Source organism: Streptomyces sp. NPDC050997 (assembly GCF_040660135.1).
Lineage (GTDB): Bacteria > Actinomycetota > Actinomycetes > Streptomycetales > Streptomycetaceae > Streptomyces.
Map to the genome: position 1 here is coordinate 508,866 of NZ_JBFAGK010000003.1, position 199,753 is coordinate 708,618.

179 protein-coding genes, 12 pseudogenes and 2 riboswitches (1 of these 193 running past the window's edge) are annotated in these 199,753 nt (G+C 69.6%); of the genes and pseudogenes, 92 read left to right on the forward strand and 99 right to left on the reverse strand.

Features of this window, described 5'->3' with window-relative positions; all coding sequences use genetic code 11:
- A protein-coding gene (locus tag AB0H86_RS08970; protein WP_362434769.1) for an alpha/beta hydrolase crosses the window boundary here: on the reverse strand, positions 1-687 show its start. It extends 867 nt beyond the left edge of the window; the window shows 687 of its 1,554 coding nt (coding positions 1-687); its start codon is at positions 685-687; the stop codon falls past the left edge of the window.
- 372 nt (positions 688-1,059) lie between these two features.
- Here AB0H86_RS08970 and AB0H86_RS08975 point away from each other — a divergent pair, with 372 nt between their 5' ends.
- Positions 1,060-1,806, forward strand: a complete 747-nt coding sequence (locus AB0H86_RS08975; RefSeq protein WP_362434771.1) for a phosphotransferase — start codon at positions 1,060-1,062, stop codon at positions 1,804-1,806.
- Positions 1,807-2,136: 330 nt separating this feature from the next.
- Here AB0H86_RS08975 and AB0H86_RS08980 read toward each other — a convergent pair whose 3' ends face one another.
- Complete coding sequence (locus tag AB0H86_RS08980) at positions 2,137-3,207, reverse strand: hypothetical protein (RefSeq protein WP_362435265.1); 1,071 nt, start codon at positions 3,205-3,207, stop codon at positions 2,137-2,139.
- 171 nt (positions 3,208-3,378) lie between these two features.
- A riboswitch (SAM riboswitch) is annotated at positions 3,379-3,488 on the forward strand.
- A gap of 29 nt (positions 3,489-3,517) precedes the next feature.
- On the opposite strand from AB0H86_RS08980, the gene AB0H86_RS08985 reads away from it, so the two are divergent.
- The 4 genes from AB0H86_RS08985 (at position 3,518) to AB0H86_RS09000 (ending at position 6,026) form a co-directional block, all read left to right on the forward strand.
- The gene (locus AB0H86_RS08985; protein ID WP_362434774.1) at positions 3,518-3,634 is read left to right on the forward strand and encodes a putative leader peptide; all 117 of its coding nucleotides are present in this window, start codon (positions 3,518-3,520) and stop codon (positions 3,632-3,634) included.
- A 148-nt stretch (positions 3,635-3,782) separates the two neighbouring features.
- Entirely contained in the window at positions 3,783-4,115 is a 333-nt protein-coding gene (locus AB0H86_RS08990; RefSeq protein WP_362434776.1) for a hypothetical protein, read from the forward strand.
- On the forward strand, positions 4,112-4,936 hold the full coding sequence (locus AB0H86_RS08995; protein ID WP_362434779.1) for a DUF1684 domain-containing protein: 825 nt from the start codon (positions 4,112-4,114) through the stop codon (positions 4,934-4,936). The genes AB0H86_RS08990 and AB0H86_RS08995 overlap by 4 nt, the downstream gene beginning before the upstream one ends.
- A gap of 49 nt (positions 4,937-4,985) precedes the next feature.
- Positions 4,986-6,026 carry an LLM class flavin-dependent oxidoreductase gene (locus AB0H86_RS09000; RefSeq protein ID WP_362434781.1) on the forward strand — a complete coding sequence of 347 codons (1,041 nt, stop codon included), beginning with the start codon at positions 4,986-4,988 and terminating at the stop codon, positions 6,024-6,026.
- A 242-nt stretch (positions 6,027-6,268) separates the two neighbouring features.
- Here the strand turns inward: AB0H86_RS09000 and AB0H86_RS09005 are convergent, their stop codons facing one another.
- On the reverse strand, positions 6,269-7,927 hold the full coding sequence (locus tag AB0H86_RS09005) for a SpoIIE family protein phosphatase (RefSeq protein WP_362434784.1): 1,659 nt from the start codon (positions 7,925-7,927) through the stop codon (positions 6,269-6,271).
- Between the two features lie 362 nt (positions 7,928-8,289).
- Entirely contained in the window at positions 8,290-9,300 is a 1,011-nt protein-coding gene (locus AB0H86_RS09010) for an NADP-dependent oxidoreductase (protein ID WP_362435268.1), read from the reverse strand.
- Between the two features lie 111 nt (positions 9,301-9,411).
- On the opposite strand from AB0H86_RS09010, the gene AB0H86_RS09015 reads away from it, so the two are divergent.
- The gene (locus AB0H86_RS09015; RefSeq protein ID WP_362434786.1) at positions 9,412-10,002 is read left to right on the forward strand and encodes a TetR/AcrR family transcriptional regulator; all 591 of its coding nucleotides are present in this window, start codon (positions 9,412-9,414) and stop codon (positions 10,000-10,002) included.
- A 32-nt stretch (positions 10,003-10,034) separates the two neighbouring features.
- On the opposite strand, the gene AB0H86_RS09020 is transcribed toward AB0H86_RS09015, so the two are convergent.
- A complete protein-coding gene (locus AB0H86_RS09020; protein WP_362434788.1) occupies positions 10,035-11,333 on the reverse strand; it encodes an MFS transporter in 1,299 nt (432 codons plus the stop codon).
- A 71-nt stretch (positions 11,334-11,404) separates the two neighbouring features.
- Between AB0H86_RS09020 and AB0H86_RS09025 the strand changes: the two genes are divergently transcribed.
- Positions 11,405-12,415 carry a helix-turn-helix domain-containing protein gene (locus tag AB0H86_RS09025; protein ID WP_362434790.1) on the forward strand — a complete coding sequence of 337 codons (1,011 nt, stop codon included), beginning with the start codon at positions 11,405-11,407 and terminating at the stop codon, positions 12,413-12,415.
- 45 nt (positions 12,416-12,460) lie between these two features.
- Here the strand turns inward: AB0H86_RS09025 and AB0H86_RS09030 are convergent, their stop codons facing one another.
- Positions 12,461-13,117 carry a hypothetical protein gene (locus tag AB0H86_RS09030; protein ID WP_362434793.1) on the reverse strand — a complete coding sequence of 219 codons (657 nt, stop codon included), beginning with the start codon at positions 13,115-13,117 and terminating at the stop codon, positions 12,461-12,463.
- A 284-nt stretch (positions 13,118-13,401) separates the two neighbouring features.
- Between AB0H86_RS09030 and AB0H86_RS09035 the strand changes: the two genes are divergently transcribed.
- Positions 13,402-14,001: a hypothetical protein gene (locus tag AB0H86_RS09035; protein ID WP_362434796.1), complete on the forward strand. Its 600-nt coding sequence runs from the start codon at positions 13,402-13,404 to the stop codon at positions 13,999-14,001.
- Positions 14,002-14,090: 89 nt separating this feature from the next.
- Here AB0H86_RS09035 and AB0H86_RS09040 read toward each other — a convergent pair whose 3' ends face one another.
- The 4 genes from AB0H86_RS09040 to AB0H86_RS09055 all read right to left on the reverse strand — a co-directional run bounded on the left by AB0H86_RS09040 (position 14,091) and on the right by AB0H86_RS09055 (position 18,185).
- Complete coding sequence (locus AB0H86_RS09040) at positions 14,091-15,113, reverse strand: LacI family DNA-binding transcriptional regulator (protein ID WP_362434798.1); 1,023 nt, start codon at positions 15,111-15,113, stop codon at positions 14,091-14,093.
- Between the two features lie 76 nt (positions 15,114-15,189).
- Positions 15,190-16,026, reverse strand: a complete 837-nt coding sequence (locus AB0H86_RS09045; protein WP_053748791.1) for an ATP-binding cassette domain-containing protein — start codon at positions 16,024-16,026, stop codon at positions 15,190-15,192.
- Positions 16,023-17,018: an ABC transporter permease gene (locus tag AB0H86_RS09050; protein WP_362434801.1), complete on the reverse strand. Its 996-nt coding sequence runs from the start codon at positions 17,016-17,018 to the stop codon at positions 16,023-16,025. Before AB0H86_RS09050 ends, AB0H86_RS09045 begins: the two co-directional genes overlap by 4 nt.
- Before the next feature lie 150 nt (positions 17,019-17,168).
- Entirely contained in the window at positions 17,169-18,185 is a 1,017-nt protein-coding gene (locus tag AB0H86_RS09055; protein ID WP_362434803.1) for a sugar ABC transporter substrate-binding protein, read from the reverse strand.
- 286 nt (positions 18,186-18,471) lie between these two features.
- Between AB0H86_RS09055 and AB0H86_RS09060 the strand changes: the two genes are divergently transcribed.
- From AB0H86_RS09060 to AB0H86_RS09070, 3 genes are all read left to right on the forward strand, one after another.
- Positions 18,472-19,434 (forward strand): carbohydrate kinase, encoded by a 963-nt coding sequence (locus tag AB0H86_RS09060; RefSeq protein ID WP_362434805.1) that lies wholly within the window; start codon positions 18,472-18,474, stop codon positions 19,432-19,434.
- A 224-nt stretch (positions 19,435-19,658) separates the two neighbouring features.
- Complete coding sequence (locus AB0H86_RS09065; protein ID WP_362434808.1) at positions 19,659-19,952, forward strand: antibiotic biosynthesis monooxygenase family protein; 294 nt, start codon at positions 19,659-19,661, stop codon at positions 19,950-19,952.
- A 199-nt stretch (positions 19,953-20,151) separates the two neighbouring features.
- Positions 20,152-21,165, forward strand: coding sequence for a hypothetical protein (locus tag AB0H86_RS09070; protein WP_362434810.1), 1,014 nt, complete (start codon positions 20,152-20,154; stop codon positions 21,163-21,165).
- Here AB0H86_RS09070 and AB0H86_RS09075 read toward each other — a convergent pair.
- Both AB0H86_RS09075 and AB0H86_RS09080 read right to left on the reverse strand, forming a co-directional pair.
- Positions 21,153-22,280, reverse strand: a complete 1,128-nt coding sequence (locus tag AB0H86_RS09075; RefSeq protein WP_362434812.1) for a hypothetical protein — start codon at positions 22,278-22,280, stop codon at positions 21,153-21,155. The two genes, AB0H86_RS09070 and AB0H86_RS09075, sit on opposite strands and share 13 nt — an antisense overlap.
- Before the next feature lie 148 nt (positions 22,281-22,428).
- On the reverse strand, positions 22,429-24,351 hold the full coding sequence (locus tag AB0H86_RS09080) for a cellulase family glycosylhydrolase (RefSeq protein ID WP_362434815.1): 1,923 nt from the start codon (positions 24,349-24,351) through the stop codon (positions 22,429-22,431).
- 77 nt (positions 24,352-24,428) lie between these two features.
- Between AB0H86_RS09080 and AB0H86_RS09085 the strand changes: the two genes are divergently transcribed.
- Positions 24,429-24,698: a hypothetical protein gene (locus AB0H86_RS09085; RefSeq protein WP_362434817.1), complete on the forward strand. Its 270-nt coding sequence runs from the start codon at positions 24,429-24,431 to the stop codon at positions 24,696-24,698.
- Here the strand turns inward: AB0H86_RS09085 and AB0H86_RS09090 are convergent.
- On the reverse strand, positions 24,680-25,291 hold the full coding sequence (locus AB0H86_RS09090) for an ABATE domain-containing protein (protein WP_362434819.1): 612 nt from the start codon (positions 25,289-25,291) through the stop codon (positions 24,680-24,682). The genes AB0H86_RS09085 and AB0H86_RS09090 overlap by 19 nt on opposite strands.
- 78 nt (positions 25,292-25,369) lie before the next feature.
- Here AB0H86_RS09090 and AB0H86_RS09095 point away from each other — a divergent pair, with 78 nt between their 5' ends.
- Positions 25,370-26,617, forward strand: a complete 1,248-nt coding sequence (locus AB0H86_RS09095; protein ID WP_362434822.1) for an MFS transporter — start codon at positions 25,370-25,372, stop codon at positions 26,615-26,617.
- Between the two features lie 92 nt (positions 26,618-26,709).
- On the forward strand, positions 26,710-27,633 hold the full coding sequence (locus AB0H86_RS09100; protein ID WP_362434825.1) for an alpha/beta hydrolase: 924 nt from the start codon (positions 26,710-26,712) through the stop codon (positions 27,631-27,633).
- A 435-nt stretch (positions 27,634-28,068) separates the two neighbouring features.
- On the opposite strand, the gene AB0H86_RS09105 is transcribed toward AB0H86_RS09100, so the two are convergent.
- The 5 genes and pseudogenes from AB0H86_RS09105 to AB0H86_RS09125 all read right to left on the reverse strand — a co-directional run bounded on the left by AB0H86_RS09105 (position 28,069) and on the right by AB0H86_RS09125 (position 35,112).
- Positions 28,069-28,422: a hypothetical protein gene (locus AB0H86_RS09105; RefSeq protein WP_362434827.1), complete on the reverse strand. Its 354-nt coding sequence runs from the start codon at positions 28,420-28,422 to the stop codon at positions 28,069-28,071.
- A gap of 337 nt (positions 28,423-28,759) precedes the next feature.
- The gene (locus tag AB0H86_RS09110; RefSeq protein ID WP_362434830.1) at positions 28,760-30,796 is read right to left on the reverse strand and encodes a S8 family serine peptidase; all 2,037 of its coding nucleotides are present in this window, start codon (positions 30,794-30,796) and stop codon (positions 28,760-28,762) included.
- Between the two features lie 520 nt (positions 30,797-31,316).
- Positions 31,317-32,451 (reverse strand): annotated as a pseudogene (locus tag AB0H86_RS09115) (MFS transporter).
- A 55-nt stretch (positions 32,452-32,506) separates the two neighbouring features.
- Positions 32,507-33,367, reverse strand: a complete 861-nt coding sequence (locus tag AB0H86_RS09120) for an oxygenase MpaB family protein (RefSeq protein ID WP_362434832.1) — start codon at positions 33,365-33,367, stop codon at positions 32,507-32,509.
- Positions 33,368-33,597: 230 nt separating this feature from the next.
- Entirely contained in the window at positions 33,598-35,112 is a 1,515-nt protein-coding gene (locus AB0H86_RS09125; RefSeq protein ID WP_362434835.1) for an alpha/beta fold hydrolase, read from the reverse strand.
- 366 nt (positions 35,113-35,478) lie between these two features.
- On the opposite strand from AB0H86_RS09125, the pseudogene AB0H86_RS09130 reads away from it, so the two are divergent.
- A pseudogene (locus tag AB0H86_RS09130) lies at positions 35,479-36,432 on the forward strand (YihY/virulence factor BrkB family protein); the annotation flags it as partial.
- 83 nt (positions 36,433-36,515) lie between these two features.
- Here AB0H86_RS09130 and AB0H86_RS09135 read toward each other — a convergent pair.
- The 3 genes and pseudogenes from AB0H86_RS09135 to AB0H86_RS09145 all read right to left on the reverse strand — a co-directional run bounded on the left by AB0H86_RS09135 (position 36,516) and on the right by AB0H86_RS09145 (position 39,015).
- Positions 36,516-36,944, reverse strand: a complete 429-nt coding sequence (locus tag AB0H86_RS09135) for a DUF6003 family protein (protein WP_362434837.1) — start codon at positions 36,942-36,944, stop codon at positions 36,516-36,518.
- A gap of 115 nt (positions 36,945-37,059) precedes the next feature.
- Positions 37,060-38,032: pseudogene (locus tag AB0H86_RS09140) on the reverse strand (PP2C family protein-serine/threonine phosphatase); the annotation flags it as partial.
- Between the two features lie 227 nt (positions 38,033-38,259).
- Positions 38,260-39,015, reverse strand: coding sequence for a helix-turn-helix domain-containing protein (locus AB0H86_RS09145; protein WP_362435271.1), 756 nt, complete (start codon positions 39,013-39,015; stop codon positions 38,260-38,262).
- Between the two features lie 220 nt (positions 39,016-39,235).
- Here AB0H86_RS09145 and AB0H86_RS09150 point away from each other — a divergent pair, with 220 nt between their 5' ends.
- From AB0H86_RS09150 to AB0H86_RS09160, 3 genes are read left to right on the forward strand one after another with little or no spacing between them, the layout of a single operon-like run.
- The gene (locus tag AB0H86_RS09150; protein ID WP_362434840.1) at positions 39,236-39,907 is read left to right on the forward strand and encodes a DUF4097 family beta strand repeat-containing protein; all 672 of its coding nucleotides are present in this window, start codon (positions 39,236-39,238) and stop codon (positions 39,905-39,907) included.
- 34 nt (positions 39,908-39,941) lie between these two features.
- A complete protein-coding gene (locus AB0H86_RS09155; RefSeq protein ID WP_362434842.1) occupies positions 39,942-40,904 on the forward strand; it encodes an ATP-binding cassette domain-containing protein in 963 nt (320 codons plus the stop codon).
- Positions 40,901-41,713, forward strand: coding sequence for an ABC transporter permease (locus AB0H86_RS09160; RefSeq protein ID WP_362434844.1), 813 nt, complete (start codon positions 40,901-40,903; stop codon positions 41,711-41,713). The genes AB0H86_RS09155 and AB0H86_RS09160 overlap by 4 nt, the downstream gene beginning before the upstream one ends.
- On the opposite strand, the gene AB0H86_RS09165 is transcribed toward AB0H86_RS09160, so the two are convergent.
- Together AB0H86_RS09165 and AB0H86_RS09170 are read right to left on the reverse strand one after the other, a co-directional pair.
- Positions 41,694-41,846 carry a hypothetical protein gene (locus tag AB0H86_RS09165; RefSeq protein ID WP_362434847.1) on the reverse strand — a complete coding sequence of 51 codons (153 nt, stop codon included), beginning with the start codon at positions 41,844-41,846 and terminating at the stop codon, positions 41,694-41,696. The two genes, AB0H86_RS09160 and AB0H86_RS09165, sit on opposite strands and share 20 nt — an antisense overlap.
- The gene (locus AB0H86_RS09170) at positions 41,843-42,613 is read right to left on the reverse strand and encodes a BTAD domain-containing putative transcriptional regulator (protein WP_362434849.1); all 771 of its coding nucleotides are present in this window, start codon (positions 42,611-42,613) and stop codon (positions 41,843-41,845) included. Before AB0H86_RS09170 ends, AB0H86_RS09165 begins: the two co-directional genes overlap by 4 nt.
- Positions 42,614-43,031: 418 nt before the next feature.
- On the opposite strand from AB0H86_RS09170, the gene AB0H86_RS09175 reads away from it, so the two are divergent.
- The 5 genes from AB0H86_RS09175 to AB0H86_RS09195 are packed head-to-tail and all read left to right on the forward strand — an operon-like array spanning position 43,032 to position 47,459.
- The gene (locus AB0H86_RS09175; protein ID WP_362434852.1) at positions 43,032-43,721 is read left to right on the forward strand and encodes an SH3 domain-containing protein; all 690 of its coding nucleotides are present in this window, start codon (positions 43,032-43,034) and stop codon (positions 43,719-43,721) included.
- A gap of 15 nt (positions 43,722-43,736) precedes the next feature.
- Positions 43,737-45,287 carry an alpha/beta fold hydrolase gene (locus AB0H86_RS09180; RefSeq protein WP_362434854.1) on the forward strand — a complete coding sequence of 517 codons (1,551 nt, stop codon included), beginning with the start codon at positions 43,737-43,739 and terminating at the stop codon, positions 45,285-45,287.
- 19 nt (positions 45,288-45,306) lie between these two features.
- A complete protein-coding gene (locus tag AB0H86_RS09185; RefSeq protein WP_362434856.1) occupies positions 45,307-46,023 on the forward strand; it encodes a peptidoglycan-binding protein in 717 nt (238 codons plus the stop codon).
- Positions 46,024-46,032: 9 nt separating this feature from the next.
- Positions 46,033-46,725 carry a peptidoglycan DD-metalloendopeptidase family protein gene (locus AB0H86_RS09190; RefSeq protein WP_362434859.1) on the forward strand — a complete coding sequence of 231 codons (693 nt, stop codon included), beginning with the start codon at positions 46,033-46,035 and terminating at the stop codon, positions 46,723-46,725.
- A gap of 20 nt (positions 46,726-46,745) precedes the next feature.
- Positions 46,746-47,459, forward strand: coding sequence for a hypothetical protein (locus tag AB0H86_RS09195; RefSeq protein ID WP_362434861.1), 714 nt, complete (start codon positions 46,746-46,748; stop codon positions 47,457-47,459).
- Positions 47,460-47,555: 96 nt separating this feature from the next.
- Here AB0H86_RS09195 and AB0H86_RS09200 read toward each other — a convergent pair whose 3' ends face one another.
- A complete protein-coding gene (locus tag AB0H86_RS09200) occupies positions 47,556-48,419 on the reverse strand; it encodes a nuclease (RefSeq protein WP_362434863.1) in 864 nt (287 codons plus the stop codon).
- A gap of 324 nt (positions 48,420-48,743) precedes the next feature.
- On the opposite strand from AB0H86_RS09200, the gene AB0H86_RS09205 reads away from it, so the two are divergent.
- Together AB0H86_RS09205 and AB0H86_RS09210 are read left to right on the forward strand one after the other, a co-directional pair.
- Positions 48,744-48,998: a hypothetical protein gene (locus AB0H86_RS09205; protein ID WP_362434865.1), complete on the forward strand. Its 255-nt coding sequence runs from the start codon at positions 48,744-48,746 to the stop codon at positions 48,996-48,998.
- Positions 48,995-49,747: a hypothetical protein gene (locus AB0H86_RS09210; RefSeq protein ID WP_362434868.1), complete on the forward strand. Its 753-nt coding sequence runs from the start codon at positions 48,995-48,997 to the stop codon at positions 49,745-49,747. The genes AB0H86_RS09205 and AB0H86_RS09210 overlap by 4 nt, the downstream gene beginning before the upstream one ends.
- A gap of 54 nt (positions 49,748-49,801) precedes the next feature.
- On the opposite strand, the gene AB0H86_RS09215 is transcribed toward AB0H86_RS09210, so the two are convergent.
- Positions 49,802-50,419, reverse strand: a complete 618-nt coding sequence (locus tag AB0H86_RS09215; RefSeq protein WP_362434870.1) for a TetR/AcrR family transcriptional regulator — start codon at positions 50,417-50,419, stop codon at positions 49,802-49,804.
- Between the two features lie 139 nt (positions 50,420-50,558).
- Between AB0H86_RS09215 and AB0H86_RS09220 the strand changes: the two genes are divergently transcribed.
- Positions 50,559-51,470: an alpha/beta fold hydrolase gene (locus AB0H86_RS09220; RefSeq protein WP_362434873.1), complete on the forward strand. Its 912-nt coding sequence runs from the start codon at positions 50,559-50,561 to the stop codon at positions 51,468-51,470.
- A gap of 329 nt (positions 51,471-51,799) precedes the next feature.
- On the opposite strand, the pseudogene AB0H86_RS09225 reads toward AB0H86_RS09220, so the two are convergent.
- Positions 51,800-52,246: pseudogene (locus AB0H86_RS09225) on the reverse strand (lamin tail domain-containing protein); the annotation flags it as partial.
- Between the two features lie 584 nt (positions 52,247-52,830).
- Between AB0H86_RS09225 and AB0H86_RS09230 the strand changes: the two are divergent.
- On the forward strand, positions 52,831-53,085 hold the full coding sequence (locus AB0H86_RS09230) for a hypothetical protein (RefSeq protein ID WP_362434875.1): 255 nt from the start codon (positions 52,831-52,833) through the stop codon (positions 53,083-53,085).
- Between the two features lie 69 nt (positions 53,086-53,154).
- Here the strand turns inward: AB0H86_RS09230 and AB0H86_RS09235 are convergent, their stop codons facing one another.
- From AB0H86_RS09235 to AB0H86_RS09255, 5 genes are all read right to left on the reverse strand, one after another.
- The gene (locus AB0H86_RS09235) at positions 53,155-53,493 is read right to left on the reverse strand and encodes a MerR family transcriptional regulator (RefSeq protein WP_362434877.1); all 339 of its coding nucleotides are present in this window, start codon (positions 53,491-53,493) and stop codon (positions 53,155-53,157) included.
- A gap of 547 nt (positions 53,494-54,040) precedes the next feature.
- Positions 54,041-55,075: an L-idonate 5-dehydrogenase gene (locus AB0H86_RS09240; RefSeq protein WP_362434880.1), complete on the reverse strand. Its 1,035-nt coding sequence runs from the start codon at positions 55,073-55,075 to the stop codon at positions 54,041-54,043.
- Positions 55,076-55,089: 14 nt separating this feature from the next.
- Positions 55,090-55,860 (reverse strand): SDR family oxidoreductase, encoded by a 771-nt coding sequence (locus tag AB0H86_RS09245; protein ID WP_362434882.1) that lies wholly within the window; start codon positions 55,858-55,860, stop codon positions 55,090-55,092.
- Between the two features lie 107 nt (positions 55,861-55,967).
- Positions 55,968-57,035: a D-2-hydroxyacid dehydrogenase gene (locus AB0H86_RS09250; protein WP_362434884.1), complete on the reverse strand. Its 1,068-nt coding sequence runs from the start codon at positions 57,033-57,035 to the stop codon at positions 55,968-55,970.
- A complete protein-coding gene (locus tag AB0H86_RS09255) occupies positions 57,035-57,670 on the reverse strand; it encodes an RraA family protein (RefSeq protein ID WP_362434887.1) in 636 nt (211 codons plus the stop codon). Before AB0H86_RS09255 ends, AB0H86_RS09250 begins: the two co-directional genes overlap by 1 nt.
- 645 nt (positions 57,671-58,315) lie before the next feature.
- On the opposite strand from AB0H86_RS09255, the gene AB0H86_RS09260 reads away from it, so the two are divergent.
- From AB0H86_RS09260 to AB0H86_RS09290, 7 genes are all read left to right on the forward strand, one after another.
- Complete coding sequence (locus tag AB0H86_RS09260; protein WP_362434889.1) at positions 58,316-59,692, forward strand: MFS transporter; 1,377 nt, start codon at positions 58,316-58,318, stop codon at positions 59,690-59,692.
- A gap of 22 nt (positions 59,693-59,714) precedes the next feature.
- On the forward strand, positions 59,715-60,521 hold the full coding sequence (locus AB0H86_RS09265; RefSeq protein ID WP_362434893.1) for a 5-oxoprolinase subunit PxpA: 807 nt from the start codon (positions 59,715-59,717) through the stop codon (positions 60,519-60,521).
- A 19-nt stretch (positions 60,522-60,540) separates the two neighbouring features.
- Positions 60,541-61,278: a carboxyltransferase domain-containing protein gene (locus AB0H86_RS09270; RefSeq protein WP_362434896.1), complete on the forward strand. Its 738-nt coding sequence runs from the start codon at positions 60,541-60,543 to the stop codon at positions 61,276-61,278.
- Positions 61,275-62,279, forward strand: a complete 1,005-nt coding sequence (locus AB0H86_RS09275; RefSeq protein WP_362434898.1) for a biotin-dependent carboxyltransferase family protein — start codon at positions 61,275-61,277, stop codon at positions 62,277-62,279. Before AB0H86_RS09270 ends, AB0H86_RS09275 begins: the two co-directional genes overlap by 4 nt.
- A gap of 121 nt (positions 62,280-62,400) precedes the next feature.
- Positions 62,401-63,198, forward strand: a complete 798-nt coding sequence (locus AB0H86_RS09280) for an SDR family NAD(P)-dependent oxidoreductase (RefSeq protein WP_362434900.1) — start codon at positions 62,401-62,403, stop codon at positions 63,196-63,198.
- Between the two features lie 24 nt (positions 63,199-63,222).
- The gene (locus tag AB0H86_RS09285; RefSeq protein ID WP_362434903.1) at positions 63,223-64,392 is read left to right on the forward strand and encodes an aminotransferase class I/II-fold pyridoxal phosphate-dependent enzyme; all 1,170 of its coding nucleotides are present in this window, start codon (positions 63,223-63,225) and stop codon (positions 64,390-64,392) included.
- 32 nt (positions 64,393-64,424) lie between these two features.
- Positions 64,425-65,012: a helix-turn-helix domain-containing protein gene (locus AB0H86_RS09290; RefSeq protein ID WP_362434905.1), complete on the forward strand. Its 588-nt coding sequence runs from the start codon at positions 64,425-64,427 to the stop codon at positions 65,010-65,012.
- Between the two features lie 78 nt (positions 65,013-65,090).
- On the opposite strand, the pseudogene AB0H86_RS09295 reads toward AB0H86_RS09290, so the two are convergent.
- Positions 65,091-65,316, reverse strand: a pseudogene (locus tag AB0H86_RS09295) (glycosyltransferase); the annotation flags it as partial.
- Between the two features lie 259 nt (positions 65,317-65,575).
- Between AB0H86_RS09295 and AB0H86_RS09300 the strand changes: the two are divergent.
- Positions 65,576-66,265: a GAF and ANTAR domain-containing protein gene (locus AB0H86_RS09300; protein ID WP_362434908.1), complete on the forward strand. Its 690-nt coding sequence runs from the start codon at positions 65,576-65,578 to the stop codon at positions 66,263-66,265.
- 196 nt (positions 66,266-66,461) lie between these two features.
- Here AB0H86_RS09300 and AB0H86_RS09305 read toward each other — a convergent pair whose 3' ends face one another.
- The 3 genes from AB0H86_RS09305 to AB0H86_RS09315 form a co-directional block, all read right to left on the reverse strand.
- Complete coding sequence (locus AB0H86_RS09305; RefSeq protein ID WP_362434911.1) at positions 66,462-66,992, reverse strand: GNAT family N-acetyltransferase; 531 nt, start codon at positions 66,990-66,992, stop codon at positions 66,462-66,464.
- A 165-nt stretch (positions 66,993-67,157) separates the two neighbouring features.
- Entirely contained in the window at positions 67,158-67,328 is a 171-nt protein-coding gene (locus AB0H86_RS09310) for a hydrophobic protein (RefSeq protein WP_362434914.1), read from the reverse strand.
- 122 nt (positions 67,329-67,450) lie between these two features.
- Positions 67,451-68,296, reverse strand: coding sequence for an RNA polymerase sigma factor SigF (locus AB0H86_RS09315; RefSeq protein WP_362434917.1), 846 nt, complete (start codon positions 68,294-68,296; stop codon positions 67,451-67,453).
- A gap of 403 nt (positions 68,297-68,699) precedes the next feature.
- Here AB0H86_RS09315 and AB0H86_RS09320 point away from each other — a divergent pair, with 403 nt between their 5' ends.
- Positions 68,700-70,025, forward strand: a complete 1,326-nt coding sequence (locus AB0H86_RS09320; RefSeq protein WP_362435273.1) for a DEAD/DEAH box helicase — start codon at positions 68,700-68,702, stop codon at positions 70,023-70,025.
- A 318-nt stretch (positions 70,026-70,343) separates the two neighbouring features.
- Positions 70,344-72,668 (forward strand): glycoside hydrolase family 95-like protein, encoded by a 2,325-nt coding sequence (locus AB0H86_RS09325; RefSeq protein ID WP_362434919.1) that lies wholly within the window; start codon positions 70,344-70,346, stop codon positions 72,666-72,668.
- A gap of 66 nt (positions 72,669-72,734) precedes the next feature.
- On the opposite strand, the gene AB0H86_RS09330 is transcribed toward AB0H86_RS09325, so the two are convergent.
- Positions 72,735-73,415: a polysaccharide lyase family 7 protein gene (locus AB0H86_RS09330; RefSeq protein WP_362434922.1), complete on the reverse strand. Its 681-nt coding sequence runs from the start codon at positions 73,413-73,415 to the stop codon at positions 72,735-72,737.
- Between the two features lie 378 nt (positions 73,416-73,793).
- On the opposite strand from AB0H86_RS09330, the gene AB0H86_RS09335 reads away from it, so the two are divergent.
- Entirely contained in the window at positions 73,794-75,515 is a 1,722-nt protein-coding gene (locus AB0H86_RS09335; RefSeq protein ID WP_362434925.1) for a glycosyl hydrolase family 28-related protein, read from the forward strand.
- Between the two features lie 47 nt (positions 75,516-75,562).
- On the forward strand, positions 75,563-76,837 hold the full coding sequence (locus AB0H86_RS09340; protein ID WP_362434928.1) for an alginate lyase family protein: 1,275 nt from the start codon (positions 75,563-75,565) through the stop codon (positions 76,835-76,837).
- Between the two features lie 433 nt (positions 76,838-77,270).
- On the opposite strand, the gene AB0H86_RS09345 is transcribed toward AB0H86_RS09340, so the two are convergent.
- Both AB0H86_RS09345 and AB0H86_RS09350 read right to left on the reverse strand, forming a co-directional pair.
- Positions 77,271-77,675 carry a hypothetical protein gene (locus AB0H86_RS09345; RefSeq protein ID WP_362434931.1) on the reverse strand — a complete coding sequence of 135 codons (405 nt, stop codon included), beginning with the start codon at positions 77,673-77,675 and terminating at the stop codon, positions 77,271-77,273.
- A 43-nt stretch (positions 77,676-77,718) separates the two neighbouring features.
- Positions 77,719-78,303, reverse strand: coding sequence for an XRE family transcriptional regulator (locus tag AB0H86_RS09350; RefSeq protein ID WP_362434933.1), 585 nt, complete (start codon positions 78,301-78,303; stop codon positions 77,719-77,721).
- A 115-nt stretch (positions 78,304-78,418) separates the two neighbouring features.
- On the opposite strand from AB0H86_RS09350, the gene AB0H86_RS09355 reads away from it, so the two are divergent.
- A complete protein-coding gene (locus AB0H86_RS09355) occupies positions 78,419-79,126 on the forward strand; it encodes a phenylalanine--tRNA ligase beta subunit-related protein (protein ID WP_362434936.1) in 708 nt (235 codons plus the stop codon).
- Between the two features lie 45 nt (positions 79,127-79,171).
- On the opposite strand, the gene AB0H86_RS09360 is transcribed toward AB0H86_RS09355, so the two are convergent.
- The 7 genes and pseudogenes from AB0H86_RS09360 to AB0H86_RS09390 form a co-directional block, all read right to left on the reverse strand.
- The gene (locus AB0H86_RS09360) at positions 79,172-80,059 is read right to left on the reverse strand and encodes an SMP-30/gluconolactonase/LRE family protein (RefSeq protein WP_362434939.1); all 888 of its coding nucleotides are present in this window, start codon (positions 80,057-80,059) and stop codon (positions 79,172-79,174) included.
- A gap of 15 nt (positions 80,060-80,074) precedes the next feature.
- Positions 80,075-81,049: a sugar kinase gene (locus AB0H86_RS09365; RefSeq protein WP_362434942.1), complete on the reverse strand. Its 975-nt coding sequence runs from the start codon at positions 81,047-81,049 to the stop codon at positions 80,075-80,077.
- Positions 81,046-81,666: a bifunctional 4-hydroxy-2-oxoglutarate aldolase/2-dehydro-3-deoxy-phosphogluconate aldolase gene (locus AB0H86_RS09370; RefSeq protein ID WP_362434945.1), complete on the reverse strand. Its 621-nt coding sequence runs from the start codon at positions 81,664-81,666 to the stop codon at positions 81,046-81,048. The genes AB0H86_RS09365 and AB0H86_RS09370 overlap by 4 nt, the downstream gene beginning before the upstream one ends.
- Positions 81,667-81,758: 92 nt before the next feature.
- A pseudogene (locus AB0H86_RS09375) lies at positions 81,759-82,016 on the reverse strand (enolase C-terminal domain-like protein); the annotation flags it as partial.
- Between the two features lie 32 nt (positions 82,017-82,048).
- The gene (locus tag AB0H86_RS09380) at positions 82,049-82,795 is read right to left on the reverse strand and encodes a FadR/GntR family transcriptional regulator (RefSeq protein ID WP_362434948.1); all 747 of its coding nucleotides are present in this window, start codon (positions 82,793-82,795) and stop codon (positions 82,049-82,051) included.
- Between the two features lie 67 nt (positions 82,796-82,862).
- Positions 82,863-83,624: an SDR family oxidoreductase gene (locus tag AB0H86_RS09385; RefSeq protein ID WP_362434951.1), complete on the reverse strand. Its 762-nt coding sequence runs from the start codon at positions 83,622-83,624 to the stop codon at positions 82,863-82,865.
- Between the two features lie 138 nt (positions 83,625-83,762).
- On the reverse strand, positions 83,763-84,629 hold the full coding sequence (locus AB0H86_RS09390; protein ID WP_362434954.1) for an SDR family NAD(P)-dependent oxidoreductase: 867 nt from the start codon (positions 84,627-84,629) through the stop codon (positions 83,763-83,765).
- A gap of 57 nt (positions 84,630-84,686) precedes the next feature.
- On the opposite strand from AB0H86_RS09390, the gene AB0H86_RS09395 reads away from it, so the two are divergent.
- Complete coding sequence (locus AB0H86_RS09395) at positions 84,687-85,334, forward strand: TetR/AcrR family transcriptional regulator (RefSeq protein WP_362434957.1); 648 nt, start codon at positions 84,687-84,689, stop codon at positions 85,332-85,334.
- Between the two features lie 51 nt (positions 85,335-85,385).
- Here the strand turns inward: AB0H86_RS09395 and AB0H86_RS09400 are convergent.
- Both AB0H86_RS09400 and AB0H86_RS09405 read right to left on the reverse strand, forming a co-directional pair.
- A pseudogene (locus AB0H86_RS09400) lies at positions 85,386-85,789 on the reverse strand (cupin domain-containing protein).
- Positions 85,790-85,993: 204 nt separating this feature from the next.
- The gene (locus tag AB0H86_RS09405) at positions 85,994-86,875 is read right to left on the reverse strand and encodes a helix-turn-helix transcriptional regulator (protein ID WP_362434959.1); all 882 of its coding nucleotides are present in this window, start codon (positions 86,873-86,875) and stop codon (positions 85,994-85,996) included.
- A gap of 165 nt (positions 86,876-87,040) precedes the next feature.
- On the opposite strand from AB0H86_RS09405, the gene AB0H86_RS09410 reads away from it, so the two are divergent.
- Positions 87,041-88,063, forward strand: a complete 1,023-nt coding sequence (locus AB0H86_RS09410; RefSeq protein WP_362434962.1) for a zinc-dependent alcohol dehydrogenase family protein — start codon at positions 87,041-87,043, stop codon at positions 88,061-88,063.
- A gap of 164 nt (positions 88,064-88,227) precedes the next feature.
- Here the strand turns inward: AB0H86_RS09410 and AB0H86_RS09415 are convergent, their stop codons facing one another.
- Positions 88,228-88,860 carry a helix-turn-helix domain-containing protein gene (locus AB0H86_RS09415; RefSeq protein ID WP_362434965.1) on the reverse strand — a complete coding sequence of 211 codons (633 nt, stop codon included), beginning with the start codon at positions 88,858-88,860 and terminating at the stop codon, positions 88,228-88,230.
- A gap of 32 nt (positions 88,861-88,892) precedes the next feature.
- Here AB0H86_RS09415 and AB0H86_RS09420 point away from each other — a divergent pair, with 32 nt between their 5' ends.
- Entirely contained in the window at positions 88,893-89,132 is a 240-nt protein-coding gene (locus AB0H86_RS09420; RefSeq protein ID WP_362434968.1) for a hypothetical protein, read from the forward strand.
- Here AB0H86_RS09420 and AB0H86_RS09425 read toward each other — a convergent pair.
- The 8 genes and pseudogenes from AB0H86_RS09425 to AB0H86_RS09460 form a co-directional block, all read right to left on the reverse strand.
- Positions 89,091-89,195 (reverse strand): annotated as a pseudogene (locus AB0H86_RS09425) (IS5/IS1182 family transposase); the annotation flags it as partial. The gene AB0H86_RS09420 and the pseudogene AB0H86_RS09425 overlap by 42 nt on opposite strands.
- A gap of 2 nt (positions 89,196-89,197) precedes the next feature.
- Positions 89,198-89,992 carry a restriction endonuclease gene (locus tag AB0H86_RS09430; protein ID WP_362434971.1) on the reverse strand — a complete coding sequence of 265 codons (795 nt, stop codon included), beginning with the start codon at positions 89,990-89,992 and terminating at the stop codon, positions 89,198-89,200.
- A gap of 74 nt (positions 89,993-90,066) precedes the next feature.
- Positions 90,067-90,465, reverse strand: coding sequence for a DUF2809 domain-containing protein (locus tag AB0H86_RS09435; protein WP_362434974.1), 399 nt, complete (start codon positions 90,463-90,465; stop codon positions 90,067-90,069).
- A gap of 15 nt (positions 90,466-90,480) precedes the next feature.
- A complete protein-coding gene (locus AB0H86_RS09440) occupies positions 90,481-91,926 on the reverse strand; it encodes a GH1 family beta-glucosidase (RefSeq protein WP_362434977.1) in 1,446 nt (481 codons plus the stop codon).
- A 47-nt stretch (positions 91,927-91,973) separates the two neighbouring features.
- Entirely contained in the window at positions 91,974-94,238 is a 2,265-nt protein-coding gene (gene yicI / locus AB0H86_RS09445; RefSeq protein ID WP_362434980.1) for an alpha-xylosidase, read from the reverse strand.
- Between the two features lie 107 nt (positions 94,239-94,345).
- Positions 94,346-95,242 carry a carbohydrate ABC transporter permease gene (locus AB0H86_RS09450; RefSeq protein WP_362434983.1) on the reverse strand — a complete coding sequence of 299 codons (897 nt, stop codon included), beginning with the start codon at positions 95,240-95,242 and terminating at the stop codon, positions 94,346-94,348.
- The gene (locus tag AB0H86_RS09455; protein ID WP_362434986.1) at positions 95,239-96,198 is read right to left on the reverse strand and encodes a sugar ABC transporter permease; all 960 of its coding nucleotides are present in this window, start codon (positions 96,196-96,198) and stop codon (positions 95,239-95,241) included. Before AB0H86_RS09455 ends, AB0H86_RS09450 begins: the two co-directional genes overlap by 4 nt.
- Before the next feature lie 60 nt (positions 96,199-96,258).
- Positions 96,259-97,620 (reverse strand): sugar ABC transporter substrate-binding protein, encoded by a 1,362-nt coding sequence (locus AB0H86_RS09460; protein WP_362434989.1) that lies wholly within the window; start codon positions 97,618-97,620, stop codon positions 96,259-96,261.
- A gap of 144 nt (positions 97,621-97,764) precedes the next feature.
- On the opposite strand from AB0H86_RS09460, the gene AB0H86_RS09465 reads away from it, so the two are divergent.
- A complete protein-coding gene (locus AB0H86_RS09465; RefSeq protein ID WP_362434992.1) occupies positions 97,765-99,399 on the forward strand; it encodes a glycoside hydrolase family 43 protein in 1,635 nt (544 codons plus the stop codon).
- A gap of 284 nt (positions 99,400-99,683) precedes the next feature.
- Here AB0H86_RS09465 and AB0H86_RS09470 read toward each other — a convergent pair whose 3' ends face one another.
- From AB0H86_RS09470 to AB0H86_RS09480, 3 genes are all read right to left on the reverse strand, one after another.
- Positions 99,684-100,778, reverse strand: a complete 1,095-nt coding sequence (locus AB0H86_RS09470) for a LacI family DNA-binding transcriptional regulator (protein WP_362434996.1) — start codon at positions 100,776-100,778, stop codon at positions 99,684-99,686.
- Between the two features lie 309 nt (positions 100,779-101,087).
- Complete coding sequence (locus AB0H86_RS09475) at positions 101,088-101,303, reverse strand: hypothetical protein (protein ID WP_362434998.1); 216 nt, start codon at positions 101,301-101,303, stop codon at positions 101,088-101,090.
- Between the two features lie 222 nt (positions 101,304-101,525).
- Positions 101,526-102,440, reverse strand: coding sequence for a LysR family transcriptional regulator (locus AB0H86_RS09480; protein ID WP_362435001.1), 915 nt, complete (start codon positions 102,438-102,440; stop codon positions 101,526-101,528).
- Positions 102,441-102,546: 106 nt separating this feature from the next.
- On the opposite strand from AB0H86_RS09480, the gene AB0H86_RS09485 reads away from it, so the two are divergent.
- The gene (locus AB0H86_RS09485) at positions 102,547-103,392 is read left to right on the forward strand and encodes an oxidoreductase (protein ID WP_362435003.1); all 846 of its coding nucleotides are present in this window, start codon (positions 102,547-102,549) and stop codon (positions 103,390-103,392) included.
- Between the two features lie 363 nt (positions 103,393-103,755).
- Entirely contained in the window at positions 103,756-104,679 is a 924-nt protein-coding gene (locus AB0H86_RS09490) for a bile acid:sodium symporter family protein (RefSeq protein ID WP_362435276.1), read from the forward strand.
- 78 nt (positions 104,680-104,757) lie between these two features.
- On the opposite strand, the gene AB0H86_RS09495 is transcribed toward AB0H86_RS09490, so the two are convergent.
- Together AB0H86_RS09495 and AB0H86_RS09500 are read right to left on the reverse strand one after the other, a co-directional pair.
- Entirely contained in the window at positions 104,758-105,318 is a 561-nt protein-coding gene (locus AB0H86_RS09495) for a snapalysin family zinc-dependent metalloprotease (protein WP_362435005.1), read from the reverse strand.
- Positions 105,319-105,663: 345 nt separating this feature from the next.
- A complete protein-coding gene (locus AB0H86_RS09500) occupies positions 105,664-106,335 on the reverse strand; it encodes a hypothetical protein (protein ID WP_362435007.1) in 672 nt (223 codons plus the stop codon).
- Between the two features lie 292 nt (positions 106,336-106,627).
- On the opposite strand from AB0H86_RS09500, the gene AB0H86_RS09505 reads away from it, so the two are divergent.
- The 4 genes from AB0H86_RS09505 to AB0H86_RS09520 all read left to right on the forward strand — a co-directional run bounded on the left by AB0H86_RS09505 (position 106,628) and on the right by AB0H86_RS09520 (position 109,802).
- Entirely contained in the window at positions 106,628-107,206 is a 579-nt protein-coding gene (locus AB0H86_RS09505; protein ID WP_362435009.1) for a carboxymuconolactone decarboxylase family protein, read from the forward strand.
- Positions 107,203-108,054 carry an RNA polymerase sigma-70 factor gene (locus tag AB0H86_RS09510; protein WP_362435011.1) on the forward strand — a complete coding sequence of 284 codons (852 nt, stop codon included), beginning with the start codon at positions 107,203-107,205 and terminating at the stop codon, positions 108,052-108,054. Before AB0H86_RS09505 ends, AB0H86_RS09510 begins: the two co-directional genes overlap by 4 nt.
- 183 nt (positions 108,055-108,237) lie before the next feature.
- Entirely contained in the window at positions 108,238-108,852 is a 615-nt protein-coding gene (locus AB0H86_RS09515) for a dihydrofolate reductase family protein (protein WP_362435014.1), read from the forward strand.
- A gap of 155 nt (positions 108,853-109,007) precedes the next feature.
- Positions 109,008-109,802, forward strand: a complete 795-nt coding sequence (locus AB0H86_RS09520; protein WP_362435016.1) for an alpha/beta hydrolase — start codon at positions 109,008-109,010, stop codon at positions 109,800-109,802.
- On the opposite strand, the gene AB0H86_RS09525 is transcribed toward AB0H86_RS09520, so the two are convergent.
- From AB0H86_RS09525 to AB0H86_RS09535, 3 genes are all read right to left on the reverse strand, one after another.
- Entirely contained in the window at positions 109,774-111,354 is a 1,581-nt protein-coding gene (locus AB0H86_RS09525) for an AMP-binding protein (protein WP_362435018.1), read from the reverse strand. The two genes, AB0H86_RS09520 and AB0H86_RS09525, sit on opposite strands and share 29 nt — an antisense overlap.
- Before the next feature lie 68 nt (positions 111,355-111,422).
- The gene (locus tag AB0H86_RS09530; protein ID WP_362435020.1) at positions 111,423-113,783 is read right to left on the reverse strand and encodes a CoA transferase; all 2,361 of its coding nucleotides are present in this window, start codon (positions 113,781-113,783) and stop codon (positions 111,423-111,425) included.
- A gap of 18 nt (positions 113,784-113,801) precedes the next feature.
- Positions 113,802-114,668: an alpha/beta hydrolase gene (locus tag AB0H86_RS09535; protein WP_362435022.1), complete on the reverse strand. Its 867-nt coding sequence runs from the start codon at positions 114,666-114,668 to the stop codon at positions 113,802-113,804.
- 127 nt (positions 114,669-114,795) lie between these two features.
- On the opposite strand from AB0H86_RS09535, the gene AB0H86_RS09540 reads away from it, so the two are divergent.
- A complete protein-coding gene (locus tag AB0H86_RS09540; RefSeq protein WP_362435024.1) occupies positions 114,796-115,281 on the forward strand; it encodes a MaoC family dehydratase N-terminal domain-containing protein in 486 nt (161 codons plus the stop codon).
- Positions 115,278-115,709: an acyl dehydratase gene (locus AB0H86_RS09545; RefSeq protein WP_362435027.1), complete on the forward strand. Its 432-nt coding sequence runs from the start codon at positions 115,278-115,280 to the stop codon at positions 115,707-115,709. Before AB0H86_RS09540 ends, AB0H86_RS09545 begins: the two co-directional genes overlap by 4 nt.
- Positions 115,710-116,210: 501 nt before the next feature.
- Here AB0H86_RS09545 and AB0H86_RS09550 read toward each other — a convergent pair.
- Genes AB0H86_RS09550 through AB0H86_RS09565 form a run of 4 tightly spaced genes read right to left on the reverse strand, consistent with a single transcriptional unit; the run spans position 116,211 to position 119,834 of the window.
- Positions 116,211-117,176, reverse strand: coding sequence for a zinc-binding alcohol dehydrogenase family protein (locus tag AB0H86_RS09550; protein WP_362435029.1), 966 nt, complete (start codon positions 117,174-117,176; stop codon positions 116,211-116,213).
- Entirely contained in the window at positions 117,173-117,994 is an 822-nt protein-coding gene (locus AB0H86_RS09555; RefSeq protein ID WP_362435031.1) for an ABC transporter permease, read from the reverse strand. Before AB0H86_RS09555 ends, AB0H86_RS09550 begins: the two co-directional genes overlap by 4 nt.
- Complete coding sequence (locus tag AB0H86_RS09560) at positions 117,991-118,836, reverse strand: ABC transporter ATP-binding protein (protein WP_362435034.1); 846 nt, start codon at positions 118,834-118,836, stop codon at positions 117,991-117,993. Before AB0H86_RS09560 ends, AB0H86_RS09555 begins: the two co-directional genes overlap by 4 nt.
- Complete coding sequence (locus AB0H86_RS09565) at positions 118,833-119,834, reverse strand: ABC transporter substrate-binding protein (RefSeq protein ID WP_362435036.1); 1,002 nt, start codon at positions 119,832-119,834, stop codon at positions 118,833-118,835. The genes AB0H86_RS09560 and AB0H86_RS09565 overlap by 4 nt, the downstream gene beginning before the upstream one ends.
- 412 nt (positions 119,835-120,246) lie before the next feature.
- Between AB0H86_RS09565 and AB0H86_RS09570 the strand changes: the two genes are divergently transcribed.
- The 8 genes from AB0H86_RS09570 to AB0H86_RS09605 are packed head-to-tail and all read left to right on the forward strand — an operon-like array spanning position 120,247 to position 126,595.
- Positions 120,247-121,497, forward strand: a complete 1,251-nt coding sequence (locus AB0H86_RS09570) for a Rieske 2Fe-2S domain-containing protein (RefSeq protein WP_362435039.1) — start codon at positions 120,247-120,249, stop codon at positions 121,495-121,497.
- On the forward strand, positions 121,494-121,616 hold the full coding sequence (locus AB0H86_RS09575) for a hypothetical protein (protein WP_362435042.1): 123 nt from the start codon (positions 121,494-121,496) through the stop codon (positions 121,614-121,616). The genes AB0H86_RS09570 and AB0H86_RS09575 overlap by 4 nt, the downstream gene beginning before the upstream one ends.
- Complete coding sequence (locus AB0H86_RS09580) at positions 121,613-122,950, forward strand: deacylase (protein ID WP_362435045.1); 1,338 nt, start codon at positions 121,613-121,615, stop codon at positions 122,948-122,950. Before AB0H86_RS09575 ends, AB0H86_RS09580 begins: the two co-directional genes overlap by 4 nt.
- Complete coding sequence (locus AB0H86_RS09585) at positions 122,947-123,903, forward strand: catechol 1,2-dioxygenase (protein ID WP_362435048.1); 957 nt, start codon at positions 122,947-122,949, stop codon at positions 123,901-123,903. Before AB0H86_RS09580 ends, AB0H86_RS09585 begins: the two co-directional genes overlap by 4 nt.
- Positions 123,900-124,760: an alpha/beta fold hydrolase gene (locus AB0H86_RS09590; RefSeq protein ID WP_362435051.1), complete on the forward strand. Its 861-nt coding sequence runs from the start codon at positions 123,900-123,902 to the stop codon at positions 124,758-124,760. The genes AB0H86_RS09585 and AB0H86_RS09590 overlap by 4 nt, the downstream gene beginning before the upstream one ends.
- Before the next feature lie 10 nt (positions 124,761-124,770).
- The gene (locus AB0H86_RS09595) at positions 124,771-125,607 is read left to right on the forward strand and encodes an IclR family transcriptional regulator (protein ID WP_362435053.1); all 837 of its coding nucleotides are present in this window, start codon (positions 124,771-124,773) and stop codon (positions 125,605-125,607) included.
- Complete coding sequence (locus AB0H86_RS09600) at positions 125,604-126,125, forward strand: MaoC family dehydratase N-terminal domain-containing protein (RefSeq protein ID WP_362435055.1); 522 nt, start codon at positions 125,604-125,606, stop codon at positions 126,123-126,125. The genes AB0H86_RS09595 and AB0H86_RS09600 overlap by 4 nt, the downstream gene beginning before the upstream one ends.
- Positions 126,122-126,595 (forward strand): acyl dehydratase, encoded by a 474-nt coding sequence (locus AB0H86_RS09605; RefSeq protein ID WP_362435057.1) that lies wholly within the window; start codon positions 126,122-126,124, stop codon positions 126,593-126,595. Before AB0H86_RS09600 ends, AB0H86_RS09605 begins: the two co-directional genes overlap by 4 nt.
- On the opposite strand, the gene AB0H86_RS09610 is transcribed toward AB0H86_RS09605, so the two are convergent.
- Positions 126,564-126,809, reverse strand: coding sequence for a hypothetical protein (locus AB0H86_RS09610; protein WP_362435059.1), 246 nt, complete (start codon positions 126,807-126,809; stop codon positions 126,564-126,566). The genes AB0H86_RS09605 and AB0H86_RS09610 overlap by 32 nt on opposite strands.
- Here AB0H86_RS09610 and AB0H86_RS09615 point away from each other — a divergent pair.
- From AB0H86_RS09615 to AB0H86_RS09630, 4 genes are all read left to right on the forward strand, one after another.
- Positions 126,808-127,830, forward strand: a complete 1,023-nt coding sequence (locus AB0H86_RS09615) for an NAD(P)/FAD-dependent oxidoreductase (RefSeq protein ID WP_362435061.1) — start codon at positions 126,808-126,810, stop codon at positions 127,828-127,830. The genes AB0H86_RS09610 and AB0H86_RS09615 overlap by 2 nt on opposite strands.
- Position 127,831: 1 nt before the next feature.
- On the forward strand, positions 127,832-128,164 hold the full coding sequence (gene fdxA / locus AB0H86_RS09620; RefSeq protein ID WP_362435063.1) for a ferredoxin: 333 nt from the start codon (positions 127,832-127,834) through the stop codon (positions 128,162-128,164).
- Positions 128,164-128,964, forward strand: coding sequence for a fumarylacetoacetate hydrolase family protein (locus AB0H86_RS09625; protein ID WP_362435066.1), 801 nt, complete (start codon positions 128,164-128,166; stop codon positions 128,962-128,964). The genes fdxA and AB0H86_RS09625 overlap by 1 nt, the downstream gene beginning before the upstream one ends.
- Before the next feature lie 201 nt (positions 128,965-129,165).
- Positions 129,166-129,975, forward strand: a complete 810-nt coding sequence (locus AB0H86_RS09630; RefSeq protein ID WP_362435068.1) for an IclR family transcriptional regulator — start codon at positions 129,166-129,168, stop codon at positions 129,973-129,975.
- Between the two features lie 58 nt (positions 129,976-130,033).
- Here AB0H86_RS09630 and AB0H86_RS09635 read toward each other — a convergent pair whose 3' ends face one another.
- On the reverse strand, positions 130,034-130,969 hold the full coding sequence (locus AB0H86_RS09635) for a hypothetical protein (RefSeq protein ID WP_362435070.1): 936 nt from the start codon (positions 130,967-130,969) through the stop codon (positions 130,034-130,036).
- 115 nt (positions 130,970-131,084) lie between these two features.
- The gene (locus AB0H86_RS09640) at positions 131,085-131,999 is read right to left on the reverse strand and encodes a helix-turn-helix transcriptional regulator (RefSeq protein ID WP_362435073.1); all 915 of its coding nucleotides are present in this window, start codon (positions 131,997-131,999) and stop codon (positions 131,085-131,087) included.
- A 173-nt stretch (positions 132,000-132,172) separates the two neighbouring features.
- Between AB0H86_RS09640 and AB0H86_RS09645 the strand changes: the two genes are divergently transcribed.
- Positions 132,173-133,024: an aldo/keto reductase gene (locus AB0H86_RS09645; protein WP_362435075.1), complete on the forward strand. Its 852-nt coding sequence runs from the start codon at positions 132,173-132,175 to the stop codon at positions 133,022-133,024.
- A gap of 255 nt (positions 133,025-133,279) precedes the next feature.
- Positions 133,280-134,851, forward strand: a complete 1,572-nt coding sequence (locus tag AB0H86_RS09650; RefSeq protein WP_362435279.1) for a glycoside hydrolase family 43 protein — start codon at positions 133,280-133,282, stop codon at positions 134,849-134,851.
- A 143-nt stretch (positions 134,852-134,994) separates the two neighbouring features.
- Here the strand turns inward: AB0H86_RS09650 and AB0H86_RS09655 are convergent, their stop codons facing one another.
- Complete coding sequence (locus AB0H86_RS09655) at positions 134,995-136,185, reverse strand: MFS transporter (RefSeq protein ID WP_362435077.1); 1,191 nt, start codon at positions 136,183-136,185, stop codon at positions 134,995-134,997.
- Positions 136,186-136,367: 182 nt separating this feature from the next.
- Between AB0H86_RS09655 and AB0H86_RS09660 the strand changes: the two genes are divergently transcribed.
- On the forward strand, positions 136,368-137,234 hold the full coding sequence (locus AB0H86_RS09660) for an AraC family transcriptional regulator (RefSeq protein ID WP_362435079.1): 867 nt from the start codon (positions 136,368-136,370) through the stop codon (positions 137,232-137,234).
- 113 nt (positions 137,235-137,347) lie between these two features.
- Here AB0H86_RS09660 and AB0H86_RS09665 read toward each other — a convergent pair whose 3' ends face one another.
- Both AB0H86_RS09665 and AB0H86_RS09670 read right to left on the reverse strand, forming a co-directional pair.
- Positions 137,348-138,409 (reverse strand): CU044_5270 family protein, encoded by a 1,062-nt coding sequence (locus tag AB0H86_RS09665; protein ID WP_362435082.1) that lies wholly within the window; start codon positions 138,407-138,409, stop codon positions 137,348-137,350.
- Positions 138,406-139,011 carry an RNA polymerase sigma factor gene (locus AB0H86_RS09670; protein WP_362435281.1) on the reverse strand — a complete coding sequence of 202 codons (606 nt, stop codon included), beginning with the start codon at positions 139,009-139,011 and terminating at the stop codon, positions 138,406-138,408. Before AB0H86_RS09670 ends, AB0H86_RS09665 begins: the two co-directional genes overlap by 4 nt.
- A 432-nt stretch (positions 139,012-139,443) precedes the next feature.
- Between AB0H86_RS09670 and AB0H86_RS09675 the strand changes: the two genes are divergently transcribed.
- From AB0H86_RS09675 to AB0H86_RS09685, 3 genes are read left to right on the forward strand one after another with little or no spacing between them, the layout of a single operon-like run.
- Positions 139,444-140,166 (forward strand): hypothetical protein, encoded by a 723-nt coding sequence (locus AB0H86_RS09675; RefSeq protein WP_362435086.1) that lies wholly within the window; start codon positions 139,444-139,446, stop codon positions 140,164-140,166.
- Positions 140,167-140,200: 34 nt separating this feature from the next.
- Positions 140,201-140,365, forward strand: a complete 165-nt coding sequence (locus AB0H86_RS09680) for a hypothetical protein (protein ID WP_362435088.1) — start codon at positions 140,201-140,203, stop codon at positions 140,363-140,365.
- Positions 140,362-140,952 (forward strand): histidine phosphatase family protein, encoded by a 591-nt coding sequence (locus AB0H86_RS09685; RefSeq protein WP_362435091.1) that lies wholly within the window; start codon positions 140,362-140,364, stop codon positions 140,950-140,952. Before AB0H86_RS09680 ends, AB0H86_RS09685 begins: the two co-directional genes overlap by 4 nt.
- A gap of 246 nt (positions 140,953-141,198) precedes the next feature.
- On the opposite strand, the gene AB0H86_RS09690 is transcribed toward AB0H86_RS09685, so the two are convergent.
- The 5 genes and pseudogenes from AB0H86_RS09690 to AB0H86_RS09710 all read right to left on the reverse strand — a co-directional run bounded on the left by AB0H86_RS09690 (position 141,199) and on the right by AB0H86_RS09710 (position 146,171).
- The gene (locus AB0H86_RS09690) at positions 141,199-141,957 is read right to left on the reverse strand and encodes a CbtA family protein (RefSeq protein WP_362435093.1); all 759 of its coding nucleotides are present in this window, start codon (positions 141,955-141,957) and stop codon (positions 141,199-141,201) included.
- Positions 141,958-141,978: 21 nt separating this feature from the next.
- Positions 141,979-142,200, reverse strand: a complete 222-nt coding sequence (locus AB0H86_RS09695) for a CbtB-domain containing protein (protein WP_362435095.1) — start codon at positions 142,198-142,200, stop codon at positions 141,979-141,981.
- A 35-nt stretch (positions 142,201-142,235) separates the two neighbouring features.
- Positions 142,236-142,386, reverse strand: a riboswitch (cobalamin riboswitch).
- Between the two features lie 106 nt (positions 142,387-142,492).
- Entirely contained in the window at positions 142,493-143,557 is a 1,065-nt protein-coding gene (locus AB0H86_RS09700) for an enoyl-CoA hydratase/isomerase family protein (protein ID WP_362435097.1), read from the reverse strand.
- A pseudogene (locus AB0H86_RS09705) lies at positions 143,554-143,697 on the reverse strand (acyl-CoA dehydrogenase family protein); the annotation flags it as partial. The gene AB0H86_RS09700 and the pseudogene AB0H86_RS09705, both read right to left, overlap by 4 nt.
- A gap of 89 nt (positions 143,698-143,786) precedes the next feature.
- Positions 143,787-146,171 (reverse strand): glycoside hydrolase family 95-like protein, encoded by a 2,385-nt coding sequence (locus AB0H86_RS09710; RefSeq protein WP_362435099.1) that lies wholly within the window; start codon positions 146,169-146,171, stop codon positions 143,787-143,789.
- A 336-nt stretch (positions 146,172-146,507) separates the two neighbouring features.
- Between AB0H86_RS09710 and AB0H86_RS09715 the strand changes: the two genes are divergently transcribed.
- Positions 146,508-147,779, forward strand: coding sequence for a discoidin domain-containing protein (locus tag AB0H86_RS09715; protein WP_362435102.1), 1,272 nt, complete (start codon positions 146,508-146,510; stop codon positions 147,777-147,779).
- 120 nt (positions 147,780-147,899) lie between these two features.
- Here the strand turns inward: AB0H86_RS09715 and gap are convergent, their stop codons facing one another.
- Both gap and AB0H86_RS09725 read right to left on the reverse strand, forming a co-directional pair.
- The gene (gene gap / locus AB0H86_RS09720; RefSeq protein WP_362435105.1) at positions 147,900-148,898 is read right to left on the reverse strand and encodes a type I glyceraldehyde-3-phosphate dehydrogenase; all 999 of its coding nucleotides are present in this window, start codon (positions 148,896-148,898) and stop codon (positions 147,900-147,902) included.
- A 102-nt stretch (positions 148,899-149,000) separates the two neighbouring features.
- Positions 149,001-149,957, reverse strand: a complete 957-nt coding sequence (locus AB0H86_RS09725; RefSeq protein ID WP_362435107.1) for a helix-turn-helix domain-containing protein — start codon at positions 149,955-149,957, stop codon at positions 149,001-149,003.
- A 160-nt stretch (positions 149,958-150,117) separates the two neighbouring features.
- Between AB0H86_RS09725 and AB0H86_RS09730 the strand changes: the two genes are divergently transcribed.
- Positions 150,118-150,750, forward strand: coding sequence for a hypothetical protein (locus AB0H86_RS09730; RefSeq protein WP_362435109.1), 633 nt, complete (start codon positions 150,118-150,120; stop codon positions 150,748-150,750).
- Positions 150,751-150,855: 105 nt separating this feature from the next.
- Here AB0H86_RS09730 and AB0H86_RS09735 read toward each other — a convergent pair whose 3' ends face one another.
- From AB0H86_RS09735 to ltrA, 4 genes and pseudogenes are all read right to left on the reverse strand, one after another.
- Entirely contained in the window at positions 150,856-151,146 is a 291-nt protein-coding gene (locus AB0H86_RS09735) for a GlsB/YeaQ/YmgE family stress response membrane protein (protein WP_362435111.1), read from the reverse strand.
- A 136-nt stretch (positions 151,147-151,282) separates the two neighbouring features.
- Positions 151,283-151,774, reverse strand: a pseudogene (locus AB0H86_RS09740) (TetR family transcriptional regulator); the annotation flags it as partial.
- A 60-nt stretch (positions 151,775-151,834) separates the two neighbouring features.
- A complete protein-coding gene (locus AB0H86_RS09745) occupies positions 151,835-153,034 on the reverse strand; it encodes an RNA-guided endonuclease TnpB family protein (protein ID WP_362435283.1) in 1,200 nt (399 codons plus the stop codon).
- A gap of 102 nt (positions 153,035-153,136) precedes the next feature.
- Positions 153,137-154,888 (reverse strand): group II intron reverse transcriptase/maturase, encoded by a 1,752-nt coding sequence (gene ltrA, locus AB0H86_RS09750; RefSeq protein WP_362435113.1) that lies wholly within the window; start codon positions 154,886-154,888, stop codon positions 153,137-153,139.
- A 962-nt stretch (positions 154,889-155,850) separates the two neighbouring features.
- Here ltrA and AB0H86_RS09755 point away from each other — a divergent pair.
- A complete protein-coding gene (locus AB0H86_RS09755; RefSeq protein ID WP_362435115.1) occupies positions 155,851-155,973 on the forward strand; it encodes a hypothetical protein in 123 nt (40 codons plus the stop codon).
- A 125-nt stretch (positions 155,974-156,098) separates the two neighbouring features.
- Here the strand turns inward: AB0H86_RS09755 and AB0H86_RS09760 are convergent, their stop codons facing one another.
- Complete coding sequence (locus AB0H86_RS09760) at positions 156,099-158,531, reverse strand: SpoIIE family protein phosphatase (RefSeq protein WP_362435117.1); 2,433 nt, start codon at positions 158,529-158,531, stop codon at positions 156,099-156,101.
- 171 nt (positions 158,532-158,702) lie between these two features.
- Here AB0H86_RS09760 and AB0H86_RS09765 point away from each other — a divergent pair, with 171 nt between their 5' ends.
- The 9 genes from AB0H86_RS09765 to bla all read left to right on the forward strand — a co-directional run bounded on the left by AB0H86_RS09765 (position 158,703) and on the right by bla (position 170,506).
- On the forward strand, positions 158,703-160,166 hold the full coding sequence (locus tag AB0H86_RS09765) for an aldehyde dehydrogenase family protein (protein ID WP_362435285.1): 1,464 nt from the start codon (positions 158,703-158,705) through the stop codon (positions 160,164-160,166).
- Positions 160,167-160,305: 139 nt separating this feature from the next.
- Positions 160,306-161,448, forward strand: a complete 1,143-nt coding sequence (locus AB0H86_RS09770; protein WP_362435119.1) for a LacI family DNA-binding transcriptional regulator — start codon at positions 160,306-160,308, stop codon at positions 161,446-161,448.
- A gap of 381 nt (positions 161,449-161,829) precedes the next feature.
- Positions 161,830-163,221, forward strand: coding sequence for an extracellular solute-binding protein (locus AB0H86_RS09775; RefSeq protein WP_362435122.1), 1,392 nt, complete (start codon positions 161,830-161,832; stop codon positions 163,219-163,221).
- Position 163,222: 1 nt separating this feature from the next.
- Positions 163,223-164,140, forward strand: coding sequence for a sugar ABC transporter permease (locus AB0H86_RS09780; RefSeq protein WP_362435124.1), 918 nt, complete (start codon positions 163,223-163,225; stop codon positions 164,138-164,140).
- A gap of 32 nt (positions 164,141-164,172) precedes the next feature.
- Complete coding sequence (locus tag AB0H86_RS09785) at positions 164,173-165,069, forward strand: carbohydrate ABC transporter permease (protein WP_362435287.1); 897 nt, start codon at positions 164,173-164,175, stop codon at positions 165,067-165,069.
- Positions 165,070-165,118: 49 nt separating this feature from the next.
- Positions 165,119-167,254 (forward strand): beta-galactosidase, encoded by a 2,136-nt coding sequence (locus AB0H86_RS09790; RefSeq protein WP_362435126.1) that lies wholly within the window; start codon positions 165,119-165,121, stop codon positions 167,252-167,254.
- 58 nt (positions 167,255-167,312) lie between these two features.
- A complete protein-coding gene (locus AB0H86_RS09795) occupies positions 167,313-169,118 on the forward strand; it encodes an RICIN domain-containing protein (RefSeq protein WP_362435129.1) in 1,806 nt (601 codons plus the stop codon).
- A 106-nt stretch (positions 169,119-169,224) separates the two neighbouring features.
- Positions 169,225-169,479 carry an EF-hand domain-containing protein gene (locus AB0H86_RS09800; RefSeq protein ID WP_362435131.1) on the forward strand — a complete coding sequence of 85 codons (255 nt, stop codon included), beginning with the start codon at positions 169,225-169,227 and terminating at the stop codon, positions 169,477-169,479.
- Positions 169,480-169,576: 97 nt separating this feature from the next.
- Positions 169,577-170,506 carry a class A beta-lactamase gene (bla, locus tag AB0H86_RS09805; protein WP_362435133.1) on the forward strand — a complete coding sequence of 310 codons (930 nt, stop codon included), beginning with the start codon at positions 169,577-169,579 and terminating at the stop codon, positions 170,504-170,506.
- Between the two features lie 68 nt (positions 170,507-170,574).
- Here the strand turns inward: bla and AB0H86_RS09810 are convergent, their stop codons facing one another.
- From AB0H86_RS09810 to AB0H86_RS09820, 3 genes and pseudogenes are all read right to left on the reverse strand, one after another.
- Complete coding sequence (locus AB0H86_RS09810; protein WP_362435135.1) at positions 170,575-173,235, reverse strand: YfhO family protein; 2,661 nt, start codon at positions 173,233-173,235, stop codon at positions 170,575-170,577.
- Positions 173,236-173,450: 215 nt separating this feature from the next.
- Positions 173,451-175,532: pseudogene (locus tag AB0H86_RS09815) on the reverse strand (family 78 glycoside hydrolase catalytic domain); the annotation flags it as partial.
- Between the two features lie 7 nt (positions 175,533-175,539).
- Positions 175,540-176,589 (reverse strand): annotated as a pseudogene (locus tag AB0H86_RS09820) (beta-L-arabinofuranosidase domain-containing protein); the annotation flags it as partial.
- Positions 176,590-176,889: 300 nt separating this feature from the next.
- Between AB0H86_RS09820 and AB0H86_RS09825 the strand changes: the two are divergent.
- Both AB0H86_RS09825 and AB0H86_RS09830 read left to right on the forward strand, forming a co-directional pair.
- On the forward strand, positions 176,890-180,099 hold the full coding sequence (locus AB0H86_RS09825) for an alpha-L-rhamnosidase (RefSeq protein ID WP_362435138.1): 3,210 nt from the start codon (positions 176,890-176,892) through the stop codon (positions 180,097-180,099).
- A gap of 227 nt (positions 180,100-180,326) precedes the next feature.
- On the forward strand, positions 180,327-181,550 hold the full coding sequence (locus tag AB0H86_RS09830; protein ID WP_362435140.1) for a hypothetical protein: 1,224 nt from the start codon (positions 180,327-180,329) through the stop codon (positions 181,548-181,550).
- A gap of 14 nt (positions 181,551-181,564) precedes the next feature.
- Here AB0H86_RS09830 and AB0H86_RS09835 read toward each other — a convergent pair whose 3' ends face one another.
- Positions 181,565-183,178: an MFS transporter gene (locus AB0H86_RS09835; RefSeq protein ID WP_362435142.1), complete on the reverse strand. Its 1,614-nt coding sequence runs from the start codon at positions 183,176-183,178 to the stop codon at positions 181,565-181,567.
- Positions 183,179-183,269: 91 nt separating this feature from the next.
- Between AB0H86_RS09835 and AB0H86_RS09840 the strand changes: the two genes are divergently transcribed.
- Positions 183,270-183,710, forward strand: coding sequence for a VOC family protein (locus tag AB0H86_RS09840; RefSeq protein ID WP_362435144.1), 441 nt, complete (start codon positions 183,270-183,272; stop codon positions 183,708-183,710).
- A gap of 52 nt (positions 183,711-183,762) precedes the next feature.
- Here the strand turns inward: AB0H86_RS09840 and AB0H86_RS09845 are convergent, their stop codons facing one another.
- Entirely contained in the window at positions 183,763-184,782 is a 1,020-nt protein-coding gene (locus tag AB0H86_RS09845; RefSeq protein WP_362435147.1) for an aldo/keto reductase, read from the reverse strand.
- 156 nt (positions 184,783-184,938) lie between these two features.
- On the opposite strand from AB0H86_RS09845, the gene AB0H86_RS09850 reads away from it, so the two are divergent.
- Positions 184,939-185,529 (forward strand): TetR/AcrR family transcriptional regulator, encoded by a 591-nt coding sequence (locus AB0H86_RS09850; protein WP_362435290.1) that lies wholly within the window; start codon positions 184,939-184,941, stop codon positions 185,527-185,529.
- Positions 185,530-185,573: 44 nt separating this feature from the next.
- Here the strand turns inward: AB0H86_RS09850 and AB0H86_RS09855 are convergent, their stop codons facing one another.
- The 4 genes from AB0H86_RS09855 to AB0H86_RS09870 all read right to left on the reverse strand — a co-directional run bounded on the left by AB0H86_RS09855 (position 185,574) and on the right by AB0H86_RS09870 (position 190,038).
- A complete protein-coding gene (locus AB0H86_RS09855) occupies positions 185,574-186,173 on the reverse strand; it encodes a DinB family protein (protein ID WP_362435150.1) in 600 nt (199 codons plus the stop codon).
- 60 nt (positions 186,174-186,233) lie between these two features.
- Positions 186,234-187,562 (reverse strand): enolase C-terminal domain-like protein, encoded by a 1,329-nt coding sequence (locus AB0H86_RS09860; RefSeq protein ID WP_362435153.1) that lies wholly within the window; start codon positions 187,560-187,562, stop codon positions 186,234-186,236.
- Positions 187,563-187,604: 42 nt separating this feature from the next.
- Positions 187,605-188,942 (reverse strand): gluconate:H+ symporter, encoded by a 1,338-nt coding sequence (locus AB0H86_RS09865; RefSeq protein ID WP_362435156.1) that lies wholly within the window; start codon positions 188,940-188,942, stop codon positions 187,605-187,607.
- A gap of 136 nt (positions 188,943-189,078) precedes the next feature.
- On the reverse strand, positions 189,079-190,038 hold the full coding sequence (locus AB0H86_RS09870; RefSeq protein WP_362435159.1) for a 5-dehydro-4-deoxyglucarate dehydratase: 960 nt from the start codon (positions 190,036-190,038) through the stop codon (positions 189,079-189,081).
- Positions 190,039-190,144: 106 nt separating this feature from the next.
- Between AB0H86_RS09870 and AB0H86_RS09875 the strand changes: the two genes are divergently transcribed.
- On the forward strand, positions 190,145-190,930 hold the full coding sequence (locus tag AB0H86_RS09875) for an IclR family transcriptional regulator (protein WP_362435162.1): 786 nt from the start codon (positions 190,145-190,147) through the stop codon (positions 190,928-190,930).
- A gap of 137 nt (positions 190,931-191,067) precedes the next feature.
- Here AB0H86_RS09875 and AB0H86_RS09880 read toward each other — a convergent pair whose 3' ends face one another.
- The 3 genes from AB0H86_RS09880 to AB0H86_RS09890 form a co-directional block, all read right to left on the reverse strand.
- A complete protein-coding gene (locus AB0H86_RS09880) occupies positions 191,068-191,568 on the reverse strand; it encodes a hypothetical protein (RefSeq protein ID WP_362435165.1) in 501 nt (166 codons plus the stop codon).
- Between the two features lie 188 nt (positions 191,569-191,756).
- Positions 191,757-192,683 (reverse strand): NAD(P)-dependent oxidoreductase, encoded by a 927-nt coding sequence (locus tag AB0H86_RS09885; RefSeq protein WP_362435292.1) that lies wholly within the window; start codon positions 192,681-192,683, stop codon positions 191,757-191,759.
- 137 nt (positions 192,684-192,820) lie between these two features.
- The gene (locus AB0H86_RS09890) at positions 192,821-193,810 is read right to left on the reverse strand and encodes an ABC transporter substrate-binding protein (protein ID WP_362435168.1); all 990 of its coding nucleotides are present in this window, start codon (positions 193,808-193,810) and stop codon (positions 192,821-192,823) included.
- Positions 193,811-194,202: 392 nt separating this feature from the next.
- Between AB0H86_RS09890 and AB0H86_RS09895 the strand changes: the two genes are divergently transcribed.
- The 3 genes from AB0H86_RS09895 to AB0H86_RS09905 all read left to right on the forward strand — a co-directional run bounded on the left by AB0H86_RS09895 (position 194,203) and on the right by AB0H86_RS09905 (position 196,851).
- Entirely contained in the window at positions 194,203-194,904 is a 702-nt protein-coding gene (locus tag AB0H86_RS09895) for a ThuA domain-containing protein (protein WP_362435171.1), read from the forward strand.
- Complete coding sequence (locus AB0H86_RS09900) at positions 194,889-196,004, forward strand: Gfo/Idh/MocA family oxidoreductase (RefSeq protein WP_362435174.1); 1,116 nt, start codon at positions 194,889-194,891, stop codon at positions 196,002-196,004. Before AB0H86_RS09895 ends, AB0H86_RS09900 begins: the two co-directional genes overlap by 16 nt.
- A gap of 154 nt (positions 196,005-196,158) precedes the next feature.
- Complete coding sequence (locus AB0H86_RS09905; protein WP_362435177.1) at positions 196,159-196,851, forward strand: GAF and ANTAR domain-containing protein; 693 nt, start codon at positions 196,159-196,161, stop codon at positions 196,849-196,851.
- A gap of 10 nt (positions 196,852-196,861) precedes the next feature.
- Here AB0H86_RS09905 and AB0H86_RS09910 read toward each other — a convergent pair whose 3' ends face one another.
- Positions 196,862-197,524 (reverse strand): helix-turn-helix domain-containing protein, encoded by a 663-nt coding sequence (locus tag AB0H86_RS09910; RefSeq protein ID WP_362435180.1) that lies wholly within the window; start codon positions 197,522-197,524, stop codon positions 196,862-196,864.
- A gap of 84 nt (positions 197,525-197,608) precedes the next feature.
- Here AB0H86_RS09910 and AB0H86_RS09915 point away from each other — a divergent pair, with 84 nt between their 5' ends.
- Together AB0H86_RS09915 and AB0H86_RS09920 are read left to right on the forward strand one after the other, a co-directional pair.
- On the forward strand, positions 197,609-197,740 hold the full coding sequence (locus tag AB0H86_RS09915; RefSeq protein WP_362435183.1) for a hypothetical protein: 132 nt from the start codon (positions 197,609-197,611) through the stop codon (positions 197,738-197,740).
- Positions 197,741-197,994: 254 nt separating this feature from the next.
- Complete coding sequence (locus tag AB0H86_RS09920; RefSeq protein WP_362435186.1) at positions 197,995-199,656, forward strand: FAD-dependent monooxygenase; 1,662 nt, start codon at positions 197,995-197,997, stop codon at positions 199,654-199,656.
- Positions 199,657-199,753 lie beyond the last annotated feature (97 nt).

Genomic DNA, 199,753 nt, shown 5'->3' on the forward strand with positions numbered 1-199,753 from the left:
GAGCGCCGTTCCGTACGAGACGCCGAAGTAGTGCAGCCGCTCGTCGCCGAGGAGGTAGCGCATCAGGTCGAGGTCGCGCGCGGTGTGCGAGGTGCCGATGTACGGGAGGAGCGCCCCGGAGTGCTCGGCGCAGGCGTCGACCCCGTCGTAGCTGGTGTCGTCCGCGGTCTTCCCGCAGCGCACGGGGATGGTCGCGCCAACGCCGCGCGGGTCGAAGGAGACCAGGTCGTAGCGGTCGAGGAGCGGCTTGTACTGGTTGAGGAGTTCGGGCAGTCCGCTCACGCCGGACACGCCGGGGCCGCCGAAGTTGAGGACGAGCGAGCCGATGCGCCGGGCGTTCGGGCCGGTGGCCTTGCGGCGGATCAGGGCGACGTCGATCGTCCTGCCGTCTGGTTTCCGGTAGTCGAGGGGGGCCTTCATGGCGGCGCAGTCGTAGCCCGTGCGCGCGGTGGGCGGCGAGGTGCAGCGGGACCAGTGGAGGTGCTGGCCGGTGGTGAGCGCGGTGGGCAGACCGGCGGGCGGGTTGTTCGCGGTGAACTCCGTACGCGGCTCCGCACTCCGGCCGGGAGCGTCGTGCTGGAGCCAGGCGCCGACGGCCCCGATCGCGGCGAGGACGACCACCGCGATGATGCGCGCGCCGACCGAGAGGCCCGGTCTATGGCTTCGTATCGGATGTGCGTCACTCATCGAAATCCCCGCGCTCCCGCCCCTGGACGCCCGCCCCGTGCGCGCATGCCCGTACCCGTACCCGTACCCGTGATCGTCCGATCGTCCGATCGTCGAATGAGTGCAGGGTACAAGCCGCCTCCGACAGCACGGCTCGCGAGAGTGCCCAGAAACGTCACCGGCAACGGCGGGCGAACCCTCGAAGCCGCCTGGGCTCTGCGGCAGGTACAGCCAAGGACGACCCTTAGGACTGCTGACAAGAGTGGTGGAGTTGACCTGGCCAGAGGTCGGTGTCGCGCACGAGGCCGCCGGGTATCGGGACGCGGTCAGCCGCGTAATCGCACGCGATAAACCTGGCGACGTCGGCGATCGTCCCCGGGATACTGGTCGCCCATGGATGAGGTCGAAGTCGTCGTCGCCCATTCCGAGCGCGCGACCCTGCGCATCGGCGACGTGTTCCTGAAGGTGGACGCCGATCAGGCGCGCATCGACGTCGAGGTCGAAGCGATGTCCCTCGCGCCGGTCCCGACCCCGAAGGTCCTGTGGTGCAAGCCGCCCGTGCTCGCGATCGCCGCACTCCCGGGGACGACGCTTGGGCGCCTCGGCGGGCCGTCGACCGGGTCGCCGGCGGCGTGGTCCGCGGCGGGCGCCGCCATCCGGAAGCTGCACGACGCGCCCCTGCCGCCCCGGACCGGCCAGGCCGGCCGGAGCACCGTTGCGCTGGCGGCGGAACTCGACGACGAGTGCGAGTTGCTCGTGACGAACGGCCTCCTGCCAGCTGACCTGGTCACCCGCAACCGCCAGGTCGCCGAGGCCGCGCTCCGGCCGTGGACTCCGGCGTTCACACACGGCGACCTGCAGATCGCGCATGTCTTCGTCGACGGCGACGAGGTCACCGGCATCATCGACTGGTCCGAGGCGGGCCAGGGTGATGCCTTGTACGACCTCGCCACCTTCACGCTCGGACACGAGGAGCACCTCGACGATGTCGTCGCCGGCTATGGCACCGACATCGACCTCGACGTGATCCACGCGTGGTGGTCGTTGCGAAGCCTGCTGATAGTTCGCTGGCTGATCGAGCACGGCTTCGACCCGTTCGCGCCGGGCTGTGAGGTCGACGTACTGAGATCCCGGATGTGAGGCTGCGCGGGCCCGACTGCCACGTATGCGTTCTGACGCAACGGATGGCAGGTATCGCCAGGATCAGCGGCTTGAACACCTGGCTGTCAGGTACATACACCACCGCCGTGAACACGGCCCGCTCGTCGCACGGTGCGGTCCCACCACCTTGCGGACGAGCAGCGAACGACGGCAGCAACGGTACGACCAATTCACGGAGTTCATCAGGGACCAGACGCTTCGACCGATCAGCACCCACGACCAGCATCGTGCAGCTGCAGCCTGTCACACACCCTCATGCGGCAGCATTCATGTCACCGGCTACGGATGGTGTGTGACAGGCCCGATGGCTCATTGGATCAGGTCGGTGTGCGGATGCTCGGGGGAGGTCGGGCAGACGTAGAGCTGCATGCTGTCGGTGCTGCCCACTTCGACCGCAGTCGGCTGCGAGGGGTATTGGGCAGCGCAATGGGCGGCGTTGGCGGCGGCCTGGTCTTCACACGGCGTCCAGCTGCTTCCTCCACCACCGTCCCATTCGAAGGAAGCGATGGTCAGCAGCGGGACCATCTGCACATCGCAGACAGTGCAGTATCGGCGGTACGGGTCGGTGCGGCCCCACGGGGGCCAGCCGCCGACCTTCCAGCCGGGGGCGTCAGCCAGCTCACAGTCATAGAAGTCCCGCGGATGGTCCGCGTAGGCGCTGTCCACGCCCACGCCGGCTGCCTGCCATCTGCTCCGGTCCTCCACCATCAGGCGCATCTCCGGGCTCAGATCGAGGCTGTCGGGGTACTCGGTGATCGCTTCTGGTGCCAGCACGCACGGCTCGGGCACATAGCCCGGATAGTTCGCCTCGTACGGTTCCGGCGGTGTGGCGAGGATGTCGACGACCGCGGCGGCGGACCGCCAGAACAGCGCGGTCGACGGCTTGTTGTCCGGATGGTGGTCGTAGGGGCACCAGAGAATCTGGAGCAGATCGGCCTGGCCGGGCGGCCGCAACAGGGATATGTCGCGCAGATACAGCTGGGCCACGGGCAACATGGGGACGGGGCACTCCGCGGGCGGAGGGCTGACAGCGAGTCGCTCCGCGAGTCTCGCGGCGCTCCGTTCCTTGAGAGCCTCCTCCTCGGGCGTTGGCTCGAAAGCACCGGAATCAGGGTGCCACCGGGCCCGCATGCGTCTCTCAAGGCGCACTATGGCCGGCGACTGGCGGAACCAACTGTCAAAGTGCCGGTGCGAGCTTTCACAGTGCGGCCACGGCTCCTCGGCCGGCCACAGCAACGGCCCCCCGACCGAGCTCTCCCTGACCGAAGGCGACCCCGGGCGGGGATGCAGCCGAATCGCAGGACGCGCCAACGAAGCCAGCTCAGGAACGACCGCGGTCACATCTACAGGCCGCGGCGGAGTCGTACGTAAAAAGACCATGCCGGTGATCCTGCCACCGGCCACTGACAGTCCCCTGCCGCCTCAATCGGCGTGGCACCGGGAAATCCGCGGCATCGTCCGGCACCTGCGATTCGCCGCCGCGTATTGTCCGACTCACCTCTCACCTCCCACCGTTGACGGATTACGGCGGCGATAGCTAAAGTTTCAAATGGCATTGAGTGTCAGCGTCAAGCCCTGGCTCGCTGACCGGCAACCCTCCGACGCGGTGGGGTGCTCCAGGTGAAAGCCCGGCCGGGTCGCCGACCTGGCAAGCGCGTGGCCCCGTGGCAGGGGCCTGGGACACGGAGGAATGAGCGTGCGGCACAGCAGCGTCTCGACTCCCTCCATCGCGGCGGCTCTCTCCCGATTCTCCCGCCGACGCCACATCGACCTGCGGCGCACCAGCAGCTGCCTGTGTCATGGCTGACTGCGTCCCGTCGGCTGTCTGAGGACGTTCACCGCCGGTTTTGACGTCCGCGGCAGAATTCTTTCTTTTCACGTCTCCCCCTCGTGAACCGTGTCGCTCTTCCTCGGGAGCAACACCATCCACGCGTCTCCATTGTCCGCACGCACCCGTGCGCGCCGACACGCACGTCGATGCCGCGTGGGGCAACGTGACCCGCGCCGACCCGGACATCCTGCGCAGCTCGTTCTCCACGAAGCCGGCCAACTTCTACCGTCTGCCGGCCGGCCCGCTGGACTCGCCGCTGGCCCAGCAGGCGGCGACCACCGACGCAACCAAGCGCAAGCAACTGGTCGACCAGACACAGCAGTTGATTGTGCGGACCGCCGAGAAGCTCTTCTCCCGACCCCGCCACGCGTACACCCGCGAGATGCTCGCGACGATCCCCGGCGGCCGTTACGCCACGGCCGCATCCGAGCCGTTGGAAGCGAAGGAGCACGCATGACCGTCCAGGACACCACCGCAGACCTGCACGCGTTCACCCGCGACTGGCAGGAGTGGCACACCGCTCAGGAGGCACGACTCGCCGACCCCCACGGGTTCCTCGCCATCACCGGCCTGCACTGGCTCGGCGACGAGCCGCAGCGCTTCCCGGACGCTCCGGGCGCCTGGTCGACCGGCGCCGACGGGGTCGTCGTGGTCCTCGACGACGGCGAGGAACTGGTCGTCGACGGCGCCCCCGTCCACGGCGAGCACCGCTTCGGGGTGTTCCCGGAGCGCGGTGGAGTCAACGCGGTCTGGGGCGACGCCGTGATCGAGGTGGCCAAGCGCGGCGGACACGACATCGTCCGTCCCCGGCACCCGGACACCCCACTGCGCACCGCCTTCACCGGCACGCCCGCCTACCCGCCACACCCCCGCTGGGCGGTGACCGGCCGCTACACGGCCTTCGACGAACCGCGACCGACGACCGTGGGTGCGGCGGTCGAGGGCCTTGAGCACGTGTACGACGCGCCGGGCCGGGTCGAGTTCGAGCTGGACGGACGCCCCCTGGCACTCACCGCGTTCCCCGGACGCCGCCCGGGCAGTCTGCTGGTGCTGTTCACCGACGTGACCTCGGGGGTCACCACCTACGCGGCCAACCGGGCCCTCGCCCTCGACCCGCCCGCCGCCGACGGCACGGTCGTCCTGGACTTCAACCGGGCCGCGAACCTGCCGTGCGCCTACACCGATCTGGCCACCTGCCCCCTGCCGCCGGCCGAGAACCGGCTGCCCGTGCCGGTCGAGGCCGGGGAGAAGATCCCCCGCGAGCGAGGCGGTTCCTGAGCGGCGCACCGCCACCGAGACGACCACGACAAGGAGGAACGAACACCGCATGAGCATCCCCGCGATCAGCTCGCTGGCCTTTCTCACCCCGGGCAACTTCGCCGACGACGACCCGTACACCGGCCTGGAGGAAACGCTGCAGCTGTTCGAGTACGGCGAACGGCTCGGCTTCGACGGCGCCTGGATCCGGCAACGCCATCTCGAACACGGCGTCGGCTCGGCCGCGGTCTTCCTCGCCGCGGCCGGCCAGCGCACCGAGCGGGTCGAACTGGGGACCGCTGTCATCCCGATCGGGTACGAGAGCCCGTTCCGCCTCGCCGAGGACCTGGCGCTGGCCGACGTGCTGTCCCGCGGCCGGCTCCAGGTCGGCCTCAGCACCGGCATGCCGCACGCCGAGCTCCTCGGCGACCTGGTGTACGACGGGGACTGGCGCGGCTTCGACCTCTCGTACGGCAGGATCGCCCGCGTCATCGACCACCTGCGGGGCGACTACCTCGGCGGCCCCGACACGGTCATCCAGTCGCCGGGCAACACCCAGCGGCCACGCCTGCAACCGCACAACCCCGGCCTGGTGGACCGGGTCTGGTACGGCGGAGGCAGTCTGCGCTCGATCCGCTGGGCCGCCGAACACGGCCTGAACCTGCTCAGCGGCAACATCGTCACCGGCGAGGGCACCGACGACTTCACCACGGCCCAGCTCGCCCTGCTCTCCGAGTACCGGCGCGCCCTCCCCGGGGACCGTCGGCCCCGGGTGGCGCTGGGGCGGGTGATCGTGCCGTTCGACAGCGCCGACGCGTCCACGCGTGCCCGCTACCGGGAGTACGCGGCCAGTCGGCACGCGCGCACCCTGGCACCCCAAGGCCCAAAGCGGATCCTGTTCGCCCCGGACGTGGCCGGGACCGCGGAACAGATCCTGGAGCAACTGACCGCGGATCCCGTGGTCTCGGCCGTGTCGGAGCTGCGCCTGGAGCTGCCGTACGAGTTCCACCGGGCCGACTACGAGCAGATCCTGCACGACGTACGGCACTTGATCGCACCCGAGCTGGGCTGGCGACCCGACAGCGCGCTGCTGCACGGGGCGGGCCGATAAGCACCTGATCACCGGCGATCCCCGCCCGAGCGTGCAGGAGCACTACGGCGACTCGGCGGCCCATGCCGCCCCGACGGCAAATCAACTGGCCTTCCGCGTCGGGGCGTTGGCGAGTGACATCCGTCTTCGGGTCGGCGCCCCGCGCGGTCGTGGGTACCGGACGCATCAAGTGCCCGTCTGGGCGACTGCGTGGGCTTCTGACGCGCTGCCGCCAGCAACTCGTGGAGACGTACGGCGGTCTGTCAGTGCGGCAGTTGACGGGCGGCAAGAAGCGCGACGTCGTCCTCACGGACCCCGTTCGTCAGCCGGGCCAGGAGCGTGTTGAGCATGTCCTCCAGCGGGCCGTCCGGCGAGAGTCTCAGCTTGGTGAACGCGCGCACCGAGACGTCGATGTCCGTGCCGCGCTCTTCCACCAGACCGTCGGTATAGAGCAGCAGCGCCGCGCCGGGCTCCATCCTTACAGTGATCGATTCGTAGTCTCCCAGCTCGGTGCCGATGGGCGGACCGGCCGGAAGCCACAACACCTCAGGGGTGCCCCCCGGTCCGACGACGACGGGCGGCAGGTGCCCGGCGCTGGCCGCCGTGCACGTGCCCGCCTGGGGATCCATGAGGACGAGAAGACACGTGGCGACGCGGTCGAGGCCGATGTGCGCGACCCGGCGGTCGGCCTCGCCGAGGATCTCGTCGACCGGCATGCCGGAGGCAGCCACGGTGCGCAGCAGGGAGCGGTACTGACTCATGGCCACGGCGGCCTGGAAGCCGTGGCCCATCACGTCTCCCATGACCAGCAATGTGCGGCCGCCTGGCAGGGCGATCGAGTCGTACCAGTCACCGCCGACCAGGGCGCTACGGCCGGAGGGCAGATAGCGGGTGGCCAATTCGACACCGGCGTGCGGGCTGCCCGGTTCGGACAGCAGCGCGCGCTGCAGTTCCAGCGCCATGGTGTGCTCGTAGGTGTATGCGCGAGCGCTGTCGATGGCGACAGCGGCGCGCCCGGCCAAGCCCTGGGCTGTCAGGACGTCATCCTCGCTGAAGGGCGCTGATGCTCCGGCCCGCCCCAGAATGACGATGCCGACCGTCGTGGGCAGCGGAACGAGGAGAAGCGAATGGACCCCGGCCGCACGGAAGACCCTGACCCGCTCCGGGTCCACTGTCACCTTCTGGAACAGCTCGTCCGAGGCCAGGTTGCCCAGCCACGGCCGCCCGCTGTCCATACAGCGCCGCGTGACCGAGCCCCGCGGGAGGTCCAGGTACTCTCCCGGTCCGCCCAGCCCGCGCAACTTCCCTTTCATCTCCTGCGGTGCCGAGAGCGCCATCTTGCGCAGCCGCAGCATCCCGGGAGCAGGCGGGGGCGTCCCGTTGAACCACTCCTCGACAATCCCGACGGCGGCAAGATCGGCCAGGGAAGGCGCAAGGAAGTCGGCCAGCTCAGTGCAGGTGGCCTCGATGTCGAGTGTGGTGCCGATCCGGGTGGCCGCCGTGTCCAGCAGGGCGAGCCGCTGATGCGCGTCCTCCAGATCGTCCAGATACCGGCGCAGATTGCTGACCTCCACGCCGATCCCGCACAGACCGACGACCCGGCCCTGCGCCTCCAACCGGTGAAAGACCGCGCGCCACAACCTGCGGCCCAGGCGTGAGGGGACACGTGTGGTGCCGGTGACGGTCACTTCGCGGGGCTGCCCGTCCTCCATCACCTGGAGCAGAACGTCGTCGGGGCCGTGGACATCCGGCAGCACCTCGCCCGGCGTCCGGCCCAGGAACGCGGGGGCCGGCACGCCACTGACCCGGGACCAGGCGGGATTCACGTAGAGATAGCGCAGCTGCTCATCGAGAATGACGACAGGCGCCAGGGTGCCTTCGACGATCCGGCGCAGAAAACCGCACTCACACGCCTCCCCCATCAGATCGCCCAGGAGGTCTGCCAGCTCTGTCGGAAGACCCTGATGCTGAGGGAGAAGCCACGGCGGGGGTCGTTTAGCGTTCACTTGTCTCCTTGTGATCGCTGTCCTGCTCCCTGTGCCATTGTGCGGGCACGGTTGGCATACCGCATGCGCAGACTGAGGGCGAGGTTGTCGCCGCGGACCACGGTCTGCGGGGGCATGGCGCACACGGTCGTTTCGGCGCCGCCCCCCGTCGGCCGATGTCGGCGCCGGTCAACTGACCTATGACGGCTCGGCCGTGGGCGACCGCGCGAGCCATCGGCGTCTACATGGCGCCGATGTTCCGAGGGCGAGCGCCGCGCGGTCTACGAACCGGCTCGTTTCTACGCGACCGTGAGCACGATCTTGCCTTGGATGTGCCCTCGGGCGGCGCGTTCGTGCGCGGCCCGGGCGTCCGCGAGCGCGAACGTGCTGTCGATCGCGACGCGGACCGTGCCCGCGTCGAGCAGGCGTCCCAGTTCAGCGAGCTGCGTGCCGTTCGAGCGGACCTGTGCGACCGAGACCGTGACGCCCAGCTTCGCGGTCTCATCGTCGTCGAATTCGCCGGGGAACACCGGGAAGAGGGCGCCGCCGCGCTTGAGCGTGTGCAGGAAGCGGCTGCTGTGGGGGCCGCCGACGGTGTCGAGAACCAGGTCGATGTCGTGCACGAGTTCCTCGGGACGACTCTTGGTGTAGTCGATGAACTCGTCGGCGCCGAGCTCGCTCAGGAACCGTTCATGCGCGCCCGATGCCACCGTGATGACACGTGCGCCCTTCCCTTTCGCCAGTTGCAGCGCGAAGTGCCCCACGCCGCCCGCGGCGCCGTTGATGAGCACAGTCGTGTCGGCGTCGAGTGCCGTCGGGCGGTGCCGTGCCTCCTGGAAGGGCGAGGGGTGGTCGTGTCCGACCTCGATCAGGAACTGCCACGCCGTCAGCCCGGCCATGGGAGCCCCGGCGGCGTGCACATGGTCGATGCCGGCCGGCTTGCGTGCGAGGTCCGAGGCAGGCGCGGCCACGTACTCGGCGTAGGCGCTGCCGTGGAAGCTGGGAAAACGCAGAAGGCCGAAGACTTCATCGCCTACGGCGAAGCCTTCTACGTCCGGGGCGACGGCCTCGACGACGCCCGACACGTCCGTCCCCGGAATCACCGGCAGGCTGACCGTCGATTCGGTCTCCCCAGGCATGGTGGTGTACCCGTCGCGCAGGTACCAGTCCGGAGGATTGACGCCGACCGCGTGAACGCGGACGAGCACCTCACCTGGCTTCGGCTCGGGAACCGGTACCTCGTCGTAGCGCAGAACCTCAGGGCCGCCGTGCTCATGCAGCCGGATCGCCCTCATGGTGTGTGTCGGCATCATTTTCTCCTGCCCGCGCTGCGGGATAGTCTTATTCGGATCAGCGCTCCACATAAGTGGACCACTGATCCAAATATATGGACCACTGATCCGGATAGTCAAGAGGGACCGATGCGGGCCGATGCCAGGAAGAACCGCGACCACCTGCTCGCAGTAGCGGGCACTGCCATCACCGAGCAAGGCGTCGACGTATCTCTGCGCGACATCGCGCGCAGAGCCGACGTCGGACTCGCGACGCTGCTGCGTCACTTCCCGACGCGCGAGGCGCTGCTCGATGCCCTGCTCCGCACGAGCTTCGACGAGCTGACGGCCAGGGCAGGCGAGCGCGAGACGTCGAGCTCACCCGAAGACGCTCTCGTTCTGTGGCTACGCGAGTGCGTCGCGTGGACCACCGAGTATCGGGGCGTGACAGTGCTGATGGCAGCGGCCATCGAGGACACCGAGTCCGCGCTCCACGCTTCGTGCGTCACCTTGCGCGCGGCCGGTGCGCGGCTCCTCGCCCGTGCCCAGGCCGCGGGCACAGCGCGGACCGACATCGATGGCACCGATCTGTTCGCGCTGATAGCGGCGCTCGCATGGATCGGCGATCAACCCTCGCTCACCCCACGCGCCGATCACCTCTTCGATGTCGTCGCGAGCGCGATCCTGACGAATGCGGCGGCACCGACACCGGGGGAACGCCGCCCCCTGGCCCGTAGCTGAATTCGTCGCGCATGCGCACACCTGCTCGGTTCCTACGCCGGAGCGTGCTGGGGGTGCTTCGGTGCGCGTACGACCAGCGCCATCAGGGCGGCGACGAGGCACACCGCGCTCAGCGTGGTCCACACCACGTCATAGGTGCCGAACAGGTCACGTGCGGTGGCTCCGAGGAACGCCGAGGCACCCGCGCCCAGTTGGTGCGCGGAGTTCGTCCAGCCGAAGACGATGGGGCCGTCCTCGCCGTAGACACGACCGCACAGGGCGATGACCGGCGGGACGGTGGCGACGTCGACCAGACCGTAGACGATCACAAAAACGATCAGGGAGAGGGTGACGGAGGACGCGAGCACCATCGGCAGGAGCAGCAGGGTGAGCGCGCGGACCGCGAAGTACATGGTCAGCAGGCGGCGGGGATCGAAACGGTCGGTGAGCCAGCCCGAGAGGACCGCGCCCAGGGCGGAGAAGATCCCGATGAGGGAGAGCATCGACGCCGCAGCCGTGGCGTGCATGCCGTGGTCGTGTGCGGCGGGGGCCCAGTTGCTCCACATGATGCCGTTGGTGGAGGCACCGCAGATGACGAACATGCCGGCCAGGAGCCAGAGAGGGCCGGTGCGTGCGGCATTGAAGAGCACGGCCAGCGTGCGCCGTGCCGCCCCGGAGGCCGATGCCGGTTTGGACACGAACTCTGTTGCTCCATAGGGCTTCACGCCCACGTCGGCCGGGTGATCACGGAGCAGCAGGAGTACCAGGGCGGTCACCGTCAGGGCCACGAACGCGAGTGTCACCACCGGCGGCCGCCAGCCGTAGTGGTCTACAGCCCAGGCGAGGGCCGGCAGGAAGAGCAGCTGGCCCAAGTGGCTGGATGAGCTGAGTACGCCGGTGACCAGCCCCCGGCGCTTGTCGAACCAGCTGCTGGTGATGCTCGCGGCGAATGTCATGGTCAGGCAGCCGCTGCCGAGACCGATCAGCACGCCCCAGTACGCGACCAGTTGCCAAGGCCGGGTCATGACGCTGGTGAGCAGGGCGCCCACGCTGACGAGCAGAAGCGCGCCCACGACAACCCGGCGGATGCCGATCCGGTCCATCAGGGCCGCCGCGAAGGGCGCCGTGAGACCGAAGAGCACCATGTTCACCGAGGCCGCGAGGGCAATCTGTCCACGATCCCAGGTGTAGCTCTCGTGCAGCGGAGCCACGAGCAGGCCGGGGACGGTGGTGAAGGCACCGGCCGTGACGATGGCCGCGCCCGCGGCGATGGCGATCACCCAGGCCCGGTGAAAACGCGGTCCTGGTGCGCGCGGAGCGGTGTTCGGTGAGGTGTGTGTCAACTGGGCCATGACTCAAGCCTGCTGGGAGAACCTTCCCCATCACGAGAGTCCAGATGGACTACCTGCGCAAGAATATGGCCATGCCTGTTTTCTGCCACCCCGGGCGGCATCGCATCGCCCTCTTCGTCCGTCAGGCCCTGCTCCCCATCGAGCTGGGCATCGTGCACCAGCTGTTCGGGCAGGCCAGATCGGGCGGGTCGGTGGACGGGGAGCCTCTGTACGAAGTCGCCACCTGCGCCTTGCGGGCCGGAGACATACGGACGGACGGTGACTTCACCGTGCGTGTCCCGCACGGCCAGGAAGCCTTGGCGGAAGCGGACACGGTGATCGTCCTGTCGTCCTACGAGGACTACGTCCAGGACGCACCGGGCCTCGCTGCTCCGCTGGCCGAAGCGTTCGCCCGTATCCGCCCCGGCACCCGGATGGCGTCCATCTGCACCGGCGCGTTCGTGCTCGCGTCCGCCGGCATCCTGGACGGGCATCCCGCAACGACCCACTGGCGCTACACCGACTTGTTCTCCAGGCTGTTCCCGCAGGTCGACGTGGACCCGGATGTGCTTTATACCGATGCGGGGAACGTGCTGACCTCCGCGGGCTGCGCCTCCGGGATCGATCTGTGCCTGCACATGATCCGGAGCGACCACGGCACGGCCGTCGCCGGCGACGTCGCCCGCCGCACGGTCGTGCCGCCGTACCGTGAGGGGGGCCAGGCCCAGTACATTCGCCACCCCGTACCTGCTCACGCGGCACCCACTACCTCGGCCGCCCGCGAATGGGCGCTCCGGCATCTGCACGAGCCCATCACGCTGGGGCAGATGGCGGCCAGGGAGGCGATGAGCGTGCGGAACTTCAATCGGCGTTTCCGCGATGAGGTCGGCACGACGCCGATGAGCTGGCTGACCCGGCAACGCGTCGAACTCGCACGGGAGTTGCTGGAGGAAACGGACCTGCCCGTCGACCAGGTCGCCGTACGCACCGGCCTGGGCACGGCGGCGAATCTGCGGCAGCACTTCCACGCGGCCCTGGGCACATCACCGAGCGCCTACCGCATCACGTTCCGTGGACCGGCCGGCCCGGCGAGCGCCGCATGACAACTTGCGTCGCGAACCACGCCGAGTATGCACAACGGTCTTCCACTAGGAATTTTTACAGTCAAGGGGTAAATAAGCATCAAGTGCTTGATCGATCTGCGCTTGATGAGGCCCGTCGAATTCGTCAGTTTCCATGGCGGAGAGATACCTATTTTGAGTCAGATTCGAATCCCTTTGCGACACCTGATGCACCCTTCCATCCTTCTGGCGCTCCCATTCCTTCGCATTGGCGTCGCGAAAAGAGAGGAAATAGTCCTGGATGACAGTTGATTCAAGTTTGAGATTCTTCCCACGATCCGTCGCGTATATATCCTTGATTTCTACCTCGATTTTCGAGCAGGGCGGGATTGAATCTACCGTCCCGAGGGTCGCCACCTTGACGTTCCTATTATCTTCAAGGTCTCCCACATAACCACTCAGGACGAGCCCCAATACCGCATCTTTAATGGGATCCAGTGACCGATTGGCAATTACGAGGGTGTGTGTTCCTTCTTTCTTCTGCTCATCCCACGCGTTCACCAAAGCTGCTTGCGAACGCTCCTCATCTGTTTTCTGCTCCTCGGACTGCGTTAATTGATCTCGCGCTACCTCTTGCGAGATGTATGTGGTCCAAGCACTGAAGATCAGACCTATTGCCGCGGCTGCGGACGCCGTAATGGCAGCCATCTTTTCCCAGTTGATCGCGCGCAGAGCCTGCCTCATGCGCAACCTTCTGGATGACCCGGGCATCGGAACCTGGCCCGGAGTCGGAGTTCCAGCCGAAGGCTGCCGCGAAGGGGCTGGGGCAGGGGATGTCGGTTCGTCCGGCTGAGGTGGGTGTGTCATTTGGGCTACCCGGTACTCTGTCGAATTTCTCCCTACGACGCATTCGGAAGCACGTCGGTTGCGGAGGTTAAATTCGAACTTTTGAGCAGACGACCGGTACGGCTGGTCGAGCATGGGCATGCAGTGCTAGTAACGTGGCAATACGCGTGCAAGGGAGTTCAATGATCGCAGAGATCGCAGCCGTGGCCGTGAGTGTGGTATCGGTCATGGTGCAGCAAGCGCAGATGCGCAAAACGCCAGCACTTCCATTCGACTTTCGTACGGCATTGAGTCAGCTGCATGAACAACTACTTGACTGGAATCGGCATGCTTGCGCCACAAATCGAGCTGTCCGTTCATGGGTCAACGCCGGAATGCCCACCCAAGGGGCGACAGCGGACTATGTTGTCTCCTGCTCGGTATCTCAAGCCAGCGGTGCTGAACGGGTATGGGCCCACCTTCAGCCACAACCACCGCGCCTTCCACTGGGTCGGCTCCGGCCTCCTCATCCAGAACTGCGGAAGTTTCTTCAGTTCCTGGACATCTACGCCCCTCAGCTCACGGTCCAGTTTTTCGCAGCGGCTGACCGGCGGCAAGAGGAGCTGGACGATCTGACGGCTACGTTCAGGACGCTGCGTCGTTTGCGCTCCCACTGCACCGGGACCGAATCGATCAGCCGGTACCTGGACCAACTCGATGCGTCCCAGAGGGAAATCGAGAACGCCGCACGCGATCTCGCCGCCTACATCCGGCAGGAATTTCCACTCAATCCTGCGAACTGAGCACTCACCGTCTCGGTGAGGCCCAGTGGTCGGGGGTGGTCACGTTCGGCCTGGCCGTAGAAGGCCGGATTCCCGCAGGGGCAGGGTGCCTACAGCTTGGGCGCGGGCTGCTCGCCCGAGCCTCGGACGATCAGTCGGGTGGGGACGGTGATGGTGTGGGCGCGGGTGCGGTCGCCGTCGAGTCGATTCAGCGCGGTGGTCGCCGCGGTTCTGCCGAGTTCTTCCGCGTCCTGGGCGACGACCGTCAGAGCCGGCTCGAGGGCCTCGGCGAGCGACACATCGTCGAAGGCGACGACGGCGACTTCCTTGCGCTTGCTGCGCGCCAGTTCGGCGACTGTGCCCAGCGCCATGATGTTGTTGCCGGCGAACAGGGCGGTGGGGGGATCGGCGAGGCCGAGGAGTTGGGCGGTCGCGGCCTCGGCGCCCCGCTGGTCGTGGGCATTGGTGACGAGCGAGCGGTCGTAGGGGATTTCGGCTTCCCGCAGCGCCGAGCGGTAGCCGGCCAGACGTTCGCGCCGGGTGTACAGCTTCGGGGGCAGGTCTCCGACGAAGCCGATACGCCGGTGTCCGTGGGCGACGAGGTGGGCGACGCCGTCGTGGGCTCCGGAACGGTTGGAGCTGACGATGCTGTCCGTGGCGAGGCCGACTCCCGGTCGGTCGAGGAAGATCACGGGAAGTCCCGCCGCACGGTGGGACTTGAGGTGGGAGTGGTCGGCGCCGACGGACGGAACGACGATCAGGATGCTGACCCGGCGAGCGAGGAACTTGTCCGTCAGGGCACGTTCGCGGTCGGGGTCGTCCGCCGAGGAACCCATGAGCAGGGTCAGTCCGCGTTCGCGGACGGTGTCCTCGATGGCGCGGGCCACGGCTCCGAAGAAGGGGTTGGCGAGGTCGGGAATGACCAGGCCGATGGTGGTGTCCGGGCCGCCTACGCGGATGTTGCGGGCCATGAGGTTCGGCTGGAAGCCGAGCTTGGCCACTGCGGCCAGTACCTGTTCCCTGGTCTGCGCGGAGGCGGGCCCGTCCTCGTTGAGGACTCGGGAGACCGTCTTGGCGCTGACGCCGACTTCTCGGGCGACGTCGGCCAGGGTGGGGCGGCGGTTCGCTGCCATGGAGGAAACCGTCTCCTGAAGGGCTCTCGGTTCCGGCCGCGGCCTCGGCCGGACATGCGAGAGCGATGTTGTGCTGTCAGGTGGCCTGGACTCCGGCGGCCTTCGCGGCCTCCGAATCCGCTACGACAGTATCTCCGGCCTCGTCGACGGTCAGAGCGCCGGTCATGATGGCGACGACCTCGGCCATCGAGTAGTCGGAGGGCTTGATCACGGCGGCGCGCCGACCGAGGCGGTGCACGTGGATCCGGTCGGCGATCTCGAAGACGTGCGGCATGTTGTGGCTGATCAGAACGACCGGCATGCCCTTGTCCCGGACTCGGCGGATGAGGTCGAGAACCTGGCCGGACTCCTTGACGCCCAGAGCGGCGGTGGGTTCGTCCATCACGACGACGCTGCGGGCCCAGGCGACGGAACGGGCGACCGCGACGGCCTGCCGCTGTCCGCCGGAGAGCGTCTCCACCGACTGCGTGAGCGAACGCAGACCGATCTTCAGGTCGGCCATGTGCTCGGCCGCCTCCTGGCGCATGCGCTTCTTGTCCAGCATGCGGAAGACGCTGCCGAGGACACCCGGGCGACGCAGCTCCCGCCCGAGGAACATGTTCGAGGCGATGTCCATCGAGGCGGCCACGGCGAGGTCCTGATACACCGTCTCGATGCCGTGGGCGCGGGCGCTCTGCGGACCGGAGAAGGTGATGGGTTCGCCGTTCAGCCGTATCTCGCCCGCGTCGGGGACCACCGCGCCGGTGAGGGCCTTGATGAGGCTGGTCTTGCCGGCGCCGTTGTCGCCGATGACGGCGAGGACCTCGCCGGGGAGCAGGTCGAAGTCGGCACCGTCGATGGCGGTGACCTGGCCGTACCGCTTGACCAGGCCGCGGGCCTGCAGAACGGGCGTGGGGGCGGTGGTGGCGGTCATCGGGCCTTCCTCCGGGAGATCTGGTCGACGGTCACCGCGAGAATCACCAGAACGCCGGTGATCAGGGTCTGGTAGATGGAGGCGACGCCCATCAGTTGGAGGCCGTTGCGGAACACGCCGACGATGAGGACGCCGATGAAGGTGCCGAGGACCGAGCCGCGGCCGCCGAAGAGGCTGGTGCCGCCGAGGACCACGGCGGTGATGCTGTCGAGGTTGTCGGTCTGCCCGGCCTGCGGATCGCCGACTCCGGTGCGGGAGATGAGCAGCAGGGCGGCGATGCCGTACAGCAGGCCGGCCACGGTGTAGATGCCGATGGTGAGGCGGGAGGTACGAATACCGTTCAGCCGGGCGGCCTCGGCGCTGTTGCCCAGGGCGTAGACGTGGCGGCCCCAGCCGGTGCTGCTCAGCGAGTAGGCGAGGAGGAGGAACAGGGCGATGGTGACCAGGGAGCCGTAGGTGATGTCCGTGTGGCCCATGGGGAAGGTCTCCCCGAGGGCCGTCAGCGAGCCGGGCAGGCTCGTGACCGTCTGCTCCTCGGAGTAGATGTGGGTCAGCGCGAACGCCACATTGAGCATGCCGAGGGTCACGATGAACGGCGGCAGCGGGATCTTCTGCACCAACAGCCCGTTGAGCAGCCCGAAACCGCCGCAGACGGCCAGGCCCAGCGCGATCGCGACGAGTGGTGGTACGGAGCCGTCGGCCGCCGTCTTGGCGATCACGATGCTGCCGAACGCCATCACCGCCCCGCACGACAGGTCGATCCCCGCCGTCAGGATGATCAGGGTCTGCCCGATGGCGAGCGTGCCCACGACCATGACCTGCTGCACGATCAGCGAGAAGTTCCCGCCCGTGAGGAACTGGTCGGTGGAGAAGGAGAAGAAGACGCAGGCCAGCAGGAGCGCGACCAGGGGTCCGGTGGTCGGTGCCGTGAGCAGTCTGCGGGCCGTGGTCGGTGCTTTGAGCTCCGAGTACGGCGTTGTCGTGGCTGTCATGCGAAATCCTTGTCGGAAGACAGATGTCCTTGTCGGAGGACGAGGGCACAAGCCCCCGTCGCCGGGACAATTAGGGCGGTCGTCCCCGGTCAGGGAGGTGGGCCGACCGCCCGCTGCGGGGGATTACGTCGTCGTACGGTCCTGGGGGGCTCAGCCCCAGCAGTTCTCCAGGCCGTAGCCGGTGTCCTTCGACGTGACCCCGCTCTGCGCCTTGTCGGTGATCAGCGTGACGCCGGTGTCGGTGTAACCGGACGCCTTCTTGCCGTCCTTGGCGTACGTCACCACGGCCTTGACGCCCTGGGAGGCCATCTTCAGGGGGTACTGCTGCGAAGTGGCGGCGATCTTGCCGTCCTTGACGGCCTGGGTGCCGGTGCAGCCGCCGTCGACGGAGACGATCAGGACGTCCTTCTCCCGGCCCTTGGCCTTCAGCGCGGTGTAAGCGCCCAGGGCCGCCGGCTCGTTGATGGTGTATACGACGTTGATGTCGGGCGACTTCTGCAGACAGTTCTCCATGGCGGTCTGGCCCTTCGCCTGGTCGCCACCGGTGTCCTGAGCGCACACGACGTCCTTGTCGGTGGCGCCGAAGCCCTTCAGGAAGCCGTTGTGCCGCTGGACGCCGACGGAGACGCCCGGCGCCAGGTCGAGGGCGGCTATCTTCGCCGTCTTGCCCTTCATGGCGGCCTTGGCGTACTCGCCGATCAGCTGGCCGGCCTTGAGGTTGTCGGTGGCGAAGAGGGCGTCGACCGCGCTCTCCGGCTCGGTCGGGGTGTCCAGCGCGATGACCAGAACACCCTTGGCACGGGCCTTCTGGATCGCGGGCACGATCGCCTTGGAGTCGCTCGGGGTGATCAGGATGCCCTTCACCCCGGAGGCGACCATGTTCTCGATGGCCGTGACCTGCCCGGCGTTGTCCCCGTCGAACTTGCCTGCCGCGGTGGACAGTTTGGCGCCGTTCTCCTTGGCGGCCTTCTCCGCGCCCTCCTTCATCTTCACGAAGAACGGGTTGGTGTCGGTCTTGGTGATCAGACCGACCTTGATCTCGCCCGAGCCCGAGCTCGATGAGCCCGAATCGGCGCCGGAACCGCAGGCGGTCAGGGTGAGGGCCGCGACGCCCGTGACCGCGGCGGCTCTGAGGAGGGAGGAGGACAGGCGGGTGGTGCGAGACATGATCGACTCCTGTGGGATAGCGGGCGGCACGGGCTTGGGATCAGAGCAGGTGCCCGAGGTGTCATCGTTGACTTATGTCATCGTTGACACTGCCTGGCCAGGATGATGGACTCCGGATCCCGGCAACGTCAATGCCTTCCACTCGTCACAAATCGGCAACGGCCGCCGCAGCCGTCGTCACCGCGCGGCCGGTCACTGCCTGCGTCGCCGCGCTGCCCCCTTGCCAGGCCGCGCCGATTCCGATCCGCTCCGATCCCTTTCGAGCCCTTCTGAGAGAGAGCACCTCATGAGCCCGCGTCAGATCACCGTTCTGGGAGAGTGCGTCGCGGACGCCTTCACCGAGCCGACGAACGCCTCGAACGAACTCGCTCTGCGTGTGCTGCCCGGCGGCGGCCCTGCGAATACGGCGGTGGCCCTGGCCCGGCTCGGCACGCCGGCCCGCTTCCTCGCACGCCTGTCCGGTGACGTGTTCGGCCGCCTGTTCCGGGCCCACCTGGAGGCGTCGGGTGTCGACCTCTCGTACGCAGTCGCCGCCGCCGAGCCGAGCACGCTCGCCGTGGCGGAGCTGGACGCCACCGGGCAGGCCGCGTTCTCGTTCCACGCGCAGAACACGGCCGACTGGCAGTGGACTCCGGGCGAACTGGCAGGGGTGGATCTGTCCGAGACGGCCTGCGTGCACACCGGGTCCCTGGCGCTGGTTCGTGAGCCCGGCGGCACGGTGGTGGAGGAGTTCCTGGCGGCGGCGGCTCCGAGGGCCACCATCAGCATCGATCCCAACGTCCGGCCGTTGCTGGTGAGCCCCGAGATCTACCGCGCCCGGCTGACGCACTGGTGCGCTCTCGCCGACATCCTGCGCCTGAGCGAGGACGACCTGGAACTCCTCCTGCCGGGCACCCCGCCCGAGCAGGCGTGCGACATCTGGCACGCCGCGGGGGTACGGCTCGTCGTGATCACGCTGGGCGCCGATGGCGCCCTGGCCTCACTCGACGGCGAACGGCTGCGGGTGCCCGCGGTGGCCACACAGGTGGTCGACACTGTCGGCGCGGGCGACTCCTTCACCGCCGGCCTGCTGCACCACCTCAACGGGCGCGGGCTCCTCGGTGGCCGACTGGCCGATCTCGGTCTGGACGATGTCGCGGAAGCCTGTCGCTTCGGCGCTCGGGTCGCGGCCCTGACCTGCTCGGTCGCCGGCCCCAATCCGCCGTGGCAGGAACAGCTGGCGCAGTTCACGACCGCCAGTGGTGCCTGACGGTTCGGGTGGGCCGCGCCGGGCAGTTCCGACCGGAACGTTGACGCGTTGGCCGGGTCTCCATCATGATCGGGCATTCGATGTCAACGATGACACATGTCAACGATGACACCTCCGTTCGACGGCGTGGACGACGACGGCGATCAGGTGTGTCGCTTTCGGCCGGTCCACGCACGACTGACGCCCCGCAAGTGCCGCCCACAACTGACTAAGGACGCGAGACCGTGACGAAAACCCTGCTCGCCGAGTTCACCGCCCGCGAGGGAGCGCAGGACGAGGTCGCCCGCCTGATCGGGGACTACGCGCTGAAGGTGCGCGAGGAAGAAGGCAACATCGCCTTCGACGTCTACACCAAGGCAGCCGAACCGCGCGCCTTCTGGATCTTCGAGGTGTACCGCGACGAGGACGCCTTCCAGGCGCACCTGAAAGCCCCGTACGGCGGCCCGCTCAACGCCGCCCTCGTCCCGCTGATCGAAGAGGACGCCTCTGTGCTGACCTTCCTCGACCCGCTGGCGTGACCGGCCGGGCGGACGGCACTCATGCTGCGACGGTGACCAACGAAAGCCATCGGACCGGGACGCTGCTGAGTGCCGTTGTCTTCGAGAGTCGACGGAGGGGTGGTGGCAGCAACTGAGGCTGCGCCTTGACTCTGACGCCGCTGGAGACTTGACGATCGCAACGTCAGCGGCAAGCGGATTCTTCTCCGAGGGGCGAGGCATGCGAGGCAAGGGCATCCACTACGACACCGGCACCTTTCCCAACGGCGATACCTCCCGGCCCGTCTTCGACGCCGACGTCGTCGCGCGGGACATGCGGGTCATCGCGGAAGATCTGCACTGCACCGCGATCCGCATCACGGGCGGCGACCCGGACCGGATCGAGACCACCGCGCGGCATGCGGCTGCCGCCGGGCTGGAGGTCTGGTTCTCGCCGTTCCCCTGCGAGATGACCGACGAACAGATGCTGCCGTACTTCGCCGACTGCGCCGAGCGAGCCGAACACCTGCGCCACGACGGCGCCGACGTCGTCCTTGTCACCGGCTGTGAACTGAGCCTGTTCGCCCGCGGGTACCTGCCCGGCGACACCTTCGACGAGCGCATCCCGGTCCTGGCCGGCCCGGACCGCGAAGCCGCGCTCCGGCCCATCCCCGACAAGGTCAACGCCTTCCTCGGTGACGTCGTCCGCACCGTCCGTCCTCTCTTCGCCGGCCCGATCAGCTACGCCTCGTGTCCCCTGGACGGCGTGGACTGGAGCCCGTTCGACATCGTCGGCCTGGATGCCTTCCGGGGCCTCCGCAACGCCGCCACATACCGCGACGACCTGCGCAAGGAGTTCACCCACGGCAAGCCGGTCGCCATCATGGAAGTCGGCTGCTGCACCTTCCGTGGGGCGGGCGACTACGGCGGCTCGGGCTGGTACGTGGCCATGGAGCCGGACGGTGTCACCCCCAAGCCGGATCTGGTGCGTGACGAGAGCGAGCAGGTCCGCTATCTCGACGACCTCATGCCCGTCTTCGAAGACGAAGGCGTCGACTCCGTCTTCTGGTTCAGCTTCGCCGGCTACGGCACCCCCCACCGTCAGCCAGGTCCGGACCCCGACCTCGCCTCCTACGGCATCGTCAAGATCCTCGACGAGCACAGCGGCTACCCGGCGGACGCGCGTACGTACCCGGACATGCCCTGGGAACCCAAGAAGGCGTTCCACGCCCTCGCCGGCCGCTACCAGGCGTAGCGCCGCCACTCGCGTCCGCCGTCGCCAGAGATCCACAGCCCTTCGCCCCGCACCAGGTCGTACGTCGCCGTCGTCGTATCCGCGATGCCGTAGAGCGTCGTGCCGTCGACGGTGAGCGACGTGAATGTCGCCGGCGTCTTCAGCTCGTGGAAGGCGATGTCGGCGCGGTCGTCGGCGAGCCAGTAGCGGCCGCCTTCCTCGCCGACGAGCAGCCGCCCGTCCGCAAGCGGTTCCAGGACCAGCGACTGCGGGCCACGCTTCAGGTCCCTCCAGGGGATGCCGCCGGTGAGGACCGTCTGCCAGTGCTCGCCGCCGTCCGTCGTCACCAACAGGCCGCGCACGCCCTCGCCCTGGGTGAGGGACAGTGCCGTGGTGCCACCCCGCGCGGCGAGGACGCCCCCGGCGTACGGCTCCGGGACGGCTGTTGAGCCGAGGGTGCGACCGTCGCGCTGCCATACGACGCGGTTGGGGTCATCGGTCAGGGGCTGGTCCAGGCTCCAGACCGTGCCCCGCTCGTCGACGGCGAGGCCGATGGCGTCGTCCGGCACGCCGGCCGGGGGCGCCACGGTGCGGGTGGCGGGACGGTAGATGAGCGTCGGCTCCGGTTCGGCGAGCAGGATGTCGCCGGGGCGGGTGCGCAGCGGGGTCTCGGTGATGATGACCTTGTGCCGCTTGCCTAGTACGTCGAGAGCATACGCTCTCTCGGCCCCCTCCCCCGGCACCCGCACGAAGCCGCCGCGCGCCCCCTTGAACGCGGGCGGCACCGCCTCCGCGTCCGCGTGTTCCGCGTGCTCGGCGACCGTACGGCCGTCGGGGCCGACGATGCGCCAGGCGGTGGCGGCCGGCCCCTCGTCGTCCTCGACGTTGCCGGCGTCGTACGTCAGGAGCAGCGAGCCGTCGTCCGCGCGGACCACGCCGGTGGGTGCGCCGGCCGCCTCGATGACGTCGGCGGGGCGCGGGTGAGGGTCCTCGATGACGCGCTTGTACTTCGCCTCGCGGTCCCCGGGGCCCCCGTCGTCGGAGGCGCCCGCTCTGCAGTCGGTCAGCGCCACCGCCGCACTCGCCACGGCCACGAGCCCGACCGCCCGTCTCCCCCACTTCCTCAGCCACGCCATGGCCGCATCCTCACATGAGGCGGCGGCCAGTTGGTTCCGGCGCGGCGGGCGCCGCGAGCGCATGAGTTTCCGCGCACGCAGCGGATGAGTGTGTTCCGCAGTGCCTTCGGCCAACCCCTGAGCGAGTTCGTCTCGCGGTGAGCGCGGGTCAGGGGTGCAGCGGGCCGCACAACAGGGCCGCGGGGCCCGACGTGCTGCCCAGGCGGGTGGTGAAGGCGATACCGGCGGCGTACTCGTCGGCGGCGCATTGGCCTTTGTAGTGGCCCTCGGCGAAGTCGCCGCCGACGCCATCAGCGGGCCGGCTGTCGGACCGGTCGAACCAGACGGTCCGTCCGGTGAGGCCCGGTGCGGTGCGTGCGGGCGCGCACAGGGCCGCCGACACCTGGTCACCGCGGCGGCTGTAGCCGATGAGGAACTGCCCTGCGGGGCACTGGAGTTTGGTGTAGCCGCCGGCCCAGTCGCCGCCTGGGGGGACGTAGCGTTCGTCGGTGACGACGGTCTGCTCGTCGCCTGCGGCGCGCAGGTCGCCGCCGGGCGTGTCGGTGCACAGGCCACGGCCGCCGGTGTGGCTGAGGCCGATCAACCGCAGGCCGTCGGGGCAGGCGGCCTTGTAGGCACCCGGATCCCAGTCGCCGCCGGCGAGTACCCGCAGGGACCGCACATTGTCGCCGTGGTCGGTGGTGAGCATGCGCCAGACGGGCACCGGCGCGATGTACCCGGTGCGGGTCGCGGACGACATGAGGTGATCCCAGGCGGTGGCGCGCCAGTCGTCCTGGTCGAGGAGGCCGTACCGTTTCCCCGCGGTGTCGTAGCGCAGCAGGGCCCAGTCGTCGTGGCCCTCCCAGCCGACCAGGGGCCAGTAGGCGAAGTCGGCGTCATGGTCGGCGAAGTAGTCGGTGATGTTGCCGAACCAGGTGCGGGCGGCGGTGCCGGTCTCATTGGCTCCGATGCCGAATTCGCTGACCCACACGGGCGCGGTGTAGTGCTGTCCTTCTGTGGTGACGAAGAAGGCCTGGTCGGCGAGGACTTGGGACAGCTGGTCGCGGGTCAGGTCCTGGTAGCGGGGGTCGTGGGTCTCGCCGATTCCGGTGGCACCACTGTGCCGGGGGCCGGTGTAGCCGTAGAAGTGGGCCGAGTAGACCAGCTTGTGAGTGTTCACGAGGGTGTGCGACAGGGTGCGCACGGGCGTGAGGGTGGGGCGGTCGTGCGGCAGTCCGTCGACGGGCAGGCCGGTCCAGTTGATGCCCTCGATGACGATGAGGAGTTCGGGGTTGGCCTCGGTGAGGATGCGATCCGCGGCGAGTTGGGCCGCGGCGTACCAGTCGTGGCCGTCTCCCATACCCCAGTTGGGGTCGTCCAGTACGTCACGGCGTACTTCGTTGTACAGATCCGCTGCTACGACGCGGGAGTCGGTGGCGTAACGGCGGGCCATGAAGACCCAGTCGTCGGCCCACTGCTGGGTGGACTGACCGCTGTTCCACCGTTCGTTGCCGTCGATGCCACAGCACCAACGGGAGCTGTTCGTATGGTTGTTGAGGATGACCGCGATCCCGTCCTGGGTGAGGGCGGCCACTACGGCGTCGTAGATCTGCAGAGGCGTTCTGTCGCGCAGCTGCGGGTTGGCCGCGACGGCGGCGTCCGGCACGGGAGTTGTCGCGTGGATCATCTCGTTGGAGAACGGCAGCCGGATGCTGTTGATGCCGAGTTCGTGGAAGTCGGCGAGCAGTTCGGGCAGCGGGGCGCGGTCCAGGCCGAGGGGGATGCCGTAGGAGTTCTGGCCGGCGTGGTGGTTGGCGGGGTCGGTGGTGCTGCCGCTTCCTGTCCACGAGCCCTGCGCGCCGTCCCAGTTGGCCGACTTCAGGCGGAACCGGCGGCCCTGGGCGTCGACGATGTACCGACCGCGGGTGGACAACGGCGGCTGCCAGCTGTCCGCCGCCGGGGCGGTGGTCTGGGTGGGCGCCTCGGAGGCGGCGGGCTTCGGGGTGGCGGCGACCGCGGTCGGCGTCGTGGTCAGCAGCGTGAGAACCACGACTGTTGCTGTCAGGTACTGGACAAGTCTGACGGTCGGCATCCGGTCCTCTGTGGGCGCGTGGTGGGGGGAATGACGAGCAGCGGATGCCAGCCTACGAAGGAACACCGGCCAGGTCGATGTCAGTTCTCGCCACCATGCTCTTCCTGGGCGGCATCACCCTGTACGGGGCGATGATTCTGCTGCGCTGTACTTTCAGCAGGTCCGCGGCGGCTCGGTGGCATCGCCGTCCTCACCGTCATCCTTCTCAGCGCGCCGCCGGCGACGCCCGCACCCCGGGCGCCCTGGCCGACGGCTTCGACGACGTCTTCTGGTGGTCGGCGGCCTTCACCGCCGTCGCCGTCCCGCTGTGCCTGCTCTTGTGCTGTCGTCAGGTCGCCGGGCCGTAACTCCCGGCTTCGGTGCCGTCCCGCGCCGCTTTGAGGTTGGCCTTCTTCACCTTGTTTCCGCAGGTCGCCATGGAGCACCACCGCCGTCGCCCGCCGCGGCTGGTGTCGACGAAGAGCCCTCCGCAGGTGCGCTGCTCGCACCGCTTGATCACGCCGTCGCGGTGCCCGCCGAGGGTCGCGACGGCGTCCAGGGCGACGATGGCGAGCGCGGCGCGCGCCGGGTCGGTGTCCGGGAGATGCCACTGCGCCTGCCCGCCGGTGAGGACGAGCCGCGCCCGGTGACGTGCGGTCCAGCGGTTGAGCAGCTCCTCGTCCGCCGGATCCGGCACGCCACCGGAGGCGACGGCGGTGCCGGCCCGGTGGATGGCCTCGCGCATTTGGTGGGCGTCCCGCAGGAGGGCGTCGGAGACCGGCATGTCCGCACCGCCGAGTCCGTTGGTGGTGAGCCAGGCCCGCAGCCGTTCCGGGGCGGCGATCCGTTCCACCGGGTCGCCGCGCCGCTCCCCGAGCGTGGCGACGAAGCGGAAGGCGAGGATCTCGTTGCCGAGCCGGAATCCTTCCGGACTGCTTTGAACATCTAGTGAACCGGTCATGGTGGTTCAGTCTAGGCGCTGCGCGGGCGTGAGGCCAACATTTGACATCGTCCGTACGAACCGTTTTAACTGGTTCGCATGAACCAGTTGAAGGAGTTTCCCGATGATGTTGCAGAGCTCCCGGGCTCCGGGCGGCACCGGACAGGGTTCTGGGCCGTGGCGGTCGTCTTCACGGTCGTCACCGCCTTCTCGACGGTGCCGACGCCGCTGTATCCGCTGTATGAGGCGCGAGACGGCTTCGGTTCGTTCACCGTGACGGTGGTGTTCGCGGTGTACGCGGTAGGCGTCGCGGCGGGCCTCGTGTCCGCCGGCCACCTCTCCGACCACACCGGCCGTCGCCCGGTCCTGGTCGCGGCGCTCCTGTCCGAACTGGCCGCGGCGACCCTCTTCCTTGTGTGGCCGGATCTGCCCGGCCTAATCCTCGCCCGCTTCGTCACCGGACTGGGTGTGGGCATGGCCACCCCGACCGCCACCGCCTATCTCCAGGACCTGCACATACGGGCGCGGCCCGGGGCCGGGCAGGGCCGCTTCGAGGCCGTGTCGACCGCGGCGAACGTCGGCGGCCTGGGTGTGGGACCCCTCGTCGCCGGGCTGCTCGCGGCCTTCGTTCCGGCCCCGGTCCGTACGCCGTACGCCGTCTTCGCGTTGCTCCTCGTCGCCGGGGCCGCCGCGGTCATGGCTCTGCCGGAGACGGTGGACCGTCCCGAACGCCCTGTGCCGTACCGCATACAGCGGGTGCGTCCGCACGGCGGTGCCGCACTCTTCTCCCTGGCGGTCGCGTGTGTCTGCGCGGCCCTGGCGATCTTCGGGCTCTTCACTTCGCTGGCGCCCGGATTCGTCGCGACCACCTTGCACCAGAGCTCGCCGGCTGTCGCAGGCGTCGTGGTCTTCGCCGTCTTCGCCGCCGCAGTGCTGGGGCAGAGCCTCTCCGGTGCCGTGCGGCCCGCGGTGCGCCGCGGTATCGGCGTCGCGGCGGAAGCCGCCGGGTGCGCCGCCGTCGCCGTGGGAATGGTGCTGGCGAACCCCGCGCTCTTCATCGCGGGAGGCGTCATCGCCGGGGTCGGCGCCGGCACGCTCTTCAAGGCCGCGGTCTCGCTGGTCTCGGGAGCGGCGCCCGCGCACCTGCGTGCGGAGGCCCTCGCGACCTTCTTCCTCGCCGCCTACACGGGCCTCGTCGTCACCTCCCTCGGACTCGGCGTCGCCGCACAACTGGCAGACCCGACGACAGCGACGCTGTGGTTCTCCGGCTTCCTCGCCGTGCTCCTCACCGCGATCGCCCTCCTCGGCCGCGCCGACCGTGCGGGCAGCCACCGGCCCGCGGTGTGACCCGTGCTCCCGACCGCCGTCGCGTCCACCGCATTCACCGCACCCATCTCACCCACGTCCCGACCGACCCGTACGCAAGGAGAACAGAACTCATGACCACGACGACCATCCGACCTCTCACCGGCTTCGGCACGGTGAGCGGCGTCCCCTCGCTCCCCGACGGCTTCACGGACGTCTTCGACAGCAGCCTCGTCCGGGTCGGCGACGTCGAACTGCACACCGTGCAGGGCGGCGCCGGACAGCCCCTCCTCCTCGTCGGCGGCTGGCCGCAGAACTGGTACGTGTGGCGCTACGTCATGCCGCGCCTGGCGGAGAACTTCCGCGTCATCGCGGTCGACCCGCGCGGCGTCGGACGGTCCGACAAGCCCAAGGAGGGATACGACACCGGCACCGTGGCGGCCGAACTCGTCGCCCTCATGCGGACGCTCGGCCACGAACGCTTCTCAATGGTCGGACACGACGTCGGCATGTGGATCGGCTACGCCCTCGCCGCGGACCACGGCGACGCGGTCGAACGCCTCGCCCTGCTCGACGCGACCATCCCCGGACTCGCGCCCCACATCGACTTCTTCGGCCCCGAGGCACAGAACGACCTGCTGTGGCACTTCGCCTTCAACCGCAAGCGGTCCCTCAACGAACAGCTCGTCCGCGGCCGCGAGCACATCTACTACAGCGACCAGTTCCGCCACAAGGCCGCCCGCCCGCTGCCGGAATCCGCGGTCGACTTCTACGTCGAGACGATCGCCCGTGACCCCGAAGCGCTGCGCGCCAGCTTCGACTACTACCGGGCCACCGACGACAACATCGCTCAGAACAACCGGCGCAAGCAGCATCCGCTCACCATGCCGGTCCTCAGCGCCGCCGGAGCCCGCGGACAAGGCGAACGGCTCGGCGCCCTCCTCGCCCCCGTGACCGAGCGGCTCGACAGCGTCGTCCTGCCCGACTGCGGGCACTACGTTCCCGAAGAACGCCCCGACGCCCTGCTCGATCACCTCCTCCCCTTCCTCCTCCACTGATCCACCCGGCAACGTGGCCGGCACCGGGCATCGGCTCGACTCCGGAGGCGACCAGCCGGCCTGCATGCAGTTCGTGGCAACGGCACGCAGGCCGGCTGACCGGCGTGCGGTGGAGCACCGGGCCTCCTCGCCGCTGCGGGGCGGACGCGGTGGAGCCGTAGCGGCCCAGCACGTTGAGGTTTCGACGGCGGCGAAGCCAACACCCGTCATGCCATGGGCACATACGGCTGGTTGGCATCCTCTCTGCCCAGCAGCTCCCATGCCTGATGCTGCGTATGTTCGGCGGCCCGCTGGGCCTCGGCCACGACGTCGCCTCGTTCACGCACCAAGTCCTCATAGATCGGTACGTGATCACTTCCGCTGAGGGCAGGTGTCACAGCACTGTTCCTTCCGATGTCGCGCTCATTGCGGCTTGGATGAGTGCTCGCAATTCCGTCAGGCCCGGTTGAGCCGGGCAGCAATCCCATGACCGATCAGCAAATATATGACGGCCGGCAGACCATAATTGAGGACAACTCGTAGGCCTTCCGTGTCCATGGTGAAAATATCCTGTGCCCATCCGGACAGCCAGTTCGCAGTTCCGCGTACGAACTCGACGAATGAGTTGGCCTGGTTGGCGTCGAGCAAGTAGAGCACGATCCACAGGCCCAGCAATCCGGCCGCGATGTCAGCGATCGTGCAGATCGCAAGAGCCGTCCGCCGTGCAGCGGTGTGGTTGCGCGTGGAGCGGTCGGCTCCCGCGGGCTGGTCGTAGGTCTGGTATCCGGAAACCGGGTCGGTGCTGTTCACAGTAATTCCGATCTGGCGCGCGTTCTGTTGGCAGGTCGGCCCGGAATCGAGATTCAGCCTCGGACGGTGACCCATTTCTTCCTACTTCTTCTTCCTACTTCAGCGTCTTGCAATGGCCACCGTGTTACACCTCCATCTGCGGAGGCATGAATATGGCGTTCTATTCCACCACTTACCGAAATGTTCGCCGGGAGATATTTTGCGGACGAAGTGAAGAAGCTGTCCCGTAGGTGAAGACGACACGCGGCACGTAACAGGTTGGAGGGGGCGGATGGCGCCCGACCGGTGACGACCGTCCCGGCCCGACCGACGGGCCGGGACGGTGCCCGTACACGCGTCAGAGAATGCGCCAGGCGACGGCGTAAGGCTGGGCGAACCGGGTGATCCGGTGTGCGCGGACGACGACCTCGGCCTCCCCGGCGGGGATGTCCCGCCACTGGACCTGCTCAACGTTGTTCCGACGGTCGAAGCCGGGATCCGTGCCCATGTTGCCGTGGCGTTCCTGACCGTCCGCGCGGACGATCAGGTCGAGGTCGTTCTGCAGGGTCGGGCCAGGGGGGTCCGTCCATACGAGGGTGATCTTCAGGGCGTGGCCCGCCCCCTCCGGAATCGGGATGCGGAACTCGCGTTCCTCTCCCTGGTCCAGCTCCTTGGCGTCGGTGAAGCCCGCCCGGTCGCCATCGGTCGGGAGGACGACGGCGCGCTGGAGGTTGACCACGCCGAAGCCGGAGTTGTTGTTCGGGGAAGGGCCCGCCTCGGTGGGAACGTACTGGCCCTTGAGCTCATCGGCACCGTTGATCAGCATGGCCTTGATGAGCGCGGCGCTCGGTTTCGGGGTGCCGTTCTTCACCAGCGTCTCGCGCAGCACCGCCACACAGCCGGCGACCAGCGGGGTGGCCATGCTGGTGCCGCTGTCGAACATGAACGCGGGGTCTGTGGAGACACCGAAGCTTCCGCGGTCGGGTGCCAGCCGCGAGCGCGTCGACAGGATCGCCGTGCCGGGGGCGACGACATGGGGCGCAAACCGGCCCTCCGCTGTCGGACCGCGGCTGCTGAAGGCCGCCATCCCGGCGGGGTTGTCCGCCATCTTGTCCCCGTGGATCGGCGGGGCGGGGAACTTGGTCGGTCCATGGCGCAGCGTGCCATCGTATGTGAAGGGAATCGCGGGGCGGTTGCCCTCGCTGGCACCGACGGTGATGACGTTCTTGGCCCCCGTCTCGTCGCTGACCGATCTCAGGTTGATGCGGCCGTCACCGTCCCGGTCCGTGCCGTCGTTGCCCGCGGCGAAGCAGATGACGAAGTCCTTGTGGTCCCAGACCATCTGATCGGCCTCGGCCGCAGCCGGGCCGTACGGAAGCCCTGGGGTGACCGGGCCCCACGAGTTGGTGTGGATCCGTACCCCGTCCTCCAGGAAGGGCGGCTCGAACAGGTCGAGCAGGTTGTCCGGGATACCGGCGAGGGTTCCGTTCTCGGCCATCACGGACTGGAGGACCAGTCGCGCCGCGGGAGCGGTGCCGGTGATGGGGCCGCCCATGGACTCCGACGTGCCGTCGCCGAGGACCGAGCCCGCCACGTGGGTGCCGTGTCCGCTGGGGTCGTCCGCCCGCGCGGGGCTCGTGCGTCCCAGGGCGACCAGGCGCTTGACCCGGCCGGTGAAGGCAGGGTGCACATTGGTGGTCGAACCCTTGTCGAAGCCGGTGTCGGCAACGCACACGATCTGGCCTTCACCGCGGAACTTCGTGCCGTTGAGGGACACATGGGCGTGCATCAGCGTCCCCGAGACGGTGTTGTACAGCACCCGCTCCGGGACCTCCTCGATCTCCTTCACCTCGTCGAGCTCTGCCAGTGCGGGCACATCCTCCTCGCGGGCCGTCATACGTACTTTGCCGCGGCTGGGTTGTACGTCGCCGGGGCTGACTCCGGCCGCCGCCGCGATCCGGTCCCGTACGCCGTCCGTGCTCGCATCGACATCCTCGTGCAGGACGACGTCGATGGTGCGGGTCCCCTCACCCACCGCGTCCAGGGGATCGGCCAGCGCGGCGACACTCGAACTCAGCCGGGGCGACTGCAATGTCCGGCCGATCTTGAAGCCGTTGAAGTACACGTCCGCCCAGGCCACGAACGGCAGTTCGCGCACGGCGTCCAGGTCCGTGGACCGGTAGCCGCACAGGTAGGTGTCCTCCGGAACGTACTCGTGGATCACCACCCCGTGCGCCGCGAGTTGTTCCTTCTCCTCGGCTGTGGGCGGGTGCGTGGTCTGGACGAGCAGGTAGTTGGACGCGGAGGCGTCCTCGGACGTCAGCGATGCGGTGGCCAACTCGTCAGCCTGGACCAGCGGGTCCACCGTGACGCCGTTGATGGTGATGCGGGCCATGCCGAACTCCCTCACGGAGTGGGTGGGAAGGCGCGCACCGGGCAGCCGTGGCGCCCTGGCACTGCCCGTGCCGACGCCCACATGACCGAAGCCCGTCTGAACCGGTGGCACGCCGGGGAGCGTGGTTACTTCCGTTCGGTCAATACGCTAGGCGGGCGATTCTCCACCCGCACGTCGAGCCTGGCCGGCGGCTCCCATCCGGGCTCGCTGGTACTCCGGAGGGCACTTGACAGCAGTGTCGGCCTGCGCCTCCCCGTCTGCACCTGGGCGCACGAATTCCCTGATAACCGGGGCCAGTTGGAGTCGCCGATGTGCACGAACAGCGGTTCAGTGTCTGGTACGGCCAACCCCCCGGACCGTCGTAACTCCCGGACGCCTGGCCCTATCCGGAGAAGGGTGATTATTCAGCTACTTGGATGCCGGGATGCGCCGGCAGATGTTCTGCCTCAGAGTGGAATCGAGAGTGGACGGGCGCCAACTCGCCACCCTGACGAGGTCTGAGCACCCGGCACGGCTCGGCTCACTCCTCTGCGGACGGGATCAGCCACGGGGCGATGACAGCGGAGACCGCGGCGATGGCTGTGGCCGTGAGGAAGGCGTCGTCGAAGCCGGCGGCCATGGTGATGCCGGTGTGAGCGGCGATGCCGGCGGCCGCCGCGCTGGAGACGGCCGCGGCACCGGCCGAGGCGCCGAACTCGTGGAAGGTGCTGACGATCGCGGAGGTCACTCCGGCCTCGTGGGGGGCGACGCTGCCCAGCGCGGTGGCCGAGTCGACGACGAACAGGGCGCCCAGTCCGGCCGCGGCGATGCTCACGCCGGTGACCATGGCGATGGTGCCGGACCAGAGCACGGGGACGAGGAATCCGGCGGCCGCGACGACCAGGGCCACCGCTGCCAGGACCCGGGCCCCGAGGCGGGCGATGACGCCTCCGGCCGCGGTGGCGGCGGCCATGGTAACCAGCGCCACCGGCAGGAACAGCACCCCCGTCATCAAGGCGCCGTGGTGCTGCTGGTTCTGCAGATAGAAGGAGCCGAGGAAGAACACCCCCACCATCAGAGCGGTGGCCACCGCGATGACGAAGATGCCCGCCACCACCGGCCGCCGGCCCAGCAGGCGCAGGTCCATCAGGGGTGCCGCGGCGCGGCGCTGCCAGGCTGCGAAGGCGGCGTAGGCGGCTGCCGAGACGGCGAACAGCGCCAGGGTGACGGCGTCGAGCCAGCCGTGGTCGCCGCCGCGGATCAGGGCGTAGATGAGGGCACCGGTGGCCGCGGCGACCAGGGCAGTGCCGGGCACGTCGAGGGAGCCGGAGGCCTCGCGGGGCAGGTCGGGCAGGATCCGGGCGAGCGTGGCGAGGACGGCCAGGCCGACGGGGACGTTGATGAAGAACCCAGGCCCAGCCCGGCCCGGCCGTGATCAGCCCGCCCAGCAGCACGCCGAGGGCCGCGCCGCCGCCGCCGAGCGCCGACCAGATGCCCAGCGCCCGGTTGCGTTCGTCGCCGTCGAACAGCCGCACCACCACCGACAGCGCGGCGGGCGAGAGCATCGCGGCGCCTGCCCCCTGGGCGATCCGGGCGGCGAGCAGCAGGGGCGCGGCGGTGGCGAGTCCGGCGGCGAGGGATGCGGCGGTGAACAGGGCGAGCCCGGCCAGGACCATCCGTTTGGCACCGAACAGGTGCGCCGACGGTCCGAAGGCTCTATGTGCCGCGCGCTCACATCGGGCGGGACTGCCGCGGTGGGGTCATGGCCCAGCGGATGGCCCGGGTCAGGGCCTGTCCGGTGGGACGTACGGCGAGGTTCTCGACGACCGGCAGCCGCGGCAGCCGCAGCATGCCGCGGGCCCACGGCGGGAGCAGCGCGACGGCGTTCGCGGCCAGCCCGCCGTAGAAGGGCCGCACCGCGAGGGGCAGGGGAGGCTGGAACAGCAGGAAGCGGGCGGCGGCCCGGGCCTCGGATGTGGCCCTGAGTTCGTGCCGGTAGGCGGTCAGGCGCTCGGACAGCTCGCGCCGGTCGCGTGGTGGGTCACTCACTCCCAGTGCTTCGGCGACGCGCGCGGTGTCGGCGACGTAGGCGTCGTAGTCGGCGGCGTCCAGCGGGCGGGCGCCGAAGCGTTCGTGGGCGCGCAGGAAGCTGTCCGCCTCAGCGGCGTGCACCCAGCCGAGCAGGTGCGGATCAGCCGCGTGGTACGGCACGCCCTCGGCCGTCGTCCCGCGGACCCGTTCGTGGATGCCGCGAACGTGGTCGACCGCTCGCTGAGCGTCAGCAGCGGTGCCGTAAGTCGTCACGGCCAGGAAGGTGCTGGTGCGCTGGAGTCGGCCCCACGGGTCGCCGCGGTACCCGGAGTGCCGGGCCACCGCCGCCATGGCGAGCGGATGCAGGGACTGCAACAGCAGTGCGCTCAGCCCACCGATGAACATCGAGGCATCACCGTGGACGGTGCGGATCGGGCGGTCCGGACCGAACCAGCGCGGGCCGGGGGTGTCGTGGATGCGGGCACGCGTCGCCGGTCCGTCGGGGCCGGCGACGCGGCGGAACAGGGCCTGGCCCAGTTGTTCACGGACTACGGTCAACATGGTCGGCCTCCCCTCTCCTGCTCCCCAGTGTCCGCGATGCCCGCCCAGATCCGGGCACGGCGGGGGCACCGACCGGTGGACGCGCGCCATGGCCCGCGAGGCGCGGCGCCAAGGGCTTCGGCCCCGCTCGTCGGCACGATCACCGGCCTACCCACGGACTGGTGCGTGGGAGCTCGGCTCACCGGCGGGTGTCTTCGGTCGTCGTCGGCCGGTGTGCTGTCCCCTTGCGATCAGTTCTTCGCGACGGCGGGACAATGGCTCCCAGCGCTCGGGAGCTTCAGTTCGGTGAGGTAGGCGTCAACGGCGTCGCGGGTGCAGTCGCTGCGGCCGTAGACGCTGTGTCCCGCGCCTTCGTAGGGCAGCAGCACAGTCGTCCTGCGGGTCTGCCGGTGCACGTTGGTAGCCCACGCGTAGTTGTTCGCCGGGTCGTGCAGCGAATGCAGCATGAGGATCTTGGGTGCCTCGGTGATGCGCAGACGGTGCTGCGGGTTGTTCGCCTCGTCCGGCCAGCCGACGCAGCCAGCCACCGCGTCGTGGATGCGTGGTGTGCCGCGCATGTGCGGTGCGGCCCGTAGTTCGGCTTTGGTGAGGCCGGCGAATTCGCGGTAGTTCTTCGGCCGGAATCGCCAGTCCTGGCAGAACACCGCATGGAACGGTTCCTCGGTCGTCTGCTGCTCCGCTCCCGACGACGTCCCCGGTCGGGGTTGCTGAGATTGCCGCCGTTCCCTCGGTTCCTGTGCGGACAGCTCCGCCACATAGGTGGCCAGCTCGTCCCAGTCCGGGCCGTAGAGATACTCCTTGAAGGCGACAAATGCGATCGCGTTCGCGGTGAGAACCTGGTCCGGGCTCTCCGGATCGTGTATCTCCCCTCGGTCCGCCCTGGCGAGCAGGTCGTCCCATACGGCGGTGACGTCACCGCCGTGCAGTGCGCAGGAGCTGGTGGACTCACACCACGTCACGAACTGGCGGAACGAGTCCTCCGCTGTGATCGCCGAGGAGACGAGGAACTCCCGGGCGTCGAGGCTGTGGTCGACGTTCGCGGTGAGGGCCATGGCCCGGATCCGGTCGCCGTACTGCTCCGCGTACTGCTCGCCGATCAGCGTGCCGTAGGAGTGACCGAAGTAGTTGACCTTTTCCTCGCCCAGCGCCCTTCGGATCGCGTCCATGTCCCGGACGACGCTCAAGGTGTCCGCGTGGTCGAAGACCGGACCGCTGTGCCGTCGGCAGTCCTCGCGTAATGTGCGGTTGAACCGGGCGAGTTGATCGAACTCCGCCTGGTTGCGGGGGTACGACGACGGGCGTCGGTCCAGCAGCTCCTTCGAGCACTTGACCGGTTGACTGCGACCGACACCCCGTGGGTCGAACCCAATGATGTCGAACTTCTCCTGGATGTCCGCGCTGAAGTGGGACGTTGCGTCCTTGACGGCGAAGTTCACACCCGAGGCGCCCGGCCCACCCGGGTTGACCAGCAGCACACCGACCCGGCGATCCGGATCGGCCGCCTTGCGACGGGCCACCGCGAGGTCGAACTTCTCACCCGACGGGCGTGCCCAGTCGACGGGCAGGCGGAGGGTCCCGCATTCCGCCGTGGCGTCGTCGGGGCACGGTTCCCAGTCAATGGGATCCTGTGTCGTCGGGCTTCTGCCGGGAGGGCCCGCATCCGCCGCCTCGACGCCCGGCGTCAACGCTCCGGCGAGCACTCCAGCGGCGAGCACTCCGGTGAGCGCCCTGAAGAGTAATGGCATGAAGTATCCCTTCCAAAAGTCTTACGAAATGGATCACTGGGGTGCCCCCTGGTCGAACGTGGCAGCAAGCCAACTTGGGTCACAACCGCTCCAGACGGGAATCAGGGAAGGCCCGGGGACTCGGTCAGGGTTGTCCTCAGGGCGGCGCCTCGGGGGTTGACCCTCATGTCCCTGAATCTTCCCCGGACTTGGTGCGGCTCCGCCAAGCGAACGAGCGGCACCGAAGCCCTTGGCGCCGCACCTCGAGGCCCAAGGCGGGCGCGTGATGCCGAACTGGTCCCGGCGACGATGCGTGGTCGAGGTCTACGGGGCAACCGGACAGGGAGCAATCGCACGACTATCGCACGACTAGGGAGCGCTGATGCCATGGGAACCGCCGTCCACGTCCCTCAGACCCGGGACATGATCGGGGACGAACTCTCCGGAGACGAAGCGTTCACCGCGCTGCGCCACTACGGAGGGCTGCGGCTGCTGACCGATTCCTTCGCCCGGTTCCGTTACGCGGACGGCTTCACCAACGCACGCGCGCTCGCCTTCCAAGTGGTGCTGGGCCTGGTGCCGTGCACCGTGGCCCTGGTCGGGCTGGCCACCTCCGTCCACACGGAGAGCTTGGGCCGGATCATCGAGCTGACCCTCGGCAGGATCGTGCCGGGTGCCAGCGCCGGCATCGTCGAGGACGCCTTCGACGGGACGCGGCGCAGCGCCCACGGCGACGTGTGGAGCACGCTCGCCCTCTGGCTCGGTCTGGCCTTCGCACTGCTGAACCTCGCCTCGGCCATGGGACAGATCGAGCGTGGTGCCAACCGCATCTACGGCATCGAGCGCGACCGCCCCTTTCCGCGCAAGTACGCCAGGGCGTTGGTCCTGGCGCTCTCGGCCGGTCTGCCGCTGGTGCTGGGCTTCGTCGTACTCGTCGCCGGCGAGGCCGTCGGCGACGCGATCGCGGATACCGCGGGCTGGAAGGGCGGCGGGCCGCGCTGGTGGGGCGTGCTCGCCCTCCCCGTGGGACTCGCACTGGCGTGGGTCGCCTCGGCCGTGATCTTCCGGTGGTCACCCCGTCGCGTGCAGCCGGGCTACACCTGGCTGGCCTTCGGGTCCGCCGTCCACCTCCTGCTGTGGATCGCGGCCACGTGGCTGCTCGCCCTGTACGTCGAGAAGAGCGGTGCCTTCGGTGCCCTGTACGGGCCGCTCACCGCGTTCATCGCCCTGCTGTTGTGGGCCAACCTCACGGCCGTCGCGCTCTTCCTCGGCATCGCGTTCGCCGCCCAACTCGAAGCTGCCCGCGCCGGTGTCGAATCGCCCGTGCGCCCGGATCCCGGGTGCGTGACGCGTCGCTTCCCACCCTTCGCTCAGGGCGGCCGCCTGCCCTCGGCCGTCCTACTCCCCCGGGCCCGGCCGGCGCTTCATCGACCGCCGGCCGCAGCGGTGACCGTCGCGACATCCACCCCGGTCAGTTCCACGATGCGATGCGGCGGCACGCCGACGGCCAGTGCCCGCCCGATCAGCTCGTCCCTGGCGCCGGTGCAGTCGCGGTAGGCGAGCAGTTCCTCCTCGACCCGGGCGTGCGCCGCCGACGCCATGTGCTGCCGTACACGGCTCAGTTCCTCCTCGCTCAGCGGGACCGGCAGCCGCTCCGCTCCCTCGGGGACGGCCCCCCGTTCCTCCGGCGGCACCAGTCGCAGGCGGGGGGACGTCGGCGTACTTCCCTGAGCGTCCAGCCACGCGTGCACCGCCGGAGTCTCCATGCAGGCGAGGTCACCGACGGCGGCAGGAGCCACGCCGAGGACCGCGGCGGCGTCGTCAATCAGAAACAGGTAGGCGTCGTCGGTCATTCTCGTCTCCTTCTCGACGTGGGACATCCGGCCACCACGGTGAGGGGCCGGATGTCCCTCTACCCCGCCGCACCCGGATTACCGTCGGCGTACCCCGGGAGTGGGCCGCTGCGGCTCATCGCCGCGGGGCCGGTCTGTTGTCGGCCGTTCGTCGACGATTGCCGTGCCAGTCGAGTATCAGGACCGTGGCGTCGTCCTTGAGGCTGCCGTGGCAGGCATCAAGCACCGCGGCGGTCAGGCTTCGGACGGCTTCTCTTGGATGCAGCGCGCGGGTGTCGTGAACGACCGAGGCCAGGTCGACGGCTGCGGCACCGCGCTCCTGCATTCCGTCCGTGAGCAGGATCAGGCGTGCTGTAAGTGGTAGGAGGTGGTTGCCGCCACACCGAACGGCGGGTTGACGGCGAGTTTGACCTCTTCGACGGTGCCGTCGCGCAGCCGCAGTGGCCAGGGATGGCCTGCGTTGACCAGTTCACAAAGGCCTGTTTCGAGGTCGACGCACAGCAACTGTCCGGTGGCCAGGCCGCGGCTGTGACTCAGCAGGGCCTGGTGGGCGTGGCGGGCCTGCTTGACGGCGTCACAGCCGCTGCGGCGCGCACCCCGCAGTGCGCCGACCAGCAAGGTGGCCAGCAGGGCGGAGTTGGTGTCGTGGCCCATGGCGTCGGTGATGGACAGATGCAGGGTCTCGCGGTCGAGGGTGTAGTCGTAGGTGTCGCCACCGATGTCGTCGGCAGGGACCAGCCCGGCGGCGAGGGTGAACTGGGCCGCCTCGCAGCAGGGGGACGAGGGAAGCAGTTGGTGCTGGATCTCCGCGGCCAGGCTGGTCTAGTGGTGCGCCGGCCCAGGTGGTACAGATCGGTGAAGCGGCGGTCCGTGACGATGATGTAGGCCAACGCGTGTGCCGCGTCGCGGACCTGTCGGAGCACGGTGTCGTCGGCGGACTGCAGAGTCACCTCCAGGACGCCGATGCAGTCGCCACGGTTGGTGACCGGCGTGATGACGTGTCGTCCGCCCTGGCCGTCCGCTTCCACATGCTGGCGCTGGCTCTGCAGAACGCTGTCGTAGACGCTGCCCTGCAAGTCGATCGGCTCGCCGTCGTCCGCGACATCACCGCCATCGCCCCGCCTGCCCTGAAGGGCGCCCGTCGCGCACACCTCACCCGATTGGCGCTCCTCCGCATGGCGCCGCCCTTCAACCCTGTCCAGCTCGAAATGCAGCCGCTGTAGCGGGGACGACAGCATCAACCGACAGCGCAGGCCGGCCAATCCCCCAAGCGCGACGGCAAGACTGTCTTCCGCCGCGCTCCCAGGACAACCGTCTATCCGAGATCTGAACTTGGCTCGGCAGCGTCGCCCGAGGGCGTTGTGACTTTCGTGTGGAGGACCTCGCGGGCCTGCTCCGCGGCACGGAGGGTGCCCTCGCTGACGAAGTCGACGAAGCGGGCGATGTTCTCGAGGCGGGCGCCGGCCGGGGTGTCGGGGCCGAGGATACTGACGCCTTGCCGTGAGGTCTCGACGACCTGGGCGAGGGACCGGGCGCTGGCGATCGTCGCCTGGTACCAGACGTCGTCGTCGATGACGTAGCGCTCGCGACGGCGTTCGTCGCGTTCCCGTCGGGCGAGTCCCTGGCTCTCCAGGAACGTGATCGCTTTGGAGATGGACGCCGGGCTGACCTGGAGGCGCTGCACGAGTTCGGACGCGGTGAGGCTGCCCGCGTCGGTGGTGTAGAGGCAGACCAGCACCCTGGCCATCATCTTGGGCAGGCCCGATTGCATGAAGACGATGGTGAGTGTCTCCTCGTACTCGCGCACGGCCTCGGCGTCGCGTCCGTGGGTCTGCGGGGGCGCCTGCGGTCCCCGGGGCGCCGCCTGCCTGCGTTGGTGAGTGCGGCGTTCGGTGGCGCGGTGGGCCAGGTCGGCGCGGTAGGCGGTGGGGCCGCCGTTACGCATCACCTCACGCGTGATCGTCGAGGTGGGGCGGTCGAGACGTCTGGCGATCTCCGCGTATGCGAGGTCGTCGGCCAGCCCCGACGCGATCTGCTGGCGTTCCTGCTGGGTGAGCCTGCCTCCCGGCATCGCGATCTCCTTCGTGGTTCTTGGTGCCTCCAGAGTAGCGTTCACTTTCAATCCATTGCAACGCCCAGGCGGCGATCGTTGCGTTAAATTCAGAACCATTGCAACGTTTTCATTGCTCTGAGCTGGCCTTATTGTAATTACGCGCAACGAAGGTGTTGAGCAATCTTCGAACGCAACGTAGCTTTTCCAAAGTCAGAAACAAGAACCGAAGGAGAGCACGATGCAGAAGTTCGACACCCCCACCCCGGTCTCCGCCGTCCTCGACATCCCCGCGGGACGCATCCAGTTCATCGCCGCCGACCGGGCCCACACCACGGTCGAGATCCTGCCCGCGGACGCCTCGAAGGGCCGCGACGTGAAAGCGGCCGAGCAGATCACGGTCGAATACGGCGACGGCGTCCTGCGGATCGAGGCCTCACCGGCGAAGAACCGGATCCTCGGCAGCTCCGGATACGTCGAGGTGACCGTCCAACTGCCCGCCGGCTCCCACATCGAGGCGAAGGCGGCCAGCGCCGAGTTCCGGGGCGTCGGGCGGCTCGGCGACGTCGCTTTCGAGGGCGCGCAGGGCTCGGTCAAGGTCGACGAGGCCGCGAGCGCCCGTCTCACCCTCCTCTCCGGCGACATCACCGTCGGCCGCCTGAACGGCCCCGCGGAGATCAGCACCCAGAAGGGCGACCTCCGCATCGCCGAGGCCGTGCGCGGCACGGTCGTGCTGCGCACCGAGTCCGGCGAGGTGTCGGTCGACGCCGCCCGCGGAGTCTCCGCCTCCCTGGACGCCGGTACCACCTACGGCCGGATCCACAACGCGCTCAAGAACACCGACGGCGCCGCCGCCGGCCTGAACATCCAGGCGACCACCGCCTACGGCGACATCAGCGCCCGCAGCCTCTAGACCACCGCCCGCAGCCTCTGAAGGAGCACCCCTCATGACCAACCCGGCCATCGCGGCGAACGGGCTACGCAAGTCCTACGGCGACAAAGTCGTGCTCGACGGCGTCGACCTGGCCGTCCCCGAAGGAACGATCTTCTCCCTGCTCGGCCCGAACGGCGCCGGCAAGACCACCGCCGTCAAGATCCTGTCCACCCTCATCTCCCCCGACCCCGCCTCCGGCGAGATCCGCGTCGGCGGCCACGACATCGCCGCCGACCCGCAGGCGGTGCGTGCAGCGATCGGTGTCACCGGGCAGTTCTCGGCCGTCGACGGGCTGATCACCGGCGAGGAGAACATGCTCCTCATGGCGGACCTGCACCACCTGTCCAAGCGCGAGGGGCGGCGGGTGGCCGCCGAACTCCTGGAGCGGTTCGACCTGGTCGAGGCAGCGAAGAAGCCCGCCTCCACCTACTCCGGCGGCATGAAGCGCCGTCTCGACCTCGCCATGACCCTGGTCGGCGACCCGCGGATCATCTTCCTCGACGAGCCGACCACCGGCCTCGACCCGCGCAGCCGCCACAACATGTGGCAGATCATCCGCGCGCTCGTCTCCGACGGCGTCACCGTCTTCCTCACCACCCAGTACCTGGAAGAAGCCGACGAACTCGCGGACCGTATCGCCGTGCTCAACGACGGCAAGATCGCAGCCGAGGGCACCGCCGAGGAGCTCAAGCGGCTCATCCCCGGCGGACACATCCGGCTCCGCTTCACCGACCCGACCGCGTACCAGAGCGCCGCCTCGGCGCTGCGCGAGGTCACCCGGAACGACGAGGCGCTCGCGCTGCAACTCCCCTCGGGCGGCAGCCAACGCGAGCTGCGCTCCATCCTCGACTGGCTCGACTCGGCCGGCGTCGAGGCGGACGAGCTGACCGTCCACACCCCCGACCTCGACGACGTGTTCTTCGCCCTCACCGGCCCGGCCAACATCCCCAACCAGCCCAAGGAGAACGTCCGATGAGCACCCCCCTGACTCCCACCCACCCGACCCGGATCTCCCTCGCCGTCCGCGACTCGTCAACGATGCTGCGCCGCAACCTCCTGCACGCGCGGCGCTACCCGTCCCTCACCCTGAACCTGCTGCTCACCCCGATCATGCTGCTGCTGCTCTTCGTCTACATCTTCGGCGACACCATGAGCGCGGGCATCGGCGGCGGAGACCGCTCCGACTACATCGCCTATCTCGTCCCTGGCCTCCTGCTGATGACCATCGGCAGCACCACGATCGGCACCGCGGTCTCCGTCTCCAACGACATGACGGAGGGCATCATCGCCCGCTTCCGCACGATGGCGATCCACCGCGGCTCGGTGCTCATCGGGCACGTCATCGGCAGCGTGCTGCAGTCGGTCGCCAGCGTGGTCCTCGTGGGCGCCGTCGGCGTGGCCATCGGCTTCCGCTCCACCGACGCCACCGCCCTGGAGTGGATCGCGGCATTCGGGCTGCTCGTACTCTTCGCCCTGGCGCTCACCTGGATCGCCGTCGGAATGGGCCTGATCAGCCCGAACGCCGAGGCCGCCAGCAACAACGCGATGCCGCTGATCTTCCTCCCGCTCATCTCCAGTGCCTTCGTCCCGGTCGACGCGATGCCGGGCTGGTTCCAGCCGATCGCCGAGTACCAGCCGTTCACACCGGCCATCGAGACCCTGCGCGGGCTGCTGCTCGGCACCGAGATCGGCCACAACGGCTGGCTCGCGGTCGCCTGGTGCCTGGGCCTCACCGTGCTCGGCTACCGCTGGTCGTCCGCGAAGTTCAACAGCGACCCGAAGTAACCGCCATGACAGCGCGGGCCGCCTCCCGCAACTCGCCCCGCCCGAGAGCGGCGTACTCCGACACCGCGTCGGCGTACGCCGCCGCGCTCGTATGCAGGGCGGGGGACCGCTGGTGGATGGTATGCGCGGTCACCCGGCCCATCCTCGACGGCCGTCCCGGCCCCGTGAGGTGACCCGCACTGGCAGCCGCTCGGGAAGCATCCGGGCGAATCGAGGCGAGGGCTCCACGCCCAGTTCCTCGTTCAACAACCGGCAGAACGCGTGATAGTGCCGCACCGCTTCGCTGACATTGCCCTCCGCGAGATGCGCCGACACGACGGCCCGGTGCGCGCTTTCCCGTAGGGGCTCCGCACGTACACTCGCCCACGCCGCCTCCATCGCCAGGGCCGGTCTCCCCTGCCGTATCAGGGCCTCGGCCAGCGCGTCGAGCGCGTGCAACCGCAGTTGCCGCAGGCGTTCACGCTCGGCCAGTACCCAGTCCTCGTCCCAGCCCGGCAGCAGGTCCTCCCCGGTCAGGACTCCCAACGGCGGTCGAGCGTGAAGCGGTGGGCCGCAGCCCTGCACGACGCCGAGTGCCGTTTGCGTGAGGGTGTGGACGTCCACGCGCAGGACCGGGGCGACCCACAGGGAGTCTCCGCAGCACCCGATCAGAGGCGGCTCACCGCGCGGCAGCTTCCACAAGGTGGTGCGCAGGCTGCCCCTGGCGTGCTCTTCGGTGACCTCGGGCCACAAGGTGCCGGCGAGGACCGTACGGCACACCCGCCCACGCAGTCCCATGAGGGCCAGAAGTCGCTGGCCGTTACGGCACAACTCGACGGCCTCGGTACCGAGTTCCAGCCGGAACTCACCCAGCAATCGCAACCGGGGAGGAGGAGACACCAACTCGATCGCCTCGCTCACAGTGTTGTGAGTGTGCGCCTCTGCATGCTGTCCGGCCTCACCAGCGGCGCGTCACAGCTGGAGATTCCGTGGTGCAACTCTGAAGGCATACCGCATTCTTCGAGGAGGCCTTCTCTCATCAGTTTCAGCCCCTCCCCCACGCTGTGCAACTCCGCCGGGAGGCCGCCACCCGTGCCCACGGTCTCCTGGGCGATGACGACAGGATGACGCCGTGCTGACGGCGGTCCCGTAGCTTCGGACGCGGCGACTGCGTCGGTTTCAGTCGATTCGCGCAGCCCCAGGTCCAGCCCTCGAAAACGCAGATCCGCAGAAGGGCAACTGCCAAACCGGCGGCGGCCGCGAGGCCATCGGCCACACCTTCGCTCTCCCTCGCATGGCCGATCCCCAGGCCCCGGTCCCGATCGACTAGGAGGTCGCGATGTCCTGGCGAGTCGCGAACAGCCTGGAGGCTCTTCGCCATCAACTCGACGCACGTTTCCCGGGACGCAGTGTCGCCGCCGACGGCGCCATCGGCGACGCGGCCCACCAGGCGCGCGGGCGCGACAGCGACCACAACCCGTGGTATGGGCCCGGGATCGTCACCGCGCGCGACTTCACCCACGATCCGGCGCACGGCCTCGACATCCAGCAGGTGGCCGACCAGCTGCTCGACAGCCGCGACCCGCGGATCAAGTACGTCATCGCCAACCGCCGGATCGCCACCAACCGCAGCTGGCAGTGGGGGCCCTACGAGGGTGCCAACCCGCATGAGGCGCACGTCCACCTTTCCGTGGTGGCCGATCCGCTCTGCGACGAGACCCAGAACTGGAGCCTGCCCATCCTGGGCGAGGCGCCGGACGGCGGGGGCGACGACAGCGGAAACGGCGACTTCGTCACGTGGGGCACCAGTGTCAACGTACGGGAGCAGCCCCGTCTCGACGCTCCGGTGGTCACCGTGCTGTCGGGGCCGACGCGCGTGACGGTCACGTGCCAGACCAGCGGCGACACGGTCGACACCGCAGGCCACAGCAACGATGCCTGGTCGTTCGTCCCCGCACTCGGCGGATATCTCTCCAACATTTTCATCGACCACCCGGCCTCCTGGCTTCCGGGTATCGGTGAATGCTGACCCTAGGCGGACCGCATGTCCGAGCCCCAGAAATTCCCCGTCATTTACGTCCGAGGCTTCGCCGGCGGCCAAAACGGCGTCAACAACGTCGTGATGGACCCGTTCTACGGATTCAACGAAGGCTCCACGCACATCCGTATCGGACCGGACAACAAACCGGACTTCTACCAGTTCGAAAGCCCGCTGCTGCGCCTGCACGTGGACGAGGGCTACCAGATCCTCGTCGAGGGCAGCCAGGAAATCTACCTGGAATCCCACGACAAGATTCCGGCGGAGACCATCTGGATACACCGCTTCTACGATCCGTCGGCGAGCACCTGGGGAGGCACTCCCAGGGAGTTCCGTATCGAGGATGCCGCGCGGGACCTGCTCAGACTGATCAAGCAGGTCAGGGAGAAGGCAAACGTGGAGCGCGTCCATCTGGTCGCCCACTCCATGGGCGGGCTGATCTGCCGTTGCCTGATCCAGAAGATCCTCCCGGAACTCAGGGAGAAGCCGACCGACTACATCGCCAAGTTGTTCACCTACGGCACCCCGCACGGCGGCATCACCTTCGACTTCGGCTTCGGCATGCTGGAGCGGCTGCGCGACGCGATCGGCATCAACGGCGCGGAGATCTTCGGACGTGAGCGGATGTACCAGTACCTGACGCCGGGCACCACCGAGGACGACGAGCCGGCGGACGAATGGGATCCCCGCGCGATGCCCGCCGACGATCAGCAGTTCGCGTTCCCCCACAGTCAGGTCTTCTGCCTGGTCGGCACCAACCCCGCCGACTACGACGTGGCGGCCGGCCTTTCGTCCGCCGTGGTCGGGCCCCGCAGCGACGGCCTCGTGCAGATCGACAACGCGTATGTTCCCGGCGCCCATCGGGCCTACGTGCACCGCAGCCACAGCGGACGCTACGGGGTCGTCAACTCCGAGGAGGGCTACCAGAATCTGCGGCGGTTCCTGTTCGGCGACCTCAAGGTCGAGGCGGCCCTCGTCGACCACCGGTTGCCCCAGGAGGAGAACACGGCCTGGCAGGCGGAAGTCGGCCTGTCGGTACGCGGTCTGCAGATCGTGATGCACGAGCGGACCGGCGCCCAGTGGTGTCCGATACAACTGCGGAACGGGGCAGGGAGCGTTCCTGCGGAGAGCGTCCCTGGGCGAGGTGTCACGGACTCCGACGGAGCAGTCCCGCTGGTGCACACCTTCCTGTGCGAGAACCTGGCCAGTCCCAGCGGCTCCGGCTCCATGCGTTACGCGCTGCATCTACGGATCCTGTCTCTGCGGCAGCGCGACAACGGTCTCCTGGACTTCGACGACCACATCGAGCAGACGGCGGACGTCGACGACATCCTGATCGTGGACGTCGGCGTGGACAACGGAGTTCCCGCGCTCCGGGCCACCTGGAACTCCGCCATCAAAGGCCCCATCAGCAATTTCACGCAGACCGGCTCGGCTCTCGTCGACGAGGACCCCGACCTGGGCGAATGGGTCGCCAACATCAAGCTGCCCGCCACCACGGAACCGATCCTCGGTGCGAACGCGCGGATCCGGCTCACCGTGACCGACTGGAACTGACGAAAGGAGCCGAGCCGTCATGGTCGCCCTGCCAAACGTCCAGTTCGGCAAGAAGAACGAGGACGTACGCACCGTACAGAGAGCCCTGATCGCCCGGGGCCGCAAGATCCCCGACGGCGCCACCGGCCTCTTCGGCAACCAGACCAAAGCCGCCTACAAGGCCGAACAGATCGCCCAGGGCTTCAGAGGAACCGACGCCGACGGCATACCCGGCTGCACCTCCCTCACCGCCCTCGGCCGCCACGCACACTTCAAGGTCAACTGCGATGGGGCCGCACCCGCCCGCGGTGGAGGGATCGGCCTCTCCCAGGTCACATACCGCGACCCCAACGACGAGTCCGGGCACGCCGCCATGCGGCGCTACGCCGAGAAGGCGTGCCAACTGACCCACATGGAGACGAAGTTCGGCGTCCCCGCACTCACCACCATCGCCCGGCGCGAGTCCGCCAACAACCACCCCAAGTTCAGGGTGAACAAGACGGACTCCAACGCACACGGCCGGATCGTCGGCGACGGCCACCCGCAGAACTGCTCACGGGGTGCCACCCAGTGCATTCCCCCCACCTTCGCCTTCTACCACCAGGCGGGCACGGCCACCACGCCCTACGACGTCGTGGCGTGCATGTGCGCGACGGTCAACTACGTACGAGATCGCTATCACGTAAACCAGTCCGGCTCGAACTTCGCCGCCCGCGTGCAGCAGGCGGATCCGCACCGGGCCCCCCACCCCTACTAGGAGTCCCTCATGGTTGCTCTGTCCAACGTCCAGTTCGGCAAGAAGAACGGGGACGTACGCACCGTACAGAAAGCCCTGATCGCCCGGGGCCGCAAGATCCCCGACGGCGCCACCGGCCTCTTCGGCAACCAGACCAAAGCCGCCTACAAGGCCGAACAGATCGCCCAGGGCTTCAGAGGAACCGACGCCGACGGCATACCCGGCTGCACCTCCCTCACCGCCCTCGGCCGCCACGCACACTTCAAGGTCGACTGCAGAGCGGCCGCATCCGCCGGCGGTGGCCCACGCGGTTCCAGCAACGGACGTGTGGCGTCTCCCGTGCCCGGCCACAAGGTCACGTTCGGTTTCTACTCGCGCGGCCCCTACGCCTGGAAGCCCGACGGTTTCGGCCGGCACACCGGGCAGGACTTCGCCGCCGGGACCGGCTCCCCCGTGGTCGCGGTACGCAAGGGCACCATCGCCTGGTCGAACGGCGCGGGCGGAGCGTACGGCCAGTGGATCGGACTGAAGGCGGACAACGGTCACGTCTACACCTACTGCCACCTCTCGCAGCGGCAGGTGAAGGCCGGTCAGAAGGTCAGCGCCGGGCAGCAGCTCGGCAAGGTGGGTACCACGGGCAACTCCACCGGACCACACCTGCACTTCGAGATGTCGAGGGGCCCTTCTTGGTCCTACGGCCATGTGGCGAAGCCCAGTTGGTGAACGAGGTGAAGGAGCCGGTCATGCCCCAGCACAATCCCCACCCGGTCCCGGACGAGCCCGGCGGGTTGATCCGGTCAGAGGTCAGAGGCTGGCAGGACGGCTACGACGTGGGCATCAGCTCACCGCCGGACGTGCCCAGGACGCCGCTTGTCCGTGACCCCGACTATGCGAGGGCATGGACGCAGGGCGCCGCCGCGGGCAACTCCGACGGGCGGACCGAGGGCTGGCGGTGGGCGTACTTCGAGGGAGCCGTCCAGCCCGTGCCCAAGGAGGCCGCCGGGGACCGGTACGGGCCGCAGGACAGCGGCGTTTCGGAACACGGAGACGCGCCTGCGTTCTCGTTCGCACAGAGCTGGCCCTGTGTGGGCGAATCACCGCTGCTGGTGATGCTGGCTCAGTTCGCCCCGGGAGAACGAGGCGGAGACGGGCTCACGGGCAGGCGGCTCGCGCGGGCCTGCGTGGACAAGGGCGTCCCGCGGCTCTACCTGCCGGTGAGTCTGACCTCCTCCGGGCGCCCGGAGGAGAGGAACGGAGATCCGCTGCGCGACGCGGGTTACTGGCACGGCGCGGTGTCCGAGTCCCTGGACGAGGCCGCTCCCGAAGCGATCGCCCAAGTCACCGTCCGCGCACCGCGCTTCGCGGCAGTCGTACGGTACGCGCCCACGGCCGAACACGACTTCTTCGACCTCCTTCCGGTGGGCGGCCTGCTGCCCCCGGAGCGCGGGGCGTCGTAGGACTGACTCGTCGTAGGACTGACTCAGCGGTACCTGGGCCATCGGGCGGGCGAATCTGCCCGATGGCCCAGGCACCGCCGGAGTTCAGGTGTCAGTTCAGCTGTCCTGGAAGAGCAGGTCCTCGGGGGGATGCGTCATCCGCACGGTCTGGCCGTTCGTGGCCTCTACGACACGGTGCAGGCCCAGGCACCGCTCACCCGTGGAGAGGATGGAGAAGCGGTCCCCGACGCCGGCCAGGAAGGCCGGGAAGCACGCCAGCGACGTGGTGCCGAGTTGGAGGTAGTCCACCAGCCGGCGGAACAGCTTGGGGAGAATGACGACATCGTCCGTCAACGAGGGCAGTCCAATGATCTTCGCCCCGGTCGTGGTGACATCGCTCGGCCACAGGCCCCGTCCTGCTTCTCGGGCCTCCTTGGTCGCGGTGGCCATCTCCGCCCGCAGGCTGGTGAACAGGCTGCGGTAGAACGTCGGGTACACCAAGCCCGCCGTGAGCAGATGGTGGTTGACCGTCGTCCTCAGCACAGCGGCGTCGACGTCGATCTCCAGGCCACTGGTCCCTGGGGGTGCTCCGCGCCCCGCCAGGGCGATGCAGCGTCCGTGGACATCGGTACCGCGGGTGAGTACGAATCCGGGAACCGTGTCCGGGGTGGTCGCGGTCACGGTCTCGTCCGGGCGACGCTGGACGTCGGTGAAGCCCAGCCAGCTCAACAGCTCGTCGCGCGCGGCGTGAGCGAACTGCAGCGGCTGGTGGACACGCTGCGCCCCGTAGTGGGTCTCGAGTGCGTCGATCGCGTCCAGCCGCAGTTTCGCGCGGCCCACCGCGCTGTGCTCGACGGCGCGGCCCAGCCCGCCGCCGACCAGGCTCCACTCCGAGGGGTCGTGGGCCGTGAAATGGACCGTGTCCCCGTCGGGCTGCGAGCCCTTGACATCGTAGAAGCCCTTGATGAGCAGCATGGGCATGGCGAATCCTCCTCGAATTTCAGAGGCGAATGTCTGCAATTGCTGTGGCCGTAGCCCCCCGACGGCTCGTTGGCCCCCTACGTCAAATAGTGCGCTTCAATGGATGGTTCCGCACCTTAGAGATCTCTTTAACCCTCATTACACCGGAATACCCGGAGCCCTTCCCGAACTCGGCTGCTACGTGGGCGATGGGGGCGTGCGTTTCGGCCGCTGCCAATATGTGCCGAGCCTGGCCGGCCCGTCGGTCAGCTCCGGGCTGCGGACCTGGGTGGTGCGGATATCCTGGAGTGAGACGAGTGAACGAACACCGGCGATCGTGACACGGTGTCGAATCGGCCCGGCGATACGACTGAGTCGGCGCTGGAAACGACCTATGTGAGCGACGTCTTCGCCACAGCGGATCCGGGCGGGATACAGCGCGACGACCTCGGCTGGTTCGCCTTCTGGGAGGGCCTGGATGGGGTCGGCCCCGGGCTGGAAGAGGAGCCGGACCAGCTGACAGCGGTCAACGCCTTCGTTCAGAAGCACCCGTTGGACGTCCTCGACAACGTCTGGAAGCGAGCAGGAGCGATGCGATGAACCTGTTGCCGGTCGAGATCAAGGTCAACATCGAGGGCGACGTCGGGGCCGCGCTGTCGGTCATGCGCGGGTCGGGCGGCAAGGTGACGACGCGTCGGATCTGGTTCGCCGAGGGGCGGGACGGCGTCGCCGAGGGTCGGGTGCCGCTGCTGGACGACGGCGTGATCGTGCGGTTCAGGATCGGGGGCGGCCCGGACGACCTGACCGTCAAGTTGCGTCCGTGTACCCGGGAGCAGTTGGTCGGCCGGTTCGCGGCCCCGTTCGACCCCAAGCCGTTCACGTACCGGATCGAGAACGACTGGTCGGGAGACCACCGGGTGCTGGCCGCCTCCCTGACACACGATCACCCGCCGGGCACGCTGTCGGACGCGGTGAAGCCCGAGGCCGATCCCGCCGCGCCGATCGACGCGGTGCAGGACCAGTTCCTGCACGCCTGCGCACCCGCCGTGCGGCTCGACGGGTTGGTCGCGCTGGGCCCGGTCTTCTCGACGAAGGTCGACGATGTCGCGCTCGATGACCTGGACGTCAACCTGGAGGCGTGGTCGGTCGCCGGCCTGGAGTTCCTGGAGGCCTCGATCCGGGTGAAGCCCAAGGACGGGGACAACTCCGAGGAGTTCACGACGCGGGCCGAGCGCGAGCAGCGGAAGCTGGCGGATGCGGTGCGGGAGCGCGGGGTGGCGCTCTCCGAGCACCCCGCGAACAAGACCCAGCGCGTCCTCACCACCCTGGCGGAGGCCGCGCGACCCTGACGCCCGGCCACGATCGCAGGTTGATCGACTCGACGGGAAATGTGCGGTCGCGCGTCAACCAGCCGCAGCACCGGTGCGGAAGATCCGGTTGAGATGGTGGTCCAGGACTGTGGCGGCGGACTCCGGGCTGCGCTGACCGGCGAGGATGCTGGTGCCGAGTCCCGCGGACATGGCAAGCAGGCCGACCGCCTCCAACTGTGCGTCCACGCCGGGCTGTAGCAGATCTGCGGCCTCTGCCTGCTTGAGGAGTTCGGCCAGGGCGTCTTCGGCGGCGTCGGGGTTCTTGATGAAGGGCTGGGCCGCGAGCGTCTGGTCGTTCACGGCCAGAACGGCGTATGAGGTGTAGAGGTGGTGGAAGGTGCGGCTCTCCACATCGGTCGGCAACGCCGTCATCAGTAGCGCCTCGACCATCGTGCGCGGACCCGGGCTGTCCCCGACGGCTCCCAGACGGGCGGAGATCCGCTGTCCGAATCGCTCGGCCAGGTGCTCCAGCCCGAAGAGCAGCAGCTTCTCCTTGGTCTCGAAGTAGTACTGCACCAGCCGCAAGGACACGCCTGCCTCCGCTGCCACATCGCGCATCCCCACGGCGTGCAGCCCACGATGTCCAGCGACCCGGATGAGTGCCTCGGCGATCTCGGTGCGTCGTTCTGCGTGGTCCACCCGCTTGGGCATCGTCCGGTTCTCCGCTCACTGTTTTCCGTTGGTCCGCCGGCGCGGCTGGTGCGGTCGTCGCACGAACGATTTTGATGATACGGCCGTACCAACATCGTGGTACGTTCGTATCACGAAAATCGCCACTCCGGAGGTGCCCGTGCCCGAGACCGCCGCCCGCCCCCAGGCCGACGTCGGCCGCTACGTGAGCGACACCTGGCGCGACCGCTACTTCGCGGCCTGCGACGCGGTCTACGCACTGGGAGCGCCCGCGCTCGCGGAGGAGGACGTGGAGACGTCCTTCGGCACCACGCATGTCTACCGCTTCGGCACGGCGGACCCGGCCGCCCGGTCCCGCACCCCTGTCGTCCTGGTGCACGGGGCGGGCTCCTGCTCCGCCATGTGGTACCCGAACACCCCGGCCCTCAGCGCCGACCGGCCGGTCTACGCGATCGACACCCCGGGCGATCCCGGCCGCAGCGTGCAGCGCGAGCCGATACACCACCCCGAACGCGCCGCACAGTGGCTGGACGACACACTCGCCGGACTCGGCCTCGATCACGTACACCTCGTCGGCTCCTCCTACGGTGGCTGGCTCGCCCTGAACCAGGCGCACCGCAGGCCCGGTCGACTCGCCTCGGTCACGCTGCTCGACCCTGGCGGCCTGGAGAAGGTGGGGCTGCGCTTCTTCGTCTGGATCTTCGCGAGCCTCTTCGCGACCTTCGCGCCCAAGGCGCTACGCCCGCGGCTGGCGGCCTGGCTGGAACAACCGGTCCTCGTCACGCCGGAGCTGCGCACGATGATCAGGACTGCCGTCCGCGCCTACCGGATCCGCCGCCCGGCGCCGCTTCCCCTGTCCGAGGACGAACTGTCCACCATCCACACCCCCCTCTACCTGGTGCTCGGCAAGCGGAGCCTCCTCGTGCACCCACAGCGACAGGTGGAACGCGTTCCTCGCCTCGTACCTGGCGCCCGAGCCGAGATCATCGCCAACACCGGCCACGGGCCGCAGATCGACCACGCGGAGGAGATCAACCGCAGGATGCTGAACTTCATGGCCTCCATCGGCTGACAACCGCCGGCGGGGGGCGCTCATGTCAGCGGCGCGCCCGGACTGAAAGCCGGACGCGCCGTTCTCCTACGTGAGCGTGCTGGTGACGTTATTCAGCGGTCACTGACACGCGGGATTGAGCGTCAGTACTGGTGGCGGCCGTGGTCGCCGCGGCCACCGTGGTGGCGGTCACCGTGGTGGCCGCGGCGGCGGTCACCGTCGTAGCGGTCGCCGTGGTCGCCGCGGCGGCGGTCACCGTCGTAGCGGTCACCGTCGTAGCCGTGGCGGCGGTCACCGTCGTAGCGACCACCGTCGTAGCGGTCGCCGTTGTCGCCGTCACTGCGGTCGTTACCCCATGAGGCCTCGTCGATGACGCGGCCGTAGCCGTTGCGCAGGGTGGCGGTGTCGGAGTGGTTGTCCCACACGTAGTGCCGGCGGTCCTGGAAGAGGTCGGTGCGGGTGTCGCGGCCTTCGCCGGTGTGGATGCGCACGGTGGCGCGGGCGGCCAGGCGGTAGTCGTCGAAGGTGTAGGTGCGGCCGTCCTCGGCCGACAGCCTCCAGCCGTCCAGGTTCACGCTGTCGCGGGTGGTGTTGGTGAGCTCGACCCACTCCTTGTTCAGGGAACGGTTGGACTGGTCGTCTCGGCCCGGGGAGTTGTACTGCACACTGCTGATCTCCACCCGCGTGCGCTCCGGACGCGAGTGGTCGGCAGCGGACGCCGGCAGTGCCACCGCCCCGAGCACGGCAGCGGCCGCGACCGAGGCGGCAGCCAGACGGCGGGCGGAAACAGTCGACATGGACACAAGGTCTCCTTGCGAGGTGCGGACACCATCCCGCACACGGCCCAGTTGAGAGCCGCGCACGAGGACAGTCCGAGTGCGGGTGGCGGCCGGTCGACCGCACGCCCACACCCTGGCCTTCGACGCGGGGCGAGCAAACGAAATGCGAACTGTGTTACAGATCGCCCATATTGCTGTGACTCTCGAATGCAACATCCATCTACGCACTGAATGCAGCAGATTGACGGTTCGCCAGCTCGAGAAGGCTTACGGGCTGCGGCACGTGGCTCCCGCCCGCCACAGCCATCACCGCGCCAACGTCTTACCCGTCACCCAAAAGTGAGTAACAACCACATACGCCCCATACCGCCAAAAGGTGCCGCATCATGAATGCCGGCCGGGCATGACCGAACATCCGCGCCCCCACGGCGAGTACCTGCCATACACCGATGTACCCACAAGCAGGTCAGCAGGTCGTACGACTATGGGAGCCGACTGCTGCAACCGGGTGGACAACCCACTGCGTTGCAACCGGCACACCACCGCACCAAGTCCCCTTACACACACCCGCGTTCATACCCGCGTTGGAGAGGAATCCGTTGATGACGCACACCACCACGCCCCGAATGCCTTCCTCGGCACACGACGACTTCCTGCTGCCGCCGCCCAATCCCACTCAGCGCCTGAGGCCGGCCCTTGATCTGCGCGACGTGCACCGCCTGGAACTCAACGCCACCCTGACCACCGCCGGCATCGCCCCCATGCCCGGCGACCGCGAAGCCATCGACCACCTCAGCGCCCTCCCCCACACCATCCACACCACCCTGCAACGCTGGCTCACCCACACCAACCACTGAAGGAACTCGGCCCAGCCGGACAGCTGCTCTGTGGCGGCGCGCTTCTCACCCTTGCGGGTCGCAGCCGTCTCAGCCCGCGGACGTCAGGTTCGTCGATTCGGCGGCGCGGCGGTATTCGGCGTTGATGCGCTGGGCTTCTTCGAGTTGGTCCTCGAGGATGATGATGCGGCAGGCGGCCTCGATGGGGGTGCCCTGGTCGACGAGTTCCCGGGCGCGGGCGGCGATGCGCAGCTGGTAGCGGGAGTAGCGTCGGTGGCCGCCCTCGGAGCGGAGCGGAGTGATGAGGCGAGCTTCTCCGATGGCGCGGAGGAAGCCCTGGGTGGTGCCGAGCATTTCGGCGGCCCGGCCCATCGTGTAGGCGGGGTAGTCGTCGTCGTCCAGACGGCCGTACGTGTCGTCTACGGTCATCGCACCTCTCTGTGGAACGCGTGGAGGGGTCCTGGTGCGTATGGCACCAGGACCCCGAAGGAACTGCTAGACCATCTGCCGGTTTCAGTACTGCACCGGCTTCCTGTTTCCGCGGACCCGACCGAGATGCTGTCGGGGGTGCGGGGATCGCGGTTGCTTGACCGGAGACCACCTCACTATCGATGTCCTGCGGTACCCGGGCTCACGATGTCCGCCCGGGCGATCCTGATGGCGCGGGTTCCTCCGTTCTTCCCTCGGTGATCAACTTCTTACCAGGCTGGGTACTGCGAACTGCACGGTCCTGCGAACTACCACTACATGCACTACTGACCGGCAGTTCATCCCTGCCAGGCCTCACTGTCTCTCTGGGTTACGAAAGAAACCATAACCATGCCACCGCCCAATGTCTACTCCAGCCGACATAGATTTCCGCGTGTCCAGCCGTGGGGTAATCGTGCGCACTCACGGCGCCGAACTCGTCGGCGAACCGGAGCACAGTGCGAGGACAGCAGACGCCTCGCTGCGTCACCGAGTGCTACTGGCACCCTCAGAAGGTGAGCAGGACCTTGCCCGAGACCGAGGCGTCGGCGGCGACGGTGAGGGCCTCCAGCACCTCGTCGACGGGGAAGGTGTGGGTGATGATCGGGCCGACCGGCAGGGATCCGTCGGCGATCGCGGTGATCACCTCGTCGATCTCGTCGTTGAACCGGAACGAGCCGACCAGCCGCAGCTCTCGGGTGATGGCGTGCGCGATCGGCACGGGCTGGTCGCCGTTCGGCAGGAGGCCGACCATGACCACCGTCCCTCCCCGAGTGGCGCCTGTGATGGCGGACTTGAGACCACGGTGGTTGCCGGAGGACTCGATCACCACGTCCGCTTCCACGGCGGCGATGGCCGCGGTGTCGCCGGCGTCGAGTGTCCGTGTCGCTCCGACCGCGGTCGCGATCTCCCGGGGTTTCGCATGGAGGTCGACCGCCACGATCTCCGCGGCGCCGGCACGTGCCGCCACCGCGACGGCGAGGGCGCCGATGGGACCGCTCCCGACGACCAGGACGCGCTTGCCGCCGAGGTCACCGGCCTGCGACACGGCGTGCCAGGCGACGGCGGTCGGCTCGGCCAGGGCTGCGACGCGAAGGTCGATTCCGGCGGGCAGCTCGCGCAGCATCGCCGCGGGAAGCACGACCTCGCGGGCGAAGGCTCCCTCGGTGTGGGGGAATCGCGCGGCCGAGCCGAGGTAGCGCACTCCGGGAGAGAGATTGGGCCGGTCACGGGGGAATCGGATGTCGGTGTGCTCCCGCGTCGCCGGGTGGACCGCGACCCGGGTGCCGACGGTCGGGCCGGTTCCGTCGGCCGCCGCCCTCGCGACGGTTCCGACCACCTCGTGTCCGAGGACCATCGGCGCCCGCAGGATGGATTCCCCTACGGCGCCGTGCCGCCAGTAGTGCAGATCGGAGCCGCAGATGCCGCCGTAGGCCACGGCGATGATCGCCTCGTCCGGCTCCGGGGAGCGCACGGCGACGCGTTCGACTCGTACGTCGTCGGCGCCGTGGGCGACGACCGCGGTGGTGGTGCTGGGGGTCATGGACGATTCCCTTCTCAGACGGCGACCGTCATGCCGCCGTCGACGAAGACGACCTGGCCGTTGACGTAGTCGGACGCGCTGGACGCGAGCCACACGGTGGGGCCCGTGACATCGGCCACCGTTCCCCAGCGCCGGGCGGGAGTACGGCCGAGGATCCACGCGTTGAACTGCTCGTCGTCCACGAGGTTCTGCGTCATCTCGGTGTGGATGTATCCGGGCGCGATTCCGTTGATCTGCAGCCCTTCGCTGGCCCATTCCGCGGTCATGGCCCTGGTGAGGTTACGCAGGGCGCCCTTGGCCGCCGTGTAGGGGCCGATGGTCGGCCGGGCGAGGTCGGTCTGGACCGAGCAGATGTTGATGATCTTGCCCGCGTGGCGCGGCAGCATCCGGCGGGCGACATGGCGGCCCACGACGAAGGCGCCGGTGAGGTTGGTGTCGAGCACCCGCCGCCAGTTGTCGAGGCTCACCTCGACGAGGGGTTCGCGGTGCTGGACGCCGGCGTTGTTCACCAGGATGTCGATGGCTCCGACTTCGGACTCGATCGACGCCACGGCCGCTGCCACGGCATCCTCGTCGACGATGTCGAAGGCCCGTGCCGCGACACGGTCGTCGCCGAATCGGCGGGCGAGTGTCGTGCGCGTCGTGTCGAGGCGATCCGGATCGATGCCGTTGAGGACGATCGTGGCTCCGGCGTCCGCGAGTGCCGCGGCGATGCCGAGTCCGATGCCGCGGCTCGATCCGGTGACCACGGCGACTTTGCCGGTGAGGTCGAAGGCGGAGGTCATTGCGTGGTTGGCTTCCTGGTCGGTGGAACCGGATCGGTGGAACCGGTGCGATCGGGACCGGTGCGATCGGGACCGGTGCGATCGAGACCGGTGCGGTCGGGACCGGGTCAGTAGAACTCGACGGTGTTCACGCGGTTGAGCAGGCTGTGTCCGTCGAGGAGTCGAGTGGCGTTGGCGGCGAAGAGTTCGGCGATACGGCGGTCCTCCATCGCGTTGAGCGCGGCGGTGTGCGGGCTCACCAGCACGTTCTCGTGATCCCAGAGCGGGCTGTGGGCCGACAGCGGTTCGTTCTCGAAGACGTCCAGCGCGGCAAAGCCGACGCGGCCGGAGTCGAGCGCGTCGGTCAGGGCGGCCTCGTCGACGACGCTTCCGCGGCCGACGTTCACGAGACAGGCGCCGGGGCGGAGCGCGTCGAAGAACCGTTTGCTGATGAGGTGTTCGGTCGCCGTCGTGCCCGGGAGTGTGTTCACGACGGCGTCGACGGTGGGGGCCACCTCGACGATGCGGTCGGGACGCACCACGGTGGAGACACCGGCGACACTGACGTCTGTCCTGCTCGTGCCGATGACGGTCGCGCCCAGCGCGTGGAGTTTCGCTGCGACGATCCGACCGATCCCGCCGAGGCCGAGCACGAGTACGGTCTGCTCGCTCACCTGCCGCATCATCCAGCGGCCGCTCCACTCGTGGTGACGTTGCTGGCGGTTCAGGCGGGGCAGATTCTTGGCACCCGCGAGCACGCCGAAGACGGCGAACTCGGCGAGCGGATGTCCGTGCACACCGGCCGAGGTGGTGAACTGGACCCGGTAGAGTTCGTCGGAGCTGAGTTCGGCGGCCTTGACCTGTCCACCGCCGCCCGCGGCCATCGTGTGGACCCAGCGCAGGCGCGGATTGGCACGGACCGCTCGCGCCAGGGCGGCCGGGTCCACGTCGGGAATGCCGTACAGAGCGTCGGCCGAGTCGATGGCGGCCTCGTAGGCGCGCTGCTGTACGGGGGTGCGCTGCCAACTCGGGTCACCGGCGAAGTCTGCGGGCCAGCGCATCGGAGGAAGGAGCGCCTGGTCGACGACGAGGTCGATCCGTGGCTCCAGCTCCTTGATGAGCGCGCAGTTCTCCTCGGACAGCGGCGCGGCGACCGCGACGCGAAGGCGACCCGCCACCTGATCCTGTGCGGACATCAGGCGGCCCCTTGTCGCAGCGCTTCGACCTCGGCGTCCAGTGCGGCCTCGCGGGCGACGATCTCCCTGACGGCCTTGAGCGCTTCGTCGGCGCGGTGCGGCGGAATGACGATGACGCCGTCCCCGTCGGCGGCGACGATGTCGCCGGGGTTCACCACGACTTTGCCGATGGCGACCGGTTCGCCGATCGCGCCCGGCCCGTTCTTGAAGGGCCCGGCGGGGGTGAGCCCGCGGGCGAAGACCGGGACACCGAGCTTCTCGATGATCGCGGCGTCGCGTACGTATCCGTCGACGATCGCGCCCGCGGCACCGTACGCGGCGAATCGCTGGGCGAGGTTGTCGCCGACGATGGCGCGGCCGTCGTAGCCGAAGGCGTTGATGACGAGGATGTCACCGGGGCGTATGTGTTCGAGCGCCGCGATCACGGCCTTGTTGTCGCCCGCGACGGTGAGCACCGGGAGCGCTGTGCCCACGGCCGTGGCCCCGTTCCAGATGGGCGCGATGCCGCCGTCGACGATGTTCAGCCGGTCGAGGGCATCGCCGAGGTTGGCCACGGAGTGTGCGCGGAACTCATCGAGCACATGCGCGTCGACGCGTTTCCAATCGGTGTTCACGCGCACGTTGTCCTGGGTCATCACAGGCTCCTTCGGGTGGTGGGGGCCATGGAGTCATCCCATCCGTCGAGGAAATGCGAAAGCTTTCGCGTTTCGCGAGAGTCAGTGTGCATCCATCCCTGCCGCAAGACAAGGGGCGATGTGTGAGGCGGGGGTGCCTGACCCTCTGCCACGGAGACGGCCACCCGAGACTCCGCGCACACCCTCGAAGTGACCATGCGACAAGGGGGTAAACCATCGGACCGACCCGCGATCCCTCGACCGGACGGGGCCTGGGAGGCGTCTCATCGGCCGCCGAAGCCGGCTTCGTCGCGCCGGAGAACCCTGCCACTACGAGGGGGAAGCGCGATCGGAGCGCAAGGTTAACGTGGGGGCAACACGAACCCTTGACCGCCGCCAAGATGCGAATCTATTCTCATTCGCGATTCAAGTCGCACCTTTGATGCTGGCGCTGTCGGACACCCAGCCCCCGTAGCTCCTGGACGGGCGGACTCCTGAACAGCGTCGAAGCCACAGGACTCCCCCGAGCTGCCGTCACCACGTTCCCCGTAGCGACCAGAACGTAGTGGTGCACCTCGGTACCGGAGCGCTGCGGGCAGTGAGCACGTTCAGCGCAGGATTCCCAGGGCACCGTCCCGGAGTCCGCGACACCGAAAGTGAACGCGAATGACAACGTCAGATCGGCTCGACACCCCATCAGCTCGTCACGAGTCAGCGCCGGAATCGTCCGACGCGACAGCCGCCGACGTCGCTTCCGCCAACGGCAAGGTCGTCCGCAAGGCCACCTTCGCCGGCGCGATCGGTTCCTTCGTCGAGTGGTACGACTACGGCATCTACGGCCTGCTCGTCACCTATCTCGCGATCAACATCATGGGAGAGGCCGAGGCCGGAGGCCTCTTTCTCACCAACGTCGGGTTCCTGATCAGCTTCGTCGCCCGCCCGTTCGGCAGTGTCATCTGCGGGTACCTCGGGGACAAGATCGGGCGGAAGAGCCTCCTGGCCACGCTCCTGGTGCTCATCTCCGCCGCGACCGCGGCCATCGGTCTCATCCCCTCCCACTCCGTCATCGGTGTCGCCGCACCGGTCCTGCTGGTCCTCCTCCGGGTGCTCCAGGGCTTCTCGGCGGGCGGTGAGGTGGCCGGCGCGATGTCCTTCGTCGGCGAGTACGCCCCGGACGCACGCCGCAACTACATGATGAGCTTCATCGCCGTCGGCTCGTTCATAGCCCTGATGTTCGGCAGCGCCTTCTCCGCCATCCTCATCACGACGCTCGGCGACGACGCCATGACCTCGTGGGCCTGGCGGGTGCCGTTCCTCCTTGCCGTCCCGCTCGGCTACGTCGGCTTCTACATCCGCCGCCAACTGGAGGAGACCCCGCACTTCGTGGCGCTGCGCGCGCAGAACACCGTCGTGCGCAACCCCCTGAAGGCCGCTCTGACCTCCCCGCGCCACCTGAAGGCGATCGCGCTCACGATCTTCCTCCCCGCGCTCAACGGCCCCGGCTACTACCTGCTGTTCGTCTACATGCCCACCTACTTGAAGACCTCGCTCGGCGAGCACAACTTCTCGATGCTGCGGGCGCTCATGGTCACGGCGTTCAGCCTGGTCGCCATCGCGGTCTGCATCCCGCTCATGGCACGCCTGTCGGACAGGATCGGCCGCAAACCCGTCCTCACCTTCTCCGCGGTCGCCATGGCCGTCGTCTCGTACCCGATGTTCCGGCTCATCACCACGGGAGAGTTCGGGCTGGCCTGCATCGGCACCATCGTGCTCGCGATCGCCTTCTCGGGCCACGCCGCCGTCGTGCACACCGTCCTCGCCGAGATGTTCCCGACCACCGTGCGCTACTCCGCCTACAGCATCGGGTTCAGCATCTCCACGATCATCTTCGGGGGCAGCGCCCCGCTCCTGATGACCGAGCTGATCGAGTCGACCGGCTCCAACCTGGTCCCGGCCTTCGCCTCCATCATCACCGCTCTGATCACCCTGGTCACCATCGCCTTCGTGCGCGAGACCAAGGGCCGACCCCTCGCATCCAGCTGAAACACCCCCCACAGGAGACACCATGGGTATCAACTCCGTAGCCGTCGTCGCCGATCTGGGTGAGAGCTTCGGCAACTACACGATCGGCGACGACAGCGCTCTGCTCGGCCTCGTCACCTCGTCGAACATCGCCTGCGGATTCCACGCCGGCGACCCGCGCATCATGGACCGGACCGTCGCCGACTGCGTCGAGCGGGGCATCGAACTCGGCGCTCACCCCGGATACCCCGACCTCGTCGGCTTCGGCCGCCGGCTCATCGAGGCGACCGAGGACGAGATCCGCACCGACGTCCTCTACCAACTCGGCGCGCTCGACGCCTTCGCGAGGGTGCACGGCGGCACGATCAGTCATGTGGCCCCGCACGGCCGCATGGGCTCGATCGCGCAGACCGACGCCAAGCACGCGCGGGCCATCACGGACGCGGTCGCCGCGTACAACACCGACTACGTCGTCATCTGTCAGCGCGGTCTGCTCGCCGAAGAATCACGCAAGCGCGGACTCGAGGTCGGCTACGTGTTCCTGGCCGACCGGGGATACGGCGACGACGGCATGCCCGTCTCCCGCTCGCACGAGGGCGGCCTGATCCACGACCCCGAGCTCATCGGCCGACGCTCGGTCCAGGTCGTGCGGGAAGGCACCGTCCGCTCGGTCGACGGCAACGTCGTGCCCCTCGGCCACGACGCCGACGTACTGCTCCTGCACGGCGACCACCCGACCGTCCTCGAGAACGGCATCGCGCTGCGGGCCGCGCTCGGGGCGGCGGACATCCGCGTCGCCGGCCTGCGGGACGTCCTGGCGGAGAAGGCGGAGGTCGCGCTCGCCCACTGAGGGCCGAGCGCACCAGGCGATGACCACAGCACAGTACGGCGCCGTCACCGTCGAGCCCTTCGGGGACTCGGCGGTGATGGTGACCATCCCCCACACCGACCAGGCGGTCCGCAGGTCCGGGATCGTCGCCTTCCGCGACCGGTTCCTGGCACACCGCCCCCACGGCGTGCTGGACGTCGTCTCCGGTCTCGAGTCTCTGCTCATCGAGTTCGACCCGCTGCGGACCGCGCTCCAGCACGTGGAGCACACGGCACGCCTGCTGGCTCGATGGGCCCCGGAACCGTCGGACGGTGCGGAACGCCCGCGGGCGGTGCGGGAGTTCGCGGTTCCCGTCGTCTTCGACGACGAGACCGGTCCCGATCTGGTGTCCGTCGCCGAGGAGGTGGGGCTGGCCCCCGCCGAGGTCGTCGAGGCGATCGCGAAGTCCACCTTCACGATCTCCCTCCTGGGCGCGGCGATGGCCCCGATGATGGACGGACTCGAGGTGCCCAGGCCGGTTCGCCGACGCGCCGAGCCCCGGACCGACGTGGCCCCCGGAGCGATCATGATCGCCGGCACGAACGCGATCATCCAGCCGTTCCCCGGCCCGACCGGCTGGCGTGTGGTCGGGCGCACCCCGCACACCATCGTGGACATCTCCCGACCGGACCCCGTCTCGTTCGCCACCGGCGACATCGTGCGCTTCGTCCCTGTTACCCGGGACGAGGCCGCGGTACTGGACGCCGGCTTCCTGCTGCCGGTGGAGGAGCCCGTATGAGGACCGTGGCGCTCGACATCACCGGCACCGGATGGGTCACCACGTTCCAGGACCTCGGCCGTAGCGACACGGAGCGGCGCGGCGTCCCCACCGGCGGCGCGGCCGACCAGCACTCGGCGTCCGTCGCGAACCTCCTCGTGGGCAATCCTCGCGGCGCGACCCTGATCGAGAACCTCGGAGGCGAACTGGCCCTCGTGCCCGACGCCGACGTCCTGCTCACCGTGACCGGCGCCCCCGCCCAGGTCACCGTGGGCGGCGGGCCCGTCGAAAGCTGGTCGCCGCTGGTGGTGCCGGCGGGCCACGAGGTACGGGTACGCGGGGACGTGAACCGAGGGGCCCGTACCTATCTGGCCGTGAACGGCGCGCTCAGCACGGAGACCCTGCTGGGCAGCGCGGCCCCGGACGCCCGGATGGGGTTCGGGCAGGTCGTCGCCCAGGGCTCGCGCGTCCTGCTGGACACGGAGTTCCGGGGGTTCAGCCGCCGGCTGTTCGAGCCGACGCTGTTCCGGCTTCCGGTTCCGGTCCCGCGCTTCGACGACGGGCCCTGGGTCGTCGATGTCGTCGCGAGTCACGGGATCCACGCGATCCCCGGTATCCGTGAGGTGATCGAGGAGGCGACCTACGTCGTCACCACCCGTTCCAATCACGTCGGGCTACGGCTCGACGGGCCGGTTCTCCACCCCGACACGGACGCCGAGATCGTGTCGCACGGGGTGCCCATCGGTGCGCTGCAGATCCCGCACGCGGACGAGCTGATCGTGCTCGGCCGTTACCGGAGCCTGACCGCGGGCTACCCGATCGTCGGTGTCGCCTCGCGGGCGTCCCTGCCCGTGCTCGGGCAGGCCGGTCCGGGGCGGGAGCTGCGGTTTCGCTGGACCGAACGCGAGAGCTCACTGCGCCGGTTCGCGCGGCGCGAGGCGGAGGTGCGCGCACTCGGACATGCGACAGCGGAGGCGTTTGGCGCTCTCGGCTTCACCACACCCTTGCCCCGCACAAGATGAGAAGATATTCTCAAGTGAGTAGCTCATATCATATCAGTCGGGGTCAGTCAGGAGCAGTCGTGGAGTCAGTCGTGGAATCAGTCGTGAAGGCGGTCGTGAAGTCAGTCATGGAGGGGAAACGGTGACGACGTCAGCCGCCAGGACCGCGCTCATCACGGGAGCGGGCAGCGGGATGGGACTCGAGACCGCACGGCTGCTCACCCGGGACGGCACCACCGTCGTGCTTGTCGGCCGCAGACAGGAGGCACTCGACGACGTCGCGGCCACGATCCGCGCCGAGGGCGGCACAGCCCTCGCCATCGCCGCGGACATCGCCCTCGCGGCCGACGTCACACGGGTCCTCGACCGGGTCCACGCCGAACTGGGACCGGTCGACGTCCTCGTCAACAACGCGGGCAGCGCCTCGACGGTGCTCAACCCGCAATGGCTCCCGCACGACGAGTGGCGCCAGGTCCTCGACGTGAACCTCACGGCAGTCTTCCAGCTCACCCAGGCCGTACTCCCCGACATGCTCGGCCGCGGCACCGGGACGATCGTCACCGTCTCCTCGCTCGCCGCCGTCAACCCCAACCTGCTCGGCGGTGCCGCCTACGGCGCGGCCAAGGCCGGGGTCCGCAACTTCATGACGTTCCTGCACAACACCTTCCGCAACCAGGGGCTGCGGGCGATCACCGTACTGCCCGGCGAGACGGACACCCCCATCCTCGACAACCGCGCCCGGCCCCCGGCGCCGGAGGAACGCGCCGGCATGGTGCAACCCGAGGACGTGGCCGAGGCCATCCGCCTCGCCGTCACCCTGCCCCAGCGCGTCGTCCTCCAGGAGATCGTCGTCGCCCCCACCCGACAGCGCGACACCTCCGCCGATCTGGAGATCAGCCGTTGGGCGGGCGCGCCCGCCGACGCCGCACCACAGCCCTGACCATCCCGCTACCAGGAGGCCCGCATGCCCCCCACCATCACCACGCAGCCGCCCCTGTTCGCCGCCGCGGAGGCCGTCACCCGGATCGCGGCGGCCTCCCGCCGGACGCAGCAACCGCAGTCCCGAGCCGACCTCGTCTCCCTCGCCATGGGCGAACCCGACTTCGACACACCCCAGCAGGTGACCGAGGCGGCCCAGGCCTCGCTGCGCGCCGGACGCACCCACTACTCACCGCTGCTCGGCGAACCGGCCCTGCGCGAAGCGCTCGCCGAGAAGCTCACGGGCATCGCCGGGGCACCGGTCTCCGCCTCCGACATCCTGATCACCCAGGGCGGAACCGCCGGGCTCGCCGCCTCGATCCTCGGCATCGTCGACCCCGGTGACAAGGTGGTCATCCCCGACCCCACCTACTCCCTCTACGGGGACCTGGTCAGCATGGCCGGAGGCACCGTCGTACCGGTCCCGCTCGCGCCGGACCTGCACTGGGACCTCGACCGGCTCGCCGACGCCCTCACGGATGCCAAGCTCTTCGTCTTCTGCAACCCCAGCAACCCCACCGGCATCGTGCACAGCCGCGAGGAACTCGACGCGCTCGCCGAGCTGCTCGACGGCACCTCCACGATCGTCATCTCCGACGAGGCGTACTCCGACCTCGACTACACCGGCCGGCCGTTCACCTCGACGATCTCGATCGACGGCCTGCGCGACCGCACCGTCTACTGCCAGACCTTCTCCAAGAGCTACGCGATGACCGGCTGGCGCGTGGGCTATCTCTGGGGACCGTCGCCGCTCATCCAGGCGTCCGCGCGCATCCACAACACCTTCAACGGCTCCGTGAACACCTTCATCCAGGACGCCGCGCTCGTCGCGGTGCAGAGCTGCGCGGAAGACATCGCCCGCATGCGCGCCGCGTACGAGCGGCGCGGCGAGGTCATGCGTGCGGAACTGGCCGCGATCCCCGGCCTCACCCTCAGCGCGCCGGAAGGGGCCTTCTACCAATTCCCGCGCTACGAGGTCGACTTGCCCTCCGTGGAGGTGGTCGCGGCGCTGCGCACACACGGTGTCGCCGTCCGGCCCGGAAGCGAGTTCGGGGCCCAGGGCGAGGGGCACCTCCGGCTGTCGTACGCTGCCAGCTCACAGTCCATCACCGAGGGCGTGCGCCGGATGGCCCGTGGCCTCTCGGCTCTGCAGTGAACGCCGTCCCGCACGCAACGGGGAGTCGACCCATGCGCAGTGACACCGAGCGCAACCGCAGGCACCTCATCAAGGCTGCCGCGCGCCTGTTCGAGAACTCGCCGACGCCGGTCAGTCTGGCCGAGATCGCCAAACACGCCGAGGTGTCCACCGCGACGGCCTACCGGCACTTCCCCTCCGTCGAGGCGGTCCTGCACGCCTTCCGCGCCCAAGTGGGCTCCGAACTACGTGACTTCAGCGCACGGCAGACCACGCGGGGCATGGTGAGACTGGAGGCGGTGTCACGCTGCTGGGTCTCCCTCGTGCTCGAACACGGCGGCGCGATGGCCCAGATGCGCTCGCACCGCGGCTACCTGGAGCGGCTGCGTGAGGGGACCGGCTACCTCGCCCCGCAGGCCCAGGCACTCGCCGAGCCACTGCGGCAGACCACCGAGGAACTCGGCCTCGGAGACCTCGGGGACGAGGCCCTCTACCTGTGGAACGTGCTGTTCGACCCACGCGACATCCTCGACCTCATCAAGAGCGGACGCACCGAGGACGAGGCCGCGACACGTCTCGTGGCCGCACTGCGCGGCGCGCTGATCGGCTGGTCCGCGGCGGAGCGGCAGCGGGGCGAGTGAACTCCCGACGCGATGGTCCCGGCGGCCGGTGCTGTCCCGTCGGTGCCTGACTTGCCCGGCTCGACGCTTCCGCTTGGTTCACGCGGGCACGGGCGGCCTTTCCTGGCCGACCGCGTCGAGTAGCGGTTTCGCGGCCACCATCGCCCCGTCGGTGCGGATTGCGCCGGCCACGGCCCTGGCTCGTGCGCGGGTCTCGGATGTGCCGCGCCGATGCCCGGCTCGGCGACCCGGCGGGCCCAGTACGGCTGGTCCGCGAGGGGACCACCACCTGAGGCGCGCCGGCCCGGGCCGCCGTCGTCGTGGTGCGTGGTTGACCTCGCCGGTTGGCGGTCTCGCCCTGCGGGGACGGCGTGCCTGGCCGACTCCTGACGCAGTGGCGCGAGCGCTTTCCAGCAGATGACGCGGTTCTCGCAGACGGCTGCCCCGGCGCCACAGATCCGCCACTCCCACCGCCGCCCCGATCCCCCGCTCTGCAGCCGGCGTCTGTTACCGACAACTCATGAGGCTCGCGTGAAAAACTGGGTATGAGAGTGGCCCAGACCGGATGAAACGTGGAGGACGTAGTGGACTGGAGACGGTTCGCACAGGCAATGGCGTCGATGGCGCGGGACCTCCTCGCGCAGGATTCGGTCAATGCCACACTCCAGCGGATCACGGCATCTGCCACGGAACTGGTCGACGGCTGCGACGCGGCCGGCATCCTGGTGCTGCACGGCGATCAGGTGGAGACTCTCGCCCCCACCGACCGGCTGGTCATCGACAGTGATCAGCTACAGGAGCGGCTGAGTGAAGGGCCGTGCTTCGACGCGGCCAACACCGCGCAGGGAGAGCGGGTCTTCCGCATCGCCGACCTCACCGGCGAGCAGCCGCGCTGGCCCGCCTACGCCCCGCAGGCCCAGGCCCTCGGCATAGGGAGCATGATGGGCTTCCTGCTGTTCACCGACGACACAGACCTCGGCGCGCTGAACTTCTACTCCCGGAAACCCAGCGCATTCACCGAGGCCAGCGAGCTGGCCGGGTGGCTGCTGGCCTCCCACGCGGCCATCGCCTTCTCCAGCGCCCGCACCCATGCCCAGATGGAGAACGCCGTCGCCACCCGCCACGTCATCGGCGAGGCCATGGGCATCCTCATGGGCCGCCACCACCTCACCGAAGAGCAGGCGTTCGACGTGCTGCGCCGGTACTCGCAGGAGAACAACATCAAGCTTCGTGAGGTCGCCCGACTCGTCTGCGAAAAGGGCAGCCTCTCGTGACCTCCAGCGGGCGGCTCCCCCGGCACATTGTCTGAACCAGAGGAACCTGAGCCGGGCTAACCCCATGGGAATGCCGACCCGACCTGTGGACCAAGTCCCCCGTCCCACCCCATCCACACCTGAGTTCCTGGTCAGACAGTGGGCAGGGGCGCCGTAGACCGTGGCTACCAGGTACGACCAGGTCACGCACCGCCGCTTACAGAGTGATCCAGTAGCGGCGCTTGATGCCCGCGTCGGTGGTGCGGACGTCTTCCAAGACACCACCGTTGCGCTCGATACTGCGCGCCGATCCGATGTTGTCATCGTCGCAGGTGACGAGAACCCGGCCCAGTCCAAGCGCCCGGGCCTCGGGGAGAACCGAACCAAGGGCCCACGTCGCCAAGCCGCGTCTCCGGAAGGAGGGCCGGACGCTGTAGCCGATGTGCCCGCCCACATCGAGCAGAAAGTCGTTCAGATAGTGCCGGAGATCGATGGCTCCCAGATAGTCGCCGCCCTCGACGATCCACCAGTGGGTGGCGTGGACGCGCTCCTTTCCCACGGCGACCGACCTGTCCGACTGCTGTCGCAGTCGCTCGACCCACTCCGAGAAAACCTCTGGGCTGTCGAGGTCGGCATCCGGTGCGAGACGCAGGCCGCCCCCGTCCTGGTGGGCACCTGGAGACCACTCGTCACGCGCCGCCCGCCATGAGGCATGCAACTGGGCTGTGGGGGCGATGAGTTCAGGCATGCGAGCGACGCTAGCACCTGTGCCTCCACCGTCATCAGGTAATTCCACTGGCCCGGGTGCGGGGCTGACGCACCATCAACCGGCTGCCAGCAGGCCAGGCATACGCGTCGGGCTCGACCGTCATGACGGTCGAGCCCGACGAAGGGATGGGTGCGCTGGATCAGATCACCATCGGTACCAGCGGCCGCGGCTGCCACCGGCGGCGGTGGAGCGCATGACGAAGCCGAGCAGCCACAGCACCAGGACGGCGATTGCCACCCACCACAGAATTTTGACGGCGAAGCCGGCACCGAAAAGGACTACCGCGAGAAGCAGGACAAGAAGCAGGGGAACCATTGTTATCAACCTCCTGACCGTCCGTTTGCCCCGCCATTTCACCGCCATTCGCGGATGACGCCTTGTTTATGAAGGGAAAGCCGGGGCACGCGGCTGTGTGGCCGCGCCGCTCCGGGCGCCTCTCAGTGTTGGGTGAGCATGCCTTCCCGCAACCGGGCGAGGGTGCGCGACAGCAGCCGGGAGACCTGCATCTGCGAGACGCCCAGATGTTCGCCGATCTGGGCCTGGGTGAGCTCCTCCACGAACCGCATGTGGATGATGCGCCGGTCCCGCTCGTCGAGTTCGGCGATCAGCGGGGCCAGGGCGTGGAAGTCCTCCACCAACTCCAGAGCCTGGTCCTCCGCGCCGATGAAGTCCTGCAGCGCCGCTTCGCCGTCCTGGCTGCCGCTGATGGTGGCGTCCAGTGAGGAGGAGTTGTAGCCGTTCGAGGCGAGGCGGGCCTCGCGAACCTCTGCCTCGGGAAGGCTCATCAGCTCCGACAGCTCCTTCACCGTCGGGATGCGACCCAGACGGCTGCGCAGTTCCTCCGTGGCGCGCGCGAGCTGGACGCGGGCTTCCTGCAGCCGGCGGGGCACGTGTACGGCCCAGGTGGTGTCGCGGAAGAACCGCTTGATCTCACCCACTATGTAAGGGATGGCGAAGGAGGTGAACTCCGCCTCCCGGGAGAGGTCGAACCGGTCGATCGCCTTGATCAGGCCGATCATGCCGACCTGGACGATGTCCTCCATCTCCTCCGGCCCGCGGCTACGGAAGCGGCCGGCCGCGAAACGGACCAGAGACATGTTCATCTCGATCAGCGTGTTCCGCGCGTACTGGTGCTCCGGTGTGCCTTCCTCCAGCACCGCGAGCTGGTCGAAGAACAGCCTGGACAGCTCGCGGGCATCCTTCGGCGCCACGCGAGACGGATCGGCGACCTCCGGCAACTCGTGCGCCTGCGTATCCGATGCTGTCACGCTCCTGAGCGCCATGACATACCCCTCCCACTATCGAAACCAACCGGCGCTGCCGGCTGACTGCAGCCGACGCCGCCGCGCGACTACCCCCTCACCTCGCATCCATGCCGGCACTGCCACGAAAGGACACGATTGAGAGGAGGGACACTTCGGCCGAGCCCACCGAGCGGGGACCGAACCCCGCGTGTGGTGTACGGGACGCCTGGACCGGTCGGCGGCCGGGTGCCCGCGGGTAAAATACGGGCACGCTTCGACATCGTCGGAGCCCGTGCCAAGGGGTACGGGCAACGGCACGTTCCGGGGCACCAGATCAGAAAGGTTCCCCATGAACTCGAAGTCCTCGCCGCCTGAACATCCCCGTGCCGGCAAGCCGCAACGGGCGACAACACGGCAGAACGAACTCCCGACGCCGTCGGCGATGACCCCGGGACTGCCGCCTGCCGTCTCTTTCGAGGCACTCGGGCTGCCGTCGGAGCTGATGACGACGATGGTCGGCCTTGGAGTGACAGAGCCCTTCCCGATCCAGGCGGCGACCCTGCCCAACGCGCTGGCCGGCCGCGACGTCCTCGGCCGTGCACAGACCGGCTCCGGCAAGACGCTGGCTTTCGGGCTGGCGCTGCTCATACGGACGGCAGGCCTGCGAGCGGAGTCGAAGCGACCGCTGGCGCTGGTCCTGGTGCCGACCCGGGAACTCGCACAGCAGGTGAGCGACGCGCTGGCCCCGTACGCGCGGACATTGAACGTGCGACTGGCGACGGTCGTCGGCGGACTGTCGATCAACCGGCAGACGGCGCTGCTGCGGACCGGAGCCGAGGTGGTCATCGCGACGCCGGGGCGCCTGGCCGACCTGGTGTCGCGCCGGGACTGCCACCTGAATCAGGTACGGATCACGGTGCTGGACGAGGCGGACCAGATGTGCGACCTGGGTTTCCTGCCGCAGGTCTCCGAGATCCTGGACCAGGTCCGCTCCGACGGGCAGCGGCTGTTGTTCTCGGCCACTCTCGACCGTAACGTCGACCAGTTGGTGCGGAACTACCTTCACGACCCGGTCCTGACATCTGTCGACCGTGTGGTGGGCTCGGTCTCCACGATGGAGCACCATGTGCTGAACATCCACGCCGCCGACAAGTACGCCACCGCGACCGAAATCGCCGCACGGGACGGCCGGGTACTGATGTTCCTGGACACCAAGGCCGGCGTGGACCAGTTCGCCCGTCACCTGCGGGCCAGTGGTGTACGGGCCGGTGCCCTGCACAGCGGCAAGTCGCAGCCGCAGCGCACGCACACGCTCGCCCAGTTCAAGGACGGTGAGATCACCGTGCTGGTGGCCACCAATGTCGCGGCGCGGGGCATTCACATCGACGCACTCGACCTGGTCGTCAATGTCGACCCGCCGGCCGATGCCAAGGACTATCTGCACCGTGGGGGGCGCACCGCACGCGCCGGGGAGTCAGGAAACGTGGTCACCCTGGTCACCCCCAACCAACGACGCGACGTGAACCGGATGATGTCCGACGCCGGGATCCGGCCGACGACCACGCAGGTGCGCTCCGGCGAGGAGAAGCTGACCGCCATCACCGGGGCGAAACGCCCGCCGGCAGGGGCGAAGAGCAGCAGCGGCAACGTCCCCTTCCGCGGCCTCGGCACCCGTGCGGGCCGCCCCGCGAAGGAGTCCCGCAAAACCGCCGAGGCCCGCAAGACCGCGGAAGCCCGGGCGGCGGCGCGGGTCCGCAAAGGCCGCTGACGTCGGGGCGGGCAGCGGTACGTCGCCGGGGCTTCCCACAACGGCGGCGCGGTACGTCACCGCGGCCGGCAGGTCGGGCGTGTAAAGGCCCTCCAGGGTCGCGGTCAGCGGATCGTTCACCTCCGGGCCGGTCACCGAGCTGCCATCGGCAGACATCGGTCCACTTGCCGCCTTCAGCGAGGGGGTGCAGCCGAGCTCCCTCGACTGACCTGCTCGTACGACCCTCCCTGATTTCCGATACGTCGGAGGTCTTCCCCTTTCGCTCCAAGGGCCTGCACTATGCCTGGGAGTTCACAACCAGAAACGGGAGGCACCTACGTGACCGTGAGACCAGGGAACGGGATCTCTCGAAGAGGTGTGATCGGTTCGGCGGCCGCGGTCGCCGCCGGGGGCTGGTCGACCGGGTCCGGCACCGCCTGGGCGGCGTCCTCGTCGCCGGGAGAGGCTAAGGACCTGTACGAACGGATGGCCAGGGCTGCCGCCTTGCGGTGGCGGCGGATGCCCGGCGACTGGAAGGACGGCCCCTTCCTCGGCAACGGTCTGCTCGGTGTGCAGGTCTACCGAGGTGCGAAGGCCAACTCCGTCAAGGTCATGGTCAGCCACAGCCAGGTGCAGGACCAGCGACCTCAGTGGCGCGCTCCGTACGGATTCTCCCGGTTACCCATAGGGCATTTCGACCTCACACTCGCCGGCGAGGTGACCGGCGTCGACTGGACCTTGGACATCTGGGACGCCGAGCTGCACGGTACCGTCACCACCACCCGGGGCAGCGTCCGCTTCTCGATGCTGGTGCACAACGCCCGTACCGCGCTGCTGATCTCCACCCGGCCCAGTGCCGGCGAGGAGACCGCGGCCTGGTCGTTCACCTGGCTGCCCGCCATCTCGCCGCGAGAGAAGGACAAGCCCGCCGACTACACGGGCAACCCCGACCCCCGCACCGGATCCGCCGGCGCCACCCACTACGTCGAGCAGCCGCTGATCGCGGGCGGCGGATGGACCACCGCCTGGCGTGAACGGCGCGTCGGCAGTGGCAGGTTGCTGGCCGCGCACATCGTCTACCGCTTCCCCGAGAACCTGTCGCGCACAACGGAACTGGCCGTCGCCGAAGTCGCCCGCACGCTGTCCGGGGACCCGGACGAGCTGGTGCGCGACCACCGCGGCTGGTGGCACCGCTTCTACAGGCGCAGCCTGGTGTCGGTACCGGACAAACGCATTCAGGATTTCTACTGGATCCAGCTCTACAAGGCCGCCTGCGCCACCCGCGCCGGCGGGCCCTCGATGTCCGAGTGGGGGCCGTGGTACCCGGAGACAGGCGGCAGTTGGAGCGCCGTCTGGTGGAACCTCAACGTGCAGATCGCCACCTGGCTGATCCAGGGATCCCATCACCCCGAACTCGACTCCGTCACCTCGACCTTCAAGAACTTCGAGAAGTACCTGCCGCTCTCCGTGCCTCCGGAGTACCAGGACGGCGAGACCTACGCCCTGGCCCACCCCTCGGACTGGATGCTGCGCCCCGGCGCCAAGACGGTCGGCATCCCCGGCACCTCCACCAAGACCGACAACAACGGCAATCTCCTCTGGGCCATGCACAACGTCTGGCTCAGCTACCGCCACACCATGGACCTGTCGATCGTGCGTGATGTCCTCTACCCGATCCTCGTCAAGGCGGTGAACTTCTACGACCACTTCCTGTACGAGGGCGGCGACGGAAAGCTGCACCTGCCGCTGACCCGGTCGCCCGAGTGGGCGGACGCCACCGACTGCACATACGACCTCTCCCTGATCCGCTGGGGTTGCGCCACTCTCCTCGACTGCCTGCGCCTTCTCCGTACGGACCATCCGCGCGCCGGACGCTGGCGCGAGATCCTCCAGCGCCTGGTGGACTACCCGCGTGACGCGACCGGTGTCGCCATCGGCGCCGGAAAGCCGCTCACCGAGTCCCACCGGCACTTCTCGCACATGCTGTGGCTCTTCCCGCTGCACGAACTGAGCTGGGACCGGCCCTTGGACCGGGACACCATGCGGACGACCTTCGACCACTGGGTCAAGGACCGCAGCCTGTGGGCCGGTTACAGCTACGCCGCCGCGTCCTCGATGGCCTCCCTGATGGAACGGCCTGAGGAGGCCCTCGACTTCCTGACCTTCTTCACCGACGGCAATGTCATCAAGAACGCGTGGATGACCGAGAACACCATGTACGTGGAGGGAGGGAACCTGGCCGTCGAGAGCCCGCTGACGGCGGCCCAGTCGGTCCTCGACATGGCCGTGCAGAGCCACGGCGACGTCGTACGGGTCTTCCCCTCCGTGTCACGGCGCTGGCCCGACCTGTCGGTCCAAGGGCTGCGTACCCAGGGCGCGTTCCTCATCGACGCGAACCGATCAGGCGGCCGGACCCGATGGGTGCGTGTGCACAGCGAGGGCGGCGCCCCGCTCGTGCTGCGGCACGGCATCGACGGCGCCATCGACGTACGGGACGAGCGCGGGCGGCGGCTGCGGTACAGGGAGACGGGGCCCGACCGTATCCAGATCCCGCTCGGCCGGGGCGAATCGGCCGTCGTCCTCCCGCGCGGCAGCAACCCGGACCTGGTCCCGCGTGACGTGCCGGCCATCGGCGACGCGAAGCCGTGGGGACTGCCGGACTGAGCCGACGCGCCGCCTTCGCCCACCCCGGCAACGTAGACGTTGCCGGGGTGGGCGTCGACTCCCACGTCACCTCGTCCAGTAGCGGATGTTGCGGAAGCGGGCCTCGACGCGGCCGGAACCGTGGTTGTAGACGCCGTTCTTGAAGTAGCGGGTGGCGGGGCCCCGGTCGTCGACCGTCAGGACGAGGGAGTTGTCGAAGTAGACCTTGATGGTCCCGGTCCCGCTGCTCGCCTGGTGGGCGATCTTCACGTTGAACCATGTGTCGTACGCGTTCGTCTTGAGCACGGTGCCGTCGTAGCGCCGCACGGTGCCACCACCCGTGTTGTAGACGTTGAGCATGATGTCGGTGGCGGGGGTGCCGGAGGGGTGGACGCCTCGCAGGATCTGCACGAAGGAGGCGCCGTCGGTGCCGGACGGGAGGTAGACGTCGGCGTCCCACATACGGTTGCCCGTCTTGTAGTCGACCTTCCAGCGCATCTCGGTGCGCGGGTCGGTGGAGCTGTCCTCCTCGAACGGCTCGTCGGTGGCGTACACCCACATGCGGTGGACGCCGCCGCTGTCGCTGTGCCGGTCGCTGAGGTCGAGGTTCCAGGGCTTTTGCCAGCTGTACGTGAACGAGGTCTGCGTCCAGCCGTCGGTCGGGTCGGCGACCGGCGCCGCGGCGGCGAGCGGGACCTTGGGCAGGGCGAGTGCGGCGCCGCCGGCCAGCAGGCCGGCCCCGGTCCGTAAGACGGATCTCCTGTTCATCGTGTGTCCTTTCCAGGGAGTTGGTGAGGGTCGATCGTGTCGGCCGTCGCCTGGAGACCGGGGTCGTCGAAGTTCACCACCTCGTCGTCGCGGATGCCTCCGTACGTACCGGATCAGGTGACGAATGCGAACGCAGGGAACCCCAATACATCGGAGGAGTCAAGGACTTCTGCCAAGGTTGTTGAGGCGACCATGAAGGCCGCGAGTGTCCGGGGTCGCCGATACACCCGATGTATCGGCGACCCGGCCACCGGTCCCGCGATCGAGTTCGGCCCTGCACGCCCCTTTCCCACCCCGGGAGGGTCATGGCATGCTCATGCCCACCATAGCTATGAACGTTGTTCATCTACATGAATTCCTGTGGAGGGGCGAGCGGACATGAGCGAAGTACACGGCAGCGAGAGCGAAGACGGGTACGCCGGCATCACGAGACGAGGCCTGCTGGGCAGTGCCGCGGCCGTGGTGGCCTGCGCCGTGGCGGGTGTGGCGGGCGGCGGCACAGCCGCTGCCACGCCCGCCACACCCGCCACGCCCGCCGCGCAGCCGCAAGTCCCGCGCCTGTGGCGCGAGTTCACACACACCCCCTACACCCATCCGCAGATCCCCTACGTCGGCCGGGCGGGCTACCGCGGCGGTGCGGTGCGATTCCCCCGCCGCCCCCGCCTGTTCGACGTACGCGCCTTCGGGGCCAGGGCCGACGGCACCACCGACTCCGCCCCCGCGATCAACCGCGCCATCGCCGCTGTCGGCAGGGCCGGCGGTGGCACGGTCCTCATCCCGTCCGGGACCTTCCGAATCGACGACGTCATACGCGTCGGCCACTCGAACGTCGTCCTGCGCGGCGCCGGCAGTGGCCGCACCACGCTGTACGCGACGCGCAGCCTCACCGAGCTGATCGGCGTCTACGGCTCCCGCTACGGCGGTGACAAGTCGTCCTGGTCCTGGGCCGGCGGCCTCATCTGGCTGGCGCCCGAGGCCCGTTGGAACTCCCTCACCGCCGCGATCCGGGCGAAGGCATGGCCGTTCGAGGGCTGGACCGGCAACCGGCGTGATGAATGGCGATCGCTCACCGGCGTCGCCCCGGCCCGGCAGGGCTCCTGGACGGTGACGGTCACCGACCCCGCGAGACTGCGTCCCGGCGCGCTGGTCCTCCTCCGGCTCGCCGACGACCCCGGTCACACACTGCTGGAGCACATGGCGGGCGGAGGGCCCGGCCCCGAGGCGTACTACTGGGACGACAAGACGAAGCTGACCTCGTACGTCCCCTACGAGTGGCCGGTGCGCATCGCTCGCGTCCACGGCAGGAGGGTCACGCTGGAACGCCCCCTCCCGCTCGATGTGCGCCCGGAGTGGGGCCCCCAACTCACCACTCACGTAACGGAGTTGGCGGGTTCGGGCGTCGAGGGCCTGACGCTGGAGGCCGTGGAGACACCCCAGCAGCAGCACCTTCTCGACAAGGGGTACAACGGCGTCGTCCTGCAGTGCGCGTACGACTGCTGGGTGGACGACGTCACGGTCCGTCATGTCGACAACGGCTTCGGCCTGGTGGCCGCGTCGGCCTGCACCCTGCGCCGGACGCGGGTCGCGGGACGCGGCTCCCATCATCCCTACTTCTGCCGCGAGGGGTCACACGACAACCTCATCGAGGACTTCGCCATCGAGGAGCGCACCAGCCCCGCGCAGCCCAACACCCAACTGCACGGCATCAACGTCGAGGGGCTGTCCTCGCACAACGTGTGGTCGCGAGGTGACATGCGGATGGGGACGTTCGACAGCCACCGCGGTATGCCCTTCGCCAACGTCCGCACTGACATCACCGTGAACAACAACGGCCGTCACGGTGGTGACGCGAGCGCGGGTCCCCTGTTCGGCGCCCGCTTCACGCATTGGAACATCCGCGTCACCAACGGCCGGGCGGGCCTAATGAAGATCGACGCTCTGGCTCCGTACTCCGCCACCGTCGGTATCGACGAGGTCAGGGAGTTCGACCAGATCGACGTCCCCGACTTCGCGGGTGACCTGCACGCGCGGCTGGAACTGTACGGCAGTCCTGGCGCGGTACGGCCGCACAACCTGTATGAGGCTCAGCGCGGGCTGTAGGCCGCGACAGAAGACGACTCATTCACATACGCGATCGGAGTTGACCTATGAGCGTTCGCCCCCGCCTGGGTGTCCTCCTCGCGGCCCTGGCCGCGTTCACCGCCGGCGCCGTACCCGCTGCCTCGGCGAGGGTGGCGCACCCGGCGCCCAAGGCCCCCCACACCACCGTCCTCGACGGCACCCGCCTGCAGCAGACAAAGATCCGTCTGGACCGAGGCGACCCACAACTGCGGCGAACCGCCCGGGCGTTGACGGCCCGCGCCGACAGTTGGCTGAACCAGGGTCCCTGGACGGTCGTCGACAAACCCAGGCCGGCACCCGGTGGCGACGTCCACGACTACCTCAGCCAGGCCCCGTACTGGTGGCCCTCCACGCCGCCGACCTCCGACAACCCGTGGGGCTGCCCGTATGTGCAGCGCGACGGAGAGCGCAACCCCGAGGTCGACACCGGCACCGACCGCCAGGACGTCGAGAAGGTCTTCGACTCCGCGTACGACCTGTCCCTGGCCTGGTACTACACCGGCGAGAAGCGGTACGCCGTGAAGGCCGGGCAGATCCTGCGCACCTGGTTCCTCGATCCGGCCACGAGGATGAACCCGAACTTGAACCACGCGCAGTTCATCCCCTGCAAGTACGACGGCCGCGCCATCGGCATCATCGACTTCTCGCAGTCGTACACCAGCGTCCTCGACGCGCTCGCCGTCCTGGACACTGGCGCCGCCGGCTGGACCAGGACGGACCGCACCGGCATGGCGAAGTGGAACACCGACTTCCTCGACTGGCTCAAGAACAGCGACTTCGGCAAGCAGGAGGGCGCCGCCGCGAACAACCACGGCACCTTCTACGACATGCAGGTCGCCGCCCTCGCCTACGCGACCGGCGACAAGGACCTGGCCCGCCGAACGGTCCTGAACGCGCGGAGCGCGCGCATCGCCCCGCAGATCGCCGCCGACGGCAGCCAGCCCCAAGAGCTGGCCCGGACGCGCAGTTGGCACTACTCGACCTTCGACCTTGTCGCCTACACCCGGCTCGCGGCCATCGGCCGGCACGTCGGTGTGAACCTGTGGACGTACCGGGGTCCGGACGGGCAGAGCCTGTTCAAGGCGGTGGACTACCTGCTGCCCGCCGCGACGGGAGCCGCCGTCTGGCCGCATCCGGAGCTTGAGTTCTACCGCTATGCGGCCACTGACGTGGTGCACGCGGCCGCCGACGCGGGCGACAGGCAGGCACAGAGGGCCGTCCCCTCGCTTCAGGAGCCACCGGGCGGCGATCTGTGGGCCCTGCGCCCGGCGGCGGAACAACTGGACTCCATCGCGGGCTGAGGCCCGGCAAGGCAGGCGCCGGTACACGGCGGGAACGCGGCGGGGCCGGGCGGCGGGGTTCCGTGTCCCGCCACCCGGCCCCGGTCGTCGCGGTCCTGTCGCCTCATGTCCCGTCTCCAGTCGTCGGATGTGCGGTGGTCGGGGGCTCTCGCCAGGCCGTCTCGGCTTCGTGTCCACCCGGGGCACCGAGCATCCCCACCTCAACCAGTGCTCCCTGTGCGGGAGTTGGCCGACGAGTACGGGCAGTGCAATGCGTCGTGCGAGGACGTTCGTGCCGGGCAGGCAGTCGACGACCTCGCCCTCGCGCCGGCCGTCGAGGTCTCGCAGTCCGGTGAGCCCCGCGGGGGCCGACACCCGTGCGTGTCCCGGCCCGGTCTCTCGGACCATGGGCGGCGCCGGATGCCGACGCCGCCCGCCGGATCCTCGACCGGCGTCAAGAAACCTTCGATGGGTGTTCCGACCGTCGGCCTTCCCGGCGCCACGGCAGCCGGTAGGGTCCGTGAGCGGCGGCGATGGTCGTCAACCCCGCCGCGCCGTAGGCCGTGTAGAGGATGCCCCGCTCAAAGTGGCCGATCCGGGCCTTCACCTGGGCGTACTTCTGCTGCTCGTACGTCCTCGTGGCCGTCGAGCGGCCGGAGCCGGATCTGTCGTTGTAGTCGACGTTGCAGGTGAAGCCGGGCCGCATGGGGCCAGGGTGTGACTCGCCGTCCGCGCCCAGTTGGAGGCCGGGACACTCCGGGGCGCCGTAGGACGCCGCGCCTCGCAGCAGCGTGACGAAGCCCCACAGCAGCGGAAGCAGGAACAGCACCAGTAACACGCCACGGATTCCGGATCTCATCCCGCCCAAGTTAGTGCCGGAGTTCCCGCCCGCGCCACGCGGGTCAGGTCGTGGGAGCAGGGCCGGGCGGCAGGTGGACCGTCATGATCAGGCTGCAGGTTTCGGTGCCGGAGCCGCGGTAGGTGTGCGGGGCGTCGCCGTCGAACGTGGCGGTCTGGCCGGCTTCCACGGTGTGTTCGGTGCCGTCGACGATCAGGGTCATCCGCCCCGAGGTGACGCTGGCGGTTTCCACGACTCCGGCCTGGTGTGGCTGGCTGGGGTATTCCTCGTCCGGTTCCAGTCGCCAGCGCCAGACCTCGACCGGGGCCGGGCCCGAGGTCGTCAGCATGAGCCGGGCCTCGCTGCCCCGGTCGCCGGTCCACAGGGGCGCCACGGCGTCGGCGGCCACGACGCGGACGCGGCCTTCGGGCGGTCCCTGCATCAGGGCGGACACCGAGATGCCGAGGGTGTCGGCCAGCCGCACCAGGGTGGCGAGATTGGGGTTGCCCTGGGCTTTCTCGAGTGCCACCAGGGCTCCCTTGCTGACCTGGGAGCGTCGGCTGAGTTCATCCAGGGACAGGCCGGCCCGGGTGCGGGCAGCCCGGACGTTGTGCGCGACCGTCCGCAGGGCCTCAGCTGTCTCGACCATCTGATCTCCATCCTCGCCACCCACCATCACAATGCACCGCACGGTCGGTTGGTTGACACAGGCCGGTCGTTACATTGTACGGTGCAGTCGTTCCAATGATAGTAAAGGATGTGCCGTGATCGCCTTCCGTATCGCCCCCGCCGTCGCAGACGCCTTCCCCGACACCCTGATCGCCCTGGTCACGGCCACCGGCCTGCGTGGCCGTGAACCCTGGCCCCACACCACCGCGGCCCTGGAGGACCTGGAGCGACACCTCGCCGACGGCACCACCTGGCATCCCGCCGACGAGACCGACCCCCGTATCGAGGCCTGGCACACCGCCTACCGCTCCTTCGGCACCAACCCCCGCCGCATCCGCCCCAGCGTCGACGCACTCGGCCGCCGCCTCGCCAAGAAGGGCAGTCTGCCCCGCATCAACCCGGCCGTCGACTCCTACAACGCCGTCTCCGTCCGGCACGGCCTGCCCGCCGGCGCGTTCGACCTCGACCACGTCACCGGCGACGTCGACATCCGATATGCGGACGGCACCGAGGAGTTCACCCCGCTCGGCGAACCCGACACCGTCGAGAACCCCAAAGCCGGCGAGATCATCTACGCGGACACCACCGGGGTCCTGACCCGCCACTGGAACCACCGCGACGCCCACCGCACCCGCGTCACCGAGGACTCCGCACACGTCGTCTTCGTCCTCGAAACCCTCCATGCCACCCGCGACGGCGACCTCCTCAAGGTCGCAGCGGAGGAACTGCAGGGCCTGCTCACCCCGCACACGGCACAGACCGCCGTGCACTACCTCAGCCCCGCACACCCCCAGGCCATCTGACCTACCGCACTCCGGCCGACGGACGCCGGCCCAGCAAACTGAAGGTCAGCGTCGGCCGCGCCAGGAGCAGGCTGCCACTCCCCGGACCGGTACGGGGACGCTGAGCACCGCGCCGGAGGTCGCGGTCGGGCTCTTCACCCCGTGCCGGGCCGTGGTGACGAACAGGCGGTTGTCGCTGGGGTGCAGGCACACCGACGTGGGGTGCGGGGCAGGGACGGTCACGGTGTGGAGCAGGCGCCCGTCGGGGTGGTACCGACGGATCGTGCCGGTGCCCCAGAGCGCGACCCACAGGCCGCCCTCGTCGTCGACGGTCATTCCGTCGGGGCTGCCTTCGCCCTCGCGCAGGTGGGCGAAGGTCTCCGGGCCGCCGGAGAGGTCGCCCGAGACGGGGTCGACCCGGCAGCGGAGGATGGTGCCTGCGGCCGTGTCGGCGAGGTACATGGTGGTGCCGTCGGCGGTGAACGCCGGGCCGTTGGCGATGGTCAGCCCGTCGAGGACGCGTACCACCGTGCCGTCGAGGTCCGTACGGTAGAGGGAGCCCGCGCCGTGGGTGCCGTCGTAGGCCATGCTGCCGGCCCAGAATCGGCCGGCGGGGTCCGCGACGCCGTCGTTCATCCGGCTGGGGGCCGCGGTGCGGTCCTCGGGGCGGTCCAGCCATTCCGGTGCGCTGTCGGCGGTGAGCAGCGCGATGCCGGTGCCCGCGGCGGCGATCCACACGCCCGGCTGGTCGCTCACCGGAGCGACGGCGCCCAACGGCACGTCGAGCTGGGCCAGTTGGCGCGGAGCCGCGAGTCCGGTGTCGTCGCGCAGTTCGAAGAGCCGGCCGCTGAGGATGTCGACGTACACGTACCGGCCGTCGACCCAGCGGCCGCCCTCGGCGAGTTCGTACGCTCCGTCGACGACGAGCGCCGCGGGCGCTGCCGTTGATGTCATGGTCGGTCTCCTGGGTCAGCGGATGGTCGTGCCGTCGGGCTGGTCGAACAGGCCGAGTTCGTCCTGGGTCGGAAGGCCTTCCCAGTCGCCCCGGGTGGCGACGGCGAAGGCCGCGGTGGTGACGGCCCGGTGCAGACGGGCCGGGATGTCGGCGCCGTTGAGGATTCCGGACAGGTATCCGGCCACGAAGGCGTCGCCCGCGCCGACCAGATCGACCGCGTCGACCTCTCGCGCCGCGCAGTCGGTCGACCCGTCGGCGGTGAAGCTGGTCGCACCGCGTGCGCCACGCTTGATGACCACCTCGTTGACGCCTGCGGCGAGGATGGTGTGCACGGCCTCGGTCTCCCCTGCGCCGGATCGTTCAAGCACCAACGGCAGCTCGTCCTCGGAGGCGATGAGCAGGTCGGTGTGGGCCGTCAACGTCCGAAGGACCGTGCTGGCGCGGTCAGTTGTCCACAGTCGGGAGCGGTAGTTGACGTCGAGGCATACGGTGATGCCGGCGTCGCGAGCTGCCGTGGCGGCGGCCAGCGTGGCCTCGGCCGCCGCCGGGCTGAGCGCCGGTGTGATGCCGGTCAGATGCAGGATGCGGGGTGCCGAAGCCAGCGCGGGCAGTACGTCGGCCGGTGAGACGGCCGAACCGGCGGAACCGGCGCGGTAGTAGCTGACGCGCGTGAGCGTGCCCAGGCGGGGTTCGGTCAGCAGCAGCCCGGTGGGCCGGCCGGTGTCGTCGGTGACCGCGTGGCCGACGTCGATGCCCTCGGCGCGCAGCGTGCGCAGGACCAGCGCGCCGAGTTCGTCCGCGCCGACCCGACCGGCCCAGCGCACCCGGTGCCCGAGCCGGGCTAGGCCGATGGCGACGTTGGACTCGGCTCCCGCGACGGACAGGCCGAGACTGCCGCCGAGCCGCAGCGCGCCGTACGCCCGGAGCGCTGCCATCGTCTCGCCGAAGGTCACCACCTCGGGCGGAGCGTGGCCGGCCGGTGTCGTCACGGTGCCTCCCCTGCGGCCACCTTGCGGAACACGGCGGCACGGGCGCGGAGTTGGTCCAGGTCGCCGCCGTCGGCCGCGTCCCCGACGAGGGGTGAGCCGACACCGACGGCGATGGCGCCCCGGTCCAGGTAGTCACGGGCGGCCTGCGCGTCCACTCCGCCGACGGGCACGAACGGCACCTCGGGGAATGGGTCGCGCAGGGCCCGCAGATAGCCGGGGCCGCCGAGGGAGCCGGGGAAGAGTTTGATCGCGGCGGCGCCCCGTGCCAGGGCCTGTTCGATCTCGCTCGGAGTCAGGGCACCCATCGCCACGGGTATGCCGAACGGCTCCAGCCCGTCGACCAGTGCCGGGGTGACGAGGTACGACGCACCCGCGTCGACGGCGCGGGCCGCGTCCGCGGCCGAGCGCACGGTTCCGGCGCCGACAGTTGCGTCGGGGCCGAGTTCCGCGCGGGCCTGCCTGATCACGGTCAGGGCGTCGGCGGTGGTCAGCGAGACCTCGATGACGGCGATGCCCTCTTCGGCGAGGGTGAGCACAGTGCGCAGTGCCGCGGCGGGTTCCTTGCCGCGTACGATCGCCAACAGGCGGTGGGCTTGGAGGGTTTCCACCAGGTTCATGGGGCGGGCTCTTCCTTGGGGGTGGGGTGCGCGGGCCCGGCGGTGGTCACCATTCGGTGAACACCCCGTCGGGGCCGCGCCATACGGGGTTGGCGTGACTTGGCGGTGGAGGCCCGGCCGTGGAAGTCGACGGCGATGTCCCGCTCGTCGCCCAGCACCTCGCGGACGGCCGCGACGCGCTCGACGACCTGGGCGGTGCGTGCCGGGGTGTCGATCGGGGCGAGTTCGGCCGAGCCGTTCATCTTCACGGCGGAGAGGATGGGGCGGCCACGGTGGAAGCCGCCCTTGGTGAGCACCTGCCAGTGGTCCTCGATGCGCAGCGGGTCCCGGCCGACGAGGTGGTCGGCCAGTCCGTGGACCAACGCCTCAAGTCCGGTTATCTTCACGGGACTTCCTTCGGCAGCGGGTTGGCCTCGACGTCGTCGTGGCCTTCCCGAGCCCGTACGGCCGCCAGGTCGTGGGACGCCATCGCCAGGAGTGACGCGACGGCGGCCACGGCGGCGTCCGGATCGCCCGCTTCGACGGCGTCGAGCAGTTCCTGGTGCACGGGGATGGAGTCGGAGAAGTGCAGGGCGCCATGCACGATCCGGTCGCGAACGCGAAGACCGGCCTCGATGACGACCTCCATCCGGCTGAGCAGTTCGTTGTGCGCGGCCTCCAACAGGGCACGGTGGAAGGCCAGATCGGCCTCGACCATCGCGTCCGCGTCCGCCCCCGCCACCGCCATCGCGTCCAACGCCTGTCGCATCGCGTCCAGGTCGAATGCGGTACGGCGGGCCGCCGCGAGCCGGGCTCCGGCGGGCTCGACGATCGCGCGGACCTCGGCGAGGTCCTCCAGGAAGCCCTCGGTCGGATCGCTGCTGCCCTGCCAGCGCAGCAGGTCGCTGTCGAGCAGGTTCCAGTCGGCGCGAGGCCGGATGGTCGTACCGCGTTTCTGCCGTGACTCCAGAAGACCCTTGGACGCCAGCACGCGCAGCGCCTCGCGCACGACGGTCTTGCTCACGCCGAGCTCTGTCTCGAACTTGACCGGGTCCACCACGGAACCCGGAGGGTAGTCACCGCGGATGATGCGCCGGCCCAGTTCCTCCACGGCCTGCCCGTGCAGCCCCTTGGGCGGATGGGTCACCATGTTCGCCGTCTCCGTTCAGGTCCTGTTCGCGGATGCCGCGCACGGCGTACGGCACCGTGCGCGCCGTTCACGAGGACTCCTTCATGACGCTCCATCCTCCATCGACCACCAGACTGGCTCCGGTCACATAGGAGGCGTCCTCCGATGCCAGGAAGGCCACGGCGGCGGCCACCTCCTCCGGCTGCCCGAACCGCCTCGCCGCCGTGGCCGCGACACTGCGCTCCCGGTCGGACTCCGGGATCCCCTCCCACGCGGCGGTGAGGATGGGGCCGGGCAGCACCGTGTTGACCCGGATGTCCGGCCCGTACTCGACGGCCAACTGCCGCCCCAGCGCGCACAGCGCGCCCTTCGCGGCAGCGTATGCGGCATGGCCGGGCAGGCCGATGACCGCGTGCACCGAGGAGGTGAGGACCACGGACCCCTTGGCCTCGCGCAGCATGCCCGCGAAGGTCTTCATGGCCCGCCAGGCCGGCTTGAGCAGCACGGCCATCTGACCGTCCCACTCGGCCTCGCTCAGCTCATGGGCGGGCTTGTTCAGCTGGGCGAAGGCGTTGCTGTGCAGCACGTCCAGCCGCCCGTGACGCTCGTCGACGTGGCGCGCCAGGTTCTCCCAGTCGGCGGCCGAGGTCACATCGCACCGTACGTACTCCGCGTGTCCCGCACTGTCCTCGATGCTCGCGGCGAGGGCCTTGCCCGCCGAGTCGTCCACGTCAGTGACCACGACCGTCGCGCCCTCGGCCGCGAGCCTTCGAGCCGTGGCCGCACCGATTCCGTGCGCGGCGCCGGTGATCACCGCCACGCGTCCCGCCATCCTGCGGCACTGCGTCATCGCTTGTGTCTCCCCATCTGGCGCCTGAGCCTCTGATGCCTGCACCCACCATAGCTGTTTCAATTAATTATGAATATATAGTGATCCTGCGGTTCTCCTACGACAGTTCACGCGCGAGGTAGAGGCAGCGGCGGTGGGTCAGGCCGCGGCTTCCTTCGGGTAGTGACGGCTCAGGTTGGCGGCGAGGACGCGGTCGAGCGTGCGGTCGGACAGCATCCGTACCAGGCGGGTGACCAGGGCGGCATCCCTGCCGATGGTGTAGCGGGTGCGTGGCCTGCGGGTGGTCACGGTCTTCGCGATGACCCGGGCGGCGGCGTCGGCGGTCAGGCCCGACGCGGTGCCCGACGTCATGAACGTGTTGTTCGCCTGGACCAGGCGGCCGTAGCGCTCGTCGTGCTCCGGCGTCATCTGTGCGGCCAGGTCGTTCGCCGTCGCGACCCCGCGGGCGGCCATCTCCGTGCGGACGCCGCCGGGCTCGACCACGACCACCTGTACGCCCAACGGCGCGACCTCCCGGCGAAGTGAGTCGCTGACCGCCTCCAGGGCGAACTTCGCACCGGCGTACGCACCGTATGTGGCCATGGCGACCTTGCCGCCGACCGAGCTGATGTTGATCACACGGCCCTGGCTGCGCAGCAGCGCGGGCAGGAGCGCCTGAGTGACGGCGATATGGCCGAACAGGTTGACCTCGAACACCCGCCGCCACTGATCCATCGGCAGGGCTTCGACCGGGGCGTTGACCTGGACGCCGGCGTTGTTGACGAGCGCGTGCAGCGCGCGCGGATCTTCGGCGACCCGCGCCGCGAGCGCCGCCACCTGCTCGGACCGGGTGATGTCGAGGATGACCGGCTCGATGCCGGTCGATCGGATGGCGTCGGCGTCATGGTCGCGTCGCACGCCGGCCAGGACGTGGAATCCCTGGCGAGCCAGTTCGCGGGCGGCTGACGCGCCCATGCCCGTGGAGGCTCCGGTGATGACGACCAGCTTCTGAGTTTCAGATGACATTGTCACCTTGAGTACGCTACCAGCACAGATGACACTGTCAACTGTATGATGGAGGCCATGGTCACTCGTGCGGAGTCCGCCGCCGTCACTCGCCGCGCTCTGCTCGACGCGGCCGCCGAACTCCTCGACGTCGGCGGCCCCGAAGCCGTCACCCTGCGCGAGGTGGGCGCGCGGGCAGGCGTGAGCCGGGGAGCGCCGTACCGGCACTTCACGGGCAAGGACAGCCTGTTGACCGCCGTCACGACGGAGAGCTGGCAACGGATCGGCGACCAGGTCCACGCCCTGAGGGCCGACTCGGCTCTGTCGGCCTCCGACAAGCTGCGCGGCGCTCTCCTCACCCTCGTCGGCGTCGGCCGGGGCCAGCCGCACCTGTACCAGATGTTGTTCAGGCGCCGCGGACACCGCCCTGAAGACCTTGGTGAAGGACTCGATCGCGTCCGGCGTCAGCTGTGCGGACCGGCGGACCCGGCCGCGGACCGCGTCCGCGCGGCCGGACGCTTCCAGGACGAGTTCCTGGCCATCGTCGCCGACCTCGTCGGGGAGCGGAACGCACGGCACTACGGCGCCCTGCTGCTCACCAGCGCCCACGGCATCGCGGACATGGAGCTCAGCGGCCACTTGGACACAGGCAAGTTGCACACCACCGCAGACGAGCTCATCGACACTCTCGTCCGCATGGTCGCCGACGCCGGGGAAACGACGTAGCAAGTTGCCTGCCCGCGACCGGTGGGGTTCGTGCGGGTGGCGGGAGGTGGGTCAGGCAGTACGGGTGCTGTGGCGCGGGCCGCCGTACTCGCTGTCGGTGACGTGTTCCAGCCACTCGACGTCGTCGGTCTCCCACAGGGCGATGTGGGTCATGAAGTGGTCGGGGGCGGCGCCGTGCCAGTGCTCCTCGCCCGGCGGGGTCCAGATCACGTCGCCGGGGTGGGCTTCGAGGATTTCGCCGCCGCGGGACTGGATCAGGGCGATGCCCTCAACGACGTAGAGGGTCTGGCCCACACCGTGGGAGTGCCAGGCGGTCGGGCGCCGGGGGCGAAGCGGACCGCGTTCGCCCGGGCTCGGGAGGGGTCCTCGCCGCGGTAGATGACGTCGGCCCAGGCGTCCCCGGTGAACCACTCGGCCGGCAGCTTCATCGTCGGCTGCTTCTTCAACAGTTCCATGGTGTGTTTCCTTCGTACTCGTGCGTACTCGTGCGTACTCGTCGTACTCGTGCAGGTGCGGCGGCCGCGGAGGACGCGTGCGGGGCCGTCGTACATCGGTGCCTCTGTGGTCGGGACGGTGATGACCAGGCTGACGCGCGGGCCCGGCAGGAAACCGCCCTGGCCCGTCGGCGGCTCCCGCGCGATGGGCCGGCGGCGGTGGCGTCAGAGGTGATCGGCAGGGGAGGCACCGTCCTGGGAGGCGGCCCAGGACGCGAGCAGGCGCAGGGCTTCTTCCGATGGTGAGCCGGGTTCGGCGGTGTAGATGAGAAGGGTGAGGCCGGGTTCGTCGTCCGCGACCGAGCCGTGCCAGGCCAGGGTGAGGTCGCCGACGACCGGGTGGTGGAACCGTTTGACGCCGGTGCCGTGACGGCGCACGTTGTGGGCGCCCCAGCGGGTGCGGAAGGCGTCACTGCGGGTGGACAGCTCCCCCACCAGGTCGTGCAGGTCCTTGTCGTGCGAGTTGCGGCCGGCCTCGGTGCGCAGCACATCCACGGTCATGTCGGCGATGAGGTCCCAGTCCGGGTAGAAGCGACGGGCCGCGGGGTCCAGGAACTGGAAGCGGGCCATGTTCGGCGGCTGAACGTGGCTGTCGTAGATGTCGGTGAAGAAGGCGCGGGCGAGCTGGTTGGCGGCGACCAGGTCCAGGCGACCGTTGGTGACGAACGCCGGTCCGGCGATGACGGCGTCCAGGGTCCACTGCAGGCTCTTGGGCAAGGGCCGCTGCCGACTGGAACGTGACCGGGGCCGGGCGAGTGTGTCGGAGCCTTCCTGGGCCTGAGCCAGGTGGAGCAGGTGGGCCCGTTCGACGTCGCCCAACTGGAGCGCGCGGGCGACCGCTTCGAGCACGGCGGGGGAGACTCCGGCGAGGTTGCCGCGTTCCAGCTTGCCGTAGTAGTCGACGCTGACGTCGGCCAGCGTGGCGACCTCGCTCCTGCGCAGTCCGGGCACGCGGCGCCGAGTGCCGGCCGGCAGCCCGGCCCGCTCCGGGGTGATCTTGGCTCTCCGCGAGGTGAGGAACTCGCGGACTTCATCACGGTTGTCCACGCCCCGACCGTACGCCGCCCTCGATTCCTTAGGGATGTACTGCCAGTACATGGTTCATCAGCAACTGGTTACCCACCCGGAGTGCCGGTTACCTGGGCGACGTGGCACCCAGCCCACCCGGCCGTCCGACGCGGCCGGTTCCCCGTAGGCAAGGAGCAACTCCCCATGCGCGGTGTCATGATGCACGCCCCCGGTGACTTCCGGGTGGAGGAGCGCGAGGACCCGAAGATACTCAGGCCCACGGACGCGGTGATCCGAGTGTCGGCGGCCTGTGTGTGCGGTTCCGACCTGTGGCCCTATCGCGGGGCCGAGCCCATCGACGGTCCCTCCCCGATCGGTCACGAGTACGTGGGCGTCGTGGAGGAGGTCGGCAGCGCCGTCACCACCGTCAAGCCCGGCCAGTTCGTGGTCGGCGGCTTCTCCGCCTCGGACAACACCTGCGAGAACTGCCGTGCCGGCTACCAGACCGCCTGCGTCCAGCGCGAGTGGATGAACGAGATGGGCGCCCAGTCGGAGCGGCTGCGCGTCCCGCTCGCCGACGGCACGCTCGTCGCCACTCCGGGCACCCCGGACGAGGACCTGATCCCGAGTCTGCTCACCGCTTCCGACGTGCTCGGCACCGGCTGGTTCGCCGCGGTCGCCGCCCAGGCCGGGCCCGGCAAGACGGTCGCCGTGGTCGGTGACGGCGCGGTCGGTCTGCTCGGCGTGCTGGCCGCCAAGGAGCTCGGCGCGGAGCGGATCATCGCCATGAGCCGGCACGAGTCCCGGCAGAAGCTCGCCCTGGACTTCGGCGCCACCGACATCGTCACGGAGCGGGGCGACGCCGGCGTCGAGAAGATCAAGGAGCTGACCGGAGGCTACGGCGCCCACTCGATCATCGAGGCGGTCGGCACCCAGGAGTCGATGCTCCAGGCGATCCGCTCCACCCGCCCCGGCGGACACGTCGGCTACGTCGGCGTGTCCCACGACGTGACGCTGGACGGCCAGGAGCTGTTCTTCTCCCACGCCCACCTGCACGGCGGCCCGGCCCCGGTCCGCCAGTTCCTGCCCCAGCTGATCGAGCTCATCTGGAACCGGCAGATCGACCCGGGCAAGGTCTTCGACGTCACCCTTCCGCTGGAGCAGGCCGCCGACGCCTACAAGGCGATGGACGAGCGCCGCGCCATCAAGGTCCTGCTGAAGCCCTGACCTGAGCGGAAACGCAAGTTGCCGCCCGGCCGGGAGCCACGGCTGCGCCAGGCAGGCGGCCACCCCGCCCCGTCGGGCAGCGGGGCGGCGCGTCAGTGGTGGTGGCCGTACCGGCCGGGGGTCTCGGCTGCCTGGTCGATCGCCAGGGCGAGTGAGGTCGCGTACTACTCCGCGTGGCTCGTCAGCGTGTATTCGTCGCTCCTGTCACCAACCAGGTCACGCCAGTGCTTGTCAGCGGAGCGCATGAGGTCGTCGCCGAGGCGTTCGAAGAATCGGCCCGCGAGGGCGAGCCGGGATCCGGTAGCGGTCTCGGCTCCGAAGAGTTCGGCGCCGCGCAGCGCGGTGGCGGCGAACCGCTGGTTGGCGGCGACGCCGGCCGCGACGGTCCGCAAGCCCGCCTTGTCGTCGAGGAAATACCGGTGGCGGCGGCCACGCTCATCGCGGCCGCGGAGGATCAGATCCTGCCGTTCCAGCAGGCGGACCGCGTACGAGATGGTCGCCGCGCTGACTTGCAGGTCCTGCACCATCTCGATGGCGGTGCGACTGCCGGTCTCGGAGGCGAAGAGGCAGGCCATCACGCGGGCAGCGGTGCGCGGGAGGCCGGTTTCGACAAGTGCTGTGGTGAGGTCGGTGACGAACGCGGCCGTTGCGCCGGGGTCGGGACCCAGATGCTCGATGGTCCGCCGCACCGGAGCGGGGGGCTGCGGCCGGCGCTGGGCTCGGTGGGTGGTCGCGAGCTGTGCCAGTTCCGCGCGGTACCGGCCAGGTCCGCCGTTGCGCGCGACCTCGCGGCTCACCGTCGAGGCGGGACGGTTCAGGGCTACGCGAGATGCTCGCCGTCTTCGACGAGGAAGGCGTGGACACTGCCTTCTGGTTCACCTTCGCCGGCTACGAGTACCCGCACCACGAGGACCCGCGCTTCGACCTCGACATGGCCTCCTACGGAGTGTGCAAGGTCATGTCCGACGGCAGCCTCGCACCGAAACGCTCATTCCACGCCATGGCTGAGGCATACCAATCAGCAACGTCAGCCTTGCCTGTCCAGGGTGAGGACGGCCTCAGCCATTGACGGCATACGATTCGGGCTGCAGCGGGAGCGGCGGAAGATCCGCCACACCTTCAGCCGGGCGACTGTCAGCGCACGGCCTCTTCGGTCCATGGTTCCCAAGGCGCCGGACCGGTGCAGGCGCTCCACTCCCCCAGGGCCTGCCCGTCCCAGCACACGATCTCGCACTGCTCGGCGTATTCGACGGCCGGAGCGGTGAAGTCGCTGGTGGTGACGACGACGGCGAGGTCGGCCTCGTGGACGGTGAAGCATGTGCCGCCGAAGCGCTGCAGGTCCTGGGAGCCGACCCGGTGGCCGCCGCCGTAACGCTTGCACTGGATGACGACGCGCCGTCCGTCCGGTGCGACGGCCAGGATGTCCGCGCCGAGGTCGCCCGCCCCGCCGACGACTTCGACGTACGAGCATCCGTCCCGCTCGCACAGAGCAGCTACCGCCTCCTCGAACTCCTCCGGGGTCAGGGCGTCGGGGGCGGCCGCGACGGTGCGCGGGAGGACGACTGTCTCGTCACCGCCGAAGTCGACGGCAGTCGGTGCCGCGCAGGTACCGGCGGACGACGGGGCGTCCAGCACGTCGACCGCCGTGCCTGCCCCCGCGTCGAGCGCTGCGACGGCACGGCGCGCCACTCTTGCGACGGAGAGCCGGCGCCGCCTGTGCCGAAGGGCCATGGCGATCGCCAGACCCACGACGCCCAGCACGAGGGCCCAGGCGGGGCGTCGCTCTACCGCACCGGCCGCCGCACGCGCCGAGAGTCCCACCAAGATCACTAAAAGGGCGAGCAGGCCGAAGAAGGCTGCTGTCCGACGGAGGTCGAACGGGCGGCGCCCGCGGTTCACGGTTCGGAAACGGCGTATGGGTGTGGCCACGGCGGTGCATCCCCCTCATGGAATCGGCACGAAGATCACTCTCGCCGTCTTCCCAAGATCAGACACTTCACCGTTCATCTCGCCGACTTCGCCTTGCCCGAGCTCGAGGAGCCCACCGCGGTGTGGACGAGCCAGCCCGCTGCCGCGCCGACCACGTACCAGAACAGGTCCGGCGGATTGAAGGTGGAACCGAGCACGAGGCGTGCGACAGCGCTGCGCCGGGAGAGCTCCGCCGGGACCTCGGTGAGTTGAGAGAACTCGACCACCCAACTGACGGCCAGCGCGCTTCCGGCGGCCGTCAGAGGCGTCACGCGTGGCGCTGTCAGGACGACAAGTGCGTACAGCAGGACGGTGTACAGCATGTCTCCGCCGTACTTGGCCACGTCCCCGGCCGCCACCGCCCTGAGCCCCAGCCCCGCGCCGATGGTCACCACCGCGGCCCCGGCCGCGACCAACCGGGTCCGCCACATCATGGTTCCGCCTGTCCTTCAGCTGGTCGGCAGCGGTGGGATGCTGCCTGTCACCGCCAGGTCCCGGTACCACATGGCGCTGTCCTTCGGCGTACGGCGCTGGGTCTCGTAGTCGACATGGACGATACCGAAACGCTTGGAGTACCCGTAGCCCCATTCGAAGTTGTCCATCAGTGACCACACGAAGTAGCCGCGCAGATCGACACCGGATTCGAGGGCCCGGTGGGCGGAGACGAGGTGGCGACGCAGGTAGTCGATGCGCTCGGGGTCGTGAACGGTGTGGGTGCCGTCGGAGCGAACGGAGAGGTGGTCCTCGAAGGCTGCTCCGTTCTCGGTGATGACCAGGGGCTGGTTCGGGAACCGGGTGTGCAGGTCCAGGAGGAGTTCCTCAAGGCCCTTGGGGTCGATGTTCCAGCCCATGGCGGTGTGCGGGCCCTCCTGTCCGACGAACTCGACGTGGGGCGAGCCGGGCCAGGGGGAACCTCCCATGTCCTTGTGACCGTCGTTGTTCTGACGCGGGCTCACGCCGTCCCACAGGCGGACGGTGGTGGTGGCGTAGTAGTTGACGCCGAGGAGGTCCAGGGGCTGGTGGATGTGGGTGAGGTCGCCGTCCTTGACGAACGCCCAGTCGGTGACCGCGGCGGTGTCGCCGAGGAGGTCCTTCGGGTAGTGACCGCGCAGCAGGGGCTCGGTGAAGGAGCGGTTGGCCAGCGCGTCGATGCGGCGCACGGCTTCGTCGGCGCCGTCGCCCTTGCCTCGGAGAACGTGGAAGTTGAGGCTGATGGCGTATTGCGGGGTGTTGGTGGTGACCGTCCGGAGCTGCTGCACGGCCAGGCCGTGAGCGAGGTTGAGATGGTGGACCGCGGTCAGCGCCGCGGCGCCGTCGGTGCGGCCGGGGGCATGGGCTCCGGATCCGTAGCCGAGGTAGGCGGAGCACCATGGTTCGTTCAATGTGGTCCAGACCGCGACGCGATCGCCGAGAGCTGCGCCGACGACGCGGGCGTAGTCGGCGAAGGCGAAGGCGGTGTCGCGGTTCGTCCAGCCGCCGGCGTCTTCGAGTGCTTGGGGCAGGTCCCAGTGGTAGAGGGTGGCGACGGGGGTGATGCCGCGTTCGAGGAGGCCGTCGACCAGGCGACGGTAGAAGTCCAGTCCCTTGGGGTTGGCCGGGCCGCGGCCGGTGGGCTGGATGCGCGGCCAGGAGATGGAGAACCGGTAGGCCCGCAGGCCGAGGGACTCCATGAGGTCGAGGTCTTCCTCAAGACGGTGGTAGTGATCGGCGGCGATGTCGCCGGTGTCCCCGTTCCATGTCCTGCCCGGGGTGTGGGAGTAGGTGTCCCAGATGGAAGTGCCGCGTCCGTCCTCGGTGGCGGCGCCTTCGATCTGGTACGCGGCGGTCGCGGAGCCGATGAGGAAGTCCGGGGGAAACGTCTGGTGCCCGGTGGGTTCGTTCCGGGATGTCGGCATGCACGTGCCTCTCTGATGTCGTGTCGACGGGTCGGGGTCCTGATGGGTCAGGCGAGTTGGTGGGTCCAGCCGTCCGCGCACGTCGAGGTGACATGGACTTGTCCCTCGGCGCGAGTCGTGGTGAACACGGCTGACGTGCCCGTGACCGGGCTGGTGACCGTGACGTTCGTGGTGCCGTCCGCGCCCGGGTAGACGCGCAGGGTGAGACCGTCGAGGTAGTCGTAGTCCGGGCGGTCGTGCCGGGATCCGACCGGTACGACGGCACCTTCGCGAATGTACAGCGGCAGCGTGGTGTAGCCGTGTATCTCTCTGCGCCACCCTCCGCCTCGGACACGCTCGCCGGTGAGGTAGTTGGTCCAGGTGCCGTCGGGCAGGTAGATGTCGACGCTGCCGTCGGCCGTGAACACCGGTGCGACGAGCAGGGAATCGCCGAGCATGTACTGGGTGTCGAGATACGTGGTGACGGGGTCGTCGGGAAACTCCATCGCCATGGGCCGCATCACCGGGATCCCTCGCTCGTGCGCGGTGATGCCGGCCTGGTACAGATACGGCATCAGACGCAGCTTGAGGTGGGTGAAGCGGCGCATCACCTCGACGGCTTCGTCATCGAAGGCCCAGGGCAACCGGTAGGAGGAGGAGCCGTGCAGCCGGGAGTGGGAGGACAGCAGGCCGAAGGCGGTCCAGCGCTTGAAGACTCCGGGGTCGGGAGTGCCTTCGAAGCCGCCGATGTCATGGCTCCAGAAGGCGAACCCCGAGTACGCCAGTGACAGTCCTCCGCGCAACGTGGCCGCCATGGAGCCGAGAGTTGATGCCGAGTCACCACCCCAGTGCACGGGAAACTGCTGGCCACCGGCGGTCGCGGAGCGGGCGAACAGCACGGCGTCGCCGCGGCCGCGATGTTCTTCGAGGACTTCGAAGACGGCCTTGTTGTAGAGGTGCGTGTAGTAGTTGTGCATGCGGTCGGGTGCGGAACCGTCGAAGTAGGCGACGTCGAGGGGGATCCGCTCGCCGAAGTCGGTCTTGAAGGCGTCGACGCCCTGGTCCAGCAGGACGCGGAGTTTGGACTTGAACCACTGGGTCGCTTCGGGATGCGTGAAGTCGATCAGGGCCATGCCCGCCTGCCACATGTCCCACTGCCATACGGATCCGTCCTCGCGCTTGAGGAGGAAGCCCCGGGCAGCGGCTTCGGCGAACAGCTCGGAGCGCTGCGCGATGTAGGGGTTGATCCACACGCAGGTGTGCAGGTTCTTGCGGTGCAGACGGGCGAGCATGCCGGCGGGGTCGGGGAAGACCTGTGCGTCCCACCGGAAGTCGCACCAGTGGAATTCCCTCATCCAGAAACAGTCGAAGTGGAAGACCGACAGCGGCAGGTCGCGCTCGGCCATGCCGTCGATGAAGGAGGTGACGGCGGCCTCGTCGTAGTCGGTGGTGAAGGACGTGGAAAGCCACACTCCGTAGGACCAGGCGGGAACGTGGGCGGGGCGGCCGGTGAGCGCGGTGTAGCGGGTGAGGATGTCCTTCGGGGTCGGCCCGTGGATGACGAAGTACTCCAGGCGCTCAGCGGCGACGGAGAACTGGACCCGCTGGACTGCTTCCGAGCCGATCTCGTACGAGACATGTCCCGAGTGGTTGACGAAGACGCCGTAGCCGCGGTTGGTGAGGTGGAACGGGACGTTCTTGTAGGCCTGTTCCGAGGACGTGCCGCCGTCGGCGTTCCAGATGTCGATGCTCTGGCCGTTCTTGACGAGCGGCCCGAAGCGTTCGCCGAGCCCGTAGACGGCCTCGCCCACGTCGAGGCTGAGCTGCTGGGCGAGGTAGGAGGTGGGCCGTGCCGTGGTGTGACGGGTGTGGTCGGCGGGGCCCGGGTCGAGGTGGGCGTCGCGGTCGGCGGTGAAGTGGGCGATCGACTTGGGGCCGCTGGTCGTCAGTGTGCGCCCGTTCGCTTCGAAGGACAGGTGCCAGGGCGAGCCGGGCGTGACCCTGGCCGTGAGCCGGCCGCTGGTGAGCGTGGCCCGGTCTGCATCCGATGTCACCGTGCCGAAGTCCGCGCCGGCTCCGGGGAGGGGGAAGCCGTGCGGGCCGGGGACCTGGTGAGCGTGGTGGTCGATCCGCACCCGGATGACATCGGCCATGGGAGACGACAGGGACACCGTCAGCACCGGACGGTTCAGGGTGTCACCCCGTCTGCTGATCACCGCGGTGGGCGCCAGGACCGTTATCCCATGCTCTCCGGGATGAATGTCGTAGGCCTCGGCGGCGTACAACGCGGTGATTCCCGGGCGGAGTTGCCACTGGCCGTCGGTGAACTTCATCGGGCGGACTTTCCTTTGACGAGGACGGGACGAGCACGGCACCTGGACACGGCGGCGGGCGTCGGGACGGGCCGGTGGGCGTCGGACCGGCCGGTGGATGTGGGCCGTTACCCCTTCAGGCCTCCGGCCAGGAGATCCGCGCGCCAGAAACGCTGCAGACTCAGGACCAGGGCGATCAGGGGAAGGACCGAGACGGCCGAGCCCATGATGATCAGGGGATACAGGTCTGTGTCTCCCGCCCCCTTGGACAAGAACGTGTACAGGCCCAGCGTGATCGGGTACTTGTCCTGGTCGGAGAGCATGACGAACGGCAGCAGGAAGTTGTTCCAGATGCCGACGAACTGCAGCAGGAACACCGTCACGAGACCGTGGCTCATCATGGGCAGGACGATCGAGGCGAACACCCGCGCCTCGCCGGCGCCGTCCAGACGAGCGGCTTCCAGTGTGTCGTCGGGGATCGCGGAGGCGGCGTAGACCCGGCACAGGAAGATGCCGAACGGGTTGATGACGACGGGCAACAGCACTGACCAGTACGTTCCGGCGAGTCCGAGCCGCGCCATGAGCAGGTACTGCGGGACGGCGAGGACGATGCCGGGGACGAGTACGCCGGCGAGGATCGCGGAGAAGAGGAACTCCCGGCCGCGGAAACGGAATTTCGCCAGGGCGTATCCGGCCATGGCGGAGACCAGGGTGGACGCCACCGCGCCGACGCCCGCATACAGCAGGGAGTTGGCGGCCCACCGCCAGAACTGTCCCCCGGCGTAGGTGCTCAGGTCGCTGAGGTTGCGGAACAGGCCGGTACCGGGCGCGAAGGAAAAGCTCGTGAACAGTTCACGGGGGGTCTTGGAGGCGGCGACGACGACCCACGCGACGGGGGTGAGGCAGTACAGCGCGCCGAGGAGAAGGACGATCGTCGCCAGCCAGGGCCGCCTGGCCGGGCGATCCCGGTGGGACGGCGGGCGGGTGACCGGAGCGAGGGCGCGTTCCTGGGCGGGGGCGCTCATACGTTGTCTCCGAAGGTACGGCGCTGGAGGGTACGCAGCAGGAGCAGCGAGAGGGCGAGGATGCCCAGGGCCAGGACGACGGAGGCGGCGGCCGCACCACCGAGGTTGTCGTTCATGAAGGCCTCTTGGTAGATCTTCATCAGAGGTACCCAGGTGAAGGAGATGGTCGAGGTCACCGGCCGCAGCGTGGCCGGTTCGCTGTACAGCTGCAGGGTGCCGATGATGGAGAACAGGCCGGTCAGCACGAGGGCCGGCGCGACGAGGGGGATCTTGATGCGGAGGGCGATCTGCAGTTCCCCCGCGCCGTCGATGCGGGCCGCCTCGTAGACCGACGGCGGGATGGACCGCAGCGCGGTGTAGATGATCACCATGTTGAAGCCGACGCCGGACCACAGAGCGATGTTGGCGAGAGAGAAGTACAGCGTCGGGTAACCGAAGAAGTCCAGCGGGCCCGCGTCGAGTTCACCGGCGAGGTAGTTCACCGGACTGGTGCTCGGCAGGTACAGGAATCCCCACAGGAGGCTGGCGATGACGCCGGGCACGGCGTAGGGCAGGAAGATGGCGGTACGGGCGAAGCCGCGGGCGCGGATGCGGGGCGTGTCCAGGAGCAGCGCGAACAGCAGCGCCAGGCCGAGGACACTGGGAACGGCGATGCCGCCGTACAGGAGGGTCCGGCCGAGCCCGGCGAGGTATTCGTGATCGGTGAAGACGTCCCGGTAGTTGTCGAGTCCGATGAAGGTCTCGACCCGTCGGCCGAACGCACCGCCGCCTTCGATGCGGAACCCGCGGAAGCTGAGATAGAGCGCGTAGCCGATCGGGACGATGAGGAACGCGACGAAGAAGAGGAGAGCGGGAGCTGCGAACAGCCATGGAGTGGCCTGAGTCCGGATCAGCCTGCGGCGTCTCGGGGGTGGGGCGGTGGCGGGTGCGGGGGGCGAGGCGGCGGTGCGTGGCATAGGGCGTCCTGGTGGTCTTGGATGAGCCGCGTTACGCGGGCGGCCGGGACTCGGCCCGCGCTACGGAGTGACGGTGTAGCCCGACTTCTTCAGGTCGTCGACGACCGTTTTCTGGGTCGCTCGGTACACGTCGCGGAACGAGGTCTTGTTGAGTGCGGCCTTGCTCAGGGCGTCGGTGAACCCGCTCTGTGCGACGTTGACGTTGGGGCCCCACACGACCGGGATGGTGGTGTTCTTGATGACCTTGTCGGCGACGTCGTAGAAGTCCTTCTGCTGCGGCATGAGCTTGGGCGGTTCATGGGTGACGGTCGCGGCGCGGCCGGCGTTGCCGCCCGGGTAGATGTCGAGGCCGAGCAGCAGCTTGGAGCCCTCGTCGGAGGCGCCCAGCCAGGCCGCGAACTTGGCCGCCTCCTTGGCGTGCTCGGACTTCTCCGGCACCAGGAAGGCTGATCCGCCCTGGAAGGGCACGGCCGCGTCCCCCGCCTTCCACTGCGGCAGCGGCGCCGAGGCCCACTTGCCCGCCGTGTCGGGGGCGATGGAGTAGAGAACGCTGGGAGCCCACGAGGCCGCGGCCCAGCTGAGGATCTTTCCGTCGTTGACCTGTGCGTTCCACTCCGGTGTCAGGAGCGGCTCGACCTTGACCAGGTTGCGGTCCACCAGGTCCTGCCAGAAGTCGGCCGTCTTCAGCGACGGCTCGCTGTCGATGCCGACGGTCCAGCTCTTGCCGTCGTTGCTCCACCACTGGGCGCCGGCCTGAGCGGCCTGGGCTGCGAAGAACTCGAACTGGGAGGTGGAGAAGCTGGCGATGTAGGCGTCCGGGTCCTTCTTGTGGAGTTGTTCGGCCGCGTCGGCGTACTCGGCCCAGGTGGTGGGGACCTTGACGCCGTATTTGGCGAAGAGGTCCTTGCGGTAGGTCAACATCATGGGCCCGATGTCCTGCGGAACGCCGTAGACCTGGTTGTTGAGGGTCGTCAGGTCCCAGATGTTCGGCTCGATCTTGTTCTTGACGCTCGCGACGTCCTGGGTGATGTCCTTCACCGCCCCGGCCACCACCAGGGACGGCACGGCCCGGTACTCGAGCTGCACGATGTCAGGGGTGTCGTCGGCCTGGTGGGCGGCGAGCAGCTTGGAGGCGGTCTCCTGGGTGCCTCCGACCTCCGACAGCTTGATCGTGACGTCGGGGTGCTCCTGGTGGTACTTGTCCACGATGGCCTTCGCCGCCGGATCCCCGCCCTTGAGGGAGTAGGTCCAGAACTGGAGCGTGACCGGCCCGCCGTCGGAGGCCGAGTCGTCGCCGGAGGAACAGCCGGCCAGCGAGGCGGCCGCGAGAAGGCCCGCCAGTGCGGCGGCGGCCAGGTTCCCGGGGACCGGACGTCGCCGCTGACGGTCTGACCTGGCGAAAGGCGGGGGTGATGCGGTCATTTCACGTCTCCTTCGACGTGTGATGCGTCCCGGCGTCTGCCGGTGGTCGTCGTCCAGATCCTGATGTTAACGTTAACAATCCGTCAAGGCTTCTGCCGTGAACAATCCCGCCCCCGCCCCACGTCTGCCTCGGAGTGCGCCCTCGTGCCGACCTTCGCCAACCCCGTTCTTGCCGGCAGCCATCCGGACCCGTCGATCTGCCGGGTCGGGGAGGACTTCTACCTGGTCACGTCATCCTTTGCGTACTATCCCGGGATCCCGGTCTTCCACAGCCGCGACCTGGTGCGCTGGAGCCCCCTGGGTCACGTGGTGCACAGGACTTCCCACCTGTCGCTGGCCGGCCTGGACGTCTCGGACGGCATCTGGGCTCCCACCATCCGTCATCACGCGGGCACCTTCTACGTGGTCTCGACCCTGGCGAAAGGCCGCCGGGGCAGCGTCACCTTCCTCTCCACCGCCTCCGCCCCCGCCGGTCCCTGGTCGGACCCGATCGTGCTGGACGCGGAGGGCATCGACCCCTCGCTGTTCTTCGACGACGACGGCCGTTGCTGGTTCACCGCCTGCCGCGACGCCGCCCAGCCGGACGTGACCGGCCCCGGCGAACTGTGGATGCGCGAGCTCGACCTCGAAACCCTGGCCCTGACCGGCCCGACCCACGTCCTGTGGCACGGCGCGATGCGCGGCGCCTGGGTGGAGGCGCCGCACGTGTACAAACGCGAGGGTCTGTACCACCTGATCGCCGCGGAGGGGGGCACCGAACACCATCACGCCGTGACCGCGGCTCGTTCCGACACGGTCACCGGCCCCTATTCCACGGATCCCAGGAGCCCGCTGCTCACCCACCGCCACCGCGGGGCGGCCGAACCCATACACAACGTCGGCCACGTCGACCTCGTCGACACCCCCGCCGGGGAGACATGGGCCGTGGCCCTGGGTGTACGGCCGACCGACGGCACGCACACGCTCGGTCGCGAGGTGTTCCTCGTACCTGTCGAATGGACCCCCAGGGGCCCCGCCTTCGCACCGGTCAGCGGACGGGTGAACTTGTCAGAACGGCTGCCCTCCGGGGCCACGGTGGAGGCCGCGGCCTCGCACCAGGACGGCCGAGTGCGAGACCGCTTCGACGGCACCGCACTCGGCCCGGAATGGCACAGCCTGCGCGGACCGGTCGACGATCTCGTCTCGCTCCGCCCCGGGGAAGACGGACTGACCATCCGCCTCTCCCCCGAGCCCCTCGCCTCGACAGGTACCCCCGCGTTCATCGCCCGCCCCCAGCAGCACCTGTGCATGCGCGCCAGCACCCGGATCCGCTTCCCCGCCGTCGCACCCACGCAGGGCGCGGGGCTGGCCGTCTTCCAGAACCACGACCAGCACGCCACTCTGGCTCTGACCGTCGACGCCTCCGGAATCCCGCACGTCGTGCTCACCGCCCGCGAAGCGGGTACCGACACCCGCATCGCGGCGGTCGCCGTGGCGGACAGCGAGGTCGTCCTCGCGGTGGACAGCGACGAGTCCGGATACACGTTCCACGTCAAGCACCGCACCTGGACAACCCTGGGCAGCGTCGACCGGCCCTTCTTCAGCACGGAACGCGCCGGCGGGTTCGTCGGCGTCCACATCGGCCTGTACGGCACGGGCGACGCCGAAGCGGGTCGGGGCGAGGCGCACATACGCTGGTTCGACTACGCGCCCGGTTCCGGTCTGCCCGGTCCCGGTCTGCCCGGTCTCGCTCTGCCCGGGCGGGCGGAGACCGGGGGCACGGTGGCCGGGCGTAGCTGACCGTTCGATCTGGCGTGCTGCGCCCGGTAGTTGATGGTCCGTTGCGGTGTGGCTTCTCCTGCTGGTGCGTCAGTTCCTCGTCGGGGGGGGCGGCCGCGGTCCGGGCGCGAAGCCGGAGCCGGAGCACGGGACCTGCGCGCGGATCGTGCGGGTGGGCGCGGGGCCGGAGGTCCGCCGGTCGCCGGATGCCCTTGCCGGATGTCCACCGGTCGTCGGTAGTCACCCGGGACCTACGGGTGGCTGCCGGCCCGTTCCGCACAGCGGCGGCGGCGGTTCCTCGGCGACTATGAGCCGGTGCGAGGAGGAGCGGTGCTGCGCCGCACGACGAGCTCCGGCGTGATCTTCTCGCGGGCCGCCTTCTCCCCTTGCAGCATCCGCACCAGCAGCTCGATGGCGCTCCTGCCGAGGTGGGCGAAGTCCTGGCGCACCGTGGTCAGGGCGGGCACCAGGTAGTCGGCCCCCTTGATGTCGTCGAACCCGACGAGTGACACGTCCTGCGGCACCTTCATTCCTCGTTCCGCGAACGCTGCCAACACTCCCATGGCCATGTGGTCGTTCCCCGCGAAGACCGCCGTCGGCGGACCTGCGTCGTGCGCGCAGAGTTCGTGGGCGAGACGAAATCCGCTCTCCGCGGTGAAATCGCCTTCCAGCATGACTCCCTCCGCTCCCGCGGCAGCGAGTTCGACCTGCCAGCCTTCGACGCGCGCTCGCGCATCGAAGGTGCGCGGGGGACCGGACAGATGGGCGATGCGCCGGTGCCCGAGGTCGAGAAGGTGCCGGACCACCTGACGGGCGCCGAGCTCCTGATCGACCTCGACGAAGCTCAGGTCGGGGTTGGGCACGCTTCCGGACATCACCACTGCCACCGGTACCTCGAAAACGAGACCGGCCAGCGCCTCCACCACGACACTGCGGTCGGCGACGACCGCAATCGCCTCCACCGCCTGATCGGTGAGCCGCTGCAGCGTCTCCACCAGGTCACCGGTGGTGCTCTCGCCCTGCCAGCTCGCCAGGCTCACCCAGTAACCGGCTTGCTTGGAGGCCGTCTCCACTCCAAGAAGGATGCGGGGCAGTTCGAACAGCTCCGACCCGACGATCACCACACCGATCGTCGCTGAACGGCGGCTCTTGAGGGCCCTGGCCACACTGTTACGGCGATAGCCCAGCTTCTGAATCGCGGCCTCGACTCGGGCCCGGGTCTCCGGCCGCACCGACGGATGATCGTTGATCACACGGGAGACGGTGATGTGCGAGACGCCGGCCTCCCGTGCCACATCCATCATTCCTGGTGGCCGGTTCATCTCACTCGTTCCCCTGCTCTCGACCCCAGCACCGGCGTTACACCCGCCGCCGATACTGTCACAGGCTTCGGGGCCCACATCCGCGCAACGGCCCGGCCCACCGGGCGGGCGCTGGACGGCGTCGGCCCCGGGCCCCACAGCAGCTGCTCAGGCCCGGTGCTGTCTGTCAGCCACCATGATGCCCCATACGGGGATACACGCGCTGCGCGGCCGCAGTGGGCAGGCGGCAACGCCCAGGCGGCGCGAGGTTCTGTCGTCGGCGTCCGTGCGCACGAGCCCCCCCGGAGCGGGACGCTCAGCGAAGGTGGCGGGTCGGCTCTGTCGGTACGCCGCGCTCAGCTCCTCCTCCACAGAGCGCCTGCTGGGGCGGCGGGTGGCTGCGTCGCGTCACTGCTCCCACTGCTCTGGGCCGCCGCCCCGCCACTCGATCAGCCCGGACTGCCGTACCCAGACTTCGTCGACGTCCTCCAGGCCCGCGCCACGCAGGAACTCGACGACGTCCAGCAGCCCGTACGCCATCCCACGGAACCGATCGCCCACACGGACCCGCCGGCCGCCGTCCACGGCGGGCCGATAGATCACGATGGGCTGTTCGTCGGCCATGGCACCAGCGTGCCGTGTGTGTCGGCTGCGCGCATGCGGGGCACTCTGGTGGCGCTCGTCGGCTGCTCCGGAATCTCGGCGCCCCAGGCCCAGCTCGACGCTGTGACCTGTGGTTTCTCGCGGCAGCGCCCTGGTGTCCCTGAGGTGGGTGCCGCAAAGTGGCTCAGTGCTCGCCGCACGACCGATGAGGCCGACGGGATCCACCAGGCTCCAGGCGCCGAGTCAACAGGTTGTGGCCCCGACCTCCCGTGCGGCGGCGAGGTAGGCGAGAACCAGTGGCCGTTTGTCGTCCTGGCGTGCGGCTACCGCCAGTTGGGACGGGGAAATGCCCCGGACCGGCACGGCGATCACCTCGTCCCGGACGACCAGCGGGACGTTACCGGCAGCCAGCAGTGCCACCCCCTGGCCGCCGGCGACCGCCTCGTGGGTCTCCTCGGCGCTGCCCACCACCCCGCCGATCCGCGGCCGGCGACCGTCCCGGGCGTCCAGGGCAAGCCAGTAGTCCCGCAGGGGGCCGGCTTCCGGCGGGAGGGCGAGGAAAGGCTCGTCCAGCAGGTCGGTGAAGTCCACCTTTCCCTCGGGGTCGGACGCGGCCCGCGCCGCCAAGGGGTGTCCGTCCGGCAGCGCGACCAGCCGGGGCTCGCGGGCCACCACCGCGTACTGGTAGCGGCGATCGTCCGGCAGCGGCAGCCAGACGAAGGCGACGTCGCTGGATTCATCCGCCAACCCGGCAGTGGGATCCGCCCAGTTGACCTGGCGCAGGACAGGCTGTGCCTCCGGATGCCGGGAGACAAGGCGGGTCCTCAGGGCGGGAAGCAGCCCGCGGCCCGGGCTGGTGGACATGCCGATCACCAGGGTGCGGCGCTCGGTGGTCTTGGCCTCCTCCACCGCCCCCTCCGCGGTCTGCCAGGCGGCCAACACCGCCCGGGCGTGCGGTAACAGGGCCTCTCCCACGGCGGTCAACCGCACGGTCCGCCGGTCCCGTTCGAACAGGACCACGCCGAGTTGCTTCTCCAGCATCCGTATCTGCTTGCTGAGCGCGGGTTGGGAGACGAACAGCCGCTCAGCGGCGCGCGTGAAGCTCAATTCCTCGGCGACCGAGGTGAAGTAGCGCAGATCGCGCCCATGGACGTCCATAACTCATGGCTATCACAAGGGGTCTTGGACGCTGCCCCGGTGCCTGGAGAAGGATGGAACCTGTCGACGGGGAAGCCCCGAACGGCAGTTGACGAGGGAGACGAAGATGAGCGAGAACGCCAAGGTCTGGCTGGTCACCGGCGCGAGCAGCGGTTTCGGGCGGGCCATCGCGGAGGCCGCGGTCGCCGCTGGTGACACGGTGATCGGCACGGCCCGGCGGACCGAGTCGCTGGACGACCTGGTCGCCGCGTACCCGGACCGTGTCGAGGCGATCAGCCTGGACGTCACCGACGGCGAGCGGATCGATGTGGTGGCCGCCGACGTCCTGGCCCGTTACGGCAGGGTGGACGTGCTGGTGAACAACGCGGGCCGCACCCAGGTAGGGGCGTTCGAGGAGACCACCGACCGGGAGCTGCGCGACCTGTTCGAGGTGCATGTGTTCGGCCCGGCGCGGCTGACCCGGGCACTGCTGCCGCACATGAGGGAGCGGGGCAGTGGATCGGTGGTGAACATCAGCAGCTTCGGCGGGCAGCTGTCCTTCGCCGGCTTCTCCGCGTACAGCGCGACCAAGGCGGCGCTGGAGCAGTTGTCGGAGGGATTGGCCGACGAGGTGGCACCGTTCGGCATCAAGGTGCTGATCGTGGAACCCGGCGCGTTCCGTACCAACCTGTTCGGCAAGGGTGCGGCGTACTTCTCCGAGGAGAACCCGGCGTACGCGGAGAAGGTCGGCGCGACCCGGCAGTTGGTACAGGGCGGCGACGGCAGCCAGCCCGGCGACCCGGCGAAGGCCGCGGCGGCCATCCGGCTGGCTCTGGACGCCGAGAAGACCCCGCTCCGCCTTGCCCTCGGCGGCGACGCGGTCGACTCCCTGACCGGACACCTGAACTCCGTGCGGGCCGAGCTCGCGGAGTGGGAGAAGGTCTCCCGGGGAACGGACTTCGACACGGAGTGACAGCGAGGCAGGGGCGGACGCAGGAGCGGACGCGGCCCGCAACCAGTGCTCGGCGATCAACGGCGGCGGAGACAGGCTCGACTACGTCGCCTCACAGCGCTTCACGTACAAGGACGTCACGACCAGCGAGACACAGGGCGCACAGATCAACAAGGCCCTCAAGGACCTCGGGTTCTGCGAAGTCCGACACGGATCCTCTGCCGCCGTGACCGCGATCGCGACCGTGACCGTGACCGCTGGGATCGTGCACGGTGATCACATCGCGAGACGGCTTTGCGTCATGCCCCTGACCAAGCGTTGTCTCGCACGGTGAGTACCGAACAACCCGAACAGTCCGAACAGTCCGAACACCGCGGCGATGATGTGGTCGGCGACCGCTCCGCGCGACGTGCCGTCACCGTCTTCCCGGTCCTCGTCCTCCTCGCCGGCGCCGTCGGCCTTCTGCTGCCGGGGAGTTTCACCGGCTGGGGCGAGACGGTGCCGTATCTGCTGGGCGTGGTGATGTTCTGCATGGGCGTCACCATGACCCCGCAGGACTTCCGCGGTGTCGCCAAGCGGCCCTGGGCGGTGGCCCTCGGGCTGGTCGCGCACTACGTCATCATGCCGGGGCTCGGCTGGGCGGTCGCCCACCTGCTCCAGCTCCCGCCGCAGCTCGCCGCGGGCGTGATCCTCGTCGGCTGCGCCCCCAGCGGCACCGCCTCCAACGTGGTGACCTATCTGGCGCGCGGTGATGTGGCGCTGTCCGTCTCCGTGGCCACCGTCTCCACGCTCCTGGCTCCGCTGGTCACCCCGCCCCTGACGCTGCTGCTGGCGGGCGAGTACCTGCCGGTCGACGCCGGCTCCATGGTCACCGACATCCTCAAGACGGTGCTGCTCCCGGTGTTCGCCGGCCTTGCCGTTCGGCTCCTGGCGGGCCGTCACATGCGCCGGGCCCTGCCGGTGCTGCCCTGGCTGTCCGCGCTGACCATCGGCGTGATTGTGACCGTGGTCGTGGCGGGCAGCGCCGATGCCATCAAGTCGGCCGCCCTGCTGGTCTTCGTCGCCGTCGTGCTGCACAACGGGCTCGGCCTGGCCCTCGGGTACGGGGCAGGACGTGTCGCCCGGCTGGGCGAGCCGGGGAGCCGTGCCATGGCCTTCGAGGTCGGCATGCAGAACTCGGGGCTCGCGGCGTCGCTGGCCACCGCTCACTTCAGTCCGCTGGCCGCCTTGCCGGCCGCGGTCTTCTCCGTGTGGCACAACATCTCCGGTGCTTTGGCAGCCGCTTGGCTGTCCCGCCGGGATCGCTGACGGTGCACCGGCGCCGGCCACCACCCTCACGACGGCCGGCGTGTGCGGGGACGGGGCGTCCCCGCACACGTACCCGGCTCAGTCCACGATCTCCAGGGTGCGGGGAGCCGACGCCGGGCGGGTGAGCGCGGCCCCGAAGTTCCCCTCGACCTCCGACTTCTCGGCCGTGTTCGGGTAGGGGTTCGTGCAGGAGACGCCGGCGCTGGAACCCGACATCAGGCTGGTGCAGGGCCCGGGTTTGCGGTCCGGCAGGCCGAGGATGTGGCCCAGTTCGTGCGCCGAGATCCGGACCGTGTCGTAGCCCTCGTTCACGGCCTCCCGTCCGATGTAGACCGTTCCGTTGCCGAGCGAGGTTGTCAGCGCCCGGGGCCAGCCGTTGTCGGCCAGGATCCGGATGTTGGCGCGCTGCCCGGTGGCCGCCGGGCGCAGTTCGACGGCGTCCACGCTCTCGTTCCAGATCGCCGCGCCACGGTCGACGGCTGCTCTGAACTCCGCCGAGGCACTGGCGTCATAGGTGACGACGCGGGCCGCGAGCAGTTGATCGCCGGAGTCCGGCGCCGCGTAGGCCTGACCGCCGGCCAGAGTGAGAGCGACGGTGAGGGCGGCGGTGAAGCCATGAACGAACATGCGCGAGTACATGGTCGACCTCCTGTGGGGGTGAGAAGGCATGTGCATGCCACACCATGTCAGCTCACCGCCCACACCCCATAGACCGCAATCCGTCAAACTGCGCCACGGCGGCAACGGGGGTACAGCGGTGCGGGGTTGACCAGCGGGACTCAGGCAGCGAATCCGATGTGGGTGCTCTGGACCTGGCAGAACGGGGACGTCGGGCTCACCCCGGGCTTCAACAGGGACACCGGGTAACCAGTGGCTCATCGACCCCCGGCGTGACCTGGTCGCCAGAATGTCGGCCGCGCTGGAGGACCTCCTGGGTACTCATGTCCCCCGCGACGAATAGTCCGCCCGCTCCCGGCGACAGGCTCAGCGTCCCGGCCGCTTGAAGTGGGCGTAGGGCGGATACGGCTTGAAGCAGATCATCACCTCGAAGGGGTGCCCGCCGCCCGGCTGTTGGACCAGCGTCGGGAGCGCCGACATCAGCGCCGAGTGGCCCTCGACGACGCGTTTGTGGCGCGGGCCCCAGCCCGCCGCATAGGCGAACTCCATGGCGGTCTCGGCGAAGACCTCCCGGTTGCCGAACAGGAAGAACGTTCGGGCGTGGGCGGCGTGCCGCAACTCGTCCCGGAAGCCGGCATGCTCCCAGCGGTCTCGCCAGGAGGCGGCGTCCCGGGCGGTGCGTGCCTCGTCGGTGCGGACGGTCAGCGGAGGGCCGTTCACCAACTTGCGCCGCAACTCGGGCCACTTGCTGGGGCGCAGGCCGAGCGTGTGGTGGGCCAGGACGAGGTCGACCAGCTCACCGACGCCCTCGTCGGGCGAGAGGCTCTCGCGCAGCGGTATGTGGACGATCGTGTGCCGGGAGTAGGCGGCGAAGGAGAACAGGCCCGCGAGCCGGTTCAGCCCGTCGTGGTCGCCGAGCAGCAGACCGATGGGCTCGGGGGCACGTAGGGAGGTGTGGCGAAGCTGCTGTAGGGGCTGGACGACACGATGCTCGTGCGGCCCGGTCCGGGGCATGAACTGGCGCAGCCTCAGCCGCATATGAAGTACCTCATGGCCTCAGGATCGCGGGCGGCGCGTCTCCTCGGCAACAGAGATTCCGCCCAGGAGCGGCCGGCCGACGCCCCGGCCGTGGTCGGGCAGCCGGATCACACATGTGGGGTTCACCCCGGAGACTGCCCGTCGTCTTCACGCCTGTCGCGTCGGCAGCACGATCGCCTGGCGCAGGTTCACATGGCGGCCGAACCGTAGCCAGACCCGGTTGTCACATTCGAGGGGTCGGCGGTGTCTTCATGTCAGTCAGTCAAACAGGCATACGTTCAAGGAGAACACCGTGACGCTACGTCTTCCGAAGGCCGAGCTCCCCGTCGAGCTCAAGGAAAACATGATCAAGCAGCTCGGTGCCGTGCCCGAAAACGTCGAGGTGTTGTGGCACAGTCCTCAAGTCGCCCAGGACAACCTGGAGTTCGGCGGGAGGGTGGGCGCGTGGGATGCGGCCGACACGAGTCTCAAGTCGTTCGCACACATGGCCGTCGCGGCACAGGTCGGCTGCAGCTGGTGCCTCGACGTCGGCTACTTCCAGGCACAGAACGAGAACCTGGACCTGGCCAAGGCGAGCCAGGTGCCGCGCTGGCGTGAGTCGGAGGTGTTCACCTCGCTGGAGCGGGACGTGATGGAGTACGCCGAGGCCATGACGAACACGCCCCCGACCGTGACCGACGAACAGTACGCGGGTCTGCTCGAGCGGCTCGGCCCGGCGGCGATGGTCGAGCTCACGGCGTACATCGCCTATATCAACCTGGCGACCAGGGCCAATGTGGCGAACGGCGTCTCGTCGCAGGGGTTCTCCGACGCCTGCGAGATTCCGCCGGCCAAGCGTCCTGGTACGCCCGGCGTGGCGTCGGCGGTATGAGCGACGACCCGTTCGTGGCCCATCGCAACCTGCTGTTCACCGTCGCCTACGAGATGCTCGGGACGGCGGCCGACGCGGAGGACGTGCTGCAGGAGTCCTGGCTGCGGTGGGCCGATGTCGACGCTTCGCAGGTGCGTGACCCGCGGGCCTACCTGGTTCGGATGGTCACGCGGCAGGCGCTCAACCGGCTGCGGACGTTGGCGCGCAGTCGCGAGGACTATGTCGGTGAGTGGCTGCCGGAGCCGCTGCTGACCAGCCCTGATGTCGCCGAGGACGTCGAACTCGCGGAGAGCGTCTCGATCGCGTTGCTGACCGTGCTGGAAACGCTCGGGCCGACGGAGCGGGCGGTGTTCGTGCTTCGCGAGGTCTTCGACATGCCGTACGGCGAGATCGCCGAGGCCGTCGGCAAGTCCGCGGCCGCGGTGCGGCAGATCGCGCGACGAGCTCGCGAGCATGTGGCGGCCCGGCGGCCCCGGATGCGGGTGAGCCGGTCGGAGCAGCAGACGGTGGTAGAGCGGTTCCTGGCCGCGTTGCGCACCGGGCAGGTGCAGGAGCTGATGGAGGTTCTGGCGCCGGACGTCGTCCTGATCGCCGACGGCGGCGGGCTCGCGAACGCCGCCCGGGCTCCCCTCCACGGAGCTGAACTCGTAGTGGCGTTGCTCGCTCGCCCGGACCGGGTGGTATCGGCCGTGTGGCTCAACGGCGCGCCCGCGGGCCGGATCGAGGTCGCCGGCCAACTGGCCGCGGTGAGCCTCGTGGTGGAGAACGGGCGGGTCACCCGGATCCACGCGGTGGCGAACCCTCAGAAGCTGACGCGTCTGGACGAGCCGGCCGAGCTCGCCAGGTAGCACCGCGGCCGCGCGGGCCCGTGGGTGTTCCACGCGGTAAGAACTGCCTGGAACACCCGCGGGTTCCTGTCTCTCGTCGCGAGGGTCCTTCACGCAGGCGCGACAGGAGGTATGTCGAATGCGCCGGTTCCCGATCGACGTAAGGGTGAAGGCAGTACATCCAGAGGACTGGAGCACCCCATCGTGACCGTAACCGCGGACATGGCCATCTCCCTCGACGGCTACATCGCCGGCACCGACGTCACCATCGACAACCCGGGGGGTGACGGCGCCGAGCCGCTCTTCGAGTGGATCCACGACCTGGCGAGCTGGCGGGAGCGCCAGGGCATGACCGGCGGGGAGGAGAACCGCGACTCCGAGCTGATGCGCGAGTGGTTCGACGCCACCGGAGCGGTGGTCATGGGCCGGATGATGTACGACACCGGAGAGGAGTTCTGGGGCGACAACCCACCGTTCCGGACCCCGGTCTTCGTACTCACCCACCGTCCCCGGCCGAACCTCGTCAAGGACGGCGGCACCACCTTCACGTTCGTCACCGACGGCATCCACAGCGCCCTGGCCCAGGCGAAGGCCGCCGCCGGCGACAGGAACGTCGACATCGCGGGCGGCGCGAACACGGTGCGGCAGTACCTCAGGGAGGGGCTCATCGACGAGCTCCAACTGCACGTGGTGCCCGCTCTCCTCGGAGACGGACTGCGGCTCTTCGAGTCACTGGGCACCAGGCGGTGGGACGTAGAGCCGGTCAGGGTGGTCGGCACTCCACTCGCCACGCACGTGAAGTACCGCTTCGTGAAGTGACCACCGGCGCCAAACCGCACGGTCCGGACAGCGGACCGGTCGTCTGGTGCCCTCCGGCAACTGCCAGCACAGTGGTCGCCCGGGGCGGCGCCCGCACCGCACCACGCCGCTCTGCCGCTCGCCCGGCTCCGACACAGGACGAAAGCAGGACACCCATGACGGACACGCTTCGGCGCGGCTATGTGGCCAGCCCCTTCGGGCAGTTGCACGTGGTCGAGTGCGGTGCCGGAGAGCCCGTTCTGATGCTGCACCAGACCCCGCGCTCCTGGACCGAGTACCTCGACGTGCTGCCGCTGGTCGGCGCCACGCACCGGGCGATCGCCATGGACACCCTGGGCTACGGCGCCTCCGCGAAGCCCGAAGGGACGCACTCCATCGAGCGGTTCGCCGACGGCGCCGGGGCACTCGTCGAGTCGCTGGGGCTGGAGCGTTTCCATCTGGTGGGCCACCACACGGGCGGTGTGGTGGCGGTGGAACTCGCCGCCCGTTTCCAGGACCGGGTGTCCAGTCTGCTGCTCTCCGCCACCTCGTTCGTGGACGACGAGAAGCGACACCCGGTCGGCGGGCACAAGGCCGTCGACCACGTGGTGCCCACGACGGACGGCTCGCACCTGCGGGAACTGTGGGACCGGCGCCGCCCCTTCTACCGGGAGGGCGAGGAAGCCGCCCTCACCCGGTACGTGATCGACGCGCTCACCGTGCTGGACCGGGTGGAGGAAGGCCACGAGGCGGTGCGGCGCTACCGGATGGAGGAGCGTCTGCCGTACGTCACCGCCCGCACGCTCGCGGTCTGCGCCCCGGGCGACCACTACTCCCTTCCCTCGCTGCCGAAGTTCGCCGCGGCGCTCGGCTGCGAGACCCGAGTGCTGTCCGGCGGTCACGTCCCGGCGCCGGAGCAGCTGCCCGAGGAGTTCGCCAAGGTCATCCTGGAGTGGGTGGCGCGGGGTTGACTCCGGAGGGCGGGTCCGTGTCGGCCGTGCGGTCCCAGGTGGTGGCGGTGATCCCGCGCGCACGCAGGGCCGCCTTGCGTACCTTGCCGGTCGCGGTGAGCGGCAGCTCCGCGACGGTATCGATGTAGCGGGGCACGGCGAAGGCGGGCAGCTCGCGCTCGCAGTGGCGTACCAGGTCCCGGAGGTCCAGGACGCGGCCGGGGCTGGGCAGTACCGCAGCCATGACCTCGTCCTCGGCCAGCTCCGACGGCACCGGGAAGGCCGCGGCGTCCGCGACCGCGGGGTGCGCGCGGAGCACGGACTCCACCTCCTGCGAGGAGACGTTCTCACCGCGCCGGCGAATGACGTCCTTGATGCGGTCGACGAAGCGGAACCAGCCGTCGGGTTCGCGGATCACCCGGTCGCCGGTACGGCGCCAGGACGCCGGCGGCAGGTCCTCGGGGTCCCCCAGGTAGCCGGTGGAGAACGCGAACCGCTGGTGGCTGCGGACCAGCAACTCGCCCGCCACGCCGTCCGGTACGGGAACCAGGCACTCGTCCACCACCCGCGCGCAGAAGCCGTCGCGCACGGTGCCCATGTAGCCGGGCCGCTGTTTCTCCACGGTCGATCCGATGACGAGGTTCGTCTCCGTGGAGCCGAAGCCGTCGACGAGGGTGACGCCGAAGCGCTCGCGGAAGGGCCGCCAGGCCGGGCCCGGAGTGGCCGGGGAGAGGCCGCACCGGACCCGGTGCGCGCGTTCGTGGGGACCGGGCGGCTGCGCCAGCAGCATGGGCGCCATCGCGCCGAGCAGATACACGACGGTCGCGCCGGCGTCGGCCACCTGGGTCCAGTACCGGGTCGCCGAGAAACGTGGGGCGAGGACGTACGTGGCACCCACGGTCATGGCCTGCGCCAGGGCGTTGAGGGCGTTGGTGTGGAACAGGGGGAGGCAGGTGTGGAGTACGTCGTCGGCGGTGAGACTCAGCGCGTCCGCGACGTTGCGGCCCCACCAGACCGACTGGGCGTGCGGACAGCGCACGCCTCGTGAGGTCCCCGTGGTGCCCGAGGTGAACAGGACGAACGCCGTGTCGTCCGGGCGCACCGGAGCGGGCGGGAGCGCATCGGCGTACCCGGGTACGGGGATGTCGTCGTCCCCCAGGACCCACAGCGTCCCCCGATAGCCGGCGTCGGTGACGCGTGCCGCCGACTCGGCGTCCGCGAGCAGGAAGGCCGGCTCCGCCGTACGCAGGACGTCGCGGAGTCCCTGGCCTCGCAGGCCGGTGTTCAGGGGAACCAGTACCGCTCCCAGCCAGGCGCCGCCGAGGATCAGGTCGACGTGCTCGATCCGGTTGCCGGCCATGACCGCGATGCGGTCGCCCGGCCGGCAGCCGCGCGCCGCCAGGGCTCCGGCCATGGTGGCCGCCACCTCGCGGGTTTCCCGGTACGTCCGCGTCACGTCGCCCACGCGCAGGAACACCCGGCCCCCGAACTCCTCGGCGGCGGCGGCCAGAAGCGCGGGAAGGGTCATGGCGTCGCCGGGCCGGGGTCCGGGCGTTTTAGCGGTCGCGGTCACGGGTGTCTCCGCCGCACGGGAAGCAGTCGTCGCGGCGCTCCCGGTTGCGGCCAACACTCCGTCATCGCTCACCGCAGCACTCCCGCCTCGCGCAACCCCCGGATCCGCTCCCGTGACAGGCCCGCGACCTCGTGCAGCACCGCGTCGGTATCGGCACCCAGTACGGGCGCGGGCTCGCGGACGTCGCCGGGTGTGCGGGTGAGGCGGATCGGGACGCCCTCGTGGAGGAAGGCGCCCGCGACCGGGTGCTCGCGGCGCACGTAGAAGCCGCGGGCCCGCAACTGCGGGTCGTGTTCGACGAGTTCGCGGCCGTCCTGCACGGCGCCGGCCGGGACACCTCGTGCCTGGAGCAGCTCGGCGGCCGCATCGGCGGGCATGTGGCGGGTCCACTCCCCCAGCGCGGCGTCGACCAGGGTGCCCGCGAGCCTGCGCGCCCGGGCCGTGCGGGTGCGTTCGTCGGTGGCGAGTTCGGGGCGGCCGATCACCTCGCACAGCGCCGCCCACTCGGTGTCGTCGCGCACGCTGACGGCCAGCCAGCGGTCGGGGCCGAGGCACCTGTAGACGCCCTGCGGGCTCCAGGTCGGGTGGGTGTTGCCGGTCGGCCGCACCTCGGAACCGCCGAGCAGACTGGTTCCCATGTGGGCGGCGATCGCCTCCAGTTGGGACAGGTCGATGTGCTGCCCACGTCCGGTCGTGGCGCGGTGCTCCAGCGCGGCGACCGTGGCGAGCGCCGCCTGCAGTCCCGCGACGATGTCTCCGTGGCCGTAGATCACGCCGACCACGTCGTCGGATCCCCAGCCGGTCAGGCCGGTCAGGCCGCCGCTCGCGGAGACGGTGTCGGCGTACGACACCCAGCTGTTGCGCGGACCGGTGTGCCCCATGCCCGACATGCTCACGTACACGATGTCCGGGTTGATCCGGCGCAGTTCCTCGTAGCCCAGGCCGAGCTTCTTCATGACGGTGGAACTGAAGTTCTCCACGAGGACGTCGCTGTGGGCGATGAGCTCGCGGAGTACCGCGACGCCTTCCTCGGTACGGGTGTCGAGGGCGATGCTGCGCTTGTTGCGGTTGACCTCGTTGAAGTAGCCGTTGGTGTCGGGGTCCTTGTGGGCGTCCCGGGACAGGTGCATGAAGGGCGCGAACCGGGTGGGGTCCGGCCGGCCCGCCGACTCGACCTTGATCACCTCGGCGCCGTGGTCGGCGAGGACCTTGGTGCAGTAGGGGCCGGCCAGGACCCACGTCAGGTCGAGGACGCGGATGCCGTCGAGGGCGGGACGTACCGGGTCCTGGGCGACGGGGGGCGTGCGGGCGGGGCGGTGTTCGTCGAGCAGGTGCCGGTCCGCGCCGAGGCCGGGAACGTCCAGCTCCTGGATTCGCCGGCCCTCCGGGAAGGCGAAGGGAAAACCGAGGTCGGTGCGCTCGCCCTCCGGTGTCCGTACCCGGGTGAAGAACTCGCGGGCCGCGAGCTGCGGGTTGTCCGGCAGTTCATGGGGGAGGTCGACGGCGGCCCAGGGCAGCTTCCTGGCCTGGGCCCGTTCCGCGAACTCGGCCTTCGGCCACCTGCCCACGAAGTCCTGGACCACCTTGAACACATGCTCCTGGTGCAGCTTGCGTTCGACCGGGTCCTGCCAGCGCGGCTCCGCGAGATCGGCCTCCGCGCCCTCCTCGCGCAGCCAGGCGAGCAGCGCGTCCCACATGCGCGGGCTGCCGCCGAGGCCCCCGCCCAGGTGGCCGTCGGCGGCATGGAACAGGCCGTGCGGTACGAGGGGATGCACCCTGCCCGGGCGCGGCGGGACCCGGTCCTCGTGCAGATAGGCGAGGGCACCGGCCTCCAGGGCCGCCGCGACGCAGGCCTGCGCGGAGACGTCGACGAGTTGCCCGGGCCCGCCTCGCCTGGCGCGCAGGCCGAGCAGGGCGGCGATCGCCGCGTTGACGCCCGCGAGTTGCTCGGCCTGGTTCTCCGGCAGCCGCAGCGGCGGACCGTCGGGGTCGCCCACCTGCGCGAGCATTCCGCCCAGCGCGGCCACCACGAGGTCGGTGCCCTGCCAGTGGGTCCGGGGTCCGACCAGGCCGAAGGGCGTGACGCGCACATGGACGAGGTGTTCGAGCCCGTCGGCGATCGCCTCCGCTCCGCCCGGGGTTCCGTCCAGCAGGATGTCGGCGCCCTCCACAAGACGCCGCAACTCGGCAGAGTCGGTGCCGGTGCCGGTGCGGGTGTCGGTGCCGGTGCCGGTGCCGGTGCCGATGGTCACCGAACGCTTCCCCGCGTGCCAGTGGACGAACGCGTCACCACCCCCCTCGCGTCGGGTCGCGTCGCCCTCCGGCGGCTCGACCAGCACCACTTCGAAGCCGAGCCCGACCAGCAACCGACCGGCGAACCGGGTGAAGGGGCTGGACAGTTCCACGACGCGCAGAGCCGACTCGCTCACGTCTTCTCCCTGGTTGGGTCAGTTGTGCCGCTGGTTCAGGAAGCCGGAGACGACGCTGTGGTAGTCGTTCGGCCGTTCCTCCTGAGGATGGTGGGAGGCCTCGCTCATCACATGCAGGTTGCCCTTGGGGATCATGCGGGCCAGCATCAGCGGGTAGTCCGGGGTCAGGAACGCGTCGTGCATGCCCCACAGGAAGAGCGTCGGCGCGGCGATCCGGCCGAGTTCCGCGGTGAGGTCCTGCCAGTCGCCGCGCGGGTTGTCGGAGGCGCCGGCGAGTGCGGTCTCCTCCGGATCCAGGCTCTGTTCGAAGCGCAGGGTGACGGTGCCGTCGGGAACGGCGTCGGAGTCGTACCACTCCAGACGTGCGATGAGTTCGCGCATCTTCTGCCACGAGGGGCCGGTGCCGCCGTAGTACACGTCGCGGGCGTTGCGTCCGCGGCGGCCGCCTTCCGGCAGCGGGGCGAGCGGGCCGTAGAAGACGGGCATGCTGCCGGTGATCACCAACGACCGTACGCGCTCGGGGTACTTGGCGGCCAGGTTGAGCGCGATGGTGCCGCCCCACGAGTTGCAGACGAAGTCGGCCCGTTCGATGCCGAGGGTGTCGAGGAGCGCCACGGTCTTGGCGGCGTGGTAGTCCCACATCGGGCCCTCGATGACGGGCTTCGCGGACTTGCCGTACTGCGGGATGTCGACCAGGAGGCACCGGCGGTCCGCGGCGAACAGCGGCGCCACCTGCCCGAAGTCCGACCATCCGGTGCACCCGGGGCCGCCGCCGTGCAGGAAGACGGTGGGACTGCCCTCCCCCAGCTCGACGTAGTGGTACTTGACGCCGTCCGCTTCCGCGTAGGCGCCCTCCGGGGGCGTCTGGATGTCCATGAGGTCCATGTCCCGATGGTGGGACGGCGGCGATCTCCGCCCAAGCGGAACGGTCCGCTGAGCGGGCCGGTTCCATGGCGGCCGGCGCCGGGCGGTCCTTAGCGTCCGTCCACAGGATCACCGTAGGGAGACAACCATGGGCAGGACCGCCGCGTTGGAACTGGCCGAGGAACGGGCCCGGGCGTCGATCGGGAGCTGGGAACGGCGGTCGCTGGGCGTCGTACGGGTGGAGGACGCGGCGGAGTTCGCGCGGGCGGCCGGCGAGAGCGCGCCGCGGCTCGTCGACCCCGGGCACGCCGGCTTCGCCGTCCACCCGATGTACGTGGTCAGCGTGTTGCGCGGGGCGCCCGGGGCCGACCCGGCGGAGTTCCGGCCCGACGGCATGTACCGCGACGAGGTGCCCGGCACCGACGGACTCGACGTCGGGCTCATGGCGGGGGGCCAGACCGTGCACTGGACGGGCGAGGTACGGCCCGGCGACCTGATCGAGCTGAGCCGCGCGCTGACCTCGGTGGAGCGCAAGGGCAGCGGGGACGGCTTCCTGCTGCTCACGGTCAAGAAGTCGTACGCGGCGGCCCGGGGCACGCTGGTCGAGGTAACAGAGAGGTTCATCGTCCGATGACGGATCACGTGCGGCGGGTCGCTGAGGGTCGGCAGGTGTCGGTGGGCCAGGAGGTGCCGCCCGTCGAGCTGACGCCCGACGCGATCACCCTGCTGCGTTTCGGCGCGGTCACCCGCAATGCCCATCGCATCCACTACGACACCGCCTTCGCCCGGTCCGAGGGCCTGGCCGCGCCGGTCGTCATGGCCCAACTCCACGGCTGTCTGTTCCACCGTGCCGCGGCACGGTTCGCGGGCCCGGGCGGACTGGTGCGGGAGGTCGCGTGGCAGAACCGGGCACCCGCGAGCGTCGGGGACCGGCTCGTGGTGAGCGGCGCCGTGCGCTCGGTGGACCCGGCCGGCGGCGAGATCACCCTGGACCTGATCGAACACTGCGGCCCCGGCAACGTGGTGTGCTGCCGGGGGCATGCGGTGGTCGTCGTGGGGTGAGATCCCTTGGGGTTTGGTGGGGCCCGGGGACATGGCGGGGGCCCGGGCCGTGACGGGACCCTGGGCCATGGTGGGGCCCAGGCCATGGTGAGATCCCTTGGGCCAGGGTGGGGCCCAGGAACATAGTCGGGCCCCGGTACCTAGTGGGGCCCCGGCCCAGGTGGCATCCTCGGGCCACGATGGGCCCCCGGCCACAGTGGGGCCTCCCGCCACAACGGACCCCCGGGCCACGGGAGGGCCTCGCACGACGACGGACCCCCGGGCCACGGTGAGGCCTCCCGCCACAACGGACCCCCAGGCCACGGGAGGGCCTCGCACCACAACGGACCCCCGCGCCACGGGAGGGCCTCGCACCACAACGGACCCCCGGGCCACGGGAGGGCCTCGCACCACGACGGACCCCCGGGCCACGGGAGGGCCTCGCACCACAACGGACCCCCGCTCCACGGTGAGGCCTCGCACCACAACGGACCCCCGGGCCACCACGACAACTCACCGGACTCACCCCAGTTCGAGGACCACCTTGCCGATCGCCTCCCCCGTACGCAGCCGCTCCACGGCCTCCGCCAGCCCGTCGAGCCCATGTCGCTCGATCGCCAGCGTCAGCTCTCCCGTCCGCAGGTCTGTCAGCAGCCGCTCGGCGTCCGCGGCGACCTCCTTGCCCCGCGTCATCAGGTTGACCGGCAGCAACGCCACGTCGGCCAGCAGGAAGTCCGCGAGATCCACGCCGAATTCACGGCCGGCGGTGTAGCCGACCAGAGCGGCGCGACCGCGCGGCCGGACCAGCGGGAGGGCGTCCCGCAGCACCGGTCCACCCACCGTGTCCACGAGCACGTCGACCTGACCGCCCACCGACTCCACGGAGAGCTCGGAGGCGAGGACGGACTTGGCGGGGGCCGGGACATGGCCGAGCTTGGCGGGCCGTCCGACCACGCCGACGACTTCGGCCCCGGCCCGCGCGGCCACCTGCACGGTCAGCGCCCCGACCGCGCCCGCCGCGCCGGTCACGAGGACCCGCTCCCCCGGCTGTACGTTCGCCACCGCGTGCACCGCCGCCCAGGCCGTACCGGCCGGGGAGAACCAACTGCACGCGAGGGCGGGGTCCGTGCCCTCCGGAACCGCCTGCACGGCCGCGTCCGGCACCAGCGCGTGATCCGCCCAGCAGCCGTCCCGCCGCATGCCCAGCGCTTTCCCGCCGAGCCGCACGAGGCTGCCCTCCGGGTGGGTGTCCGAGGCGAGCACGACACCGCATCCGGTGGTGCCGGGCACCGCGGGCAGGTCCGGGAGGATCCCGAACTTGCCGTCCACGATGTTCAGATCGAGGTGCCCCACCTGGGCCGCCCGCATCCGTACGAGGGTGTAACCGGGTCGTGGCTGCGGCACGGGCCACTCCACCAGCCGGGGCAGCGAACCGAACTCCTCCAGCACCAGGGCTCGTGACATCCCGCCCGACGAGGCCTCACTCACAGCTTCACTCCATATCGACGCAGACCACGGGACGCCACGATCCGCAGCACGCGGTCGAAGACGAACCCGAGAATTCCCAAGGTGATGATTCCGACGAAGACCCAGTCGATCCGACCGTAGTTGCGGGAGGTCCAGATCAGCGAGCCGAGCCCGACCTGCGCCGCGACGATCTCGGCGGAGACGATGGTCAGGAAGCTGTTGCCCATCGCGAGGCGCGCGCCGGTGACGATGTGCGGAACCGTCGACGGCAGCACGATCCCCCGCAGGATCTGCCGGCGGTTCGCGCCCAGGTTCTGTGCCGCGCGCAGCTTCGACTCGCTCACCGACATCACTCCGGCGCTCGTGTTCACCGTGACGATGAACACCGCCGTGTAGAAGATCAGGACGACCTTCGACGACTCGCCGATGCCCAGCCACACCACCGCGAGGGTCACGAAGGCGATCGGCGGGATGAACCGGAAGAACTCGATGTAGGGCTCGAGGAGTCGGCGCACGAGCGGGATCTGCCCGACGAGCAGACCCACCGGCGCGCCCACGAGCACACCCAGTCCCCAGCCGATCAGGATCCGGCGGCCGGAGGCGATGATCGAGTTGGTCAGGGTGCCGTCCGCGGCCAGCTCGCGCGCCGCGGAGAGGGTCTGCCGCGGGGAGGCGACCAGGGAGGGACCGTACTTCGTCGCCAGCAGCTGCCAGACGACGAGGCCGATGAGGACGGACAGGAGGTACATGCCGGTCGAGCGCAGGGTCCGCGCGCCCGCCCGGGCCGGGCGCCGCTTGGCCTCCGGGCCGGCGGCGGCGCCCGCCGTGACGACGGTCATCGGTCGTTCTCCTCGGGGTCGAGTCCCTGGTGACGGAGCGTCTTGCGGACCTCTTCACCGATGTCCTGCCGCAGCTTGCGGCGCAGTTCGGCGGTGGCCGGGTCGGCCTCGTCCCGGGGCCTGGGCAGGTCGACCGGGTAGACGGACTTGACCGAGGCGGCGGGGCCCGCGGTCATGACGGCGACCCGGTCGGCCAGCAGGATCGCCTCGTCGATGTCGTGGGTGACGAAGACGACGGTGCACCCCGAGGCGCGCCAGATACGGTCCGTCTCCTCCTGCATGACCTGCCGGGTCTGGGCGTCGAGTGCCCCGAACGGCTCGTCCATGAGCACGACACCCGGTTCGTTGGCCAGCACGCGGGCGATCTGCACCCGTTGGCGCATGCCTCCGCTGAGCTGGTCGGGGAACCGGTCCGCGCAGTGGCGCAGCCCGACCAGGCCGAGGTACTCGTCAGCCAGCTTCGCCTGCTCGGCGCGGGACGCGCCACGCATCCGCGGGCCGAACGCGACGTTCTGACGGACCGTCATCCAGTCGAAGAGGGCCTCGCTGCTCTGGAAAACCATGCCCAGCCCCGGATCGGGGCCGCTGATCGGGGCGCCGCCGACGGAGAGGCTGCCTTCGTCCACGGTCACGAATCCGGCCATGGCGGACAGCAGCGTGGACTTGCCGCACCCGCTCGGGCCGAGCAGACAGAGGAACTCACCGGCGGCGATGTCCAGGGAGATGTCCCGGACGGCCTGGAAGGAGTCGAAGCGGATGCCGACGCCGTCGACGGACAGGGCCGCGCCACGCCCGTCGTGAAGACCGGCTTCGAGGCGGTCGGACTCGATGGCCCTGGTCATCGTGATCCTTTCACGTGCTCGGTGAACCAGCCGCGCTGGATGACCGCCGTGACATCCGGCTTCGCCTTGACCTTGCCGCTGTCCAGGACGAACTGAGCCGTGCCCTCGTATCCCTTGAGGTCCGCGGCCGTGAAGTCACGGGCCCCGAAGTCGATCTCCTTGATCGCGGTCAGGGTCTGGGCCGTCGGTACCTTCACGGCCTTCTGGGTCGCCTCGGCCGCCGACTGCGGATCGGACTCGGTCAGCCGGGCGGCCTCCTCCAGGGTCTGGGCGACCTTGGCGGCGGTGTCCGCGTTGTTCTTCAGCCAGTCGGACCTGGTGAGCAGCCACTGGGCGTACGTGAGTCCGTAGGATCCGGTGTTCTCCAGGACCTTGCCGCCCAGCTCGACGCCCTTGGCGGGCCACGGCTCCCACAGCACGTACGCGTCGACATCGCCCTTCTGCATCAGGGCGGGGATCTCCGGCGGGTCGGCGGTGACGAACTCGACCGACTTCGGGTCGATGCCCTTGGACTCCAGGAACCGGGTCGCCGCCATCTCGGACAGTCCCGGGGTGATGGCCATCTTGCGGATCTTCGACGGGGACGTCACCTTCGGGCCGAGCACGACCTTCAGATACTTGCCGGACTGCTCGTACACCAGCAGGGACCGCAGATCGGGGTCCTGCTGGAGCATGCTGATGGTGGTGGTGTCCGAGTTCCCGGACATCTGCACCTGACCGGCGGTGAGGTTGTTGACGCCCTCGCTGCCCTGCCCGAACTGCACGAGCTGCACGTTGACACCGTGCTTGGCCCACAGCCCTTGGGCGTCGGCGAGAAAGAAGGGCGCGTACGAGGCGTCGATGCCGACGCCGATACGGATCGTGGGGCCCTTGGCGTCGTTGCCTGCGGGCGCGGCCGAGTCGGTGGTGCCCGCGCCGCACGCGGTGAGCGTGAGCAGCGAGGCGGCGAGAGCGGCGGGGCCTGCGAGGAAGCGACGTGTGCTGAACGGTGTCTGCATGAGCACCTCGGGGGTTGCGGCTGGTCGTCGGGGTACGGCCCGGTAGTGGGCGCACGGTAGAACGGGCCGTGCCGCCCACGCATCGAAGAGGGTCCGCTGAGCGGGACGCGCGGGTGAGCCTCAGCTCCGGCCGGTGTCCGCCGCCCCTCCGCCCGTGCCCGTCACCCCTCCGCCCGTGCCCGTCACCCCTCCGCCCGTGCCCGTCACCCCTCCGCCCGTGCCCGTCACCTCCGGGCCCGTGTCCGTCGCCTCCGGGCCCGTGTCCGTCGCCTCCGACCGGGGTCCCGTCGGCCGGTGACGCTGCGTGCATGCGCGGTGCGGTCTGCTCAGCGAGACGGGTCCCTTGGGCGGATCCGCCAGTCCCCCGCATGCTCACCATCACAGTTCATCCGGCAGCAGGAGGACACGCACGATGACGGTCGAGGACTCGCCCGACGCACGGCCCACGGTCCGCGGCCGCCGCAGACCAGCAGGGGAACCCGGACGCCAGGACTGGGCGTCGTGGCCCCACTACGACGCGGCGGGCGCGGGCTTCCGCGGCTACTGGTATCCGGTCACCTGGTCCAGCCAGATCACCGCCGATCCGCTCCCGTTCACCATCTGCGGCGAGAAGATCACGCTGATCCGGGACGGCGGCACTGCGTACGCGCTGCACAACCGCTGCCCGCACCGCGGCGTACCGCTCTCCGAGGGCAACCAGCAGTTCCCCGGCACCGTCAGCTGCCCGTACCACGGCTGGACCTTCGACCTGCCCACCGGCAAGCTGGCCGCGGTCATCACCGACGGGCCGGGCTGCCGGCTGACCGGCAAGGTCTCGGTGCGCACCTACCCGGTCGAGGAGCGCCTCGGCATGGTGTGGGTGTACATCCCCCTCGCCGACGAGGAACCGCATCCGATCGACTCCCAGCTCCCCGAGGAGCTCGTGTCCAACGCCTTCGTGATGGGCGGCAGGATCGACCCGCGCAGCGGCAACTGGCGCTTCGCCTGCGAGAACGGCTTCGACGAGGGCCACGCCAAATACCTGCACCGCACCGCTCTGTGGCGGCTGTTCAAGCCCATGCCGACCTGGAACATCACCCGGATCGTGCCCAAGGGCCGCTGGATCTTCCGGGTGCAGGACGAGGTCCACTGGGAGGCGGACTTCCCCGGGGTGGGCCACTGGACCAACAAGCGCTGGTGGAAGGCCCGGCCACCGAAGGAGACCTTCAACATCGGCAACACGGGCAAGCCGGACAAGGTCGACCCGACGATCGAGGCCCAGGAGTTCCCCGGTTTCGCGTCCCTGTCGATGCCCGGCGTGCTGCGCATCGCGTATCCGAACTTCATCCACTACGAGTTCTACGTCCCGGTCGACAAGGACAACCACCGCTACGTCGGCGTGATGGTCAACTTCACCGAGGGCTGGGACACCCTGCGGTTCTACGCCAAGTACCTGGGCGCGATCCGCTGGCTGTTCCACGGCCAGTTCTCCGGCCAGGACGCGTGGATGGTCGACATCACCGACGCTCCCCCGGAGAAGCTCTACCGCCCCGACATCTCGCTGACCGCCTGGCGGAACCTCAGCGAGGAGGAGTACGGCAAGAAGCTGGCCGGCACAGGCTCCCCCACCGACACAGCCTCCCCTGCCGCCACCGGTTCCGGCACCGACGAGAAGAAGGCATGACCATGGGCCGCATCCTGCTCACCCTGCTGATCGGCGTCGCGGTCGCCGTCGGGCTCCCGCTGGCCAAGAAGCGCTTCGAGCGCACCGCCATGACCCAGGTCCACAGGATCAACCAGTGAGCGCCGACGAACTGGAGGGCCTCGACACCAGGCGCGCCGCCTGGGTTCAGGACGCCTGGCGGCACGTGACCGACGACCGGCTGCGCGAGCTGATCACCGGCCTCGTCGACATCGCCAGCCCGACCGGCGACGAGGGCCCGCTCGCCGAGCACATCGCCGCCACCCTCACGGCCGCCGGCTGCCGGGCCCGGGTCCAGCCCCTCGACGACCGGCAGGCCAACGCCTGGGCCCGGCTCGACGGCGACGGCACCGGACCCGACCTGATGCTGTACGCGCCGATCGACACCCTGACCGTCGGCGAGGAGAGCGAGGACCTCCCCTGGATCGGTCCCGAGTTGCGGGACGACATGCGCCCGCGGGCCACCGTCTACGACGACCTGGTCACCGGGCTCGGAGCCTCCAACCCGAAGGGTCACGCCGCGTGCGTGATGATGGCCGCCGAGGCGATCGCGCTCGCCGGGATCCCACTCACCGGCGACCTGGTCGCGGCCTTCGGCGCGGGCGGCATGCCCACCAACGCCCGGCCGGTCGGCACCCGCCGCAACACCGGGCAGGGCGTGGGCTGTTCGTTCCTGCTCGAGCAGGGGGTGTGGACCGACTACGCGGTCATCGCCAAGCCCGGCTGGACGGTGTCCTGGGACGAGGTCGGTCTCGTGTGGTTCGAGGTCACCGTCCGCGGCACGCACACCTACGCCGGCTCTCGCCACCGGCTCCCGTACGACAACGCGATCGTCCGCGCCGGTGAGGTGGCCCGGTACCTGGAGGAGTGGTTCGTCGAGTACGCCGACCGGCACACCGCCGGGACGGTCGCGCCGCAGGGCATCGTCTCCTCGGTGCGCGGCGGCTGGCCGCGGATGGCGGCGGTGACACCGGCCGCCTGCACCCTCATGGTGGATCTGCGCATCAGTCCCGACACGACGCCGATGCAGGCCAAGCGGGAGTTCATGGCCGCCGTCGACGCCATGCGCGACAAGATGCCCGGGCTCGACGTCTCCGCCGACATGGTCGTGGCCATCGCCGGGACCCGGACCGATCCGGACAGCTGGGTGCGCCGCAGCGCGACGGCCGCCTGGGAGGCGTTCGAGGGGCGCGAGCACGAGGCGATCCTCGGCAACAGCGGCGCCACCGACGCCAACATCCTGCGCGGGCGCGGCATCCCCACGGTGCGGGTCGGCATGCCGAAGGTCACCGAAGCCCCCTTCGACATCGACTTCGCGCGGGGGATGAACACCGTCTCCGTACGGGCCATGGAGAAGCTGACGCGTCATCTGATCCGTACGGCGGTCGACACCGTCACCCGCTCCCGCGACGAGCTGGAAGGAAAAGCGGTATGACCGAGATCGTCCTGGGTGTGGGCGCTTCGCACAGCACGCTGATGAACACCCACTGGGAGGAGACCCTCCACAAGGACCGGGCCGAGCGGTTCCGCGACGCGCTCACGCAGGCGCGCGAGGAGCTCGCCGCGGCCCGGCCCGACACGGTGATTTTGGTCGGCTCCAACCACTTCCGCGGCTTCTGGCTTGACCTGATCCCGAGCTTCACGATCGGTGTCGGCGAGTGCGTCGCCAGCGGCGAGTCGGGCACCCCCAAGGGCCCGCAGCCGGTGGACGTGCCGCTCGCCCGGCACATCGCGAACTCCCTTGTGGAGGGCGGGAGTTTCGACCCCGCCTTCTCGGCCCGGCTGCAGATCGACCACGGCCAGTCGCATGCGATCCAGTACCTCCTCGACGGGCTGGACGTGGAGATCGTGCCGCTCGTCGTGAACGTCTTCGCCCCTCCCCTGCCCACACTCGCGCGCTGCGAGGACCTGGGCCGGGCGATCCGGGAGGCCGTACTGGCGTTCCCCGGGGACCGTCGTGTCGCCGTCATCGGCTCGGGCGGGCTCTCGCACCGGCTGCCCTGGCCGGACTGGCGCGAACCGCAGGGCGACGACGAGGAGTTCATGGTCGGCGCCTGGCTCAACGGCCGGGAGAACTGGCAGGACTACGACGTCCGGCGCCGCGAGATCATCCGGGCCGCCGAGGCCGCGCTCAACCCGGAGTTCGACGACGAGTTCCTGGCCCTCGTCCAGCGCGGCGAGACCCACCGCATCGCCGAGTACACCACCGAAGAGCTGGAGAAGGTGGCCGGCAACGGCGCCCAGGAGGTTCGCACCTGGCTGCTCATGGCGGCCCTGCTCGACCACGTCCCCGGTCGGCGCCTCGCCTACGAACCGATGCCCGAGTGGCTCACCGGCATGGGCGTCGCCATCCTCGACCCCGCACGCACCAACGAAAGGCAGCCATGAGTATCTGGACCGAACTGTCGGGCATCGACTACCGCCACGCGTACGTCGAGACCGGCGATGTCACGACACGCGCCCTGCAGGCGGGTCCCGAGGACGGCGAGCACGTCGTGTTCCTGCACGGCACGACCGGCCACCTGGAGGCCTTCGTACGCAACATCCCGGCGCACGCCTCGGCCGGCTACCGCTGCCACGCCATCGACATGCTCGGCCACGGCTACACGGGCAAGCCGGACCGCCCGGGCGAGATCCCCGCGTACGTCGAGCACCTGATCGCCTACCTCGACGCGGTGGGCGCCGAGCGGGCGCATCTGGTGGGCGAGTCGCTGGGCGGCTGGGTGGGGTCCTGGGCGGCGAGCGAGTACCCGGACCGGGTCGCCTCGCTCCAGCTGCTGTGCATGGGCGGCACGAAGGTCAACCCGGCGGTGATGGACCGGCTGAAGACCTCCACCCGCGACGCGGCCCTCAAGGAGGAGATCTCGTACACCCGGGACCGGTTGGCGCTGCTGTGGGCCGACTGGGACGAGGACCTGGGCGACGAGCTGACCCAGGTGCGCTACGAGATCTACCACCACCCGGAGTTCCAGCGGAACCTGCACAACCTGCTGGCACTTCAGGAGCTCGAGGCGCGCGAGCGCAATCTGCTCCGCCCCGACCGTATGGCACGGATCAAGGCCCCGACGCTGGTGGTGTGGGGCAACAAGAACCCGCTCGGGGACGTCCCGGAGGCCGAGGCCATCACCGCGGCCATCCCCGGAGCCCGTCTGGAGGTCTTCAACGAGTGCGGGCACTGGCCGCAGCACGAGAAGGCCGACCTCTACAACCCGCTCAGCCTGGCCTTTCTCGCCGAGTCATCGTGAGGTAACTGCCATGACCGTCGTGCCGATCGACCGCGCCGCACCCGCCCCCTCCGCGCATTCCCCCGCCCGCTCTCCCTCTCCCTCCTCCGCTCCGTCTTCGTGTCCCGACTCGATGAACTCCGTCCTGGGCAAGGTCCGGCCCATCCTGGAAGCGTTCACCATCGACGACAACGCGCTCTCCCTCGCCGATCTCGTGCGCCGTACGGGCGTGGCGAAGGCCACCGTGCACCGGCTCTGTCAGGAGCTGGTGGTGTGGGGGCTGTTGGAGAGAGCGGGCTGCGACTACCGGCTCGGGCTGCGGCTGTTCGAGATCGGCCAGCGGGTGCACCGGCAGCGGATCCTGCGCGAGGTGGCCCAGCCGTACATGGAGGACCTGCTGCTGGCCACCCACGAGACGATCCACTTCGCGATCCACGACGGCATCGACGTCGTCTACCTGGAGAAGATCCTGCCGCACCGGGGGCTGAGCGAGGAGTCACGGGTGGCGGGCCGGCTCCCGCTGTACGCCACCGCCACCGGCAAGGCGATCCTGGCCTTCTCCCCCGCCTCCCTGTTCGGCGAGGTGGTCAGGACCGGGCTGAAGCCGTTCACCCGCCACACGATCACCTCGCCGGGGCGGCTGCGCGGCCAGCTGGAGCGGGTCCGGGAAGAGGGCATCGCGACCGAGGCGGAGGAGATCAGGCTCGGCTACACGAGCATGGCCGTGCCGGTCTTCGGGCAGCCGAACGCGCTGGCGGGCGCGTTGTCGATCACGGCGCCGACCTACCGCATGGACGCGGCCGCCCACGCGAGCGCGCTGCGCATCGCGGGCCTGGGTATCAGCCGGTCGCTGCGGTCGGCCCTGTGAACACGCTGGAGGAGGTGCTGGCCCGGGCCCGCGGTCTCATCGGCCGGTGGGAGGACGAGGACTGCGGCACGCTGACCGTCAAGGACTTCTGCCGGTACGCCGCCGCGGTCGACGACGTCGACTACATCCGCCGGGCACGCGCCCGGGAGTCTGCCGGTGCGGCGGTGGAGGCGCCCGCCCTGTTCCTGGCCGCCACCATGAGCTGGGAGGACGGGCCGGCCGAAGCGGAGTTGCGGCCGGACGGCCTGGCCGCCCGGGAGTCGCCGTGCACCCAGGGCCTCCCCGTGCGCCAGGTGCACGGCGGCCAGGCGGTAAGGCTGAGCCGGGCGCCGCTCGCGGGCACCCGGGTCACCGCCTCGCGCGGCGTCACCTCCGTCGAGCGGAAACACGGCCGGTCCGGCGACTTCGTCCTGCTGGGCCTCGCCACCCGTTTCACCTCGGCGGACGGCATCGAACTGACGGCGGTGGACGAGACGATCGTCGTGCTGGAGGCCGTCCCTGAGGGAGCGACCCCATGAACCCCCCTGTCGATCGCCCCGCGACCGCACCCGACCCCACCCCCACCCCGGCCGCTGCTGCTGCTGGTGAGGTCTGTCCGCCGCGCCGGTACACGCACAGCAGGGTGCAGCTGTTCCGGTTCAGCGCCGTGTCCTGGAACTCACACCGCATCCACTACGACGCCGAGTTCGCGGCCACGGAGGGCTTTCCCGACGTGGTCGTCCAGTCCACCCTGCACGGCGAGACCCTCAGCCGGTACGCGCTGGAGTGGGCCGGGCCGGACGCCCTGCTGAAATCGGTGAGTTGGCGCAATGTCACGACCGCGGTGGCCGGTGAGCCGCTCACCTGGATCGGGACGGTACGTATGGTCGCGCCCTGCGACGAGGGCGTGTGGATGACGCTCGACGTCCGCGTACTCAAGGACGACGGCGCTGCCTGCGTCACGGGGCACGTCGAACTCACGTGCCCTGGTGCTCGTACGACCCCTTGAGCGGTGCGGTGTCGATGCCGCGGACGGCGAAGGTGATCTCCCGGATCGCCTTCGCCGTCCGCGTTTCTCGTTGTCCGCGTTCCTCGCCGTCCGCGTTTCTCGTTGTCCCCGAGCCGGCCCTGCTCGGCGGCGGCCATCGCATCTGCGGTGCGTCCCGCCAGGCGGACCAGTTCCGTTGGGCGGGGGCCCGTCCGTCCATACGCTCCTGAACCATGAGCGTTCCTACTGATGAGCCGGTCACCACGGACGAGTCCCCGGTGGTCGAAACCGACATCCTGATCATCGGTGCCGGCCCGTCGGGCCTCTACGGCGCCTACTACGCGGGCTTCCGCGGACTGCGCGTCGCGGTCATGGACGTACTGCCCCAGCTCGGCGGCCAGATCAGCGCGATGTACCCCGAGAAGCCCATCTTCGACATCGCCGGCTTCCCGTCGGTGCGCGGACGCGACCTCGTCGACAACCTGGTCGCCCAGGCGGAGCCGTACGGTGTCCGCTACCTCCTCGGGGAACGGGCCGTGGAGCTGTCCTACGAGCCCGACGGCCGGCCCGTGGTCCGGGGCGACCGGGGGACGACCGTACGGGCCGGGGCAGTCGTGATCACCGGCGGTGTGGGCACCTTCACCCCCAGGCCGCTGCCGGCGGGCGAGGACTACCTCGGCCGCGGCCAGGTCTACTTCGTGCCGGACCCGGCCGACCACACCGGCCATGACGTGGTCGTCGTCGGCGGCGGCGACAGCGCCTTCGACTGGGCGGCGACGCTCGCGCCGATCGCCCGCTCCGTCCGGCTCGTCCACCGCACCGCCCGCTTCCGAGCCCACCAGGCGACGGTGCAGAAGGTGCGGACCCTCGGCATCGAGATCATCACCGACTCCGAGGTGAGCGCGCTGCACGGCACCTCGCGGGTGGAGCAGGTCGAGGTCCGGCACCGCACCACGAAGGCCACCCGGCTGCTGCCGGCGCACAGCGTCGTCGCCGCCCTCGGCTTTGTCGCCGACCTGGGCCCGCTGCAGAACTGGGGTCTCGACCTGCAAGCACGACGGATCGCCGTGGACACCCGGATGGCCACCAACCTGCCCCGCGTGTTCGCCGCCGGCGACATCACCGACTACCCGGGCAAGGTGCGCCTGATCGCCGTGGGCTTCGGTGAGGCCGCCACCGCCGTGAACAACGCGGCCACCGTCATCGATCCGGAGGCGGCCCTGTTCCCCGGGCACTCCACTGACAAGGAGAACTGAAATGGCGTACGTGATCGGCCAGGCCTGTGTCGACATCATGGACCGGTCCTGCATGGAGGAATGCCCGGTCGACTGCATCTACGAGGGTGAGCGCAAGCTCTACATCAACCCGGTGGAGTGCATCGACTGCGGCGCCTGCGAGACGGCCTGCCCGGAACAGGCCATCACCGTCGACCGGCTCGCCGACCCGGAGTTCCGCGCCGACAACCGCCGCTTCTTCGAGGAGCCACTGCCCGGCCGCACGACCGCGCTGGGCACACCCGGCGGAGCCAGCGGCCTCGGCGCGGTGGGTGTCGACACGGCGCTCGTCAACGCCTCGGCGGAGAGCGCCTGATGAGCGCCGTCTCCGCCGAGGCGTCCAAGGCCGCCGACGCGCTGTCGGAGGCCACCTCGACGAACTCACCGTGCCCGCCCGTGCGTACGTTCCTCCCCGATGTCGAGGCCGCGTACGCGGTACAGCGTGTGAACGTCGAACGCGGTGTGGCCGCGGGGCGGCGCGTCGTCGGCCGCAAGATCGGTCTGACCTCCCCCGCGGTGCAGACCCAACTCGGTGTGGACCAGCCCGACTTCGGGACGCTCTTCGCCGACATGGCGGTCCCCGAGGGCACCCCCGTCCAGGCCCGGCGGCTCATCCAGCCCAAGGTGGAGGCGGAGGTCGCGCTCGTGCTGGGCGCCGGGCTGCCGCACCGGGACTGCACGGTGGCCGACATTCTGCGCGCGACCGACTTCGTGCTGCCCGCGCTGGAGATCGTCGACAGCCGTGTCTCCGGATGGGACATCGGCATCGTGGACACCGTCGCCGACAACGCCTCCAGTGGCCTGTTCGTACTCGGCGGCACTCCGGTACCGCTCACGGGGCTCGACCTGCGCGGGGTGCGCATGACGATGACCCGGGGCGGCGAGACGGTGTCCGAAGGGAGCGGCGCCGACTGCCTGGGCAGCCCGCTCAACGCCGCGGCCTGGCTCGCGTCGACGCTGGCCGGCCTGGGCGAACCGCTGCGGGCCGGGGACATCGTGCTGACCGGCGCGCTCGGCCCGATGGCGGACGCGGCTCCCGGTGACCGCTTCGAGGCACGCATCAGCCAACTGGGCGCAGTGCGGGTCGAGTTCGCGACGGGGGAAATTGGGTCATGATCAGGTGTTGCGGTCAGGCAGCTTCTGAAGGTGTCAGCGTTCACTCTGCGCCACCAGCTAGACACGGTCACGGACCGCGCCCGGAAACCTGGCGTCACCGCAGGTACATATCCACGTAACTGAAGTACGTCTATATTTTGCCTTCTCAGTACTGGTGTCCGCCTTCCCCGAGGCGTACCGCTCAGGTGAGGAGGGTGAGTCATGGTGGCTGCGTATGAGGTCAGTGAGAGCGGCGGAGAGACGCGGCCGGAACACGAGCCTCCCAAATCGGTCCTCGGCAAGGTCGGACTCATTCTGAGCGCCTTCCGGGACGACGACTTCTCGCTGAGCCTCGCCGAGCTGACCGTTCGCACCGGGGTCGCGAAGGCCACCGTCTACCGCCTGTGCCAGGAGCTCGTCGCCGGCGAGCTCCTGGAGCGGGAGGGTTCCAACTACCGACTCGGGCTGCAGCTGTACGAGATCGGTCTGCGCGCGCCGCGCCAGCGGACCCTGCGAGAGGCCGCGCGGCCCGTCGTCGAGAACCTCGCGCAGAGCCTCAACAACGCCGTCACCCTGGCCGTGCCGAACGCCTCGGAACTGCTGTGCATCGAGAACGTCGGCACACACCGCAACCGGGCCCGGGCCAGCGTGGGCGGCCGGCACATCCAGCTGCACAGCACCGCCTCCGGAAAACTGACCCTCGCCATGCTCCCCGAGCAGTACCCGCTCTCCCTGGTCCTGGCGCGGATGCGCCGCCGTACCCCGCACACGCTGACCGCCGCCCAGCTCACCGACGAGCTCGTCCGCATCCGGGAGCAGGGCTACGCCACCGAGGTCGAGGAGTTCCGCCCCGGCTACCTCGCCGTCGCGGTGCCCGTGCGCGGCACCGACGAGGCCTATCTGGGCGCGCTGTCGGTCATCGCCCCCACGGCGGGCAGCAACATTCCCCGGATGCTGGTGGCGCTGACCGGCGCGTCCCACACCATCACCTCGCGCCTGACCCTCTTCGAGGCCTACCGCGCTCCGCGCTGACGAGGTCGGCTTCCGTTGCGTCGTCGACCAGTATCCGGGCTATGCCCTGGTGTGGGACCTATCGGACGGGGGTGGCCAGACGCTCCACCTCCTGCGAAGCGTCCCGTACCGCTTGTTCGGCGCGGGCCACGGCGTCAGCCGCCGCCCGGCACCGTTCCTCGGCTGCCTGCTGTTCCTGCTCGGCCTTCTGGAACTGCTCGCGTGCCTGTCGCAGCTGGCCTTCGGCCGCGGACACCTGTTGACGGGCCTGGTCGTGCCGGTCGCGTGCCTGCTCCATCGATGCGTCAGCGTCCGCTTGTTCGGCGTGCTGCTCGCGAAGCCGCCGATCGGCCGCTTTGGCGGCCTTGCGGGCCTGGGTGAGCTGTTCCTGCCTCTGGCGGCGACGCTGCGCGAGTTCGTCCTTCGTCGGCGTCCGCTTCTGCGAAGACCGTGGCGCGGTCGGCTCTCGTGTCGGCGTCCGCGGTGCGCCGGCTGGGGCGGCGGTGCTGGAGGGAAAGTCCGCGGGCGGAGTGAGGGGGCTCCGCAGCCGACCGGCGGCCCACCGGTCCGCCGCGGCCTGGTCGGCGAGCACGGCGTGCAAAGTGGATGCGACGTCCTGCTGCGCCGCGTCCGACAGCGGGTGACCCGCTTCGCGGGCCAGTGCGGCAGCCTGCCGGGACAGGGACGAGACAATCTCCCGGCGCTGGTCCGACAGCTCCTTGATGCCGTCGGCATCCAGGGTTCGGTAGGCCTCGCGCAGCGCCCTCCCCAGTTCCAGGAATCGCTGACTCGCCACCGGCTGCGAGCGCAGCAGCACGTTCGCTGCCCAGGCCGCGAGTGTGGGGCGGCGAGCGGCATGGATCAGGCGGGCATCGTCCATGCGCCCGTCCGCCTTGGCCTCGGCAGCCAGCTCCTCACGGCGGGTGACGAAATGGGGCGGCGGCGTCGTGTACAGCTCGTCCAGAGGCCCCTCGGCGTCGTGGCCTCCGCTTCCCCGTACACCCTTACGCTGCATGATCATCAGACTTCATCACGTCGGGCCATCGCGCACCTCGGGCGGTACCCCGGTGGGACAGGGCGGGGCTGCGTCGGTGGCGAACAAGGCGCACTCGATCCTCGAAGGACCTCAGCTACTCCGTGGCGCCGTGCTGTTCGGCCCGCGTACCGGAACGCCCGGCGTGCTGCGGCGCGGTCATGTCGAGCAGGAGCATGGCGTCGTGGTCGGAGGTGTCGGGTTCGGCGGTGTAGACGCTGAGGCGTTGGCCGGGGGTGCCTTCGAGGTGCATGCTCTGGCCGCTGAGGGTGAGGGTGCCTACCTGGGGGTGGTCGAAGGTCTTCTGGATCTTCTTGCGGCCCACGACGTCGTAGCGCTCCCACAGCTTGGCGAAGTCGGGGCTCTTGAGCAGGAGTTCCCCCACCAGGCTGGTGAGGTCGGGGGCGTCCGGGTCGGTGCCGGCGACGGCACGGAGCCGGGCCACACAACCGCGGACCTGGTAGGCCCAGTCGGGGAAGAGAGTGCGCGCGGTGGGGTGAAGGAACAGGTAGCGGGCCAGGTTGCGCCGAGTGGCGGGCCAGTCGGCGAGGCCCGCGTACAGGGCGAGGCCGCCGGGGTTCCACGCGAGCAGGTCCATGCTGCGGCTGATGACGTAGGCCGGGTTCGGCCTCATCGTCTCGAGGACCAGCTTCAGGTGCGGGCGCACGGTCCGGCTGGGCGGCGGCGCGGATTCGGGCGCATAGCGAGCGGCTCGGGCGGCGAGTTCGCGCAGGTGCTGGTGTTCGGCGTCGTCGAGATGCAGGGCGCGGGCGAGGGCGTCGAGCACGGAGGGGCTGGGGCGGGTCTCCTTGCCGCGCTCCAGACGGACGTAGTAGTCGATGCTGATGCCGGCGAGCGTGGCCAGCTCCTCGCGGCGCAGGCCGGGGGTACGGCGCAGGCCGGTGCCCACGGTGAGGCCGACCTGGTCAGGGCTGGTCTGGGTGCGGCGCGCGTGCAGGAACCGGCCCAGCTCCATGTCGGCGCTCCTCCTGGTGCTCTGCTCGGATGCCATATCACCAGTGTCACACCGCGCTGACCTGCGTGGCAGGCGTGTGGGAGGCCCTGTCACACCCCTGAACGTCGTTCCCCCGCTCAGCTCGGCCTGCCACCGCGGCCGAAATGGCGCGAGGCTCGAAGCCGGCCACCGCTCACGCGCCTCACCCCGCTTCGTACACAAGGAAACTCATGCAGACCGTCACCCTCAACAACCGCGTCGAGATGCCGATCCTCGGTTTCGGCGTCTACCAGATCCCGCCGGAGCAGACCGAGCAGGCCGTCACCGAGGCCCTCGCGGCCGGCTACCGGCTGCTCGACACGGCCGCCGCCTACGGCAACGAGGAGGCCGTCGGCCGCGCCATCAAGAAGAGTGGCATCCCGCGTGAGGAACTCTTCGTCACCACCAAGCTGTGGGTCCAGGACGCGCCCGCGCAGGACAACACCAGGCGCGCCTTCGAGACCTCGCTGAACAAGCTCGGTCTGGACTACCTCGACCTGTACCTCATGCACCAGCCCTACGGCGACGTGTACGGCCAGTGGCGCGCGATGGAGGAGCTCCACCGCGAGGGCCGCGTCAAGGCGATCGGCGTCGCCAACTTCTACCCCGATCGGCTCCTCGATCTCGTCCTCAACAACGAGGTCACGCCCGCGGTCAACCAGATCGAGACCCACCCGTTCTTCCAGCGCACCGCCGACCAGGAGCTCATGCGCGAGCACGGGGTGCAGATCCAGTCGTGGGGTGGGTTCGCCGAGGGGAAGAACGACATCTTCGCTCACCCGGTCCTGAGCGGGATCGGTGCGAAGCACGGCAAGTCCGTGGCGCAGGTCGTGCTCCGCTGGCTGACCCAGCGCGGCGTCGTCGCGATCCCCAAGTCGGTCCGCGCCGAGCGCATGGCGGAGAACATCGACATCTTCGACTTCGAGCTCACCGACGACCAGATGGCGGCCATCGCCACCCTGGACACCAGGGCGACGCTGTTCTTCGACCACCACGACCCGGCGATGGTCAGCTGGCTCAGCGCTCGGCGGCTGGACGGCTGATCTGGCAGAGGGCGACGTCCGAGGCCCCCCGTCGGTGTCGGTCAAGTGGGTATCGAATCGCTTCGATGAAGTCGCGACCATAGCGGCAGGCAAGGTTGCCCACGAGAGGTCGAACAAAGACCTTTATGCTCCTAAGACAGCTCAAATCCCCCTACTTCACGGCCCATTGACACACCACAGACCGACGTGCGACCTTTCGAAGCGCTTCAACAGATTCTGGCTGCCAAGGGGTCGCCCGCTGTGAGTACCGCACCCGTGCCTGCCGACCCGCCCTCCGGGCCCCGTGCCGACCGGCTCCCGCTCTTCGACAATCCCGTCATACCCGGCTTCAGCCCCGACCCGAGTATCTGCCGGGCAGGCGACGACTACTACGTGGCCACGTCCAGTTTCGAGTACGTGCCAGGTGTGCCGATCTGGCACAGTCGCGACCTGGTGCACTGGCGGCTGATCGGAAACGCCCTGGACCGGCCCTCGCAGCTCGCGCTGCCAGACACCGCCCCCTCCTCCACGGGGGTGTACGCGCCCACACTGCGCCACCATGACGGCCGGTTCTGGCTGATCACGACCGTGGTCGCCGGGGCAGGCACCGTCCTGGTGACCGCCGAGGACCCCGCCGGCCCGTGGTCTGACCCGGTACCGGTCGGCGTACCGGGCATCGATCCCGACCTCGCCTGGGAGGAGGACGGAACCTGTTGGTGCGTGTTCTCGTCGGGCGGCATCCGCGGGGTTCGCATCGACCCGAAGTCAGGCGAACCGCTCGGCGAGCCGGTGCCGATGTGGTCGGGGAGCGGACTGCAGTATCCCGAGGGGCCGCACCTGTACCGGATCGGCGACTGGTGGTATCTGCTGCTGTCGGAGGGTGGCACCGAACGCGGCCACGCGATGTCGGTCGCCCGGGCCCGTACGCTGCCAGGGCCGTTCGAACCGCACCCGGCCAACCCCGTGCTGTCCCACCGCAGTACCGACCATCCGGTGCAGAACACCGGCCACGGCGATCTGGTGCGGGCGAGCGACGGCACATGGTGGATGGTGCTGCTGGGCACCAGGCCGCGCGGCGACACCCCGATGTACCACGGCATGGGCCGGGAGACGTTCCTGGCACCGGTGCGGTGGGAGGACGAATGGCCGCTGCCCGGGCCGCTGGAACTGCGCGCGCAGGCCCCGGCACTGCCGCCGCACCCCTGGCCGCGGGAGCCGGACCTGGACGACTTCGACTCCCCCGCGCTCGCGCCGTGCTGGGTGTCGCCGCGACGGCACGACCCGGAGGCCGTACGTCTCGACGAGCGGCCGGGCCACCTGGTGCTGCACGCCCGCGGGGACAGCCTCGACACGCCCGGCGCACTCGTCGTCGGACGACGACAGCGCGACACCGACTGCACCGCACGCACCCTCGTCGATGTCACCGAAGGCGGCCGGGGCGGCCTCACGGTACGGCTGGACGAGGCACACCACTACGAGGTGGAGGTGAGTGACGGCACGGTCCGTGCCGTCGCCAGGATCGGCCCGCTGCGTCACGCCGTCGCCGAACAGGCCATACCCTCCGGCCCGTTGAAGCTCCGGATCGACATCACGACCTCCGACGTCCTGCCGCCCACGGTCACGTCCCGCGCCCCGGGGTCCACTCCCCCGCCCGGCCTCCGCGTCGGCGCCCCCGACACGCTCCGCCTGGGTTACGAGACGGACGGCGGCGACTTCGAGATCCTCGCCGAACTCGACGGCCGCTACCTCACCACCGAGGTCGCCGGCGGCTTCACCGGCCGGGTCTTCGGCATGTACGTCACGCGGGGCAGCGCGGCCTTCGACTGGTTCGAGTTGTGCTCCGCCTGACAGGCGCTTTCCCACCACGTCCGTACTCACCTGGCGGTGCGGCCCGGACGCATCGGCACGACCACGATCGAGTACGCCGGTACGGTCGGTTCCTTCGCACTGAGGAAGCGACCCCCCCGGGGAGCCACCGCCTCCCCGCGCGCTCATGTCCTCGCTCCCACCGGCCGTCGAAGCAGATAGACGCCCGCGGTCGAGACCAGGACGGCCATGCACGCGATGAACACCAGCCCGGCACCCTCCAGGCCGATCGGCCCCGTCAGTACGCCCACACCGATCACCGGTACCGAGATGCCCGCGTAGGCCACCACGAACAGCGTCGAGATCACTGACGCGCGGCGGTCCGCGGGAGACACCTCGGCCACTGCGGACAGCGCCCCGCGAAACGCCAGTCCCTGCCCGCATCCGCCGACGATCGCGCTCAGCACCACCAGCAGCAGCAGGTCCCACCGCAGCGCGCCCGCGAGCAGCGCCAGTCCGGCGAAGAGCCCGGCGCAGCCCAACGGCAGCGATCGCTCCGTCCCGACCCGGCCGACCGCCAGTTGCCCCGCCGTCGAGGCGAAGAAGGCGAGCGCGACGACCAGTCCGCTCACGGCGTGGTTGTCCACGTCCAGGGACTGCGCGAGGAACGCCGGGCTGACCGACGTGAACACTCCGAACAGTGCGAACCCCACGAACGAGGCGATCGCCGCGGGCCCGAACACCGCCCGCACCTGCGGGGGCAGGGCCGGCCGTTGCGGCCGTACGGTGCTCAGCGGCCGGGCCTCGCGTACGGTCTCCGGCAGCCACAGCAGGACGGCGGCCGAGCCGGTCACCACGGCGAGGTGTACGACGAACGGCAGGTACAGCGGCGAGACGGCGTACTGCGCGAGCACTCCGGCGAGCAGCGGACCGCAACCCAGCCCGCCCATGTTGGCGGCGGTCGCCACGAACGTGGCCCGGGATGTGCCGCCATGTGGTGCCAACTCCATGACGTACGCCGTGGCGGCCCCGGTGAACAGACCGGCGGACAGCCCCGACAGCAGCCGCCCCGCGTACAGCCAGCCCAGCCCGGTGGCACACAGGAAGCAGACAGCACTGGCGGCCGCGAATCCCAGGCCCGCCAGCAACACCGGCCGTCTGCCCACCGCGTCCGAGGCATTGCCGGCCAGCAGCAGTACGCCGATGACCCCGAAGGCGTACACCGCGTACACGACGGTCACGGTCAGCTCGGAGAACCCGAACTTCTCCTGATAGAGGCCGTAGAGGGGAGTCGGCAGCGTGGTGCCGGCCATGCAGACGGCGAACACCGCCCCGCTCAGCAAACACTCGCGCCAGCCTCGGCGATCAGCGTCCATGCCGCCGACGGTAGCCCCGCGTGCCACCCTGGCCGGCCCGGCAGGCCGCCGCTACGGGAATCGGCGTAGACCTGCGCGGGGGCGTCGGGGTCTGGTGTACCCGACCGGACCGGGCACGGGATGTCGGGTCCGGCAGGGTGGGTTCCTCCTAACGTGAGTGATCGAAAGGGAAGGGGACCGGGGTGCTGGAGCGGCTCAACCAGGCCATGGAGCACATCGAGTGCCATCTTGATCAGCGGATCGAGGTGACGGACCTGGCGCGGATCGTGGTGACGTCGGAGTACCACTTCCGGCGGCTGTTCTCCGCGTTGGCGGGGATTCCGCTGTCGGAGTACATCCGGCGCAGGCGGCTGACGCTCGCGGGTGCCGAGGTGCTGGCCGGGGAGCGGACGCTGTTGGAGGTCGCGGTGCGTTACGGCTACACCTCGGGGGAGGCGTTCGCGCGTGCGTTCCGTGCGATGCACGGCGTCGGTCCCGGCGAGGCCAGGCGGGTCGGTGCGAGTCTGCAGTCACAGCCCCGGATGTCCTTCCGCCTCATCGTGGAAGGGAGCAGCAGCATGCGGTACAGGGTCGTGGAGAAGGAGGAATTCCGTGTGGTCGGCAGGAAGGCGCGCGTCCCCCTCGTACACGAGGGGATGAACCCGGCCATCGCCGCCTTCATCCGGGGCATCGGCCAGGAGACGCTGCAGCGGATCCAGAGCCTGTCCGATCAGGCGCCGAAGGGGATCGTCTCGGTGAGTGACAACCTCGACGAAAGCCGCGCCGAGGGAACCGAACTCGACTACTACCACGGCGTGGTGACCCGCGCCGCCGTGCCCGAGGACATGGACTCACTCACCGTCCCGTCCGGGACATGGGCCGTCTTCGAGAACTCCGGGCCGTTCCCGCAGGCACTCCAGTACCTGTGGCGCGACGTGTTCACCCAGTGGTTCCCATCCAATCCGTACCGGAGCCGGCCGGGGCCCGAGATCCTGCGGACCCAACTGTCGCAGGACGCGGCGCAAGCGGACGCGGAGCTGTGGATTCCCGTGGAGCGAACCGGGGCCTGAGCCTCAGCGCGCGGCGGCTCTGTGCCGCCGCGCGCTGAGGCGTTGGTCCTGCGAACCATCGCCGCCCACGTGGCCGCCGGCGGCCGGGGCACACGCCTCCGGCGGCCGAACGGTCAGTTCTGGCGCTTGTTCTGTGTGCGCTTCGCGTCGCCGGGCAGTTGGCCGACCTTGTCGACGACGGCGTGTTCCAGTACGGCCACGCTGGAGAGCAGCGCGCCGGCCTTCGCGTATGGGGCGTCCTTGGTCAGATAGGTGCGGGAGCCGAGGAAGGAGTAGTCCTTCTTGCCGAAGATCCACTCGGTGCGGACGCCGTAGCGCGTGTCGTCGCGGGCGATCCCGAGGCCCTGGCGGCCGATCGCGTCGCGGGCCTTGGGGGCCGGGGTGACGCCGGGGATCTTCGCGGATGCCCGGTAGAGGGCGGCGGCGGTACGGGGCGGCATCATCCCACCGAGCAGGGAGCCGATCTCCTCGAACACCGCCTGGTCGCGCTCCCGGCTCTCCGCGGCCGGGGTGTTGGCGTACAGATAGGCCAGTAGTTTGTCGGGGTCGGTGGGCAGGGAGCTGAGCCAGTGGTAGGTGGGCCGGCCGAAGCCGGCCGGTGTGCCGTTGATGTCACCGAGTTCGGCGTTGATGGGGAGGGTTTCACCGTCCTCCCGGATCATGCCGAGCTTCCGCAGGGGCCCCGGTTCCTGCGCTAGCCACCCCTCACGGTCCACCAGCGGGCCGAGGACAGCCTTCCCGCTGGTCAGGTCGGCCCCGTTGCCCTTCTCCCTGGTGTACTCGAACTGGTCGTCGCGCACCGTGAGGTCGGCGTGCGTCTCCGTGGCGTCGGAGATCCGCTCCAGGAGCGCCGCGGCCGGCTGCATGTCCGTGGCCGCACGGTGCGATGCGGTGCCGGCGGTCCCCCGGTCACCGTCGGTCAGTGTGATTCCCGCGGTCACCGCGCAGGCCAGGGCCAGAGCGGTCGCCGGCGCCAGCACCGCGGGTCGCAGCAGCCGACGGGCCGGCCGGGCAGGGGCGACCTGGTCGTGGTCGATGTGATGCATCAAGAGGTCCTTGTGACGAAGGTGTTGCTCGCGCGGAAGGTCCCAGTCGGCGGGGGCCGGCAGCAGGCGGGCGATCTCGTCGCGGTCGCCGTGCCGCTCAGGGGAGGCCCCAGTGGCCTTGTCGTTCATGTGAGCTCCTCCCGTACGGGCAGGGCCGCGATCGCGGCCGCACTTGTCATCTCTCCGCGGGCTGTGGGTGGTTCCCGGTCTTCTGCCGCGAGGTGGGCGAGCTTCCTGCGGGCACGTGACAGTCGGGAACGTACGGTTCCGACGGCGATGCCCAGGGCTTCGGCCGTCTGCTGGTAGTCCAGGCCGGACCACACGCACAGGGCAAGTACCTCCCGCTCCTGTCGTCTGAGTCGGCCCAGGGCGGCCTGGACGGCACGCAGGTACCGTGCGTCGTCGATGCGTCCGACCGTCCGGGGTGCGAAGTCCTCCTCCACACGTGGCTGCGGTTGACGGGCCAGGAACAGTTGCCGTCTGCGCGCTCCCCGGCGGGCGTTGTCGGCCTTGTGGGTGGCGATGCCCAACAGCCAGGGCAGCAGGGAGCCACCGTCCTCCTGCACGCGTTCATGGGTGCGCCACGCGGTCAGGAACGTGTCGGACATGATTTCTTCGGCCGTCGACCAGTCGCCGGTCAAGCGCAGGCCGTGGTTGTACACGGCGCGGGCGAACTCGTCGTACAGCTGGGCGAACGCCTCACGGTCCCCCTCCCGCACACGGCGGCGCACATCATTTTCTGAATCCCTCACGACCACTTCTCTCCGCGACCCGGGAGGAGTTCCTGTGGCCTGCGTCACCCACTGATGTCACCGCTACGGTCATCGCCACCTGCGGAGGGATCCTCGCACACCGGATATGTGTGTCAGTCACCGTGGCCTTGCGCATGGTCCGCCGGACAGGCGCCGGGACAGGCGCCGGGACAGGTGCCGGGACAGGTGGACGACTCACATGTATGGGTCCCGTCATCGCCCCGCAGAACACTCATGTCAGTGCTGGGACCTGCGTGAGGAGAACAACACGCTCTTGTTGTCCGTACTATCGCTACGACAGGGCCCCGCGCCTTGTACATGACTGCCGCCCAGCAGGCATCCGCCCGAAGCACGCTCGTGTGGCAGTCCATTCGACTTCGGCCCCAAGCCGAGGAAAGGTTGTGTGCACCCATGTCGCAGAACGCCTCAGTCACCGAACTGACATCGCAGTACACCGCTCAAGTGGCCGCCGACCTCGAGCGCAACGCCAAGGAGCAAGACCGTATCGGTGGCGAAATCGCCGCGCTGCAGGAACAGTTGGCAGCCATCCAGGCCGACCACACGGTTCTGACCAACATCCAGCAGGCGATCGGCACAGCGCCGGCATCCGCGGCGCCCGCCGCCCCGTCGGACAGCGTCGCGGTGCCCGCTCCCCGCAGGAAGCCGGCCACCGGGTCCGGCACGGGCAAGCGGACACGGACGAAGAAGACCGGCCCTCAGCCCGGTCCGGCCGCAGCCAAGAAGCCGGCCGCGGTGAAGACGACCGCTGGGAAGCCTGCTGCCGAGAAGCCTGCGAGGAAGTCGGCTGCCGAGAAGCCCGCGGGGAAGTCGGCCGCGGGGAAGCCCGCAACCACGAAGTCGGCCCAACCGACGCTCGTCGACCTGGTCCGCCGTCACCTCGTCGAGCAGAACGAACCGCGTTCGGCAGCGGAGATCACCACCGCCCTTGACCAGGCCCACCCCGAGCGGGGCGTCAAGACGACCGTGGTGCGCACGACACTCGAAGGGCTGGTCGCCAAGAGCCAGGCGCAGCGCTCGAAGCAGGGATCGTCCGTCTTCTACACCGCCCCCGACGCGCCGAAGCAGGCAGCACCGGCCAAGTCCGAGGAGCAGCCCGCGAAGGCCGACGCGTAACCGACGCGGCGCGCGGTGGGGCACTCGACGCTTCGTGGGCTTCCGCGCCTCCGTCGCGCTCGACGACGTCGCCGCCGCGGTCGCGGTCGCGGTCGCGGTCGCGGAACTCGACCGCGCGGTCGGCGAGTTGGGGCGCGCGCTCGGCGTCCAGAAGTGGGGTTCCATACCCATGACCGCAGCAGGAGGAGCCACCACGTGACCGCTCGTGTCACCTTCGTCTCGCCCGCGATGAGCTCGTCGCTGCGTCAGGCCCGCTTCGACGACGGGGGCTCGATCGACGCCGGCGGGGCGGAGCGGGCCCGTGCCGTGGCCGGATCCCTGCCGGCGGCTGTGCGTGTCGTGGTCTCTCCCACCGTGCGCTGTCGCGAGACGGCTGCCGCACTGGGTCTCGACGGCGCGGAATCAGCGGAGTTGGCGGGACTGGATGTCGGACGCTGGCGGGGCCTGACCCTGGCCGAGGTCGGCGCCGGTGAGCCGGAGGCGGTGGCCCGCTGGCTCGCCGATCCCGAGTCCGCGCCCCATGGCGGGGAGTCCGTGGAGGACATGTGCGGGCGGGTGACGCGCTGGCTGGCGGCGTCCCAGGACACGGGCGGCCGTACGCTCGCCGTCGTCGAGCCGGAGGTGGTGCGGGCCGCGGTGGTCCACGTGCTGGGGGCGCCCTCGGCGGCCTTCTGGCGGCTCGACGTGCCACCGCTGACGGCCACCACGATCAGTGGGCGCGGCGGCCGCTGGAACCTGCGGCTCGGGCACCCGCCGGACTCCGTCGGGGCGGTCGCGGACCATTGAGTGGAGCTGACTCAACAGGGTTCTCATGACGCCGTGCCCCGGTGACGGCGCGGCAGCGCCGCGATCGCCCAGCGCAGGCAATCGGTGTCCGCGTCCGCCGGTACGGCCTCGGCGGTGCCGCGCGATGCCGTGCATGCACCGGGTATCGCGCCTGCCCGGTCGCAGCCCCCGGCCGGAACTGCCAACCCGAAGAACGCGAGAGGGCCCCCGGACGGTTCCGCGGGCCCTCTCGTCGTGTCGGTCAGGTCATTGCGGGGCGGCTACCGCCGTGCCCGCGGACACCGTGGCCGGCTTCGGGTGCAGCAGCCGTTCGGCCAGTTCGCCGAAGACTAGGCCGAAGCCTCCCCACAGCGTGATCTGCATGGCGAGGGCGGACAGGCGGAACCGCCACAGCAGGGCGGCCGGGAAGTCGCTCGGCACCTCGTTGATGGCGGGCAGGAACGCGTACGCCAGCCCGATCACGACGGCGAAGCCGAGCACGGCGACGACGGTGGCGTACCAGGTGCCCAGCCTCGGTGCGAGCCGTTTGCCCGCGATCACCGCGGCGATCGCGAGAAGCACGCTGAGCGCCATCATCAGGAAGTACAGCGTGGTGCGCTGACCGATGGTGTCATGGTCGCCGACCGCGGGCGGGTTGGCCGGGTACTTCAGGAACGGCACGACGTACACGGCGAGCAGCGCGGCCCCCGACAGGAGCAGCGCCGTGGCCCGCGGGCTGAATCGGCCCACGCGGCCGAGCGCGAAGCAGAAGGCGAGAGCGGCCATGCCGCCGAACGCCACCCCGAAGATCAGGACGCCGGTGGCCAGGCCCGCGGTGGACTGCAGGGAGCGGGAGACGAGTTCGACCTCGTGCTCGTGGGCGGGGGCGTGGGACTCCTCGAAGCCGATGGCGCTGTCGATGCTCGGTTCACCGAGGAAATAGGCGACGATCAGGGCGAGCACGCCGGCACCAAGGCCGGCGAGCATGCCCCGAACGAGCAGGTTTCTTACTGTTGCGGAGTTCATGGGTGTGCGGCGTCCCTCGAATCAGTGGCAGGGGAAGCCGAGGAGGTGGCGGGCGTCGTGAACCCACTCGTGGACGTTCTCGCCGGAGACGACTGAGGTGGCGCCCTGTTCGGCGCCGACGAAGTACAGCAGGACCAGCATCAGGATGCCGAAGAAAACCGCCCAGGGGGCGATGGCCTTCAGTGGGAGCTTGGCGGGAACGACGGGGGTGGTGGTTGTCGGCTGGGCGACATGCTGCGCCATGGCAGGGCCTCCTCTGGGAGTTCGCGTCCCATCTCGGTGGTGCACATGACGACGGCCACGGGTCTGACTCGCGATGCGCCCCCTCGGGGGGCACCGTCCACAGTGGCGCGACCGTGCCGGATTCTCACCGGCTTCCGATGCCGTCGTCAATATCACAGCGACGGTACCGTGTGTCGGGTCCATGGCCAATACCGCACCACCTGGCGTGACGCCGTTCTCGCCCGCCAGGTGACCCGGATCACCGACCGTTCGCCGGTCACCGATGGCGGAACCGGGCCGCCGCTTCAGGCCACTACGTGGTGGTTTCCGGCCCGGGGAGAGCGAGTTCACGCTCGCCGAGCGGGGTGAAGAAGCGCTCGACGTCGACGTCGGTCACCTCGTCGAGGGTGGCCGGCGACCAACGCGGGGTGCGGTCCTTGTCGATGACCTGGGCGCGGATCCCCTCGACCAGGTCGGGGGTGGTCAGGGCCGCGCAGGAGACGCGGTACTCCTGTTCCAGCACCCGCTCCAGCGGGCCGAGCCGCCGGGCGCGGCGCAGGGCGGCCAGGGTGACCTTGAGAGCGGTGGGCGACTTGGACAGCAGGGTCTCCGCGGTCTCCTTCGCGGCCGGGTCGCCCTGGGCGAGCAGCCGATGGACGATCTCCTCGACCGTGTCAGCCGCGTAGCAGGTGTCGATCCACTCCCGGTGGCCGGCCAACTCCCCCTCCGGCGACAGCCGCGTGTGACGGTCCAGGGCGTCCCGGACGGGCAGTTCGGCGAGGTCGTCGACGAACTGCCGGAGTGAGACGGAGGGTACGTAGTGGTCGGCGAGCCCGCACAGCAGTGCGTCCCCGGCACCGATGTGCGCCCCCGTGAGCGCCAGGTGGGTGCCCAGTTCGCCCGGGGCGAGGGCGAGCAGGTGGGTGCCGCCGACGTCCGGCACGAACCCGATACCGGTCTCGGGCATGGCGATCCTCGACCGTTCGGTGACCACCCGGACGCGGCCGTGCGCGGAAACGCCGACACCGCCGCCCATGACGATGCCGTCCATGACGGCGACGTACGGCTTGGGGTAGCGGGCGATGCGGGCGTTGAGGTGGTACTCGTCCCGCCAGAACGCGGCCGAGGCGGTGCCGTCCCCGTCGCGTGCGTCATCGTGGACAGCACGGATGTCGCCGCCCGCGCACAGGCCACGCTCCCCCGCGCCGGTGACGACGACGGCCTCCACGGCCGGATCGTGTGCCCATGCGGTGAGTGCGTCGTCGATACGGCGCACCATGGCGTGGTTCAGGGCGTTGATGGCCCTCGGGCGGTTGAGGGTGATGTGGGCGGCCCGACCGGTGATGTGCAGCAGGACGGGTTCCTCGCTGCCGGTCATCCGGGTGCCTCCGCCAGGGTCCGGGCCATGATGACGCGCATGATCTCGTTGACTCCTTCCAGGAGCTGCTGGACACGACGGTCACCGACGATCTTCTCAACGCCGGAGTCGCTGAGATAGGCGTAGCCGCCGTGAAGTTGGGAACCAGGTCCGGGGTGCCGCGAAGCCCACGAGAACGCGGAAACAGGCCCGCCGAGAGCGCGGACGGCGTCGTTCGGTGGGACACCGGTCACCCGGGCAGTCCCCAGCGCGGCGCCTCCTCGTTCGGCTCGACGGGTGTGATCCGCAGGTCGGGACGGTCGCCCTTGGCGGTGATGAGGGCCGACTCGCCCTTGCGCAGGGTGACCTTGATCGTCCCGACACCCGCGGACTCGTACCGCAGCGGTCGTCCGTCGTCGTTCCGTACCTCGATCGGGCCGCCGACGCCATGACGTACGACGCAGGGGGCGCCCGCCTCGCTGACCAGCCGGACCCAGCGGGTCACGCCGTCCTCGCGTACGGCACTGAGCAGAAACGCCCCCTGGGTACGGAAGTTGTGCACCGTCAGATCCGCCCAGGCGGCGGGCAGCGCGGGGAAGACGCGGATGGTGTCGCCCCAGGACTGGCAGACCATGTCGTGGAGGGACTGGGCGGCCGAGAGGGGGGTCTCGATGACCGGGCCGGATTCCTTGTACATGGTGTTGGGCTGGATGAAGCGGGCCATCAACTGGCCGAGGTAGCTGAGCGCGTCCTCGCCCTTGCCCAGCAACGCCGACATCGAGGCCGCGCCCGTGAACGTATAGCCCTGGAGGGCGCCTTCGAAACCCACCCAGTGCGCCAGCGACATCTCGATCAGGGCCTTTTCGTCGGGCGTACGGCCGGTCAGTTCGTACAGCGGGTACACCGCCAGGAGGTGCGAGTAGTGACGGTGCGACTTCGCGAAGGGGATGTCCGCGCCGATCATGAAGCCGTTGTCGTCGGTCGGATACGCGGCCCGTCTGGTCAGGACCTCGCGCCAGCGCGGCGCCAACTCGTCGTCGATGTCGAGGAGTTCGGCGGTGTCGAGGAGGGTGCGGCAGCCCCAGGTCAGCAGCATCAGGTCGTAGTTGCAGTCCCGCGAGTTGCCCCCGTACTCGGGTGAGAAGGTGGCAGGCAGGTGCAGTTTGCCGTCGGCGCCCGGTTCCAGGAAGCGCAGGTAGTAGGTGATCGCCTTGCGCAGGAGGGGGAAGAGGACGTCACGGAGGATCGACTCGTCCATCGTGTGGCGATAGCTGAGCCAGACGTTGTGCAGGGCCCAGGTGAGGTTGCCGACCTCGGGAGTCGGCGGGTCCCGGCCCGGGATGCCGACGCCGTAGCCCAGTACGGGGTCCGTGGCGCCGCCGTTGACCAGTGAGGCGTCGGTGGTGCGCGGGATGCCCAGTGAGTCGGCGCGGTACGCGGGCGCCACCTCGGCCCTGAGGTTGTCCCGGAACTCGCTCAACGCCCTTGTCACAGCGTCGAGTTCGAGGTGGTTGGAGCCGTGGATCAGCCAGTACTCCAACTGCACGTTCAGGTTCCACCAGGTCGCCGGCCACGGCGTGGGCTCCACCCAGGGGCCGCACGTGGCCATCACGGGCGCGTCGCGCCGGGCCGCGGACGCCGTCTTGTACAGCTGGATCCAGTAGAAGCGCTGTATGCGGGCATCGGGCAGCGAGAGGAAACTCTTCCGGTAGTAGGCGTGCCACCAGGCGCGATGCGCCACCGCCAGTGCGTCGTACGGGAGTTTCGAGGCGTCCCGGACCGCGGCCAGAGCGCGCCCGAGCGCCGTCGTCCTCGGATACGAGTGCGCGACATGCACGTACAGCGTGCGCGCCCGCCCCCAGGTGCGCTCCCGCCACGCGGTGACGTGCTGCCCGCCGGAGAGCAGCGGTTGTACGGCGGTGGAGATGCCGTCGTACTGCCGGGTCTCGGCGGGCGGGTTGACCTCGTACCCCTCCGGCAGCGGCCGGAACGCCGCACGCGGGCTGATCGCCTCAGCCGGATGGAACGCCCACGCGAAGTCGCGCTCGCCCTCGCTCGGTGTCACCTCGACGGCCAGCACGGAACGGGAGTTGTGCACCAGGGCGCGGATGGTGAGGGTGCCCCGGTCCGTGGTGAGCGTGCCGGTCAGTTCGGCGTCGCGCAGCCCGAGCCGCCAGTCGAGGCCGGTGATCGTGCCCACCGGCTCCAGCGTCAGGTGGCCGATCGGCAGCCGTGCGAGGCCGAACAGCGATCCGAACTCCGGGCGGTGATCCTGGACTTCGGAGTGCTGCACGTTGAAGCGGACGACCTGGAAGGTGTCCGCCTCGGTGCCCGGTTCGGCGTAGATCCCCGAACCGAGGAAGCCGTTGCCCAGATACGGGCCCTCGTACCAGGTCTTCGGCATCCGCTGCCAGACCAGGTCGGCGTCGTCGAGGACGGTGCGCCAGGGGTCGGAACCGTGCGGGTCGGAGCCGTGCGGGTCGGAGCCGTGCGGGTCGACGCCGGCCGCCGCGGCCGGGGCGGGCAGGCCACCCGCGAGCAGCGTCCCGCCGAGTGCGGAGCCGGTGGCCAGCACGGTGCGTCTGGACGGGCGGTTGGACGGACTGCTGGAACGACGGCTGGACGGGCTGGGCATCGCGCCTCCTGGCTCGTACGACTCACAGAGATACATCGGAGCTATCTCAGACCGAAAGGTAGAGATGGCACGAGAGGGCGTCAACATTACGGAAGAGATCCGATGTGTTGGTTGTATGGGCGGATACGAGGCACCACCCACATGCGTCTCCGCGGCCGTTCACTTTTTCTTCCGCACTGTGAGAGTTCTCTTCCGGCGTGCTGCGGCAGCGCTTACAGTGCGGGCGCACCTCGCAATCCGGATACCACGCGCTCACCGCATTCGGGAGGTACGTCAATGCGTCCATCGAGTCGTTCGACCAACACGACCGAGCCGTTACGGACCCGACCCCGTGCCATGACGGCACTGATCGCTCTGGCAACCACCATCGGCCTGGCACTGACTCTGCTGACAGCGGCCGCGCCACCGGCGGCCGCCGCCGAACTGCTGTCCCAGGGCAAGCCCGCGACCTCCTCGTCCACCGAGAAGGCGTCCACCCCCGCGTCGGCGGCGGTGGACGGTAGATCCGGGACCCGCTGGTCGAGCAAGTTCAGTGATCCGCAGTGGCTGAGAGTGGATCTGGGCGCCACCGCCACCATCAGCCAAGTGGTGCTGCGCTGGGAGGCCGGGTACGGCCGCGCGTTCCAGATCCAGACCTCCGACAACGGCACCGCCTGGACCACCGTCTACTCGACCACGACAAGCACCGGCGGCGTGCAGACCCTCGACGTGAACGGCAACGGCCGGTACGTCCGCGTCCACGGCGCCCAGCGCGGCACCGCCTACGGCTACTCGCTGTGGGAGTTCCAGGTGTACGGCTCCGGTGACGGCGCCCCTCCGGACACTGGGATCCCGGACCCGACGACCGCTTCCCTTGAGGCCACCAACGGGCCGCTGACCACCGCCACTTACACCGTTCCCAGCCCGAGCGGGTACGGCTCCGGCACGGTCACGTACCCGACGGCCAGTGGCTCGTACCCGGGCGTCGTCCTGATGCCCGGCTATTACGGCACACAGCAGAATCTGCAGTGGCTCGCACCCCGCCTCGCCTCCTGGGGCTTCGTCGTCATCAACGTCGGAACCAACACACTCATTGACGATCCCGAATCGCGAGGCCGCCAGATCACCGCCGCCGGCACCCAGCTGCTCGCGCTCGGCAACGCCACCGGCAACCCGGTATCGGGGAAGGTCAACGGCACACTGGGCGCGGCCGGTCACTCGATGGGCGGCGGTGGTGTCATGGCGGCCCTCCGGGACGACTCGCGCTTCCGGGCGGGCGTGCCCACCGCCCCGTACCACACGAGCCCGAACTTCTCCGGAATCACCGAGCCCACGTTCTTCCTGACCTGCCAAAGCGACCTTGTCGCCAATGGCAACAGCTACGCGGTGCCCTGGTACAACTCCATGTCCCAGGCCGAGAAGCTCTACATCGAGGTTCCGGGCGACCATCTGTGTCCGATGACGGGCTACGGCGACAAGGCCAGGCAGGGCAAGTGGATCGTGTCGTTCTTCAGCCTCTGGCTGCGTGCCGACACCCGCTTCAGCCAGTTCCTGTGTGGTCCCGCACGTGATGCCGACAAGAACAACACCTCCCTGGTCACGCGCTGGATGGACACCTGCCAGTTCTGACCGGCTCGCCTCGGAGCGCCGCGCCGGCGGGCCGACGGAGCGCTCCGAGTCGACTCCTGTGCGGGTGGGGCGACCCCGATGCTCGCCCCGCCCCGCAGCGTGTCCCGCGGCCGGGCGCGGTCAGCGGGTGGCGAGGAGTTCGAGTGTGTCGATCACACGGTTCGAGAAGCCCCACTCGTTGTCGTACCAGGCGACCACCTTCACATGCCGGCCGTCGACCCGGGTGAGTTCCGAGTCGAAGATCGCGGAGGCCGGATTACCCGTGATGTCGGAGGACACCAGCGGGAAGTCCGAGTACTCCAGGATCCCGGCGAGCGGCCCCTCCGCCGCCGAGCGGTACGCGGCCAGCACGTCCTCGCGCGTCACCTCGCGGGCGACGGTCGTGTTGAGTTCGACGATCGAGCCCACCGGAACGGGTACGCGGATCGAGTCGCCCGACAGCTTGCCATCCAGGTTCGGCAGCACCAGGCCGATCGCCTTGGCGGCGCCCGTCGTGGTCGGCACGATGTTGACGGCGGCGGCTCGGGCGCGACGCGCGTCGCGGTGCGGGCCGTCGTGGAGGTTCTGCTCCTGCGTGTAGGCGTGCACCGTCGTCATGAAGCCGTGCTCGATGCCGGCGAGCTTGTCGAGCACCGCGGCCAGCGGTGCCAGCGCGTTGGTCGTGCACGAGGCGTTCGAGACGATCGTGTGCAGGGCCGGGTCGTACGCGTCCGAGTTGACCCCGAACGCGAGCGTGACGTCGGCACCGTCGGAGGGCGCGCTGACGAGGACCTTCTTCGCGCCCGCGTCGAGGTGGGCGCGGGCCGCCTTGGCCGAGGTGAAGCGGCCGGTCGCCTCGAGGACGATGTCGACCCCGAGTTCGGCCCACGGCAGCTGCGCCGGTTCACGCTCGGCCAGGACCGTGATGCGGCGTCCGTCGACCACCAGGGCGTCCCCGTCCGCGGTCACCGGACGACCCAGCCGGCCGGCCGTGCTGTCGTAGGCGAGCAGTCGCGCGAGGGCGGCGGGCTCCGTGAGGTCATTGACGGCGACGACTTCGAGGTCGCTGTGGCGTTCGAGCAGGGCGCGCAGCACATTGCGTCCGATGCGGCCGAATCCGTTGATGGCGATGCGAGTCATGAATGGTGTCCCTTCCGTTCACCATCAAGCCTCGCTCTCGGCTTCCACCGCCGGCAGTGGAGTGATCGCCACGATCCAAAAGGATCGCGCCACGCGGTGCGGCTACTCGCCCTGGGCGAAGGTGCGCCGGTACTGGCTCGGTGTGGTGTCGAGGATGCGCTGGAAGTGCGACCGCAGATTCGCACCGGTGCCCAGGCCGACGTCGGCGGCGATCTGCTCGACGCTGAGCTGCGAACGCTCAAGCAGTTCGCGGGCCATGTCGATGCGGGCCCGCATCACCCACTGCATCGGCGTGTATCCGGTCTCCTCGACGAAGCGCCGCGAGAACGTGCGCGGCGAGACCGCGGCCTGCCGCGCCAGTACCTCAAGGGTGAGGGGTTCGCCGAGCCGCCGCAGCGCCCACTCGCGGGTGGCGGCGAAGCGCTCGCCGAGCGGCTCGGGCACACTGCGCGGCACATACTGTGCCTGGCCGCCGCTGCGATAGGGGGCCGCGACCAGGCGTCTGGCCGCGTGGTTCGACGCGGCCACCCCGAGGTCGCCGCGCAGAATGTGCAGGCACAGGTCGATGCCCGAGGCGGCGCCGGCCGACGTCAGCACGCTGCCCTCGTCGACGAACAGAACGTTCTCGTCGACCTGTACGAGCGGATGCCGCGCCGCCAGTGCCCGGGTGTAGTGCCAGTGCGTCGTGGCACGCTTGCCGTCGAGCAGACCCGTGGCGGCGAGAGCGAAGGCGCCCGTCGAGATGGCGGCGAGCCGCGCGCCCCGCTCGTGGGCGGCGATCAGCGCGTCGACGACGGCGGGCGACGGATCGTCTCGGTCCGGGAACCGGTAGCCGGGGATGAAGACGATGTCGGCCCACACAAGTGTGTCGAGGCTATGGGCGACGTGGTACGACAGGCCGTCGCCGCCGGCCACGAGACCGGGCGCCGCACCGCACAGGCGCACCTCGTACGGCATGCTCGCGCGCGTGGTGAACACCTGCTCGGGAATGCCGACGTCGAGCGGTTTCGCACCGTCGAGCACAAGAACGGCGACGCGACGCAGGCGGGAAGCTGACACGCAGACAGGGTACGCAGCGACCAGACGCGGGGTCAGCCGCCGAGCCCCGTAGCGCCCCAGCCGGGAAAGTGAGGGTGCCGCAGAACCGCACAGCCGTCCATCCCGTCTCCATGGTCACTGTGGCCCCTCGAAGCGAGCTGCCTCGGGGGCCACGAGCCATATGGATGTCTACTGGAAGGGCTTTTTCGGCATGAGGTCGAACAGCTACAGGAACAGGACCGTGGGCTGGGCGGTAGGGGCCACGCTGGTGGCGACCGTCGCGGGCGTCACGGGATGCTCGAACGACACGGAGTCCGCCGCGGAGGAGAAGCCGACCGCGAGCAGCTCGACCGCGGGCGAGTCGCAGAAGTCCTCGGCCACCCGCCAGTCCACAGCCGAGGAGGCGGTTGCCACCTGGGTCACCGCTGTTGTCGAGGGAAAGCCGAAGCAGGCGTGCCTGGTGATGGCTGAACCGGCCACCGCTTCGAAGCCCGCTCGGGTCGGCAGCCCCTCTATGTGTAACAGCGGCACACCCGAAGCACGGAAAATACAAGAGAACATCGGCAAGTTCCGTACGTCGTTCACGCCGAAGCCGCCCACGAGCAACCCGAAGGTGGAAGTCGCCCAAGTCCCGGTCACCGGCGACAAGGCGGTGATTGCCGCCGACAAGGTCACCATCGACGGACAGTCTCTCGACAAGGTGATCCTGTCCAACTCCACCGGAGTGGAGCCAGGGCAGTTAGACGTCAAGGTGGAATCCACCAAGATCGACGATGCCTGGTACGTGACGAATCTCGATTTCAACATCGGCTGATACACGACTCGGCGCCGCACGCGAGCGCCCCCGCCTGAAGGCGGGGGCGCTCGCGTTCTTCACTTCATGGTGCTGTGCTCCGGCCACGCCGACCAGGCGAACCTGTCAGGCGTGGGCGTGTCCGCGCCGATGTCCACGCCCGCGGTTGGTGAACAGCCGGTACAGCGCAAGGAGGATGACCGACCCGACGATGGCCGCGATCCAGGTGGACAGATCGAAGAAGCCGTCGATCGAGTCGACGCCGAAGATCACCTTGCCGAGGAAGCCTCCGAGCAGGCCTCCGGCGATACCTATGAGCATGGTGATGATGATTCCGCCCGGGTCCTTGCCCGGCATGAGCGCCTTGGCAATAGCCCCGGCGAGCAACCCGATAACGATCCACGCGATGATGCCCATTGCAGAGTTCCTCCCTAGCTTTCGTTTCGCCGAACGTGTGTCCGCGAAAGCCGTCGCCAAACAGACCAGGGTGAGGACGAATTCACCGCATGCCATGAGTGATCTTCGGAGCGTGGTGCGCTCCCCGGTGCCTCGCTCACGGCGTCAGGCACACCTGCACGGCTGGTGCGTATCGTTCGACGACGTCGTCGATCGCTGTCGCGCGCACCTCTTCGCCCCGCGCGATGCCGTACATCACGCCGAGGCCGAGCAGCATGCTCAGGGCGAGTTCGGCCCGCAGTCCGGCGCCGGGGCCGTCGAGGCGCAGGGCGAGCCGATCGCTCACCTGGGTACGGAAGTTGGTGCGGAGGGTGTCTCCCTGGTCGCCGTGGAGTGGGGCGAACACGATCCGCAGCAGGGGGTCGGCGCCCTGTTCGGACTGGCTGACGAGTACGTGGCGGACCATGTGGCGCCCGAGGTCCGCCAGTGGCGCGTCCAGCAGGGCGGCCGCGTCCTCCTCGAAGGACATCACCCGCGCGAAGAGGGCGTCCTTGTTGCCGAAGTACTTCATGATCAGGGGCGGGCTGACACCGGCACGTTCGGCGACGGACTTGAGCGTGATGTCCGCGTGGGCGTGCCGTGCGAGGAGTTGACTTGCTCCTCGGGCTGAAGCCCGAGGATTCTGGCCTTCTCCACCGTTGCTGTGCCGCTACGCGGCACAGGGTTCGGTCGGGATTCCGTGGCTTCCTGTTTCTTCGCGCTGTGCCGGGACGAGTCCTGGTCTTACCGGCGCTCCGCAGGCTGATACCGCCAGTCCGGCGGCCGTCTTGACGTTGATCGCGGCGTTGTGGTCCCGGTCGTGGAGGGTGCCGCAGGCGGTGCAGGTCCATTCCCGGACGTTCAGGGGCTTGCGCCCGTCATTGATACCGCAGGTGGAGCAGGTCTGGGAGGTCGGTGTGAACCGGCCGATCCTGACCAGGGTCCGGCCGTACCGGGCGGCCTTGTACTCCAGCATGTGCACGAATGCCGACCATCCGGCGTCGTGGACGCTCTTGGCCAGCCTGGTGCGCGCGAGTCCCCTGACCGCCAGGTCTTCCACGCCGATCGCTTGGTTGTCGCTGATCAGCTTGGTGGAGAGCTGGTGGTGGAACTCGCGGCGCGCGTCGGCCACCTGCGCGTGCGCGCGGGCGACCTTGAGGCGGGCCTTCTCCCGGTTCTTGGATCCCTTCTGCTTGCGGGACAGCTCCCGCTGGGCTTTCTTCAGTTTCTTCTCCGCGCGGCGCAGAAACCGTGGTGAGTCGATCTTCGTGCCGTCGGAGAGGACCGCGAAGTGGGTGAGGCCGAGATCGATGCCGACGCTCTGGTCGGTGTCGGGCATGCGGGTGGCGTCGGCGGCCGCGTCGGTGTCGATAGCGAAGGAGGCGAAGTACCGCCCCGCCGCGTCCTTGATCACGGTGACCGAGGAGGGCTGTGCGGGCAGGGTGCGGGACCACTTCACCTTCACGGCGCCGATCTTCGGGAGGTTCAGCCTCCCGGAAGCGGTGACGGACCAGCGGGCATTGGCCGTGAAGCGGATCGACTGACGGCTGTCCTTACGGGACTTGAAGCGGGGCGCACCGCATGTCGCGCCCTTCCGCTCACCCTTGAGGGACGCGAAGAAGTTCCGGTACGCGGATTCCGCATCGCGCAGGGACTGCTGGAGGACGACCGCGGAGACCTCGCCCAGCCAGGACCGCCCGGGTGTCTGCTTGGCCTGGGTGATCAGCTTCTGGGACAGCGCACCCGCCGAGGGGAAGGGCTCGCCCGCCCTGCGGGCGTCCTCGCGGGCGCGCACGGCATCGTTGTACACGACGCGGGCGCACCCGAACGCCCTGGCCAGCGCGAGACGTTGGCCCGGTTCCGGGTACAGGTCGGGTAGCCTGGATGCATCACTGCATCCCGGCCCCCTCAGAACCGTGCGTGCACCTTTCAATGCACACGGCTCAAGCTCGCCCCATGGGCCAGCGCAGTTTCACTTGGCCTGCACGCCATCTTGAGCGTGTAGCTGTCGATGGCATGCGGAGTGCACGAGACGGAGGTTGGTTCGATCGTCGGAGCCGCCATCTCTCCGGTAAACGAAGTGATGCTTGTGCAGCATCTTCTTCGAGGCCGCGAACCAGTTGATCCACTCCCGTGGACTGTCCGGTTCGTATTCGGCCCCGGCGATGAGCGCCTGATTACAGAGCGGGCAGAGCCCTTTCTGCTTGTACGCCAAGGACAGACTCACTTTGTCCATGGGCGGTGGCGCCTTCTTACGGCGGCGTCCTTGCCAGTACTCGGCCAGAGCAGGGTCGTCGGGAGACGCCGCGCCCTTCACCTGCACGTGGCGGACAATCTTGGTCCAACCGAACTTGGGGAGATAGGCGCCGCTGATACGGTCCCCGAACACCCACTTGTCGTTTCTGGACTCGTTGAACCTGCCGAAGTATCTGTTGGCTACCCAGACCCTCGACTTCCTCGGATGGCTCCTTTTCGCCCACTCCCAGAGCAGCCCCCACACATAGTTGTCGAGACTTGAGAATGTTCGGGAGGAAACCGCATTCCGGTAGTACGCCGACCATCCACGAATGATCGGCGTCAGCGCCCTCAGCATTCCCGCCGCGTTGGAACCGTACAGGCCCTTCACTTTGGTGCGTAGGGTTTCCCGGAGTCTCTTGACAGCGTCAGCACTTGGCTTGATGAGTAGCTTTCCGTCGTAGCGGCGGATGTTGAAGCCAAGGAAGTCGAACCCGTCCTCCATATGGCGGATCCGGGTCTTTCCTTCGTTGAACCGCAGTCCTCTCGGCTCCAGCCACTCTGCCAACCGTTCTTTGATCTCTTCTGCTTCGGACTTGCTGTGGCACATGACCACAAAGTCATCCGCGTAACGGATCAGGATCGGGGTCCTGGGGGCAGCCTTCGGCTCGTATGTCTTCGCCTCGGCTCCCCAGTACCGGCACCCTGCTGCCTCTTCCATCCCGTGCAGTGCCACGTTCATCAGCAGCGGGCTGATCACACCGCCCTGCGGAGTCCCCTCCTCGGTTGGTGTGAAGCGGCCCTCTTCGACCACACCGGCCCTCAGCCACGCACGGATGAGACTCCGGCCGGGGAATCCCCCGACGGCGTCCATCAGGCGAGGATGGTCGATGCGGTCGAATGCCGCCGACAGATCAGCATCGAGAACCCAAAGGCGTTTGGCGTTCTTGCGTGCCGTTGCCCCGAAAATAGCCTCGATCGCGTCGTGGCACCCTCTCCCCGGACGGAAACCGTACGACCGGGGTTCGAAACGGGCCTCCCACTCGGGTTCCAGCGCATTCTTGACACGGGCCTGCATGGCCCGGTCCCGAATCGTCGGAATCCCGAGCGGGCGTTGCTTCCCGTTACTCTTCGGGATGTACACCCGCCTGACCGGCATGGCTCGCCAGGGCTTCTCGACCCGATGGACCTCTGACGCGAGATTCCACCGAGCCTTGGGCGTTACCGCCTTCTCCCTGTCGACGCCGGCCGTTTTGCGGCCAGTACTCAGCTGGGACACTCGCCTCACGCTCACCAGCGTGTTGGAGTAGCTCCGCAGCATGAGCTTTTGCAGATTCCTGACCTTGGGCCAGTCCTCTTCCCGCGCTGCCTTGAAGATCCGCTGTCTCAGTCGCCGTACTTCCCCCTCGCATCGGCTCCAGTCGATCTGGTGCCACAGCATGGGGGCGTCCTCGGGTCCGTTCACCGGGCTGAGCGGCAGAACAGACATTGTCCACCATCCTCCCAGCGTCTAACTTGTCCCTCGGTTCGGGCTTCTTCTCAGTTCATTTCAAAGGCTCACCTGGTTCACGTCTGCTCCCTTTCGGGCTGGGGAGAGCCCCGTATCCGGCAGGTTATACGGGCACATTCACCCGACTTCCCTTTCCCTTTCGGGGACCGGCGTTCGCTTCTTGGACCATCCTGTCCGGCTGAGGAGTTCCGCTTCCCTTACGGTCGGCCTACCAGATCGCTCTGGACCTCAACCGGGTTTCCACGTTCCGCACCGTCAAGATGCGTCCGGGGAGGGTGCCGCCTATTGCCCCGTGGCCAGCGGTGTTCACGAGCCTTGAGTCAGAACCCTCGGCTCCGCTTGACGTTTTCCAACGTCCAGGCCATGACCGCCGCTATTGCTCGACACCGGGCGGGTAACGCTGACGAGGCTTTGACAGGGGTTCACTTTCGTCCACCCTTCCGGACTGTCCTTCGGCCTGTGACGTCAGATGCCTTGACGTTCTTGGGCCTTGAGCGCTCAGCTTCACACCCCGCCGTTGCCAGCGACGCATGTGAGCGTGGGACCAGACCTCAGAACACTGGTCTGGGACAACCCCGTTGAAGCGGTGTTGTCCACTTGAGCGGTGCGACATCGTGTCGCACCCTGAAGGCGTACCGAAGCTGCATGCGGTGATCGTACGAACGAGCACCCCCCACCACCAGAGGGAACGTACGTACGGTAGATACCCCCTTGAACCCGGAAAGCCGAACAGACCGAACGAGAGAGGCATTAACCGGCTGTCCCGGATCAGGCCCCGTGACGCTCCGCGTCAGCAGTGGTGACGCCTGCGCTCCCCTGCTCCGCACGACAGCATCCGTGACGCTCCGCGCCACAATGACAGATTCGCTTCACCACCGGCCGAAGGCCGATGCGCTGCGAATGAATCCCGGTAGCGGGCCGCGCGGAGGATCGCCGCTTTGGTGGCCTCGGCGTCTCGACGGCTCGGGACGGTGTCCGCGGCCGCCGCGGTCACGGAGTTCGGCCCGGTGGTCGCGGAGTTCGGCGCCGTCGTCGCGGAGCTCGGCCCGGTGTTGGTCAGGTGAATGACCATTCACCCGCTCTCGCCGCCGGATCCGACCCACGCCGGCCGCCCGGCGGCCGGGCGCCCGCGCGGCCGGGCGCCCGCGCGGCCGGTCAGGTCGCGCGGCCGGTCAGGTCGCGCGGCCGGTCAGGTCGCGGAGGGCTCGGTCGGGAGCGCCTGCTCGGCCCAGATGATCTTGCCGTCGGGCGTCTGGCGGGTCCCCCAGCCCTGAGTGAGCTGGGCAACGAGCATCAGCCCTCGGCCCCCCTCGTCGAAGGTACGGGCCCGGCGCAGGTGGGGGGCGGAGCTGCTGCCGTCGGAGACTTCGCAGATGAGTGTGCGGTCGTTGATCAGCCTGAGCTCGATGGGGGGCTGGGCGTGCCGGATGGCGTTGGTGACCAGTTCGCTGACGACCAGCTCGGTGACGAACGCGGCCTCGTCCAGTCCCCACTCGGTCAGCTGCCGGCTGGCGTTCTTGCGCGCCGACGCGACCATCGCGGGGTCGGCCGGCACCTGCCAGGTGGCCACGTGGGAGGCGTCGAGGGCGCGGGTGCGGGCCACGAGAAGTGCCACGTCGTCGGACGGGCGGTCCGTGAGCATGGTCCGCAGCAGGGCGTCGCAGGTCGACTCCAGGTTGCCGGTCGGTCGCCGCAGGACCTCCCGCAGGGCGTTGACCCCCTCGTCGACGGCACGGCCGCGGGCCTCGACGAGCCCGTCCGTATAGAGGACGAGCAGGCTGCCCTCTGCCAGTTTCAGCTCGGTCGACTCGAAGGGCAGGCCGCCGAGGCCGAGCGGAGGACCCGCCGGGACGTCCAGGAACTCGACCCCGCCGTCCGGTGTCACAAGGGCGGGTACGGGATGGCCGGCGCGGGCGATGGTGCAGTGTCTGGAGACCGGGTCGTAGACGGCGTACAGACAGGTGGCTCCGATGTCACCGGCGGTCACGGCCGTGCTGTCGGCCCCGCCGGCGAGGCGGTTGATCAGGTCGTCGAGGTGGATGAGCAGTTCGTCGGGGGGAAGGTCGATGTCGGCGAGCGTGCGTACGGCGGTGCGCAGCCGCCCCATGGTGGCGGAGGCCTGGATGCCATGGCCGACGATGTCGCCGACGACCAGGGCCACCCGGGCGCCGGAGAGCGGAATGACGTCGAACCAGTCGCCGCCGACTCCGGCCCGGGTGCTGCCGGGCAGGTAGCGGGAGGCGACCTCCAGGGCCGCCTGCTCGGGGAGTTGCTGCGGCAGCAGGCTGCTCTGCAGCGTGAGGGAGATGGAGCGTTCGCGGGTGTAGCGGCGGGCGTTGTCGATGCACACGGCGGCGCGGGCGGTGATCTCCTGACCCAGCAGCAGATCGTCCTGCTCGAAGGGCTCGGGCTGCCGGTGGCGGGAGAACGTGGCCACCCCCAGGGTGAGGCCACGGGCGCGCATCGGGACCGCGAGCACCGAACGGAAGCCGAACTTCCGCATGTGTTCGGCCCGCTGCGGGGTCTGCCGTTCCACCTCCGCCAAGGCGGCGGGGGTCACGTGCTCGATGAGGGGCCGGCCCGCGGCCAGGCACTCGGCCGCGGTCGAACCCGCCGGGTACGCGGCCACGGTCCCGCACCGCACCACGGCTTCGGGGCATCCCTCCAGGACCGACTGACAGGCGACCCGGCGCAGCATGACGGGGCCGTACGGAGCACCCTCGGGCGGATCCTCACCACCCTCGATGGCCGGCAGGAGATCGACGGTGACGAAGTCCGCGAACCGCGGGACGGCGACGTCGGCGAGTTCCTGGGCCGTACGCGCCAGGTCCAGGGTGCTGCCGATGACCACGCTGGCGTCGTTGAGCAGCACCAGCCGCTGCCGTGTCAGATGCTGTTCCGTCACGTCGTGAGCCGACAGCAGGACGCCCTCCAGCCGCCCGACGGTGTCCCACACGGGGGCGAGGGACACCGACCACACGCTCTGACGCTCATGGCCGGCGAGTTGCAGCGCGGCTCCGAGCTCCTGCGGCCGGCCCGTCTCGAGCACGCGCCGCATCCCCGCTTCGGCCCGTTCGCTCTCCGGATCGTCGACGATCTCCGTCACCCGCAGTCCGCGCATCGCCTCCTCGGACAGGCCTATGGCACGCTCCATGTCCGCGTTCGCCCGGCGCAGCCGTAGTCCGGTGTCGTACAGGGCCATCGTGCAGGGGGAATGAGTGAAACTCCGCCGCACGAACGCGTCGTCCTCAGGTCCGCTCGCGGGGCGGGTCACCGCCGACACCAGCAGCCATCCGTCGCCGTCGTTCTCCCTGCGGTGGGCCAACAGATCGACGGTGAGGCGGCGACCGTCCCGGTGCAGCAACGTCACCGGCCCGCTCCACCTCCGTAGATCCGCGAGGGAGCGCGGCACCTGAGTGGGAGTCCCGTCCGGGAGCAGCGCGGTCGCGTTGCGGCCGACGACCTCTGCGGCCCGGTGGCCGAGCAGTCGCCGTGCCCCTTCGTTCCACGCGGTCACGACACCGCGCCCGTCCACGCTGACTCGCGCTGTGGCCGCCTCGTCGACGATCTCCCGCGTCCCAGCGCTCGGGACGCGGTCCCCGGCAGCCGTGGATCCGGTCATGACGTCATCTCGCCTCGCTCCCGCCCTGGGGCCTTCCGCCCGGGATCGGCCGGGCCCAAGATGCGACACCCCCATTTATTACGACACTAGACAATAAGAGTGACAGATAGCCGCGAATCGGTCCTCATGGTAGGACGGCACCCCGACTGCCCGGAGGGCGGGACCATGACGATGACTGCCAACGGCAAGGGGACGTGGCCCGCCCCTGCCGTGTGGACCGGGAAGATCTACAGCGGGGGCTGGTGCGACTCCGAAGGCGGCACCCGCCAGGTCATCGAACCGGCCACGGGTCACCCGCTGGCCGAGGTAGGCGTGGCGGCGCCCGCTGACGTCGCGCGAGCCGGCGCGAGGGCGGCCCGCGCTGCCGGGGGCTGGGCCGCGGCGGCTCCTTCGGAACGGATCGAGGTGCTGCTGCGTGCCTCGTCGGTCCTGCAAGAGCACAGCGAGACGGTTCGTGACTGGATCGTCCGTGAATCGGCCGGCGTCCCGGCCAAGGGTGACTACGAGATCGCCGCCGCCCTCGGCCAGCTGACTCACGCCGTCGGACTCGCGTCGCTGCCCCCGGGTGAGGTGTTGGCTCCGCAGTCCCCCGGCGCGACCAGTCTGGCCTGGCGGGTGCCGCTGGGGGTCGTCGGTGTGATCAACCCGTGGAACGCGCCACTGCTGTTCGCGATGCGTGCGCTGGCTCCGGCCCTCGCACTGGGCAACGCCGTGCTGCTCAAGCCCGACCCGCTCACGCCGGTGTCCGGGGGCGTCCTCGTCGCGCAGCTCTTCGAGGAGGCCGGGCTGCCGGACGGGGTGCTGCACGTCCTGCCCGGAGGCGCCGAGACCGGGCAGGCGGTCGCGACCGATCCCCATGTCGACATGGTCTCGTTCACCGGCTCCGTCGAGGCCGGACGGGCGGTGGCCCGCACGGCGGGAGAAGGCCTGAAGCGGGTCTCCCTGGAGCTCGGCGGCAAGAACGCGATCATCGTGCTCGAGGACGCGGACATCGAGGCCGCCGCCGCAGCCGGAGCCGCGAGCACGTTCGGCTACCAGGGCCAGGCCTGCGTCGCCGCCGGCCGCCACGTGGTCCACGCCGACCTGATCGAGGCGTACACCGACGCGCTGGTCAGCCAGGCGAACGCCATGCGGATGGGCGATCCGCGGACAGAGCACGTCACGATCGGCCCCGTCATCAGCGAGCGGCAGGCCGTACGAATCGAGCGGATCGTCGACGAGAGTGTGGCCGTCGGGGCGCGGCTGCGCACCGGCGGGCGGCGCGACGGGCTCTTCTACCCGCCCACCGTCCTGGACCGAGTCGAGCGCGGCATGCCGGTCTTCACCGAGGAGATCTTCGGCCCGGTCGCCCCGGTCGTCCCCTTCCGCGGCGCGGCGGAGGCCGTCGAGATCGCCAACGACACGGCGTACGGCCTGACAGCCGCTGTGCACTCCGGCTCCGTACCGAAAGCCACCGCCGTCGCCGAACGGCTGCACACCGGCATGGTCCACATCAACGACCTCTCCGCAAAGGACGCCGCGAACGCGCCGTTCGGCGGCATGGGCATCTCCGGCAACGGCTCCCGGATCGGCGGCACCGCAAGTCTGGAGCAGTTCACCCAGTGGCGTTGGATGACGATCCCGAAGGCGGCCTGACCCACCACCTCGGCCGGAAGGTTACGGATGCGTGCCGAACTCTTGACGGGCGCCGTATGACTGCGTAGACATGACAGCGCAGTCAGACACACGGCGTCTGGCAGTATCGGGCACGATCGTTCGGCCACCGGGAGACGTCATGACGCCAGGGACAGGACGGGACGGGAGTCCCGGGGCGCCGCGCAGCGTGGACGTGGCCCGGGTGGCCGGGGTCTCGCAGAAGACGGTGTCGAGGGTCTTCAACGACGAGCCGTATGTCTCCGCCGACGTGCGCCGACGTGTCCTCGAAGCCGCCGAGCAGCTCGGCTACCGCCGCAACAATGCCGCCCGGGCGCTGGCTTCCGGACGGACCCGATCGATCGGCGTGGTGACGCTGGGCACGGCCCTGTACGGTCCGGCCTCGCTGCTCATGGGTGTGGAGCGGGTCGTCCGGGACACGGGCTACGCGCTCCGCGTGGTCAACACGATGGAAGGCGACCCCGCGGGACTCGCGGGCGCCGTCGACTCGCTCCTCGACCAGGGTGTGGACGGGATCGTCATCTCCGAGCCGATCGCGGAGGAAGCGGGCGAGGGAGACCTCTCCGTCCGCATCAGCGTGCCGGTCCTGGTCCTCGGCGCGCCACCGCCCTTCACCGCCTCCACGGTGCTGTCCGGAGGTGGCGGCGCCGACCTGATGGCCCGGGCGGTCGTCGAGCATCTGCTGGACCTGGGGCACCAGACCGTGCATCACCTCGCCGGTCCCCAGCGGTGGTACGCCGCCAAGGACCGTCTTGAGGGATGGCGGGCGACGCTGGCCGCACACGGCAGGGACGAACCGCGGGTCTTCGAGGGCGACTGGTCGGCCGCCTCCGGCTACTCGGCGGGTCAGGAGCTGGCCGCCGACCCCGATGTGACGGCGGTGTTCGCCGCGAACGACGACATGGCCATCGGCCTGATCCGCGCCCTGACGGAAGCCGGCCGGCGCGTGCCGGAGGACGTCAGCGTCGTCGGCTTCGACGACATCCCGGTCGCCGCCTATGTGACTCCTCCGCTGACCACGGTGCGGCAGCCGTTCGACACCGTGGCGCAGGAAGGGCTCAAGCGCCTGGTGCACGCCATCGAGAACCCGCAAGCGGAGGCTCTGTCGGCGAACGACCCCCCGGTCGACCTCGTCGTCCGCGCTTCGACCCAGCCCCCGCCACCCCGGAGGCCCCCGGGACGTCGACGACATAGCGCCTCCCGGTCCCGCGGGGAGGCGTCCACTGCCCCGCTCCCGAAGAAAGGACCGTCCACCCACCACTGAACAGCGCCGCTCGGTCCGGGCCGCAGGGCCCAGACCCGGCATGTGATCCCAGGGGCGAGCCGCCGTACCGGCCCTTGTTCAGCCCTGTCCGTCCCGACCGCGTCCCCGCCCCTGCGGACGACCCCGCAGCCCGGAGACGCGCGAACCTCCCTTCGCCCAGTGGCTCCTGAGCCGCATGGTCGCGGCGCTCTCCGGCCCGTCCCGCACACACCTGTGTGCCGTACTCCGGTCGCCGCCCGCGCAGCCGCGCTTCCCGAACCCGTCGGCTTCGGCGTCCAGACGTCCAGACGTCACGCCCACGCCTGCCTTCTCCTTCGTCCTCCCCTTTCCGCACACCCTCCCCCGGCGTGCGGTCCCCTTCGCCATCGGCGGGAGTTCACCATGCCCACATCCGGATCCTTCATCAGTTCCTCCTCCATGAACCGTCGGCTCTTCCTCACCGCGACGGGCGCCCTGTCGCTCGGCGCCGCCCTCACGGCCTGCGGCGGTGGTGACTCCGGCGGCTCCTCCGCCGCCGCCAAGCCGGTCAGCCAGGCCGACATCGACAAGGCGATGAAGACGCCGACCGAGCTGACGTTCTGGACCTGGGTCCCGAACATCGCCAAGGAGGTCGCGCTCTTCGAGAAGAAGTACCCGAACGTCAAGATCAAGATCGTCAACGCCGGCCAGGGCACCCCGCAGTACACCAAGCTGCGCACGGCGCTGAAGGCGGGCAGTGGCGCCCCGGACATGGTGCAGATCGAGTACCAGGCGATTCCGACGTTCACGATCACCGACAGCCTTCTGGACCTGCGCCCTTACGGTGCCTCCGCGCTCAAGGGGCAGTTCGTCGACTGGACCTGGGGCCAGGTCAGCGGCAGTGGCGGCGAGGTCTGGGCGATCCCGCAGGACACCGGCCCGATGGGCATGCTGTACCGGCAGGACATCTTCGACAAGCACGGCATCCAAGTCCCGGGAACCTGGGACGAGTTCGCCGCCGCGGCACGCAAGCTCCACAAGGCGGACCCCGATGTCTACCTGACCAACCTCGCCGCCAACCAGGTCGCCGCCTGGCACGGCCTGCAGTGGCAGGCGGGCGCCAAGCCCTATGTGACCTCCGGCAAGAGCGACATCACCATCAGCGTCGACGCCGCCGCCTCCAGGAAGCTCGGCGAGTACTGGGGTGGGCTCGCGAAGGAGGGAGTCATCGGCGTCGAGCCGGACTTCACCGACTCCTGGTACGCGGCGCTCAACAAGGGCAAGTACGCCACCTGGATCACCGCCGCCTGGGGGCCGGTCTTCCTCTCCGGTTCGGCCAAGGCCACCGCCGGCAAGTGGCGGGCGGCCCCGCTGCCCCAGTGGGACGCCGCCAAGCCCAGCTCCGGCAACTGGGGCGGCTCGACCACCGCCGTCATCCGCTCCACCAAGAACCCGATCGCGGCGGCGGTGTTCGCGCGGTTCCTCAACACCGACCCGGCCAGCGCGCGGATGTTCGCCACCGAGCAGTTCTTCTTCCCGGCGACCAAGTCCCTGCTCACGGACGCCGAGTTCATCGGCGAGGCGCCGTCGTTCTACGGCGGCCAGAAGGTCAACCAGCTGTTCGCCGACATCAGTTCCACGGTCAACTCCTCCTTCCAGTGGCCGCCGTTCCTCGACCAGGCGGCGACCGACTGGACCGAGACGGTCGGCAAGTCCCTCGCCGACAGGACCGACACCGTCCGCGCGCTCGGCACCTGGCAGTCGCGCCTCACCACGTACGCCAAGGCCCAGGGCTTCACCGTCAAGGGGCGCTGAGATGGCTGTCACCACCGCGACCTCCGCGACCTCCGCGACGACCTCCGCCAAGGGCAGGCGCCGGGCGGCAGGACCGCTGTTCGTCGCACCGTTCATGGTGCTCTTCGTCCTGCTCTTCCTCGCCCCGCTCGGCTACGCCGCCTACCTCAGCCTGTTCGAGGAACGCCTCATCGGCGGCACCGCGTTCGTCGGGCTCGACAACTACGTCAAGGCCGTCCAGGATCCGCTGCTCATCCACGGCGTCGGACGGGTCGCGCTGTTCTTCGTGATCCAGGTCCCGGTGATGCTGCTCCTCGCGCTGCTGTTCGCCCTCGCGCTCGACAGCGGTCTGCTGCGACTGGCCCGGTTGATCCGCCTCGGCATCTTCGTGCCGTACGCCGTCCCGAGCGTGGTCGCCGCGCTCATGTGGGGCTATCTGTACGGCCCGGACTTCGGCCCGTTCGCCCAGCTGAGCCGGAAGCTCAGCCTGCCGGTCCCCGACTTCCTCAGCGACGGCTGGATGCTCGGCAGCCTGGCGAACATCGTGACCTGGGAGTTCGTCGGCTACAACATGATCATTCTGTACGCGGCTCTGCGCACCATCCCCCAGGAGCTGTACGAGGCCGCCGCGGTGGACGGGGCCGGCGCCTGGCGGATCGCCTGGTCCGTCAAACTCCCGGCGCTCAAACCGGCGCTGATGCTCACCCTGCTGTTCTCCGTCATCGGCAGTTTCCAGCTGTTCAACGAACCGAACCTGCTGATGAAGGTCGCCCCGGAGGTCATCAGCAGCTCCTACACCGCCAACCTCTACGCCTACTCCCTCGCCTTCACCGGCCAGCAGGTCAACTACGCGGCCACGGTGTCCTTCCTCCTCGGCCTCGTCATCGTGATCGCCTCCTACGCCATCCTGCTCACCGCGAACCGCAGGAGGACCCCGTGACGACCACGGCCCCCACGGCCACCGCCGCCCCGGTGACGACCACGGTTCCCGTCGCACCTCGGCTTCGCCGCCGCTCCCGTTCACGCCGCAGCACCCCGCTGACCATCGCCATGCTGGCCGCGCTCGCCTACTTCCTCCTCCCCCTGCTCTGGCTGCTGATCGCCTCGACCAAGAGCACCCAGGACCTGTTCAACAGCTTCGGCCTGTGGTTCTCGCACGCCCCGCAGCTGCTGACGAACGTCAAGGAGACCTTCACCCAGGACGACGGGGTCTTCGTGCACTGGCTGCTCAACACGGTGATGTACGCCGTGGTGAGCTCCCTCGGGGCCGCCCTGCTCGCGGCCGCGGCCGGATACGGCTTCGCCAAGTTCCGCTTCCGCGGCGACCGGCTCGGCTTCAACCTCGTCCTCGGCGCCGTCATGGTCCCGACCACCGCCCTGGCGATCCCGACCTACCTGCTCTTCGCCGAGGCGGGCCTGGTCAACACCCCCTGGGCGATCATCCTGCCCTCGCTGGTCAACCCGTTCGGTCTCTACCTCATGCGCGTCTACGCCCAGGACGCCATTCCCGACAGCATCCTGGAGGCCGCCCGCATCGACGGCGCCGGGGAAGCCCGGATCTTCTTCACGATCGCCCTGCGACTGCTCGCACCGGGCCTGGTGACCGTCCTGCTGTTCACGCTCGTGGCGACCTGGAACAACTACTTTCTGCCGCTGATCATGCTCAACGACCCGGACCTGTACCCGATCACGGTCGGGCTCTCCTCCTGGGCCGCGCAGGCACAGAACGGCGGGGCGGGCTCCAGCAGCGACATGCTCGCCCTGGTGGTGACCGGCTCACTGATCTCGATCCTGCCCCTCGTCGTGGCCTTCCTGCTGCTCCAGCGGTACTGGCAGAGCGGCCTGGCCGCCGGCGGCGTCAAGCAGTAGGGCACCCAGCCCTCGTACCACTTCCTGCTTTCCTTCGGAGGTTTCCCTCATGGCGGCCCTGCCTGCCCGCGTCCTCTTCGGCGCCGCGTACTACCACGAGTACCGGCCCGCCTACGGCACCGAACGCCCCGACGAACGCCTCAAGACCGACCTCGACCTGATGGCCGACGCCCACGTCACCGTCATCCGGGTCGGTGAGTCCGTGTGGTCGACCTGGGAGCCTACGAGCGGACGGTTCGACCTCGACTGGCTCCGGCCCGTCCTCGACGGCGCCCACGAACGCGGCATCTCCGTCGTCCTCGGAACACCGACGTACGCCGTCCCGCCATGGCTGGCCCGGCAGTACCCGGAGATCACGGGCGAGCGGCGCACCGGCGAGCGCATCGGCTGGGGCGCCCGTCAGGAGGTCGACTTCACCCACCCCGCGTTCCGGTTCCACGCCGAGCGGATCATCCGCGAGATCGTCGCCCGGTACGCCGGCCACCCCGCGGTCATCGGCTTCCAGGTCGACAACGAACCCGGCCTGGAGCTCTTCCACAACCACGGCGTCTTCCAGCGCTTCGTGGACCACCTGCGCGCCAAGTACGGCGACGTCGAGACCCTCAACCGCGAGTGGGGCCTGGTCTACTGGTCGCACCGGCTGTCGACATGGGCCGACCTGTGGACCCCGGACGGCAACGCCCAGCCGCAGTACGACGTCGCCTGGCGGGAGTTCCAGGCCCGCCAGGTCACCGAGTTCATCGGCTGGCAGGCCGACATCGTCCGCGAGTACGCCGGCCCCGAGCACTTCGTCACCACCTGCATCTCCTACAAGCGCCCCGGAGTGGAGGACGACGAGCTGACCGACCGCCTCGACATCGCCTCCGGGAACCCGTACTACGCCATGCAGGACGGCCTCCTGCTCCCCGACCCCACGCCCGACGACCACCAGCAGACGTGGCGGACGACCGGGGTGTGGTCGCTGTACCAGACCGCCGACTGGATGTTCTCCTCGCGCCAGGAGCCGTTCCTGGTCACCGAGACCAACGCCGGCTCGATCGGCGAACCGTGGCACAACCGCCCCGCCTACGACGGTCAGTGGCGGCAGGCGGCCTGGGCGCTGGTCGCCCGCGGGGCCCGCATGATCGAGTACTGGCACTGGCACACGCTGCACTTCGGCGCGGAGACCTACTGGGGCGGCATCCTGCCCCACACCGGACAGCCCGGCCGCACCTACGCCGAACTCGCCCGTCTGGGCGCCGAGTTCGACGCGGCCGGTCCGCTCGTCGCGGGGCTCGAACCGGACGCCGACATCACGATGGTGTACTCGACGCCGAGCAAGTGGCTCATGCAGAAGTACCCGCCGCTCGCGACATCCGACGGCGAGCCGGACCCGGAGGCCTACCACGGCATCTTCGACCCCCTCTACCGCGGCGCCTTCGACGCCGGCCGTCAGGTGCGCATCGTTCACGCCCGCCAGCTGCACGACCCGACCGGGGAACGGGGCGGCCTGACGCCGGAGGAGGCGGTAGGCCGCCACCCCGTCCTCGTCGTCCCGGCGTTGTACATCGCCGCCGACTCGACGCTCGACTGGCTCGCGGCCTACGCGGAGGCGGGCGGCCACCTGGTCCTCGGTCCGCGCACCGGCTACGCCGACCACGAGGCACGGGCCCGCCACGAACCGGCCCCCGGGCGCCTGGTGGAAGCCGCGGGTGTCCGCTACGACGAGTTCAGCAACCTCGTACGAGAGGTCCCCGTACGGTCGGCGTCCGGCGGGCCGCTCGACCTGCCCGAGAGGGCGACGGCGACCCGCTGGGCGGACGGCCTGACCGTCACCGACGCCGAGGTACTGGCCACCTACGACCACCCCCACTTCGGCCGCTGGCCCGCGGTCACCACCCGCCGCCACGGCTCCGGCCGCGTCACCACCGTCGGCACCGTCCCCGGCCGCGACCTCGCCCGGGCGCTGGCCGCCTGGATGGCACCGGCCTCCCCCAGCGAGTGGCAGGACCTCCCGGCATCCGTCACCGCGACGACCGGCACCTCCCCCGACGGCCGCCGCGTCCACATCGTCCACAACTGGAGCTGGGAGCCCGCGGGCATCCCCGCCCCGGTGGACCTCTCCGACGCCCTGACCGGCACGTCCCACCCCGCGGGCACGGCGCTGGACCTCGGCGCCTGGGACGTCCGCGTGTTCGTCTCCTGATCCGATCCCGATCCGACCGCCTACCGGCACCACCGTTTCCGTCCCCCGAGGAGGGGCTATGCACAGAAGCAGAGCAGGGAAAGCGCTGGGAACCTTCGTCGCGGCAGCAGCGATGCTGGCGATACCCATGGGCAGCGCGCAGGCGTACAACCCGACGGGCGGGATCCTCTACCAGCTCGGGAACGAACCGTGCCTGAAGGGGCGGGGCAACTGCGCGATCTACCCGAAGTCGGCGCAGCTGCCCAGCGGACGGCTGGTCGCGTCGTTCGAGAAGTCCACGGTGGTGCCGGCGACGGGCAGCGCCGACCAGCAGACCCTCCCCGTCTACAAGAGCGACGACCACGGAACGTCATGGCAGCCGCTGTCCGAGGTCAAGGCTCCCGCGTATCTGTCCAGCGACCCCCAGTACGCGAAGTACACGAGCAACTGGACGAACCCGTACCTCTACACGCTTCCGCGGAAGGTCGGGAACCTGAAGAAGGGCACGCTGCTCCTGGCGAGTGTCGTGTCGGGCGACGACCACTACTACAAGGAGCACAAGGCGGCCGACCCGAACTGGACGCCGTCCAACGACGGCGACCGCAAGGACCTGGCGATCGCCCTGTACTCCAGCACCGACGAAGGTGTGACCTGGAAGGTCGTCAACGTCGTCGCGACGGGCGGCTGGCAGGGCGGCAGCGCGGGCGCGACCGGCCAGAACATCGCCGCCGCGAACACCGACAAGCAGGTGGACCCCCTCTGGGAGCCGTACCTGATGGTCTACAAGGACAAACTCGTCTGCTACTACTCCGACGAGAACGACTACACCAGCTTCAACGCGACCACCGGCGTTCCCACACTCGACCCCGCGAACGACACCGCCACGGACTCGCAGGGCCAGATCCTCGCCCACAAGACCTGGGACGGCCGCAGCGCGCAGTGGAGCGCACCCGTCGTGGATGTCGCCGGACTGACAAAGAACATGGGTGGCGACAAGACCGAGATCGGCGGCGGGCGGCCGGGCATGACGAACGTCGTGCGGACGAAAGACGGCAAGTGGCTCCTGACCTTCGAGTACTGGGGCGGAGGAGTCAACACCAAGTACGTGCTCGCCGATGACCCGTTGAGGTTCTACACCAGCTCTCCCACCGGCACGGGCGTCACCACCCTGCCGCTCGACGCCGGTTCCCACACCCTCGCGACGGGCGGCAGTCCGGTCCTCATCAGGGTTCCCGGTGGGCGCCTGGTGTACAACGCGGCCGGCAGCGGCAACGTCTGGGTCAACGAGAGCGGACGCAGCGACGGCACGTGGAAGGAGTACCAGACGACCTCGCGGGCCGGTTACAGCCGCACCCTGCAGTACGTCGAGGGCACCGGCCGCGTCGCGATCCTCAACAACCAGGGAACCTCGACGCTCGCCCACGCCGAGGTCGACCTCGGCCACTCGGACGGCGCCTACCACCAGTTGGTCAACCGCAGGACCGACCAGGTGATCGGCACCGGGAACAAGACCAACGACGCGAACATCGGCAACGGCGACGTTCCCGACGTTCGCCTGGAGGAGCCCGGCTCGGCGGCGAACCCGGACACCCAGTACTGGCACGTGGTGACCGAACCGAACGGCGGCACGACCCTGCTGAACAAGTCGGGCGGCCGGGCGGCGGCCATCTGGACCGGCAGCGCGACGGCCGGCCAACGGATCGGCCAGTGGGTCGACAACAGCGCCACCGGCAGCTGGAGCCTGATCAGGACCAGCGACGGATTCTACAAACTGCGATCGGTCAAGAACACCAGCCTGTACCTGACAGGCGCCTCCGACGGAGCGCCCCTGACCTTGCAGAACGCGACCACGGACGGCTCGCAGGACTGGGAGCTCGTCCAGTAGACAGGCCGGCTGGACGAGCTGGAACCCGGACGTCGGCGGAAGCGTTCTCATCTGTGTGACGAGGTGCGGACCGACAGGTTCGCCGAGGTGACACGGGGACGACACGATGAGCGACAAGGCCCGGAAGTTGTTCGAGGCGCTCGATCTCGACGAGAACGGAACCCTCACCCGCGAAGAGGTGATCATTGCCCTGCGGGCGAAGGGCCCGACGCTGGCGGCGTCCGGGGACCTGCCGTTCTGGGCCGTGGGAGACGTCGACGCGTCCTCCGCGCTGTTCGACGCCGCGGACCAGAACGGGGACGCGGTACTGACCCTGGAGGAGTTCGCGGCGGTCGTGGACCGACGTTTCGGCTGGCACTGACGTCGGAACGGCCGCCCGGCTCGGGCCTGGGTGAAAACCAGCGCGGGGACGTCCCGTCCTCGGGCGTCGCCTGCTTCGAACGAATGGAATGCATCAGATGGATATGGCCGCCCTGGCGACCACAGAGGCTCACCCCCGCCGCCGCGCGTTACTGGCCCTCGGCGCCGGAGCAGCGCTGACGGTCGCCCTGCCGACCGCGGCACACGCCTCGCCTTCCGGCGGGACGGGGCTCTCCCGGCAGCTGAGAGACCTGGAGCAGGAGCACTCCGCGCGGGTTGGGATCTTCGCCCATGACATCGCCACGAGGCGGACCGTGGTGTACCGCGCCGAGGAGCGCTTCCCGATCTGCTCGGTGTTCAAGACGCTCGCCGCCGCGGCGGTCCTGCGGGACCTCGACCTGGACGGTGCCTACCTGGCCAAGCGGATCCACTACACCAAGGAGTACGTCACAGCCTCGGGGTACGCACCGATCACGGGTACGGACGAGAACGTCGCGCGTGGCATGACCGTCGAGAAGTTGTGCGCCGCCGCCGTCTCCCAGAGCGACAACGGGGCAGCGAACCTCGTGATGCGCGAGCTCGGCGGGCCGACCGCGATCACCCGGTTCTGCCGCTCGCTCGGGGACGGGACGACGCGGCTCGACCGGTGGGAACCCGAGCTGAACACGGCGGAACCCTGGCGGAGGACCGACACCACCAGCCCTCGCGCGATCGGGCAGACCTACGCTCGGCTCGTCCTCGGTCGAGCCCTGGCGCGGGAAGACCGGGAACGGCTGACCGGGTGGCTGATCGCCAACACCACCAACACCGAGCGCTTCCGCGCCGGCCTGCCCGACGACTGGACGCTCGCGGACAAGACCGGAGGCGGACAGGCGTACGGGGTCGCCAACGACGTGGGCGTCGTCTGGCCTCCCGGCCGGCCGCCCCTCGTACTGTCCGTCCTGTCGACCAAGCACGCCCCCGAGGGGCCTTCGGACAACCCGCTGGTGGCCAGGGCCGCCGCACTGGTGGCGGCAGCACTCACCTGACCCGGCAACCTGATTCGCACGACTCGGCGCGGGGCGGGGGCCTCGCGCCGAGGCTCACCCGTCGGTGGTTACGAGGTGCCACGCCGTCGGCGGACGGCGTAGCAGGCGCAGAGCAGGAGCAGCGCCAGGAGCGACGCCCCTCCGACGGCTGTGCCCAGCCGCAGACCGGGCGGGTGGAACGTGCAGGTGACGCTGGTCGAGGAGCCGTCGAGAGGCACGGCTACCAACCCGTAGTACTGCCCGGCCGGTACGGCGGAACCGTCGCCCGCGGCGCAGCGCCATCCGGCGATCCGGGGAGCCGCGACGAGGGCGGTGCCCGTACTGCCGGCAGGGAGGGCGGCCCGTATCGTGCCGCCGGAGACGGTCACTTGGGTGGCACCGGTGGTCTTGAGCCGTTCGACGGCCGAGCGCAGCCGGGTGGTGTCCAGGCAGCCGATCGCACCGTCCGGGACGACGCTGGTCCGGTTGGGGGACAGTTCGACGCGCAGCCATCCGGAGGCCGGGACCGTGCCGAGCCGCTGCATGGCGGCGATCTTGGTGACGGGGTCGGACCGGAAACGCCCGGTCAGGCCGTCGGCGGAGCCGCCGGTGAGTCGTGCGGTGCCCGCGAGGTGCGGCGCCCATAGGTACACCTCGCTGCCCGCCGGGCACTGCGCCGTGACCGTCGGCTTTCGTACGGCGGTCCCGGGATCGAGGGCTGCGATGCGCACGCCCGGCCGTCGGCCGTCGCCGCGGTGCGGCGGCTTCCCGGTGCTGGTCCGTACCGTGAGGCGGGGCACGGTGTAGACCCGGCTGCCCAGCAGCAGTTCCTGGTTGCGGTACGGCGACGGCCCGAAGGCGGAGACTCCCGTGTGTGCGGAGGCAGCGGAGGGTCGTACCGTCACCAGGGGCGGTACGACCTGCCGGGTCACGGTCACCCGGCTGCCGTCCTGCGGGAACCAGTTCTGATGCGGGTCCGGTGGGGAGTGCACCCGGGCACCGACGGAGAAGATGACGTCCGTGACGGCGTTGTCGATGCTCTGCAGGCTGCGGCCCCCCGAGGTCCAGCCGCCGCCGAGGGCGGTGAGGGTGCGGAAGAGCACGTCGGAGGTGTGGCTGCTGTAGTACTGGGCGCCCTGGCCGCCCACCAGCAGCGGGTCGTTGCCGACGGTCTGCTCCCGGCCCGGGTCGGTACGGTAGCGGGGCCAGCCGTCGGCCTCGGCGATCGCCTCCGCCTGCTGCTGTCGCCGGTCCCCCCAGGGCGCGTAGTCGTCCATGTGCCCGAGCCGCATGCGGGTGGCCACGGCGGAGGTGGCGGTGGCTTCGCCGAGTTGGGTGCCGACGAGCAGCACCACGACGAGAACGGCCGGCAGGGTGCGGCGCCCGTTGCCCGCGGAACGTCCGCCGTCCGTGCGGCGGAGCAGGGCCAGCCCGCCCAGCGCGCCCGCCGCGGCGACGAGCAGCACCGGCCAGGTGAAGGAACGCACCAGGTCGCTTCGGCTCGCGACGGCGGTGATCAGCGCCAACAGCGCGCCTGCCGCACACAGCGCCCGCCGGTCGGGCGGCCCGTACGACAGTGAGTGCCAGGCCGCGATCACCAGCAGCGCGCACAGCACGAAGGTCTCACGGTACGAACTGCCCTGCGGTGGGGTGAAGGCGTGCCAGAGCAACTGGGTGGGGCCCCACTGCATCGAGAGCGTCATCCCGGCCACCAGCAGGGTCCACCCGGTGCGCACCCGCGTGGGAGCCGCGCGGTGGAAGGGCAGGGCGAGGGCCAGCAGCAGCGCGGTCGTGCCCACGTAGACCGCCGGCGAACTGAAGCTGTACGTGGTCGGCAGCAGGCGGGCCAGGAGGTCCTCCGTCGCCACCGGCGTGAAGTTCTTGAATCTGCCGGGCGAGGCGTGTGTGGTGCCGAAGTAGATCACCGTCACCAGCGGGGCGGCCAGGCCCATGCCGAGGGCGACGGTCAGGCCTGCCCGGCCCGCCGCGGCGATTCTCCGGCGACGCGGGAGATCGGACAGCCACAGCCGCAGGAGGAGCACAAGACCGGCCGCGAGGGTGGCCATGTACGCCGTGTAGAAGTTGGCGATCCAAGCGGCGGCCACGACCACCACACCGAGGATCTGACGCCGTCCGTTCAGCAGCCATTCGCCGACCAGGCACAGCAGCGGCAGGGCGATGAGGCCGTCCAGCCACATGAGGTTGTACACGGCACTCGCAACGGTCCAGCCGCACAGGGCGTAGGACGCCCCCAGCAGTCCGGCCGCCCACCAGCGGCCCGGTCGCAGACTCAGCAGCAGCCAGGCCATGACGGCGGCGGCGGACGCGACCTTCAGCACGGTGATCACATACACCGCGAGGTCGATCCGGTCCCGCGGAAACACCGCCACGAGCAGGGCGAACGGGCTGGTGAGGTAGGTACCGAGGTCGGGGAGGAAGCTGGAGCCGTACCCGGACTGCCAGTTGATGAGGAGCCCGCCGTCGGCCTTTCCGTGCAGCAGATCCCACAGGTGTTCGTGGAACGGTACGTATTGGTTGCCCAGGTCGTTGACGCTCCGGGTGCGGGGGCCGAAGGGGTAGCTGCGGGCGATGACGTCGGCAGCGCAGAACGCGGTGACGGTGACGAGCGCCGCGAGCAGCGCGGCGGCCTGCCGCGGTCCGGCCGGACGCGGCAGGCGGAGCCGGCGCAGTTCCTTCTGGTGGGCGATGCCACGTGGTAATTCGGCCGCGTACAGGGTCGAGCGATTCATGCGTGACAGCCCCCCAGAGCATTCGGGACGTGTGGTGTCCCGTCCGGGGAAGTCACCCCCGCCTCGTCGATTCGCCGAATTAGACGGACCTTTTTTCCGGTTGGTTGTGCCGTCGCCGGAAAAGACGGATGCGATTTCGCATACGCACGCAGGGCAATTCCATGAATGCCGTTACTGATGAATGAACGGGAGTTGTCCGGAATATTGTCCGGGGGTTAAGGACGTGCTGGTTCGATGGACGACAGCGTCGAGCGGAAGGTCCAGCGACCCGAACCGACCCTGTACACGGCCTCGTTGGCCGTGACGCCGACCAGGCTCGCCCCCTTCGGAGCGGTGGCGTGGCCGTCGATGGTGGGGACGTGGATCCGGGCCGTGCTGCCCGCGGGGACGTCCACCGTGAGGCGGAACCGGTCGGTCGTGCGCGCCCAGCCGGTGCGGGCAAGACCATAGGGGGTTCGGTAGGAGCCCGCTGCCGAGGTCAGGTCACCCGTGACCGCGGGGTCGATGAGGAGTTCCGCGTAGCCGACGGAGTCGGGGGTCTGCGCGATGCCGGCGACCCGGCTGGTGAACCAGGAGTCGATGGCGCCGAGCATGAAGTGGTTCTGCGACTGGCCGGGGCCGCCGTCCCAGGACTCGCCGAGCGTGGTGTTGCCCGCGAGCACCTGGTAGCCGTAGCTGGGGCTGGTGGTTCGGGTGGCGATCCGGTGGACGATGTCGTCGCGGCCGGCCGTGGACAGGACACGGAACGCGGCCGGCAGGGAGATCTCGCCGAGCAGCAGGTGGTGGCCGGCGGTCTCGACGGCCGCGGTGAAGTGGCCGAGGAGGCGGGCCTTCTCCCCCGGCGGATAAGCGCCCATGTCGAGGGCGAGGGCCTCCGCCCCGTGGCCGCCGCCCGCGAAGGTGCCGGTGGCCCGGTCGTAGTACTTCGCGGTCAGGGCCTGGGCGGAGGCGTCGGCCTTGGCACGGTAGTCCGCGGCGGCCGTGTCGTCGCCGAGGACCGCGGCGATCCGGGAGAGGGCGTCGACGACGCGCCAGTAGCCGTAGGTGCCGGCCACCGCGCGTGGGAACGTGCGGTCCGGGGTGAACCAGTCGCCGAGGCCGTAGTCGAGGATGCCGTCGGAGACCTGGGCCTGGAGGAAGTCCGCGTACTGCCGCATGCGGGGGTAGTAGGTGCGCAGGGTGTCCCGGTCGCCGTAGGTGGTGTACAGCTGCCAGGGCACCAGGACGAACGCGCCGCCCCAGTTGGAGTCGTTGCGGTAGGCGCCGGGGAGGTTGGTGTACTCCGGAACGGTGCTCGGGATCAGGCCCTCGGTGGTCTGCGCGTCGGCCATGTCGCGGACGATCTTGCGCAGGTGGGCCCGCATGTCGAAGTTGGCCGCGAGAGCGGGGAAGACCAGCTGGTCCTGTTCGAGCCAGCCCAGCTTCTCCCGGCTCGGGCAGTCGGTGAGGACACTCATCATGTTGCCCTCGACGGCCCGGCGGATCAGCTGGTGGATACCGTTGATCAGCGGGTCGGAACTGGTGAAGGTGCCGGCCGAGGCGTTGTCGGTGCGCAGGACCCTGCCCCGCGCCGAGACCTCGGCTCCCTCGGGCACGCCCTTCAACTCCAGGTAGCGGAAGCCGTGGTAGCCGAACCTCGGGTGCCAGGTGGCCGCGCGGGAGTCGCGGGTGGTGTAGCTGTCCCACAGGGGTGCGCCGACGTTGCTGATGGACTGGAAGGCGTGGCCGTCCTTGAGGCTCTCCGCCGGGTGGACACGGATCTCCGTCCCGGCGGGCGCGCTGACGGTGATCTCCGGCCAGCCGGCGATGTTGCGGCCGAGGTCGAAGACACGACTGCCGGCGGCGCCGTCGACCTCCGTTCCGGTGAGGGTCTCCACGACCCGGATCGGCTCGGTCTCCCGGGCGCTCAGCGCGGCGGGCGCGGCGGCCGTGCCCGGGGCGCTCACGGTGACCGCGTGGGCCCAGGAACGGCGGTCGCCCCGGGGTTCGTCCCAGTGCGGGGTCTCCCGGCGGGCGTCGTAGTCCTCGCCGCCGTACCAGTTGCTGGAGGTGGTGGCCCCGAGCGTGGTGTGCCAGTCGTCGCCGCTCGTCACGGTGCGGACGCTGCCGTCGGCGAGGGTGATCTCCAGTTGGGCGATGAGCTTCGGGTCGCTGATGTTGCCGTACAGCTTGCGGTAGCGGTCGGCGGTGCTGACGACGTTGGACATGCCGTTGCCGAGGGTGTTGGCGCCGGTCCGCAGACGGTCGGTGACGTCGTACGTGGCGTACTGGACGCGTTCGCGGTAGTCGGTGTTGGCGTTCACCGGGCGGACCGAAGAGTTCCTGGTTGGAGTTGCCGCCGATGGCGTACGAGTGGTGGCGTACGACGGTGGTCCAGAAGGCGTCCGCGATGTCCAGGTAGCGCCGGTCCCCCGTCGCCTCGAAGGACGGCACGGTCCCGACGATCTTGGCGATCTCGGTGTTGGCGTGCCGTCCGGCGAGTTCGTCGCGGCCGGCGGCGAGCGGTGCGTACAACTCCTCGTGGTCGAAGCGGCGGGCGGTTCGCAGATGCGCCGGGTCACCCGTCTCCTGGTACAGCCGGACCAGCACGTCGTTCATGCCGCCGAACTCCACCTTCAGCAGGCTCTGCATGCGCTCGTACGACAGGGGCGCGGTGCGGGCGTCGGCCCACGCGGCCATCTCCCGCAGAACCTCCAGGGCTTCGTGGTCGCCGCTCAGCCGGCACTGGTCCAGCAGCCCGGCCATGATCTTGTGCAGCGTGTAGTACGGAGCCCAGGGTTTGCCGCCCGCCTCCAACTGGTCGAATACCGACTCGGGGAACGCGGAGAGGTAGCCGGTGGTGAAGCCGGCCGCCGGGGCGGCCCGCTGGCACTCGGCGAGCGCCGAGACCAGGGCCCGGCCCTTGTCGGCGTACGCGCGGTCCCCGGTGCTCGCGTGCGCCTGGGCCAGGGCGCTGAGCAGATGGCCGGTGGTGTGGCCGCGTAACTGGATGTCGGGTGCCTCCCAGCCGCCGCAGGGCTCTGCCGAGGACGGCAGGCCGACGGTCCGGCGGAAGGTGTGCAGGAGCCGGTCGGCATCCACGAAGAGCAGATAGGCGCAGGTGCGGCGCATGTTGGCGAGGAAGGGGCTGTCGAGGAGTCGGACCTCGGACAGGTCGAAGGCGGCCAGGGCGGGTCTGCTCCCGGGTCTGGCGGCGGACGGCTTGGCAGCGGAGGGGCGGGCGGCGGCGAGTGGGGTGGCGCGGGCAGCCGCGACGGGTCCGACCACGGGGAAGGCCGCCGCGGTCGTGGCGGCCGTGCCGGTGAGGAGGATCTGACGGCGGGACGGACCGGCGGTTTCGTGTGGTGCTGGCAACGTGCGGGACTCCCTTCGGCGGGGCGGGGCAGCACGAAACGGGCAGCCCCACTCCGGCACCGACGGGCGGAGTGCTGCGCCGCATTGAATTGAATCGTTTTTACGGTGCAGGCGCAGACGCTAAGCTCGACCATGACGAGCGTCAAGACTTTTCACAGGGTGCCCCTCACGCCTCGCCGAAACAGCGTGCCCAATCGCGGGATCGCCAAGAAACTTCCGCACGGTCATTGACCCTCACCCCGTGCGCCCCTACGTTTCACCGCCATGAATCGATTCATCATTTCGGTGTGAGGGGTCGTAGTGATCAGTAGGAGGAACATCCTGGCGGCCGCGGCGGTCACGGTGGCGGTCACGGCCGCCGATGCCGGACCGGCGGCGGCCGCATCGGCGTCCGCACCAGCCCGGGCGGGTGCGCGGCGCGGCACCCTGCGCGTCACCGCTCCGACCGTCGAGTACGTTCGGCATCCCCTGGGCCTCGACGCACAACACCCGCGCCTGAGCTGGCCGATGACCTCGGACAAGCGGGGCGCGCGGCAGAGCGCCTACCAGATCCGCGTCGCCTCCAGCGCTTCGGGGCTGTCGCGTCCGGATGTCTGGGACAGCGGAAAGGTCAGCTCCGGCGAGTCCGTCCTCGTTCCGTACGCGGGCCCCCAACTGGAGCCGCGGACACGCTACTTCTGGTCCGTGCGCGTGTGGGACGCCGCGAACGACGCCTCCGGCTGGAGCCCGGCGGCGTGGTGGGAGACCGGCCTCATGGACGCCGGGCAGTGGTCCGCCGAGTGGGTGTCCGCTCCTGCGGCTCTCACCGACGCGCCCTCACTGGAGGGCAGTGCGTGGATCTGGTTCCCCGAGGGCGAACCGGCCAACAGCGCACCCGCGGCCACCCGTTGGTTCCGTCGCACCGCCGATCTCCCGGACGGCATCACGGCCGCGACCCTGGCCATCACCGCCGACAACGTCTACGCCGTCTCCGTGAACGGCACCGAGGTGGCCCACACCGACCTGGCGACCGACCACGACGGCTGGCGCAGACCGGCCGTCGTCGACGTCCTCACTCAGGTGCGTTCCGGGAAGAACGTCCTCGCGGTCTCGGCGGCCAACGCGACCGTGGGACCCGCAGGCCTGATCGCCGTCCTCCACCTCCGCACGGCATCCGGCGAGCAGAAGATCATCACCGACGCCTCCTGGAAGTCGACGGACAAGGAACCCGCGTCCACCTGGCGCGAGGCCGACTTCGACGACAGCGGCTGGCCGGCGGCGAAGGTGGCCGCCGCGTGGGGAGCCGGCCCCTGGGGGAGGGTCGTCCCGGCGTTGTACGCCGCCAACCAGCTGCGGCACGAGTTCGGACTTCCGCGAAAGAAGGTGGCCCGCGCCCGCCTGTACGCCACGGCTCTCGGCCTGTACGAAGCCCACCTCAACGGCCGCCGCGTGGGCCGCGATCAGCTCGCTCCCGGCTGGACCGACTACCGCGAACGCGTCCAGTACCAGACGTACGACGTCACCACGCTGCTCCGGCCCGGAGCCAACGCCATCGGCGCGTACCTGGCGCCTGGCTGGTACGCGGGCAACGTCGGTATGTTCGGACCGCACCAGTACGGCGAACGCCCCGCGCTGCTGGCGCAGTTGGAGGTCGAGTACACCGACGGGACGAGCGAGCGCATCGTCTCCGGCACGGACTGGCGGGCCGCCTCCGGACCGATCGTCTCCGCCGACCTGCTGGCCGGCGAGACGTACGACGCACGCGAGGAGACCTCGGGCTGGACCTCACCCGGCTTCGACGACCGGACCTGGCTCGATGTCCGCGCCACGGGCGACGGGGCACCCGAGAGAATCGTCGCGCAGGTGGACGGACCCGTCCGGGTGGCCGAGGAACTCCCGGTCAAGAAGGTGACGGAACCCAGTCCGGGCGTCTTCGTCTTCGACCTGGGTCAGAACATGGTCGGCTCGGTGCGGCTGCGTGTCTCCGGCGCCGCGGGAACGACGGTACGTCTGAGGCACGCCGAGGTTCTCAACCCGGACGGCACCCTCTACACCGCGAATCTGCGCACCGCCGCGGCCACCGACACGTACACGCTCAAGGGCGGCGGCGAGGAGACGTACGAGCCGCGCTTCACCTTCCACGGCTTTCGCTATGTCGAGGTGACCGGCTTCCCCGGCACCCCCTCGGCCAACGCCGTGACCGGTCGCGTCATGCATACGTCCGCCCCCTTCACCTTCGAGTTCGAGACCGATGTCCCGATGCTCAACGAGCTGCACAGGAACATCACTTGGGGGCAGCGCGGCAACTTCCTGTCCATCCCGACGGACACACCCGCGCGCGACGAGCGCCTGGGGTGGACGGGTGACATCAACGTCTTCGCGCCCACGGCCGCGTACACGATGGAGTCGGCCCGCTTCCTCACCAAGTGGCTCGTGGACCTGCGCGACGCGCAGACCCCGCAGGGTGCCTTCACGGACGTGGCGCCCAATGTCGGAGCGTTGGGCGACGGTGTCGCCGGGTGGGGCGACGCGGGCGTCACGGTCCCCTGGGCCCTGTACCAGGCGTACGGGGACCGGCAGGTCCTGGAGGACGCCTGGCCGTCCATCCAGAGCTGGCTGACATACCTGGAGAGGAACAGCACCGACCTGCTGCGGCCGGCCGCCGGATACGGCGACTGGCTGAACATCTCCGACGAGACACCCAAGGACGTCGTCGCCACCGCGTACTTCGCGCACAGCGCCGACCTCGCGGCGAGGATCGCCGAGGAACTCCACCAGGACTCCGCCCCCTACCTCGACCTCTTCGCGCGCGTCCGCGAGGCGTTCCAGAACGCCTACGTCACGGACGCCGGCAGAGTGAAGGGTGACACGCAGACGGCCTATGTCCTCGCCCTGTCGATGAACCTGCTGCCGGACGCGCTGCGGAAGGCGGCGGCCGACCGTCTCGTCGCGCTCATCGAGGCCAAGGGCCGGCATCTCTCGACGGGATTCCTCGGTACGCCCCGGCTGCTGCCCGTCCTCACCGACACCGGCCACAACGACGTCGCCTACGGGCTGCTCCAGCAACGCTCCTTCCCCAGTTGGGGCTATCAGATCGACAAGGGCGCCACCACGATGTGGGAACGCTGGGACTCCATCCAGCCCGACGGCGACTTCCAGACCCCGAACATGAACTCCTTCAACCACTACGCCTACGGCTCGGTGGGCGAGTGGATGTACACGAACATCGCCGGTATCTCGCCGGGCCGGCCCGGCTACCGCGAGATCGTCGTCCGTCCCCGCCCGGGCGGCGATGTCACCTCCGCCCGCGCCACGTTCACCTCGGTCCACGGCCCGATCTCCACACAGTGGCGGCAGAAGTCGGGCGGCTTCGTCCTCACCTGCGACGTGCCGCCGAACACGACCGCCGAGGTGTGGATCCCCGCCGACGCTCCGGACGCGGTCACCCACACCCACGCGACGTTCCTGCGCGAGGAGGACGGCTGCGTGGTGTACCAGGTCGGTTCCGGCCGGCACCGCTTCACCGCGTAACGCGCACGCAGGCCGGCCCGCGGCACAGCACCCGCGGGCCGGCTGTGCGAAGGCTGCCCTGTTCGCGCCATGTGCTCGAGGAGTTGGATCGTCGCGGGCGGATGCATTGACCCTTGGCGGGCGGCGCGCTTTCATCACGTGCATCCTCGTGAGCCCTCCGCACAGGGCCGGGGGCACGGGATACGGGGGCGGCTGTGGCCGTGCCCGGACGAAGGGGGAGCCATCTGATGAGACCTGCCTTACGCGTCACCATGACCGCCGTTCTGGCGGTCGCCCTCACCTGCCTCGCCGGGCCCGCGGGGGCGGCCAGCGGGGACCTGGCCCCGCAGACCGAACGGATCAGCGTGGCCCCCGACGGCACGAGCGGCAACGGCCACTCGGTGGAACCGGTGGTCAGCGCGGACGGCCGCGTCGTGGCCTTCGCGTCGGGGGCGACCAACCTGGTGCCCGGCACGGACGTGCGGGGCAGCGTCTTCTACCGGACGGCTCCCGGCGCACCGTTGCAGCGTGTGGTGGTGCCGGGCGAGACGACATCGACTCCTCAACTGTCCGAGTCGGGACACCACTTGACCTTCAACTCGTACTCGGCGACGACCGGGACGTCCTCCGTGCACGTCATGGACCTGCGCACCGGATCCGTCGAACGCCTGGCGCCCGCGATGGACGAGGGTTACCACGTCTCGTACGGCGTCGCCCCGATCAGCGCGAGTGGACGGTACGTCGCCTTCGTCGCCCGGCCCACCGTCGACGAGAACGGCGCGTTCGCCTGCCGGGTGATGCTCCTGGACCGCCGGACGCAGCAGGTGCGGCGGGTCAGCCGGCCTTCGGACGGTTCGAAGACCTTCCACCAGTGCCAGCAGATCTCGATGAGCGCCGACGGCCGCAAGGTCGCCTATCTGGAGGGCTATTCCGGTCCGACCGCCGACGACCAGGGCGACATCCTGGTGTACGACCGGGTGACCGGGCGGACCGTGCGGGCCGATGCCACCCATGACGGTGCGCCGGCCGACAAGTCGGCGATCGCTCCGGTGCTGAGTGCCGACGGCTCCACGGTCGGCTTCAACTCGCAGGCCACCAACCTGGTCCCGGGTACCGATCCGAACGACGGCTGGAACGCCTTCGTCCGCGATCTGCGCACCGGCACGCTGCAGCGGTACGACGGCCGCTCCCCCACCGATCTCACCCTGGTGTCGGATCTGTCGGTGAACGGCTCGAAGCCGCTCCTCAACACGGCGGACGCGGACCGCAGGACGCTGGGACTGATCCTGCGCGATCTGCGCACCGGCCACGAGGAGTTGCTGTCACCGGGGCAGGACGGCAGCCCCGTCACCGTGGGGCGGGCGACCCTGAGCGCGGACGAGTCGACGGCCGTCTTCGACTCCTACTATCCCGGCCTGGTGCCCGATGACACGAACCTGATCGGGGACGTGTTCGTGCGCACCTTGCGCTGAGCCGTCAAGCGCCGTCAACGGTCCACCGGCACCCTGTGGGATGTCCGCGCCTCGTCCGTGACCCGCGTCCCGGGATGCATCAGCGAGCACACGAACCCGATGCCGAGCGCGATGGCCATGCCGTAGAACACCCACTGGTTGGCCTCGGCGAAGTCCATCCGGATGGCGTTCATCGAGTCACGCATCACCGTGGCGACGGGTCCCTCCCCGGCCGGGGTCTTGGCGTCCGGGTTGCCGGTGACCGCCTCGGAGATGTCCCGGGCGGCCTCTCTCGCCGGGCCGTCCGGCACCCCCCTGGCCTGGAGTGTCTCGACGACCTTGTTGGTGGTGACATGGGTCAGAACCGTGCCGAACACCGCGAGACCCACGGCCGCCGCGTAGTTGCGCACGGTCTGGGTGATGCCCGTGACCTCACCGTACGAGGCGTTGAGGGACCGGTTGACGGCGTCCGTCGAGGCGGGCGCGAGCAGGAAGCCGATACCGGCGCCGGCGAGGGCGGCGTAGAGCCACTGGTCGTGCATCGAAAGGTCCGTCAGCTTGCCCGCCCACAACGCGAATCCGACCGCACCCAGTGCCGTACCCAGTTTCATCGCGGGCCGCGCGCCCCGCTTGTCGAGAATCCGGCCGCCCCACTGGGAGGCGACAGCGAAGCCGATGAAGAAGTACAGGAGATACAGCGCGGCCTGGGTCGGGGAGGCGCTGAGGGAGATCTGGGCGTAGACCGAGGCGAAGAAGAACACCGGGACGAAGGCGAGCATCGCGAAGAACAGGACGGCAGAGTCGACACTGAACGCCTTGTCGCGGAAGACCTGGAGCTTGATGAGTGGTTCCTCGACGCGCAGTTCGTACGCGCAGAACACCACCAGCACCGCGAGCCCGCCGATGACGCAGGCCCAGGTGGCGACGCTGCTCCAGCCCCAGGCGGACGCCTGTTGCAAGCCCAGCACGCCCAGGCCCATGCCGACGGCGACGAGGACGGCGCCGGGCACGTCGAGGCGTTCACGGCGGACCTGGTGGGGGATGTGGGCGAGCGCGGTCAGGACCAGGGCGATGACCGCGACGGGCACGTTGACCCAGAAGATCGCGCGCCAGGTCCAGTCGGTGAGCCAGCCGCCGAGGAGCGGGCCGAGCGCGGTGAGGGAGCCGGACAGACCGAAGAACAGGGCGAGGGCCCGGCCGCGCTTGTCCACCGGAAAGACGGCGACGACGACGGCGAGCGCGGCGGGGAACATCAGGGCGGCGCCCAGTCCCTGGGTGGCGCGGAAGACGATCAGCCAGCTCTGGGCGAAGCTGTCGACGGGGACGCAGCCGCACAGCACCGAGGAGACGACGAAGAGCAGGGTGCCGATCACCATCATCCGGCGGTGCCCGAGGATGTCGGCGAGCCGGCCGCCGAGCGCGAAGAACGCGGCCAGGGCGAGCAGATACGCGTTGATCACCCACTGCATCCCCGACGCGGAGAGGCCGAGCTCGTCCACGATGCTCGGAGCGGCGATGGCGACGATCGTCTGGTCGATGAACGTCATCGACACGGCGAACAGCGTCGCTGCGAGAGCCAAGGTCTGGTTGGACGGAGCAGGGTCGGAAACGGCCACCTCAGGACCAGAACGCCCCTTTATGTCTGCCATGCGGGGAATTCTCCCTCTTTCCCGGATGGCGCGCACGCCGCCCGTCGTCCGCCGGGCGGCCGCCTGTCAGGACTCACGGCACAGTGGAGGTATGAACGCAGACGACAGAAACATTCTGGCCCGGGGACGCGTGGCGACCAGGCTGCCCGCCCAGGATCTGGACCGGGCGCGGCGTTTCTACTCCGAGCGGCTCGGCCTGGAGCCCGTCGACGAACGGCCCGGTGGGCTGTTGTACCGGTGCGGAGGGACGGATTTCGCCCTCTTCACGTCGACGGGAGCCTCGACCGGCGCCTTCACCCAGATGGGGTGGGAGGTGGATGACATCGAGACGGTCGTGGCGGAACTCAAGCGGCGTGCTGTGGTGTTCGAAGAGGTCGACGTGCCTGGATTCCGGACGAAGGAAGGGATCGCCGAGATCGACGGGAACTACCCGAGCAAGGGCGCACGCGGTGAACGCGCCGCCTGGTTCCGTGACAGCGAGGGGAACCTGCTCGGCATCGGCGAACCGGTGATGGTGGCCGCGCCGGCGTGATGACCACGACTCCGGAACTGCCGGAGCCGATGCGGGGGCGGCCCCAGGACGATCAGCGGCGCCGCAGTGCCGGGTCGAGCAGCGCGGGCGGGGTGTCGTTCTTCTCGTGTGCGGCGAGATCGGTGCCGGGGGCGACGATCGTGTCGATCGCGTCGAGTACGTCGGCGGAGAGCACGGTGTCCGCGGCGGCGAGTTGCGAGTGCAGGTGGTCCAGCGTGCGGGGGCCGATGAGCGCGCTGGTCACGGCGGGGTGCGCGGTCACGAATCCGAGCGCGAGCTGGATCATCGTGAGGCCGGCCTCGTCGGCGACCTCGGCCAGCCGCTCGACCGCGTCGAGCCTGGCCCGGTTGGCGGGGATCGCGGTGTCGAAACATTGCGGCATGAACGTGGAGCGGCTGGTGGTGATGTCCCGGCCCGCACGGATCGCGCCGGACAGCCAGCCCGAGGCCAGCGGGCTCCACACCAGCACACCGAGCCCGTACTCCTCGGTCACGGGCAGCACATCGGCCTCGATCCCGCGCTGCAGGATCGAGTAGCTGGGCTGTTCGGTGACGTAGCGGCTCAGGTGGTTGTCCCGGGCGGCCCACTGCGCTTGTACGACGCGGTACGCCGGGAAGGTCGAGGAGCCGAAGTAGCGGATCTTCCCCGCGCGCTGCAGGTCGGTCAGAGCCGACAGGGTCTCCTCGTCGCCGGTGCTCGGGTCCCAACGGTGGACCTGGTAGAGGTCGACGTGATCGACACCGAGCCGGCGCAGGCTGTTGTCCAGCTCGGTGACGAGCCAGCGGCGTGAACCGCCCTGATGGTTGCGCTCGTCCCCCATCGGCAAGCTCGCCTTCGTGGCCAGCACGATGTCGTCGCGGCGGCCGGCGATGGCTTTGCCGACCATCTCCTCCGACTCGCCGCCGCTGTACACGTCGGCGGTGTCGATGACGTTGATCCCGCCCTCCAGAGCGGCGTCGACGATGGCGGTGACGTCGTCCTGGGTGGTGCGCCCGATCGCACCGAAGTTCATCGCGCCGAGCGCGAGGGAGCTGACCTGCACACCGGTGCGGCCCAAGGTGCGGTACTGCATGATCGTGTTCCTCCATTGCGAATGAACCGTGGTGCCAATGCATGACTTGGTTGCCGGGCCCCTGCTCTGACACCATGAGCAAACGGAACCTCGTTCCGATAACGATACGGAACATTGTTCCGTTTTGGCAAGCTCGACAACGGAGAGGGTGGCGTGGTGAACGACAGCGACGTGAACGCGGGGCAAGCGGCCCAGTCCAAGAGGGCGGACGCCCGGCGCAACAAGGAGACTCTGCTCGACGCGGCCGCCGCGGTCTTCGTGACGTCAGGCGTGGAGGCGCCGGTACGGGACATCGCGGCCGAGGCCGGCGTCGGGCTGGGCACGATCTACCGCCACTTCCCGACGCGGGCGGATCTCATCATCGCCGTCTACCGGCACCAGGTCGACGCCTGCGCCGAGGCCGGTCCAGCTCTGCTGGCGTCGAGCGCGACTCCGCACGCCGCCCTGGGGCAGTGGATCAACCTCTTCGTCGACTTCCTCGTCACCAAGCACGGACTCGCCGCCGTACTGCAGTCCGACAACGCCGGCTTCGACACGCTGCACGCCTACTTCCTCGACCGCCTCGTGCCCGTGTGCACCCAACTGCTCGACGCCGCAGCCGAGTCCGGCGAGATCCGCTCCGACCTCCAGGCCTACGAACTCATGCGCGGCGTCGGCAACCTCTGCATCGGCGCGGACACCGACCCCCGCTACGACGCACGTCGACTGGTCGAACTCCTCATCGCGGGACTACGTCGACCGCACTGACCAGAGTCACGGCGCGGTACAGACGGTCCGCTCGCCGGAGAAGGTCAGCCATTGTCGGCTTGTCGTGCCGCGTTCTCCAGGCGACGACGGTGGGTCTCCCACCACGTCTGGTCGCCCGCAGGCAGGTCGCGCTTCTCCTTTCCCCATCCGACGGCCCCGTCGATGAGCTCTCGCACGATGTCCGCGTGGCCGGCGTGGCGGTGGGTGTCGGTGAGTACGCGCACCAGGAGGTGGTGGAGTGTCGTCTCTCGTCGGTCCTCCGGCCACCACGGCACGTGGCCGACCGCGTCGAGCGGCAGCGTCGCGAACGTGCTGTCCGAGTGCTCCCATGCCTGGTGGTACAGCCCGACGATGTCCTCACGTGACTCGTCCGCCGTGGCCCACATGTCCGCGTTGGGTTCGGCGTCCTGCGTGTACCACCAGGGCGGCGGGTCCTCGGTGAAGAACGGCCGTCCGAACGTGTCGCCGAAGTACCCCAACTCCGCGCTCGCGGCATGTTTGACCAGCCCCAGGAGGTTGGTACCGGTGGGCGTCAGAGGGCGGCGGATGTCGTATTCCGAGAGCCCGTCGAGCTTCCACACCAGGGCTTCCCGGGCAGCTCGCAGGTAGTGGAGAAGGTCCGCCTTCGCGTTGGATTCGATCACGCCGGCAGTCTCGCATCCGGCACTGACAATCGGGCACGGCGGCGGCTTCGCCTCTCCTGGCTAGCGCACGAGACAGGGGCGTTTGCTGCTGAACTCCCAACCGGGGATGAGGTATTGCATACTGACGGCGTCATCACGTGCCCCCAGCGCCTTCTCCTGGTAGAGGGCGTGCGCCGCGAGGAGCCGCTCCATGTCGAGCTGGATGCCCAGGCCGGGGGCGTCCGGTACCGCGATCTCGCCGCCGATGATGCGTGGCGGGTTGATGGTGAGCCGTTCCAGGCCTTCCTGCCAGATCCAGTGGGTGTCCAGGGCGTTGTACTCACCCGGGGCCGCGGCTCCGCAGTGGGTGACCATGGCCAGGGAGATGTCGAAGTGGTTGTTGGAGTGGCAACCCCAGGTGAGACCCATCGCGTTGCACAGCTGGGCCACGCGTACGGAACCCTGCATGGTCCAGAAATGGGGGTCCGCCAGCGGGATGGAGACCGACTGCAGGGCCAGGGCGTGCGTCATCTGCCGCCAGTCCGTGGCGATCATGTTGGTCGCCGTGGGCAAGCCGGTGGCGCGCCGGAACTCGGCCAGGATCTCCCGTCCCGAGTAGCCGTCCTCGGCTCCGCAGGGGTCCTCCGCGTAGGCGAGCGTGCCGGTCAGGGGCCGGCAGAGTTCGATCGCCTCGCGCAGCGACCACGCCCCGTTCGGGTCGAGGGTGATCCGGGCCTCGGGGAAGCGGTTCTTGAGGGCCCGTACGGCTCTGACCTCCTCGGCGCCCTCCAGGACACCGCCCTTGAGCTTGAAGTCGCGGAAGCCGTACAGCTCATGGGCCGCCTCCGCCTGTCGGACGATCGCCTCCGCGGACAGGGCTTCCTCGTGCCGTACGCGGTACCAGTCGACGTCCGAGTCGGGCTCGCGGACGTACTCCAGATCGGTGCGGTCGGGGTCGCCGACGTAGAAGAGGTAGCCCAACACCCGTACGGACGACCGCTGTTGTCCGTCGCCGAGGAGGGCGGCGACCGGCACGTCGAGGTGCTGTCCGAGGAGGTCGAGCAGCGCCGACTCGACGGCCGTGACCGCGTGGACGGTGGTGCGCAGGTCAAAGGTCTGGGCCCCGCGTCCGCCGGCGTCACGGTCGGCGAAGCCCTCCCCGATCTCGCGCAGAACCCGCTTGTAGTCGCCCACCTTCGCGCCGACGACGAGGGACTCCGCCTCGCGCAGCGTCCGCGTGATCTTCTCCCCTCCGGGCACCTCCCCCAGCCCCGTGCGCCCCTCGGAGTCGGTGAGCACGAGGATGTTGCGGGTGAAGTAGGGGCCGTGGGCGCCGGAGAGGTTCAGCTCCATGCTGTCCCGGCCGGCGACGGGATAGACGGAGAACGTGGTGACGGTCGGCTGACTCATGCTCAAAGAAGTCCTTGCGTACGAGGGTGAGAGGGGCCGTGGTCAGAGGCTGAGGACGTCGAGGGCCCACTCGGCCGCCAGGACGCCGCCGAGGCCGAGGACGGCGAGCACGGTCGTATAGCTGGTGCGGACCTTGATCGCTTCGATGACGGAGAGGTTGAAGTACTCCTTGAACAGCCAGAATCCGGGGTCGTTGACGTGGGAGCAGGCGATGGAGCCGCAGGCGACGGCCAGCACCATCATCTCGGGGTGGACGCCGCTGCCGGCGAGGAGCGGCAGGACCACGCCGGAGGCGGTGACGACGGCGACGGTCGCCGAGCCGAGCGCCACACGGAGGATCACGGCGATGAGCCAGGCGAGGATGATCGGCGAGATGGACCAACTGTCGGTGGCGTCCTTGATGTAGTCGGAGATCCCGCCTTCGACGAGGACGTTCTTGAAGGCGCCGCCGGCCCCGATCACCAGGAGGATCATCGCCATCGCCTGGGCCGCGGAGGTGCAGGAGGCGCTGACGTCGGTCAGGCTCCGGCCGATCCGCGGGCCGAAGGCCCAGATCGCCAGGCACAGGGCCAGCAGCAGCGCGATCGGCGCCGAGCCGATGAAGGCGACGACATGCAGGAACGGGGTGTCACCGGAGGTGGTCATGTCGGTCACCGCGGCGGCCACGATCAGCACCACGGGGAAGAGCGCCACGAACAGCGACCAGCCCAGGCCGGGCATCTCCTCGTCGGTGAATTCCCGGTCGCTGACGAGGCCCTTGGGGATGGACGGGTCCATCGCCCTGATGAACGGCAGCCGAGGCCAGGCCAGAGCGATGAGCGCACCGGCCGGGACTGCGATGAACAGGCCGTAGAACAGCGTCAGTCCGACGGAGGCGTGGAAGGTCGCGGCGACGGCGGTGGGGCCGGGGTGCGGCGGCAGGAAACTGTGCATGGTGGACAGGGCGATGGACATCGGCAGCCCTACCCACAGCAGTTTCGCCCCGGTGACCCTGACCAACGTGAACGCTATGGGCACGATGATGATGAAGGCGACCTCGTAGAACATGGTCACGCCGATGAGCATGGACGTGACCACCATCGCGACCTGCACCCAGCGCGGGCCGAAGGCGTCGAGGAGTTTGCCGGCGATCCGCTGCGCGGCGCCGGAGTCCCCCATGACCCGGCCGACCATGGCGCCGAGTCCGATGGTGAGCATGGTGTCACCGATCTGGTCCCCGATGCCTTCGGAGAGGATGTCCGGGATGTCCGCGACCGGGATGCCCCGGACCAGCGCCACGCCGACCGCCACGAGCAGCAGGGCCGCGAACCCGTTGAGTCTCAGCCTGGTCATGAGGAGCAGCAGAATCAGAACGCTGATCCCGACTACGAGGAGAGGCATGTCAGTTCCCCTTTGAACTGAGATGGGTGGCGCATCGGTCCGGTCGTCCGGGCCGTGCGGTCATCCGGCGGGTGCAACGGTCATCCGGGGTCGTCCGGGAGGTACGAGGGGCGCCTGTGCGTGTGTCGGGCAGGGCTCAGGCGGGTTGTCGTACGGCACCGACCAGGCTCAGGCCGTGGTCCAGTACCTTCTCCAGGTCGGCGAGGTCGTCGGGGCCGGGGTCGGTGAGCGGGGCGCGCACCGGGCCGACCGGGAGACCACGCAGCCGGGCGGCGGCCTTGACCAGCGAGACGGCGTAGCCGGGCACCCGGTCCCGCAGTTCGACCAGCGGGATGTAGAACTCGCGCAGGAGCTTGGTCACGCCCGCGTCGTCGCCGTCCCGCAGGGCGGCGAAGAAGGCGTTCGCGATCTCCGGCGCGAAGGCGTGGACGGCTGACGAGTAGGCGGGGACGCCGACTGTGGCGTAGGCGCGGGCCTGGATCTCCGCGGTGGCGGCGCCGTTGAAGAACAGGAAGTCGTCGGGGGCGGCGAGGGTGAGGCGCTGGAGCCGGTCGAGGTCGCTGTGGCCGTCCTTGAGGCCGACGACGCCGGGGATCTCCGCGATCCGGCGCACCGAGTCGGCGGTGAAGTCGACCTGACCGCGCTGGTACGCGATGAGCGGCAGCCGGGTACCGGCGGCGATCCGGCGCACCTGCTCCACCAGGCCGTCCTGCGGGGCGGTGACCAGGTAGTGGGGCAGCAGCAGCGCCGCGTCCGCGCCGGCGTCCTGCGCGATACGGGCGAACCGCAGCGCCTGCGCCCAGCCGTACCCGATGCCCGCGACCACCGGCAGCCGCCCGCCGGCGACCTCGACCGTGGTCTCGACGACGGCGCGGTACTCGTCCTCGTCCAGCGAGAAGAACTCTCCGGTCCCGCAGGCGGGGAACACCGCGCCGGGCGCGGTGGCCAGCCGGTCGGTCAGGTACGACCGGTACGAGTCCAGGTCGAGGCCGCCGTCGTCGCGGAAGCTCGTGAGGGGGAAGGACAGCACCCCGCGCGCCATTCCGTCACGGAGTCGTCGGACAGCCTCATCGACCTCCGCGCTGTTCTCTGTCATGAAACCTGTCTCTCCATGCAGACGACGTCTACGTATGCAGATGGAGGCTAGGTTGGTGAACAGGATGGGTCAATGGGTGTGCGGGCCCGGATTTACGATGGGCGCCATGGAGAGCAGAGGCGTTCGCGGCGTGAAGTCCGCGGCCCGGACCGTCGCGCTGCTGGAACTGCTCGCCGCCCGGGGCGAACAGCCCTCACGCCTGGACGAACTCGCCGAGGACCTCGATGTGCCGCGCAGCAGCATGTACCAGCTGCTCCAGACCCTCGTCGACTGCGGCTGGGTCCGCTCCGACGCCACCGGTTCCCTCTACGGCATCGGCATCCGCGCGCTCCTCACGGGCACCAGCTACCTCGACGGCGACCGGCGCATCCGCGTGGTCCGCCCCTACCTCGACGAGATCTCGGACGCGCTCGGCGAGACGATCCACATGGCACGGCTCGACGGCTGCGACGTCGTCTACCTCGCGACCCGGGAGTCCCACGAGTACCTGCGCACCATCAGCCGCGTCGGGCGCCGGGTCCCGGCCCATGCCGGCGCCCTCGGCAAGGCGCTGCTCGCGGAACGCTCCGACGACGAACTGCCGTTCCCTGACGGGCCGTTGACCCCTCTCACGGAGAACACGCACACCAGCCGTGCCGCCCTGCTCGCGGACCTGGCGGAGGTGCGCGAGCGCGACTACTCCATCGACCGCGAGGAGACCGTGACCGGCATCGTGGGCTTCGGCTTCGCCCTGCGGTACGACACGCCGGCCACCGACGCCATCAGCTGCTCGGTTCCGGTGGCCCGGCTCACCCGGGCACACGAGGTCCGCGTCGTGGCCGTCATGCGGGACGCACGAGCGGAGATCGAGGGCCACCTGCCGCCCGTCACCGGTGCACCCGACTGGCGCTGAGTCCGGGCGACGGTGACCGCGCGGCCGTCGACGGCGACGCGGCCGCGGGTCTCGTAGCCGCCGATGTCGCCGCCGATGTCGCCGCCGCGGCCCTCCGGAACTTCCGTGCCTCTCCGGCCAGTTGACTCAGACAGCGGTCAACGGCCTGAAACTCCCGTCGCGTCGGATCGGGCATAGGCCACGCACTTGAGCGGAGCGGCCGCTCCGTCGGTGAGACAGACGGAGACGAAGGCGGCCCCACCGGCGACATCGGCGGGAACACTGAACGCGATCGGCGCGACCCCGTCGCAGACCGCGCTGCTGCTCCTGACACCCAGTTCGTTCACGCTCGCGTCGTAGGTGTACACGAACGTCTTACGGCACCCGCTGGTGCTGACGGCTCGCTGGTTCCCGGAGACACCGACCGAGCGGTTCTGCCAGATGAGGGTGCCGCGGGTGTAGGTGGCGCCGTATGTGACGTCGAAGGAGTTGGTGGGGTAGGCGGCCGCCCTGGCCGCGTCGGCGGCCGACGCGGCGACGGCGGAGGGAGCCGCGGCCATGGCGGAGGGAGTCGCGGTGGCGGCCGGAGCCGTCAGCCCCACCAGGGCGAAAGCCGATGAGGCGACGGCCGCGAGGACGCAGTGACGGGGTAACGACACAGGATTCTCCTGTCACGCAGAGGAACACACCGGACACTATGGGTACCGCACGCAGTGTGCCCCAACACGGCGCCGTCGGGATAGCGTCCGGACCGGGGACACGGTTGGTGTGCGGACCCGTCCGTCGAGGATGTCGAGCGTCAAGGTGTTGATGACCTTGGCGTGCAGGACGTCGGTCGGGACCCGGGTCATCCGAGGCTTTCCCGGAAGCCCTGCCGCCACGAGGGATAGCGCAGTTCCCAGCCGAGCTCCCGCTTGGCCTTGGCGTTGGAGAAGCCGCGCCCCTCGGTCATCATCACGACCGCCACCTCCCCGGCCAGCAGCCGGGCCAGCCACTTGGGAACCCGCATCGGCGGCTTCGCACCCGCACACGCCGCCAGATGGGGCAGCCACTCGCCGACCGGTGCGGGTTCGTCGTCGACGATGTTGAACACGCCCCTCGCCTTCTGCTCCACGGCCAGGACGGTGGCGCTCGCCGCGTCGTCGAGATGCACCCACGAGCTGTAGCCGGTGCCGCCCCCGACCAGCGGGAACTGCCGCTTGCGCACAAGCTCCACCTGGTCGTCGGTGGCGCCGGGCCCGTAGAACCCGCCGTATCGCAGGACCGCGCCGCCGGCCCGGACGACCACGTCCTCGACATGGCTGATCGCCTCCATCACCGGGCGGGCCGTCGTCCCCGTCAACGGGTCAAGCGGATCCTTCTCGGTCTTCACCCAGCCGCCCTCGCGGATGCCGTTCCAACATGCGTAGCTCTGCGCGACGACATTGGTCACCCCGGTCGCCTCGGCGGCGGCCAGCAGGTGGTCCGTCCCCTCGGTGCGCAGCCGGTTCGTGGTGGCGAACCAGCGGTCCATGTGCCTGAGGTCGGGCTTGCCGGCGATGGCGGTCATCTGGTGCACGATCGCGTCCGGCCGTGCCTCGGCCACCGCCGCACCGACCGACACCGCGTCCAGCCCGTCCATCACGACGGCGGCCGCGCCCAGCCGCTCCAGCGACGCCGACTTGGCCGCGCTCGTCGTCGTAGCCGTCACCTGGTGGCCCCTCGCCACGAGCTGCGGCACCAGCCGCCGGCCCAGCGCCCCGGTCCCGCCTGCCACGAACACCCGCATGACCATCACCTTCCTGACCAGCAAAGAATTGCCTCTCACCACCTTGACGGAACAGTCCCGGGGTCTGTGACATCACGAGAGTGCCCCGGGCGGAGACCCGGGGCCTGGTCGGACAGCGAAGGCTCACAAGAAGTGGCGGGGACTCACGAGAACAAGGCGTCCAGATCGGGCTTCTTCTCCCCGAAGAGGCCGTCCTTCTCGCCGAGGGAGGCCAGCTTATCCAGCGAGGCCATGTCGACGTCCGGCGGCCAGCTGGGCAGCGTGAGCCGCTTCAGGACGTCGCCGCTGATCTTGGTGTAGGTGGTGAGGACCTGGCGCGCCTCGTCGGGGTGGTCGGAGGCGTAGCGCAGGGACTCGGCCATCGCCTCGGTGAACTTCCGTACCAGGCCGGGGTTCTGCTGGGTGAGCCGCGTCGAGGTGAAGTACGTCGCCACGGTGAGCCTCGGGTCCGTCTCGGCGAACGGCGAGGCCACGACGCGGGCGCCCTGCGCCTTGGCGATCGTCTGCGCGGGCTCCCCCATCCAGGCGGCGTCCACGCGTCCGCCGTCCACCGCGGCCGGCATCTGGTCGAACGCGATCTCGACGAACTTCACCTCGGCCGGATCACCGCCGGCCCTGCGCACCGACTCGCGCACCGTGGTGTCCCCGATGTTCTGCAGGGTGTTCACCGCCACCGTGCGTCCGGCCAGGTCCTTGGCGGTCTTGATCGGACTGTCCTTCCTGACCACCACACCGGTGACATCGGCGCCGATCCTGCCGTTGGAGGCCGCGCCGTTGGCCACCGACTTGACCGGAACTCCCTTGACCTGGGCGACCATCAACGACGTGGTGTTGCTGAACCCGAACTGGAACTGCCCGCTCACCACTCCGGGAATGATCGCCGCGCCGCCCTGGGCACTCACCATCTCCAGCGTGATGCCGCGGCTGTCGAAGAAGCCCTTCCGCTGCCCCAGATAGAGCGGTGCCACGTCGACGATCGGAATGACGCCGACTTTGACCGTCGTGGTCTTGTCGCCGTTCGAGGAGGTCGAACCACTCGTCCCCGAGTCCGAAGACCCGCACCCGGCCAAGCCGATGACGGTGACGGTGACGCTGGCGAGCACTGCTCCGAGGCCGAGAACGCGCCTTTGCATGGGCTCCTCCTGGCGGAAAGCACGGGTGCGAAGCGGCAGCATGGATAAAGTTGTGCATTTTACTGACGGCCGCAATCTACACACCTGATGTCGGACTGTCAGCACCCCGGACAACCGAGCCTGCGACCGTGTGGAAGCGAAAGATTTTCGGGCCGCTACGCTCCGGCCACCGGGGCGAGCAGGCGCTGAGCTGGACGAACCGGTTCCCGGTCCGGGCTCTTTGCAGGTCTGCGCGCACCGGCCCACGCCTTCCGCGGTCCGCCGTCCTTGACGCTTCCTGACCTGCTCCTTAGGGTCAATTCGGATCTCGGTTCCCTGTGCAACCACCGTGCATCCGCGGAACCTGGCAGACGTGGAAACACGTAGGGACGACGCGCCCGGACGGAGATCGTTTGACTGAGCACCGCCGACAAGCCCTGGTCGTACGCGGCGGCTGGGAAGGCCACCAACCGGTCGAGGCGACCGAGTTGTTCATACCCCATCTGAAGAACCACGGGTACGACGTACGCGTCGAGGAGTCGCCCGCCGTCTACGCGGACGCGTCCTTCATGGCCGGCGTCGACCTGATCGTGCAGTGCGTGACCATGTCGACCATCGAGGCAGCGGAACTGCGCGGCCTGCGCGCCGCGGTCGAGGCGGGCACCGGTCTCGCGGGATGGCACGGCGGTATCGCCGACTCCTACCGCGGCAGTTCCGACTACCTGCACCTGATCGGCGGCCAGTTCGCCTGTCACCCGGGCGTGCGGCCGTCGGAACGCACCGGCGAGCAGTCCGACAACTACGTCTCCCACACCGTCACCATGCTGCCCGCGGCCGCCGACCACCCCATCACCCGCGGCATCGGGGACTTCGAACTCGTCACCGAGCAGTACTGGGTCCTCTGCGACGACTACATCGACGTCCTGGCCACCACCACCCAGCGGGTACGGGAGTGGGAACCCTGGAACCGGCCCGTGGTGTCCCCGGCCATCTGGACCAGACGATGGGGCAAGGGCAGGGTGTTCGTCGCCACTCCCGGACACCACCTGCCGGTCCTGGAGGACCGCAACGTACGGACCGTCATCGAAAGAGGACTGCTGTGGGCGAGCCGCTGAACGTCGGTGTGATCGGCTGCGGGGTCATCAGCGGCCAGTACCTCGCGAGCTTCGACCGGCTGGCGGCCGTCAACCTGGTGGCCGTCGCGGATCTCGCCCCCGACCGTGCCGCGGCGGCCACCGACGGCCGTGCCGGAGTCAGAGCCGTCACGGTCGCGGAGCTACTGGCCGCCCCCGACGTCGAGTTGGTGGTCAACCTGACCGTCCCGGACGCGCACGACGAGATCGCCCTTCAGGCGATCACGGCCGGAAAGAGTGTCTACGGCGAGAAGCCGCTCGCGTCCACCACCCAGCGGGCCCGCGCCGTTCTCGACGCGGCGGCGAAGGCGCACGTCGCCGTGGGCTGTGCTCCGGACACGGTCCTGGGCACCGGCGTCCAGACCGCCCGTGCCGCCATCGACCGGGGCCTCATCGGCACTCCCGTCGCGGCGACGGCCACCATGGTCGTCCCCGGTCACGAACTGTGGCACCCGAACCCGGACTTCTACTACCAGCCCGGGGGCGGCCCGCTCCTGGACATGGGCCCCTACTACGTGTCCGCCCTGGTCACGCTGCTCGGACCGGTCGTCTCCGTGTTCGGGACCACCAGCCGCACCCGGTCCACCAGGGTCATCGCGTCCGGCCCGCGCGGCGGAGAGGCGATACCGGTCAGCACCGGCACCCATGTCACCGGCGTCCTCACGCACGCGTCCGGCGTGCTGTCGACCCTGGTCATGAGCTTCGACGCCGTCGCCACCAAGTCGGCGAACATCGAGGTCCACGGCGAGACCGGCTCTCTCGTACTCCCCGACCCGAACCACTTCGCCGGCGAGGTGCGCTGGCACCGCCTGCACGGCGAGGGATGGGAGACCCTTCCCGTGTCCGCCGGGTACCGCGACGCGAGCAGGGGGTACGGCGTCGCCGACCTGGCGTTGACACCGCCCGGCGCGGAACCGCGGGCCGGAGGCGTCCTCGGGTACCACGTGCTGGACATCATGGAATCCGTCCTCGACTCCGCCGCCACCGACCGAAGGGTGCATGTCACGAGCACGGCGGAGCGGCCTCGGCCCGTGCACCTCCAGTCGCTCGGCCCCGACGCTTCCGGGACGCGCTCCGGCTGACGCGTGCACCCCCGCGTCCGTGCAGGTGGGCGGGCCGCGGCCCGCGCCCAGGTCCCGCCGCCGACCCGTTCGCACGCTACGGCGAGTACGGTCAAGGTGTACGGGTCCGGAGGGTGGACTGACGCGCATGGCGACCGAGGCCGGACGGTGACAGATGGAGTGGCGAGAGTTCGCCGAGCAAATGGCGGAGCTCGCGCGCGAGCTGCTGACCAAGGAATCGGTGTCGGAGACCTTGGACGAGATCGCCGCGTCGGCCGTGAAGCTGGTCACCGGCTGTGACGCCGCCGGGATCCTCGCCGTGCGCAAGGGGCAGGCCGTGACGCTCTCCGCCTGCGGGGAGGGGGTGCGGGAGAGCGACCGGTTGCAGGGAGAACTGGGTGAGGGACCGTGCTTCGACCTGGCCCGCGGCGCCGCCGACGAGCGGGCGTACCGCATCGAGGACATGAACGACCCCCAGCCGAGCTGGCCACGGTTCGCGGAGGCGGCCCGCGACCTCGGGATCGGCAGCATGACCGGCGTACTGCTGTACACCGACAAGGAGGACTTCGGTGCGCTGAACCTGTACGCGCGGCGTCCCGGCGCCTTCACCCATGAGTTCGAAACGGCCGGCTGGCTGCTGGCCTCGCACGCCGCCGTGGCCCTGTCCAGCGCGCGCACCATCGACCAGCTCGAGCACGCGATGCACACCCGGCACGGCATCGGCGAAGCCATGGGCATCCTCATGGAACGCCACCGGCTGAGTGAGGACGACGCCTTCAACGTGCTGCGCGCCATCTCCCAGGAGCACAACCTCAAGCTGCGCGACGTCGCCCAACGTGTCCGGGACGACCGTACCGAACAACTCTGACGTCGTTCGACTACGTCCCGCTGCCCCTCCCAGGCATCGGGACCAGGACGGCGCGACCGCCGTTCGGGCTCCCGCACAGCGGTGGTCGAGTCACCAGTCGTACGAGATCCGCCCAGGTGGCCTGGAGGCGCTCGGCGGGGATGTCGCACTCACGGCCCAGATAGTCCGCCGTCTCGAAGGTCGTGAAGGCGAGCAGGGCGTGAGCCAGCACGTCATGGTCGGCGTCGACTCCCGCTTCGTGCAGCAGGGTCGAGACGTGGCGGTGAAAAGCACGGCCCGTGTCGGAGGCATTGCGGTTACGCAGGCGGAGTTGACGTGCCAGGGAGGCGCCCAGGTCCTCGGAAGCGGCGATGCGGCCGATCAGGGTGCAGCCGAACGCCGTCAGCCGGTCCGGCGCCGACGCGCCGGGGCCCAGGGGCGGGGGTCCGGAGATGTACGCCTCGTGGAACTCCGCCTCGACCTCATCGAGGAGGGCGCGCAGCAGGCCGTCCCGGTCGCCGAACCGGCGGAAGAGGGTGCCCTTTCCCACGCGGGCCTCGTTCGCGACCGCTTCCATGGTCACGTGCTCCACGCCGCGCTCACCGACCAGGCCGCGGGCTGCCTCCAGCAGCCGGGCTCGGTTGCGGGCGGCATCGGCCCGCTCGGCGACGGCATCGTCCGGTGCCCCGGTCACCGATCACCCCGTGGCGGGCACACGTCGTGGACCTCTGACCGCCGGGGAGCACCCTCCTCCAGTACGTCGAAGGTGCAGAGGTACGTGTCACCGCTGCTGGGCATCGCTCTCCTCGGGTACGGCATCGGCATCGGCATCGGCATCAGCCATCCGCTCCACTGGCGTCATCGGGCAGGCCGCCCGTCCAAGGGGCGTCACGCGCGTGATTGCCGCTGATCGTCGCTGAACCCAACGCTAGCGACGCGGGCCGGGGCCGGGACCCGCCCCCAGTCCGAGTCGGACTCGGCACGTGGACCTAGGACGCCGCTCACCCCTGGGGATGGGCCTCGGCTCGCGGACCACGGCGACGCGGCCGAACCGGTCCGGGTAAGCGGGTGAAGCCTGAGCCGCCGTTCACCGTGCGGGGCATACATGAGGGCCGCGGCCGCAACCCGGCCGGGTCGGCGGACACGACGCGCTGGAGGCGAGTGATGAACGAAAGAGCCGGTGAGACCGGCGGCATGATCCACAAGGTCCCGGTCCTGATCGTCGGCGGCTCCCTGGTGGGGCTGTCGACCTCGCTGTTCCTGGGCCGGCTGGGGGTGCGGCACACCTTGGTTGAGCGCCACGCCGGCACCTCCATCCACCCCCGGGGGCGGGGCAACAACGTACGCACGATGGAGCTGTACCGGGTCGCGGGCGTCGAGCCGGCGATCCACGAGGCCGCGGCCACGCTGGCCGACAACCACGGCATCCTGCAGGCGCCCACCCTGGTCGGTGACGCGGGCGAGTGGCTGTTCCGCGAGATCGATCCGGGCGGCGGACTTGCTCGGTTCAGCCCGAGCGCATGGTGTCTGTGCAGCCAGAACGACCTGGAGCCGGTCCTCCTCGACCGTGCCGCGAAGCTCGGCGGCGACCTGCGGTTCTCCACCGAACTGCTGTCGTTCGACAGCTCTCCCACCGGCGTCACCGCGGTCGTCAAGAGCCGGGAGACCGGTGAGCACACCACCATCCACGCGGACTATCTGGTCGCTGCCGACGGCCCTCGCAGCCCCGTGCGGGAGCAGCTCGGCATCGGGCAGAGCGGCCCCGGCGACCTGTTCCACAACGTCAGCATCACCTTCCGCTCCCGCCGTCTGGCCGATGTGGTGGGCGATCGGCGTTTCATCGTCTGCTATCTGACCAGCCCGGACGCGGACGGCGCGTTGCTGCCGGTGGACAACCGCGAGAACTGGGTCTTCCACGCCCCCTGGCACCCCGAACACGGCGAGAGCATCGAGGAGTTCACCGACCAGCGCTGCGCCGACCACATCCGCCGGGCGGTCGGGGACGCGGACCTCGACGTGGAGGTCACCGGCAAGGCCCGTTGGCACGCCGCCCAACGCGTCGCGCGCTCCTACCGGTCAGGCCGGGTCCTGTTGGCCGGTGACTCGGCCCACGAGATGTCCCCCACCGGGGCCTTCGGCTCCAACACCGGTATCCAGGACGCGCACAACCTCGCCTGGAAGCTGGCCGCGGTGATCGACGGCTGGGCAGGGGAGGGACTGCTGGACACCTACGACGCCGAACGCCGTCCGGTGGCGGAGGCGACCACCGCCCGCGCGGCCGCCCGGTCGGCCGAGCACAGCCACCCCGGCTTCGCCCCACCGCCCGCAGCCGGCGGTGGCGGCGGGCCACAGCGCGGCATTCTCAACGTGGCCCTCGGCTACCGCTACCCGAACGGCGCCGTCGTGGGCACCGATCCCACGACCCCGGTGGTCCCGGAGAAACTCACCCTGGCGGGGGAACCCGGCACCAGGGCACCCCACCTGTGGCTACGGCACCGGGGCGAGCGGATCTCCAGCCTCGACCTCTACGAACGGTCCCTGGTCCTGCTCAGCGACGCCGGTGAGCCGGGCGGGTGGCACGAGTGCGCCAGCCGTCTCGCGGAGCGGATGTCCGTCCCGCTCACCTCGTACCGGGTGGGGACCGGGGCCGACGCCGAGCTGACACCCGAGGACGGCACGGACTGGCTGGAACGCCACGGCGTCTCACCCGGGGGCGCCGTACTCGTCCGGCCCGACGGGTTCGTGGCCTGGCGATCGCCGGGTCCGGTCCCGGACGCCGAATCGACACTGCGTCATGTCCTGACCACGACCCTGGCGCTGACCTGACCTCACCTGACCCGACCTGACCAACCTGACCCTGGCAAGACGTGTCGGCCGACAGCCATGGCTGTCGGCCGGCCAGCGCCCGCACGCCCTCGATGAC

Excerpts from the sequence above, each read along its gene's own strand:
- AB0H86_RS09260 (WP_362434889.1), top strand. The coding sequence starts at position 58,316 with ATGACAACGTCAGATCGGCTCGACACCCCATCAGCTCGTCACGAGTCA.
- AB0H86_RS09665 (WP_362435082.1), bottom strand. The coding sequence starts at position 138,409 with ATGAACGACAAGGCCACTGGGGCCTCCCCTGAGCGGCACGGCGACCGC.
- AB0H86_RS09920 (WP_362435186.1), top strand. The coding sequence starts at position 197,995 with ATGAACGAAAGAGCCGGTGAGACCGGCGGCATGATCCACAAGGTCCCG.
- AB0H86_RS09060 (WP_362434805.1), top strand. The coding sequence starts at position 18,472 with ATGAGCCCGCGTCAGATCACCGTTCTGGGAGAGTGCGTCGCGGACGCC.
- AB0H86_RS09330 (WP_362434922.1), bottom strand. The coding sequence starts at position 73,415 with ATGAACAGGAGATCCGTCTTACGGACCGGGGCCGGCCTGCTGGCCGGC.
- AB0H86_RS09520 (WP_362435016.1), top strand. The coding sequence starts at position 109,008 with ATGACGGACACGCTTCGGCGCGGCTATGTGGCCAGCCCCTTCGGGCAG.
- AB0H86_RS09010 (WP_362435268.1), bottom strand. The coding sequence starts at position 9,300 with ATGCCGACACACACCATGAGGGCGATCCGGCTGCATGAGCACGGCGGC.
- AB0H86_RS09420 (WP_362434968.1), top strand. The coding sequence starts at position 88,893 with ATGCTCGCCGTCTTCGACGAGGAAGGCGTGGACACTGCCTTCTGGTTC.
- AB0H86_RS09150 (WP_362434840.1), top strand. The coding sequence starts at position 39,236 with ATGCAGAAGTTCGACACCCCCACCCCGGTCTCCGCCGTCCTCGACATC.
- AB0H86_RS09625 (WP_362435066.1), top strand. The coding sequence starts at position 128,164 with ATGAGCGCCGTCTCCGCCGAGGCGTCCAAGGCCGCCGACGCGCTGTCG.
- AB0H86_RS09390 (WP_362434954.1), bottom strand. The coding sequence starts at position 84,629 with ATGTCATCTGAAACTCAGAAGCTGGTCGTCATCACCGGAGCCTCCACG.
- AB0H86_RS09440 (WP_362434977.1), bottom strand. The coding sequence starts at position 91,926 with ATGCCGACATCCCGGAACGAACCCACCGGGCACCAGACGTTTCCCCCG.
- AB0H86_RS09030 (WP_362434793.1), bottom strand. The coding sequence starts at position 13,117 with ATGAGGCAGGCTCTGCGCGCGATCAACTGGGAAAAGATGGCTGCCATT.
- AB0H86_RS08985 (WP_362434774.1), top strand. The coding sequence starts at position 3,518 with ATGAGCGTGCGGCACAGCAGCGTCTCGACTCCCTCCATCGCGGCGGCT.
- AB0H86_RS09450 (WP_362434983.1), bottom strand. The coding sequence starts at position 95,242 with ATGAGCGCCCCCGCCCAGGAACGCGCCCTCGCTCCGGTCACCCGCCCG.
- AB0H86_RS09760 (WP_362435117.1), bottom strand. The coding sequence starts at position 158,531 with ATGACCGGATCCACGGCTGCCGGGGACCGCGTCCCGAGCGCTGGGACG.
- AB0H86_RS09435 (WP_362434974.1), bottom strand. The coding sequence starts at position 90,465 with ATGATGTGGCGGACCCGGTTGGTCGCGGCCGGGGCCGCGGTGGTGACC.
- gap (WP_362435105.1), bottom strand. The coding sequence starts at position 148,898 with ATGACTCGCATCGCCATCAACGGATTCGGCCGCATCGGACGCAATGTG.
- AB0H86_RS09510 (WP_362435011.1), top strand. The coding sequence starts at position 107,203 with ATGAGCGACGACCCGTTCGTGGCCCATCGCAACCTGCTGTTCACCGTC.
- AB0H86_RS09180 (WP_362434854.1), top strand. The coding sequence starts at position 43,737 with ATGTCCGAGCCCCAGAAATTCCCCGTCATTTACGTCCGAGGCTTCGCC.
- AB0H86_RS09545 (WP_362435027.1), top strand. The coding sequence starts at position 115,278 with ATGACGGATCACGTGCGGCGGGTCGCTGAGGGTCGGCAGGTGTCGGTG.
- AB0H86_RS09270 (WP_362434896.1), top strand. The coding sequence starts at position 60,541 with ATGACCACAGCACAGTACGGCGCCGTCACCGTCGAGCCCTTCGGGGAC.
- AB0H86_RS09710 (WP_362435099.1), bottom strand. The coding sequence starts at position 146,171 with ATGCCCAGCCCGTCCAGCCGTCGTTCCAGCAGTCCGTCCAACCGCCCG.
- AB0H86_RS09230 (WP_362434875.1), top strand. The coding sequence starts at position 52,831 with ATGACGCACACCACCACGCCCCGAATGCCTTCCTCGGCACACGACGAC.
- AB0H86_RS09340 (WP_362434928.1), top strand. The coding sequence starts at position 75,563 with ATGAGCGTTCGCCCCCGCCTGGGTGTCCTCCTCGCGGCCCTGGCCGCG.
- AB0H86_RS09085 (WP_362434817.1), top strand. The coding sequence starts at position 24,429 with ATGTCAGTTCTCGCCACCATGCTCTTCCTGGGCGGCATCACCCTGTAC.
- AB0H86_RS09080 (WP_362434815.1), bottom strand. The coding sequence starts at position 24,351 with ATGCCGACCGTCAGACTTGTCCAGTACCTGACAGCAACAGTCGTGGTT.
- AB0H86_RS09020 (WP_362434788.1), bottom strand. The coding sequence starts at position 11,333 with ATGGCCCAGTTGACACACACCTCACCGAACACCGCTCCGCGCGCACCA.
- AB0H86_RS09265 (WP_362434893.1), top strand. The coding sequence starts at position 59,715 with ATGGGTATCAACTCCGTAGCCGTCGTCGCCGATCTGGGTGAGAGCTTC.
- AB0H86_RS09485 (WP_362435003.1), top strand. The coding sequence starts at position 102,547 with ATGAGCGAGAACGCCAAGGTCTGGCTGGTCACCGGCGCGAGCAGCGGT.
- AB0H86_RS09565 (WP_362435036.1), bottom strand. The coding sequence starts at position 119,834 with ATGCAGACACCGTTCAGCACACGTCGCTTCCTCGCAGGCCCCGCCGCT.
- AB0H86_RS09000 (WP_362434781.1), top strand. The coding sequence starts at position 4,986 with ATGAGCATCCCCGCGATCAGCTCGCTGGCCTTTCTCACCCCGGGCAAC.
- AB0H86_RS09095 (WP_362434822.1), top strand. The coding sequence starts at position 25,370 with ATGAACCAGTTGAAGGAGTTTCCCGATGATGTTGCAGAGCTCCCGGGC.
- AB0H86_RS09635 (WP_362435070.1), bottom strand. The coding sequence starts at position 130,969 with ATGCAGCGTAAGGGTGTACGGGGAAGCGGAGGCCACGACGCCGAGGGG.
- AB0H86_RS09275 (WP_362434898.1), top strand. The coding sequence starts at position 61,275 with ATGAGGACCGTGGCGCTCGACATCACCGGCACCGGATGGGTCACCACG.
- AB0H86_RS09250 (WP_362434884.1), bottom strand. The coding sequence starts at position 57,035 with ATGTCCGCACAGGATCAGGTGGCGGGTCGCCTTCGCGTCGCGGTCGCC.
- AB0H86_RS09885 (WP_362435292.1), bottom strand. The coding sequence starts at position 192,683 with ATGGTCATGCGGGTGTTCGTGGCAGGCGGGACCGGGGCGCTGGGCCGG.
- AB0H86_RS09125 (WP_362434835.1), bottom strand. The coding sequence starts at position 35,112 with ATGCCATTACTCTTCAGGGCGCTCACCGGAGTGCTCGCCGCTGGAGTG.
- AB0H86_RS09615 (WP_362435061.1), top strand. The coding sequence starts at position 126,808 with ATGAGCGTTCCTACTGATGAGCCGGTCACCACGGACGAGTCCCCGGTG.
- AB0H86_RS09135 (WP_362434837.1), bottom strand. The coding sequence starts at position 36,944 with ATGACCGACGACGCCTACCTGTTTCTGATTGACGACGCCGCCGCGGTC.
- AB0H86_RS09110 (WP_362434830.1), bottom strand. The coding sequence starts at position 30,796 with ATGGCCCGCATCACCATCAACGGCGTCACGGTGGACCCGCTGGTCCAG.
- AB0H86_RS09575 (WP_362435042.1), top strand. The coding sequence starts at position 121,494 with ATGACCATGGGCCGCATCCTGCTCACCCTGCTGATCGGCGTCGCGGTC.
- AB0H86_RS09385 (WP_362434951.1), bottom strand. The coding sequence starts at position 83,624 with ATGACGCAGTGCCGCAGGATGGCGGGACGCGTGGCGGTGATCACCGGC.
- AB0H86_RS09210 (WP_362434868.1), top strand. The coding sequence starts at position 48,995 with ATGAACCTGTTGCCGGTCGAGATCAAGGTCAACATCGAGGGCGACGTC.
- AB0H86_RS09535 (WP_362435022.1), bottom strand. The coding sequence starts at position 114,668 with ATGGACCTCATGGACATCCAGACGCCCCCGGAGGGCGCCTACGCGGAA.
- AB0H86_RS09875 (WP_362435162.1), top strand. The coding sequence starts at position 190,145 with ATGGAGAGCAGAGGCGTTCGCGGCGTGAAGTCCGCGGCCCGGACCGTC.
- AB0H86_RS09310 (WP_362434914.1), bottom strand. The coding sequence starts at position 67,328 with ATGGTTCCCCTGCTTCTTGTCCTGCTTCTCGCGGTAGTCCTTTTCGGT.
- AB0H86_RS09155 (WP_362434842.1), top strand. The coding sequence starts at position 39,942 with ATGACCAACCCGGCCATCGCGGCGAACGGGCTACGCAAGTCCTACGGC.
- AB0H86_RS09245 (WP_362434882.1), bottom strand. The coding sequence starts at position 55,860 with ATGACCTCCGCCTTCGACCTCACCGGCAAAGTCGCCGTGGTCACCGGA.
- AB0H86_RS09890 (WP_362435168.1), bottom strand. The coding sequence starts at position 193,810 with ATGCAAAGGCGCGTTCTCGGCCTCGGAGCAGTGCTCGCCAGCGTCACC.
- AB0H86_RS09040 (WP_362434798.1), bottom strand. The coding sequence starts at position 15,113 with ATGGCAGCGAACCGCCGCCCCACCCTGGCCGACGTCGCCCGAGAAGTC.
- AB0H86_RS09015 (WP_362434786.1), top strand. The coding sequence starts at position 9,412 with ATGCGGGCCGATGCCAGGAAGAACCGCGACCACCTGCTCGCAGTAGCG.
- AB0H86_RS09050 (WP_362434801.1), bottom strand. The coding sequence starts at position 17,018 with ATGACAGCCACGACAACGCCGTACTCGGAGCTCAAAGCACCGACCACG.
- AB0H86_RS09480 (WP_362435001.1), bottom strand. The coding sequence starts at position 102,440 with ATGGACGTCCATGGGCGCGATCTGCGCTACTTCACCTCGGTCGCCGAG.
- AB0H86_RS09870 (WP_362435159.1), bottom strand. The coding sequence starts at position 190,038 with ATGACAGAGAACAGCGCGGAGGTCGATGAGGCTGTCCGACGACTCCGT.
- AB0H86_RS09370 (WP_362434945.1), bottom strand. The coding sequence starts at position 81,666 with ATGAACCTGGTGGAAACCCTCCAAGCCCACCGCCTGTTGGCGATCGTA.
- AB0H86_RS09075 (WP_362434812.1), bottom strand. The coding sequence starts at position 22,280 with ATGGCGTGGCTGAGGAAGTGGGGGAGACGGGCGGTCGGGCTCGTGGCC.
- AB0H86_RS09905 (WP_362435177.1), top strand. The coding sequence starts at position 196,159 with ATGGAGTGGCGAGAGTTCGCCGAGCAAATGGCGGAGCTCGCGCGCGAG.
- AB0H86_RS09645 (WP_362435075.1), top strand. The coding sequence starts at position 132,173 with ATGCAGACCGTCACCCTCAACAACCGCGTCGAGATGCCGATCCTCGGT.
- AB0H86_RS09070 (WP_362434810.1), top strand. The coding sequence starts at position 20,152 with ATGCGAGGCAAGGGCATCCACTACGACACCGGCACCTTTCCCAACGGC.
- AB0H86_RS09555 (WP_362435031.1), bottom strand. The coding sequence starts at position 117,994 with ATGACCGTCGTCACGGCGGGCGCCGCCGCCGGCCCGGAGGCCAAGCGG.
- AB0H86_RS09655 (WP_362435077.1), bottom strand. The coding sequence starts at position 136,185 with ATGGACGCTGATCGCCGAGGCTGGCGCGAGTGTTTGCTGAGCGGGGCG.
- AB0H86_RS09835 (WP_362435142.1), bottom strand. The coding sequence starts at position 183,178 with ATGGCAGACATAAAGGGGCGTTCTGGTCCTGAGGTGGCCGTTTCCGAC.
- AB0H86_RS09395 (WP_362434957.1), top strand. The coding sequence starts at position 84,687 with ATGGTCACTCGTGCGGAGTCCGCCGCCGTCACTCGCCGCGCTCTGCTC.
- AB0H86_RS09675 (WP_362435086.1), top strand. The coding sequence starts at position 139,444 with ATGTCGCAGAACGCCTCAGTCACCGAACTGACATCGCAGTACACCGCT.
- AB0H86_RS09865 (WP_362435156.1), bottom strand. The coding sequence starts at position 188,942 with ATGCCTCTCCTCGTAGTCGGGATCAGCGTTCTGATTCTGCTGCTCCTC.
- AB0H86_RS09055 (WP_362434803.1), bottom strand. The coding sequence starts at position 18,185 with ATGTCTCGCACCACCCGCCTGTCCTCCTCCCTCCTCAGAGCCGCCGCG.
- AB0H86_RS09700 (WP_362435097.1), bottom strand. The coding sequence starts at position 143,557 with ATGACCGGCAGCGAGGAACCCGTCCTGCTGCACATCACCGGTCGGGCC.
- AB0H86_RS09695 (WP_362435095.1), bottom strand. The coding sequence starts at position 142,200 with ATGGCGCAGCATGTCGCCCAGCCGACAACCACCACCCCCGTCGTTCCC.
- AB0H86_RS09345 (WP_362434931.1), bottom strand. The coding sequence starts at position 77,675 with ATGAGATCCGGAATCCGTGGCGTGTTACTGGTGCTGTTCCTGCTTCCG.
- AB0H86_RS09460 (WP_362434989.1), bottom strand. The coding sequence starts at position 97,620 with ATGACCGCATCACCCCCGCCTTTCGCCAGGTCAGACCGTCAGCGGCGA.
- AB0H86_RS09320 (WP_362435273.1), top strand. The coding sequence starts at position 68,700 with ATGACCCCGGGACTGCCGCCTGCCGTCTCTTTCGAGGCACTCGGGCTG.
- AB0H86_RS09735 (WP_362435111.1), bottom strand. The coding sequence starts at position 151,146 with ATGGGCATCATCGCGTGGATCGTTATCGGGTTGCTCGCCGGGGCTATT.
- AB0H86_RS09380 (WP_362434948.1), bottom strand. The coding sequence starts at position 82,795 with ATGGTGACCCATCCGCCCAAGGGGCTGCACGGGCAGGCCGTGGAGGAA.
- AB0H86_RS09795 (WP_362435129.1), top strand. The coding sequence starts at position 167,313 with ATGCACAGAAGCAGAGCAGGGAAAGCGCTGGGAACCTTCGTCGCGGCA.
- AB0H86_RS09610 (WP_362435059.1), bottom strand. The coding sequence starts at position 126,809 with ATGGTTCAGGAGCGTATGGACGGACGGGCCCCCGCCCAACGGAACTGG.
- AB0H86_RS09810 (WP_362435135.1), bottom strand. The coding sequence starts at position 173,235 with ATGAATCGCTCGACCCTGTACGCGGCCGAATTACCACGTGGCATCGCC.
- AB0H86_RS08975 (WP_362434771.1), top strand. The coding sequence starts at position 1,060 with ATGGATGAGGTCGAAGTCGTCGTCGCCCATTCCGAGCGCGCGACCCTG.
- AB0H86_RS09160 (WP_362434844.1), top strand. The coding sequence starts at position 40,901 with ATGAGCACCCCCCTGACTCCCACCCACCCGACCCGGATCTCCCTCGCC.
- AB0H86_RS09285 (WP_362434903.1), top strand. The coding sequence starts at position 63,223 with ATGCCCCCCACCATCACCACGCAGCCGCCCCTGTTCGCCGCCGCGGAG.
- AB0H86_RS09790 (WP_362435126.1), top strand. The coding sequence starts at position 165,119 with ATGGCGGCCCTGCCTGCCCGCGTCCTCTTCGGCGCCGCGTACTACCAC.
- AB0H86_RS09090 (WP_362434819.1), bottom strand. The coding sequence starts at position 25,291 with ATGACCGGTTCACTAGATGTTCAAAGCAGTCCGGAAGGATTCCGGCTC.
- AB0H86_RS09005 (WP_362434784.1), bottom strand. The coding sequence starts at position 7,927 with ATGGGGGAGGCGTGTGAGTGCGGTTTTCTGCGCCGGATCGTCGAAGGC.
- AB0H86_RS09455 (WP_362434986.1), bottom strand. The coding sequence starts at position 96,198 with ATGCCACGCACCGCCGCCTCGCCCCCCGCACCCGCCACCGCCCCACCC.
- AB0H86_RS09570 (WP_362435039.1), top strand. The coding sequence starts at position 120,247 with ATGACGGTCGAGGACTCGCCCGACGCACGGCCCACGGTCCGCGGCCGC.
- AB0H86_RS09730 (WP_362435109.1), top strand. The coding sequence starts at position 150,118 with ATGGATGTCTACTGGAAGGGCTTTTTCGGCATGAGGTCGAACAGCTAC.
- AB0H86_RS09175 (WP_362434852.1), top strand. The coding sequence starts at position 43,032 with ATGTCCTGGCGAGTCGCGAACAGCCTGGAGGCTCTTCGCCATCAACTC.
- AB0H86_RS09145 (WP_362435271.1), bottom strand. The coding sequence starts at position 39,015 with ATGCCGGGAGGCAGGCTCACCCAGCAGGAACGCCAGCAGATCGCGTCG.
- AB0H86_RS09860 (WP_362435153.1), bottom strand. The coding sequence starts at position 187,562 with ATGAGTCAGCCGACCGTCACCACGTTCTCCGTCTATCCCGTCGCCGGC.
- AB0H86_RS09595 (WP_362435053.1), top strand. The coding sequence starts at position 124,771 with ATGACCGTCGTGCCGATCGACCGCGCCGCACCCGCCCCCTCCGCGCAT.
- fdxA (WP_362435063.1), top strand. The coding sequence starts at position 127,832 with ATGGCGTACGTGATCGGCCAGGCCTGTGTCGACATCATGGACCGGTCC.
- AB0H86_RS09830 (WP_362435140.1), top strand. The coding sequence starts at position 180,327 with ATGAGACCTGCCTTACGCGTCACCATGACCGCCGTTCTGGCGGTCGCC.
- AB0H86_RS09335 (WP_362434925.1), top strand. The coding sequence starts at position 73,794 with ATGAGCGAAGTACACGGCAGCGAGAGCGAAGACGGGTACGCCGGCATC.
- AB0H86_RS09255 (WP_362434887.1), bottom strand. The coding sequence starts at position 57,670 with ATGACCCAGGACAACGTGCGCGTGAACACCGATTGGAAACGCGTCGAC.
- AB0H86_RS08995 (WP_362434779.1), top strand. The coding sequence starts at position 4,112 with ATGACCGTCCAGGACACCACCGCAGACCTGCACGCGTTCACCCGCGAC.
- AB0H86_RS09560 (WP_362435034.1), bottom strand. The coding sequence starts at position 118,836 with ATGACCAGGGCCATCGAGTCCGACCGCCTCGAAGCCGGTCTTCACGAC.
- AB0H86_RS09780 (WP_362435124.1), top strand. The coding sequence starts at position 163,223 with ATGGCTGTCACCACCGCGACCTCCGCGACCTCCGCGACGACCTCCGCC.
- bla (WP_362435133.1), top strand. The coding sequence starts at position 169,577 with ATGGATATGGCCGCCCTGGCGACCACAGAGGCTCACCCCCGCCGCCGC.
- AB0H86_RS09045 (WP_053748791.1), bottom strand. The coding sequence starts at position 16,026 with ATGACCGCCACCACCGCCCCCACGCCCGTTCTGCAGGCCCGCGGCCTG.
- AB0H86_RS09350 (WP_362434933.1), bottom strand. The coding sequence starts at position 78,303 with ATGGTCGAGACAGCTGAGGCCCTGCGGACGGTCGCGCACAACGTCCGG.
- AB0H86_RS09765 (WP_362435285.1), top strand. The coding sequence starts at position 158,703 with ATGACTGCCAACGGCAAGGGGACGTGGCCCGCCCCTGCCGTGTGGACC.
- AB0H86_RS09190 (WP_362434859.1), top strand. The coding sequence starts at position 46,033 with ATGGTTGCTCTGTCCAACGTCCAGTTCGGCAAGAAGAACGGGGACGTA.
- AB0H86_RS09690 (WP_362435093.1), bottom strand. The coding sequence starts at position 141,957 with ATGAACTCCGCAACAGTAAGAAACCTGCTCGTTCGGGGCATGCTCGCC.
- AB0H86_RS09585 (WP_362435048.1), top strand. The coding sequence starts at position 122,947 with ATGACCGAGATCGTCCTGGGTGTGGGCGCTTCGCACAGCACGCTGATG.
- AB0H86_RS09215 (WP_362434870.1), bottom strand. The coding sequence starts at position 50,419 with ATGCCCAAGCGGGTGGACCACGCAGAACGACGCACCGAGATCGCCGAG.
- AB0H86_RS09305 (WP_362434911.1), bottom strand. The coding sequence starts at position 66,992 with ATGCCTGAACTCATCGCCCCCACAGCCCAGTTGCATGCCTCATGGCGG.
- yicI (WP_362434980.1), bottom strand. The coding sequence starts at position 94,238 with ATGAAGTTCACCGACGGCCAGTGGCAACTCCGCCCGGGAATCACCGCG.
- AB0H86_RS09775 (WP_362435122.1), top strand. The coding sequence starts at position 161,830 with ATGCCCACATCCGGATCCTTCATCAGTTCCTCCTCCATGAACCGTCGG.
- AB0H86_RS09315 (WP_362434917.1), bottom strand. The coding sequence starts at position 68,296 with ATGGCGCTCAGGAGCGTGACAGCATCGGATACGCAGGCGCACGAGTTG.
- AB0H86_RS09120 (WP_362434832.1), bottom strand. The coding sequence starts at position 33,367 with ATGTTGACCGTAGTCCGTGAACAACTGGGCCAGGCCCTGTTCCGCCGC.
- AB0H86_RS09840 (WP_362435144.1), top strand. The coding sequence starts at position 183,270 with ATGAACGCAGACGACAGAAACATTCTGGCCCGGGGACGCGTGGCGACC.
- AB0H86_RS09200 (WP_362434863.1), bottom strand. The coding sequence starts at position 48,419 with ATGCCCATGCTGCTCATCAAGGGCTTCTACGATGTCAAGGGCTCGCAG.
- AB0H86_RS09100 (WP_362434825.1), top strand. The coding sequence starts at position 26,710 with ATGACCACGACGACCATCCGACCTCTCACCGGCTTCGGCACGGTGAGC.
- AB0H86_RS09035 (WP_362434796.1), top strand. The coding sequence starts at position 13,402 with ATGATCGCAGAGATCGCAGCCGTGGCCGTGAGTGTGGTATCGGTCATG.
- AB0H86_RS09800 (WP_362435131.1), top strand. The coding sequence starts at position 169,225 with ATGAGCGACAAGGCCCGGAAGTTGTTCGAGGCGCTCGATCTCGACGAG.
- AB0H86_RS09630 (WP_362435068.1), top strand. The coding sequence starts at position 129,166 with ATGGTGGCTGCGTATGAGGTCAGTGAGAGCGGCGGAGAGACGCGGCCG.
- AB0H86_RS09640 (WP_362435073.1), bottom strand. The coding sequence starts at position 131,999 with ATGGCATCCGAGCAGAGCACCAGGAGGAGCGCCGACATGGAGCTGGGC.
- AB0H86_RS09185 (WP_362434856.1), top strand. The coding sequence starts at position 45,307 with ATGGTCGCCCTGCCAAACGTCCAGTTCGGCAAGAAGAACGAGGACGTA.
- AB0H86_RS09410 (WP_362434962.1), top strand. The coding sequence starts at position 87,041 with ATGCGCGGTGTCATGATGCACGCCCCCGGTGACTTCCGGGTGGAGGAG.
- AB0H86_RS09590 (WP_362435051.1), top strand. The coding sequence starts at position 123,900 with ATGAGTATCTGGACCGAACTGTCGGGCATCGACTACCGCCACGCGTAC.
- AB0H86_RS09475 (WP_362434998.1), bottom strand. The coding sequence starts at position 101,303 with ATGGCCGACGAACAGCCCATCGTGATCTATCGGCCCGCCGTGGACGGC.
- AB0H86_RS09025 (WP_362434790.1), top strand. The coding sequence starts at position 11,405 with ATGCCTGTTTTCTGCCACCCCGGGCGGCATCGCATCGCCCTCTTCGTC.
- AB0H86_RS08980 (WP_362435265.1), bottom strand. The coding sequence starts at position 3,207 with ATGGTCTTTTTACGTACGACTCCGCCGCGGCCTGTAGATGTGACCGCG.
- AB0H86_RS09715 (WP_362435102.1), top strand. The coding sequence starts at position 146,508 with ATGACGGCACTGATCGCTCTGGCAACCACCATCGGCCTGGCACTGACT.
- AB0H86_RS09845 (WP_362435147.1), bottom strand. The coding sequence starts at position 184,782 with ATGCAGTACCGCACCTTGGGCCGCACCGGTGTGCAGGTCAGCTCCCTC.
- AB0H86_RS09195 (WP_362434861.1), top strand. The coding sequence starts at position 46,746 with ATGCCCCAGCACAATCCCCACCCGGTCCCGGACGAGCCCGGCGGGTTG.
- ltrA (WP_362435113.1), bottom strand. The coding sequence starts at position 154,888 with ATGTCTGTTCTGCCGCTCAGCCCGGTGAACGGACCCGAGGACGCCCCC.
- AB0H86_RS09605 (WP_362435057.1), top strand. The coding sequence starts at position 126,122 with ATGAACCCCCCTGTCGATCGCCCCGCGACCGCACCCGACCCCACCCCC.
- AB0H86_RS09360 (WP_362434939.1), bottom strand. The coding sequence starts at position 80,059 with ATGACATCAACGGCAGCGCCCGCGGCGCTCGTCGTCGACGGAGCGTAC.
- AB0H86_RS09770 (WP_362435119.1), top strand. The coding sequence starts at position 160,306 with ATGACGCCAGGGACAGGACGGGACGGGAGTCCCGGGGCGCCGCGCAGC.
- AB0H86_RS09500 (WP_362435007.1), bottom strand. The coding sequence starts at position 106,335 with ATGCGGCTGAGGCTGCGCCAGTTCATGCCCCGGACCGGGCCGCACGAG.
- AB0H86_RS09240 (WP_362434880.1), bottom strand. The coding sequence starts at position 55,075 with ATGACCCCCAGCACCACCACCGCGGTCGTCGCCCACGGCGCCGACGAC.
- AB0H86_RS09235 (WP_362434877.1), bottom strand. The coding sequence starts at position 53,493 with ATGACCGTAGACGACACGTACGGCCGTCTGGACGACGACGACTACCCC.
- AB0H86_RS09290 (WP_362434905.1), top strand. The coding sequence starts at position 64,425 with ATGCGCAGTGACACCGAGCGCAACCGCAGGCACCTCATCAAGGCTGCC.
- AB0H86_RS09495 (WP_362435005.1), bottom strand. The coding sequence starts at position 105,318 with ATGTACTCGCGCATGTTCGTTCATGGCTTCACCGCCGCCCTCACCGTC.
- AB0H86_RS09540 (WP_362435024.1), top strand. The coding sequence starts at position 114,796 with ATGGGCAGGACCGCCGCGTTGGAACTGGCCGAGGAACGGGCCCGGGCG.